A 230,686-nucleotide genomic window follows, 5' to 3' on the forward strand; every position below is an offset into this window, starting at 1 on the left:
GTAGGGAACTGCCAGGCATCAAACAATAAAGGGCGACATACGTGTCGCCCTTTAAAATTAAGTGTGCTGATATGGCTCAGTTGGTAGAGCGCACCCTTGGTAAGGGTGATGTGACTGAGAGACGGGAGGGTGACAACGCTGCATCAGTGAAAAAGATTCGTTTCATGCACAAAGAATTTGCCTGGCGGCTTTAGCGCGGTGGTCCCACCTGACCCCATGCCGAACTCAGAAGTGAAACGCCGTAGCGCCGATGGTAGTGTGGGGTCTCCCCATGCGAGAGTAGGGAACTGCCAGGCATCAAACAATAAAGGGCGACATACGTGTCGCCCTTTAAAATTAAGTGTGCTGATATGGCTCAGTTGGTAGAGCGCACCCTTGGTAAGGGTGAGGTCCCCAGTTCGACTCTGGGTATCAGCACCAGTAATAAAGCGTGAGTTCGGTAAATCAAGAATTTGCCTGGCGGCTTTAGCGCGGTGGTCCCACCTGACCCCATGCCGAACTCAGAAGTGAAACGCCGTAGCGCCGATGGTAGTGTGGGGTCTCCCCATGCGAGAGTAGGGAACTGCCAGGCATCAAATAAAGCAATAACCCCGACCGAAAGGCCGGGGTTTTTTGCGTTTACAGCCTCTTAAACCGGAGAGGGCACGGCTTCTCAATGGCCAGATATTGAATAAACGTATAAGCCCTATGCTTTCGATAGGGCTTTTTTTTGGCATAAAAAAGCCCCGCCGATAAGTTGGCAGGGCTTGATGACGTTATTTATATCGATAAATCAGTGTATTACCTGAGACAAGAAGGCACGGGTGCGTTCAGACTTAGGATTAGCGAAGAACTCCTGCGGAGGTGCTTCCTCCACTATCTCACCACGATCCATAAAGATCACCCGGTCTGCTACGGTACGGGCGAAGCCCATTTCGTGGGTCACACACAGCATCGTCATCCCGTCTTCTGCCAGACCAATCATTGTGTCCAGCACTTCCTTCACCATCTCCGGATCGAGCGCGGACGTGGGTTCATCGAACAGCATAATTTTCGGCTTCATACATAATGAACGTGCAATCGCAACGCGCTGCTGCTGACCACCGGAAAGCTGCCCAGGAAATTTATGCGCATGCTCGACAATACGTACACGCTCAAGATAATGCATCGCCAGTTCTTCGGCCTCTTTCTTCGGGGTTTTACGTACCCAGATAGGCGCGAGAGTACAGTTTTGTAAAACACTCAGATGCGGGAACAGATTGAAATGTTGAAACACCATCCCGACTTCGGTACGGACACGTTCAATATTGCGAAGATCGTCGTTAAGTAACGTACCATCGACGACGATACGCCCCTTTTGATGCTCTTCCAGATGATTAATACAGCGGATCGTTGTCGATTTCCCGGAGCCGGAAGGGCCGCAGAGAACGATGCGCTCACGGGGTTTAACCTTCAGGTTAATGTCTTTCAGTACGTGAAACTGCCCGTACCATTTGTTCACATTTTCGAGCGTAATCATCATCGCGTCGTCAGATTGGGTAATAATTTGAGTCATTTTAAACCTCAGTGCGGTGTACGCCCGGTGTGGAAGCGCTTTTCCAGATACTGGCTATAGCGCGACATGCTGAAACAAAAAATCCAGTAGACCAAAGCAGCAAAGACATAACCCTCGGTGGACATTCCCAGCCAGGCTGGGTCGACGGTGGCCTGCTGCACGCTGCTGAAGAGATCAAACAGACCGATGATGATCACCAGGCTGGTATCTTTAAACAGAGCAATGATGGTGTTAACGAGTCCAGGAATAACCAGCTTTAATGCCTGAGGCAGAATTACCAGCCCCTGGGTTTTCCAATAGCCTAAAGCCAGTGATTCGGCGGCTTCATATTGCCCTTTCGGCAACGCCTGCAGGCCACCACGAACCACTTCGGCCACATAAGCCGACTGGAACAGAATCACCCCGACCAGCGCACGAATGAGCTTATCGATAGAGCTGCCCTCAGCCATAAACAGCGGCAACATCACCGAAGACATAAATAGTACGGTGATCAGCGGCACACCGCGCCAGAACTCAATGAAAAGTACACATAGTGTGCGTACCACCGGCATGCTTGAACGGCGGCCGAGCGCCAGCAGTATGCCTAAAGGTAAAGCACCTGCGATCCCCACAGACGCGATAATCAGCGTCAGGGTCAGTCCGCCCCACTGACGGGTTTCGACACGCTCCAGCCCCAGATAGCCGCCATACAGCAAGAACCAGACAACAATGGGATAAATGACAGCCCAGGCAGCGATATAAGTGCCCCGGCGCGGCAGTTTTTTCAGGAACATCGGCACAATCGACAGCAGACCGATCACCAGTGCAAGGTTGATACGCCAGCGCAATTCGTGAGGATACAATCCATACATAAACTGGCCAAAACGCGCATGGATAAACACCCAACATGCACCTTCTTTCGTACAGTCAGCGCGCGTTTCACCCATCCAGTTAGCCTGGAACACCAGCCAGTTCAGCGCCGGAGGGATAACGGCCCAGATGACCCAGAGGCAGAACAGCGTCAGCAGTGAGTTACCCAGGTTTGAGAACAGATTTCTTCGTGCCCACAACACGGCACGTGACAATGTGCTGGTTGGTACGGTGGGCGTGTCATGAGTGGTAACAGTCGTCATAATCCCGTTCTCTTAGCGCTCAATGAGGGCAATTTTGCGGTTATAGATATTCATTAACAGCGAAATCGACAGGCTGATGATGAGATACACACCCATGGTGATAGCGATCGTCTCGATGGCCTGACCCGTCTGATTCAATACCGTACCGGCAAACAGCGACACCATATCGGGATAGCCAATCGCTGCTGCCAGCGAAGAGTTTTTCACAATATTGAGATACTGGCTGGTGAGCGGAGGAATAATCACGCGCATTGCCTGTGGGATAATGACCTGACGCAGCGTGACCGGATTGGGTAAGCCGAGAGAACGCGCAGCTTCATGCTGACCGTACGGAACAGACTGAATCCCTGAACGGATGACTTCAGCAATAAACGAAGAGGTATAAATCGACAGAGCCAGCGTTAGCGCCGCCAGTTCAGGGATCAGAACGAAACCACCACGATAGTTGAAGCCACTAAGTTCCGGGATATCCCAGTGCATTGGGCGGCCTGCTAGCAGCGAGGTGAGCAGTGGGAACATAATCAGCATCACGATAGCCGCAGGCCATGTACGGCGCAGTTGTCCTGTTTTCAACTGATGCTGTTTGTTATAACGAAACAGACCGAACGAGATGACCAGTGCCAGTAGCACGGCAATCAGGAAAGGGCCGGTTCCCGCTGCATATTCAGGCCACGGGATATACAACCCACGGTTGCTGACAAACGCGAGATCAAAGGCATTCAGTGCCTGACGAGGTCCTGGCAAATTGCGTAACACAGCAAAATACCAGAAGAATATCTGCAACAGTGGCGGGATATTACGGAACGTCTCAATATAAATATTAGATATTTTCCGCAGCAGCCAGTTGTCAGATAAGCGGGCCAAACCAATAAAGAAGCCGAGGAAAGAAGCAAAGACGATACACAGCGCAGAAACCAGTAGGGTATTGGTGAGACCCACCAGGAACACGCGAGCGTAGGTATCCCCTTCAGTATAATCAATCAGATGCTGGACGATACCAAAGCCAGCGCTACGTTCAAGGAAACCAAAACCGGAAGTAATGCCACGGCTTGCCAGGTTAATGATGGTGTTATGAATCAGATAACCCGCAACGGCCAGAACCGCGACGATCGCAATGATCTGGTAAAGCCAGGCGCGCACCGCAGGATTGCTGAATGAAAAATCCCTTTTTACGGTTGGGCGTTGAGACATGTTGAGACCTCAGTGACGAACATTCTGGCGTGGGCACCAGTAAGCCTGGTGCCCTGTAATCGTGGGAGTTAACGTACTGGTGGTGCGTACTGAATGCCGCCATTGTTCCACAGGGCATTCTGACCACGAGCAATTTTCAGCTGGCTGTCTTTACCGACGTTACGGTCAAAAACTTCCTGATAGTTGCCCACTTGCTTGATGATGTTGTAAGCCCATTTGTTATCGAGCTTCAGGTCTTTACCGAAGTCACCTTCCGCGCCCAGCAGGTGAGCCATATCTGGCGTCGATGGTTTCGCCGTCAACTGATCAACATTCTTAGAGGTAATTCCCATCTCTTCGGCATTCAGCATCGCGTACAGAGACCATTTAACGATGGTGTACCAGTCGTCATCACCGCGGCGTACAACCGGACCCAGAGGCTCTTTGGAGATCACTTCAGGAAGAACGATAAATTCATCGGGTTTACCCAGCTTGATACGCAATGCGTAAAGCTGAGACTGGTCAGAGGCGAGCGTGTCGCAACGGCCGGTATCGAGTGCTTTAGCGGATTCATCAGAACGGTCGAAGGTCACCGGGGTGTACTGCATTTTGTTCGCTTTGAAGTAGTCGGCCACATTCAGCTCGGTATCCGTACCGGCCTGGATACATACTGTGGCGCCGTCCAGCTCTTTAGCGCTTTTCAGACCGGCTTTTTGGTGGGTCAGGAAGCCGATACCGTCGTAATAGTTTACGCCTGCGAAGATGAAGCCCATACCGCCATCACGGGAGGAGGTCCAGGTGGTATTACGAGAAAGGATGTCGACTTCACCCGACTGCAACGCAGTGAAACGCTCTTTTGCAGTCAGCGGGGTATATTTTACTTTTCCAGCATCACCAAACACGGCTGCAGCGGCAGCACGGCAAACGTCCACATCAATACCCGTAAATTTACCGTTGGAATCCGCATAGGAGAAGCCTGGCAGGCCATCGCTGATACCACACTGTACAAAGCCTTTCTTCTTAATGGCGTCCAGTGTCGTGCCAGCATGGGCCTGATTTGCAACCGCAAACAGCGTAGCTGCAGCAACCATCGTCGTGAGCATCATCTTTTTCATAAAGCATCCTGTGTGGCGAATTCGTTTTGTTATGTTTAGCGCACGCTTTGGTGCACTTTGCCTGTCTGTGGCCGAAGCCATTCACTGCTTTGCAAAGGTAATGCCAGATTTGCATAGCCCTGAATTTGTTGAAAAGCGTTGCTAATAAGGGGGAGTTTCTTACAAGTAGTATTAATATCGCGCACCAGGAAGGGGCAAAAATAGCCATGATGGTCACAAATAGTGCAATTAGTTTCACTATATGGAAGCAGTGTGAGGGCGGCGTCAGTTTTTGTTACTTAAATGTAAATAGTCTTGCGCAAACCAGCGCCCTGGGGCGCTGGTGAGAGAGAAAGAGGATAAAGAGGATTAATAGAGAGAACTGGCACCGGCAGGACGGGTTTTAAAGCGGCGATGCAGCCACATATACTGATTCGGCGCACGCATAATCTCGCGTTCAATTACCCGGTTCATATACTCGGCTGCCAGCTGTTCATTCTCGATCGGGTAATTCTGGAGTTCAGGCTGGATGACCAGTTCATAGCCGCTGCCGTCTTCTTTGCGGATCAGTACCACCGTGATCAATGCAGGTTTCGCCATACGCGCCAGCATCCAGGTGCCACTGGTCGTCGCTGCCTCTGGCACGGCGAACAGGGGGGCAAACACGCTCCCCTTCGGACCGTAATCCTGGTCAGGGGCAAACCACACCGCTTCACCCTGTTTTAGCGCCTGTACCATGCCGCGCAGGTCACGGCGATTAATCATCGCCTTGTTAGAACGCATACGTCCTTTGGTCTGTATCCATTCCATCAGCTTGTTATTGTGCGGGCGATACATCGCCATCATTGGCTGACAGATACCCATCGCGCGTCCACCCAGCTCCAGCGACATAAAGTGCACGCCAATAATCAGTGCCCCGCGCTTGTCACGCTGCGCAGCCTGCAGGTTTTCCAGGCCGGTAACGCTGAACCAACGTTTCACTCGACGATCGGACCAGAACCAGGCCATGCCGGTTTCCAGTAATCCCATTCCCAGAGATTCAAAATTTCCGACGATACGGCGTTCAAGCTGCTCAGGGTCGATATCCGGGAAACAGAGCTCCAGGTTACGGCGGGCAATCGAGACGCGGCGTTTCATAAAGCGCATGGAGGTACGGCCCATCCAGAGGCCCAGTTTGTTCAATACAGGATAAGGGAGCTGTACCAGAAGAAATAATACACTGACACCAAACCAGGTCAGCCAATAGCGCGGGCGCAGAAAGCCCCTGTGGAATTTTTGTGACGGCTTCATATTTACTCATTTAAGCATTAAGGGCAGAGAACCTGTAACGCATAATGAAGGTAATCAGTAGCGGTACAATCATTCAGACACCCATTCAGTACGTAGGTTTAGACACGGCTCATTTTTGGCAGTAATTTACATTCAGGAGATGTTGCATACTGCGTTCAGAAGGTGAGGGCGGCTGGCCTGCGAAGGAATTTCAAGTACACGTGAGTTTACACAAGTTATCCGGCACACAGGAAGAGGGGGGATGGAATATTCTTGTGCGAAAAGGCTTGTCGATCTTCACCCATTCTCCGCAATCATCTTCATAGTATGCGTCAGGGATGATGCGACTATCAATAAAAAAGCGCTTAGCCCTAAAGAGGGATAAGCGCTTTCGAAACAACATGATAGCCAGGGCTATTAGTTCATGCCGTATTTTTTCAGTTTCTTACGTAGTGTACCGCGGTTGATGCCCATCATCAGGGCTGCACGGGTCTGGTTGCCACGGGTGTATTGCATCACCATGTCCAACAGAGGCTGTTCTACTTCAGCCAGTACCAGCTCATACAGATCATTTACATCCTGACCATTCAGTTGAGCAAAATAGTTCTTCAGTGCCTGTTTGACCGAATCACGAAGTGGCTTTTGGGTCACCTGATCCTGTGAATTCACGGTAGATACGGTCAGTACGTCAGAATTTACGCGTTGTTCGAACATAGTTCTGTCAGCTCTTTATTTCTAATTACGCAAGATTTTCGAAGTATGCCTCCAACGCCTCCAGCTGTTCGCTGGCATCCTCTATGGCGTTGAATGTGCGCCGAAACTGGTCGTTTGGGGCGTGCTCCTGCAGATACCAGGAGACGTGCTTCCGGGCAATACGGTATCCTTTGCGGTGACCATAAAAGTCGTGCAGTTCCCGTAAGTGCCCGATGAGCAAGCGCTTTACTTCAGCCAGTGGCATCGGTGCCAGCAGCTCCCCAGTGTCCAGATAGTGCTGGATTTCCCGGAAGATCCACGGTCTTCCCTGAGCCGCCCGTCCTATCATCAGGGCATCAGCCCCCGTATAGTCAAGTACGGCTCTGGCTTTATGCGGGTCAGTAATGTCTCCATTCGCGATAACCGGAATGGATACGTTCTGCTTAACTGTCCGAATGCTGTCGTACTCAGCTTCGCCGTTGAACAAACACGCGCGTGTGCGTCCGTGAATTGTCAGGGCCTGAATACCGCAGCGTTCAGCCAATTGGGCAATCTCTACACAGTTGCGGTTGTCGCTATCCCAGCCAGTGCGAATCTTTAAGGTAACCGGTACGTCAACTGCATTCACCACCGCTAAGAGGATAGACTTCACCAGCTCAGGGTGTTGTAGCAGCGCCGAACCTGCCATCTTGCGATTCACTTTTTTGGCCGGACACCCCATATTAATGTCGATCACCTGCGCACCTGATATTGCATTGATGCGCGCGGCTGCCGCCATTTCTTCCGGGTCACAACCGGCAATTTGCACGGTACGAATACCAGGTTCGTCACTGTGTACCATACGCAACCGCGACTTATCGCTACCCCAGACTTCAGGGTTTGACGACATCATCTCGGAGACAGTCATACCAGCGCCCATTGCATAGCAAAGGGTCCTGAATGGCCTGTCTGTTATCCCGGCCATCGGGGCTGCAATCAAACGATTACGAAGCTGGTGATTTCCTATGCGCATGAAAAAAAAGTGACCATAGTGTGTCCGCAAGGCGGCGTATATTACGCATTTTTTCAGGAAGATGAAAGGCCAAACTTTGAACAATCCGCTGTTGCGGATCAAGGAATCATCGTACCTGGCAACGGAATTAATATTATAGTGATATAAAACAATGAATTAAAAAAATATGACGAAATTGTGTACAAAGATTTTTCTTTTTTTATGACCAGGATAACAACATAAATCACGTCAGTTGACCCATTATTCGAGACATATGACGTGATGAACGGGCTGACACAGCTTATCCGGGCTGCACCAGCCGGTTATTTTATCGGCGAATACCCGTGATGCGACACCACTCTTCTTTCTCTGCCACGGGATCCAGGGTAAAGGTATCGGCGTAAGCTTCACATACGCTGTCAGCCTGACTGGCCAGCACGCCTGAAAGGCCAAGATGACCGCCCGTTTTAGGTAGGACGCTAATCAGTGGGGCCAGCTCGCGCAGTGGGCCTGCCAGGATATTCGCCACCACCACATCAGCAATGAGGTTGTCTGGTTGCTGGTGTGGCAGATACAGCGAGAGACGTTCTGATACGCCGTTACGTTGTGCATTGTCACGGCTGGCCTGAATTGCCTGTGGATCGATGTCAATACCGATAGCGGCAGCAGCGCCCAGTTTCAAAGCGGCAATCGCCAGAATGCCGGAACCACAGCCGAAATCGATCACGGTTTTACCTTCCAGGTCAAGGCCATCCAGCCAGGCGAGACAAAGTGCGGTGGTCGGGTGGGTGCCGGTTCCAAACGCCAGGCCCGGGTCGAGCATCACGTTTACCGCACTAGGGTCGGGCACATCGCGCCAGCTTGGGCAGATCCACAGGCGCTGTCCGAAGCGCATCGGGTGGAAGTTATCCATCCACTCACGTTCCCAGTCTTTATCCTCGATCTGCTCAATCTTATGGTGAAAACCAGCGCCCAGCAGCGGATGCTGCTCCAGCCCGGCAATCACATCGGGCATCTCGGTTTCAGCATCAAACAGGCCAATCACATCGGTATCGCCCCACAGACGCGTTTCGCCCGGTAAGGGTTCAAACACCGGATTGTCGTGGGTATCCTGGAAGGTCACCGACACGGCGCCATTTTCAATCAGTGCATCACCCAGCTCTTCAGCCTGAGCGCCGGTGGTATTAAGCTTCATTTGGATCCAAGGCATAATAATCTCTTCATTCAATCGGAGTGTGGGCAGTCGTCGGCAGGGTGTCAGAGTGACCAAAACGGTTGCCAATAATAAAGGCCAGCAGGCTGAGTAACAGCGCCGGAACAATCGGGTGGAACCCCCAGGGTTGCAGCGACAGGCTGGCCAGCAGGGTGTAACAGGCTGCACCCGAGACCATGCTGCTCAGTGCGCCAGCCGCGTTGGCTCTTTCCCAGTACAACCCCAGCACCAGCGGCCAGAGGAATACGGCTTCCAGCCCGCCAAAGGCCAGCAGATTCAGCCAGATAATCATATCGGGTGGATTCCAGGCCGCCACCAGCAACAGGAGCCCCAGTACCAGCGTCACCAGCGAGGATAAGCGCTTTAACAGAGGTTCATTATCCAGCTGATGCGGTCGCATCCGCAGATAGAGATCTTTGACGATCGTTGCCGACGATTGTAGCAGCTGTGCGTTAATGGTGGACATGATCGCCGCCATCGGCGCCGCAAGAAAGATCCCGGCAGCCAGTGGTGGCAGTACGCGGATCATTAACGTTGGGATCACCTGGTCCGGGATCTGTAAATCCGGGATCACAGCGCGTCCTAAAGCCCCTGCGAGATGCATACCAAACATCAGAACGGCAACGACCACGGTGCCAAGCAGGATTGCCAGATGTACGGCTTTACTGTCTTTATAGGAGATGCAACGTACCGCTGTGTGTGGCAGACCAATAACGCCAAAGCACACCAGCACAGAGAAAGAGGCAAGGAATGTCGGGGTCAGAATGTTATCAACACCTGTCGATGACACCAGCTTTGGATCAATATGCTGCAGGGTTTCTACGGCCTTATGCATCCCGCCAGCGGCATGGATCACGGCGAACAGCAGCAGGAAGGTGCCTGCCAGCATCACCAGGCCTTGCATCGCATCATTAAGGACGCTGGCACGGAAGCCACCAAACGCCGTATACAATGCGATGGAGATGCCAAAAATCAGCAGTCCGGTATCGTAAGGGATCCCCGCAGCGGTTTCCAACAGACGCGCACCGCCGATGAACTGCACGGTCATGGCACCAATAAATGCCACCAGCAGGCTGATACTTGCCAGCCAGACCAGCAGTGGGCTGCGGTAGCGTGCATACAGCATATCGTTAAGCGTCACGGCATTATAACGCCGTGCCAGAATGGCAAACTTCTTACCCAAAATCCCCAGCGACAGCCAGACGGCAGGCACCTGCACCATCGACAGCAACACCCAGCCCAGTCCGTATTTATAGGCGGCGCCTGGGCCACCAATAAACGAGCTGGCGCTGATATAGGTGGTGGTCAGTGTCATGGCCAGCACGAAGCCACCCATTGAACGGCTGCCGAGGAAGTATTCACTCAGGAAGCTGCCCTCACGGCGCTGACGCATGGCGTATACAGAGAGTCCGGCAACCAGTAACAGGTAGCCAATCAGAGGCAAAATAATGTCAAGCTTCACCGTCATCCTCCAGAGGAATATCGCGGAAGATGACGCGAACCATCAGCCAGCAGAGAAAGATAAACAAACCAGGCACCAGCAGGCAGGCGATTTCAAACCAGTGCGGCAGCCCGGTGACACCTTGCACATCGTCCGGTAGCCAGGCTGACAGCGCCCAACAGGCAAGATAAGCCACCGCCAGCCAGAATGACCAGCGCGCTTCACGGTGGGCCTGAATAAAACGTTTTTCCATGCGTTTCTTCCCCAAATAAGAAGGGGCCGAATAATCGGCCCCTCTGCATACAGCGAACTCTGCTGGCGGCTCGGGCATGCCCGCCCCCTACGATAGGGTATGCCCCTCCCGTAGAGGTCAGGCACGTCTGACCCGTGCCAATTACTTCTCTTGCAGGCCGAGTTTTTTCTCCAGATAGTGGATATTCGTTCCACCGTGCTGGAAGTTCTCATCCGACATGATTTTCATCTGCAGTTCGATGTTGGTCTTAATTCCGTCGATGATCAGCTCTGCAAGCGCATTTTTCATGCGTGAAATAGCCACATCGCGGTTTTCACCGAAGGTAATCAGCTTACCAATCATTGAGTCATAGTACGGCGGCACGCTATAACCGGCGTAGATATGAGATTCCCAACGCACACCAAATCCACCAGGTGCATGGAAGCGGGTGATTTTGCCTGGGCTTGGCAGGAAGGTGTTGGCATCTTCAGCGTTGATACGGCATTCCACCGCATGACCGCGAATGATCACTTCTTCCTGTTTGATCGACAGCGGCTGACCGGCAGCAATACGTAGCTGCTCTTTAATCAGGTCAACGCCTGTGATCATCTCCGTCACCGGGTGCTCTACCTGAATACGGGTGTTCATCTCAATGAAGTAGAACTCACCGTTTTCATACAGGAACTCGAAGGTGCCTGCGCCACGATAGCCGATATCAACACAGGCTTTCGAGCAGCGCTCGCCGATGTAACGGCGCATCTCTTCAGTGATACCTGGCGCTGGCGCTTCTTCCACGACTTTCTGGTGACGGCGCTGCATTGAGCAGTCACGTTCAGCCAGATAGATAGCGTTGCCCTGACCGTCAGCCAAAATCTGAATTTCGATATGGCGCGGGTTTTCCAGGTATTTTTCCATGTAAACCATGTCGTTGTTGAAAGCCGCTTTGGCTTCCGCTTTCGTCATGTTGATGGATTGTTCCAGATCTTTGTCGTTGCGCACAACGCGCATACCACGACCGCCGCCGCCGCCGGAGGCTTTGATAATGACCGGATAGCCGATGCGTTTCGCGAAGGCACGGTTTTTATCCATATCTTCGGTTAACGGGCCGTCAGAGCCCGGCACCGTCGGAACACCCGCTTTCTTCATCGCGGTGATCGCGGACACTTTATCGCCCATCAGGCGGATAGTCTCTGCTTTCGGCCCGATAAAGATAAAGCCAGAGCGTTCAACCTGCTCGGCAAAGTCAGCATTCTCAGACAAGAAACCATAGCCTGGGTGGATAGCGACAGACCCGGTGATCTCAGCGGCTGAAATCAGCGCCGGGATGTTCAGGTAGCTTTTCACAGACGGTGGCGGACCAATACAGACCGTTTCATCTGCCAGCAGTACATGCTTCAGATCGCGGTCCGCAGTGGAGTGCACTGCCACAGTCTTGATGCCAAGTTCTTTACAGGCGCGGAGAATTCGCAGCGCGATTTCACCACGGTTAGCAATTACAATTTTATCCAGCATGGCTCGCCTCGTTATTCGATGACTACCAGCGGCTCGTCAAACTCAACAGGCTGACCGCTTTCGACCAGAATCGCTTTCACAATGCCGGATTTATCGGCTTCGATCTGGTTCATCATTTTCATCGCTTCAACGATGCACAGGGTGTCACCGGCGTTAACTTTCTGACCGATTTCCACAAAGGCTTTCGCATCCGGGCTTGGGGTACGGTAGAAAGTACCGACCATAGGAGAACGCACGATATGGCCACTGATCTCAGCAGCTGCAGGCGCTTCCATTGCCGGAGCGGTAGCCGGAGCGACAGCGTTAGCCAGTGCAGGCTGCTGCATCATTGGGGCAGCATAGGCCTGCTGCATCATTGGGTAACCAACGTTAACCGGTGCACGGCTAATGCGAACAGACTCTTCGCCTTCAGAGATTTCCAGTTCAGCAATGCCTGATTCTTCAACCAGTTCGATCAGTTTTTTAATCTTACGAATATCCATGATGTGGTTCCGTACTCTGTTTAATTAGAGGGTGACAGGCGTTTGACTGCCGTCTGTAAAGCCCAGGAATAACCGTCGACGCCAAGTCCACAGATCACGCCGGCAGAAATATCAGAAAGATACGAATGATGACGAAAGGGCTCACGGGCATGCACGTTTGACAGATGAACCTCGATAAACGGGATGCTGACTGCCAGCAGTGCATCACGCAGTGCTACGCTGGTGTGAGTGAATGCCGCCGGGTTTATGACGATATAATCGACATTGCCTTTCGCCTCATGTATGCGATCGATCAGCGCATATTCCGCATTAGACTGGAGATGACTCAATGTGACGTTAAGCGCATCAGCCTGCGAGGTCAGCTCGCTGACAATCTCGGCCAGCGTGGTATGACCATACTTTTCAGGCTCACGGGTTCCCAACATATTCAGGTTAGGGCCGTTCAAAAGCAGTACGTGCAACTTATCCGTCATCTTGCTGCTATCTCCTGCGATAATAATGGCATCGCACAAAATACATCGCCAAAGCCAGTTTGTCACCTTTTCAGATGAAATTTGGCAAAGGCCACGAATGAAGTCGGGCATTATAACGATATCAACGCAATTAGCAGCTAAATACTGGTCGTATCAGCGAAGATGATCAACCACACCCGGGTAAAAAGGCAGGGTTGATCACTGAAGATGTGGGGTGGAACACAGTAATCAGGATTTACCTGGCAACCACTTACGCAGCTTTTTGTAACGCCATGCCAGCAAGATCGCGGCAATTAACGCATAAATCCACGGCTGAGGGGAAAGGATTTTTACCGACCAGAGATAATGAATCGGTGCCAGGACAGCCACTAAATAAACGGCATTGTGCAGCGTTTGCCAGCGCTTACCCAATGTGCGCTGTGCCCGCTGGAACGATGTGGCGGCCAGCAGTAGCAGCACGATCCAGCAAATAATACCCAGTGTCAGGTAAGGACGTGAGATCAACTCTGATCCCAGCAGGCCAAGATTACTGATCCCCAGTTCCAGTAATGAGTAGCTCACCAGATGCAGCGTTGCCCAGGCAAAACACCATAATCCCAGCAGGCGGCGTACGCGAATCAGCAGGGGTTGCTTACCGTAGCGTGCCAGCGGCGTTACCGCGAGAGAGGCCAGCAAAAATTTTAATGCCATTCTGCCGGTAAAATGCTGGATATCTTTGGCAGGATCAGCGCTGAACCAGCCCTGATCAATCGAGAGCAGCAGCCACAATAGCGGCAGAAAACCCGCCATATGCAGCAACACTTTCAGGCCTGTAATCTGTTTTAACGACAGGCGCACCATTTAGAAATTCTCCCGCAGATCCAGCCCGCGGTAGAGGGAAGCGACCTGTTCAGCATAGCCGTTAAACAGCAGCGTTGGCTGGCGCTTAACATCAAGAATACCACCGGAGCCGATAAAACGTTCGGTTGCCTGTGACCAGCGTGGGTGATCAACGTGGGGGTTCACATTGGCGAAGAAACCATATTCATTGCCCGCCAGCTGATTCCAGGTCGTTGGGGGCATATCTTTCACCAGGGTGATTTTCACTATCGATTTGATACCTTTAAAACCGTATTTCCACGGCACGGTCAGGCGAATGGGCGCACCGTTCTGTGGGGGCAGCGCTTTGCCATATACGCCGGTGGTTAATAGCGTGAGGGGGTGCATGGCTTCATCCAGACGCAGGCCTTCAACGTAAGGATAATCCAGCCCGCCGCCGATAAAGCGATCCTGCTGGCCGGGCATCTGATCGGGCGCATAGAGCGTCTGGAAAGCAACATAACGCGCATTGCTGGTGGGCTCGGCAGCTTTCAGCAGTTTACCCAGCTCGAAACCGATCCACGGCACCACCATGGACCAGGCTTCGACACAGCGCATACGGTAAATGCGCTGTTCCAGTGGAAAGCGCTTAAAGATGTCATCCATATCAAGCGTCAGCGGCTTACCAACTTCACCGCCGATCTGGATCTTCCAGTCGGTGGTTTTTAATGTACCGGCGTTGGCGGCAGGATCCGCTTTATCCAACCCAAACTCGTAAAAGTTATTGTAGCCAGTCACCTTGTCTTCTGGCGTCAGGACAAGGTCTGCCTGATAAGGTGCGGGTTTGCTAAATTCTAATGCTCTACCGGAGGCCGCCTTTGGGCGGTCATTACCTTTAAACCATGACAGTACATCAGCGCGAGCGGCGGTGGGCAGGGAAAGTGCAGCTGCACTCAACCCGAGGGTTTTGAGCAGCGTACGACGGCGCGTATTAAAGACGCTCTCCGGCGTGACATCATTTTCAGTCAGTTTTTTGATGGTTTTCATCTGTGACCCTTGCTCAGGTATGGGTAATAACCCTGAGCATGGCGCAGTGCCACGATTTAAGCGAATACTGGCGAAAAAATATGAAATTTCCTGGGAGAAAAGCATCCCTCACCGCAATGGTGAGGGGCTCAGTATTAGCGGATACGCACCAGGGTTCGGCCAGTGATCTCGTTATTCAGCAGCTTTTCAGCGGCGCTGGCAGCTTCTGACAGGGGAACTTCTGTGGTGGCCTGTTGATAAAACGATGCTGGCAGCACTTTCAGCAGACGTTTCCAGGCTTCACGACGACGTGGTGCTGGCGTCATTACGGAATCCACCCCCTGCAGACGGACATTACGCAGGATAAACGGCATAACGCTGGTGGGCAGGGCAAAGCCACCTGCCAGGCCGCACGCAGCGACCACACCGTTGTAGTTCATCTGCGCCAGCACACTGGCCAGCACCTGATCGCCTGCGGTATCGACCGCCCCTGCCCAGCGTTGTTTCTCCAGCGGCCGCGCCACAGCACTGAATGCACTGCGAGGCAGCACCTCGCGTGCCCCCAACTGATGAAGGTAGTCATGCGTTGATTCGCGTCCGCTGACGGCCACAACGTGATAACCGAGTGCACTGAGCAGTGCGATGGCGGTGCTTCCCACGCCACCGCTGGCACCCGTGACCAATATTTCACCGCTCTCAGGCGTCACGCCGCCTTCTTCCAGCGCCATAACACACAGCATGGCGGTAAACCCGGCTGTACCAATGATCATCGCCTGGCGACCGTCCATGCCTTCCGGCATCGGGACCAGCCAGTCTGCTTTAACACGTGCCTGTTCGGCCAGGCCGCCCCAGTGATTTTCACCTACGCCCCAGCCCGTTAGCAGCACCGGCTGACCGCTGTGGAAACGGGGATCGCTACTGGTATGCACTTTCCCGGCAAAATCGATACCGGGCACCATCGGAAACTGGCGGATAATTTTGCCCTTGCCGGTAATCGCCAGCGCATCTTTATAGTTAATACCCGACCAGTCCACATCGACCTTGACCTCGCCTTCCGGCAGGCTGTCAGCGCTAATGAACTTCACGGCAGCAACGGTTTTGCCTTCTGACTGTTCGAGAACCAGAGCCTGCATGAGAATCTCCTGAAAATAGTGGTTTCATTAATAAAAAACGCCCTGTCAGGACTATACTCCTGGAAATGGACAATTATCTGACCCCGGGCAAGCAATCGGTGTGTGAGGTGTGTTATTTTTCACCACGTCTGCTGTCAGGTATGCACATTCTCCTGGTCATTTACATTTTGGTTGCGGTTCAGTGTTAATGACGTCTTCTTCACCCGCAACACAAATGGGCACAAGGATGCGACTAACCACCAAACTTTCTGCGATTATCACCCTGCTTTGCTCACTGGCCATGTTACTGATGCTGGTGGGCTGCGTGCTGAGCTTCTTTTATCTTAGTAACCAGCGGGCAGAACATCGGATCCAGCGGATGGCGGACGATGTTGATAGCGCGTTATTCACACAATCACCCCAACAGATAGAAGCATGGCTACGTCAGGTCATGAATCCGTTACAAATCGAACGCGTTAAACTGAACAACGGTAATGCACAACTGTTTCAGGTCACCCTTCATCAGCCGTCCATCCTGGAAGACGAACCTAATCGCTATCGCCAGATACAGCTTCCGCTGAAGCAACATCCCGGCATGACTCTGCATATTCAATGGGTCGACTCCACCCGTACCTGGTTTGCGTCCTTAATGGGGGCTACCAGTTTGTCGCTAATTATCGGTGTGGTTGCGATCATGACTTTACTGCTATGGCAGGCCAGGCGCTGGCTACAGCAGCAATTACAAGGAATGGAACGGCTTGAGGAGCGCGCTGAAGCCGTGATCAAAGGAGAACGAGCTACTGTCAAATCAGGTTCAGTACATGAGTGGCCGCGTAAAGCCAGCAGCGCAATTGACCTGTTGCTGGCCGATCTGAAAGAGGCAGGAGAGCAGCATAACCGCATTGATACGCTGATACGCGCGTTTGCGGCACAGGATGCCCGCACCGGCCTGAACAACCGCTTGTTCTTTGATAATCAGCTCACCACGCTGTTGGAAGATCCGGAGTCCGTTGGAACGCACGGCATGGTGATGATGATCCGCTTACCAGATTTCGACAGCCTGCGTGAGCGGTGGGGCCATGTGCAGGTACAGGACTATCTGTTTGCGCTGGTCAATATGCTGTCGACCTTTGTGCTGCGCTATCCCGGTGCGCTACTGGCACGCTATTTTCGCAGTGACTTCGCCGTATTGCTCCCACATCGCAGTGTAAAGGATGCCGACGGCATTGCGTCGCAGTTGATCAAAGCGGTCGATACTCTGCCATCAACGCGGATGCTGGATCGTGATGACATGATTCATATCGGTATCAGCGGCTGGCACAGCGGGCAGAGCACTCAGCAGGTGATGGAGAATGCCGAGCGGGCGACGCGGAACGCGACGCTACAGGGCGGGAATAACTGGTCGGTGGGTGAAGGCGCCCAGCAGGATTTCGCGCGCGGAAGCGTGAAATGGCGCACATTGCTGGAAAACACACTGAACCGTGGTGGCCCACGGCTTTATCAAAAACCGGCCGTTAACGCTAAGGGTGAAGTGCATCATCGCGAAATGATGCCACGCATCTTTGACGGTGAAAAAGAGCTGTTATCCGCAGAATATCTGCCTGTGGTTCAGCAACTGGGGCTGGCAGAACGCTACGATCGTCAGATGGTGAAACGTATTGTGACGTTGATCGAACTGTGGCCAGAAGAAACCCTTGCCATTCCGCTCACCCTCGACTCATTATTGCAGCGCTCATTCCTGAACTGGCTGCGTGATAACCTGCTGCAATGCACTAAATCGCAAAGAAAACGTATTTTATTTGAACTTGCAGAAGCAGATGTGTGTCAACACATCAGCCGTTTAACGCCAGTGTTCAGATTGCTCTACGGTTTTGGCTGTAGTGTGGCGGTGAATCAGGCAGGTTTAACGGTAGTGAGCACTGCGTATATCAAGCAGTTCCAGGTCAGGCTAATCAAGCTTCATCCAGGCCTGGTGCGCAACATTGATCGGCGTACTGAAAATCAGCTGTTTGTTCAAAGCTTACTTGAAAGCAGCAAGCAAACTTCCACTCAAGTTTTTGCCGCCGGGGTGCGTTCCCGGGAAGAGTGGCAAACGCTGGTGGAGCTGGGAGTGACCGGTGGGCAGGGCGACTTTTTCGCTGCTTCAGAGCCCGTTAATAGTAGCGTGAAAAAATATTCGCAAAGATATCGAGTTTAGTCTCACGTCTGGCAGGTTTTCACGTAGAATACCTGGGAGATTGTGGTTCGAAGCGGCTTTCTCGCCGGCCGAGGCGAAACTGAAACTGTTAATTTTTATGTATGTTATGTCCGCTGACGGGTCTGAAAACCAAAGCGAAAGGCCGTTATATCGGCTTCCGTTACGCACGATGTCGTAAGGTTGTGACTCCAGCGAGAGATAGCATGATTTTTCACCGAAGCAGAACGTTTGTGCGCCTTGTCGCTGCTTCGTGTGGTTGGTAAAGTAAGCGGATTTTATTTTCCGCCCCCAGCTTGCAGGATTATCCTTTAGTATGTTTAAAAAATTCCGTGGCATGTTTTCCAACGACTTGTCCATCGACCTGGGTACAGCCAATACCCTGATTTACGTGAAAGGGCAGGGCATTGTTCTTAATGAGCCTTCCGTCGTTGCTATCCGTCAGGATCGTGCCGGTTCCCCAAAGAGCGTAGCGGCAGTCGGTCATGACGCAAAACAGATGCTGGGTCGTACACCCGGCAATATCGCAGCTATTCGCCCAATGAAAGATGGCGTTATCGCCGATTTCTTTGTTACCGAGAAAATGTTGCAGCACTTCATCAAACAGGTTCACAGCAACAGCTTTATGCGCCCAAGCCCGCGCGTACTGGTCTGTGTACCTGTTGGTGCCACCCAGGTTGAACGTCGTGCCATCCGTGAGTCTGCTCAGGGTGCGGGTGCGCGTGAAGTCTTCCTGATTGAAGAACCCATGGCTGCAGCTATCGGTGCAGGCCTGCCTGTTTCTGAAGCGACCGGTTCGATGGTGGTGGATATCGGTGGTGGTACCACAGAAGTCGCGGTGATCTCGCTGAATGGCGTGGTTTACTCCTCTTCTGTGCGTATTGGTGGTGACCGTTTCGATGAAGCCATCATTAATTATGTGCGCCGTAATTACGGCTCTCTGATTGGTGAAGCCACCGCAGAGCGTATTAAGCATGAAATCGGTTCAGCCTATCCGGGTGACGAAGTGCTCGAGATTGAAGTCCGCGGCCGTAATCTGGCTGAAGGGGTTCCGCGTGGTTTCACCCTGAACTCTAATGAGATCCTGGAAGCGCTGCAGGAGCCGTTAACCGGCATCGTTAGCGCGGTTATGGTTGCTCTGGAACAGTGTCCGCCAGAACTGGCATCTGACATCTCCGAACGTGGCATGGTACTGACTGGCGGTGGTGCGCTGTTGCGCAATCTGGATCGCCTGCTTATGGAAGAGACTGGAATTCCAGTGGTCGTTGCAGAAGATCCATTGACCTGCGTTGCACGCGGTGGTGGTAAAGCGTTGGAAATGATTGACATGCACGGCGGCGATTTGTTCAGCGAAGAATAATTTGCCTGAAGGAGTGGCGGGGCGCTGCCCGCACTCCTTTTTCATGTTGTCGAGGAAAACGCCGAGTTTATGAAGCCGATGTTCAGCAGGGGGCCTTCCCTGCAGTTACGCTTATTTTTAGCGGTTATTGTGGCAATAGGCGTGATTGTTGCCGACAGTCGTATGGGAGCTTTCTCCCAGATCCGCACCTATATGGACACTGCCGTCAGTCCATTCTATTTCCTGGCCAACGGGCCTCGTCAGATTTTGGACAATGTTTCAGAAACATTGGCCTCCCGCCAGCAACTCGAGCTGGAAAATAAAGCCTTACACCGCGAACTGATGCTGAAGAACAGCGAACTGCTGATGCTGGGTCAGTTTAAGCAGGAAAATGCCCGTTTACGCGAACTGCTGGGTTCACCGCTGCGTCAGGACGAGCATAAAATGGTCACACAGGTGATCTCCACCGGCACCGATCCCTATACCGATCAGGTGGTGATCGACAAAGGTAGCGTAAACGGTGTTTACGAAGGTCAGCCGGTGATCAGTGATAAAGGCGTGGTCGGCCAGGTGGTGGCAGTGGGTAAAATCACCAGCCGCGTGCTGCTGATTTGCGATGCCTCACACGCACTGCCGATTCAGGTTCTGCGCAATGACATCCGCGTGATTGCGGCCGGTAATGGCTGCACGGAAGATTTGCAACTTGAACATCTTCCGGGCAATACCGATATCCGCGTAGGTGATGTGCTGGTGACGTCCGGCCTCGGTGGACGCTTCCCTGAAGGTTACCCTGTTGGCGTGGTCTCTTCCGTGAAAGTGGATACCCAACGCGCTTATACGGTGATCCAGGCGCGTCCAACGGCGGGTCTCCAGCGTCTGCGTTATCTGCTGCTGCTGTGGGGCGCGGATCGTAATGGCACGATGCCAATGGCACCGGACGAAGTCCATCGTGTGGCGAATGAACGCCTGATGCAGATGATGCCGCAGGTACTGCCACAGGCCAGCGAAATGGTGGGGCCGCCTGCCCCGCCTGCCGCAGCTCCCACCAGCATCCCGGCAACGGATCCTGCTGCCGCACCGGTTCGCCGTTCGCCGCCCGAACATGGAGTCCAGCCTTGAGTAGTTACCGCAGCCACGGTCGCTGGGTTATCTGGCTCTCTTTTCTGGTGGCGCTGGTGCTACAAATCATGCCCTGGCCCGAGGAACTGTTTGTTTATCGCCCGTCATGGCTGTTGTTGATCCTGATTTACTGGGTGCTGGCGCTGCCGCACCGTGTCAACGTTGGCACCGGATTTGTGATGGGATCTATAATGGATCTTATCTCCGGTTCGACACTCGGTGTACGCGCACTGGCATTCAGTATCGTTGCCTACCTGGTGGCCTTCAAATTCCAGTTATTCCGCAACCTGGCGCTTTGGCAGCAGGCACTGATGGTGATGGTGTTGTCACTGGCGATGGATGTCATCGTATTCTGGTCTGAGTTCCTGGTGATTAACGTTTCCTTCCGCCCAGAAATTTTCTGGAGTAGCGTCGTCGACGGTATCCTCTGGCCCTGGCTGTTCTTACTGATGAGAAAAATTCGCCGCCAGTTTGCCGTTCAATAAAGGACAATTATGGTATCCCTGTATCTGGCTTCTGGCTCCCCGCGCCGCCGCGAACTGCTGACTCAGCTAGGCCTGTCATTTGAACGCCTTTCTAATGACGTGGAAGAACGGCGTCATCCGGGTGAAACCGCAGAGCAGTATGTGCGCCGTCTGGCGCGGGATAAAGCGTTGGCGGGGGTTGCGGTAGCTGACCTCGATCTCCCGGTGCTGGGGGCTGATACCCTTGTTGTGCTGAATAATCATGTGCTGGAGAAACCCGCGGATACTGACGCTGCCGCCGCCATGCTGGCGATGCTCTCCGGCAAGACTCATGAAGTCATGACAGCGGTAGCGTTGGCCGATCGCCAGCGGATCCTTGAATGTCTTGTTGTCACTGAGGTGACATTTCGCACGTTAACACCTGAAGATATTGCTGGTTATGTTGCCAGCGGCGAGCCAATGGATAAGGCGGGCGCTTATGGAATTCAGGGACTGGGTGGCAACTTTGTCAGAAAAATTAACGGAAGCTATCACGCGGTAGTGGGGCTGCCTCTGGTGGAAACCGCCGAGCTTTTCAGCCATTTTCAATCGCTGCGTGATGTGAGAGGTCGAGATGACAGCTGAACTGCTGGTCAATATTACGCCGTCGGAAACCCGTGTTGCCTATATCGACGGTGGCATTCTGCAGGAAATTCATATCGAGCGCGAAGCGCGCCGTGGCATCGTTGGCAACATCTACAAAGGGCGTGTCAGCCGGGTATTACCAGGAATGCAGGCGGCCTTTGTCGATATTGGGCTGGAAAAAGCGGCGTTTTTGCACGCTTCTGACATCATGCCGCACACCGAATGTGTTGCGCGTGACGAAAAGAAAAACTTCATCGTGCGTGATATCTCCGAACTGGTACGTCAGGGACAAGATCTGATGGTGCAGGTGGTGAAAGATCCGCTTGGGACCAAAGGTGCACGCCTGACGACCGATATCACCCTACCGTCACGCTACCTGGTATTTATGCCGGGAGCTTCGCACGTGGGAGTGTCGCAACGTATCGAGAGCGAAGCAGAGCGCGATCGCCTGAAATCCGTCGTCGCCAGCTATTGTGATGAGTTGGGCGGATACATCATCCGTACGGCAGCAGAAGGCGTGGGCGAAGATGAACTGGCATCTGATGCGGCGTTTCTTAAACGTTTGTGGACCAAGGTGATCGAACGTAAGAAACGCAATCAGACACGCTGCCGCCTTTATGGTGAAGTCGCGCTCTCGCAGCGTATCCTGCGTGACTTTGCCGGTGCAGCCCTTGACCGTATCCGCATCGATTCCCGTCTGACGTTTGAACATCTGGTGGAGTTCACCAGCGAATATATCCCGGAGATGACGGCAAAGCTGGAGCTGTATGTCGGCAAGCAGCCTATTTTCGATCTGTTCGATGTGGAAAACGAAATTCAGCGTTCTCTCGATCGTAAAGTCGAGCTCAAGTCGGGTGGCTATCTGATTATCGATCAGACGGAAGCCATGACCACAATTGATATTAATACCGGTGCCTTCGTTGGCCATCGTAATCTTGAAGAAACCATCTTCAATACCAATATTGAGGCGACTCAGGCGATTGCCCGTCAGCTCAGACTGCGTAACCTTGGTGGCATTATCATCATCGATTTTATCGATATGAATAATGACGATCACCGCAGACGAGTTCTGCATTCACTAGACCAGGCCCTGAGTAAAGACCGGGTGAAAACAGGCGTGAATGGTTTCTCACAGCTGGGGCTGGTGGAAATGACGCGTAAGCGCACGCGCGAAAGTATTGAACATGTACTGTGCCAGGACTGCCCGGTGTGTAAAGGGCGCGGAACGCTGAAAACGGTGGAAACGGTCTGTTATGAAATCATGCGCGAGATTGTGCGTGTGCATCATGCCTATGATTCAGACCGTTTCCTGGTTTATGCCTCGCCATCGGTGGGTGAAGCGCTGAAAAGTGATGAGTCTCATGCTTTAGCGGAAGTAGAAATCTTTGTGGGCAAGCAGGTTAAAGTTCAAATAGAACCGCTCTATACTCAGGAGCAGTTTGACGTGGTGATGATGTAATATCCGCTTGGGTCTCCCCGGTTTTGCGCTAAAATTCGCAACGATCGGGAGTAAACTGGACGTTACGGCTTGAACCGCCTTGTCGTATCTCCCTCGTGAGATACCAACAGATTTTAGTGACTGGCTATCCGTTTTCACGGAAGACAAGGAGAGGTGTGTGAGGCAATTGCCGAAGGTTTTGCTATTCACTGGCGCAACATTGGTGGTGGTTACTGCGCTATTAGTGAGTGGCTTACGTCTGCTGATGCCGCATATGAACAGTTGGCGTGCGCCAATCCTTAACGCTGTGTCTGCTGCCGCGGGCGTTGAGATCAAGGCCAGCGCAATTGAAGGCAGCTGGGAGAACTTTGGTCCCCGCCTGGAAATCAAAGATATCCACACCGGCTTCTCCGATGGCGGCGCACTGAAAATCCAGCGCGTCACGCTGGCGTTGGATGTCTGGCAATCATTGCTGCACCTGCGCTGGCAGTTTCGCGATCTGACCTTCTGGCAGCTCAACCTGCACACCAATACCCCGCTGAATGGTGGCAATAATCGTCAGTCAGATTTTCAGACTGAGCGGTTAAACGATCTCTTCCTGCGCCAGTTTGACCACTTCGATCTGCGCGATAGCCACATCAGTTTTGTTACCCCATCCGGACAGCGCGCAACGCTGGCCATGCCGCAGCTGACCTGGCTGAATGAAAAAAATCGCCATCGTGCCGAGGGACTGGTGAGTCTTTCCAGTTTTACAGGGCAGCATGGTGTGGTGCAGTTGCGGCTGGACCTCAGCGACAGCAATGGCTATCTCAGCACCGGGCGTGTGTGGATGCAGGCCGATGACGTTGATATGAAACCCTGGCTGGGACAGTGGATGCGTGACAACACCAGTCTGGAAAGCGCGCGTTTCAGCCTCGCCGCCTGGATGAGTGTGGAAAATGGTGAAGTCCATGATGGCGATGTCTGGTTGAAACAGGGGGGAGCCAACTGGCAGGGTGATAAACAGGCGCACCATCTCAGCGTAGACAATCTCACTGCACATATCAGTCGTTTTAACGGTGGCTGGAATGTGAATATCCCGCAAACGCGCTTTATTACGGATGGGCAGCCCTGGCCACACGGTCAGTTATCGCTGTTATGGCAGCCAGAAAATACGCAGCTACCCGGTCCTGATCATCATCAGGAACTGCGCGTGCGCGTCACCGATCTGGACCTTGAGCGTCTTGATCCACTCATTCCACTTTTTGCCAAACTGTCTCCGCAACTGCTGGAGAATTGGCGTGCGCTGCAACCGCGCGGCCAGCTCAACGCGCTGGCGCTGGATATACCGCTTCAGCAGCCGGAACGGACTCGTTTCCAGGCCAAATGGCAGAATCTGAGCTGGCAGCAGTGGGAACTGTTGCCCGGTATGGAGCATCTTAACGGGACGCTGGCAGGCGGCGTGGCTGACGGGCGGCTCACCTTTGATATTCAGCAGGCCACGCTGCCTTATGGTGATATGTTCCGCGCTCCGCTGGAGATTGCCCAGGCCAGTGGTGCACTCAACTGGGAATATGGAAAACAGGGTCTGACGCTGTCCGGCCAGCAGGTTGATGTTCAGGCGCGCTCACTGTGGGCACGCGGTGACTTCCGCTACCAGCAACAGAACGGCCAGCCACCTCGTCTTGATATCCTCGCGGGTATTAATCTCACCAATGCGGGTGATGCCTGGCGCTATTTCCCTGAACCACTGATGGGTAAATCGCTGGCAGACTATCTGAGCGGTGCGATTAAAGGCGGGCAGGTGAAGGATGCAACGCTGATCTTTGCCGGTGACCCGCACCATTTCCCGTTCAGAAAGAACGACGGCATGTTTGAAGTGGCGGTACCGTTGCGTCAGGCGACCTACGAATTTGAACCGGGCTGGCCGTTGCTGGAAAATCTGGATATTGACCTCGACTTCGCCAACAACGGTCTGTGGATGAAAGCGCCAGATATCAAACTGGGCGAGGTTAACGGCCATAACATCTCGGCGGTGATCCCCGATTATTTGCAGGAAAAGCTGATTATTGATGGTGAGATCAAGGGAGAAGGGCCGCAGATACGTGAGTACTTTAATCAGTCACCGCTTAAACCCTCGCTGGGAGCGGCGCTGGACGAACTGCAAATTGGCGGTGATGTTAGTGGGCGCTTACATCTTGATATCCCGCTGGATGGCAAAGAGGTGCGCGCCACGGGTGACGTGAATTTTGCAGGCAACTCGCTGCTGATCAAACCACTGGAGACGCGTTTCGACCAGCTGAGCGGTCATTTTACCTATGATAACGGCGACCTGAAAAGTGATGGGATGACCGCCCGCTGGTTTGGTCAGCCCATCGGCGTGAGCTTTAACACCCAGGACGGGAAAAAAGAGTATCAAATCGGTGTGGATCTGAACGGCGACTGGCAGCCAGGGGCGATAACTCAGCTGCCTGAGGCGGTGCGTAAACAGCTGGGTGGACATCTGCCGTGGCAGGGCAATGTGCTGGTGACCTTGCCGCACAAAGGCGGGGCCAGTTACCAGGTTAACCTTGACGGTGATCTTAAGAATGTGAGCAGTCGCTTACCTGCACCTCTTGATAAAACAGGCACCAGTGCGCTTCCAGTGAAAGTGCTGGCAAAAGGTAACCTCAATAGTCTTGATCTCAGTGGCTCAGTGGGTGACCGACATCGATTTAACAGTCGCTGGTTGCTGGGTAAGCAGCTTAAAGTCGACCGTGGGATCTGGGAAAACGACACAAAACACCTGCCTGCGCTGCCGGAGAGCAGTGGAATGGTATTAAATTTACCTGCGCTGGACGGTGAGGCCTGGCTTGGCTTGCTGGGGGCGGGTTCGGGCAGCGGTGGTAACGGCAAAACGGGAATTACGATGCTGCCAGGTGATATTCGCCTGCACACGCCGGCACTGACTCTGGCGGGTCAGCAGTGGCAGGATCTTACCGCCACTCTCAGCCAGAGTATGGCGGGCGAGATGACGATCAACGCTCAGGGTAAGGATATCATTGGTTCTCTGGTCACTAAGCAGAATGAACCCTGGGTGGCTAACCTCAAATACCTTTATTACAACCCGCAATGGGACAGCAAAGGCACCACGTCATCTCCCTTGCCTGACGATGCGACCAGGGTGAATTTCAGCGGCTGGCCTGCACTGCGCCTGAACTGTGATGAATGCTGGCTGCGTGGACAGAAATTCGGTCATATGAAGGCCGACCTGACGCCATCCGGCGATACGTTGAAGCTGGAGAATGGACTGATTGATAGCGGTAATACTCAGCTGACCGTTAATGGTGAGTGGGTGAACCAGCCAGGCCAGCAGCGTACGTCGTTGAAGGGCGTACTAAGTGGTAAAAAAATCAATGATGCCACTAACTGGTTTGGTGTCAGCTCACCGCTGCGTGATTCGCCGTTTAAGCTGGAATATGATCTGCACTGGCAGTCGGCACCGTGGCAACCATCGGAGCAGACGTTAAGCGGTGTGCTGAAGTCGCATCTGGGCGCGGGGCAGATCGCAGATGTTTCAACCGGCCGTGCCGGGCAGCTGCTGCGTCTGGTCAGCATCGACTCGCTGTTGCGTAAATTACGCCTCGATTTCAGCGACACCTTCAGTCAGGGCTTCTATTTCGACTCCATCAACGGCACGGCCTGGATTGAAAATGGTGTGATGCACACTGATAACCTGCTGGTGGATGGGCTGGAAGCCGACATCGCCATGAAAGGCAGGATGGATCTGGTGCGGCGTCAGATTGATATGGAAGCCGTTGTCGCTCCGGAAATTTCTACGACCGTGGGTGTCGCGACCGCCTTCGCGGTGAATCCGGTGATTGGTGCGGCGGTATTTGCCGCCAGTAAAGTGCTGGGGCCATTGTGGAGCAAGATTTCCGTGCTGCGCTACCACATCAGTGGACCAATAGATAAACCGCAAATTGATGAAGTGCTGCGCAAACCACGTGAGATCAGTGAGAAGTGAGTTTGACGTGGCCCTCATATTGCCTCACCCTTCATATATGATACGGGGTATCACCATCGTACCTCGTCACAATTGACAATTGAAAGCCAGCAGCCACTGGCTCATCCACACAGAGCGAGAATTCATGAGTCTGAATCTGGTAAGTGAGCAGTTACTAACTGCTAACAACATTCGTCAAAGCGACCTTTTTTCTATTCTCAGCCAGCTTTCAGAGCGCAAGCTGGATTATGCGGACCTCTATTTTCAGTCCAGCTACCATGAGTCCTGGGTGTTGGAAGATCGCATCATTAAAGACGGCTCCTACAATATCGATCAGGGCGTGGGTGTGCGCGCGGTCAGCGGAGAGAAAACCGGCTTCGCCTATGCCGACCAGATCACGTTAAATGCACTGCATCAAAGTGCCACTGCCGCACGCAGCATCGTGCGCGAGCAGGGTAACGGCCAGTCACGCACACTGGGTGCGGTGATGAACCGTGCGCTGTACCCGGCACTCGATCCGCTGCAAAGCCTGACCCGCGAAGAGAAAATCGCTCTGCTGCACCGCGTTGACAGTGCCGCACGCGCAGCTGACAAACGCGTACAGGAAGTGTCTGCCAGCCTGAGCGGTGTCTATGAACTGGTGCTGGTCGCGGCAACCGATGGCACACTGGCTGCCGATGTGCGTCCACTGGTGCGTCTCTCGGTGAGCGTTCAGGTGGAAGATAACGGTAAGCGCGAGCGCGGTGCCAGCGGCGGCGGCGGGCGCTTTGGCTATGAGTTTTTCCTGGCGAATGAAAACGGTGAAGTGCGTGCCGAAGCCTGGGCACGTGAAGCCGTGCGCATGGCGCTGGTAAATCTGAATGCGGTCGCGGCACCGGCAGGCACCATTCCGGTAGTGCTGGGTGCTGGCTGGCCGGGCGTGCTGCTGCATGAGGCGGTGGGCCACGGTCTGGAAGGCGATTTTAACCGTCGCGGAACGTCTGTGTTCAGTGGCCAAATGGGGCAGCTGGTGGCCTCTGAACTGTGTACCGTCGTGGATGATGGCACCATCGAAGGGTTACGCGGCTCGCTTGCCGTTGATGATGAAGGCGTACCGGGTCAGTACAATGTATTGATTGAAAACGGTATTTTGAAAGGCTATATGCAGGATAAACTCAATGCGCGCCTGATGGGCGTGGCGCCTACCGGGAACGGTCGTCGTGAGTCTTATGCGCATCTGCCGATGCCGCGTATGACAAATACCTATATGCTGGCAGGCAAGTCGACCCCGCAGGATATTATCGAAAGCGTGGAGTACGGTCTGTATGCGCCGAACTTCGGCGGCGGCCAGGTGGATATCACCTCGGGTAAATTTGTTTTCTCCACCTCGGAAGCTTATCTGATTGAAAACGGTAAGGTGACGAAACCGGTGAAAGGCGCAACGCTGATTGGTTCCGGTATTGAAGCGATGCAACAGATTTCAATGGTGGGTAATGATCTGGCACTGGACAAAGGTGTCGGCGTCTGCGGTAAAGAGGGCCAGAGCCTGCCTGTTGGCGTGGGTCAGCCTACGCTGAAGCTGGATAAACTGACCGTAGGTGGTACCGCCTGACGTTGAACCAGGGCGAGGCGTGCGTGCCCCGCCCCTACTGTTTCTGCTTTCTGCATAGCGTGCGTTATGTGCGAAACTCCTGATAAATCTCCGCCACCTTATCGAAATACGCGATCAGATAGTTAATGCACACCTGCACCTTTAGCGGCAATTTGTCTTTCTGGGTGTATACCGCATACACCGGGCGCGGCACCGACTGATAATGCGCGAACAGGATCTCTACTTTTCCGGCATTAATCTCATCAATAATCCACATCAGCGGTACATAGGCGATACCGGTGCCTGATTTCAGCCAGCGGATCAGTGTCTGTGAGTCATTGGTGGCAAAGCGGCCCTGAGGCGAAAGGCGAATCGACGTGCCTTCCGGTGAGGTCAGCTCAAAGTCGTTATCCATTCTTACACTGTATTCGAGCCACGAATAGTTGCTGATATCGGACGGTTTTTCCGGCGTTCCATTCTGCGCGAGATAGCTTTTTGCGGCACATACCACCATCGGCATGGAACCCAGCCGTGTTGAAAACAGACTGGAATCTTGCAATGCACCGACACGGATCACCAGGTCCAGCCCGTCCGCGATAAGATCCGGTGCCGGAATTCCCGTCACCAGGTTAACGGTCAGCCCCGGATACTCCTTCAGCATCTCTTCGGTCATCGGGGCCAGTAAATTCTGCGACATGGTCGAAGAACTGCCGATGCGCAGTGTGCCAACCGGCGTATTATTAAATGCCCACAGTTGTTCATGCACCTGCTGTGCCTCGGACATCATGCGACGGCAGCCCTGAAAGTAGATCTTACCGGCCTCGGTCAGCCCCAGGCTGCGCGTACTGCGATTGAGCAGCTTCACCTGGAGTTCATTTTCCAGCCTGGCGACAATCTGGCTAACGGCCGATACACTTAACTGCATCTGTTGTGCTGCTGCGGTAAATGAACCCAGTTCAACGACTTTGGCGAAAACGGTCATGCCCTTCAGTCTTTCCATTATTAACCCTGGCTTAAAAGTGATTTAGATCACATTTGGTAGATAACTTATAGTCAGGCGCGTTACTATAGTCATGTCAGGTTATCGACCTGTCGCCCCGCGTATGACAAATGCTGCCCCTGAATAGACTATTATTCAATTGGCTTTGGTGCTGATTAGCGTCTGACTGTCTCCCTGTCACCTGATCACCTTTTGCAAGCATATCCCCCAGAAACCCGGAGGGAAGCGGGTTGTGGCAGCGAGTGGCCTGGTACAGTATCAACAAGGATAAAAGATGAGTGTACTTCCGGTTGTTGTGGTGTTCGGGATGTCATTCCCACCCATTTTTTTTGAAATAATTGTGTCGCTGATCGTGTTCTGGCTGGTCCGCCGTCTGATCACGCCAACCGGAATCTATGATCTGGTCTGGCATCCGGCACTGTTTAATACTGCATTGTACTGCTGCCTGTTCTATCTGGTATCCCGATTGTTCGTCTGAGGTCATAGTGAAAGCTCTAACAAGAAAAATTGCCCGTTTCGCCATTACCCTGCTGCTGGTGATCATCGCGATTGTCCTGATTTTCCGCGTCTGGGTGTTTTATACCGAATCCCCGTGGACGCGTGACGCCAAATTCACCGCCGATGTTGTGGCGATTGCGCCCGATGTCAGCGGCCTGATCACCGACGTTCGCGTCCGTGATAACCAGCTGGTGCAGAAAGACCAGGTGTTGTTCACCATCGACCAGCCGCGTTACCAGAAAGCGCTGGAAGAGGCGGAAGCGGATGTCGCCTACTACCAGGCGGTGCTGAGTGAAAAGCGCCGTGAAGCCGCGCGTCGTAATCAGCTGGGCATCTCGGCCATGTCGCGTGAAGCGATTGACCAGGCCAACAGTGATTATCAAACCACGGAACACCAGCTGGCGAAAGCCGTCGCCACCCGCGACCTGTCGAAGCTGGACCTGGAACGTACTACGGTAAAAGCCCCCGCAGCGGGCTGGATCACCAACCTGAATGTTTACACGGGTGAGTTTATTACCCGCGGTTCAACATCGGTAGCGCTGGTGAAGCAGAACTCCTTCTATGTGCTGGCCTACCTCGAAGAGACCAAACTGGATGGCATCCGTCCGGGTTACCGTGTCGAAATTACACCGCTGGGCAGCAACCATGTCCTGCACGGCTCGGTCGACAGTGTGGCCGCTGGTGTGACCAACAGCAGCAGTACGGTTGATGGTAAAGGGATGGCGACGATTGACTCCAACCTTGAGTGGGTACGTCTGGCACAGCGTGTGCCGGTGCGAATTCACCTCGATCAACAGCCGGGTAACCTGTATCCGTCTGGTACCACGGCGACCGTAGTGGTCACAGGCGCGCAAGACCGTCAGGATAAAGATATGTCACCGCTGATGAAGCTGATGCATCGCCTGCGCGAGTTTGGTTGAGGCGGGGCGAATGATGCAGTGGTATCGTCTGCGCTTTCCTATCAAACTGACGTTTGCCATTTTACTGGCGCTGTTTGTCGGCTTTGAATTTAACCTGGAAACCCCGCGCTGGGCGGTGATGACGGCAGCTATCGTTGCCGGCGGCACCGCTTTTGCCGCCGGGGGGGACCCCTTCTCCGGTGCGTTGCGCCATCGCGGCATGTTGCGCATTATCGGCACCTTTATTGGCTGCATTGCTGCCGTGGTGATCATGGTGGCCACCATTCGTGCGCCCGTGGTGATGTTGCTGCTGTGCTGCATCTGGGCGGGTGTCTGCGTGTGGGTTTCTTCACTGATGAAGGTGGAAAACTCTTATGCACTGGGCCTGGCGGGCTACACCGCGCTGATTATCGTGGTCAGTGTGGATGCTAACGGCTCGCTGCTGCTGGCCCCGCAGTTTGCCGTTGAGCGCTGTAGTGAAATCATTATCGGTATTGTCTGCGCTATTCTGGCCGACATGTTGTTTTCACCGCGTTCGATTAAACAGGATATTGATCGGGAAATTGATGCTCTTCTGGTTGAGCAGTATCGGCTGATGCAGCTATGCGTAGCGCATGCGGACAAAGATGAGGTTGATAAATGCTGGGCGGGGCTGGTACGCCGCACCACCGCGCTGAACGGTATGCGCACCCATCTGATGATGGAGTCAGGGCGCTGGCAGAAAGTGGATCGCCGCCTGCGCGTATTGAATACCCTGTCGCTGACGTTGATTACCCAGGCCTGTGAAACCTTCCTTATCCAGAACACCCGGCAAGAATATGTTCCTTCCCAGTTTCATCTGTTCTTCGAAAAGCCGGTTAATAATATTGCGGATATCCATAAGCGGATGAAAGTGATGCGACGGGTGATTACCGCCAGCGGCAGTAAAAATACGCCGACGACCATTCGCACCTGGGTGGGGGCGGCCAGTCGCTATCTACTGCTGCTGAAAGGGATCCACACCAATAGCCGTATCAGCCGCATAGAAGAAGAGCTCCTGAATGCGGAACCCGTAGTCAAAATGCGTTCGGCTGAAAACCGTCATGCGTTGGTTAACGGCTTACGTACGTTTGTCGCGATTGCCGTTGGTTCACTCTTCTGGCTGTGGACCGGTTGGACCTCCGGCAGCGGTGCGATGGTGATGCTGGCAGTGATTACCTCACTGGCGATGCGCACGCCCAACCCGCTCATGGTCGCTAAAGACTTTCTCTACGGCATGATTGTCGCTATTCCTCTGGGGTCACTGTATTACATGGTGGTGATGCCAAATACCCAGCAAAGTATGCTGCTGTTATGCATCGCTCTGGGTATCATCGCGTTTATCTGCGGCATTCTGATCCAGCGGCGGCAGATCGGTACGCTGGGGGCGCTGGTGGGGACCATCAATATCCTGACACTGGATAATCCGATGAAGTTTGAAGTCAGCTTGTTTCTCGACAGTGCGCTCGGCCAGGCGATCGGCTGCTTTGTTGCCTTGCTGGTGATCCTGCTGATACGCGATACCTCGAAAGCACGCGTCGGACGGACGCTACTTAATCGCCTGATGTATGCCGCCGTCTCCGCGCTGACGACTAACCCGGCACGGCGTAAAGAGAACCACTTGCCTGCGCTCTATCAGCAACTCTTTATGCTGCTGAATATCTTCCCCGGTGACATCGACAAATACCGGCTGGCGCTGACGCTGATCATTGGTCATCAACGTATGCGTGATGCCGACGTGCCCGTGAATGCCGATCTCTCTGCGTTCCACAAGCAGATGCGCCATACCGCTGACCGGGTTATCTCCTCCAGCAGTGAAATCAAAAAACGCCATTACTTTGAACGCTTGCTGGCAGAGTTTGAGATCTATCAGCAAAAGCTGGAACAGTATGATGCCCCGATCGGTGTGACCGAGCCGGTTGCACGACTGGCTGCGATGCTGAAAAAATATCAGAATACCCTGATCGAGATTTGATCACCTCGCTGACAGCCTCCGCTGTCAGCGCTTTTCCTTGCCTGATTCCTTTCTCTGATGCCACTCCGTCATAAAACGACCGTCATTTGCCATCTATACTTATTGCCAGGCAAATGAAAACCGTATCAGGAGACAACGATGGCCCTCTCAACGCTTAAGGATAACGAACTGTTTCAGACTGGCTTTCTGGTCAATGGCCGCTGGCAGCAGGCGACGAGCACTTTTGACGTGCTCAACCCCGCGACCGGGGAGGTAATTGCTCAGGTGGCAAAAGCGGGAAAAACAGAAACTGAGCAGGCCATTGCGGCAGCGGCAGCGGCTTTCCCGGGCTGGCGTGCCCAGACCGCCAAACAACGCGCGGAAATTCTGCAACGCTGGTATCAGCTTATCCTTGAAAACAAAGCCTGGCTGGGGCGTCTGATGACCGCCGAACAGGGTAAACCATTAAAAGAGGCAGAGGGCGAGGTGGAGTATGCCGCCAGCTTCATTCAGTGGTTTGCTGAACAGGCGAAGCGCGCGAATGGTGAAATCATTCCTCCGGCAAAGCCGGGCAGCCGCATTCTTGCCACGCGTGAGCCTGTTGGGGTGGTTGCCGCCATTACACCGTGGAATTTCCCCATGGCCATGCTGACTCGCAAACTGGGTCCGGCGCTGGCTGCTGGCTGTACCGGCGTGATCAAACCCGCTAATAACACGCCGCTTTCTGCCTTCGCCTTGCTGGCGCTGGCGAAAAAAGCGGGCATGCCCGATGGCGTTCTGAATGCAGTCTCCGGCGATACGCAGGCGATCAGTGATGCCATTATGGCGAGCAGTCAGGTGCGGAAAATCTCCTTTACCGGTTCCACGCAAGTTGGCAAGTTGCTGATGCGCAATGCGGCCGAGACGCTGAAAAAGGTTTCAATGGAGCTGGGGGGCAACGCACCCTATATCGTCTTTGACGATGCGGATATTGATGCGGCGGTGAAAGGGGCGATTGCTAATAAATTCCGTAATGCCGGGCAGGTCTGCGTCAGCGTGAATCGCTTCTTTATCCATAACCGTGTTTACGATCGCTTCGTCAGTCAACTGGCGGAGGAAGTGAAAAAGCTGAAGGTGGGTAATGGGATGGAAGAGGGCGTGGTGGTCGGGCCGCTAATAGACGCCTCCGCGCTTAAAAAAGTCGAAGAACATGTCAACGATGCCGTGGCACTGGGCGGCAGGCTGGTGGCCGGTGGTGCGCGTCATGCGCTGGGGGGGAACTTCTGGCAACCCACCGTGATTGCGGAAGCGAATGAAACCATGAAACTGGCCCATGAAGAGACCTTCGGTCCGGTGGCCGCGTGCTTCCGTTTTGATACGGAAGAAGAGGTCGTCCGCCGGGCGAATGATACCGAGTTTGGTCTGGCCGCCTACTTCTATACACAAAATCTGCAGCGGGTATTCCGCGTCTCTGCCGCGCTGGAAAGTGGCATGGTGGGAGTGAATGAGTGTGCGGTCTCTACTGAGTTGGCGCCGTTCGGTGGCGTCAAAGCCTCCGGACTGGGGCGGGAAGGTTCGGTTCTGGGGCTTGAGGAGTTTATGGAAGTCAAAGCCCTGCATATTGGTGGGCTGTAGCCCCACGCCCGGTTGTGTGTCCTGCGGAGCAGCCAGCATGAGAAAAGAGAGTTTCGATTTTAATGTGATTGTCGACCAGGCGCATTTCTACCGCCAGTTCAGTGAACGGTTTGCATTAACGGCGAGTGTGATAAGCGATTTGGATAGCCTGTGGGATGCCCTCATTCAGCCGCAGGTGCCGCTACCGCTGGAGATTGAGTTTATCCATCTGGGAAGTGGTCAGAAACGACGATATGGCGCACTGATTTTGCTCTTTGATGAAGCGGAAGAGGAGCTGGAGGGCCAGCTCCGTTTTAATGTCAGGTAAACGGACAAAAAAAGGGCCCCGGCGAACGGGGCCAAAAAGATCGTCTTGCCTGCCCATCATGGGCAGTGCATTGACGAGGAATTACTTATAGAGCTCGGCGGTTGCGTGCCAGCTGTCCTGATTACGTGCTTCAATAATGCGATAAGCACTGGCACCTTCACGATCGGCTTTCTGTGACAGCTGCTGACGAATATCCGACGGTGTACCCGCCACGCCACTCAACGTAATTGTCCCCGCAGATTGCAGATTTTCAGCCTGTTGGCTGTTGACCAGCTGTGCAGCAGATGCGCCAAAGCTGACGACAGAAAACAGACCCAATGCAGCGATGGTTGTTTTAATTTTCATGATTAATCTCCTCATTGTGACCAACAACCTGCGGATTCAACATCATGACCGCAGTCATGTCACGGATGGGTGCAGCAGCACCCGATACGATGTTATTTATACAGTTCAGCGGTGGCGTGGTAGTTACCGTCGGTACGTGCTTCGATGACACGGTAAGAGGTCGCGCCCTGCTGATCAGCTTTCTCTGACAGCGCATGACGGATATCCATTGGCGTTCCGTTGATTCCGCTGACACTTACGGTGCCGGCAGATTGCAGATTCTGGCTGGCGACCTGCTCATTGGTCACCAGATTCGCGGCGCTGGCGCCGAATGACAGAACAGAAGCAAGACTCAATGCAGCGATGGTAAAAGTGGTTTTCATGATGATGACTCCAGAATTAGGGTTTCGCGGTAACCGAAAGGGCTTAAAAGCGTTTTTTATACTTGGGGTTACCGTATTTCATTAATTAATTAACTAATAAATAGACGTGTAGATGACTGACTTATTTGTACAACTCAGCTGTCGCGTGCCAGTTACCGTTCTCATAGTCTTCGATAACGCGGTAAGCGCTGGCGCCTTTCTCAGTTGCTTTATTATTCAGGGCCTGACGGATATCCATCGGCGATCCGGCGATACCGCTGACACTCACGACGCCGATAGATTGCAGATTCTTAGCCTGATCGGTGTTAACAGATTCAGCGGCAAAAGAACCAAATGACAGCGCAGATAACACGCTCAATGCGGCAATAGTAGTTTTAACGTTCATGATATTTTCCTCGTCAACTGTTTTTATCTTTTTACATACTGTGATTTGCATCACGAAAACAAGTATAGATCTAATAACGTAAAAAATTAATAGCACGCTAATAATATTTTGTTGGGATCCTTCTGGGGTTTTGGCATTTTTAATAACCAGTCGTTATAAAAAATGCTTATATTTTACCCGCACCCTGTTAAATGTGTGTAAAAACATCGCACTGCGTAACATTAGCGATTTGTGCGCTTATTAGGGGTTGATCACATTGCTGAAATAATTTTTGGCAGTGTTAGCCGCAAGGGGCAGGACGAGAAGGGAGTGGGATATGCTGCTGTTGGTTGTTTTATCAGGGAAATAAAAAAGGGCCGATCAGTATCAGCCCTAAGTAAAATGCATGGCCCGCGGGTGTTGCAACGAGGTTAACGCCAGTGGTTCCTTATAACTCTTGCTCGAAGAGTACCAGCACCGCATCGTAGAGTTGCTTCACCGAGAAGGCGCGTGCAGGCGTAATAAAGATGGTGTCATCCCCGGCGATGGTTCCAAGAATACCTTCTGCTTTACCCAGTGAATCCAGAAGGCGTGCAATCAACTGTGCGGCACCCGGGCTGGTGTGAATCACAACCAGTGCATCGTTAAAGTCGATATCCAGTACCAGGTTTTTTAGCGGACTGGTGGTGGTCGGTACGCCCAGTTCTGCGGGCAGGCAGTAAACCATCTCCATTTTTGCATTGCGCGTGCGCACTGCGCCGAACTTCGTCAGCATACGAGACACTTTCGACTGATTGATATTCTCGAAGCCTTCTTCCTGCAGTGCGTTGACAATCTCGCCCTGCGAGCTGAATTTTTCTTCCTTGAGTAAGGCTTTGAATGCCTTGATCAGGTCTTCTTGTTTTGATGGGTTACGCATAGGTTACCGATAAAAGGGAGTTATCAAGGGATACCCTCAGCGGGATATTACATTAATATGCAATAAAATGAATGTTTATGCAAATGGGAAATGAAGCGCGGGGCCATTTAAGGCCGTCTCGGCAACAGTTTACCAAATTTTATCAGCGAAAAAAAACGTGCTGACGCCGTGCTGAAATGCGCACTTTGTGAACACTTTGTTATAATGTTGAGGTTGTTCCACAACGCGCTAAAGGTGTAATGTAACGCCCAATCACGATGTATCTGTTTACTGATTTCCCGGCACATGTAATGTTCAAAAAATAATAAGGAGTTTAGGATGAAAGTTGCAGTCCTCGGTGCAGCAGGTGGTATTGGTCAGGCTTTGGCCCTCCTGCTTAAAACTCAGCTTCCGGCAGGCTCAGAACTCTCCCTCTATGATATCGCTCCGGTAACTCCCGGTGTAGCGGTTGATTTAAGCCATATCCCTACAGCAGTCAAAATTGAAGGTTTCAGCGGTGAAGATGCTACTCCGGCGCTTAAGGGCGCTGACGTGGTGCTGATTTCTGCTGGTGTTGCACGTAAACCAGGTATGGATCGTTCAGATCTTTTCAACGTAAATGCCGGTATTGTGCGTAATCTGATTGAGCAGGTCGCCTCCACCAGCCCAAAAGCACTGATTGGTATCATTACCAACCCGGTCAATACCACGGTGGCTATTGCTGCTGAAGTGCTGAAGAAAGCAGGTGTTTACGACAAAAATAAACTTTTTGGCATCACAACCCTGGATATCATTCGTGCCAACACGTTTGTTGCTGCTCTGAAAGGCAAGAAGCCTGAAGAACTCAATGTGCCAGTGATCGGTGGGCACTCTGGCGTGACCATCCTGCCATTGCTGTCGCAGATCCCTGGCGTGACATTTACCGAGCAGGAAGCCGCCGATCTGACTAAACGCATTCAGAATGCGGGTACTGAAGTGGTCGAGGCAAAAGCGGGTGGCGGTTCTGCAACCTTGTCGATGGGCCACGCGGCTGCGGTCTTTGGTTTGTCCCTGGTGCGTGCCCTGAAAGGCGAAAGCAACATTGTTGAGTGTGCTTATGTTGAAGGGGAAGGCGAGTATGCACGTTTCTTCTCACAGCCGCTGCTGCTGGGTAAAAACGGTATTGTCGAGCGTCGTCCGGTCGGTGCACTGAGCGCCTTTGAACAGCAGTCACTGGATGGCATGCTGGACACGCTGAAGAAGGATATTGCTCTCGGCGAAGCGTTCGTTAAGTAACTTATCCCTTCATTCCTGGCACCCTGGCGGTGCTTGTTCCCCCCGGCACTGCCCGGGGGGAATGTCTGGCAAACTACGGTGTCTGATTCTCTTCCGGGTATTCCTGAACCGTGACTGGCAGCGTCATTTTTTTACCGTCACGGCTGATTTCTACGTTAATCACCGTTCCCGGGCGTATTTCCGCCACCTGATCCATGGTTTCCAGCGGTGAAGCCGCCTGAACGTTGTTGACCCGAGTAATCGTGTCATTGACCTGAATACCCGCAGTATCGGCTGGTCCACCGGCTTTAACAACGGTGACGACGATACCCTGAAGCTGAGGGTGCTCTATTCCTGTATCCAGCCCACTGGAGCGTCGGAATTCCTGGCCCGTAATGCCGATATAGCCACGGATCACCCGACCATCGCGGATCAGCTTTTCCATCACTTTGGTCGCCAGCTTGGTGGGGATAGCAAAGCCCAGCCCTTCCGGTGTTTCACCGTTGCTGCTTTTATCAAACGACAGCGTATTAATCCCCATCAGCTCGCCCAGAGAATTAATCAGCGCTCCGCCAGAGTTACCACGGTTAATCGAGGCATCTGTTTGCAGGAAATCCTGATGACGGGAAGGGCTGAGGCCAACGCGCCCGGTGGCACCGATAATGCCCTGGGTGACGGTTTGTCCGATGTTATAGGGGTTACCAATCGCCATCACCAGGTCACCAACGTGTGCGACTCTTTGCGGGTTGATGGGGATAACCGGCAAACTGGAGGCATTGATTTTAAGCACGGCCAGATCGGTCAGCGTATCTGACCCGACCAGCATGGCTTCAAAAGAGCGGCCATCCTGCAGATTAACGATAATCTGGCTGGCATCATTAATCACATGTTTATTGGTCAGGATATAGCCACGAGGATCCATTATGACGCCTGAGCCCAGGACATCTGTTGAGCCGCTGGCGCTGTGGTTATAGACATAGACCACGGCAGGTGCCGCGCGGCGGACTCCGGCATTGTAACTGACAGGTTCTTCACTGGTGGTACTGGTGCTGGAGCGCGGCAGCAGGTCGCCCCCAAGCCTGAGGCTCGGTACGGCTACCAGAAGAATACCGGCCACAATCAGGCCAAAGATCACTGAACGAAAAATTTTAAGAAACATGGTCTTAAGCGGTGAATGAAAGAACGACTGGCAGAATAGCATGAGTTACGCAGACACAGTAGCCCGTGTCTGCGCAGGAGGGTTAAGGCAGGAGCAGGTAGATATTCTCTTCGCCGCGCATCACGCTCAGTGCCAGCAGCGATGGTTTCGCTTCCAGCAGTTTACGCAGTTCGGCCAGGTTCTGAACCGGCGTGCGGTTGACGCCGACAATCACATCATCTTTCTGCAGACCAAACTGGGCGGCGGGGGTCGATTTCTCAACCTCATCAACTTTCACTCCTTTGGTGCCGTCTTTGGCCGCACCGTCACTGAGTGTCGCGCCCTGTAATGCTGGTGTCGTCAGCTCTGCACCAGCGCTACTCTGGGTGCTGTTATCCAGCTTCACCGTCACGGTGAGTGGCTTCGAATCACGCAACAGGCCGATCTTCACATCCTGGCCCGGTGGAGTCGTGCCGATTTTCACCCGCAGTTCCGCAAAGTTGGCGATGGCTTTACCGTCGACGCTGGTAATGATGTCACCGGCTTTGATGCCTGCTTTAGCCGCGGCGGACTGGGGTAATACTTCGTTGACGAAAGCGCCACGCTGGACGTCGACATTAAAAGCTTTCGCCATCTCAGCGGTCATCTCGGTGCCTTTGATTCCAAGCTGGCCACGCTTAACTTCGCCAAACTGGATCAGCTGCTGTGCAAGGCCCATCGCCATATTACTGGGGATAGCAAAGCCAATACCGATATTGCCGCCGCTGGAGGCCAGAATAGCTGTGTTCAGACCGATCAGTTCACCATTGAGATTCACCAGCGCTCCGCCGGAATTACCCCGGTTGATGGCCGCATCGGTCTGGATAAAGTTCTCCAACCCTTCCAGGTTCAGGCCACTGCGCCCCAGAGCAGAAACAATCCCTGAGGTGGCGGTCTGACCCAGTCCAAACGGATTACCGATCGCAACGGCAAAATCCCCGACTTTAAGCTGGTCAGAGTCGGCAATTTTAACTTGCGTTAGCTTCGTGGCGCCATTGAGCTGGATGAGCGCAATATCGGTCTGCTCATCGTGACCAACCAGTTTGGCATCGAACTCGCGGCCGTCGCTCAGCTGCACGCTGATTTTGTCTGCGCCGTTAACTACATGGTTATTGGTCAGCACGTAACCTTTTGCCGCATCAATGATCACACCTGACGCCAGTCCTTCAAACTCTTGTGATTTTTCGTCACCTTGTGCACCCTCCTGACCGTTCTGTTCGAAGAAGCGCTTTAACTGCTCGGGGATCTGTTGCTGCTTGCTGTCGCTCTCGGTTCCCTCAACGTGAACGCTGACCACGGCAGGCAGAACTTTTTCCAACATCGGTGCCAGACTCGGCAACGGTTGTCCCTGAATCTGGGAAGGCAGCGATGCCTGGGTCGCAGGGACCACGGCCAGATTGACGCCAATACTTAATGCCAGTGCGCTTAACAGAAATGATTTCTTCTTCATCGGGGCTCAGCTCTCGCTACCAGGGGAATAAATAAAGGTGTACCCGGAATTGCAGGCTATATGTTGAGTGATACAGGTATGACCGTTCAGAAACGAGGGGGTGCCAGGCACCCCAATAAAAATTATTTGGCAGCGCGATCGCCACGCAGCAGGCCAGAAGCGCTGTCCGGGTAATCTCGCGGCATTTGCACTGGCACCTGATCGTTATCCGCTTCGGATTCGGTCAGCTGATAGGCAAACGGGTTTTTCTCACCCGGCAGATTCGGCAGCAAGTCGTTCGACCCTTTCGCCATATGCTGATACAGCTGGCGATAGTCGCGTGCCATATTGTCCAGCAGCTCTGCGCTGTGGGCAAAATGATTCGTCAGTTCTTCACGATAGTCAGCCAGCTCGGCTTTACTTTTTTCCAGTTCATACTGCAGGCTGCGTTGCTCACGCAGTTTCTTATTGCCGAAACGCATGGCGACCGCGCCAATAATAATCCCAACTACTAACCCAATAAGCGCATATTCCCAGGTCATAATAACTCCCATATTGTCTTCGTTGTTCCGTAGGGCCTTTCCAACTCATACCCGCCACTATAACCGCTAATCTCACGGAAGTGGAATCCTGCGGCAGCTTCGCTTAGTGTAGAACGACTTTTTTTTCGACAATCAACCACCCGGCAAGACCATTTTTCAGGGAATGTGACAACATTATGCAAACGATGTCTCCTCTGGCGCTGTATCAGCAGGCGTTGGAAAACGGCGAGTATCAGGCCGATGACGTACAACGTGCCGCGATGACCCGCTTAGACGGTATCTATCAGGCATTAACCCGTATCAGCCCGCCCGCATCCGCTGCCAGCGGTGGGTTATTCGGTAAGCTTAATAAGCTGCTGGGAAAAAGTAAAAATGATGTTCAGACACCGGCACGTGGCCTGTATATGTGGGGCGGCGTTGGGCGTGGCAAGACCTGGCTAATGGATATGTTTTTTCGGGCTATTCCTGGCGAGCGCAAGCAGCGACTGCACTTCCACCGCTTTATGCTGCGGGTACATCAGGAGTTGACCGAGTTGCAGGGCCAAAGTGATCCGTTACAAATCGTTGCCGATCGCTTTAAAGCCGAAACGGACCTGCTGTGTTTTGATGAGTTTTTTGTCTCAGATATCACCGATGCCATGCTGCTTGGCACACTGATGGAAGCGCTATTCAGTCGGGGTATTACGCTGGTTGCGACGTCAAACATTCCCCCGGACGATCTCTATCGTAACGGTTTGCAACGGGCACGTTTTATGCCCGCCATTGAGATGATTAAACAGCACTGTGAGATCATGAACGTTGATGCAGGTATTGATTATCGCCTGCGCACGCTGACGTCTGCACACCTGTGGATGACGCCGTTGGGTGAAGAAACGTCGAAAGAGATGGAACGAATGTTTGTCGCGCTGGCGGGTAAGCCGCGGGAACATCATGAGCCGCTGGAGATTAACCATCGTCAGCTGCCCACGCTGGGAATGGCAGAAGGCGTGCTGGCGATGAGTTTTCTTACACTGTGTGGGGAAGGACGTAGCCAGCATGACTATATTGAACTGTCGCGCCGTTTCCACAGCATATTGCTGTATGATGTACCGGTGATGATTTACAAGACTGAAGACCAGGCTCGACGTTTCCTGGCGTTGGTGGATGAATTCTACGAGCGTCATGTGAAGCTGGTGGTCTCGGCAGAAACATCACTTTATGAGATTTACCAGGGTACGAGGCTGAAGTTTGAGTACCAGCGCTGCGTCTCTCGTTTACAAGAAATGCAGAGCGAAGAGTACCTGCGGCTGCCGCATTTACCCTGAGCCTCTCATTACAGTGACGTGATGGTAATTTTATCGTAGAAAACGTTCGCTCTTTGCGAGCGAGTTCTCTATAATCTTGCGACCCCACGTTACAGCAAAGGTTTTTTTCCCAAAACTCTTTGTGTTCCAGTAACTCTATCCGAAGGGGTGGGCTTGCTGGTCAAGATGGTCGTGTGAGCTCCAACCGTTTATTCAAGCGTTTGGGATTTCACCAACGTGTAACTTAATTTGGGTAAGCTTTTAGATGAAAACTTTTACAGCTAAGCCAGAAACCGTCCAACGTGACTGGTATGTTGTTGACGCAACAGGCAAAACCTTAGGTCGTTTAGCGACTGAACTGGCTCGTCGTCTGCGCGGTAAGCACAAAGCGGAATACACTCCGCACGTCGATACTGGTGATTACATCATCGTTCTGAACGCTGAAAAAGTTGCCGTAACCGGTAACAAGCGTACTGACAAGATTTATTACCATCACACCGGCTTCGTCGGTGGTATCAAGCAAGCGACCTTCGAAGAGATGATTGCTCGCCGTCCTGAGCGTGTGATTGAAATCGCGGTTAAAGGCATGCTGCCAAAGGGCCCGCTGGGCCGTGCTATGTACCGTAAACTGAAAGTTTACGCGGGCAACGAGCACAACCATGCGGCACAGCAACCGCAAGTTCTTGACATTTAATCGGGATTACAGGCAATGGCTGAGAATCAAAACTACGGCACTGGTCGCCGCAAAAGCTCTTCCGCACGCGTCTTCATCAAGCCGGGTAGCGGTAACATCGTTATCAACCAGCGTTCTTTAGAACAGTACTTCGGTCGCGAAACTGCCCGCATGGTAGTTCGCCAGCCGCTGGAACTTCTGGACATGGTAGGTAAATTTGATCTGTACATCACTGTTAAAGGTGGTGGTATCTCTGGTCAGGCTGGTGCGATCCGTCACGGTATCACACGCGCTCTGATGGAGTACGACGAGTCACTGCGTGGCGAACTGCGTAAAGCAGGCTTCGTTACTCGTGATGCTCGTCAGGTTGAACGTAAGAAAGTCGGTCTGCGTAAAGCACGTCGTCGTCCTCAGTTCTCCAAACGTTAATTTTTTCTGCTCAGGCAGAATCAATTATCGGAAAACCCGGTGCCTGGCGCCGGGTTTTTTATTTTCTTCTAGTGCAAAAAGCGCGAAACACACACCGCTTTACCATTTTCCCCTGCAATTCCGTGTGCGACCCCCCACAAGCTGACTAAAATCTGGTAAACTATGTGTCACTTTGTGCCCATTGGCCGGGCAATGACGCGTGTATCCTGTGTACCAGGAATCGGTCAATCTTCGGGCTGGTGGCAATGATGAGTCGCCACGTGGATGGCTATTCGCAGTAATTTTCTCGATAAACTTGGAGGTTTACATGGCTGTCGCTGCCAACAAACGTTCGGTAATGACGCTGTTTTCTGGTCCGACTGACATTTTCAGCCACCAGGTACGCATTGTACTGGCTGAGAAGGGTGTTAGTGTCGAGATCGAGCAGGTTGAAACGGATAACCTGCCGCAGGATCTGATCGACCTCAACCCGTACCGTACCGTACCCACCCTCGTTGATCGCGAGCTGACGCTGTATGAATCGCGCATCATCATGGAATATCTGGACGAGCGTTTCCCGCATCCACCATTGATGCCGGTGTACCCGGTAGCGCGTGGTGAAAGCCGCCTGATGATGCACCGCGTCGAGCAGGACTGGTACAGTCTGATGCGTAAAGTTGAAAACGGTACCGCGCAGGAAGCTGAAGCGGCACGTAAGCAACTGCGTGAAGAGCTGCTGGCAATCGCTCCGCTGTTCGCACGTACGCCGTTCTTTATGAGCGAAGAGTTCAGCCTGGTTGATTGCTATCTGGCTCCGCTGCTGTGGCGTTTACCGCAGATGGGTATTGAGCTGATTGGTGCGGGTTCAAAAGAGCTGAAAGGCTATATGACGCGTGTCTTCGAGCGTGATTCCTTCCTGGCTTCCCTGACTGAAGCAGAACGTGAAATGCGCCTGCATACGCGGGGCTGATTACGATGGAAATGTCCCAACTTACCGCACGTCGTCCTTATTTGCTGCGCGCTTTTTATGAGTGGTTGCTCGACAACAATCTCACGCCGCATCTGGTCGTCGACATTAATTTGCCTGGCGTGATGGTGCCCCTGGAATACGCCCGCGATGGTCAGATCGTTCTGAACATTGCGCCGCGTGCTGTGGGCAATCTTGAGTTGGGCAATGATGAAGTTCGCTTCAGCGCCCGTTTTGGTGGTGTTCCTCGTCAGGTTTCCGTGCCATTAGCGGCGGTACTGGCGGTTTACGCCCGTGAAAACGGCGCGGGTACCATGTTCGAACCTGAACCGGCGTATGACGAAGCGGGTGAATTCGATGCATCTGGCGGGCAGGATGTTGCCCCGGAAACCGTGATGTCGGTGATCGATGGTGATCGTCCCGATGACAGCGTTTCTGACGATGAGGGCCCTGATGATGAGCCGCCTCCGCGCGGTGGTCGTCCGGCGCTTCGCGTTGTGAAATAAAAAACGGGCCTGATGGCCCGTTTTTTTATCCCTGTCTCTGGAGCGAACCGATGTTACGGTTCGCCTCACTTCTCTTAATAGACATCGCGCAGGTAGCGTTTTTCTTTCTTCAGCTGATCGACGTAATCTGCTGCACGTTCCGCAGACATCCCACCAAACTGAGTAATCACCTGATACAGCGCCTTATCGACGTCTTTAGCCATGCGTGAAGCATCGCCACAGACATAGAAGTAAGCCCCTTCTTCTAACCAGGCAAACAGCTCTGCACCCTGTTCCAGCATGCGGGTCTGCACGTAGATTTTCTCAGCCTGATCGCGTGAGAAGGCTAAGTCCAGGCGCGTCAGTAAACCACTTTCCTGCCAGGTATTCAGTTCATCCTGATAGATGTAGTCGTGTTCCTGATGCTGATCGCCGAAGAACAACCAGTTTTTGCCTTTCGCATTTAACGCTTCACGCTCTTCAAGGAAAGCACGGAACGGGGCAATACCGGTGCCTGGGCCAATCATGATCAGTGGAGCATCATTATTGGACGGCACGCGGAAGGCTTTATTCGGTGAAATGAAGATCGCAGGTTTTTCACCACGTTTAACGCGCTCAGCCAGGTAAGTTGAGCACACGCCGTTACGTGCACGGCCGGCGCTGTGATAACGAACGGAAGCGATGGTCAGATGCACCTGATTAGGGTGTGCTTTCTGGCTGGATGAGATTGAGTAAGCGCGGTGCTGCAACGGACGAAGCAGGGCAACAAACTCAGGAATACTCAGTGAACGAGTGACATCCAGCTGCAGCAGGTCGAGGGTATCTTTACCCCACAGCCACACACCCAGCGCATCTTTATCGTCATGCTGTAAGACATGGCGCAGCTCCTGGTTGGTGGTGTTCTGGCCCACCCATTCGATCAGCTTACGTGAAGGCTCAGAGATCTCAAACTGGTAGGTCAGCAGATCGCCCAGACTTCTTTCAAAGCCTGGAACGGGTGTGTCGTAGTCAGATTTCAGCTGCGTCAGCAGCAGAGTGACGAGTGCCGGTTCGTTGACCGGGATAACACCCAACGCATCACCCGCTTCGTACTTCAGACCACTGTCGGTCAGATCAAACTCGAAGTGACGAATATCTTTGCCTGAGTTCTCACCGGACAGGCGCTTGTTTGTCGCCAGTGCGGCAGCGTACGGGTTGTTTTTATTGCTGCCAGGGATGACTGGCGCTTCTGGTGCGCTCTCCAGAGCATTACCGCTGCTGCCTGCGCTGGCAGCAAACTGTGGCATAGAGCTGGCGATCCACTCGTTAGACGGCTCTTCATAGTCGATATCGCAGTCGATGCGGTCATAGACACGTTTTGCGCCCAACTGCTCAAGACGCATATCGATGAATTTACCTGCCTGGCAGAAACCGTCGTAGCCCGTATCGCCAATTGCCAGTACCGCAAAGTGCATCTGTTCCAGGCGTGGGGCCGTGCTGGCAGAGATAGCCTGCCAGAACAGCTGTGCGTTATCCGGCATTTCACCTTCACCGTAGGTAGAGGTGATCACCAGCACGTGACGCATGGTCGCGAACACGTCGATATCGACCTCGCCCAGGCCCTGAACGACCGGTACCAGCCCTTTTGCACGCGCTGCTTTCGCCGCGCTCTGTGCTAATGCTTCCGCATTACCCGTCTGGGAACCAAACAGGATATGGAGCTGGGTGGTTGCTGCGGAGGCAGCAGAGCCGGCTGCCTGCGGCTGATTTTCCAGCACCAGCAGGCGCGAATGTAAACCAGCAAGGAAACCTGCCAGCCAAAATTTCTGCTCACCATTAAACGGTGCATCTTCAGGAATATAAGGAATCTTCATCGCTTTTATCTACTCAATCCCGTTTGAATACTCGTTATAGAATATTAGTTTCTGTTCTTATCAATAATCAGGCTAATTTGCCGACTGCGGCAGCCAGTTCAGGCAGTGCAGCACGTGCGAACAGCTCTTCAAAGTCAGGCAGCCGTCCCAGTACTTCTCTGTTGCATGCATCCTGATACATGATCCAACCGTACGTCGCCAGACTGTCCATTGAACGGATGTTACGTTGCGTCAGCGCGGCTTTATAATCTGTCATGCGCTTCGCACCAATCAGGCAGGAAAGCTCCTCATCACTGTAGCTTTCAATGGCAGCGCGACCGTGGCGCTGCAACTTGCTGATCAGCGTGAAATCCTCGGTCATCAGCAGGTTACGCACTGCTTTCTCAACCGCCGGGTCTTCCACTGAAGTGCCTTTCGGCAGACGCGAAAGTGCCAGCTGCTGCGCAGAGCTGAGGACGGTGTAGTTGTTTAACAACACCAGCATCTCGGGGGTATCCGTTGCGCCGTAGCCCGGAACTGCACCATTGGCGATGGCTTTACCTTCACGCCATGCCGCTTTAAATTTCGCGACCTGATGACCGGCAAGCGCGGTAGAGAGTTCTTCGAGTAAATCCTTACGGGTTTTCGCTTTCAGGATCTCAGCGCCATCCTGATACAGCAACAGGGAACGCGGCATCACGTAAACGAAATGCTGGCTCTCTGTTTCCCAGTGATCAAGCAACCACTGAGCACGTGGAGAAGAGGTCGCTTCCAGATGCCAGTTCAGCATGGTCAGTACCGCTTCTTTATGAACGCGCGCCATCTCGTTGTCATCAGTGATGGACCCCAGCATCACGGAATCACCGGCTGCAGAACCCGCCAGCGTGCCGTACGGGTCGTACTGGTAGGCGAAACCGCCGCTCATGCCATTACCAAAACCCGTACCGTATGTACCCAGGTTAAGCACCGCACCGTTCGTCATATATTCGCAGCAGAAATCACCGACGCCTTCAACAACCGCAGTTGCACCGGAGTTACGTACGGCAAAACGGTCACCCGCCTGGCCTTGTGCGTACAGACGCCCGCCGGTGGCACCGAACAGGGCAAAGTTACCGATCAGCACGTTGCCTTCCGCGTCCTGTGAGCCGCCGCCAGGCGACATCACCACAATCTCACCGCCGCACTGCCCTTTACCCACACCGTCGTTACAGGTGCCGTAATGTTCCAGGCGCATGCCATCGTTACAGAACACACCGTAGGACTGGCCAGCAGAACCGGAGGTAGAGATAGTGATCGTCGCCGGTGCCAGATAGCGGCGACCGCGATCGTCCAGCAGCGCGGCCGGAATACGGCTCAGGTGCTCAGCGTTCAGTGTATGGTTCAGCAGGCGCTCAATGTCGATAGCCAGCTGACCACCCACGCTCTTGTTACGGTTATTCAGTGTGATCCCTGCGCCGAGTTTGATCTCAGTGGATCCCTGGCTGACCAGCTGATCGTTCAGCAGATCAATCCAGCCGTTATCCAGCTCAAAATCTTTTTCCAGATAGACTGGACGGGCGATTTTCAGCTCGGGCACTACGGTCAGCATGGCACGCAGGTCCAGTTTGCCGACTTCCAGTGGGTGATCCATCAGGTGCAGCAGATCCGAGCGGCCACGGGCTTCGCGCAGTGAGCGCAGGCCGAGACGTGCCAGCATTTCACGCACTTCATGTGCGACGTTGATAAAGTACTGCGCCAGCTGACGCGGATCGCCATCAAAGGCTTCGGCATTAGTGGTCAGGCCTGCCGGGCATTTCACGTTACAGTTTTTCGCCATCACACATTTCAGCATCATCAGTGCAGTGGTGCCGAACTCGAAACTGTCGCCGCCCAGCAGTGCGGATTTCACCACGTCGCTACCTGTCTGCTGTGCCCCAGAGCAGCGCAGCAGCACTTTTTCACGCAGGCCGTTGGCACACAGCGCCTGATGCACTTCGGCAATGCCGATTTCTGCCACGCGTCCGGTGTATTTCAGGCTGGTGACCGAGGCTGCCCCGGTCCCCCCGGTGTTACCGGCAACGTTGATGACATCGGCACCGGCTTTCGCCACGCCAACGGCAATGGTGCCGATACCTTCAGAGGAAACCAGTTTGACGATGACACGCACACGCGCCGCTTTACAGTCGTGGATCAGCTGCGCCAGATCTTCAATCGAATAGGTGTCATGGTGCGGAGGAGGTGAAACCAGCTCCACGCCCGGTGTACCACCCCGTGCCGCCGCGATTTCTACCGTGACTTTGGCTGCCGGTAACTGGCCGCCTTCACCCGGTTTTGCGCCCTGGCCAATCTTGATTTCCAGCTCTTCGAGCATCGGGTCAGCCAGATAGGCCGCCCAGACGCCGAAACGACCGGATGCCAGCTGCTTGATACGGGAAGCACGAATGGTGCCGTGGCGTGAGTAGTGTTCACCGCCTTCACCGCAGTTACTCATGCCGCCCACCATGTTGGTGCCGTGAGCAACGGCTTCGTGCGCCGGGGCGACCAGCGCACCGTGGCTCATGGCGCCAGAGGCAAAGGTACGGGTAATTTCGTGAGCGGGCTGCACTTCGCTCAATGGCAGTGCCGGAGAGATAGTGAAGATGCGTGACAGATAATCTGCCGCTTTTCCGGTTGCCGTCAGGTGCAGGGCATCCGCCGCCACTTCAGCATGCTGAATCGCGTCACCAAAGCGTTTTTTCAGGACGCCGGACAGCGTAGTCAGGCGGTCATGCTCGCTTTTCAGGCCGACGATGGCATCAGTCAGGCGCACGGTAAACTGTCCTTCACGGCCTTCGATCGGCTCGCAAACCAGCCCACGCACGGCAAAGCCGTTGTTGACCAGCGAGTAACGGCCCAGCTTGCGAGTGAACTCTGCTTCGCTATCGACGTGCGTTAAGTCTGCCGGCAGGGCGAGAATATCACGCAGAGCCGCCGGGCGACGTTTACGCTCTTCCAGCATCAGGCTGGAGAACTGGCGGTAATCAGCGGTGATGGTGAAGTTATCGATCACCTCATTCGGGATGCGTTCGAAGCTGCTGTCAGTAAAGGACTTCGCTTTGATATTGAAGGCATTATCCAGCTTGGCCAGCGTCATCAGGCGGATAAAATTATCCTCCTCACGGGCTTTGTCGCTAAAGCGGATAGGCTGCTCAGTCATATCGATAAAGGTACGTACGGCAATGGTTCCGTAAGAGTGGCCTGCACCTTCTGCACGCTCTTTAAACAGCCCCAGCAACGGTACGTCAGACTCGCCCTGAATGCGCAGCGCACTCTGGTGCCAGTCAACGGCCATCTGTGCGATGGTGGCAAAGCCAGCGCCGCCCACCGGGGTTTTGATATTCGGGAAATACTTCTTCAGCACGCGATCTTCGGTATCCAGGAAGTTCGGTTCAAAGAATTCGCCACAGCTGTAGCTTTCAACGGTACACAAGCCCACTTTACCCATGGTTTTCATCAGGGCTTTTTCAGCGGCTTTGGCATAGCGTTTAAAGGCTTTATTACCTTCTTCGCCTTCACCATACTTCTCTTCAGCACGCATCTGCACGCCGAGCGGATAAACCGCCGAAGCACCGAAACCGAGGGTCGCGGCAATGTGATGTGAAGAGATACTCTGACCGCTTTCCACCACCAGTGAAACATCAAGACGCAGGCCTTCCTGCACCAGGCGCTGGTTGATCGCCGACACCATCAGCAGCATCGGGATAGCCGCACGCGTCGAGGAAATATGGCGGTCAGTAATAACGGCGATGCCGCCCTGTTCACGCGCGAAATCAACCACATCCTGCGCCAGGGCATCAATGGCTTTTTCCAGCGCATCGGCGTTGGCCGCACGGCTCTCAGGATCGGTCCCGATAACTGGCTCGTAGAGCATTTCAAAACGGGCATACGGTGCCACGGTCTGCTCGCGCAGTTGCAGCATATCCAGATGCGTCAGAATCGGTGTTGGAACCACAATCTGGTGGCCTTTGCTGCGCCCGAGATGCGGTTTAGCACCTAATGCTACGCGCAGCGTCATGCCGTCTACTTCACGGATAGAATCCAGCGGTGGGTTAGTGACCTGGGCAAAGCGCTGGGAGAAGTAGTGCGCCATGCCACCTTCATGATCGGACAGGGCGTTAATCGCGTTGCCGTAACCCATCGCTGAAATTTTCTCAGCGCCGGTGGTCAGCATCGGGTCCATCATGAATTTGAAGCTTTCCTGGTTGTAGTAGTAAGCCACAAAACGCTGATAGGTTTTGAGGTCACCGCTGTAACGCAGAGGCGAGCCTTGTTGCTCTGCCGGAATAACCGGGAGTTCCTGTAATGTGACGCGCGACTCTGCCAGCAGAGCCGGGTAGTCAGCCACCGCAGCCAGTTTCTCCAGCGCTTCGATGGTGGTGTAGCTGCGTTTTTCACGGTGATCGTAATAGAGCATCCCGCCCGCTTCGATACGGCCACGGCGTAGTACGCTTTCCGGTGGGAAGGCGATCTGGCCCGCTTCCGACATCGCACCGATGTATTCAGCGGTTTCGACAGAACGCAGAGGACGCAGCCCCAGACGGTCAAGACGCGCACCAATCACTTCGCCGTTACCAAAGATCAGAGCGGCCGGGCCGTCATTCTTCTCTTCGTACAGTGAGAAATATTCCAGCATCGCACGCACTTCAGCAGACAATGATGGATCGTTTTCCCATGCTGGCGGCATCATCGATACCACGGCGGTGATCAGGTCCAGGTTATCTTCCATCAGGCGGCTGTGGATGCTCTGGTCAAGACGGGAGCTGTCTGACTGGCCTTTCGGACGCACGATCTTCTTACCGCGTGCCAGCGCAAGCGCGGATTCTGCAATGCGGTTTTTACGGTCAGTATTCAGTTCACCGTTGTGCGCCATCAGGCGGAACGGCTGCGCCATGGTGGTGTGTGGGTCGGTATTGGTTGAAAAACGGGTATGGAAGAACAGACCGCGTACCTGGTGGTCAGCATCGGTCAGATCCTGGAAATAAGGAATCACTTCATTGGAGTTCAGACGTGCTTTAAATACCTGCGTGCGCGAGGAAAGCGACAGCGGATAGAGACCGCCAAATTCACTTTCAGTAAAGGCGCGGGCTTCGATGTCCAGCAGGGCACGATAAATGCGCTTTTCAAAATCAATCTGGTTGGTCACATCGGCCGGGGCAGTAAACACCCATTGCGCGATAGGCAACTGGAACTGAATCGCCGCCGGGCGCAGCACGCTGTTATCCAGCGGCATATCGCGCTTAACGATGATCGTCAAATCGTAGGCGGCCAGCGTTTCTTCGACCAGGCGCTCGGCGTTGGCACGAAGCGCACTGTCTTTCGGGACAAAGAAGTTACCGACGCCATAACGGCCCGCTTCCAGCGGCAATCCGGTAATTTTGCGGAAAAAGTGCAAAGAGAGGTCAACGTTGACGCCAGCGCCATCACCCACGCCTTCGGCTGACATACCCCCGCGATGAGGAACGGTGCACAGGGCATTGTGTGCCATCTGCAGAACCTCATGAGTTTGCTCGCCGTCCTTACGAGTAATGAAACCTACGCCACAGCTATCACTGTCTTTTGATGGATCATACAAGCCATAGGGATAAGGTTTTGAGTTGGACATCGAGGGCCTCCTTAAACTGCTTTTGACATTACCACTGTTCTTCAGGCACAGAGCGCTACGGGCAGTCTTCTCTGGCTCTGTATCATTTTATGCCGCTAAAACGCAGACACCGTGACTCCGAACATTCCATTGACGGACATTTGTTTAAACGTCCTTGAATGAGTTGCTCACGAAATTCCGGGTCTCAAATTGGAGATAACTTGCATCACGAGGGAGTCTACTTGCTGCATAGATATGCCGAGACACTGGCCCGTTAGGAAAGCTTCCAGCGGATTTCCAACTTATCGGGAAAGCGTACTCAGGTCAAATAGCGATCTTACTTATACCTTTTAGTGTGTTTTGTTATTTATCACAATGATAAATAACAAGAAAATGCCATATTTTAACCCTATCGACCCATGCGTGAAGGCACAGGAAGTGTGAGCTGACTCACTATAGGGCAGCGGGCAAATCTCTGCACCATGCTGGTGCCGGGGTTATTGGCAGCAGAATGTGCTGTTAGGTTCCTGATAACCGCAGGAACGCACTGTTTTTAGTAGGGAGGGTTATTTGAATTAAACAGAGGGGTGTCATTAGTAAAATTAATCATGCCAGGTGTGATTAATATTTCATTAATTGTGAATGATTATTCGTTGGATGTGACGAGAGACTGCGAGTGGGGCCGACCATCGCTATGAAAAGTATCAACAAGAGAAAGGCGCGCTGAATCCAGAGCGGCCCTACAGATTATGCAGTTATAAAATTTAGTCAATATCTTAAAGGGTAACTTTTTGCTGAGAGGGAAAAAAAGTTTTTATTGTCGGCCACCCTGGCGAGAGCATTGCCAGGCCTGGTTTTGCCGCCAGTGCCAGTCTCAGGCAGCAGGGCGCGGAAAATCCCGTCATAACCCGCTGAGGGCTGTGGGTGCTGCTGCACTATTACTGTGCAGATTTCTGGCACTGGGGGGGTAGATAGCGCGTTGGTCTTTTGTTCAATTCCGGTATGATTGCCGCTATCCGGCTGGAAGGAATCCTTTATGAAACAAATTCGCTTATTAGCGCAGTACTACGTTGATTTGATGGTCAAACTGGGGCTGGTGCGCTTCTCGTTGCTGTTGGCATCAGCGCTGGTGGTACTGGCTATGATTGTGCAGATGGCGGTCACCATGGTGCTGCGTGGTCATGTTGAAAGTATCGATATGGTACGTTCGGTATTTTTCGGTCTGCTGATCACGCCCTGGGCGGTTTACTTCCTCTCTGTGGTGGTGGAACAACTGGAAGAATCGCGTCAGCGCCTTGCCCGGCTGGTTGATAAGCTGGAAGAGATGCGCAACCGTGATTTGGAACTTAATCAGCAGATGCAGGGTAATATCATCCAGTTGAATCAGGAGATTACTGACCGAATTAAGGCCGAGGACGCACGCTTGCAGGTGGTGGCAAAATTGAAAGAGGAGATGGCGCGGCGTGAAGAAGCGCAAATCGAACTCGAACAACAATCCTCTTTTCTGCGTTCATTCCTTGATGCTTCCCCTGATCTCGTGTTCTACCGCAATATTGACCAGCAGTTCTCAGGCTGTAACCGCGCGATGGAGTTGCTCACGGGCAAAAGCGAAAAACAGCTTATCGGCCTGACTCCAAAAGATGTCTACGACGACGATGCAGCGACCAAGGTGTTGGAAACCGATGAGAAAGTATTCCGTCATAATGTCTCCCTGACTTATGAGCAGTGGCTGCAATATCCCGATGGACGCAAAGCCTGTTTTGAAATCCGGAAGGTGCCTTATTACGACCGCGTAGGGAAACGTAGTGGGCTGATGGGTTTTGGACGCGATATAACCGAGCGTAAGCGCTACCAGGACGCGTTAGAGAATGCCAGTAGGGAGAAGACTACTTTTATCTCTACTATCAGCCACGAGCTTCGTACGCCGCTTAATGGCATTGTGGGTTTGAGCCGTATTCTGTTGGATACTCACCTCAACCAGGAACAGCTTAAGTATCTTAAAACCATCCATGTTTCCGCTATTACACTGGGTAACATTTTTAATGATGTGATTGAGATGGACAAAATCGAGCGCCGAAAAGTGCAGCTTGATAATCAGCCTATTGATTTCACAGGATTCCTTGCCGATCTGGAAAACCTCTCCGGCTTGCTGGCCGAGCCAAAAGGGCTGAAGTTTGTGCTGGCGCCATCGCTACCGCTTCCCCACAAAATCATTGCTGATGGCACGCGACTGCGTCAGATCCTGTGGAACCTGATTGGCAACGCGGTGAAATTTACCCAGCAAGGGGAAATCGTGGTGCGGGTTGGCTATCACCAGGATGACTGCCTGTACTTCGAAGTCGAAGATTCCGGCATGGGTATCCCGCAGGATGAGCAGGATAAAATTTTTGCCATGTATTACCAGGTGAAGGATCAGCGGGGCGGCAAACCTGCGACGGGTACGGGTATCGGGCTGGCGGTATCTCGCCGTCTGGCACAGAGTATGGGAGGCGACATCAGCGTGCATAGCGCGCCTGGGCAGGGCTCTTGCTTCACCCTGACGCTCAACGCACCGCGTGTGGTTGAAGACCTCAAAGATGAGCAGCAGGAAGAGGATCTGCCACTGCCTGCGCTGCACGTGCTGCTGGTGGAGGATATTGAGTTGAACGTGGTGGTTGCTCGTTCCGTGCTTGAGAAACTGGGCAACAGCGTAGAAGTGGCGATGACGGGACAAGCCGCACTGGATATGTTTGACCCGGACGAGTTCGATCTGGTGTTGCTGGATATCCAGCTACCCGACATGACCGGACTGGATGTGGCGCGCATCATTCACCAGCGTCATGCCGGAGAGCATCTGCCGCCGCTGGTGGCGCTGACGGCAAACGTCCTGAAGGATAAAAGTGAATATCTCGATGCGGGCATGGATGATGTACTGAGCAAGCCTCTGGCCGTTCCTGCACTCACAGCGATGATCAAAAGATACTGGGATTTTCAGGCAATTGATCTGCCTGATGCACCGGAGTTCAATATGGATGAGAAAGAACTGGCGTTACTGGATGTGCCTATGCTTGAACAGTATATCGAGCTGGTCGGGCCGAAACTGATCCATCAGAGTCTGGCAATGTTCGAACAGATGATGCCGGGTTACCTGGCGGTACTGGATTCCAACATGATGGCGCGAGATCAGAAAGGCATCGCTGAAGAAGGGCACAAAATTAAAGGCGCTGCGGGTTCCGTGGGGCTGACGCATTTGCAGCAGGTTGCAAAACAGATACAAAGCCCTGAGCTGCCTGCATGGTGGGATAACGTTCAGGAATGGATCGATGAGCTTAAGCACGAGTGGCGCAATGACGTGGAAGTGTTACGGCAATGGGTGACAGACGCTGAAAAAAAATGACCCCGACCGAAGCCGGGGTGCGCGAATACTGCGCCAACACCAGGGAAAAAGGTCCTCCTGAGCTATTTTGATAAGAATCGTCGAGAGCTCAGGTTTAGGTATTGGGTGAACATAACAATGCTCAGTCACTACTTTAGCAAATCTTGCGTCACATGTTACCGGATTCATTAAAATGTGTGATGTTGAGCAGCGTTCGTAAATAGAAGAACCGATTTTCACAATCCAGTCAAGCGACGAATTACATTTTGCGATAATCCGTATGTTTATTGAACGATTCTGGCTTTTCTCCTCATTGTGAGATTGACGTGAACTTTTTGCTCTGATGAGTTTTTACTTAGGTACGAGAGTCTCGCTGGTGTAATCGATTTTTTTAAGTGTAAATTCATGTTTTTATTGTTTTTTATTGGGTTTTTAATCTGGTTTCCCGAAACGTTTTGGTTTCTGCTAGCACAAATTACCGAATCGCCCTCCAGCGGTCGGTAAATGCTGACTCCGTTCAGCAAGATAAATAGCTCATTCCAGTAAGGTGAGGCTGTGGAAAATGGATTCAAAGGCCAAATGTACGCGTGATTTTCTTAATGTGAGGCTGAATAATCGAAAGCTTCCAGATGAAATTTATAAGCAGGGCGAACCAATCAATTTAGTCTGTTTTCGGCTTCCGACAGATCCATCGTGGAGTGAAGGTTAAGTGCGTGATTTAATGGAACCGATTCCGGTTATGTCGGATTAACTGACAATAAAGGAAAAATCCTGGTGTATTTTCATACTGATAAATTTTGGGCGGATCCTTGGGTATGAGTCGCAATAAATTGCGCGTGATGGCGCGGATCAAGTCGGGTTTATTTCGTCTGGCCCTGGGCATAACGGGTTTATGGGTTGGCGGTATTGTCCTCTTTGCTTTTTTGCCGGTTCCGTTCTCTGCCGTGATGGCCGAACGGCAGTTGGGCGCCTGGTTCAGTGGTGATTTTCGCTATGTGGCTCATTCTGACTGGGTGGCGATGGATAAGATTTCACCGTGGATGGCACTGGCGGTCATTGCCTCTGAGGATCAGAAGTTCCCGACGCACTGGGGATTTGATGTGGCCGCTATTCAGTCGGTGCTGGACAGTAGTAATGAGAGAGCGGGTATGCGTGGTGCATCGACACTTTCGCAGCAAACGGCCAAAAACGTATTTCTCTGGGATGGAAGGAGTTGGGTGCGTAAAGGCCTGGAGGCAGGACTGACGGTGGGAATTGAAACGGTATGGACCAAACGCCGGATCCTCACTGTTTATCTTAACGTGGCTGAGATGGGGAAAGGGGTGTTTGGCGTGGAGGAGGCCTCTCAGCGCTATTTCAACAAACCGGCCAGTCGCCTCTCTATGTCTGAAGCAGCGCTGCTGGCTGCGGTGCTACCCAATCCGATTCGCTTTAGGGCTGATGCACCGTCTGGCTATGTGCGTCAGCGTCAACAGTGGATCCTGCGGCAGATGCGCCAGCTCGGGGGTGAGAGTTTCCTGCGGGAACATAAGTTGCATTGATTCTGGCGGGAAATAGCGAACAGGCCGGCTGAAGCGCCGGTCTGTTCAGAGGTGAGGATTAGTCTTCGTCGAATCCGGCATTAAACAGATCGATCACAGCGGCCAGCGCTTCTTCTTCTTGCGCACCACTGGCTTCAACTTCGATATGGCCGCCTTTAGCGGAGTCCAGCATCAGTAGCGCGATCACACTGCTGGCTTCCGCTTCAGTACCGCTTTCATTGCGCAGCAGCACTTCGGCATCAAAACTCTGTACCAGTTCGAACAGCTTCATCGCCGGGCGCGCGTGCATACCCAGCTTATTTTTAATCTCAACGGTCTGTTTTACGGTCATGATTTGCGTTTTTCCAGCGTACGGTGACGAGACTGAACGTTTTTACCGCGCGAGCGGAAATAATCTGCCAGCTGCTCGGCAATATACACGGAACGATGTTTACCGCCGGTACAGCCGATCGCTACTGTCAGATAGCTACGGTTATTGGTTTCCAGCATCGGTAACCATAACTCCAGGTAGCTGCGCGTCTGATAAATAAAATTATGCACTTCAGTATGACGATCAAGGAAAGCGGCAACGGGGCGGTCAAGACCGGTCATCGGACGCAGTTTCGGATCCCAGTGTGGGTTCGGCAGAAAACGGACATCAAACACATAATCGGCGTCAATGGGAATACCGTGCTTGAAACCGAAAGATTCGAACACCATGGTCAGTTCACGTTCGCGTTTACCCAGCAGGCGGGTACGCAGCATCTCTGCCAGCTCGTGCACTGACATTTCTGAGGTGTCTATAATCAAATCTGCTCGGGAACGTAATGGTTCCAGCAGGTCGCTCTCTTCATCGATGGCACTTTCCAACGACAGATTTTTACTGGAGAGCGGATGCAGGCGACGGGTATCGCTATAACGACGGATTAACGTATTACGGTCAGCATCTAGGAACAGAAGCTGCGGCGAAAAACAGTCTGGTAAATTGGTGAGTGCGGTTTCAAACACCTCCGGAGATTCCGGCATGTTGCGTACATCGATACTCACTGCAGCAGATATGTTGCGCTCAGCCAGCGAATTAGCCAGATCAGGCAGCAAGACCACGGGCAGGTTATCCACGCAGTAAAAACCCATGTCTTCCAGAGCGCGTAACGCCACTGATTTCCCTGAGCCTGAGCGACCGCTGACGATCATCAGCACCATTTCACTTTTCCCCCAATTTAACCCGCTTTCCCTGAGACCTGAAGCTGCACCAGCGCTGCATTTCGCTGCGTTGCTACAACTTCATTGTGTCGGGGACTGTTGCAGAATGACTAACTCTCTTCGTGATCTTCCGTGATGATCTCGTAAAGATCTTCATCGTTTTGTGCGGCACGCAGGCGACGCAGAACGGTTTTATCTGCCAGGCGCTTGGCAACCAGAGAGAGAGTATGAAGATGTGTTTTACACTGATCTGCTGGCACCAGCAGGGCAAACAACAGGTCCACGGGCTGATTATCAATCGCATCAAACGCGATGGGCTGGTCAAGGCGAATAAAGACACCGACTGCACGTAGCGTATCTTCTTCCAGCTTGCCGTGCGGGATGGCAATGCCATTACCGATACCTGTGCTGCCCATTCTTTCACGCGTCAGAATCGCTTCAAAAATTGTCTGATGCGGGAGGTTAAGCTGTTTCGCTGCAAGCTCGCTGATAATTTCCAGCGCACGTTTTTTGCTCTGGCAATGTACGCCATTACGGGTACACGAGACGCTCAACACGGAGCCCAGTTCCAGTTTCAAATCATTGTTCATCATAGTTTCACTTAACTTTTCACTTCCGCAGGCAGGACACTCTTTACCTACGTTCAGATCAAGAGATTAACATGCCGTATTGATTAACGGCTCGTATTCCCGGAAGAATACGAGCCGATACCGCTTTCAGCCTATGCCAGAAGAAGCGGGTTGCTGAAACACCATCAATGCATTGTGAGATTTAGTGTTGTTTTAGCTTATCTTTGTGTTTATTCAACTGGCGAGTCAGCTTGTCGATCAGGCCGTCAATCGCCGCGTACATATCTTTATCTTCCGAGGTGGCATGCAGCTCGCCGCCATTCACATGCAATGTTGCATCGGCAATTTGCGTCACTTTCTCCACTTTTAAAACAATATAGACCTGGTTAATCCGGTCAAAGTATTGCTCCAGTTTGGCAAACTTCGCTGTCACAAACTCGCGCAGTGGCTCGGTGATTTCAACGTGCTGTCCAGTGATATTGAGCTGCATAGTGTCTTCCTTCTCTGTTCGTTCAGACCAGCTGTTTGCGCTGATTTGATGGCGGGATGGATAAAGACTCTCGGTATTTTGCCACAGTGCGCCGTGCCACCATAATTCCCTGTTCGGAAAGCATGGAGGTGAGCTTGCTGTCGCTGAGTGGTTTGACGGGATTCTCCGCCGAGATTAATTTTTTCACCAGTGCCCGAATCGCCGTGGAGGAGGCTTCGCCACCCCCTTCGGTATTGACGTGACTGGAGAAAAAATACTTGAGTTCAAAAATACCACGTGGACTGTGCAGATACTTTTGGGTAGTCACACGGGAAATGGTCGATTCATGCATTTCGACGGCACTGGCAATATCGGCCAGCACCATTGGGCGCATATACTCTTCGCCCTGTTCGAAAAAGGCCTGCTGCTGATCCACGATACAGCGTGTCACTTTCAGCAGCGTATCATTTCGGCTTTCCAGGCTTTTAATCAGCCATTTCGCTTCCTGCAAATTACTGCGGATAAACTGCGAATCACTGTCGCTGCGCGAGCTTGAGCCTAGTGAAGCATAATGCTGATTAATCTTCAGACGCGGTACGCTGTCTGCATTCAACTCGACCATCCAGCGATTGCTGACTTTACGCACCAGCACATCTGGAATGACATACTCGGGTTCCTGAGTATTGATCGATTGGCCTGGGCGCGGGTCAAGCGTTTGAATAACCTGCATTGCCCCCTTGAGCACGTCTTCTTTAAGGCGTGTGACGCGCATCAGGCTGCGGAAATCATGGTTGGCCAGCAGGTCGAGATGCTCACTGACAATCAGCCGGGCTTCTTTCAGCAGCGGCACATCTGCCGCAAACTGGGAGAGCTGTACCAGTAAACAGTCGCGCAGATCGCGGGCGCAGACGCCCACCGGATCGAAACGCTGTACGCGTTTCAGCACCGCTTCCACTTCGTCGATGGTTAGCTCATCGTTACCCATACTCTCAAGCACTTCTTCCAGCGACACGGTCAGGTAGCCCGTATCGTCGACAGCATCGACAATCGAGGTCGCAATCGCGCGATCGGTATCGGTAAAAGGCGTGAGCTCCACCTGCCACATCAGATAATCCTGTAGTGTCTGGGTCGTTTCACCCTGATACACAGGTAATTCATCGTCATGATAGTCGGTACCCGTGCCTGACGGCGTACCTGCGGTGTAGATTTCATCCCAGGTGGCATCCAGTGGAAGCTCCTCGGGCATGTCTTTCTGTTCCAGCGCTTCCCGGGTATCCAGCGCTTCTGTTTCCTGATATTCGCGGGTATCAACTTCTTCGTGAATGTCGGTCTGTTCAAGCAACGGGTTACTTTCCAGCGCCAGCTGAATTTCCTGCTGTAGTTCAAGCGTAGAGAGTTGCAGCAGGCGAATGGCCTGCTGCAGTTGTGGCGTCATGGCAAGCTGTTGACTCAGCCTGAGTTGTAAACCTTGCTTCATATTCAGAGTATTAATTCCCCAGAAAACTTACCGAATGTGAACACCTTATCAGAGTCTGAACTCTTCGCCCAAATAGACACGCTTAACTTGCTCATCGGCCAGGATCGCTTCCGGGGTGCCGTGGGCGATAAGATGCCCCTGGCTGACGATATAGGCACGCTCACACACTGCCAGCGTTTCACGTACGTTATGGTCAGTGATCAGTACGCCGAGGCCGCTGTCACGCAGGTGTTCAATAATCTTTTTAATATCAATAACGGAAATCGGGTCAACACCGGCAAACGGTTCATCCAGCAGGATGAACTTTGGATTGGCGGCCAGCGCCCGGGCAATTTCTACACGGCGGCGTTCACCGCCTGATAGCGCCTGACCGAGGCTGTCACGTAAATGTTCGATGTGAAACTCTTCCAGCAGTTCATTAGCGCGATCTTCACGCTGCTCACTGGTCAGATCATCACGAATTTGCAGCACCGCCATCAGGTTATCGTAAACACTCAGACGCCGGAAAATAGAGGCTTCCTGTGGCAGATAGCCAATACCCCGACGTGCACGCGCATGCAGCGGCAAAATGCTGATGTCTTCATCGTCGATCACGATGCGACCTGCATCACGCGGCACGATGCCAACCACCATGTAAAACGTGGTGGTTTTGCCTGCACCGTTCGGACCCAGCAGGCCCACGATTTCGCCAGACTTCACTTCCAGGCTGACATCTTCAACCACGCGGCGGCCTTTGTAGGCCTTCGCGAGGTTTTCCGCAATTAAGGTTGCCATGTTCGTTAGTTACTCTTTTTCTGACCGTTTGACGGTGTGCCTTTGTCCTGCAACTGCGAGGGTACCAGCACGGTAGTGACGCGTTTCCCGGTGCTGCCGAAGGCCTGCATTTTTTGCTCTTTCACCAGATAGGTAATGCGATCGCCTTTGACGTTGCTGTCGAGCTGCTCCAGATAAGCGTTGCCGGTTAACTCCACCAGGTCTTTCGCCAGTTCGTAATGCATTTTCTGGGCGTGACCCTGCACGGGTTTGCCGCTGTCCTGCATCTGGTAGAAGGTCGCTGGATTGCCGTAGGCATCAACAATGGTTTTATTGCTGTCGCCGCCAGGACGGGTCACGACGACTTTATCGGCCGTAATTTTAATCGTACCCTGCGTCACGATGACTTTGCCGGTGAACGTGGCGACGTTGCCCTGCATATCCAGCGCCTGATTTTCCGAGTCGACATTCACCGGTTTATCCGAATCGCCCGTTAATGCTAAAGCAGGAACGCTAACGGCGAAGAGCAGGGTTGCAGTCAGTAACTTAAGGCTTTTGTTCATTTTGAATTTCATAAGATGTTTTGACCTTTTCAATCAACTCGGCAGTTTTCTTCCGTAAATTCCCACGCATCTTCATACCTGTAGAGTTAAAGCTGCGGCCATAAAGTGTTACCTGATCGTCCGAGGTCACATCCTGAGTCGTCAGGTTAATTTGCGCATTATCTGTTTTGATGCGCTCAAGCTGTGCGTCTTTCGTCAGGCTGTTAACTTCAACATGTCCGTACAGGTACAGCATGCGATCGTTAGTGAGTTTGGCCTTGTCTCCACGCACTGACCAGGTCGGAACCTTGTTCTCATCGTAGGTAGTCATCACCGGGTTATCGAACCAGGTTATAGCATCCGTCGAAAAATAGGTCACCTTGTCAGAAACCAGCTTGTAGCTCAGTGCTCCAGTTGGGTTATAAACTACCGTATGTGAGTTATCACTCATATAGGTGGGTTCATTATTGTCCTGCGTTGCTGCACCGTCGTTATCATCGGTGGCAGTCAAATTCCAGCCAATCAGCACAATGGCGATCAGTGCCAGTATCAGCGTCATCCAGCGTCTTGTTTTACTCATACCGACTGCCCTTTGGCCTCATCAAACTTGCCCTGTGCAATCAGGATTAGATCGCAAATTTCCCGAACTGCACCACGCCCCCCCTCAATACGGGTCACATAGTGAGCGCGGGGAAGCAAAATGGGATGCGCATCAGCAACGGTCACACTCAGGCCCACTTCAGCCATGACCGGCCAGTCAATCAGATCATCACCAATATAGGCAACCTGATTCGCACTGAGTGACAGTGTATCCAGAAGTTCACGGAAGGCCAAAAGCTTATCCGTTTGTCCCTGGTAAAGATGCGTAATCCCCAGGGTAGCACAGCGATCTTCCAGCAGTTTGGCTTTACGGCCGGTAATAATAGCCACTTCAATCCCGGAGGTGAGCAGGCAGCGAATGCCGTAACCATCACGCACATTGAATGCTTTTAGTTCTTCACCATTGTTACCCTGGTAGATCACGCCGTCTGACATGACGCCGTCGACATCGCAGATCAACAGTTTTATGTTCTGCGCTTGTGTCATCACCTGTTGGTTGACCGGGCCGTAACAGGTCTCAACGGTGGCTGCTGAATGACTCATTTCTGTCCACTTCCTTTGTTAAACCACACCAGCACGTAGCATGTCATGCATATGCACCACGCCCAGTAGTGTGTCGCCGTCGGCGACCATCACGGAGGTAATATTCTTGTTTTGCATCAGATTCAGCGCATCCACTGCCAGGGTATTTGGCCGAACGCGGATCCCGCCCGGGGTCATCACGCTTTCGATACCGGCATGCTGGATATCAATGCCCATGTCGAAGACACGGCGTAAATCGCCATCGGTAAAAATGCCTTCGATTTTCATCAAATCGTTGCAGATTACCGTCATTCCCATATTTTTACGCGTTATTTCCAGCAGCGCATCGCGCAGTGAAGCATCACGGCTCACGTGCGGCATGTCGCTACCCGAGTGCATGATATCATCAACACGCAGCAGCAGCTTACGCCCCAGCGCACCGCCGGGATGGGAGAGCGCAAAATCTTCCGGTGTGAAGCCACGTGCTTTCAACAGGGCAACGGCCAGGGCATCTCCCATGACCAGTGTTGCCGTTGTGCTGGTGGTCGGTGCCAGGCCCAGCGGGCAAGCTTCCTGCGGCACTTTAACACACAGATGCACATCCGCTGCGCGGCCCATTGCACTTTCCGGGCGGCTGGTAAGGCAGATTAACGTGACGCGCAAGCGTTTCAGCACTGGGATCAGGGCCAGAACTTCGGAAGACTCACCGGAGTTGGAGATGGCTAATACAACGTCATTGGGGCTGACCATGCCCAGATCGCCGTGGCTGGCCTCAGCGGGGTGGACAAAAAACGATGGCGTACCGGTACTGGCAAAGGTAGCGGCTATCTTCTTACCGATATGCCCCGATTTCCCCATTCCCATCACCACAACTTTACCGCCACAGCGATAGATCAGGTTGCAGGCTTGGGTAAAATCGGCGTTGATGTACTGATCAAGCTGTTCTAACCCTTCACGTTCAATCCGCAATACTTCTTTCCCGGCCTGTTGAAAGTCAAAGTCGGGATCGGCAGTGATATGCGCCATAGTAGTCCAGTCCTTTTACCAGAAAGTCACAGAGGGGAAGCCATAGAGCATTCCCACCCAGACGATAAATCCGCACAGCAACAATGCGCCAGCCAGCCGACCAATGCGACGACTGCGTTGCAAACAGATTAATGTAAACAGCGCACTGACCCCCAGCATCACCCAGTAATCACGGGCGAAGATCGCGGTGTCGAGCGTGCCGGGATGAATCAGTGCCGGGATGCCCAGTACAATCGCGATATTATAGATGTTTGAACCAATCAGGTTTCCGACGGCGATATCATCTTCGCCTTTTAGTGCTCCGGCAATAACCGTGGCCAGTTCCGGCAGGCTGGTGCCCACTGAAATGATGGTCAGGCCAATCACCAGTTCACTCACGCCAAAATAATCAGCAATGACCGTCGCATTATCGATCACCATCCGCGTAGACATGGGTAACAGGATTAGTGCAACGGCCAGCCACAGAAAAGCAACGGTATTGCCCGCATCATCGCGTGGCAGTTCGGCTAGCTGTTCCCGGGTCAGTGAGTCATTACCGTCGCGTTCAGCCCGACGTGCGATTTTAATGATGAACAACAGATAGATGGCTGCGATAGCGATCAGCGCCAGACCATCATTTCGGCTCAGTTCGTTATCGAACAACGTCACACCGCACAGCAGGGTGACCAGCAGCATTAGTGGGAGCTCACGCCGGATCAGGTTTGAATGTACGGTGAGTGGGTGCAACAGCGCAGCGCCTCCCAATATCAGCAAAATATTGGTAATATTCGACCCCATCACTGTTCCTACGGCAATATCCATCTGTCCATGTGTGGCAGCAGAGAACGAGACAATCAGCTCGGGCAGTGAGGTGCCGATACCCACCACGGTCATTCCGATAATTAACGGGGGAATACCAAAGGATCTGCACAAGATAGCGGCGCTAAACACCAGACGATCGGCTCCATAAACCAGTAAGACTAAACCGATAATCAGTAGTGCTGTAGCGACGAGCATGAAGTGTCCTTGTGGTCAGGTATTATCGTCGAGGGCGGATGGCGACAACGAAGTAAGGCATGGAAAATTTAATGGCAGTGATTTTGACGGTCTCAAAGCAAAAAGTAAAACTTATGCCAACTTTAGCTACGTCACAGAGGTAAGATTCTGTAAAAATGCCCGGCCCGGAGGGTAATACGTTACTATCGGGGGTAAATTAATCGCCTAAAAATAAAGATAGAGGTAACTATGAGCCAGGCGGAGACGAATCTGGTGGATGTCCGGGGTGTGAGTTTCTCCCGTGGCAACCGTCCGATTTTCGATAACATCTCGCTTACGGTGCCCAAAGGGAAAGTCACCGCCATTATGGGGCCATCCGGCATTGGTAAAACCACGTTGTTACGGCTGATAGGTGGGCAGATCCCGCCTGACAGCGGTGAAATCTGGTTCAATGGTGAGAACATTCCCGCGCTGTCGCGTTCGCGTCTTTACGAAGCGCGTAAAAAGATGAGTATGCTGTTTCAGTCAGGTGCGCTGTTTACCGATCTCAGTGTCTTTGACAACGTTGCATGGCCGCTGCGTGAACATTCCCGGCTCCCAGAGCCCTTGCTGAACAGTACGGTGATGATGAAACTGGAAGCCGTGGGATTACGCGGTGCCGCCAATCTGAAACCCTCTGAACTGTCTGGCGGAATGGCGCGGCGTGCAGCTCTGGCCCGTGCGATTGCTCTCGAACCCGATTTGATTATGTTCGACGAACCGTTTGTCGGGCAGGATCCGATTACCATGGGCGTGCTGGTGAAGTTAATCGATGAGCTTAATCACGCTTTAGGTGTTACCTGTATTGTGGTTTCTCACGATGTCCCAGAAGTGCTGAGCATTGCCGATTATGCGTATATTATTGCCGATCAAAAAGTGATTGCGCAGGGGACAGCCCCGCAGTTACGTGAAAATGATGATGCTCGCGTGCGTCAGTTTATTGATGGCATTGCTGACGGGCCCGTGCCATTCCGTTTCCCGGCGGGGGATTATCTGCAAGATTTAGTCGGCTCAGGGAGGGTGAGAGACTGATGTTTCTAAGAGCACTGACGTCACTTGGGCGAACGGGCATTAATACCTGCGCCTCCTTTGGCCGTGCAGGGTTGATGTTATTCCATGCACTGTTTGGCATTCCTCGCTTTCGTAAACATGCGCCATTGCTGATAAAACAGTTGTATAGCGTTGGCGTGATGTCGTTATTAATTATCGTGGTCTCCGGGCTGTTTATCGGCATGGTGCTTGGCCTGCAGGGTTATCTGGTGCTGAAGACATACAGTGCCGAAACAGGCCTGGGCATGATGGTTGCACTGTCGCTGCTGCGCGAACTGGGGCCGGTTGTCACCGCGTTACTGTTCGCCGGGCGTGCCGGTTCAGCACTGACAGCAGAAATTGGCCTGATGAAAGCCACTGAGCAGCTTTCCAGCATGGAAATGATGGCGGTTGATCCTCTGCGGCGCATTATCTCTCCGCGCTTCTGGGCGGGTGTCATCAGTATGCCGTTGCTTACCCTGATTTTTGTCGCGGTGGGTATTCTTGGCGGTGGGCTGGTGGGGGTCAGCTGGAAAGGTATCGATCCTGGATTCTTCTGGTCAGCGATGCAGAATGCAGTCGACCTGCGCACGGATCTTATCAACTGCGTAATCAAGAGCGCCGTTTTTGCGGTGACGGTCACCTGGATTGCGCTGTTTAACGGCTATGACGCCATTCCGACTTCTGAAGGGATCAGTCGGGCAACGACGCGTACCGTAGTACATGCTTCACTGGCAGTGCTCGGTCTGGATTTTGTGCTTACAGCACTGATGTTTGGGAACTGATTCAATGCAAACGAAAAAAAGCGAGATTTGGGTAGGTGCCTTTTTACTGCTGGCGCTGTGCGCGATTATTTTTCTCTGTCTACGCGTTGCCGACCTGAAGTCACTGGGCAATGAACCGACCTGGAAGCTGTATGCTACTTTTGACAATATTGGTGGTCTGAAAGCAGGATCGCCGGTGAAAGTCGGTGGCGTCGTCATTGGCCGGGTTGAAGACATTACCCTTGACCCGAAAAACTACTCACCGAAGGTCACGATGGATATTGAAGATAAATATAACAATATCCCTGACACCAGTTCTCTGGCTGTGCGCACCTCCGGTCTGCTGGGTGAGCAATATCTGGCCCTGAATATCGGGTTTGATGACCCGGAAATGGGAACTGCTACGCTTAAAGATGGCAGCACCTTGCAGGACACCAAATCCGCTATGGTACTTGAAGATCTGATCGGACAGTTCCTGTACAAAAGCGGCGATGGTGACGACAAAAAACAAAATTCATCTGCGTCGGGTGACGAGCCGGCCTCAGTGCCCGCCCCGGCGGCGACAACTCCAGAAGAGGGCAAGTAATGTTTAAACGTTTACTGATGGTGGCGATGCTGGTAATCGCGCCAGTGGCAGCCAATGCCGCAGCGGATCAGACCGATCCTTATAAATTAATGAACGAAGCAGCTGCGAAAACCTTTACCCGGCTGAAGAGTGAACAACCGAAAATTAAGCAGGATCCTAACTATCTGCGTCAGATCGTTCGTGAAGAACTGCTGCCGTATGTGCAGATCAAATACGCCGGGGCGCTGGTACTTGGTCGTTACTACAAAGAGGCCACGCCGGCACAGCGTGATGCCTATTTCAAAGCCTTCGGTGACTATCTTGCACAGGCTTATGGCCAGGCACTGGCGATGTACAACGGACAAACATACCAGATTGCTCCGCCTCAGCCGCTGGGGGATGCCAATATTATTGCTATTCGTGTGACCATCATCGACCCCAATGGCCGCCCGCCGGTACGACTGGATTTCCAGTGGCGTAAAAACAGCGTCACTAATCACTGGCAGGCTTATGACATGATTGCGGAAGGTGTAAGTATGATCACGACCAAGCAGAACGAATGGAGTGACACCCTGCGTACGAAAGGCATCGACGGCCTGACGGCGCTGTTGAAGTCCTACTCGCAGCAGCCGATTTCATTGAATAAGCAGTCGTAATGAGCGAACAACTGCGTTGGGAGGTAGAGACGGATCATCTGCGTCTCTTCGGGGAGTTGGAACGTGAAACGCTGTTGCCACTTTGGCAGCAGCGGGAAGCGGTGATGCAGTGGGTCGAAACGATTGATGTTTCCGGGCTGGATCGCGTCGATTCCGGTGGGCTGGCATTGCTGGTCCATCTCCGGCAGATCGCGATACAGCGTGGAAGAGTTCCGCAGTTTATCGGCATCACCGATAAACTCAGTTCGCTGATCACGCTCTATAACCTGCAGAAAATTATTGTCGGCAGCGACTAAGCCGCCAGAATCGATGCGCCGCGGAGCGACAGCGGAACACCTTGAGTTTGCTCATTTTTACTTCAGGAACTGGTGCGCCGGTTCCTCTTTCATCCTGCCTCCGTATTGTTATCCATTCTCATTTAGTCTTTTACTACTGCTTCTGGCATTTTTTGCTTGTTTAAGAGTGGGGCGGATTCCACTAAGATGTGTGCCTGTTTATTATCAAGTGAATTTGAAAGCATCATGGAAAATAGTGAAATTCAGTCCGTGCTGATGGGCGCGTTACCGCTGCAGGAAGTCCACGTTACTGGTGATGGCAGCCATTTCCAGGTTATTGCCGTCGGTGAACTGTTCGGCGAACTGAGCCGTGTTAAGAAGCAGCAGACGGTCTATGCACCCCTGATGGCTTACATCGCGGATAACCGTATTCATGCGGTTTCCATCAAGACTTATACCCCTGAAGAGTGGGCGCGTGACCGTAAACTAAACGGTTTTTAAGCTGTGCAGCGTTCGCCACGTTTGGCGTGGTGAGAGTCTGAACAGCAGATTTTTTGACTGACAACAGAGAGCAGTTGCAATGGATAAATTTCGTGTACAGGGTCCGACCCGCCTGAGTGGTGAAGTCACAATTTCCGGGGCTAAAAACGCCGCATTACCGATCCTGTTCGCTGCTTTGCTGGCTGAAGAGCCAGTAGAGATTCAGAATGTCCCGAAACTGAAGGACATCGATACCACCATGAAACTGCTCAGTCAGTTGGGTGTGAAGGCTGAACGTAATGGTTCCGTGCATCTTGATGCCAGTGACGTCAATATTTTCTGTGCGCCTTACGACCTGGTGAAGACCATGCGTGCTTCTATCTGGGCCTTGGGGCCGCTGGTGGCACGTTTTGGCCAGGGGCAGGTATCACTGCCTGGCGGCTGCGCCATCGGTGCCCGTCCCGTTGACCTGCATATCACGGGGCTGGAACAACTTGGCGCAGAGATTAAGCTGGAAGAAGGTTATGTGAAAGCCTCGGTTAATGGTCGCCTGAAGGGTGCGCACATTGTGATGGATAAGGTCAGCGTAGGCGCTACCGTCACCATCATGAGCGCCGCAACGCTGGCAACCGGAACAACGGTTATTGAAAATGCTGCGCGTGAGCCAGAAATTGTTGATACCGCAAACTTCCTGAATACGCTGGGTGCGAAAATCACTGGCGCTGGCAGCGATCGTATTACTATCGAAGGCGTAGAACGCCTGGGTGGTGGTGTCTATCGCGTGTTGCCTGACCGTATCGAGACCGGGACATTCCTGGTGGCGGCGGCGATCTCTGGCGGTAAAGTGGTTTGTCGTGCAGCTCAACCGGATACACTGGATGCTGTGCTGGCTAAACTGCGTGAAGCCGGTGCGGATATTGAAGTGGGTAGCGACTGGATCAGCCTGGATATGCACGGTAAGCGGCCAAAAGCGGTGAACTTGCGCACGGCACCACACCCAGGTTTCCCGACTGATATGCAGGCGCAGTTTAGCCTGTTGAATCTGGTGGCAGAAGGTACGGGCGTGATTACTGAGACCATTTTCGAGAACCGATTCATGCATGTGCCGGAGCTGGTTCGTATGGGTGCGCACGGTGAAATTGAGAGCAATACGCTGATTTGCCATGGCGTAGAGAAGCTTTCGGGTGCTCAGGTGATGGCGACCGATCTGCGTGCTTCGGCCAGTCTGGTGCTGGCAGGCTGTATTGCTGAAGGTACGACTCTGGTTGATCGTATCTATCACATTGACCGTGGTTATGAGCACATTGAAGATAAGCTGATGGCACTTGGTGCAAATATTCAGCGCATCAGCGGCGAAGAGTGATTTTTCCGCAATAAAAAAGGGTCGGTATTGAATACCGGCCCTTTTTTTTAACTGCGGATCAGCTTCTTACGATCGATAAGTTGATGTGTTTTTGGATCGTAGTAGCGGCTGGGCCAGATTTCTGCCGGATGCACGTTCAGGGCATCGGCGATCAGCCACTCTCCTTTAGGCCAGGGTCGGCTCAACGTATTCGCTAACGTCGATGAGCTTAAGCCTGCCAGTCTGGATTGGGCGGCGAGAGTGGTTCCTTTTTTGCGCAGTCCGGCAATGATATCGGCAGGGTGCCAGTCTTGCTGAGGGTGTTTCATGTGCTTATCCTCCATGGGCACTTTTGGAAAACAGGGAGCAGATTGCTGTCATCAACTACACCCTGATGTAAGTTTTATTCTGATAAAGCAAATTGTTATATTTAGCAATAACAGGATGTTTATAGCAAATAACTTCCATTAAATTCCAATAAAATTCGGGCATAACTGTTTTTTTGCGTAACGCTACGCAAAATTAAGGATTAAGGACGAGGTTTTAAGGGGGAGTGCGTGAGAAATTTTATTGGAAGGGCAGACGAAAAAACAGAAAGCACGGGTGGGGCGTGCTTTCTGTTCAATTTATGGCATTAGAATTCGCGCTGAACTGACATGTGTGCGAGGGCTTCGAGCGCACTCCGCCATGGTGATTCAGGCAGGGCTTTCAGAGCCGTTATGGCTTTATCTGCTTCTTGTTCCGCGGCATTGCGCGTCCATTCCAGTGAGCCACACTGGTGCATTGCTTCCAGAACAGGTTCCAGTAAATGGCGTCCGTTACCTTCTTCAATCGCAGTACGAATCATGCTGGCTTGCTGCGGTGTTCCGTTACGCATGGCGTGCAATAACGGCAGTGTCGGTTTGCCTTCACTCAGGTCATCACCCACGTTTTTACCGAGCGTTTTGCCATCGGCACTGTAATCCAGCAGATCATCGATGAGCTGGAATGCGGTACCGATGAAGCGGCCGTAATCCTGCAAAGCCCGCTCTTGTTCCGCGTTGGCACCTGCCAAAATGGCCGAGGACTGTGCTGCTGCTTCGAACAGGCGTGCGGTTTTGCTGTAAATGACGCGCATGTAGCTTTCTTCGGTGATGTCCGGGTCATTACAGTTCATCAACTGCAAGACTTCGCCTTCCGCAATCACATTGACCGCTTCAGACATCAGAGCCAGAACTCTCAGTGAGCCGAGGCTGGTCATCATCTGGAAAGAGCGAGTGTAGATAAAATCACCGACCAGCACGCTGGCAGCATTGCCAAACGCGGCATTCGCAGTGGCTTTACCTCTGCGCATATCTGATTCATCCACGACGTCATCGTGTAGCAGCGTGGCGGTATGAATGAATTCGATCAACGCCGCGACGGTAATGTGTTGTTTACCTTCGTAATTATTGATGGCGCGTGCTGCAAGCACAGCGATCATCGGACGGATACGCTTACCTCCGCCACTGATAATGTAATAGCCCAGCTGATTGATGAGGGATACATCCGAGTTCAGCTGGTCGAGTATTGTCGCATTGACGTCCGCCATATCTTGCGCGGTGAGTTCATTTATCTGTTCTAAGTTCATCAGTCTGTTCAGCTATCGCTCAGTTCGCTGCTATGATAAGCGCCTTTACCGTGCCAGTGGCATGAAATGTATGACAGATTGTACTTGAAAAACGCGGCGGTGAAACGTCCCCATTCACGTTGCGTTTTTTTTCTGCAATAGAGCGAAACAGGCTCTTGTCTTTACCTGCGAAGTTGCGTAGAATTCGCGCCCTATTGTGAATATTTATAGCGCAGCCTGAAATCAAAGAAGGCAAGCGCGAAGCGGAGTTTATATGTACGCGGTTTTCCAAAGTGGTGGTAAACAACACCGAGTAAGCGAAGGTCAAACCATTCGCCTGGAAAAGCTGGACATCGCAACCGGCGAAGTCGTTGAATTCGACCAGGTTCTGATGATTGCTAACGGCGAAGACGTTAAAATCGGCGCACCTTTAGTTTCAGGTGGCGTGATCAAGGCTGAAATCGTAGCTCACGGTCGTGGCGACAAGATCAAGATTGTTAAGTTCCGTCGTCGTAAGCATTACCGTAAGCAGCAGGGTCACCGTCAGTGGTTCACTGATGTGAAGATCACTGGCATCAGCGCATAACAGGAGACCTGACAAATGGCACATAAGAAAGCTGGTGGTTCGACCCGTAACGGTCGTGACTCCAACGCAAAACGTCTAGGCGTAAAACGCTTCGGCGGCGAATCTGTACTGGCTGGTAGCATCATCGTTCGTCAGCGTGGCACCAAATTCCACGCGGGCACCAACGTAGGCTGCGGTCGTGACCACACCCTGTTTGCAACTGCAAACGGCAAGGTCCAATTCGAAGTTAAAGGCCCGAACAACCGTAAATACATCAGCATCGTTGCTGAGTAATTAGGTTTTCGTGCCGCGGAACGGCTGTTAAGCCGTTCACTGCTGCGAAAATAAAAGCCCCGCACTAGACTGCGGGGCTTTTTACATTCTGCCAGGGAACACTGATGTCAGTCATCAAACAACAGGCTGGAATGGGTATTGCGCTTGCGCTGGTTACCGCCATGAGCTGGGGTTCGTTACCCATTGCGATGAAAGTGGTGCTGCAGGTGATGGATCCGTTCACTGTGGTGTTCTATCGTTTTTTTCTCGCAGCGTTAGGCTTGGGCACGATTCTGGCCTTGAAACGTCAGTTGCCGCCGCGTGATTTCTTCCGACACCCGCGTTGGATGCTGTGGGTGATGATCGCTACCGCCGGACTGGTGGGCAATTTCATCTTGTTTGGCTCTTCATTGCAGTATCTCAGCCCGACTGCGTCCCAGGTGATTGCCCAGTTGGCCCCTCCTGGTATGATGCTTGCCAGCGTCTTTATCCTGAAAGAAAAGATGCGCGGCAGCCAGATTATCGGTGTCTGTATGCTGCTGTGCGGGTTGGTGATGTTTTTTAATACCAGCCTGGTGGAAATCTTTACCCGTCTGACCAATTACACCTGGGGTGTGATTCTGGGCGTCAGTGCAGCACTGGTGTGGGTGGTTTATGGCGTGACGCAAAAAATTTTGTTGCGTCGACTCGGCTCGCAGCAGATCCTGTTTTTGCTGTACACTTTATGTGCAGTGACGTTATTGCCTTTTGCGCACACCGATCTGGTGTGGCAACTGGACAGATGGCAGCTTGGATGCCTGATTTTTTGTGTGCTGAATACCCTTGTGGGTTACGGCGCACTGGCGGAAGCCTACGCACGCTGGCAGGCGGCTCAGGTCAGCGCAATTGTGACGCTAACGCCACTTTTTACCCTGCTGTTTTCAGAATTTTTATCGCTTGGCTGGCCCGACTTTTTTGCCATCCCACAACTCAATACCTTAGGGTTTGTCGGAGCAATCGTTGTGGTGTCAGGCGCCATGTTTTCCGCAATTGGTCATCGCTTATGGCCACGGCGGAGCAATCCCGTTCCGGTGCCACCTGCATCGGGCCACGGGCGTATGAGTGACGGAGAAGTAAAATGAAGTTTGTTGATGAAGCGACGATCCTGGTAGTGGCTGGCGATGGCGGTAACGGCTGCGTGAGCTTCCGTCGTGAGAAATATATCCCTCGTGGCGGTCCGGACGGTGGTGATGGTGGCGATGGCGGCGATGTGTATATGCAGGCCGACGAAAACCTGAATACTCTGATCGACTATCGTTTTGAAAAATCCTTCCGTGCTGAACGTGGGCAGAACGGCCAAAGCCGTGACTGTACCGGTAAACGCGGTGTGGACATCGTTGTTAAAGTACCCGTCGGAACGCGCATTATTGACCAGGGAACCGGTGAAACCCTCGGTGATATGACGCATCATCAGCAGAAGATGATGGTCGCTAAAGGCGGTTGGCACGGTCTGGGCAACACCCGTTTCAAGTCATCCGTTAACCGTACCCCACGCCAGAAAACCATGGGTACGCCGGGTGAAAAGCGTGATTTACAGCTGGAACTGATGCTGCTGGCTGACGTGGGTATGCTCGGCCTGCCTAACGCAGGTAAATCGACCTTTATTCGCGCTGTTTCTGCTGCGAAACCTAAAGTGGCGGATTATCCGTTTACCACTCTGGTGCCAAGCCTCGGTGTTGTTCGTATGGACAGCGAGCAGAGCTTTGTTATTGCCGATATCCCGGGTCTGATCGAAGGGGCTTCGGATGGTGCAGGTCTGGGTATTCGCTTCCTTAAACACCTTGAGCGTTGCCGTGTTCTGTTACACACCATCGATCTGGCACCGATCGACGAAAGCGATCCGATTGAAAACGCGCGCATCATCCTGGCTGAGCTGGAGAAATACAGCGATAAGCTGTTCCAGAAGCCACGCTGGCTGGTGTTCAACAAAGTGGACCTGCTGGATGAAGAAGAAGCCGCATCGCGTGCTAAAGCCATTGCAGACGCTCTGGGATGGACAGAGAAATACTATCTGATCTCTGCGGCAAACCGCTCAGGCGTTAACGCACTGTGCTGGGACCTGATGTCCTTCATCATTGCTAACCCGAAAGAAGCTGAACTGGAAGCGAAACAGCCAGAGAAAGTGGAATTCATGTGGGATGACTATCATCGTCAGCAGCTGGAAGAAACCCAGCCAGAAGTTGAAGAAGAAGATGATGACTGGGATGACGACTGGGACGAAGACGACGAAGAAGGTGTCGAAACCGTCTATCAGCGTTAATCTTTGCTAAAAAAATAGGGTGCCACTGGCGCCCTATTTTTTTGTGCTTAATCACGGTTATTCCCATGTGGCACCGCACATCTGTGCTTTAGCCGATAATGGCGGTTGTCAGTCGTGCAATACAGCACAGCTGATCCTGCGCATTCATAATCTCAATCTGCCAGACCTGATTCATACTGCCGCTGTGAAGCGCCCGGCAGACGCCGCGTACGGTTCCGCTATAGACCGCACGCAGATGGCTGGCGCTGACTTCAATGCCTACCACGTTCTGACCCGGCTGCGAGCAGAGCCAGCCTGCCATTGACCCCAGCGATTCTGCCAACGTCACTGAGGCACCACCGTGCAGCAGCCCAAACGGCTGCTGTGTGCGGGCATCCATGGGCATAGTGGCTTCCAGCCAGTCAGGCTCCAGCCGGGTAAAGACCATCCCTAACCCGGCAATCAGCGTACCTTCTGCCATCTGATTTAGTTCAGTCAGGCTACTTTGTCGTTTCCACATATCAGGCACCCAGAGTGGCTCCACCATCGACAACAATATCCTGCATCACAATATGACTGGCGCTGTCAGAGGCGAGGAACAATACCGTGTTGGCGATTTCCTGAGGCTGGGCAATTTTCTGCAACGGAATACCCAGTTTGTACTGATCGGGGTAGCCGGCGATCATCTGCTGCTCGTCTTCCGGTTTATGCCACAGGCTGCGTTGCATCGCGGTGTCTGTGGAGCCTGGAGACACTATATTGCAGCGGACACCAAAGGGAGCCATTTCCAGCCCGACAGTGAGGCACAGGCTGCGCAGGGCTGCTTTTGAAGCACCGTAAGCTGACATACCGATACGCGGCGCGTGTGCTGCATTGGAGGCCACCGTCACAATCGCGCCGGCACGTTGCTGACGGAACAGCGGCAGTGTTTGCTGGAACAGATTGAATGCCCCCCCGGCGTTGACGGCCATGCAGGCCTGCCAGTCCTCCACCGCGAGTTCCTCGGTGCTGCCAGTACGTAAAATACCGGCGGCATTCACCAGCACATCCAGGCGGGGTGTATCTGACAGCAGGCGCTGACAGACACGTTTCACCTGTTCGGCATCGGAAATATCGACAATGGCGCGCTGGAAGGGGTAATCGCTTTGCGAAAACTGCTTATCAAATCCCACCACAGAGGCACCCGCAGCAACAAATGCCAGCGCAGTATGATAACCAATCCCCTGGCCCGCGCCGGTGATCCACACCTGTTTATTGCTAAAGTCAAAACGGCATGACATTACGCAGGCTCCCTCGACAGCAGTGCCCACCAGCCATCAATACTGGGATTTTTTGCCAGGGCGATGAAGTCGATATCGCTATGCACCTGGCGCCAGCGGGCTGCCAGCGCCATCATGCGCACCGAATCCAGTCCATAATCCACCAGATTTTCGCTATCAAGGAGGTCATCGCTGTCTTCATCCAACAGTGGCAGGACCACGGCACGTAGCTGCTCTTTGCTTTGTGGCAGTGGGAGCAGTGTTTCCGTCATGACAACGCGGCCGCTGCGACCTGCGGTATAGGTTAGCGACATCATATGTTCTTCGCGGCTGAAGTCTGCCAGGGCGTCAGCCACCATAAATGGCTTGATGTTGCGCATAAATGCGTCGGTCGCGGTGGTCAGACAGCCAATGTGAGCATATACGCCACAGATAATCAGCTGGTCGCGGCCGGTTTCATTCAGGATTGACTCCAGCGGTGAGCGGTGAAATGCGCTGTAACGCCATTTCACCAGCACCTGGTCATGTTCATCCGGTGCCAGTGCAGCCACGACTTTCTGCTGATCAGGATGTTTGTTGAGGCCAGGCCCCCACATGTCGTTTAGCAGAGCGCGATCTTCAGCACTTTGCTCATTGGGCTGTGCGGTGTAGAACACCGGGATCCCCTGGGATTTGCAGTATTCGCGTAACCGGGCAATATTGGCGACGACTTGTTCAATCAGCGGGCTGTCTTCACCCCAAAAATTGAGAAAATACTCCTGCATATCGTGGATCAGTAACGCGGCACGCGCCGGTTCAAAGGCCCAGTTCACTTTGTTGGCAGGTAGTTCGGCTGCGGTTGGCAGCGCGTAAGAATTTAACGTTGGAATAGCCATGACTCTCTCCTGAAAATTATCCGTTCTGCTGAGTGGCCAGCTGCTGGCGCAGGCGTTTTTTGTCCACTTTTCCCACCGGGGTGAGCGGTAGCTCATCGACACATTCAATGCGATCCGGCAGTTTGAATTCGGCCACGCCCAGTTCACGCAGATGACGACGTAAGACCACCGGTTTTAGCGCACGACGCGCGACAATAAACGCACAGCTTTTCTCACCCATCAGGTTGTCTTCCATGGATACCAGCGCAGCATGGATCACGTCCTCATGGCGCAGCAGCAGGTTTTCGATCTCTTCCGCTGCGATCTTTTCGCCACCGCGGTTGATCTGATCCTTCTCGCGCCCCTGAACGGTGATGTAGCCGTCTGCTGCGATGGCGATCAGATCGCCGGAGCAGTAGAAACCCTGATCATCGAAGCTGGCAGCATTGTGCTCCGGGCTATTGTAGTAACCACGGAAGGTATAAGGGCCGCGCGTCATCAGGCGGCCGGTTTCTCCCGCAGGCAGTGGCTGACCATGCTCATCCGCGACCCAAACCTCGTCGTCGTCAGAGATCGGACGGCCCTGCGTAGTGAGAATATGCTGCTGGTCATCGTCCAGACGGGTGTAGTTCACCAGACCTTCGGCCATGCCAAACACCTGCTGGAGCTGGCAGCCAATTTCTTTCTGGATGCGTGAGGCCAGTGATTCACTGAGTTTGGCACCGCCAACCTGTAGCAGTGTTAGCGATGTCAGTGCACGGTTGCTGCCCCATTCCTGTATCGCCTGTAACCACAGGCTGACGGCCGGTGGCACCAGTGCAGCTACGTTAACCTGATGTTGTTCAATCAACGGGAAGCAGAGGTTGGCACTGGGATCGTTCGCCATCACGACACAGCCACCCGCGTAGAACACGCCGAGGGAACCTGGTGAGCTCATCGCATAGTTATGGGCGGCGGGCAGGGCATTCAGATAACGGGTCTGCGCGTTGAATTCACAGATCTCAACGCTGCCACGAATGCTGTAGTAATAATCATTGTGGGTACGCGGGATCAGTTTCGGTGTTCCGGTACTGCCGCCGGAGAGCTGGAAGAAGGCCACTTCATCGGCAGCAGAGGGGCTGGCAATAAAATCGCCAGCATCTGCGTCAATCAGGCCTGACAGTGAAAGTGCAACACTGTTCTCATTGTGTAATGCCACGACCTTCAGCGCCGGGAAATCCTGCCGGAGCTGATTGAGGTAATCATCGTTGCTAAACAGGCTGTGCTGGCGGTCGGCAATCAGCAGCACGGGTTGAATTTGCAGCGCATAGGCGCTCAGTTCGTTGCGCTGATGGCTGAAGAGTGCGTTAACAGGGGCGACGCCAATTTTCAGCAAGGCAAAAAAGGTGACGTAGAATTCCGCAATGTTACCCAGTTGTACCAGTGCCGTGTCACCTGACTTCAGACCACGGCGTTGCAGCGAGGCAGCCAGGCGATCGGACTGCTGTGCCAGCTCGTGGTAGCGATAATGGCGTGTGCCGTCAATCACGGCTACGGTGCTGCTGTCAGCGTGACGTTGCAGAATGTCCGTTAACGGCAGATCCAGCCAGTAACCTTTAGCGCGATACTGTGTGGCCAGATCGTCCGGCCAGCGAGAATAAGGGATGGTCATGACAGCACTCTTTAGTTCAGGCCAAAAGCCCGTAGCATGGTGTTCAATTTGACGCCGGTTTCCCGCCATTCGGATTCCGGGCTGGAAGCCGGAACGATACCGGCACCGGCAAACAGGCGAACGCGGTTACCGTTCACTTTGCCGCAGCGGATGGTGACGACCCATTCACCGTTGCCGTGCTCATCGCACCAGCCGACGATGCCGCCAAAGAGGCCCCGATTGAACGGTTCCAGTTCAGCAATCAGTTTCTGGGCAGTGGTATGCGGGAAGCCGCTCAGCGCCGGCGTTGGATGCAGCAGGCAGGCCAGTGACAGGGCTGTATCTGCTTTCTGGCTCACCTCACCTTCAATTGCGGTGCCCAGATGCCAGAGTGTTGAGGTGGTCAACAGCTCCGGGGTCGCTGGCAGGGCGAGGTAAACGCTGCGGGGTTGCAGCACATCGCGCATGGCATCGGTCACCAGCTTGTGTTCGTAGCGATCCTTGGTAGATGCCATCAGCTGTTGCCCGGCCTGACGATCTTTCTGCTCATCGCTTTCACGACGCGCCGAACCGGCCAGTGGATGGGTGTAATAGCGGCTGTCATGCTTGCGCATCAACAACTCCGGGCTGGCCCCCAGCAACGAACCGCCTTCCGGAAGTGCAACGTGGAAGTTATAGCTTCCAGGATTCTGCGTCATCAGGCGCGTCATCAGGTTGGCAATATCGATCTTCTCGGTAGTGACGATTTCCATCAGGCGTGACAGCACCACTTTGTCCAACTGCTTCGTTGTGGTCGCTTCAATGGCCTGGGCGACCATCTGCATAAAGGCGTCCTGCTCCGGCAGAGCAGTACGGCGCATGACGTCAGGAAGCTCACTCTTTGGCGCGCCCATTTGTTGCAGATACGCCTTGCCATCGAAGTACTGGCTGGATTCGGGGATAAACAGGGAAGAAGGCTGGCTGGCATCGAAGGGGATCGCCCCGACGAGGACGGGGTGAGCAATTCCCTGGCGTTTCGCATCAAGGAATCGTTGCCGGATTTCATGTTGAAATCCGCTTTGTAGCGCCTCGCCACCGAATGCAGGGGTGGTGACGGTGGTAAAGCAGCCCTGTGCTGCCAGACTGCGCCAGGGAGACATAAAGAAAAAACCACTGGCGGCTGCCTGTGAGGCAAACTGTAGCGTACTTTCTGACGTTAACGATTCCATTGGGCATCCTTATTTAAATGATAAACGTAGTAATAACTATTATCATTTGCTTTCAGGTGCAGTAAACTACGTCGATTATTGTGGAGTGTCAATAAAGGTAAATTAATTTAATTATCGTAAAGACATCCTTACACGGTGGATGCTGTACGCAAGCCGTGCTGCCATTACCTGTGAAAAGGCATGCCAGAGGAATCCACATAAAAGGTAAGCATTGCTGATTAGATGCCCGTGGGATAACAGAGGGTTTTAGGCGGGTAGCAGGAAACGTTTAGTCAAGCTGATGGGGTAACCAGCAGCTGGCCTTGAGGCCACTGCGATCGCTACGGTTCGTCAGACTGAGGTGCCCACGATGGATTTGCACAATGCGCTGGACGATATTCAGGCCAAGTCCGCTACCACCATAGCGACGATCCATCCGACGGAAGGCTTTGATGGCATCATTTACCATACTGGCATCAATGCCGGAGCCTTCATCGTGGACACTGACCCGGCTTCCGGCTTCATCATCTTCCACCAGCAACGTAATCGTGCTGCCCTCTGGACTGTAACGTGAGGCATTCTCCAGCAGGTTACGCAGCATCAGCCTCAGCAAGATGGCATCGCCTTGTACCGTGCGTATTGTCGTGCTGCTGACAATAAGATGCTGCTGACGCAGGGCCAGTAGTTCATCCATTTCCTGGCGCAGCGGGTCAATGACATCATGCCAGTTCAGTGTCTGATAATGGCCGCTGGCCAGGGCCTGACCGGCGCGTGACAACATCAGGAGCTGCTCAATAACATGCATCAGTTGATCGATTCGCTCAACCAGCATCGGCCCCTGTTTTACCCCTTCCTGCTCCAGCAGTTCAAGGTGTAACCGCAGACCTGCCAGCGGCGTACGTAGCTCGTGTGCCGCATCAGCGGTGAACAGCCGCTCCTGCTGTAGCGTATTATCAAGGCGGCCCAGTAGCTGGTTTAACGCCCCTGTGACCGCCACAATTTCATCCATTTCTGAATGCAGCGGCAGGGGAGAGAGATTGTCAGCAGAGCGGGTAACCAGGTTTTGTTGAAGCGATCGCAGCGGGCGGATAATCCAGCTGATTGCCCAGAATGAAAGCAGCAGGGTAAAGCAGACCATCACCAGCGAAGGCAGAAGCAGAGAGGCAATGGCCTCGCGGATTTCATTTTCTACCTGGTCATTACGGGCGTGTGCAGAGAGGGTCTCATTGACCAGAAAACTGATCTGTTCACGGCTTTCATGCCACAGCCAGAGCGCGCTCATCAGCTGGCAACTCAACAAAATGAGCGTCAGCATAATCAATAAACGCCGACGCATACTGTTCATGCGCGTTCTTCCAGACGATAGCCAACGCCACGCACAGTTTTAATCCGGTCTTTACCCAGCTTGCGCCGCAGATTATGAATATGGACTTCAAGGGTATTCGAGCCGGTATCATCTTGCCAGCTGTAGAGGTCCTGCAGGAGTGTTTCCCGGTGCACCGTTTGACCGATGCGCATCAGCAAACGCGTTAACAGAGAAAACTCTTTAGGTGTCACCTCGACGGGCTGATTATCGACGGCGACCTGTTGCGAAGAGAGATTAAGTGCGAGATCGCCATGCTGCAACAGGTTATCGCTTCTTCCCTGATAGCGTCGGATCAGTGCACGAACGCGGGCTTTCAGCTCAACCAGCGCAAAGGGTTTGATCAGATAGTCATCTGCTCCGGCATCCAGCCCGTCAACACGGTCAGATAATGCATCGCGTGCTGTCAGGATCAACACCGGCAAATTAACCTGCTCTTTGCGCCACTGCCGCAGCAGATCGGCACCATCACGATCCGGCAACCCAAGATCCAGAACAATCAGGCTGTACTGACCGCTGTTCAAATACGCAATGGCCTGCGCGGCGCTGGCCGCACAGTCCACAGCATAACCTTCACCCGTCAGGGCGAGGGTTAATCCCTGTTGCAGGAGCGTATCATCTTCAACGATCAGTATTTTCATTGGCTCAATTATTCTGATAAACGTCTTTATACAAACGGCTTTCGAAACGAACCAAAGGAATACGGCGCTGGCGCTGATCTTCCGGTGGCACAGCGTATCCTGACAGGAACTGCACAAAGGCAACACGTTGTCCGCTGGCGGTCGTCATAAAGCCAGCCAGGTTATACACACCCTGTAAAGACCCCGTTTTTGCTGATACCTTGCCATCAACACCCGCTTCGTGCAGACCGCCGCGATAGCGTAATGTGCCGTCATAACCCGCTAAGGGTAGCATCGAAATATAATTTAATTGCTCATCATTCTGCGCAATATATTGCAGTACCTGCATCATGGTTGCCGGAGAGATCAGATCGTGACGCGACAGCCCGGATCCATCGACCTGAATGCTGTTACCCAGATCGATATTCGCCTTCTGACGCAGGATCTGACGTACGGCATCCGATCCTGCCCGCCATGTACCCGGCACGCCAAAGCGTTCATGGCCAATGGTGCGGAAAACGGTGTCAGCGATCATATTGTCTGACTTCTTCAGCATGATTTTTAGCAGGTCATGCAGCGGTGCTGACTGGGTTTCGGCCAGAACAGTGCCAGGCTGTGTTACCTGAGTCTGCCTGACCAGGTGGCCGGTGTAGTCAATCCCGGCGTTTTGCAGCTCAGCTTTGAGGATCGCGCCTGCGTAACTGGCACCGTCCTGGATGGCAAAAGCCAGCGGTAATGGCTCAGAACGCTGCGTCAGACAGCCCGTAAGGGTAAAGCGGTTAAGCTCACCGGGCACCACATCCAGCTCGCAATACTGTGCATCAGGAGAACCTTTAGCCAGCGTGCGGACTTCGCTGAACATATTGACCGGATAGTAAGATGCGACGCGAATAAACGCCTTATCACCCGGGTTTGGTGCACTATAAAGCGATACTGAGAAGCAGTTGCGATCAACGATGGCAGCGCCGGGTGGGGCACTGAAGCATTGCGTCATGTCATTCCACGGCCAGCCAGGTGCTTTATCGTGGCTGGCAAAAACGGACGTATCAATGACCAGGTTGCCATCAATGTGTTCCACACCTTGTTTTCTCAGTGCGGTAACCATATTACGCACATCCTGACGTGTCAGGGTGGGATCGCCACCAAAACGAGCCACCAGATCGCCGCGAAGTGTATCGCCGCTCACACTGCCTTTACTTTCCAGTTGTGTATGAAAGCGATAATCCGGTCCGAGTTGTAACAACGCGGCGAGAGCGGTGATCACTTTCATGGTGCTGGCGGGCAGTGCCATCTGTTGGCTGTGATAGTCGATAGCTGGCGTTGTGGCACCAATTTTCTGCACAACCAGCGCCAGATTGGCGCCGTCGGGTAAATATTGGGTATAGTCTTCGACGGGCGCAGCCTGCGCTTGCAGCATAAATGCGCAGGTAAAGCCGGTGACAATTCGTGAAAATCGCATAATCTCGCGGTAACTGACAGGTGATGCTGTCATACTACGGTGCATTGTGGTGGAAAGTAAACGATGACCCCCAGGGAACTCTGGGGTAAAATACGTATCAAATTGCAAAATCGAACCTGCCCTGGAGCTTGCTCCGGGTCAGGCTTCTTTCGTTTCAAATCAGTAGTAAGCGCCGCAGGACGCCCTTCCTGCATGCCACCCGTCAGGATGACGACACTTTAAACAGGATAGATTTTAAGAGGTATTGAGATGAACCAGATTCCGATGACGTTGAGGGGCGCGGAAAAACTGCGCGAAGAGCTGGAAGAGCTGAAAACCGTTAAACGCCCTAGAATTATTGCCTCAATTGCAGATGCTCGCGAACACGGCGATTTAAAAGAAAATGCTGAATATCATGCTGCTCGTGAAGAGCAAGGGTTCTGCGAAGGCCGTATTCAGGAAATTGAAGCCAAGCTGTCGAATGCCCAGGTGATTGATGTCACCAAAATGGCGGGCAATGCTAACGGCCGCGTGATTTTCGGTGCCACAGTGACCGTGCTGAATGTGGACACTGATGAAGAGTCTACCTACCGTATCGTAGGGGATGACGAAGCGAACTTTAAGCAGAATCTGATTTCAGTGAACTCACCAATGGCGCGTGGCCTGGTGGGCAAGGTTGCTGATGACATTGCCATTATCAAAACCCCAGGTGGCGATGTGGAATATGAAATCTTAAAAGTAGAATATCTTTAATTTTTACAGTCCTCAAAATAACTGAGGTTTTGTAAAGATAAGAAAAAGGCCGCAACGCGGCCTTTTATCAGAATCAGGAGCATGGCACTTTCTCCAGTCCTGAGCTTAGTATGGACAAGTCGGCCCGAAAACCGACCTGCTCATCAACGCGGAATGGAAATCTTGCGCTCTTTCGTTGGACGGTACAGTACCAGCGTCTTGCCGATAACCTGCACATTGACTGCACGCGTTTCGCGCACGATGGCCTCAACTACCAGGGCTTTCGTCTCACGATCTTCTGTGGCGATTTTCACCTTGATAAGTTCATGGTGCTCCAGTGCTTGTTCGATCTCGGCCAGCACCCCTTCGGTCAAACCATTGTTGCCCAGCATAACAACTGGCTTCAGCGGATGGGCCAGACCTTTCAGGTGCTGTTTTTGTTTGGTACTCAGATTCATCGTATTTTTTACTTACATTGGGATTGAAAACGGGTCATTCTACCGCCATCTCGGGTGTATCACCAAATCGGCAGCGCTGATTTGAGCGGTTTATTTATCGCTTACGTTGAATCATAGTTGGAAATTGTATGACAGGTAAAAAGCGTTCGGCCAGTTCCAGCCGCTGGCTACAGGAACACTTTAGCGATAAATATGTGCTTGAGGCACAGAAAAAAGGGCTGCGCTCGCGCGCCTGGTTTAAACTGGATGAGATACAGCAAGGCGACAAACTGTTCAAACCTGGGATGACTGTGGTGGATCTCGGCGCGGCTCCCGGTGGTTGGTCGCAGTATGTGGTCACCCAGATTGGGGCAAAGGGTCACGTTATTGCTTGTGATCTTCTGCCGATGGATCCTATCGTCGGTGTCGATTTCCTTCAGGGTGACTTTCGTGATGAATTGGTGCTGAAAGCTCTGCTGGAACGCGTAGGTGAGACCAAGGTTCAGGTTGTGATGTCAGATATGGCACCCAACATGACGGGTACGCCTGCCGTCGATATTCCCCGGTCTATGTATTTATGTGAGCTTGCGTTGGAAATGTGCCGTGACGTTTTGGCACCTGGTGGAAGCTTTTTAGTGAAAGTGTTTCAGGGAGATGGCTTTGAAGAATACCTCCGGGAAATTCGCTCCCTGTTTACGAAAGTAAAAATTCGTAAGCCGGACGCTTCGCGCTCTCGTTCGCGTGAAGTGTACATTGTAGCGACAGGGCGCAAACTGTAACCAGAATAACTGGATTGGCTGTCAGCACCTCAGCGATTCCAAGTGTGAAGGATATAGAGTACCCTACGCTGTCTGTTAACACCGTTGTAATATGAGGTTAATCCCTTGAGTGACATGGCGAAAAACCTGATTCTCTGGTTAGTCATCGCAGTCGTGCTGATGTCTGTATTCCAGAGCTTTGGGCCCAGCGAGTCGAATGGCCGTCGGGTTGATTATTCAACCTTCCTGTCGGAAGTGAACCAGGATCAGGTCCGCGAGGCACGTATTAACGGGCGTGAGATTAACGTAACCAAAAAAGACAGTAATCGATATACGACCTACATTCCCGTCAACGATCCTAAGTTGCTCGACAACCTGTTGACTAAAAATGTGAAAGTAGTGGGTGAACCACCAGAAGAGCCGAGCCTGCTGGCGTCGATCTTCATCTCCTGGTTCCCAATGCTGCTACTTATCGGTGTCTGGATCTTCTTTATGCGTCAGATGCAGGGCGGCGGCGGAAAGGGCGCGATGTCCTTCGGCAAGAGCAAGGCCCGCATGCTGACAGAAGATCAAATCAAGACCACCTTTGCGGACGTTGCCGGTTGTGACGAAGCAAAAGAAGAAGTCAGCGAGCTGGTTGAATACCTGCGTGAGCCAAGTCGCTTCCAGAAACTCGGCGGTAAAATTCCGAAAGGCGTACTGATGGTCGGTCCTCCGGGTACCGGTAAAACCTTGCTGGCAAAAGCGATTGCCGGTGAAGCGAAAGTACCTTTCTTTACCATCTCCGGTTCTGACTTCGTTGAAATGTTTGTTGGTGTGGGTGCATCCCGCGTTCGTGACATGTTTGAACAGGCTAAAAAAGCTGCGCCGTGCATTATCTTCATCGATGAAATCGATGCTGTGGGCCGTCAGCGTGGTGCCGGTTTGGGCGGTGGTCACGATGAACGTGAGCAAACCCTGAACCAGATGCTGGTTGAAATGGATGGCTTCGAAGGTAATGAAGGCATCATCGTGATCGCGGCAACTAACCGTCCTGACGTGCTTGACCCGGCATTACTGCGTCCGGGCCGTTTCGACCGTCAGGTTGTGGTTGGCCTGCCAGATGTTCGTGGTCGTGAGCAGATCCTGAAAGTCCATATGCGACGTGTACCGCTGTCGACTGATATGGAACCGTCTGTGATTGCACGTGGTACCCCGGGCTTCTCCGGTGCTGACCTGGCTAACCTGGTCAACGAAGCGGCTCTGTTTGCGGCACGTGGTAATAAGCGTGTGGTATCGATGGTTGAGTTTGAAAAAGCCAAAGATAAAATCATGATGGGGGCAGAACGCCGCTCCATGGTGATGACCGAAGCGCAGAAAGAGTCGACGGCTTACCATGAAGCCGGGCACGCCATTGTCGGTACACTGGTACCCGGTTATGACCCGGTGCATAAAGTGACGATTATTCCGCGTGGACGTGCATTGGGTGTCGCATTCTTCTTGCCTGAGGGTGATGAGATCAGCGCCAACCGTCAGAAGCTGGAAAGCCGTATTTCCGTCGCTTACGGTGGCCGTCTGGCTGAAGAAATCATCTATGGTCCAGACTATGTCTCTACCGGTGCTTCTTCAGACATCAAAATGGCCACCAGCGTTGCGCGCAACATGGTGACTCAATGGGGCTTCTCAGAGAAACTGGGTCCGCTGCTGTATGCTGAAGAAGAAGGTGAAGTATTCCTTGGTCGTTCGGTAGCAAAAGCGAAACACATGTCTGATGAAACGGCGCGTATTATCGATCAGGAAGTGAAAAAACTGATTGATACTAACTACGCCCGTGCTCGCCGTATTCTGGATGAGAATATGGACATCCTTCACGCGATGAAAGACGCGCTGATGAAGTATGAAACCATTGATGCTCCGCAGGTCAGCGATCTGATGGCACGCCGTGAAGTGCGCCCACCAGCGGGTTGGGAAGAGAGCACCAGCTCTGACAACTCCGATAAAAACGGCGGCAGCCCACAGGCACCGCGCCCGGTGGATGATCCGCCGACGCCTACCAGCACCATGTAAAAACTGTGCGGCGGTTTCATTCGCTGTGCTGTAAATTGATATCATCAAAACCCCGGCGCTGACCGGGGTTTTTTTTATCCCTGTTACCGGAGAAAATTTGTTATGAAGCTGTACGCCAGAGATTCCGTGCTCGACCTTTCACATCCTCACGTAATGGGGATTTTGAATGTCACTCCTGACTCTTTTTCCGATGGCGGCAAGCATAATGAGTTAATCCAGGCGCTGACTCATGCCAATGAGATGATCAACGCAGGGGCAACCATCATTGATGTGGGCGGTGAATCCACGCGTCCCGGTGCGGTAGAGGTCAGTGTTCAACAGGAACTGGACCGGGTTATGCCGGTCGTGGAAGCCATTGCACAGCGTTTTGAGGTCTGGATTTCAGTCGATACCTCGAAACCTGACGTTATCCGCGAATCTGCACGGGCAGGCGCGCATATCATCAATGATATTCGTTCCCTGCAGGAACCTGGCGCGTTAGCAGCAGCAGCGGAAACCGGTCTTCCTGTCTGCCTGATGCATATGCAAGGTGAGCCGAAAACGATGCAGCAGGCACCGCAGTATCAGAACATTTTACAGGATGTGGATGCCTTTTTTGTCGAGCATATCGCCCGCTGTGAAGCCGCTGGGATCAAAAAATCGCAACTGTTGCTCGACCCCGGTTTCGGTTTCGGTAAGAATCTCTCCCACAATTATCAATTGCTGGCGCATCTGGCGGATTACCACCACTTTGGCCTGCCGCTGTTGGTAGGAATGTCACGCAAGAGTATGGTTGGTCAGCTATTGAATGTCGGGCCATCCCAGCGCCTGACCGGGAGTCTCGCTTGTGCAGTGATTGCCGCCATGCAGGGAGCCCATATTCTGCGCGTACACGATGTGAAAGAAACCGTAGAGGCGATGCGCGTCGTCGAAGCCACACAGTCTGCAAGGGAAGAAAAATAGTATGAGCGAGCGTAAATATTTTGGTACAGATGGCATCCGCGGCAAAGTGGGTGAGTCTCCGATTACTCCGGACTTCGTGCTGAAGCTGGGCTTTGCTGCAGGTAAAGTGCTGGCGCGTCATGGTTCCAAGAAGATCATTATTGGTAAAGACACGCGTATTTCTGGCTATATGCTGGAGTCTGCACTGGAGGCAGGCCTGGCTGCTGCGGGTCTGTCTGCGGCATTCACCGGTCCGATGCCAACCCCGGCTATCGCATATCTGACCCGCACCTTCCGTGCAGAAGCCGGCATTGTGATTTCTGCGTCACACAATCCCTTTGACGATAACGGCATTAAATTCTTTTCTACCGAAGGCACTAAGCTGCCGGATGAAGTGGAAGAAGCGATCGAAGCGGAAATGGAAAAACCGATTACTTGTGTCGAATCTGCCGAACTGGGGCGTGCCAGCCGTATCGTAGATGCTGCCGGGCGCTATATTGAGTTTTGCAAAGGGACATTCCCGAGCGAGCTGAGTCTGAATGGCTTGAAAATTGTGGTCGACTGCGCAAATGGTGCCACTTATCACATCGCGCCAAACGTATTACGTGAACTGGGTGCTACGGTCATCGCGATTGGTGTACAGCCGGACGGTATGAACATCAACAAAGATTGCGGTGCGACCGATCTCCGCCTGTTGCAGGAGCGTGTGCTGGCAGAAAAAGCCGATGTTGGTCTGGCTTACGATGGCGATGGCGACCGTATCATGATGGTTGACCACCTTGGCCACAAAGTGGATGGCGATCAGATCCTCTATCTTATTGCCCGGGAAGGGCTGCGCCAGGGGCAACTGCGCGGTGGCGTAGTTGGCACACTGATGAGCAACATGGGCCTGGAGCTGGCGCTGAAACAACTGGGTATTCCGTTCGCACGTGCCAAAGTGGGTGACCGCTACGTACTGGAAAAACTGAAAGAGAAGGGCTGGCGCCTGGGGGCTGAGAACTCAGGTCACGTTATTCTGCTGGATAAAACCACCACGGGCGACGGGATTGTTGCAGGCTTGCAGGTGCTGACTGCGATGGTGCGTAACCATATGACCCTGCACGACCTGTGCAGCGGAATGAAACTGTTGCCACAAATTCTGGTGAATGTGCGTTTCAGTGGTGCCACTGATCCGCTGGAAGACAGCCAGGTCAAGTCGGTGACTGCAGAGGTTGAAGCCGAATTAAAAGGGCGTGGACGCGTATTGTTACGTAAGTCAGGCACCGAGCCTCTCATCCGAGTGATGGTGGAAGGTGAGGATGAAGCGCAGGTGACTGCGCTGGCGCACCGTATTGCTGATGCAGTAAAAGCGGTTTAACACGATGCCCGGGACAGTCTTTTTTGAAGTCTTACCGGGCAGTTCGTTTGCAGAATACGTATGTTTATTTCGGCTAAAGCGCGTGTTTTTTCTCCAAAAAACGGCCTTTTGTCGTTTTTTTCCGCAATCAGTAATGGCGTATGAAATTGCCCTTGCACGTGCGGTCACCTTTGGTTAGTATTCACACCCGCTTCATAGGTAGGTCGTTAACTACTTATTAAGACTAACTGGCTTGAAGCTTTTGATGTGCGTTTAACGCACCAGGAACAAGGTTGATTATGTACGAAGCTCTTTTAGTAGTTTTCCTTATTGTGGCAATCGGCCTTGTCGGTCTGATCATGCTTCAGCAAGGTAAAGGCGCTGATATGGGAGCATCATTTGGTGCAGGCGCTTCTGGTACACTGTTCGGTTCTAACGGTTCTGGTAACTTCATGACCCGTATGACTGCAGTACTGGCGACCCTGTTCTTCATTATCAGTCTGGTTCTGGGTAACATCAACAGCAATAAAACCCAGAAAGGAAGCGAGTGGGAAAACCTGACTCAGCCGGCGCAGTCCCAACAGACTCAGCCAGCGAAACCGGTAACACCGGGCAGCGATATCCCGCAGTAAGCAGTAAAAGAAGTTGCAGTAACCGTTTCGACGCGACAGAAATAAAAAAGTCGCCTCTTTAGTGCCGTGGTGGTGGAATTGGTAGACACGCTACCTTGAGGTGGTAGTGCCCGCATGGGCTTACGGGTTCAAGTCCCGTCCTCGGTACCAAATCTCAGTTTTGCTTGCAATTTTTGCAAGTTTTGCGTAGTATTCGGACGCGGGGTGGAGCAGCCTGGTAGCTCGTCGGGCTCATAACCCGAAGGTCGTCGGTTCAAATCCGGCCCCCGCAACCACTTTCCCTTAGAGTTCTTTTTCAAATAAACTGTATACTCCACATTACGTATTTCAGTTGATTTTGAAAAAAATTCTTTTGGATTGTGCCGAGCCGCCAGTGGCGGTTTACAGGGTCCAGTCGCATTAAGCCCCGATATTTCGGGGTTTTTTGTTATCAGGAAGCAGCATCACTGGGCTATAGGCCCTTTTTTTACGTCTTGGGGGTGGGATTGTCCACGTTAGAGCAAAAATTAACAGAGCTGATCTCAGCACCGGTAGAAGCGCTAGGCTACGAACTGGTTGGTATTGAGTTTGTACGCGGTCGCACATCCACCTTGCGCATCTATATTGATAGTGAAGATGGCATCAATGTTGATGATTGCGCTGATGTGAGCCACCAGGTCAGTGCGGTATTTGACGTCGAAGACCCAATTACCGTTGCTTACAACCTCGAAGTCTCCTCGCCTGGTCTTGACCGACCAATGTTTACCGCAGAACATTATGTCCGTTTTACTGGCGAAGAAGTGAGCCTGGTTCTGCGTATGGCGGTCCAGAACCGTCGCAAATGGCAAGGTATCATTAAATCTGTCGAGGGTGAGATGATCACTGTTGCCGTTGAGGGTAACGACGAAGTGTTCGCGCTGAGTAATATCCAGAAGGCGAACCTGGTTCCCCACTTTTAAAAGTCCGGATTGAGGCATACCAGGATGAACAAAGAAATCTTAGCTGTTGTAGAAGCGGTCTCTAATGAGAAGTCCCTCCCACGCGAGAAGATTTTCGAAGCTCTGGAGAGCGCGCTGGCCACAGCCACCAAGAAAAAATACGAGCAGGAAATTGACGTTCGCGTCAGCATCGATCGCAAAAGTGGCGATTTCGATACTTTCCGCCGTTGGTTGATTGTGGACGAAGTGACGATGCCGACGCGTGAAATTACGCTGGAAGCCGCCGTCTACGAAGATGAATCACTGGGCCTGGGTGGCTTTGTTGAAGATCAGATCGAATCTGTGACCTTTGACCGTATCACTACCCAGACTGCCAAGCAGGTTATCGTACAGAAAGTTCGTGAAGCTGAACGCGCGATGGTTGTCGATCAGTTCCGCGAGCAGGAAGGCGAAATCATCACTGGCGTGGTGAAGAAAGTTAACCGTGACAATATCTCACTGGAAGTGCGTCCAAACGATGGTTCTAACACCAACGCAGAAGCCGTGATTATCCGTGAAGATATGTTGCCGCGTGAGAACTTCCGTCCGGGTGACCGTATCCGTGGCGTACTGTACGCTGTGCGCCCTGAAGCGCGTGGTGCTCAGCTGTTCGTCAGCCGTTCTAAACCGGAAATGCTGATCGAACTGTTCCGCATTGAAGTGCCAGAAATTGCTGAAGAAGTTCTTGAAATTAAAGCCGCTGCGCGCGATCCAGGCTCCCGAGCTAAAATCGCAGTGAAAACCAACGACAAGCGTATCGACCCGGTCGGTGCTTGTGTCGGTATGCGTGGTGCGCGTGTTCAGGCGGTATCCAGTGAGCTGGGTGGCGAGCGTATTGATATCGTGCTGTGGGATGATAATCCTGCGCAGTTCGTGATCAACGCAATGGCCCCGGCGGATGTCGCCTCTATCGTGGTGGATGAAGATAATCACACCATGGATATCGCTGTGGAAGCCGGTAATCTGGCCCAGGCGATCGGCCGTAATGGCCAAAACGTGCGTTTGGCTTCACAGTTAAGTGGCTGGGAGCTGAACGTGATGACGGTCGACGACCTGCAGGCCAAGCATCAGGCTGAAGCTCATGCTGCCATTGACGTCTTTACCAAACATCTCTATATCGACGAAGACTTCGCGACCATTCTGGTCGAAGAAGGCTTCTCTTCTCTGGAAGAGCTGGCTTATGTGCCGATTAACGAGCTGCTGGAAATCGACGGTCTTGATGAAGAGACAGTAGAAGCGTTGCGCGACCGAGCTAAAAACGCGTTAACCACCCTGGCACTGGCCAAGGAAGAGAGCCTCGGCGACACCCAACCGGCAGAAGATTTACTGAGCCTGGAAGGACTGGAACGCGAGATGGCCTTCAAGCTGGCAGCTAAAGGCGTATGTACGCTGGAAGATCTTGCCGAGCAGGGTGTTGACGATCTGTCAGATATTGAGGGCCTGAACGATGAAAGGGCTGGTGAGCTGATTATGGCTGCACGAAATATCTGTTGGTTCGGCGACGACGCGTAATAAACTGTAGCAGGAAGGAACAGCATGACGACAGATGTAACCGTAAAATCCCTGGCCGCAGAGATTCAGACGCCGGTAGAACGCCTGGTACAGCAATTTGCTGATGCAGGGATCCAAAAGTCTGAGACTGACTCTGTTACCCAGCATGAAAAAGAGACTTTGCTGACCCATCTGAACCGCGATCATGGCGGCGGATCTGGTAAGCTTACTCTGCAGCGCAAAACGCGCAGCACCTTGAATGTTCCAGGCACCGGGGGCAAAAGTAAGTCGGTGCAAATCGAAGTCCGCAAAAAACGCACTTATGTAAAAGGCGATCCGGTTGATGCTGAACAAGCAGAAGCGGAAGCCCAGGCAGAGCGTGAAGCGGAAGAACTGGCTCGTCGCGAGGCTGAAGAACAAGCCCAGCGCGCAGCTCAAGACAAAGCGAAGCGTGAAGCCGAGGAGCAGGCCAAACGTGAGGCAGCTGATAAAGCCAAACGTGATGCAGCGGAAAGAGATAAAGTGAGCAATCAACATACCGACGAAACAACCCGGGCTTCCCAGTCCGATAAAGCCCGCCGTGAAGCGGAATCGGCAGAACTGAAGCGTAAAGCTGAAGAAGAAGCGCGTCGCAAGATCGAAGAAGAAGCGAAGCGCGTAGCCGAAGAAGCACGCAAAATGGCGGAAGAGAAAGGCGAAGAGTGGACGCAGGTTAAAGAAGTGGAAGACACTTCTGATTACCACGTTACGACTTCAACTCACGCTCGTGCAGCAGAAGACGAAAATGACGCACAGGTCGAAGGTGACCGTCGTACTCGTACTGCAACACGTCCAGCTAAAGCCCCTGTTCGCAAGAAAGGCAACAAGCATTCTGAAGCGAAAACTGACCGCGAAGAAGCGCGTGCTCAGGTTCGTGGCGGCAAAGGCGGCAAACGCAAGCCAAGTACACTGCAGCAGGGCTTCAACAAGCCAGCTCAGGCTGTTAACCGTGACGTTATCATCGGTGAAACTGTCACCGTAGCGGAACTGGCTAACAAGATGGCGGTGAAAGGCTCCCAGGTCATCAAAGCGATGATGAAAATGGGCGCTATGGCCACCATCAACCAGGTCATCGACCAGGAAACGGCTCAGATGGTAGCGGAAGAAATGGGTCACAAAGTGACTCTGCGCCGCGAAAATGAGCTGGAAGAAGCGGTCATGAGTGACCGTGATACCGATGCGGTGCATGAGTCTCGTGCGCCGGTCGTCACTATCATGGGTCACGTTGACCACGGTAAAACATCTCTGCTGGACTACATTCGCTCCACCAAAGTCGCCTCTGGCGAAGCGGGCGGCATTACTCAGCATATCGGTGCTTACCACGTTGAAACTGACAACGGTATGGTCACCTTCCTGGATACCCCAGGCCACGCAGCGTTTACTTCAATGCGTGCCCGCGGTGCTCAGGCAACGGATATCGTTATCCTGGTGGTTGCAGCAGACGATGGCGTGATGCCACAGACTATCGAAGCGATCCAGCATGCGAAAGCGGCCAAAGTGCCGGTTGTCGTTGCGGTGAACAAATGCGATAAGCCTGAAGCTGATCCAGACCGTGTTAAAACCGAGCTCACTCAATACGGTATCATTCCGGAAGAGTGGGGCGGCGAAAACATGTTCGTTAGCGTTTCTGCTAAAGTCGGTACCGGTATCGATGACCTGCTGAATGCTATCCTGCTGCAGGCGGAAGTTCTCGAACTGAGCGCAGTGCGTCAGGGTATGGCAAGCGGTGTGGTTATCGAGTCCTTCCTGGATAAAGGTCGTGGCCCGGTTGCAACCGTACTGGTTCGTGAAGGTACGCTGAACAAAGGCGATATCGTCCTGTGTGGCTTCGAATACGGCCGTGTCCGTGCGATGCGCGACGAGTTGGGCCGCGAAGTACTGACTGCGGGCCCATCTATTCCGGTTGAGATCCTTGGCCTGTCCGGTGTGCCGGCAGCGGGTGATGAAGCGACCGTCGTACGTGACGAGAAGAAAGCACGTGAAGTGGCACTGTATCGTCAGGGCAAATTCCGTGAAGTTAAGCTGGCTCGTCAGCAGAAATCTAAGCTGGAAAACATGTTTGCGAACATGACCGAAGGCGAAGTGTCTGAACTGAACATCGTACTGAAAGCTGACGTACAGGGTTCTGTAGAAGCTATCTCCGAATCCCTGATGAAGCTGTCTACTGATGAAGTGAAAGTGAAAATCATCGGTTCTGGTGTGGGTGGTATTACTGAAACCGACGCCACGCTGGCAGCAGCATCTAACGCAATCCTGGTGGGCTTCAACGTTCGTGCCGATGCATCTGCGCGCCGCGTGATTGATTCCGAAAGCCTGGATCTGCGTTACTACTCCGTCATCTATAATCTGATTGACGAAGTGAAAGCAGCGATGAGCGGCATGTTGGCACCTGAGTACAAACAGCAGATCATCGGTCTGGCTGCCGTACGTGACGTGTTCAAATCACCGAAATTTGGTGCTATCGCGGGCTGTATGGTGACGGAAGGTAATATCAAACGTCACAACCCAATCCGCGTACTGCGTGACAACGTGGTTATCTATGAAGGCGAGCTGGAATCCCTGCGCCGCTTCAAAGATGACGTTAACGAAGTCCGTAACGGCATGGAATGTGGTATCGGCGTGAAGAACTACAACGATGTACGTGTTGGCGATATGATCGAAGTATTCGAAATTATCGAAATCCAGCGTACCATCGACTGAGTCGACGACCGCAATCAGCAACATTAATATTTGGGAGGCTTCTGGCCTCCCAATTCTTTATAGAGAGATAATATTATGGCGAAAGAATTTGGTCGCCCTCAGCGCGTTTCTCAAGAGCTGCAAAAAGAGATTGCTATCATTTTGCAGCGTGAGATTAAAGACCCACGTCTTGGCATGATGGTCACCGTTTCAGGTGTTGATGTGTCGCGTGACCTGGCCTATGCCAAAGTGTTCGTGACCTTCCTCAACGACAAAGATGAAGCCGCAATCAAAGGTGGCCTGCGCGCCCTGGGTGACGCTTCTGGCTATATCCGTACGCTGCTCGGCAAAGCGATGCGCCTGCGTATCGTGCCTGAACTGACCTTCTTCTACGATAACTCGCTGGTTGAAGGGATGCGCATGTCTAACCTCGTGACTAACGTGGTCAGAAATGACGAAGAGCGTCGCGGTCCGGCAGAAGAAAATCAGGAAGAAGGTAAAGCAGAGTAATGAGTCGTCCTCGCCGTCGCGGTCGCGATATCCACGGTGTGCTGTTGCTGGATAAGCCTACGGGCTTGTCCTCCAACGATGCGCTGCAGAAAGTGAAACGTTTGTATAACGCCAATCGTGCCGGTCATACCGGTGCGCTGGATCCACTGGCGACAGGCATGCTGCCGATTTGCCTGGGGGAAGCGACGAAATTCTCCCAGTATCTGCTGGAATCTGATAAACGTTACCGTGTGATAGCCCGCCTGGGGCAGCGCACTGATACGTCGGATGCGGATGGTGTGATTGTCAGTGAGCGTCCGGTGGCGTTTACGGCAGAAGCACTTGAACAGGCGCTGGAAAGTTTCCGCGGTGTTACGCAGCAGATCCCGTCGATGTATTCGGCACTGAAATATCAGGGGCGTAAGCTGTACGAATATGCCCGTGAAGGTATTGAAGTGCCGCGTGAATCGCGCAGCATTCAGGTGTACGAGCTGTTGTTTATTCGCCATGAAGGGAATGAACTTGAGCTGGAAATCCACGTTTCGAAAGGGACGTATATTCGCACTATCATCGACGATCTCGGTGAAAAGCTTGGCTGTGGCGCACATGTCACTTATTTGCGCCGTTTGCAGGTTGCCACCTATCCGATCGAGAAAATGGTCACGCTGGAACAGCTGAGTGCGTTGACGGAAGAAGCACACCGTAGTGAACAGTTGCCTGCCGACCTGCTGGACGCGCTGTTGATGCCCATGGACAGCCCAGCGGCCGAGTACCCGGTGGTGAACCTGCTGAGTTCGGTGGCTGCTTACTTCAAGCAAGGTATGCCGGTTCAGGCGGCGGGGGCCCCCGCCAGTGGGCTGGTGCGCGTGACGGAAGGCGACGATCAGAAATTTATCGGTATGGCGGAAATCGCTGACGATGGGCGCGTGGCGCCGCGCCGGCTGGTTGTAGAATATTTCGACTAGCATTACCCAAAATAGTTCGGGTTGCAGGAAGGCGGCACGTTTGTGAATACCCGGGAGCATAGAGTACTATGTGACCGGATGAGCAAGCGTAGCCAGCGCATCTGCTGCTCGAAATATGACGGGTAAATTTGCGCTTGTCTGGCGCTAAGAGTAGAATGGCGCGGCTTTACACTGGGTGGCTGAATTAGAGATCGGCGCCTGTACATTTATCTTAATTTTTGGAGTTGTCTCATGTCTCTAAGTGTTGAAACTAAAGCACAGATCGTTGCTGATTTCGGTCGTGGCGCAAATGACAGTGGTTCTACTGAAGTTCAGGTTGCATTGCTGAGCGCACAGATTAGTCACCTGCAGGGTCACTTCTCTGAGCACAAGAAAGACCACCACAGCCGTCGCGGTCTGCTGCGTATGGTTTCCCAGCGTCGTAAGCTGCTGGATTACCTGAAGCGTAAAGATGTTGCACGTTACACCAGCCTGATCGAACGTCTGGGTCTGCGTCGCTAATTCTTACAGGTTGTCCTGCCACGGTTTCAGTACATCTGAATACTAAAGTGGGTAATCGGACAACCTGGTGCGAGTTTCGCTGGAAAGGGGCCTTTATGGCCCCTTTTTTCAAGCAAGCGGCAGCAATTAAACGCAAACTATTGTATTGTTGGTGAGTGTGATCTTCAGTTGCAGAGGTTCGCGCGGCTAATGAGAGGCTTTATCCCATCTGGGATCAGGGTTGTCATTAGTCGCGAGGATGCAAGAATGAAGATTAGAAATCCACGGTCGGTATAAAAAACTACCGGCCCTGAAGTTAAGGAACTAATTTTGCTGAATCCGATCGTCAAAAAATTCCAGTATGGTCAGCACACCGTCACACTTGAGACCGGTATGATGGCCCGCCAGGCAACGGCCGCCGTAATGGTAAGCATGGACGACACCGCAGTGTTCGTTACCGTTGTAGGCCGCAAAACGCCTAAGCCAGGCCAGGACTTCTTCCCACTGACGGTTAACTACCAGGAGCGTACTTATGCTGCTGGTCGTATCCCGGGCAGCTTCTTCCGTCGTGAAGGTCGTCCAAGCGAAGGTGAAACACTGACCTCTCGCCTGATTGACCGTCCACTTCGCCCACTGTTCCCGGAAGGCTTTGTAAACGAAGTGCAGGTTATCGCTACCGTTGTTTCTGTTAACCCACAGGTTAACCCGGACATCGTTGCGCTTATCGGTGCTTCTGCTGCTCTGGCGCTGTCTGGCCTGCCATTCAACGGTCCAATCGGTGCGGCACGCGTCGGTTACCTGAATGACCAGTACGTACTGAACCCAACCACCGACGAACTCAAAGAGAGCAAGCTGGACCTGGTGGTTGCCGGTACGAAAGGCGCAGTGCTGATGGTTGAGTCTGAAGCTGAGCTGTTAAGCGAAGATCAGATGCTGGGTGCGGTGGTGTTTGGCCACGACCAGCAGCAGATCGTTATCGACACCATCAACGAACTGGTCGCTGAAGCAGGCAAACCGCGTTGGGACTGGACGCCAGAAGCTGTCAACGAAGCGTTACACGCGCGTATTGCTGCACTGGCTGAATCTCGTTTGAGCGATGCGTATCGCATCACTGAAAAACAGGAACGTTACAACCAGGTTGGCGTGATCAAATCTGAAACCACAGCAGCACTGCTGGCGGAAGAAGAGACCCTGGACGCTGGCGAAATCAGCGACATCCTGCACACGCTGGAGAAGAACGTTGTGCGTAGCCGCATTCTGCGCGGTGAGCCACGTATCGATGGCCGTGAAAAAGACATGATCCGTGGTCTGGATGTGCGTACCGGTGTTCTGCCACGTACTCATGGTTCAGCACTGTTCACCCGTGGTGAGACTCAGGCACTGGTTACCGCAACGCTGGGTACTGCCCGTGATGCGCAGAACCTTGACGAGCTGATGGGCGAGCGTACTGACAACTTCCTGTTCCACTATAACTTCCCTCCGTACTCTGTCGGTGAAACCGGCATGGTTGGTTCGCCTAAGCGTCGTGAAATTGGTCACGGTCGTCTGGCGAAACGCGGTGTGCTGGCAGTGATGCCAAAAGGCGATGCGTTCCCGTACACCGTACGTGTTGTGTCTGAAATCACCGAATCTAACGGCTCGTCTTCAATGGCGTCCGTGTGTGGTGCTTCTCTGGCACTGATGGATGCTGGTGTCCCCATCAAAGCGGCCGTAGCCGGTATCGCGATGGGTCTGGTAAAAGACAACGACAACTTTGTTGTTCTGTCTGACATTCTGGGCGACGAAGATCACCTCGGTGACATGGACTTCAAAGTAGCCGGTAGCCGTGAAGGTATCACCGCGCTGCAGATGGACATTAAAATTGAAGGTATCACCCGCGAAATCATGCAGGAAGCACTGAACCAGGCTAAGGGTGCGCGTCTGCATATCCTGAGCGTGATGGAACAGGCTATCAGCACCCCGCGTGGCGACATCTCTCAGTTTGCACCACGTATTCACACCATCAAGATCAGCGTTGATAAGATTAAAGACGTGATCGGTAAAGGTGGTTCTGTTATCCGTGCGCTGACTGAAGAAACCGGCACCACCATCGAAATCGAAGATGATGGTACCGTTAAAATCGCAGCGACCGACGGTGAGAAAGCGAAATTTGCTATCCGTCGTATCGAAGAAATCACCGCAGAAATCGAAGTGGGCCGTATCTACAACGGTAAAGTGACCCGCATCGTTGATTTCGGTGCCTTCGTCGCTATCGGTGGTGGTAAAGAAGGTCTGGTACACATTTCTCAGATCGCTGATAAGCGTGTAGAGAAAGTGACTGACTACCTGCAGATGGGCCAGGAAGTGCCAGTGAAAGTACTGGAAGTTGACCGTCAGGGTCGCGTACGCCTGAGCATCAAAGAAGCCAGCGAACAGACACAGCCTGAAGCTGAAGCTCCTGCAGCACCCGCTCCTGAAGCAGAATAAAAGCATTACCATTGAGTCCTCTGCATCTTCGGATGCGGAGGATTGTTATAACGCGAGGGCGGGATGGCCTTGTGAACGGCAGGCGGATGACAGGATGCTCGTCCTAATGTTTGTTTTCGGGAGTGGTAAATGAAGCCATTTTTGCGCTGGTGTATTGTTGCGACAGCTTTGACGCTGGCAGGATGCAGCAACACCGATTGGCGTAAGAACGAAGTATTGGCGGTACCATTGCAGCCTACGCTGCAACAGGAAGTCATTCTCGCTCGTATGGAACAAATACTTGCCAGTCGGTCATTGACCGATGATGAACGCGCACAGCTGTTATATGAGCGCGGAGTGTTGTATGATAGTCTCGGTCTGAGAGCACTGGCGCGAAATGATTTTTCACAAGCGCTGTCTATCAGACCTGATATGCCCGAAGTATTCAATTACTTAGGCATATATTTAACGCAGGCAGGCAATTTTGATGCTGCCTATGAAGCGTTCGATTCTGTACTTGAGCTTGATCCAACTTACAATTATGCGCGTTTAAATCGAGGTATCGCTCTCTATTACGGCGGAAGATTTAAACTGGCGCAAGATGATCTGCTGGCGTTTTATCAAGACGATCCTAACGATCCCTTCCGCAGCCTGTGGCTGTATCTTACTGAACGTGAGATCAACGCAGACCAGGCCAAAGTTTCGCTCAAGCAGCGTTACGAAAAAGCGGTGAAGGAACAATGGGGATGGAATATTGTCGAGTTCTACCTGGGCGATATCAGCGAAAAAACGCTGATTGAACGGCTCCAGGCGGACGCAACGGATAACACCTCGCTCGCTGAACATCTCAGTGAAACCAACTTCTATTTAGGTAAGTACTACCTAAGTCTGGGGGAGAAGGACAACGCCCAAGCGTTGTTCAAGCTGACGGTCGCCAACAACGTTCACAACTTTGTTGAGCATCGATATGCATTGTTGGAGCTGGCGCTACTCGGCCAGACACAAGACGATTTATCAGAATCTGACCAGCAATAGCTGACGAACTTTTATTGCCCGAATTTTCGAAAAGTCATCATCTTAGCGGATGAGGGCCTTTTTGTTCGTCGAAACCACTAATTTGAGCCGGTTCACACTTTTTGATGAAAATGACTTAAAATTTTCACGACGAGTTATGTAGACTGGCCCCCGCAATCTAAGAGGCACGTGTACTACATGACTGATATCCAAACTACTACTGATATCCAAACTACTTTTGCTGACCTTGGCCTGAACGCCGACCTCCTCGAATCACTGACCGGCATGGGCTACGTTAAGCCCTCTCCAATCCAGCTTGAGTGTATTCCTCATCTGCTGGCTGGCCGTGATGTTCTGGGTATGGCACAGACCGGCAGTGGCAAAACTGCAGCATTCTCGCTGCCTTTGTTACACAACATTGACCCTACCGTTAAAGCGCCACAGATTCTGGTGCTGGCACCGACCCGCGAACTGGCGGTTCAGGTTGCTGAAGCGATGACCGAATTCTCCAAACACATGCGCGGTCTGAACGTGGTTGCCCTTTACGGCGGCCAGCGTTATGACGTGCAGCTGCGTGCTCTGCGTCAGGGACCACAGGTTGTTGTGGGTACACCTGGCCGTTTGCTTGATCACCTGAAACGCGGCACGTTAGACCTGTCTAACCTGCGCGGTCTGGTGCTGGACGAAGCCGATGAAATGCTGCGTATGGGCTTCATCGAAGACGTTGAAACTATCATGGCTCAGATCCCAGACAATCATCAGACTGCTCTGTTCTCTGCCACCATGCCAGAAGCCATTCGTCGTATTACCAAACGCTTCATGAAAGATCCGCAGGAAGTGCGTATCCAGTCAAGCATGACGACCCGTCCTGACATCAGCCAGAGCTACTGGACTGCCTATGGCCGTAAAACTGATGCACTGACTCGCTTCCTGGAATCTGAAGACTTTGACGCTGCAATCATCTTCGTGCGTACCAAAAGCGCTACGCTGGAAGTGGCTGAAGCGCTGGAGCGTAGCGGTTACAACAGTGCTGCACTGAATGGTGACATGAACCAGGCACTGCGTGAGCAGACGCTGGAGCGCTTGAAAGATGGTCGTCTGGACATTCTGATTGCGACAGATGTTGCTGCCCGTGGTCTGGACGTTGAGCGTATCAGCCTGGTTGTTAACTATGATATCCCGATGGACGCAGAATCTTACGTTCACCGTATCGGCCGTACCGGTCGTGCGGGTCGTGCTGGCCGTGCTCTGCTGTTCGTTGAGAATCGTGAGCGTCGCCTGCTGCGTAACATCGAACGCACCATGAAGCTGACTATTCCTGAAGTAGAACTGCCGAATGCAGAACTGCTGGGTGAGCGTCGTCTGGCTAAATTTGCTGCTAAAGTTCAGCAGCAGCTGGAAAGCAGCGATCTGGAGCAGTACCGTGCTCTGCTGGCTAAAATGCAGCCGGAAGAAGAGCTGGATATCGAAACGCTGGCCGCAGCACTGCTGAAAATGGCTCAGGGCGAACGTCCACTGATCGTTCCAGCTGATGCACCACAGCGTCCACGCAGCCAGTTCCGTGACCGTGATGACAGCCGTGACAATCGCCGTGGTGACCGTCCGGACCGTGGTCCACGTGAACCACGCGAAGCACGCAGTGGTGAAGCACGTGGTGATGCGCCGCGTCGTGAACGTCGTGATGTTGGTGATATGGAAGTGTACCGCATTGAAGTGGGCCGTGATGATGGTGTTGAAGTTCGTCACATCGTTGGCGCTATCGCTAACGAAGGTGATATCAGCAGCCGTTACATTGGTAACATCAAGCTGTTCGGTACTCACTCTACGATCGAACTGCCAAAAGGCATGCCGGGCGAAGTTCTGTCACACTTCACTCGTACGCGTATTCTGAACAAACCAATGAATATGCAGCTGATTGGCGATGCACAGCCACGCAGCAATGACCGTGGCGGCGAACGTCGTCCAAGCGGCCCTGCACGTGGTGGCTTCGGCGCTGGCGCAGGTCGTGAAGGTGGCGCTCCACGCGGTGGTGCTGAAGGCGGTCGTCGTTTCAGCAATGACCGTGGCGGCGAACGTCGTCCAGGTGGCACCAGCCGTGGTCCACGCACTGAAGGCGGCGCAGCACCAACCCGTCGTCGTGATGCGTAATCACTGATGCCCAATAAAAAACCAGCCTTCGGGCTGGTTTTTTTATATCTGCGATTTGTGCCATCCATCTCTGATCATGTAGTGGCGAGGCAAGCCTCGCTCTCAGAATCTACAAGGCGTTACGTGCCTGCATTGCCAGCTCAAAGGAGTAGAGGCGTGCCTGAGGATCAAAGATCTGGCCGTTAACCATCACTTCATCTGCCTGCGTTTCGCGCATCAGCGCGGCCAGCCCCTGACGCACCTTCTCTTTATCGCCGACCACCGACATACTCAGCGCCTGCTGTACGCCGTACTGCTCAGACGGTGACCACAGATTATCCATATTTTCTACGGGGGCGGGCAGTGGGCCTGGCTTGCCACGGCGCAGGTTAATAAACTGCTGCTGCATGGAGGTAAACAGGAAGCGGGCATCACGTTCGCTGTCGGCGGCGACAACGTTAACGCACACCATCGCGTACGGCTTCTCCAGCCGCGCTGACGGCTTAAAGTTGTCGCGGTACATATCCAGCGCCTGTAACAGCATTTCCGGGGCAAAATGGGAGGCGAAGGCGAATGGCAAGCCCATCTGTGCCGCCAGTTGAGCACTGTAAAGGCTGGATCCGAGCAGCCAGACGGGAATCTTCAGCCCGGTTCCCGGAACGGGCTGGACAATCGGCATCTCGTCACCGGAATGATCAAACCAGCGGATCAATTCTGCTACATCGGCGGGGAAATTGTCGACGTGACCCGCCATATGGCGGCGCAGAGCCAGCATTGTACGCTGGTCAGAACCCGGCGCGCGTCCCAGTCCAAGATCGATACGGCCAGGATAAAGTGATTCGAGCGTACCAAACTGTTCTGCAATCACCAGCGGAGCATGATTTGGCAGCATGACGCCACCAGAACCTAAGCGCAGCGTCTGTGTATTGGCCGCCAGATAACCTATCAGCACCGAGGTCGCCGCACTGGCGATCCCGGTCATGTTATGGTGTTCTGCCAGCCAGTAACGATGAAAGCCGAGTTTTTCCGACTGCTGTGCCAGAGAGAGTGATGAATGAAAAGCATCGCGTGCGGTTGCCCCCTGTGGGATAGGGGCAAGATCCAGTACGGAAAGGGGAACATTTTTTTTATCAGGCATAGTTGCTCACTTTGTCTAACGGCCGACACTGCGCCATGTGCAAAAACGACAGGCTACGGGATCTGCTGTCCCTGTTATTGTCCGTTTGCAGCACTCAAGGAATAAAGTGCGCACAGAACAGACGAAACAATAGTGCCTGCGGATAGTTAGGCTGCTAGCCAATCAAAGTATTATCCATCATCTGCCAGAATGAAACAGCTATTTAGCTGACCAGCTCAAGCCCGGCGACGCGGCGCCAGTACCCATTACAATCATAGCTGCGTGCCATCATCAGTGGCTGATGGCCGGTTTCGTTTGCGCGGAACCGATCCACCATCGACAACGTTTCCGCATCCTGCGGTGAAAGACGCACAATATCGACCAGCCCCTGCATCGAGATCAGGTCATTGCCGAGGTTATAGCAATTGCCGCTCATGGTCTGGATCCCGTTCAGGACGAACACCTGCTGGTCTTCCTGAGTGCGAACACGTCGCCCCTGGGGATAATCAATGCAGCAGGTCTGGCATTCATCTTTGCTGCGATTTTCAGAGCGAGCGGTAAAGCAACGGGCAGAGTACGCCAGCGGCAAATAACCGTAACTCAACACCTCCACCTCAAACTGCTGGCGAATGCTCAGCTCATCACACTGCTTCAGTAACTGCACCAGCCAGTCGCGCGACAGTTCCACCGGCATACACCAGCGGGTCATACCCATTTTCAGCAGCAGTTGCAGCGTAACGGCGTTATATACATTTAGCGCCGGCCCGGCGACAAAAGGCACGCCCGCTTCATTCGCCAGCGTCACCGCACCCACATCATTGGCTTCAATGAGAAACTCGCCGTTATCGACATAGCGCTTCAGTTCCGTCAGTTCGGAAGGGGATTGCACCAGTGCCAGAGTGCTCAGAACGACCTGTTTACCGGCGGAGGCCAGCGACTTCGCCATACTCAACCAGTCAGCGGTTTTCGTTGCACGGCGTTTGCTGCACACGGATTCGCCGAGGTAAATGACGTCAGCCTGACTGCTGGCGGCAGCCTGATAAAAGGCATTCAGCGTTTCTTTTGGCCAGTACCACAGTACCGGGCCCAGTGAGTATTTCATGATATCTCCTACTGCCACTGACGGTGGTAAGCACCGAGCGTTGTCTGAGTGCCTTCACTCAACGCACTCAGCGCCGCCATCCACTGTGGCTGCGCGGTGAAATTTTGTGGGTCAGCTTTACAGCGATCGATGGCCTGACGCCAGATACGTGCCACCTGCTCAACATAGGCCGGGCTACGCTGACGTCCCTCAATTTTGACGGAGACAATATTGGCTGCCATCAGCTCGGGTAACAGTGCCAGCGTATTCAGGCTGGTGGGCTCTTCCAGCGCATGATAGCGCGCCTCATCTACCTTATAGCGACCCTTGCACAGCGTGGGGTAACCGGCATTTTCTCCGCTGTCATAACGGTCAATCAGCACCTCATTCAGACGGGATTCCAGGCCGGCCTGGGTTTGCTGCCAGCGAACGAAGCGCGCGGGGGAGCAGGCACCGACAGTATTGGGCGACTCGCCGGTCAGGTAAGACGAAAGATAACAACGTCCTTCCGCCATAATGCACAAGCTACCAAACGCGAATACCTCGAGGGGAACGGTGGTGTCACGTGCCAGTTGGCGTACCTGATGCATCGATAGCACTCGCGGCAATACCACGCGGGCAACATCAAAGTTACGCTGATAAAAGCGTACGGCAGCAGCATTAGTTGCAGACGCCTGTACCGAAACATGGCGTTCAATATGAGGATATTTGTCAGCGGCATACGCCAGCATGGCAATATCTGCCAGGATTAAGGCATCAGCACCTGCATCTGCGGCCATATCCACCGCACGCTGCCAGCGCACGTAGCCATCGGGGTGGGCAAAGGTATTAATGGCCACATGGAGTTTACGTTTACGCTGATGCACGTAGTGTGCGGCTTCCTGCAGGCGTTTATCGGTGAAGTTCAGCCCCGCAAAATGGCGGGCATTGGTCTCATCTTTCAGGCCGATATACACCGCGTCGGCACCATTTTCGATGGCGGCCTTCAGTGCCGGAAGATTTCCGGCCGGGCAGAGAAGTTCCATAAGAAGCGATCCAACTAATCAGAAGAGTTGAAGAGTTTAGTGAGGAAGGCTGAGACAAATTTTGATTTAAGGCAGCTAATGGCGTATTGATGGTGTTCGTGTTCCCTGATAAAACTCATAGAGTTCGCACACTTTGTTGATCCAACCGTCAGACGCTTTTTGCTGCTGTGGCAAAATAGCTGAAATTTATTCGTAAGGAGTGATAATGGTGTTGAACCCGCTACGCAGCCACTGCGTCCGTCACGGACCGCCACTACTGCGTTTTCCGCTGCGGTTTACCCCGTTTGCAGTGAAGAAGCCGCTATTACAGGCACTGTTACGCTGGCAGTTTCAGCAGGCGCTGGCGGAAGGCGAACTGGATTTCCTTGAAGGGCGCTGGCTGGGGATTGAGGTCAAGGACCTCGAACTACGCTGGTCAGTCACGCTGGAACAGGGGCAACTTCGGGTCGCTGACCGTGATGACGCTGACGTCTGGTTTCGCGGCAATGCCAATGATTTAGCGCTGATTGCTGCCCGCAGGCAGGATCCCGACACGCTGTTTTTCCAGCGCCGTTTACTGATTGAGGGTGATACGGAACTGGGCCTGGAAGTCAAAAATATGATGGATGCGATAGATCTGGACGCCATGCCAGCGCCGCTACGCATCGGGCTTATGCAACTGGCTGATTTTATTGAGGCTGGAATGAAAGAGGACGCGATTCCCCCGGCGGATCGCGCAGGTGCCACATGTTAATTCGTTCAGAAATTGGCATCGATGCGGCGAGCATCGACAGCCTGCTGCGCCGCAGCTTCCCGACCTCTGCGGAAGCGGAACTGGTGCAGCAACTGCGGGAAGACGGGTTATTAACCCTTGGAGTCGTTGCGACAGATGACGATGGCCAGGTGCTGGGCTATGCGGCCTTCAGCCCGGTCACGCTCAATAATGAAGATCGGCAGTGGGTGGGATTAGCGCCGCTGGCGGTTGATGAAAGCGTTCGCAGGCAGGGCCTGGGGAAACAGTTGATTTACGAGGGGCTGGACACGCTGAATGAGTTTGGCTATGCCGCCGTTGTTGTGTTGGGCGACCCCGCTTTCTACGGTCCTTATGGCTTTGAACCGGCCGCACGGCACCAGCTACACTGCCGCTGGGAAGGCACTGAAGCGGCGTTTCAGGTGTACAAACTGGCGGATGACGCCTTTGATGGCGTTGAGGGTCGCATCGAGTTCTCCGCACCCTTTAATCGCTTCTGAGCGCAGCAAGCCATTGAACAAGTGATACAGGCTGGTGTTCTACCAGCCTGATCTTCTGCGGTTTTTTCAGTTGCTTAACCTGATATTCCAGCTTCGACGCCAGCGAACGATCCCCTGCCTCACAGTGAAATACCAACACCAGCGGTCCTTTACCGCGCAATGCTTTTGCGCCTTTACCACTCTGGTGCTGGGCAAAACGCCTGGCCACGTCGTTGGTGATGCCGGTGTACAGCATTCCTTTAGCGGTTCTCAGAATATACAGTCGCCAGTCACCGGGTGCAGCCGCGCTCATAGGGTTTCTCAGATAAAAAACAGTATGGCTACTTTAGCGTATATGTTGGCAGAGAGGGAGAGGCAGGGGGGCAGCAAGGGCCAGCCGGCGCTGGCCCGAAGCATCATGCGGCGTTAAGAATACGCAGCGATTCGCGGTTAAAAGCGGGGAGATCGTCCGGCGTGCGGCTGGTGACCAGCCTGTCGTTATCGACCACGACCTCTTCATCGTAGAAATCAGCACCGGCGTTTTTAAAATCAATCACGACCGGTTTCACCGTGGTCATTTTGCGGCCGCGTACGGCATTGGCACTGATCAGCAGCTGTTGCCCATGACAGATAGCGAAGACGGGTTTGCCCAGTGCAACAAAGGCTTTGGTGAAGGCGACAAAACGGTCATCGCCGCGCAGCGTGTCCGGGGAGTGGCCGCCGGGCAGCAGTAGCGCATCAAACTCGGCCGGATGGACATCATCGATGTTTTTATCGACCTTCAGGCTGGCTTTACCCTGCTTACCGGTAATAGTTTTACCCGCTTCACTGTCAATGGTAATGACCTGGTGGCCGGCTTTTTTATACGCCTCTGCGGGAGAAGTAAATTCTGAGTCTTCAAATTCATCGGTAATCAGCACCGCAATTTTCTTGCTCATATTTCCTCCTGTGAACTTCAGTTATGAACTGAATAAGTGTGGTTCACTGACACTGAAAATCAACCCGGACAGGTGTTTAGCTTATAGGTTAATGATTTTTCAGGAAATAGAGTACGGCAGGGAAAGGTAAAGAAGACGCAGGCTGCTGGTGTTTGCCCGGACGGCACCTTATGATGACCCCCCGATATTTCCCCCTGATTCAGGACCGCATCATGGCTACTTTGCATCTGTTAATGGCTTTCGCTTCTTACTTTTTTACCAGCTGCGCGATGGTGCTGGTATTCCTGTTTGTTTATACCCGTATTACCCCGCACAACGAATGGCGTTTGATTAAAGAGAATAATCTGGCGGCGTCTCTGGGCTTTATTGGCGCACTATTAGGCTATATTATTCCGCTGGCCAGCGTGGCGATTAACTCCGTTAACCTGCTCGATTACGTCGTGTGGGGGGCGGTAGCGCTGGTGGTGCAATTGCTGGTCTTTGGTGTGGCGCGTATTTATATGCCGAAAATCAGCCAGCATATTGAAGATAATCATTTGGCTGTCGGACTGTTCCTCGGCGGGGTCTCCCTTGGCGGAGGGATCATTAATGCGGCCTGTATGACCTACTAAAACTTCTGCTGCAAGGACTGCTGTTACCGTGAAAAAGAAACGCCGCCGCGTCAGGGCATCAGGAAAACGCCCTGGCCAATTCACCTCTTATTCAAAGGGGGCGGCCTTAAATACCTCCCCACGCAAAGGGCCTTCGTGGCTGACGCTGGCGATTATGGGGGGCGCTGGCGTGGCGCTGCTGTACAGCTTTCATGACGAGAAGAGTGAAAAAGACACCCTGTTTGCCAACAGTAATGAGTGTGTTCAGGCAGGTTACTCCGTCAGAGCCTGTGAGGCGCAGGAACAGGCAGCACAGCAGCAGCTGGATGTCAGCTCACAGGCGTTTGATCACAGCTATGACTGCCAGAACTATTACGGTATCGGCAACTGTCATTACAACCTGGCACGCCATCAGTTTCTACCGCTGTTGGCCGGTTTCTCTATGGGGAAACGTCCGCAGGAAGAGAACCAGAGCAGTTCCTCTTCGGGGGGCGGGTCTTACGGCGGGGGGCGTGCATTTTATCGCGACCGCGATGACCGTAGCCTCCTGAGAACTCCCGACAGTGAAGCGCGCTGGACCTCTTCGGCGAATGATGCCCACAGCATCAAAGGCCGCACGGTTTCACGTGGTGGTTTTGGCAGTGGCTCACACCGTTCTGGCGGTGGATGATGATCCGTATTCCCTGCACGCCCCGGCGCGATTTACCCGTTATTGCTGCCCGCTACGGCTTTGACTTTCATATCATTGACGATGAAGTCTACTGGGATGAATCCCGCGCCTACCGTTTTACTCTGCGGCAGATTGAACAGGATATTGAAGCGCCCACCGAAGAGCTGCACCAGATGTGTCTCGATCTGGTGGATCGGGTGGTGGGCGACGAGACGCTGCTGACGGCACTGGCGATCCCGCCTCTTTACTGGGATGCCATCGCCCGCAGCTGGCAGCGTCGTGAACCGTCGCTGTATGGCCGGATGGATTTCAGCTGGGGCGGCCAGGGGCCGGTTAAGCTGCTGGAGTACAACGCCGATACGCCAACTTCGCTGTATGAAGCGGCCTTTTTTCAGTGGCAGTGGCTGACGGATATGGCGGGAAAAGGGCAAATCCCACGCGATGCCGATCAGTTTAACTCACTCCAGGAAAAGTTGATTTCCCGGCTGGCACTGTGGCGCAAGCACCCGTTATATTTTTGCTGTTGTCAGGGATCGACGGAAGATCGCGGTACGGTGCAGTATCTGGAGGATTGCGCACGGCAGGCGGGTCTGGAGACGCGTTTTCTCTATCTGGAAGAGATCGGCATGGGCGTAGGCGGGGTGTTAACTGACCTGCAGGAACGGGTGATCCAGCAGGCATTTAAACTCTATCCGCTGGAGTGGATGCTGCGTGATGAGTTCGGCCCGCTGCTGCGTAAGGGGCGCGAGCAGTGGATCGAGCCACTGTGGAAAACCATCCTCAGTAATAAAGGCATCTTGCCGCTGCTGTGGCGCTGGCATCGCGGGCACCCCAATCTCCTCCCTGCGTGGTTTGCCGGTGAGGTGGAAAAACCCGGCTGGCGTCTGGCGGAAGAGATGGGCAGCCAGTGGCGTGGCTTTGTCAGTAAGCCGCTATTTTCACGCGAAGGGGCCAATATCACCCTTTATGCTGACCGCGATGGTCAGCAGACGCTGGCCAGTGAAGCGGGCGAATATGGCGATGAACCGCGTATCTGGCAGGCCTGTGCACCGTTGCCGCGTTTCGGTGATGACCATACGCTGATCGGCAGCTGGATTGTTGGCGACAGTGCCGCAGGCATCGGTCTTCGCGAAGATAACGGCCCGATCACCAAAGACACATCACGCTTTATTCCCCATTTTATTGCTGACTAGCGTAGCTGATGAATCACCTGGTTGCTGCTGCCGCGCCACAGTAGCGCCGGGTCTTTGAGTGCCTGAATAAACTTCCCGTCGATCAGCACATTCACGCTGGCGACCACCTGCTGCTGCTTTGCGCTCAGCTCTTCCAGGCGGTAACCTGTCCACATCCAGATATCTTTGCCAGCACACTCACGGCGCACCCGGCGCAGCAGCCGTCCGACATCCGCCAAATTGGCCGGATGCAGCGGATCGCCACCTGACAGCGACAATCCCTGGCGCGGAATACGCGTATCGTTAAGATCGGCAATCAGCTGCTCTTCCATTTGAAGAGTGAACGGTAACCCGGAGTTCAGCCGCCAGGTGCTTTTGTTATAGCACCCGGGGCATTCATGCACGCAGCCCGCGAGAAACAGCGTGCAGCGCGTACCGGGGCCGTTAACGATATCCACCGGGTAGTACTGATGGATGTTCACCCCAGTTGACCGTTACCCAGGTGCTTCACCCGGCGTTTAACCTCCTCCTGCTTCCCGGCGTTAAACGGACGGGCATCAGGACTGCCGAGATAGCCGCACACCCGCCGCGTCACCGAGACGCGAGTGCTGTCATGGTTACCGCATTTCGGGCAGGTAAAACCTTTGCTGGTGCACTCAAACTCGCCGGTAAAACCGCACTCATAGCACTCGTCGATAGGCGTATTGGTGCCGTAATAAGGCACCCGGCTGTAGCTGTAATCCCAGACGTCTTCCAGCGCCTTAAGGTTGTGCTGAATGTTAGGGTATTCGCCGTAACAGATAAAACCGCCGTTCGCTAACGGTGGATAACCTGCTTCAAAGTCGATTTTATCGTACGGATTGACCTTCTTCTCCACGTCGAGGTGGAAGCTGTTGGTGTAATAGCCTTTATCGGTGACGCCCGGCACCACGCCGAACTCGGCGGCATCGAGGCGGCAGAAACGGTCACACAGGTTCTCACTGGGCGTACTGTACAAACTGAAGCCGTAGTCCGTTTCCTCTTTCCATGCCTCGACGGCGGCGCGCAGTCGGGCAACAATCTCCAGCCCTTTGGCGCGCAGTTGCGCATCATCATAAGGATGGACACTGCCGCCGCTCAGGGCATTCAGCGTTTCATGAATGCCAATATAGCCCAGAGAAATGGAGGCTCTGCCGTGACGGAAGATAGGTGCCACCGGATCATCGGCTTTCAGGCGCACCCCGCATGCGCCCTCCATATAGAGGATAGGTGCCACGCGGGCCTTCACATTTTCCAGCCGGGCAATGCGTGTCATCAGGGCTTTCTTTGCCAGCAACAAACGCTGGTCGAGCAGCGTCCAGAAGCGGCTCTCATCGCCTTGTGCCTCCAGCGCAATACGCGGCAGGTTAAGGCTGATCACGCCGATATTGTTACGGCCATCGTGGATCGGCTCGCCGTTCTCTTCATACACGCCCAGGAAGCTGCGGCAGCCCATGGGGGTTTTAAACGATCCTGTGACCTTGACCACCTGATCGTAGTTGAGAATATCCGGATACATGCGTTTGCTGGCGCACTCCAGCGCCAGCTGTTTGATATCGTAGTTGGGCTCGCCAGCGGCCTGATTTAGCCCGGCTTTGATAGCAAAGACCAGTTTCGGGAACACGGCCGTGTTATGATTTTTACCCAGCCCGGCAATGCGGTTCCGCAGAATCGACTGCTGGACCAGGCGCGCCGCCCAGCTGGTGCCAAGGCCAAACCCAAAGGTGACAAACGGCGTCTGGCCGTTGGCGGTATGCAGTGTATTCACTTCATATTCCAGAGACTGGAACGCGTCGTAACACTCTTTCTCGGTGCGTGTCTGGGCATAGGCTTCGACATCCGCCACCTGCCATTGCTGCGCAGTAGCACGATGTTTCACCAGGCTGGCTTCCACAAACGGGGCCAGTACTTCATCAATGCGATTGATGGTAGTGCCGCCGTAAATATGGCTGGCGACCTGAGCGATGATCTGTGCAGTAACGGCGGTCGCGGTGGAGATCGACTTTGGCGGTTCGATCTCGGCATTCCCCATCTTGAAGCCATGGGTCAGCATGCCGCGCAGGTCAATCAGCATACAGTTAAACATCGGGAAGAACGGCGAATAGTCGAGATCGTGATAGTGGATCTCACCGCGTTCATGCGCGCTGACCACATCGCGCGGCAGCATATGCTGACGGGCATAGTGCTTAGCGACGATGCCGGCCAGCAGATCGCGCTGGGTCGGGATCACTTTGCTGTCTTTGTTGGCATTTTCATTCAGCAGTGCCGGGTTGCTCTGTTCAATCAGACCGCGAATTTCATGGTTCAGCCGACCACGCAGTTCGCGGGCCACGTCGCGATCGTGGCGATATTCAATATAGCTGCGTGCCAGCTGCGGATAACGGCCTGCCATCAGCTGGTTCTCAACCGCGCGCTGAACCTCCGCGATATCCACGCTCGGGCGGGCGGTGAGTTGGGCGCTAATCTGACTGGCGGCGGTGGCGCAGTAGTCGTCATCGTCAATTTTCGCAGCCTGTGCAGCGGCACGGATTGCCGTCTCAATACGCGCTGGATCGAAGGCGACCTGACAGCCGTCCCGCTTGATTACCTGAGTTGCCACCGCTGCTCTCCTGAATGAAGAAAATCTATATGTGGGTTTGGATGGCTATAGTAAACGCTATATATAGTGTTGCGATCAGATTTAAACGCCGTTTTATTGACCTGAGGCAAAGATCTGACAGCAGCGCAGCAAAGATAAGCGATGGTCAACGTCGGTTAAGGTTTTGTGTGGTTATACGCTATTTTTTGCCATCAAGGTGTGCTGTGGCGGTTGCATTCAACCCAAAGGAATCACTACTATTGCCGGTTGCCATAGAGCGAAATCCATTTTGCTCTGGTCTCTCAGGGATACTGTCTGATGTCGTCTGTCGCTTATAACGAAAAACAGGTCATTCGCTGGCTCGGTGCACGTACCGTGGCCCGGGCGCGCGATCTGGTCGCCAGCGTACAGAATCTGCAGTGGCAAAATAATTTGCTGACCGGTGAGTTGCCGGGACGTAAAGCGGAACCTTTCAGCGTGATCGTGCATTTCAGTCGTCCCCAGGGCAGGTTGCTGGCCAGCGGGGAGTGCAGCTGTGCTGTAAAAAATAACTGTAAGCATGTCGCGGCGCTGATGCTGGCGAACCTGCAACCCCGCCAGCCGACAGCGGCAGTGGTCCTCAAAACCATTGAGGCAGTGCCTGTCCCGGTGCTGCAACTGCAATCACGTGCCAAATTTATCAGCGGCTATGGTCATTATGGTCATCGCCAGAAGCGCCTCGATTTTGCCTCCGTCAGCTTTGACTACGCAGGCGTGAACGTTGATGCAGGAAGCCGGGCGGAGAACTTTACCGATCGAAATGGCCTGCGTTACCACGTTCAGCGCCATACGGAAGAGGAGCAGTCCTGGCTGGCGCAGATCGACACGGTCGGGCTGAATGCCATCCCCGCCGGGCATATTTATACGCCTGCTCCGTTGCCCCCGGCGATCTTCGCCCCGGCATCGCCGCCGCAGTGGCGTGATTTCATTAAAAAAGGCCTGCCTGCGCTGCGCAAACGCGGCTGGCGCATCAGCATGGATGATGATTTCACCTGGAACGTCTCTGACGTTGATGCGATTGAAGGGCGCGCAGTACAGGGCGAGGACGGCTGGTTCGATCTTGAGCTGGCGATGAAAATTGGCCGCCGACGCGTGCGCCTGGAGCCGCTGCTGGCGAAGCTGTTTGAGCGTGACCGCCGCTGGATGTCCGGCAATCTGCGTCTGATCGATGATGACGAACAGATTGAGCTGCGTGACGATAAGAATCAGCGATTGCTGTTCCGTGCGGGTCAGTTAAAGCCGCTGGTGGGCAATCTGATTGACCTGTTTGGTGCACATCAACCGCTGCGGCTGGCGGCCTGGGACATCGGGCGTCTCAGCGAACCCGGCGATCGTAACCGCTGGATATTTGACGGTGACAACGCGGTCCATCAGCTGGCAGAGCGATTGAACGGGCACAGCGGTGTGCAGGCCATTGCCCCGCCTGTTGGCTTGCAGGCCACCCTGCGCGACTATCAACAGCAGGGCGTTAACTGGATGCAGTTCCTGCGTGAGCATCAGCTGGCGGGCATACTGGCCGATGATATGGGGCTGGGAAAAACAATTCAGACGCTGGCCCACCTGCTGCTGGAAAAAGAAGCAGGGCGCCTTGATCGGCCTGCACTGATCGTGGTGCCGACCACGCTGGTCCATAACTGGTGCTGTGAAGCACGGCGCTTTGCCCCCGACCTGCGTGTACTGGCGCTGACCGGGCCGCAGCGCAAAGACTTTTACGATCAGATGGAACAGTACGACGTGGTCATCACCACCTATTCACTGCTGTGGCGCGATCAGCCGCAGCTGGTGGCGCACTATTATCATCTGCTGATCCTCGATGAAGCGCAGTACGTGAAGAACAGCGCCTCACGTGCCGCCTCGGTAATCCGCACCCTGAAGACGCGGCATCGTCTTTGCCTGACCGGAACCCCGCTGGAAAATCACCTTGGGGAGCTGTGGTCGCAGTTTGATTTCCTGCTGCCGGGCTTCCTCGGCAGCGAACGCGACTTCACCCAGAACTGGCGTATTCCGGTAGAACGCAATGGCGATAAAGTCAGGCGTGAGCTGCTGGCGAAGCGCGTACGGCCGTTTATGCTGCGCCGCCGTAAGCAGGAGGTCGCCAAAGAGCTGCCGCCGAAAAATACCATTGTGCGCAGCGTGCCGCTGGACGGTGCGCAACGAGAACTGTATGACCAGGTGCGTGCCGCCATGCAGGACCGCGTACAGTTAGCGATGCAGCAGCAGGGGCCGGGACGCAGCCATCTGCTGGTGCTGGATGCCCTGCTAAAACTGCGCCAAATCTGCTGCGATCCGCGTCTGATGTCCGATCCGCGCGCCGAGCGGGTGAAACACTCTGCCAAGCTGGCGCTGCTGCGCGAGATGCTGCATGACCTGCTGGCAGAAGATCGGCGCATCCTGATCTTCTCGCAGTTCACCACCATGCTGGGCATCATCGCCGAAGAGTTACAGAAAGCGCGCATTCCTTATGTCATCCTGACGGGCAGCACCCGCGATCGCACTGAGCCGGTACGGCGTTTTCAGCAGGGCGAAGTCCCGGTGTTTCTGATCAGCCTGAAAGCGGGCGGAGTTGGGCTGAACTTGACGGCGGCCGACACGGTGATCCACTACGATCCCTGGTGGAACCCGGCGGCGGAAAATCAGGCCACCGATCGCGCTTATCGCCTCGGGCAGGATAAACCGGTCTTTGTGTATAAGCTGATCGCGGCCGATACCATCGAAGAGAAGATCGTCGCGATGCAGCAGCAAAAAGCCGAGCTGGCCGGAGAGATCCTCGACGACGAGCTGAGTGAACCTTCCAGTTTCAGTCAGGACGATCTGGCGGCACTGTTCTCCTGACATCACCGCCCGGATAGCATCAAAACGTTAACTACGCCTGCGACTTATGGAATTCGTTTCGTGAGATGTAACTTGATGTAACACGCGAATTATGTTTTATGAGGTCATCACAAAAAAAGGATGCCCTGATATGCCATGGTCACTGCGCCCGCTGCTGCTTGCCTGTTCTCTATTCCTGCCATTCACTGTGTTTGCCGACCCGGCAGGGAAACTCCCGCTGATGCCCTGGCCGCAGCAGGTAGAGCAGCCGCAGGGCGGGGGAAGTCTGGCCCTGACCATGCCGCTGGCAATTCAGGTTAAGGGCGATAACCTGCACGAGGCGATCCCACGCTGGCAGCAACGCCTGGCGCGCCAGACCGGCAACCCTGATCTGCCGATTTCCGCCAGTGCCACGTCATTACAGATCCGTATCGCCCGACAGGTTGCCGCCATTCCTCAACCGGACAGCGATGAGAGCTACCGGCTGGTGGTCAGCGCCGACGGCATCACACTGGAGGCGGCCACCCGTTTTGGCGCGATGCGCGGTATGGAAACGCTGCTGCAACTGGTGCATAACAGCACCGTGCCTCTGGTGACGATTAATGACCACCCACGCTTTCCGTGGCGCGGGATCCTGATTGATTCTGCCCGCCACTTTATGCCCATTGAGACGCTGAAGCGCCAGATTGATGGTATCGCCGCTGCGCGTATGAACGTCTTCCACTGGCATCTGACCGACGACCAGGGCTGGCGTTTTGGCTCCAGTCATTTCCCGCAGTTGCAGGAAAAAGCCAGCGACGGACTGTGGTACAGCCCGCAGCAGATGCGCGATATCGTCAGCTATGCCGCCCATCGTGGCGTGCGTGTGGTGCCGGAAATTGACTTTCCGGGGCATGCTTCGGCACTGGCGGTGGCGATGCCGGAACTGATCGCGGCACCGGGGCCTTATCAAATGGAACGTGGCTGGGGCGTCTTTAAACCGCTGCTCGATCCGTCCCGCGAACAGGTTTATCAGTTTATCGATACGCTGGTGGGCGAAGTGGCCGCCATCTTCCCCGATCCTTATCTGCATATTGGTGGCGATGAAGTGGATGCCAGCCAGTGGGATCACTCTGAGGCTATCGCTCAGTTTATGCAGCAGAAAGGGTTGAAAGACAGCCACGCACTGCAGGCATATTTCAATCAACGGGTGGAGAAGATTCTGGAAAAACACCAGCGGCAGATGATCGGCTGGGATGAAATCTATCATCCCGACCTGCCGCGCAGCATTCTAATCCAGTCCTGGCGTGGGCCGGATGCGCTGGGTGAAGTGGCAAAAAACAACTATCGCGGCATCCTTTCTACCGGCTTCTATCTCGATCAGGCCCAGCCTGCGGCGTTCCATTATCGCAATGAAGTCTGGCCGCAGGGGCTGAACGATGCCGATCGGATCAAAAAGGGCGAAACGGGGCAGAGCTGGCAATTTACGCTGCCCCGTCTCAAAGGCAAGCCGCTCACCGGTAGCTTTACGCTGATTGATGCCGCGGGTGGATGGCGCGGGTTTATTGACTTTGAAGGGCGCTCGCGGCGAATGGTGCGGGAGATCCGCTGGCTGTCGCCCACCCAGTTTACCTTCCGTGTCGACAGCTGGATGGGGGAGCTTCGTCCGGTGCTCACCCTGGCGGGCGACAACATGAGTGGCTACTGGCGCATCGGTAACGTGCGCTATCCTACGGTGGGCAGCAGGTTGCCGCAGCCTCCGCAGGGTATAAAACCGGTGCTGCCGGATGACGCCCAGTTGCGAAATAACCTGCTGGGCGGGGAAGCGGCACTGTGGAGCGAAATCGTCGATGAGAACGTGATTGACGTCCGTCTGTGGCCCCGGGCATTTGTAGTGGCAGAGCGGCTGTGGTCGGCCTCTGACGTGACGGATGAGAAAAATATGTATCAGCGGCTGGCGGCCGTTGATAGCTGGTCCGCTGTGTCGGTGGGCCTGCAACAGCACGCGGAGACGCAGTTGCAGATGATGCGCCTGGCGAACAGCAGCGATACGGTTGCGTTGCAAATCTTCGCTGAAGCGCTGGAGCCTGCGCAATTCTATACCCGACAGCATCTGAAATATCAGGCCGGACATTACACGCAGGCTGAACCGCTCAACCGGCTGGCCGATGTGCTGCCATCCGAAAGCAACAAAGTGCGTGAGCTGGATCAGCAGGTGGACGCGCTGATCGCCAATCGGGGTGACCGTCAGGCGGCGCAGGCGATTCGTCGTCAGCTTCTGCAGTGGCAACACAATATTCCGCTGGTAGAGCCAGTGCTGGCACAGAACCCGCAGCTACGGCCGCTGCTGCCGGTGGCAGGGCAGGTGGCGGAGATCAGTCAGATGGGGCTGTCACTGCTGGATGCCATGGAAAAGGAACAAACTTTTGGCGCTCGTGAAGTGGCAAAAATGCATCAGCGGCTGGATCAGGCGGCGCTCACCCAGGATGAAGTGGTGATTGCGCTGGTGTATCCGGTGGAGAAATTATTGCGCTACGGGAAATAACGGCGGGTCGATCGTTGATCGACCCGTACAACGATTCACGACGATCGCTTAACGACGTACAGCGATCGCTTCGATTTCGATGTTCACATCTTTTGGCAGACGCGCCACTTCCACACACGAGCGTGCCGGGAAGCTGGCCTGGTGCTCAGTGAAGAAGGCTTCGTAGGTGGCGTTCACCGTGGCGAAGTCATTCAGATCTTTCACGAACACGGTGGTTTTAACGATATCACCCACTTTCAAGCCCGCGGCCTCAACAATCGCTTTCACATTTTCCAGCGACTGGCGCGCCTGCGCGGCAATATCGTCTGCCACTGCACCGGTTTTAGGATCGACCGGAATCTGGCCTGACGTGAAGATCATGCTGCCGAGATCCACACCCTGAACATAAGGGCCGATAGCGGCGGGGGCGTTTTCCGTACTGATTTCGCGAGACATAGTTTCTCCTGAGTGTGTCCGATGGTGAGGATAGGGGTACAGCGTATCATTTTTGCCCGGGCCGGGCATGCCCGGCCCCTACAGGAACAGTGATATTCCGTAAGAGCGAGGTCAACAGCAACGGTGATACCCCGTGGGGCGCGAGGCATGCCTCGCCTCCCTGTTTGACCCGGCGCGTGTCACATCCTGCCCACGCAACGGAGCAAATGCAACGGCATTAACCGTTTGCCATCACCACATGGTGCGCGAACTCTTTCTCGCAGTATTTACATTTCAGGTGCAGCTCATCCTGACGCTGTTTCACCGCGAAGCTGGAATGCACCGGTTCAGAACGGCTGATGCAGTTGCTGTTCGGGCAGGTCAGCACGCGTTCAATCCGGTCTGGCAACGTCGGGGAGCTCTTCGCCACCACGTTGTAATCATCAATGCGGTTCACCGTTGCGTGCGGTGCATACACCGCCAGCTGGTTGATCTGATCGTCGGTCAGGAAGGTGTTCTCAATCTTGATCAGGTCTTTGCGGCCCAGCTCACCCGAGGGCAGATTCAGGCCAATGGTAATGCGCTGGTCGGTTTCCGTCAGGCGGAACAGGGAGAGCAGCTTAAAGCCAATCTGAGCCGGGATATGGTCGATCACCGTGCCGCGTTTAATCGCTTCAACCTGTAATTTATTATCGTGTGTCATGTGCTTATCCCCTTAAAGAACCGGTTCGCTGTTCAGTACCAGCGCCAGAAGTGCCTGGCGTGCGTAGATACCGTTACCTGCCTGCTGGAAATACCAGGCGTGCGGCGTGTGATCGACATCCGTGTCGATTTCGTCAATACGCGGCAGCGGGTGCAGAACTTTCATATTCTCGCGTGCGCCCACCAGATCGCTGGCGCGCAGAATAAACTGGGCTTTGACGTTAGCGTATTCCGACGGATCAAGGCGTTCTTTCTGTACGCGGGTCATATACAGAATGTCCACCTGCGGCACCACTTCTTCAATGCTGTCATGGCGTGTCCAGACAATGCCTTTTTCGTCGAGCATATCGGTGATGTAAGCCGGCATCGCCAGTGCATCAGGCGCAATAAAGTAAAAACGATTGCCTTCAAACTTCGCCAGCGCCTGGGTGAGTGAATGTACGGTGCGGCCATATTTCAAATCACCGACCATCGCCACGCTAAGATGATTCAGGCGGCCCTGCGTTTCCTGCAAGGTAAACAGATCGAGCAGCGTCTGAGTCGGATGCTGATTGGCGCCATCGCCCGCGTTCAGGATCGGCACGCCGCCGGAAAACTCGGTTGCCAGACGCGCGGCGCCTTCCTGCGGATGACGCATGACAATCGCATCCACATAGGTGCCAATCACGGAGATGGTATCGGCCAGGGTTTCCCCTTTCTTGCCCAGCGAAGTGTTGCTGCCATCGGCAAACCCGACCACGGACGCGCCAAGACGATGCATCGCCGTTTCAAACGAGAGGCGGGTGCGGGTGGACGCTTCAAAGAAGCAGCTGGCAATCACGTTGTGTTTCAGCAGCTCAGGCTGTGGGTTCGCCTTCAGGCTGGCCGCGGTACGCAATACCAGCTCCAGCTCTTCACGGTTGAGATCGTTAATTGAAATAATATGTTTGTGATATAGGGGGTTAGCCATTTCCACTCCTTTTGCCGTTATCATTCATGATGCAGCGGTGTTGGCTGCCTCATGAGTGCTATAGCGCAACGTTTTTGCATTAAAATGCGGGCAAAAAAAAGCCCCTCAATGAGGGGCTTTTCTTGATGATCGGTCATGCAACGGGAGGAAAAACGGTGCTGCCCGCCTGTAGAAAGGCGATTCAGTACGGCTTGATTAACGCAATTCAGTTTCATGCATCCTCCCGGCAAACGGGGTGCATTATACGCATTCAGCCGTTTGCAGCAAGCGAAAAACGCGTAACGTAATCGTTTGCCTGGGCTGAGTTACCCCAATTGTGCCAGCGTGGCCACCATCACCGCTTTGATGGTGTGCAGACGGTTTTCCGCCTGGTCAAACACCACGCTGTGCGATGATTCAAACACCTCATCCGTGACTTCCATGCCGCCGTGCAGATCGTACTGCTGCGCCATCTGCTGGCCCAGCGTGGTCTGGTCATCGTGGAACGCAGGCAGGCAGTGCAGGAACTTCACCTGCGGGTTCCCGGTCGCCTCAAGCATCGCCATGTTCACCTGATAAGGGCGTAGCAGGGCAATACGTTCGTGCCACACCTCTTTCGGCTCACCCATGGATACCCAGACGTCGGTGTAAATGAAGTCTGCGCCCAGCACGCCTTGCGCAATATCTTCTGTCAGGGTGATTTTACCGCCGGTTTTTTCTGCCACGCTGCGGCATTCAGCAACCAGCCCCGCATCCGGCCAGCAGCTTTTCGGTGCCACCAGACGCAGATCCAGGCCTGTGAGCGCCGCCGCCTCCAGCAAAGTATTGCCCATATTATTATGGGTATCGCCGACGTAGGTCAGCGTCATCTGGCTGAACGCTTTCTCCGGCAGGTGTTCCTGCATGGTGAGCAGGTCCGCCAGCAACTGGGTGGGATGAAACTCGTTGGTCAGCCCGTTCCACACCGGCACGCCAGCGTGTTCGGCCAGGGATTCCACCAGTACCTGGCCGTGGCCACGATATTGAATACCGTGGTACATCCGGCCCAGCACGCGGGCGGTGTCTTTCATCGACTCTTTATGGCCGATCTGGCTACCGCTCGGGCCAATCCAGGTGACGTTCGCGCCCTGATCGTATGCGGCAACTTCGAAAGAGCATCGGGTGCGGGTCGAGTCTTTTTCGAAGATGAGCGCGATATTCTTACCTTTCAGATGCTGAATTTCTTCGCCATTTTTTTTATCGGTCTTCAACGTGGACGCCAGCGCCAGTAAGCCGTTGATTTCAGCGGGGGTGAAATCGAGCAGCCTGAGGAAGTGACGTTGATATAACTGACTCATAAAGCACTCCGGGATGATCTTTAATGAATTAAAATTCAATTTAACCGTATTAATATTCACTTTCAACCCCGAAGAGCAGAAACTTGCTTTTAAAGGTAGTGGCGCAGAGGGCACTGTGGGAAAATACGCGAAATAACGCCTTAATGAGGAAGCGATCATGGCTAATGAAGCATTGTTGGAAGAGCAGCGTGAAGAAACGCGGCTGATAATTGAAGAACTGCTGGATGACGGCAGTGACCCGGATGCGCTGTACACCATTGAGCATCATTTCTCTTGCGACAGCTTCGATGCACTGGAGAAAGCGGCCGTGGAAGCCTTTAAGCTGGGTTACGAAGTGACCGAGCCGGAAGAGCTGGATCTGGAAGATGGCACCAAAGTGATGTGCTGCGATATTCTCAGCGAAGGCGCGCTGAACGCTGAACTGATCGACGCGCAGGTTGAGCAGCTGATCGATGTGGCGGGCAAGTTCAACGTTGACTACGACGGCTGGGGCACCTACTTCGAAGATCCGGACGCGCAGGATGACGACGAAGGCGATGAAGATGATGAAGCCATCGACGGCGAAGACAACGGCATCCGTCATTAATTTTGTATCATAACGGGTCAGGCTTGCCTGGCCCCTTCAGAGTTTGCTTTGATGAACACCGAACACCTTCTTGCCCCTGTCCGTGATTTCCTTCATTGCCGTACCCCGCAAGCCTGGATTGACGAAGCCTGTCAGCCGCAACATCTTCCTCTGTTACTGACCGATCACCTGGTGTGTGAGCTGAAAGCGGCCCAGACCGCCATGTTGCTGATCCGCAAATATGTTGCGGACAAAGCCAGTGGCGATGCCCTGCTGGCGTGGCTGAAACCCTGGGAACAGTTTGTTCACAATGAGCAAGCCGATCTGGCCTTCCTCGAGCAGCATAAAGGCTTGTCAAAAACCATTATCGGCCGCGAAGAAGTGCCCTGGGGCGATGAGCTGGTGGATAAGATGGTGCTGCTGATCAAAGAAGAACTGCACCACTTCTATCAGGTGCTGGAGATTATGCAGGCGCGCAGCATTCCCTATATGCGCATTACCGCCAGCCGCTATGCCAAAGGGTTATTGCGCGAGATCACCACGCATGAACCGCAAACGCTGGTGGATAAACTGATCTGCGGAGCCTATATCGAAGCGCGATCCTGCGAGCGTTTTGCCAGTCTGGCACCGTATCTTGATGATGAACTGGCGGGGTTTTATGTTTCGCTGCTGCGCTCAGAGGCGCGTCACTATCAGGATTACCTGGCGCTGGCTGCACTGATCTCACCGACGGATATCAGCGTGCGGGTGCGTAAAATCGGGGAAACGGAAGCACGTCTGATCATGGAACCGGACGACCAGCTGCGTTTTCACAGTGGCATTCCGAACTTCGCCTGAGGGGCGAGCGGATAAAAGGGCCGATTGGAACACATGATCGGCCCCTGCAGGGGCCGCCCGCCGCGGTTAAAGGGTTTTCAGCATCGTCACTTCGCAATCCACATGACCGGTGGCACCCATCGGGCCATCGATATGCTCAAAACCGAGATGTTCATACAGGCGAATGGCGCGCGTCAGTGACGCGGTAGTTTCCAGATAGCAGCGTTTAAAGCCCTGCTGGCGGGCATAGTCCATCGCCTGAATGGCCAGACGGCGTGCCAGCCCGAGGCCACGCACCGACGGCATAAAATACATTTTCTGCAGTTCACAGACATCCGCATCGCTGCTCGCCAGTGGCGCGATGCCACCGCCACCCACCACCTTTCCTTCCACTTCGACCACCCAGAAAGCACAGTTCTCTTCGCTATACACTTCATAGAGATGGTCAAGATTAGGGTCAGAAACGGTATAGCCTTTATCTGCCGTCAGGCCAAATTCTGCCGATACGGCGCGGATTACCGCAGCAATATGCGGATTGTCAGCGGGAACGATCGGGCGCACGCGCAGGGTTGTCTGAATTGCGGTTGTCATACATTTCGCTCATGGTCTGTCGGTTGCAGGTAGTGTAATAACACTGCATGCGTGAGGATGCAATGTCTGCCATTCACTGGTCATCCTGCGATGCTTATTCAGGGATAATCAGTCTTAGATTGGATTCCACTTCATCAATCAGAGTAGCCGGAACCTGATTCTCTTCTGCCAGCCTGCGCCACTGGGATACGGCCTCGGTGGTTTCCTCCAGAATATCCTGGATCTTTCGACGGCTAAAAAGCGGGCTCATGGTTTCCAGCGAATAAAAATCGCTGCGCGTAAAGCCGTCTCGTTTCCCGTTCAGGCTCATCCAGTGGCTGTTCACCCACGGACTGCCGGGTTTATAGCTGTAGGCCAGGTCGTAGGCAGGGGCCAGCGACCACCGATTATCTTTGAGTAAGAAGGCGAAATTTTTAGCATGGTCGTCATGATTGCGGGCCACAATGTTGAACACCATTCTACGGAAAATTTGTTCAGCCTCGATGGCGGACAAGCGCAAGTCTCTCGCCACAGCGAAAATTTCAGCGTAAGAAAACGATCCCGGCTGTTTGTAATCGACATGCGCCAGACCGTTTAAGGTCTGAACATGAATTTTTTCATTTCCTTTACGATCAAAGCGCTGGGTGACAAAGTGACGCCTTGCACCTTCGTTGATTAACTGGCACGGCATCATGTTCACACCGCAGCTTTTTGCCATCAGAAAGTAAACATATTCCATGGCACCAAAGCCTAATGGGTCCCCAAAGGTTTCCTGATTTTTATTATGTTCACTGACCCCATCAAACTTCATCAGAAAATGGGTAAACCCCTCAGGGATAGTCGCCTGACCTGAACGCACCTGTTGGAAATCGTCGCTAAACGCCAGTACGGCTTTGGGGCGAGCTCCCCCAGCGCTCATTCCGACTGACATCAGCGCCATCATCGCCTCTCTGTCTTCCTGCCCATGGCGATCGAGGTCGATGCTAAACTGGCCACGTGCATCCAGTATTTCCTGCGCGATGCTGACCAGGGATTCGACCGCCACTTGTTTGCTGGCGTTTAAGCTTTTCACCCTGGTTGCTGGCGCATATTACAGCGCACCCATCCCTCGTTTACCGGTATATTGCAGGCGTTGCAGCGGAGTAATGTCAGACGGCTGGCGGCCCTGGCTTGCCACCCAGGCATTCAGAACGGCATTACCGAAATCATCCGGCAGGGAATCAGCGATCAATCCGGGTAGCCCTTTAAACGTCGCGAAGTTAAGACCAGAAAAGCTGAAGATCTGCTTAGACAGCGGCATTCTCAGCGGTGACAGCTCGATACCACTTTTGATAAAGCTGGCTTCGTACTCGAATGCCCCCTGATGTGTCTCCGTATTGAAGCTGACGGCCCCTACAGCGCGCCCCTGATAACTGACTCTGACGGCTTCCATTACCATTCCGGTGTCTCCTTGTCGATGCTGGCTTTCTGACCGGTGGCTCTTTGCCGTTTCTTACCCTCCAGCTGAGCTAACTGGATGGGGGAAATGTCCTGTTTGGGGAGAAAGTGGTCCAGTTGCCCGGTCAAATTGAGCGCAGAGAGGAGACTGATAAATATCTCCAGTGGCACTTTCCCTTTCTCAGCATTGATCACCATCTTGCGTGTGACACCAGCGAGTTTTGCCATTTCTGCCTGGGTGCGATTTTGGTTAAGTCGCGCCTGTTTTAATCGTTCCCCTAACTTTTCAGCCATCGCGGCTGCCGTAGAATTTCCAAGTCCCATAGTGACCTTATAATGGATCATTAACAGTATAAATGATGGTTAATGTCCGTATTATGGCACAATGACTGGTTTTTTATGTGATTTTTTAATGTTCAATATTGGGGTCATTATATCGGTTTTTATTGCATAATGACCCATAAAAGGGACTTTACAGGTTACAGCGGTATCATTTGTTGCACGTCTTGTGATGAGGAGCGTGGAGGGGAGAGAAGAGGACGGGGAGAAGGGGAAATGATAATTATTTATTGTCGGGTTTCAAACGCCATGCTTAAATAGCGCGGCTATTTATTACGCTTTTATTTTCTGCTTCCCAGCAGTCTATTTCTATTTCAGGAAGAAAAACAAATGGAAAACAATACCTCGAACCAGCAGCGTCATGCGGTGCTGTTTCACGGTCGTTCTGGCGAATACTTCTCTATCTGGCTGGTCAATGCACTGCTGACCATGATCACATTGGGTATTTATTCCGCCTGGGCCACCGTCCGTCGTCGTCGCTATTTCTATGGCAATACCGAAATTGCGGGCGATCGCTTTGATTACCACGCTCGTCCCATTGATATCCTGAAAGGCCGTATTATTGTCTTCGTGGGCCTGGTGCTGTTCTTTATCCTCTCATCACTGATGCCGGGTATTGCACCGGTATTCGTGCTGGCGTTCTTCGCACTGATACCGTGGATTGTCATCCGCAGCTGGCGTTACAACGCGCTGATGAGCAGCTTCCGTGGCGTACGTTTTAACTACCTGTGCCGTGTGGGCCGTGCTTACTGGACCATGTTCCTGTGCCCGGTACTGCTGGTGCTGGCGCTCTATCTGGTGGTCGGTGCTGTCGGTTTCTTAGCCGCGAACAGCGGCAGCATCAGCGCTGGATTGACCGTTGGCATCCTGGCCTTTGTGCTGTTGCTGGCAGGCCTGGCGGCCGTGCAGGGTACCGTAGCTGCACTGAACCACGATCTGTATATCAACAACATGTCCTACGGTTCCCTGCCATTTAAAGCAGCGCTGAGCAAAAAAGCGTTTATCAAAATGGTGCTGATCAGCTTCCTGATTATGCTGCCATTCCTGATTATTGCCGGCATGCTGATTGGCTCGCTGTTTGTCTCGATCTTTTATGCCGTGGCAATGGGCATGACCGATCCAGAGATGATGAACAATCTGATGGCAGGAAACTTTTTGAATATCTTCCTGACCTTCTTAATATTACTTTTCGGTGGTTTAGTTTCTTCTGCTTATTTAGTCGTGGCACAGCGTAATTACGTGTTTGGCCAGACTCAATTAGGTGAAAAACTCCGCCTTAAGTCAACTATGTCTACAGGATCATTCTTAGGCCTGACGCTGACCAATACCCTGATTGTGATTTTCACCCTGGGTCTGGGTACGCCAATCGCTGAAGTTCGTCTGGCTCGCTATATCGCGAACAGTACCGCACTGGAAGGGGATATCTCTCTGCTGGACGTGCAGGCGCACCATGACACTGCCGGTACCGCCGTAGCAGAAGAAGTTGTTTCAGCATTCGATCTGAACGCTGGCATCTGACCTTGCAGCTAAACGGTTTTTATCAGTACCCTGGACGGGCAGCTCGCGAGGCTGCCCGTCTCACATTAGCGGAACAGCATGTGACGCTGGATCAGGGCACGCACCGGCAGCTCCTGATGTTGAACGATGTGACGGTCTCTGACGCGCTCGGTACCATCCCGCTGACGATCTCCTTCCCGGACGGCGGGCGCTTTGTCCCGGATGATGACGCAGCGTTCCGCGAGTGGTGGCAGCGTCGTCGTCGTCCAGGCCTTGTTCACCGGCTCGAGCAGCATCGCCGGGGTGTCGTTGTTACTCTGCTGGCCACGCTGGCCGCCATTGCGTTCTACATCTGGGTGATCCTGCCCGCGACCAGCCGCGTGCTGGCACAGCATATTCCCGCGTACGTTGAGCGCCAGGTCGGCCAGCAAACCTTCACTCTGCTACAGCATACCGGCTTCAGCGTTGGGCGCCTGACGGAAGAGCAACAGCAGCGTATAAACCGGCTGTTCCGTGACAGTATTCCGGCAGAGATGAAAGATGACCCGACGCCGCTGCGGCTGAAGATCATGCATTTCGCCGGGGGGCCGAACGCCTTTATGCTGGCAGACGGTACGCTGATCGTCAGCGATGACCTGGTGCGGATGGCGAAAAGTGACGATGCGATTGTCGCGGTGATGTTGCATGAGATGGGGCATCATCAGCATCGTCATGTGATGCGTATGCTGGTGCGCTCGTCGCTGGTGTCGCTGAGTTATCTCTGGCTGACCGGCGATGTCAGTGGAATTGGTGACACGCTGTTACAGTCGGCGGCGTTTATTGATCAGCTTCAGTTCTCACGCAGTATGGAGCGTGAGGCCGATGAGTATGCCATTGTGCAGATGAAGGCGCAGGGGCGTTCTCTGGCAGCGATGTCTGAGATCTACCGGCAGCTTGAACAGTCCGCAGAGAAGGAGAGCAGTGGGCTTAATCTGCCGGAATGGATGAGTACCCATCCGGATATGCCTGCGCGCATCAAAGCCATTCAGGCGGCGGAGTAAATCTGTCAGAAAGGGCGAGGCACGCAATAAAAAGGGCCAGGCATGCCTGGCCCCTACAGGGAAGGGTGTTGTAGGGGAGGGGCATGCCCCTCCCGTCAACTCGGCATGCAATAAAAAGGGCCAGGCATGCCTGGCCCCTACAGGGAACGGTGTTGTAGGGCAGGGTACGCCGCCCCACAGGGATTGATATTGTAGGGGAGGGGCATGCCCCTCCCTTCACCATTACAGCGCGGCGATTACCGCCTGCTGCTCAATCAGTTTGATCTTCGCCTGCTCAAAGTCCGCCAGACGTTCACGCTCTTTCGCCACGACGGCTTCCGGTGCGCGCGCCACAAACCCTTCATTGCCCAGCTTAGCGGTGATTTTTTCCATCTCCACCTCCAGCTTAGCCACTTCCTTCACCAGACGCTCCAGCTCCGCCGCTTTATCCACCAGGTCAGCCATCGGGATCAGCAGCTCAGCACCGTCAACCAGTTTGGTCACGGAAACCGGACCTTTCTCGCCCGCTGGCAGCAGCTCAAGCGTTTCAAGACGCGCCAGGGTTTTGAGGAAGTTATGGTTGTCGTTAACACGACGCACCACATCGGCACTGGCGCCACGCAGCAGCACATCCAGCGGTTTGGACGGGGAGATATTCATCTCGTTGCGAATGTTACGCACCGCGACGATCGCCTGCTTCATCCACTCGGTGTCGGTCATCGCTGCCACATCAACACGGCTTTCGCTGAATGCCGGCATCGGTTGCAGCATGATGGTGTCGTCGCTGATGTTTTTGAGCACTTTCACCTGCTGCCAGATGGTTTCAGTGATAAACGGAATAATCGGATGCGCCAGACGCAGCAGGGCTTCCAGTACCGTGACCAGCGTGTTGCGCGTACCGCGCAGCTGAGCCTCAGAACCGCCGTTCATCACGGGCTTAGCCAGCTCCAGATACCAGTCGCAGAACTGGTTCCAGGTGAACTCATACAGGATGTTAGCGGCGATATCGAAGCGATAGCTGTCCAGCGCTGCACGATAGGCTTTCACCGTTTCGTTGAATTCCGCGAGGATCCAGCGGTCCGCCAGCGACAGTTCCAGCTCGCCGCCGTTGAAGCCGCAGTCATGCTCTTCGGTATTCATCAGTACAAAGCGGCTGGCGTTCCACAGCTTGTTACAGAAGTTGCGGTAACCTTCCAGGCGCTTCATATCCCAGTTGATGTCGCGGCCGGTTGAGGCCAGCGCCGCCAGGGTGAAGCGCAGGGCATCGGTGCCGTGTGGCTCAATGCCGTTCGGGAACTGCTTCTCGGTGCGCTTACGGATTTTCTCCGCCAGCTGCGGCTGCATCATGTTGCCGGTGCGTTTCTCCAGCAGATCTTCCAGCGAAATACCGTCAACCATATCCAGTGGGTCGATCACGTTGCCTTTGGACTTGGACATTTTCTGCCCTTCGTCGTCACGGATCAGACCCGTCATGTACACGGTTTTGAACGGCACCTGCGGTTTGCCGTCTTCATCTTTGATGAAGTGCATGGTCAGCATGATCATGCGGGCAATCCAGAAGAAAATGATGTCGAAGCCGCTGACCAGCACGCTGGTCGGATGGAAGGTGCGCAGCGCTTCGGTGTTCTCCGGCCAGCCCAGAGTGGAGAAGGTCCACAGCCCGGAAGAGAACCAGGTATCCAGCACGTCTTCGTCCTGGGTCAGCACCACATCGGCACCCAGATTGTTCTCGGCGCGCACTTCTTCTTCGCTGCGCGCCACGTAGACGTTCCCTTCGGCATCATACCAGGCCGGGATACGGTGACCCCACCACAGCTGACGCGAGATGCACCAGTCCTGGATATCACGCATCCACGAGAAGTACATGTTTTCATACTGCTTCGGTACGAACTGGATCTCACCCTGTTCCACCGCTTCTACCGCCACTTTCGCCAGCGGGGCCGTGCGCACGTACCACTGATCGGTCAGCATGGGCTCGATCACCACACCGCCGCGATCGCCATAAGGCACGGTCAGGTCGTGGGGCTTGATCTCATCCAGCAGGCCGAGGGCATCAATCGCTGCCACGATCGCTTTACGCGCTGCAAAGCGCTCAAGCTTCTGGAATTCAGCCGGAATGGTCGGATCGCAGGCATCAGACTCTTCGCCGTTGGTGTCATACACCTGGGCTGTTTCACGGATGTCGCCATCGAAGGTCAGGATGTTGATCATCGGCAACTTGTGGCGACGTCCCACTTCGTAGTCGTTGAAGTCGTGCGCCGGGGTGATCTTCACGCAGCCGGTGCCTTTCTCCATATCCGCATGTTCGTCACCGACGATCGGAATACGGCGATTAACCAGCGGCAGTACCAGGAACTTGCCGATCAGATCTTTATAACGCGGATCTTCAGGATTGACCGCCACGCCGGTATCACCGAGTACGGTTTCCGGACGCGTGGTGGCGACCACCAGATAATCTTTACCGTCAGCGGTTTTCACCCCATCGGCCAGCGGATAGCGGATGTGCCACATGGAGCCTTTTGACTCGCGGTTTTCCACTTCCAGGTCAGAGATGGCGGTGCGCAGTTTAGGGTCCCAGTTCACCAGGCGCTTGCCACGGTAGATCAGGTTCTCTTTGTGCAGGCGAACGAACACCTCTTTCACGGCATTCGACAGGCCTTCGTCCATGGTGAAGCGCTCACGCTCCCAGTCCACGGAGTTGCCCAGACGACGCATCTGGCGGGTAATGGTGCCGCCGGATTCGGCTTTCCACTGCCAGATTTTTTCGATGAACGCATCGCGGCCGTAATCTTTACGAGTTTTGCCTTCTTCCGCGGCGATCTTACGCTCTACCACCATCTGCGTGGCGATGCCCGCGTGGTCGGTCCCTGCCTGCCACAGAGTGTTTTTACCCTGCATGCGCTGGTAGCGGATCATGGTGTCCATGATGGTCTGCTGGAAGGCGTGACCCATATGCAAGCTACCGGTTACATTCGGCGGCGGGATCATGATGCAGAAGCTTTCCTGGCTGGTGTCGCCATGCGGTTTAAAGTAGCCCTGTTGTTCCCAGTGCTCGTAAAGCGGCTGCTCGATATCTTGCGGGTTATATGTCTTTTCCATGTCTGCTATGTCTTAGGCAAAGGGGGCGTTGCCGTATTCAAGTGGAATCCAACGCTGCGATAAGCTTTATAGCGGTCGCGCGCCAGCTGTTTCAAAGATGGTTCATAGGGGACGAAGTCTACCACTTCATAGAAAGCGGTGGCAAAATCTGCAAACTGCGGCAGCAGGCTGATCAGCAGGTCGCGCGGTGAATTACCGCGACGTTGTGGCCAGGCCAGCTCGACCGGGGCACCATACTTTGGGCCTTCTCCGGCCAGATTATGCGGCACGAAAGCATTCGCCGGGCGTTGCCACAGGGCTTCATCCAGCCGGATGGCCTGCGCTTCGTCTTCACAGGCAATCAGCACGCGTTTCCCGTCACGCCAGCGGGCCTCAGCCAGATCGCAGACCAGCGCTTCATGAGCGCTCAGCCCGTCAACCGGGGTGTCGGTTTCCAGCAGATAGAAAGTTGCGTTTTTCATAATGATGCCAGTTGGGTTGGTCAGATCCGTAGGGGCCAGGCATGCCTGGCCCCTACAAATACGATGGCGGTGTCGCAGGGGTCAGGCATGCCTGACCCGAACGAGGCACCCTGCAGGCACCTGTTACCGTCGGTTTAATCGTCGCCGTTCAGACCTGCGCGGTTCAACAGGAACTGAGACAGCAGGGCAACCGGACGACCGGTCGCGCCTTTGGCCTTTCCTGAACGCCAGGCGGTTCCGGCCACATCAAGATGTGCCCAGTTGTACTTACGCGTGAAGCGCGCCAGGAAGCAGGCTGCGGTGATGGCACCACCCGGGCGGCCGCCAATGTTTGCCATATCGGCAAAATTGGAATCCAGCTGCTCCTGATATTCATCCGCCATCGGCAGACGCCATGCGCGATCGCCTGCCTGTTCTGAAGCACCAATCAGCTCATGCGCCAGCGGGTTGTGGTTCGACAGCAGGCCGCTGATATGGTGGCCCAGCGCAATCACGCAGGCTCCGGTCAGCGTGGCCACGTCGATAACCACATCCGGGTCAAAGCGCTCAACGTAGGTCAGGGCATCGCACAGAACCAGTCGACCTTCCGCATCCGTGTTCAGCACTTCTACGGTCTGGCCTGACATGGTGGTCAGCACGTCACCTGGACGGTAAGCGCGGCCACCCGGCATGTTTTCACAGCCCGCCAGCACGCCCACCACGTTCAGCGGCAGACCCAGCTCAGCAACCATACGCATGACGCCATACACTGAGGCCGCCCCGCACATATCGTACTTCATTTCGTCCATCGCTTCGCCCGGCTTGAGCGAGATACCGCCGGTATCAAAGGTCACGCCTTTCCCGACCAGCACGATGGGACGCGCTTCTTTATCCGGGTTGCCTTTGTACTCGATCACCGACATCAGGGATTCGTTCTGCGAACCGGCCCCGACGGCGAGATAGGCGTTCATCCCCAGCTCTTTCATCTGCTGTTCGCCGATGACGCGGGTGGTGATGTTGGCCCAGGTATCCGCCAACTGGCGCGCCTGTGACGCCAGGTAAGCGGCGTTACAGATGTTCGGTGGCATATTGCCGAGATCTTTCGCGGCCTTAACGCCCGCAGCCACCGCCAGACCGTGCTGAATAGCACGTTCACCGCTGGTCAGTTCGCGGCGCGTCGGCACGTTGAACACCAGCTTGCGCAGCGGACGACGCGGCTCAACCTTGTTGCTTTTCAACTGGTCGAAGCTGTACAGCGTCTCTTTTGACGTTTCTACCGCCTGGCGTACTTTCCAGTAGGTATTGCGCCCTTTGACGTGCAGCTCGGTCAGGAAGCAGACGGCTTCCATCGATCCGGTGTCGTTCAGCGTGTTAATGGTCTTTTGAATGACCTGCTTGTACTGACGCTCATCCAGCTCACGCTCCTTGCCACAACCAATCAGCAAGATACGTTCAGAGAGAATGTTCGGCACATGATGCAGCAGCAGAGTCTGGCCGACTTTTCCTTCCAGTTCACCACGGCGCAGCAGGGCGCTAATGTATCCATCGCTGATTTTATCCAGCTGTTCAGCAATCGGTGACAACCGGCGCGGTTCAAACACGCCCACCACAATACAGGCACTGCGCTGTTTTTCCGGGCTACCGCTTTTTACACTGAACTCCATGCACTCTCCTGAATCTTAAAGACAACGGCGCTTGCTGCGGCTAGAATAGACCGCTTTCGTAACGTATAGCGCTGTCGCATAACGCTGTTGTCAGATTGGGTTTTGGTGAGGATTATTTTTTTTTGCATCACCAGAACACGGTTGTTGTCATACTATTTTAGTAGTGACATGGGCCATTGATGAGAATAAATGGCGTATAAGCGATGAAACTAGCGATTTTCCTGCAAAAAGACAAGTTTTCACAGGCGTACTCAGCGTGATCATTATTAGATATCTGGTTCGGGAAATGCTTAAAAGCCAGCTGGCTATCCTGTTCATCCTGCTGCTGATCTTCTTTTGTCAGAAGTTAGTCAGGATACTGGGAGCCGCGGTGGATGGCGAGATTCCTACAAATTTAGTGCTGACCTTATTGGGCCTTGGCGTGCCCGAGATGGCACAGCTGATCCTGCCGTTAAGCCTCTTTTTAGCCATTTTGATGACGCTTGGCCGGTTATACACCGAGAGTGAGATCACCGTGATGCACGCCTGTGGTTTAGGCAAGAGCGTGCTGGTGAAGGCGGCGATGATCCTGATGTTGTTCACGGCATTGGTTGCCGCGGTCAACGTCGGCTGGATGGGGCCGTGGTCTTCTCGTTATCAAAGTGAAGTGATGCAGAACGCGAAAGCGAACCCGGGCGCCGCGGCGCTGGCCGCCGGCCAGTTCCAGCAGTCTGGCGATGGTCAATCTGTGCTGTTTATCGAAAACGTCAAAGGCAACAATTTTGGCAATGTTTTCCTCGCGCAGTTGCGGCCGAAAGGTAATGCCCGGCCGTCCGTGGTGGTCGCTGACCGTGGCCATATGGAACAGCGTAAAGACGGTTCACAGGTGGTGACGCTCGACAGCGGCACCCGTTTCGAAGGCACTGCGCTGCTGCGTGACTTCCGCATTACTGACTTCAAAAATTATCAGGCGATTGTCGGCCATCAGACCGCCACCCTTGATCCGAATGACTCTGAGCAGATGAGCTTCGGCGAGCTGTGGCACTCTGATAAACCTGATTTCCGCAGTGAGCTGCACTGGCGACTGACGCTGGTGTTCTCGGTGCTGATCATGGCCCTGATGGTGGTGCCGCTCAGCGTGGTCAACCCGCGTCAGGGACGCGTGCTGTCGATGCTGCCAGCGATGCTGCTCTATCTGGTGTTCTTCCTGCTGCAAAGTTCGCTGCGCTCCAGCGGCAATAAGGGGCGCCTCGATCCGGCTCTGTGGATGTGGGCGGTTAACCTCGGGTATCTGGCGCTGGCCGTACTGCTGAATACGTGGGATACGGTGCCAATGCGCCGACTGCGTGCGCGTTTCACTCGCGGAGGATCGGTCTGATGTTTGGCGTACTTGACAGATATATCGGTAAAACGATTTTCAATACCATTATGGCGACGCTGTTTATGCTGGTGTCGCTCTCCGGCATCATCAAGTTTGTCGATCAGCTGCGTAAAACCGGGCAGGGCGAATACACCGTACTCGGTGCCGGGCTGTATACCCTGCTGAGTGTGCCGAAAGATATTGAGATCTTCTTCCCGATGGCCGCGCTGCTCGGGGCACTGTTGGGCTTAGGTACGCTGGCCCAGCGCAGCGAGCTGGTGGTGATGCAGGCTTCCGGTTTTACCCGTATGCAGATTGCCGCCTCGGTGATGAAAACCGCGATCCCGCTGGTGCTGCTGACCATGGCCATCGGTGAGTTTGTGGCCCCGCAGGGTGAGCAGATGGCGCGTAACTACCGTGCGCAGCAGCTGGTGGGCGGTTCGCTGCTCTCCACGCAGAGCGGGCTGTGGGCGAAAGACGGCGATAACTTTATCTTTATCGAACGTATTCGCGGCGACAACCAGCTGGCGGGCATCAGTATTTACAGCTTTAACAAAGAGCGCCGTTTGCAAACCGTGCGCTATGCCGCCTCTGCGCAGTACAACGCGGAGAAAAAACTGTGGGAGCTGGCGCAGGTGGATCAGTCCGACCTGACGGACCCGCAGCAGGTGAAAGGCACCCAGACGCTGAGTGGCGAATGGAAAACCACCCTGACCCCGGACAAGCTGGGTGTGGTGGCGCTGGACCCAACGGCGCTGTCGATCACCGGGCTGTATAACTATACGAAGTATCTGAAGCAGAGTGGGCAGGTGTCTGGCCGCTATGAGCTGAACATGTGGAGCAAGATCTTCCAGCCGCTGTCGGTGGCGGTGATGATGCTGATGGCCCTGTCGTTTATCTTTGGCCCGCTGCGCAGCGTGTCGATGGGGATGCGCGTGGTCACCGGGATCAGTTTTGGCTTCCTGTTCTACGTGCTGGACCAGATCTTTGGGCCGTTGAGCCTGGTGTATAACATTCCGCCATTGCTGGGCGCGCTGCTGCCGAGTGCCGCGTTCTTTGCGATCAGTGTGTTTATGCTGCTGAAGCGGCGGTAATCAGGGCGCTCGGGCCTATCCCGCAGGCGGACCTTTTGTTTCGGTCAGCCTGTGGGGTTAAAGCCAGGTCAACGTCAAGGGCGTTTCGCTTTCCCGCTGTCGCGGGATGAGCGACCCAGGGCGGCCAATCGCCGCCGCCCTGGGGACCCGGGCTTGCGGCAGGCGCCGCGCCCGCTTTCAGCGGGTTCCCTCAGAAAATCGACTTTCCTGCCGGACCGGGTGTGACGGGACGTCCCTGTCCCGGCACACCCTCTCGCCAACGTCCTGTTGGCGCGTCCTGGAAATCCGATTTCCCTCGGCGCAGCTGAGATGCCGCCTCAACGTCAAAACCCAAACCCAAACCCAAACCAGAACCAGAACCAGAACCACTTATTTTGTTTTGGTTGTTTTGGTTGTTTTGGTTGTTTTGGTTGTTTTGGTTTTGACCTGGGATGTTGACTTTCAGGCGGCAATTAAGAATCGCTGAGGAAGCGAAGAGAACCAGGATGAGCCGACAGGACGTCGGCGAAAGTTCGGGCCGGTACAGGACGTACCGTCACGAACGGTCCGTCGGTGAACCGAGCAGACGAAGGCACCCGCGAAGCGGGCGGTTCGCCTGCCGCAAGCCCGGGGTCAAGGGGCGGCGGCGACTGGCCGCCCCTTGTCGCTCAGCCCACGCAGTGGGAAAGCGAAATGCCCTTGACCTGGCCCTGGCCGTTAAGCCTCTACAGCAGCTGCGGCACCAGCGACAGCAGATACAAAATCAACCCAATCACCCCACCGACTAACGTGCCGTTAATGCGGATGCGCTGCAAATCCTTGCCGATATTCAGCTCCACCTGATGCGACATATCCGCAGCGTCCCAGCTCTTCACCGTATCGCTGATATGACGGCTGAGAAACGCCGAGAACTCCGGTGCCACGTTGCTGGCGGCCTCTTCCATATGCTGATTGAGCGAGTTGCGCAGCGGCTCATCCTGCATCAGGGTTTCGCCGAACCACTGCCCGGCAGCACTCACTTTGGCGTGCAGCGTGGAGTCGGGGCGCTCCAGATCGTCTTTCAGCCAGCCACGCAAATCATTCCACAGCTGGCCGATATAGCGGTTCAGCGTCTCATCCTGCTTCAGATACGCTTTAATCTCTTCCGCTTTCTCTGCCATCTCCGGGTCGTTACGCAGGCGGGTAATCAGCCGCTGCACGGCGCGGTTAAAGCCCTGGCGCAGCTGGTGGGCATCATCGTGTTCAATCTCGGTGAGGATCGACTGCACCGCATTGGCCGCCAGCTCGGCGCTTTTCTCTCCCAGCCACTCGCTCGGCAGCATCTTCTCCTTCAGCGGATGCTCGCGCTTCAGCCAGCTCACCACCTGATGGGCGATAAACTCATGCGTGCCGGGCTTATTCACCAGTTGCAGGATCTGCGCCAGCGCATCGTCCAGCAGCTGCTGATGGCGGTTATTCTTCGTCAGACTTTCGAGGATCATGGCCGCCGACTGGCTGAGATCCACTTTATCGATCGCTTTGTGGATCGCCCGGCGCATAAACCCCTGAATACGCTGATCGTCGGCCAGATCGAGAAAGCCGCGCACGGTTTTCAGCACCATCCCGCTCAGGCGGGCGGCGTTGTCCGGGTGGCTCAGCCAGTTAGCAATAATCTGCGCCGGATTATGGCGGCGGATCAGCGCCAGTAGCGAATCGGTATTGAGGAATTTGTCCTGCACGAACAGGGCGAGATTGTCGGCGATACGATCCTTATTACGCGGGATAATCGCCGTATGACGGCCCGCCAGAGGGATCGGCACCCGGCGGAACAGCGCGCTGACCGCGAACCAGTCCGCCAGTGCCCCGACCATCGACGCCTCTGCCACCGCTTTCAGCCCGGCGACCCAGGGATTGGGCGGCCAGTACAGCGGCCAGAGAATGGTGGCGATAAACAACAGCGCCGCACCGACCAGCAACAGCAGCGGCAGGCGCTTCGCCCGGATTAACTCACGTTCCTTATCCATAAAGCCCTTATCGTTTCCTTCCGCCCATAATGCTGCCTAACACACCACGGATGATTTGATTGGTGATCTGTCGCGCTGCGCTTTTGGCCACGCTCTGCACCACGCCATCATGCTTGCCGCCGCGCGGCCCGGTGGTGCCGAACAGAATGTCCTTCAGCCCGCCGAGAATACCGTTATCCACCGCCACATTCTCGCCTTTGGCGGCGGGAGCGCTGGCGCTGTTCGTGGCGTTCTGTATCCCTTTTTGCAGCATCTCGTAAGCGGATTCGCGATCGACAGCTTCTTCATATTTGCCGGAGAGGGACGAGTGGTTAATCAGCCCGTTGCGCTCGTCGTCGGTCACCGGGCCCATGCGGGAACCGGGGGCAATGACCATCGCACGCTGCACCACAGAGGGGCTGCCTTTCTCATCGAGGAAGGAGATCAGCGCTTCACCGGTGCCGAGCTCCTGAATGGCCGTCACGGTATCAAACGCCGGGTTGGCGCGCATGGTCTGCGCCGCCACCTTGACCGCCTTCTGGTCTTTCGGGGTAAAGGCACGCAGGGCATGCTGCACGCGGTTACCCAGCTGTCCGAGCACCGCATCCGGCACGTCCGACGGATTCTGCGATACAAACCACACGCCCACGCCTTTCGAGCGGATCAGACGGATCACCTGCTCGATCTTATCCAGCAGCACTGCGGGCGCATCGTCAAACAGCAGATGCGCCTCATCAAAGAAGAACACCAGTTTCGGCTTCTCCAGATCGCCCGCCTCCGGCAGTTGCTCATACAGCTCCGACAGCAGCCACAGCAGGCTGGTGGCGTACAGTTTTGGCATCTGGTACAGCTTCTCCGACGCGAGGATGTTGATTATCCCTTTGCCGTTCTCATCGGTGCGCATCCAGTCTTTGATATCCAGCATCGGTTCACCAAAGAAGTATTCCGCTCCCTGCTGCTCCAGCGACAGCAGCCCGCGCTGGATAGCCCCCACCGAGGCGCTGTTGATATTGCCGTACTGGGTCTGGAACGCTTTGGCGTTCTCGCCGATATACTGCGTGGCGGCGCGCAGATCCTTAAAATCGAGCAGCAGCAGGCCCTGGTCGTCGGCCACACGGAAGATAATCTGCAATACGCCGCTCTGTACGTCGTTCAGATTCAGCAGGCGTGCCAGCAGCAGTGGCCCGAGGTCCGACACCGTGGCGCGCACCGGGTGGCCGCGTTCGCCAAAGATATCCCACAGTGCCACCGGATTCCCCTGCGGTGACCAGTCCGTGACGCCAATCTTCGCCAGACGGGCGAGCAGTTTCTCTGACTCGGTCCCGGCTTTGGCAACCCCGGTTAAATCACCTTTCACATCGGCCATAAACACCGGCACGCCGATATTTGAGAAGCTCTCCGCCAGCTTTTGCAGCGTGACGGTTTTACCGGTGCCGGTCGCACCCGTGATCAGCCCGTGGCGGTTCGCCATCGCGGGCAGCAAATGCAGTTGTTGTTCCGTGGTCTGGGCAATCAGCAGCGGCTCGGTCATCGTCAACGATCCCTTTGGTGGTAAGACGGAGAATATTTTGTAAGCATAGCAGGCGTCTCCGTCAATTACGGCTTGCCAGTTAATGTCCACTCTCAGTAAGTTAGACGATATTACATGATGGAGGTGGAAGATGGATGCAGCAGTACTTTCTGTGATTTCAATCGGCGGTGCGCTGGCGTGATGCGGTCCACGTAACACCTGGCTACGCTTTAAAGCCCCGCTCGACCGTTTAGGGGGGCGGCGTGATGGCGCTGCTGGGCATTCGGCTGATGGTAAAATAGTAGCCGGGCCAGGCCTTCTCGCCGACCCGGGACGGCCTGAGCTTAATGACGGGTATCCTGACCACCAAAGATATTGGCACGGCTGGATGACGATGATCCGTCGTTATAATGCGTGTCCTGCCCCTTAAAGATATTCTCCCGGCTGGTCGATGAGCGACCGTCGCTGTAGGCTGTATCCTGCCCTTTGAAGATATTTTCACGACTGGTGGAGGTGGTGCCATCGCTGTACGTCGCATCCTGCCCGCCGAAGATATTGGCCCTGCTGGATGAGGTGCGCCCGTCGCTGTACGTGACATCCTGCCCTTTGAAGATATTGGCACGGCTGGTGGAGGTGGTGCCGTTATCATAGGTGCAGTCATAACCCTCAAAGATATTCTTGCGGCAGCTGTCTGCCTGGGCCGTGGCACAGACACCGGCCAGCAGGAGGGCGGGTAACAGTGTGAGCAACCGGATTTTCATCGTATTTTCCTTTATGCAGACCGGAATGGCAGAACCTCAACATAAGCAAACACTGTGCAGAAAAGATGGAGAATGGCGGGGCGAATAATAAAAAAGGCCACACAACGGTGGCCGGGGGGAAGAAGGCGGCAAGGGGACAGCCCTGCCGCCTTAAGAGAGAGATTACGAGATAAACTGTTTGCCCTGCTTCAGCACCAGATCACAGGCTTTGGTTTTCACCTTCTTGCCGATGGCGGTATCACCCAGCGATTTCAGGTTCACCTGCTGATTGTTGCCGGTGTTCAGCAGACCCATCAGGCCCTGCTTATAGTCGGTGGTTTCCTGCTGCTTCTGCGTATCCGCCAGCCCCAGCTTACCGAGCAGTTTGTCTTTCACCGATGACACATTGTTATCGACAATATTGTTCTTCACACAGTACTCCAGCACACCCGCCGCATTGGTCATGGTGCCCGCACTGAGCGACTGGCTGCCACCGTTCAGTAACCCGGTCAATGCACCCAGCGAGTTGCCCGCAGGCGCTGCGTTAGCACCGGAGGTATTGGAGGTGGTGCTGCTGTTGTTCTGGCCCAGCGCGCTGGCGGCTGAGTTAAGCTGATCCTGCCAGCTGGCGGCACCCGCCGTGGCGCTGAACAGTGCGGTGGTCACTGAACCTGCCAGAACCCATTTCATTGCTGCTTTCATTGTTAGCCCTATTCGATGTGATGTGACGCACGCTGCCCTCCTGGCCACGCGCTGATATCTGATTGTTCCGACTGCCGGAGAGCGGGTGAGTTCCACCGCGCAGCGCCGTACAGCCATTATGGTCCAGGGTTTAAGAATTATCTGCACTGAAACATCACAGGGGCGGGGCACGCGACGCCCGGACGGGATATCAATACGCTGGCCCGGCGCACGTTTTTTCAGCACTCAGACGCAGACCCTGCGGAATAGGGTTGCGTATGCAGGCGGTAACGGTATAATCCACAACGTTTTCCGCATACCCTTCAGTGCCGAAGTGGCGAAATCGGTAGACGCAGTTGATTCAAAATCAACCATCGAGAGATGTGCCGGTTCGATTCCGGCCTTCGGCACCATAAAGCGTATGAACATTGAAGCCACCGAAAGGTGGTTTTTTTGTGTCTGCAATTTACCTAACCACTTCTTGATCCCCCGTCGTGTATGTGCCAGCCTCTAAGCTCTGTTATTAGGGCTATAGTTTTTGAATTTGGGTTGATATCACTTTTTGATATCATTAAGGGTCTTGTGGCGGGCAAAAAAAGAGGCTAAAGCGCACCAGGTTCGTGATGCGAAGGTATTTTTAATAGCGGTAGGAGTAACACCATGATGAATACCATGACATATAAAGGTTATTCGGCAAGGATTGAATATTGTGAAGAAGATCATTGCCTTGTGGCCCACGTAGCGGGTATCAGGGATATCATTGGGTTCCACGCTGACAATGTAGTCGAACTGCGAAAAGCATTTGAAGAGAGCGTGGATGACTATATTTCCTATTGCGCCGCACAGGGGCGTGAACCGCTCCGTCCGGCGAGTGGTAAAATTAGTCTGCGCATTGCTCCTGAGATCCATTCCGCTATTAATGTTGCAGCGGAAGTCGCTGGCAAAAGCGTTAATCAATGGATCAACGACGCGCTTATCAAAGCTGCGCATGGTTGATCGCTGGATGTGATCCTTAAGATTAATGCAGCGGATCGACTGCAAAGAACGGATGGAGATCCGCAATGACCGCAAAGCGTAAATTTAAAACCCCTGCCTTTGAAGCTATTCACTGCGCAGCTTCTGGAGTATTCAGCATTGGTGCCATCCCGCATAACGATGCGTGATTTTAATCAGGCCTGCATTGATTGCGAGGACGAGTTACAGCTTGCTCAGATCACAGCATACAGCAGAAGGCCTTTGTCGAAATAGTATGCGAAAGTGCTAATATTATTGCCATATTTTGGTTTAAGAGAAAGAATATTAGCACGTTGGTGACGGTGGTTTAGTTGAACAATGGAGCAGCTCAGCCAGGGTTTCGTATGACATTGGTCAACGAAAATAAAAATCATATGTAGCTATCAGCAGTAAGACCTGGTTAAGGATGACTGTGATGGCAAACCAGATTTTAAACGGCTGTTTTTGCGTTTTATGGCGAAAGAGTTGCTGACTGACTATCGCCCCAGGCCATCCCCCCAGGAAGCCAGACACTAGCAAAGTAGACTCAGGCACTCTGCGCCAGCCTTTGCGGGCAGCCAGTTTATCCCATCCATAGATAAGACATGTCAGTGTGCTTGCAAGCAGGAACCATATTACAAATGGGGGAGGCAGAAATGTGCTGCCCAGTGCTGTTAAGGCCAGAAGCAGTTAATAGAATAGATTCAGTTTTATTTAATTGGCACCGCGCTCCTCACTCATAAAGAAGGGAAACTTTATTTAGTTTCACTGGCTGCATTAAATCTGGCTTTTCTCAAGCACAAAGCGTGCATTCAATTTTCGTAAAAACTGGAAGGTTGTTAAGCAGGGAACCTGCAGTTTTTGGCAGATATTGGGAACTTTAACTTTTCGTGTATTTGCCGGAAACAGTGTCTCATGGGTGATCACTGTCGCTCCCATGGACTTACCTTTTGCAATAATCCATGGGTCTGCTTTAGCCAAAAAGTTATCACGGTCCCGTGGGTTGTAGTCACCAGCCATCACATCGATCAGTATCTGCTGGAAAATGGACTGGGTCGCTGGGTCATCGTTATGAATAAAGTGCTCAGGTCTTGACCTTGCCCAATCCGCCAGTTCATCGTTACCCTCCCGTAACTCTCTGCCGATCATATCGACACTGGCAACAATGCCTTGCTCAAATTGCCAGTCAAGCCATTGCCAGTAAGCAGGGCATATATCCATACCGTAATAAAAATTCTTGGCTTCAATGTAGGTATTCGCATCCAGCAGATATTTCAAAGCCCCAACTCCTTTGCAAAACGCGCGATACTGGCGGGTTTCATTCCATCAAGAAGATCGCCTGCATCACGAAGTAATAGTTGCCCACTCAGCGCCTGGCTCACCACTGCGCGAGAAAAAGAGGTACTGATTTGTGCGTTTTTAGTCCGGTAATAACCCGGTGACCCGGTACCTTTATCACGTTGCGCAAAGGCTTTTTGTTGCATATGAACAAACAGTTCATATTCCTGTTGGTCGATCAGCCTGAGTGTTAAAGCACGGCGAGCAAGTGCCCAGCGACTTACGTGAAAATGCTGTTCCAGATGAGGCAGATTATCCTGCCAGCTTTCATAGCCAGCTTGCCAGTGTGTGAGAAACTCCTCTGCCGGCACTAAGAACTCAGCGGCGACGGCATTACATAAAATTTCTTCTTTAAGATGTGTGGCTGTTCCGCCATCAGAGACACCAGACTGACCTATCCAGATGTGGCATAGCTCATGGATAAGCGTAAACAGCCTTGCACCGGGCGCGTCAGCGTGATTAACAAAAATAATGGGGGCGTAGTCATCAGTAATGGCAAAACCCCGAAACTCTTCCACATTGAAGGGACGGGAATGGTGGCCGAGGCTTGAGGATCGCATCACCAACACGCCAGCAGATTCAATACGCTGTACCAGCTCGCGATAATAATCTTCCCAGCTACCGCGCGTTGGATGGGCATTGACGCCCAGCTTAAGCCGCATATCCAGAACAATAGTCATGGCAGAATCCTGGCTGGAGAAGCGGCCTGATAATTTAGCGGGACCCATAAACTGCTGCTGCAGATATTCCCTGTACCACTCCTGACGCTGGAGCATTATTTTCAGTAAGTCCAGCAACTCTGCACTGGGGCGCTGCACGCCCTTACCCTGAAGGGTACGAAGGTCGGGGATCGGCAGCGTTTCAACCGGTGGAGTCGCCAGGTACAGATAGCCAAAGGGAACATGGGCTTTATCAGCGAAAGTCATCGCCTGATTAAAGGTGATATCGTGCGCCCCGTCTTCCCACTGCTGGAGGCGCTCTTCGCTGGTTCCACATTTACGGGCAAACAAATCCATCGCGATGCCAGAGCGCTCGCGCGCCCAGCTTAGCATTGCCGGATTGATGTTTGCCTTAGTCACTATGGAGCCCCTGTTGCCGAATTTTAAACACGATGATTGTAGTATGTGGGCAGCCCGGGCGGGGCGCAATAGTAGAACAATTAACCTCAAGAAATGCTCAGGATTAAACGATTTATCCTGTCACGGTTCATTAAGATTTTCGATAGAGAAATTCGGCCTGTTGTGACCTCATCGCTGAAAAAATCACCCTAAACATCAGCCCCAATCGTAAGCAAAACAGGTACAATCAGATAAATTTTTAATTCCTCAGGTCGCATAATGTCTACTCATAACTTTTCCAGCACCGCTGCCTTTATCTGGTCGGTGGCCGATCTTCTTCGTGGTGATTTTAAGCAGTCACAGTACGGGCGCGTGATCCTGCCGTTTACGCTGTTGCGGCGTCTGGAGTGCGTACTGGCCAGTAGCAAAGACGCGGTGGTGGCTAAGGCCGCCGAAGTCAAAGCGATGAAAAGCCTGCCGGAAGAAGGTCAGGAAAAATTTATCTTACGCGCCACCAACAACCTGTCGTTCTATAACACCTCGCCGATGGATTTGGGCAAAATGGGGCAGAACGATATCAAAGACAACCTCGAGAATTACGTCCAGTGTTTCTCGAAGGACGCCCGTGAAATCTTCGATCATTTTAAATTTAACGAGTTTGTCAGCCAGTTGGATGAGGCCAACCTGCTGTTCAAGGTGGTGAAAAAATTTGCCACCACCGACCTTAGTCCGCAGGCCATCTCTAACCACGATATGGGGCTGGTATTTGAAGAGCTGATCCGCCGTTTTGCGGAAAGTTCGAATGAAACGGCAGGGGAACACTTTACCCCACGCGATATCGTGCGCCTGACCACCTCTCTGGTGTTTATGGAAGATGATGATGCGCTGAGTAAGCCCGGCATTATCCGCACCATCTACGACCCGACGGCGGGCACTGGTGGCTTCCTCTCCTCGGGCATGGAGTATGTACATGGGCTGAACCCGCAGGCGGTGATGCGTGCCTTTGGTCAGGAGCTGAACCCGGAGTCTTACGCTATCTGTAAAGCGGATATGCTGATCAAGGGCCAGGACGTCAGCCGTATTAAACTGGGTAACACGCTGTCGAATGACCAGCTGCCTGCCGATCAGTTTGACTATATGCTGTCCAATCCACCGTTTGGCGTGGACTGGAAAAAGATTGAAGGCGAAATCAACGACGAGCACAGCCAGAAAGGTTTTAACGGGCGTTTTGGCCCCGGCCTGCCACGCGTCTCGGATGGTTCGTTGCTGTTCCTGCTGCACCTGATCAGCAAAATGCGCGATACCAAAAATGTTGATGGCACCGCCAGTGACGGTGGCCGTATTGGCATTATCCTTAATGGTTCCCCTCTGTTTACCGGCGGGGCCGGCAGCGGCGAGAGTGAAATCCGCCGCTATATTCTGGAAGCCGACCTGCTGGAAGGGATTGTCGCGCTGCCGACCGATATGTTCTACAACACCGGCATTGCGACCTATGTATGGATCCTGTCGAACAAGAAGGCACAGGAGCGCAAAGGCAAGGTTCAGCTGATTGATGGCACGAAACTGTGCGGCAAGATGCGTAAGTCACTCGGCTCGAAGCGTAACCTGATGGGCGAAGAGGATATCCGGCTTATCACCCGCACCTTCGGTAGCTTCGAGGTGGTGGATGCGACTTCTCTTGAAGCATTAGGTCTTGAGAAAGCGCCGGAACAGAAATCTAACCGTGGTCGCCAGTCCGCCACCGCCAAAACTGAAGCGGCGAAAACCTTTGCCAGCAAAATCTTTAACAGCACCGACTTTGGCTACCGCCGTCTGACCATTGAGCGCCCGTTGCGCTTATCTGCGCAGGTGACAGATGAGGCCATTAGCACCCTGCGCTTTGCACCGAAGCCGTTTAATGCGCCGATGGAGCGGCTGCATGAAGCGTTTAGCGACCAGTGGCAGGACGGGGAGTACGGCGATTTCTCCGACATTCAGGTGGAAGCGCGCGCGATTATCAAAGCCGAGTTTAGCGAGCTGAAAGAGAAGCAGGTTAAAGACCTGCTGGACAGCAAGCTGTGGCTGGCACAGCGCGATCTGATGGCCAAAGCGCAGCAGATCCAGAGTGCGCTGGGGGCTCAGGCTGGTGGCAGGGAGCAGGTCAGCAATGACTTTAATCTGTTCCAGCTGGCCCTGAAAGGCGCGATCAAAGCCGCCGGCGTCAAGCTGGATGCCAAAGAGAACAAGCAGTTTATTGACGCCATCACCGCGAAAAACCCGGACGCTGAACCGGTAGTAAAAAAGGTGCTGAAGGAAGAGGCCCAGCCGCTGTACGGTGCTTTTGAATACAAAGGCAAGGTGGTGGAATTCGAGCAGGATGGCGATCTGCGTGATAACGAGAACGTGCCGTTAAATCCTGCAATCGCCACCAGTGAGCTGATTGAAGGTTACTTCATAAAAGAGGTGCACCCGCACGTTAAGGATGTCTGGATTAACGCCGACAAACGCGATGCCCAGGACGGTGATATCGGTATTGTTGGCTATGAGATCCCGTTTAACCGCCATTTCTATGTATATCAGCCGCCGCGCCCGCTGGAAGAGATCGATGCCGATCTGGATGCCGTCAGCAAAGAGATTATGAAGCTGCTGCAGGAGGTACATTCCTGATGGCTAAAAACGGTAAATATCAGGCGTACTCTGAATATAAAGATTCTGGAGTTGATGGGGTGGGTTTTGTTCCTGAGTTTTGGAGTGTAACTCGCCTGAAATTTATAGCATCTATAAATATGGGGCAATCACCCAGCTCTGAAGATTGTAATATTGATGGCAATGGTCTTGCTTTTTTACAGGGCAATGGTGAATTTGGGAAAGTTAACCCCAGAGAGAAACAATATTGCCCTGTGCCTAAAAAAATAGCTCAGCCAGGAGAGCTTTTATTCTCAGTGCGTGCGCCTGTAGGTGCGATAAATATTGCAGATAAACAATATGGGATTGGACGTGGTTTATGCAGTATTCAAGGAGCTATCAATGTCCAGCAGTCTTACTTATGGTGGATATTCCCTTCTTACAAAAATCAGTTAGATGCTATTGCGACTGGCAGTACATTTGAAGCAGTTTCCACTGAGCAAGTGCAAAATTTATATGTCACATTACCGAGTTACATCGAACAAGAAAGAATAGCTGCATTCCTCGATCATGAAACTGCAAAAATCGATTCTCTAATCGAAAAACAGCAACAGCTAATCGAACTTCTCAAATAAAAACGCCAGGCGGTGATTAGCCATGCTGTCACCAAAGGGCTAAACCCTGATGTACCGATGAAGGATTCTGGTGTTGAGTGGTTGGGAGAGGTGCCTGAGCATTGGATTGTCAAACCACTAAGATATCTGGGTGATTTCCAGAATGGAATTAATATTGGGGCCGAGGCGTTCGGTTCTGGTTATCCATTTGTGAGTTATGGTGATGCGTATAAAAATAGAGTGTTGCCGGAGTTCGGTAGCGGATTAGTACAGTCAACGAGTGAGGATAGGAAGAAATATTCGCTTTTGACAGGCGATGTGCTTTTTACCCGAACATCAGAAACAATTGAGGAAATTGGCTTTGCATCGGCTTGTTTAAAAACTATAGAAAATGCCTGTTTTGCTGGTTTTTTGATTCGGTTTCGTCCAAATTCATTGAATTTAAATGTAGCGTATTCAAAGTATTACTTTTCCAATCAGTTACTTCGTGTTTTTTTTACGAAGGAAATGAATTTGATAACTAGGGCATCTCTTAGTCAAGACTTACTAAAGACGATGCCAGGAGTTATCCCACCAAGGCATGAACAAAGAGAAATCGCTAAGTTATTAGATGAGAAGTCAAAGAGATTTGATCAGCTTCAATTACTTGGAGAAGAGCAAATAATGTTCCTTAAAGAACGCCGCACCGCCCTAATCTCCGCTGCCGTCACCGGCAAAATCGACGTACGCAACTGGGTCGCCCCTGCCGCCAGCGAGGCAGCCGCTGATACCGTATCACAGGAGGTGAACGCATGAGTACCGATACCACCCAAGAGCTGATTTTCCAGAATGAGATGATCGCCCAGATGGTGAGCAACGGCTGGATCGTCGGTAAAAGTGACGGCTACGATCGCGAACGTGCGCTTTATACCCAGGATGCGCTGCACTTTGTGCAAACCACCCAACCGCAAGAGTGGGAAAAATTTGCCAAAGTCTATCCGAACGATACTGAGCGTCACTTTCTTGATAACCTGGTTGCACAGCTAAAAAAAGCCGATATCAATGCCACCGATATCCAGTCACGTGCATATGGCACCCTCGGCGTTTTGCGCCACGGCTTAAAAATTCGCAATGCGCGATTTTCCCTGTGCCAGTTTAAACCGGAACATAATCTCAACCCGGGAACCCTGGCGCGCTATCAGCAGAATATCTGCCGCATTGTGCCGGAGCTGGTCTACAGCCCTCATGCCAGCAGTAGCGTATTTGCTGAAACCGGCCTGAAAGCTAAAAAATGGCGTATCGATCTGGTGCTGTTCGTCAACGGTCTGCCGGTCGCCACTCTGGAGCTGAAGTCGGAGTTCAAACAGGCGGTGCAAAATGCGATTAAACAGTATCAGCAAACCCGCTTGCCGAAAGACCCAGTAACCAATAAACCCGAGCCGTTGCTGACCTTTAAACGCGGCGCGCTGGTGCACTTTGCCGTCAGCCAGTACGAAGTGTTTATGGCCACGAAGCTGGCCGGGGCGGATACCTTCTTCCTGCCGTTTAACAAAGGCACCAAACGGGGCGGTGCGGGTAACGATATTCCGGAGGATCACGATCGCTACGCCACGGACTACCTGTGGAATGAAGTGTTGGTACCGGAAAATCTGCTGACCATCCTCAGTAGCTACGTTCATCTGCAGATCGAAGAGAAAGAGGACTGGAGCGGGCTGAAGGTGAAAAAAGAGAGCCTGATCTTCCCGCGTTATCATCAGTGGGATGTGGTGCGTCAGCTGATTGGCGCGGCCCAGGCCGAAGGCACCGGGCATAAATACCTGATCCAGCACAGCGCCGGGTCCGGTAAATCCAACTCGATTGCCTGGACCGCGCATCAGCTCTCCACGCTCTATGATGCGCAGGGAGAAAAGCAGTTCCATTCGGTGATCGTCGTCACCGATCGCACGGTGCTGGACGACCAGCTGCAGGATACGATCTATCAGTTTGAGCATCAGGATGGCGTGGTCGGGCGCATCAATAATAAGGAAGGCGATGGATCGAAGTCAGAGAAACTGGCTGCTGCGCTGGAAAGTTCCCAACCGATTATTATTGTCACCATTCAGACTTTCCCGTTTGTATTAAAGGCGATTGAAAACAGCGTCAGCCTGAAAACGCGCAAATATGCGGTGATTGCCGATGAAGCACACTCATCACAAAGCGGCTCCACGGCGCGTCAGCTGAAAGAAGTGTTGATGGTGGAAGAGACGGATGAGGATGTCGTACTGTCTTCAGAAGATATTCTGGATGCCACCGTGGCAGCGCGTAAGGGCAGCAGCAACCTGAATTACTACGCCTTTACCGCCACGCCGAAATCGAAAACGCTGGAGCTGTTTGGCCGCCGTCCGAAACCGGACGAACCGGCGTCCAAAACCAATAAACCGGCGGCCTTCCATGTTTACTCCATGCGGCAGGCCATCGAAGAAGGCTTTATTCTCGATGTGCTGAAGAACTACACCAACTACAAGGTGGCTTATCAGCTGCTGCAGAAGCTGGAAGAGGGCGATAAAGAAGTCGACAGCAAAAAAGCCAAAATTAAACTGAACCAGTGGGTCACGCTGCACGATCATAACGTTTCGCAGAAGGTGAAAGTGATCGTGGAGCATTACCGTAAAAACGTGATGCACTTGCTGGGCGGGCAGGCAAAGGCCATGGTCGTCACCAGTTCGCGCAAGGCGGCGGTGCGCTATAAGCTGGCGTTTGATAAGTATATTGCCGAGAATAACTACCAGAAAATCAGTGCAATGGTGGCATTCTCCGGCGAGGTCGAATTTAATGAAGGCGACCATAACAGTCTGGCGCTGTTAAACAAAAAGTTCACCGAAGCCAATATGAATCCGGGCCTGAAAGGCCGTGATATGCGCAAAGCCTTTGATAGCGATGATTATCAGGTGATGCTGGTGGCTAACAAGTTCCAGACTGGTTTTGACCAGCCTAAGCTGTGCGCCATGTACGTTGATAAACCGCTGGGTGGCGTGGAGTGCGTGCAGACGCTGTCCCGTCTTAACCGCACCTATCCGGGTAAAGCCGAGTCCGGCACCTTCGTGCTGGATTTCTATAATGACCCGGAAGAGATTCTGGCCGCGTTCCAGCCCTATTACCAGACCGCTGAACTGATGGACGTCACCGATCCTGGTCTGGTGTTTGACCTGTTCGAGAAACTGCGCGCCAGCGGTGTTTTCCTGTGGAATGAAGTCGAGCAGTTCTGCGATGCCTTCTTTATGAAAAATAAGTCCAACGCGGCGATCAGTAATATCTGTAAGCCTGCGGTTGAGCGCTGGAAGAAACGCTATTCCTCTTCGATTGATGCCTATCTTCTGGCGAAAGAGATGTTTGAACGCACAAAAAAAACCGGTGATATCGTGTTGATCACCAACGCAGAAAACAGCTTTAAAGCCTGCAAGCAGGAGAAAGATCGACTGGAGATCTTTAAAAAGGATCTCGGCAGTTTCGTACGTTTTTATGAATTTATGTCTCAGATCGTGGATTACGACGATAAAGAGCTGGAGAAACTCAGCCTCTACGCCCGCCATCTGCGCCCGCTATTGCATGAACAGAGACTGGACGAGGATGAGGTGGATGTCAGCAATATCCAGATGAGCCATTATCGTCTCTCGAAAATCCATGCTCAGCATCTTAAGCTGCAGGAAGATTCACCGGAATATAAACTGCATCCCAGTAATGATGTGGGAACCGCCAAGCCGAAGGACAAGAAAGAAGAGTTCATGTCGCATATTCTGGCGCGGTTAAATGAGCTGTTTATTACGGATAATCTGACCGACAAAGATATGGTCAATTATGCGTTTGCCGTTCGTGACAAGCTCTCGGAAAATAAGTCCGTTATGACGCAGATTGCTAATAATACGCGTGAGCAGGCGATGCTGGGTGATTTCCCTAAAGCCATTGATGATGCCGTGATGGACAGCAGTGAAGCGCAGCAGGAAATGATGATGCAGTATCTGTCGAGTCCTGAGCTGGCCAGGGGATTTGCCCGGGTGGTGTTTGATATGCTGAAGGGGGCCTGAACAGCAGGTTCATCATTTTTGTCATACACATAAGGAAGTGCTATGTCTGTACCGACTTACGATAAATTTATTGAACCCGTGTTGCGCTTTCTGGCTACCAGGCCTGAAGGAGCGACTGCCCGCGAAGCGCAAGAGGCGGCGGCAGATATGCTCAATCTGGATGAAAATCAGCGCGCAGAGGTGATTGCAAGCGGTCAGCTGACTTATAAAAACCGGGCAGGCTGGGCACACGACCGACTAAAGCGTGCGGGATTGTCGCAAAGTCTGTCTCGTGGGAAATGGTGCCTGACACCCGAAGGGCAGCGCTGGGTTATCGCCCATCCTCTGCCAATGACAGCAGAGGATATCACTCATCTGGCCTTTGATTTTAATAGCGTGAAGTTGAAACAGCAGCCCGATTCTGTCGATCTCGATCCACAGCCTGAGCCACTCACTATAGAAGAACTGGCACTGAGTAGCCCTGACGATCGTCTTGAGCAGGCGCTGAATGAGATACGCAGTGCCGTGGCGGATGAATTGCTGGAAAACCTTAAACAGGTCTCTCCTGCGCGCTTTGAGGTGATTGTTCTTGATGTGCTGCACCGCCTTGGCTACGGCGGGCACCGGGACGATCTTCAGCGTGTGGGGGGCTCAGGCGATGGCGGCATTGATGGCATTATCTCGCTGGATAAGCTGGGCCTGGAAAAGGTTTATGTGCAGGCGAAACGCTGGCAGAACACGGTGGGCCGCCCTGAGCTGCAGGCTTTTTATGGCGCACTGGCCGGACAAAAAGCCAGACGCGGCGTGTTTATCACCACATCTGGCTTTACTTCTCAGGCGCGGGACTTTGCCAGGGCAGTGGAAGGTATGGTGCTGGTGGATGGGCAGCGGCTGGTGAATCTGATGATTGAGAATGAAGTTGGAGTGACTTCTCGTATATTACGCGTGCCAAAACTGGATATGGACTATTTTGAGTAATGAGTGAATCCAGCGCTGATCCTGTAAATAACGCTAAGCATCTTCCATTGTCTGGCTGGTGTGATGCTAATTCACCGCAAGCCTAAATGCGTCAGCCATATATTCTTGTTCCCGCACCGAAAGCCCTAAACCATTTGCAATGGTCCTCCACTGGCTGACTATTTCAATAAAGTCCTGGATGATTTCGTCGGCCTCTGCAAGATTCAGACGAAAGTATTCAGCGACCTCTCGTGCCAGTTCAAGATCCAGCGCGTTATCCGCCTCGGTGATATTCAGTTTGAGGCCGTCAGACCAAGGAACGGGGTTGATATCGTAAGCCTCCGAAAGCCGCCACCCTTTGCCGGGAACCAGAATAAATCCGTGATTGCGCAGGTGATCATCGGTGTTTGAAACGATAATATTAAAAACGATTCTGGACCAGAGTTCTTTCAAATCCTGGTTAGTCTGTGATCCCTGCCTTATCAAAACATCAGCGAGCTCCAGATAACTCACCCCGTTTGACGCGTCATCTCCATCCTGATGGCGGGTCATTGTCATGGCCGATGCAAAATGCAGGCGCTGGCCTGAATCTGTCCGGTCAAAACGACGCACCATAAAACAGTGATGATCGCTGGCAAATTTACGGGCTTCTGCGGTGGCGACGTTAAGCCCACAGCCTGTGGCAAGCGCATTGGCGACCATTTCCCAACCGCCCACATTGTAATCATCCCGGGTGCTGGGAAATTTTGCGATGTAGAGATTGCCATACTCGTCTGCAATGCTGGCTTTTGGCCTGGCGCCACCTAAAGAACCACCCGGCGCAATGAGCATACGCAACCACTCCTGACCCTGGGGAGAGGTATTGTCAGGATCATCCTCCAGTGCGCGGCTTGCTCTTTCTAAGGCCTTAATTTCTGTAAAAGGCGGCGCTGCGATATCAGCCCGGTTATCAAGAAATTCTCCTGCATCTTCAAGCCTGAAACGCAGGGCACCCACGCGATAAAGGTCATGTACGCCCAGCAGGTAATCGGATTCATATAACCGGGATCCTTCAACCTGAACGCCAGCACGGATATCTCGTTCCAGGCGACGCTTCATCAGCATTCGTCCCCAGCGGTCGGGGCTGGCATCGCCAAATATGCCAAACTTATCCCGTGGATAAGTCGGATATTGGGCACCTTCGAATAGCAAAATTTCAGGGTCAAGTTGCACAAGGCTTAGAGCGGGATCGGCCAGTGCTGCGGGATCATACTCAAATTCAAACAGCTCGCGCGTCCGACTTTGTCGGCTATGCAGGAAACCCATCCTTTTTGGTCCGGATAATCCAGCCCAGTCGGCGTATACCGCGATCATTGCCATTGTTAGCCACCTTTTGTCGGTTTATTCCGTGGTTTGAGCAGGGAAGCCAGTTCAGCGGACGTAGTCCCCCTTTCTTTCTGGGCTTTTGCGTTTGGGAGGTGGCTTGTTTTCACGCTGGCTCCGGCCTGAGTATCGGCTTTTTCATGTCTGCCGACGATCCCGGTACGTGAATCTTTAACCACGGACGGTTGGCGTGACGGAATGACTTTTGAGGGAGAAAAGTTATCGTTTTTTACCAGGCTAAAATCCTGTAGCTGACGCCCCAGCTCATCTTCAGCCGCTAATTTGTTCAAATCCCCTTCCAGCCCTAAAACTTGCATCACGGACAGGTACGCCCCTATCGTGACACCTGAGCCCCCCGCTTCCAGGGAACGTAGCGTCACTGGCGTCATCCCTGCACGTTCCGCAACCTGTTTGGCTGTGAGTTTACGTCGCAGGCGGGCGAGTTTCAGTCTCTCACCAAAATCAGTAAGCAGTCGGTTTGTGTCAGGGAGTAAAGGTGCTGTTTTTTTCGCCATAATGTCAATATTTTATCTTTATGTAGTGCTTATGGCCATAATATTATCATTTTAATGGTGGAGAGGTCTCAGTAAAAGTCATATGAAAAGTGATAATATTATTGCTCTTTTAACTAAAAAGAGAAAAAATATTAACACTTTGGTGGGGCAGCTTGGCTGGCTATTGGATCAGCGCAGGCAGGGGCTTTCTGGCATTGCTCAACGACTGACAATCCCGCCTTCACTGGCGGGATAACGTCTCAAGCCTTACCCTCTCACCCGTTTCCCCGCAATCACCCCGATAAACTCCTCCACCTGGCGCTGCTTACGTACCGACAGCGTGCAAACCTTCCTCAGTGACGTCATCAACGCGGATTCCTGCGGTTCGGGATCGCGGGCAGTGATTACCAGGCAGCCGTTCATGACGCGGATATCAACTTTGGTGCCGGTGGCAAAACCTGCGGCTTCCAGCCATTTCCCTTTGATGCTCAGCGCCGGGATCTGCTGGTAATCTGGATAGGTGCTCGCATAAGTCACGGTTAAATGGCGCAACGTAGGCGCGGTGACTTCTGATTTAACAACGTCTGTATTACAATCCTGCTCAGCCATAATAACTACCTTGTATAGTTGTTGCGGTTAGCGGTATGACGGTGTTCCTAGCACCTTCATGCCGCGATTAATGACCCTGTTATTATAACCAGCAGTAAAAACTAATCACTCTGGAAAAATAGCCAAAGTTAAAAAATGCAACGCGGCGCAGAAAAATAATGAAAGAGATGTAACATCCTCATTGAATGGCTTATTTTCATTGTTCATTCCTTCCTGTATTTTTAATTGTTTATTAGATGATTAATTTATTTCTCATTCTGGTGCACAGAATGTTTATCTTCAGCGAAAAATAATTGGACGTTTATATCATTGTTTCTACAGTGAATCATGATAGGTTTAGTTATCTTTTTGATAATTCATGTTTTTTAAACAAGGACGTTCGAGATGGCGACACTCGCAGGGAAGGGAATGACAAATGAGCGCGGAATGATGATGAAATGGATACATCGCCTGCTCACAATCGTGTTACTGGTGCTGGTTATTGGCAATGTCGCTTACCGTTATTACGTAGGGCCACCTTATGATGATGCGCTGTATCAATCCCGGCAGCTTAATGACGATACCTGGTTATACGTGACGAAATATCAGGGCGGCGGGGCAACAGTATCTGAGGTTTACCGCTACTATCTGGCGGGTGAAATACAAAAGGACGTATTAAAGGTATTGGGAAATACGGCACCTTTTCTCACTTCGGACAGTGATGGGGCTAGCGTCACAAAAGTGGGCAACCGGGTGACGGTCAGGATTACAGGAAGAATTTATAATTTCACTAATTCCGTATTTTATACCTCTGATGGGCTGGATGTGATACCGACCATCGAGTTATATGCCATTAACTCAAGGTGATATCGGGTCCAGCCATGCCAGGCTTCACCCGTGGTGATGGTTTGCACGATGGTCCAGGTCCAGGTCAAGGCCAAGGCCAAGGTCAACGTCAAGGGCGTTTCGCTTTCCCGCTGCGCGGGCTGAGCGACCAAAGGGCGGCAGTCGCCCCGCCCTTTGGAATCCGGGCTTGCGGCTGGCGCATCGCCCGCTTTCAGCAGGTGCCTTCGCAAGCGTCGTTCACCGACGGAGCGGTCGTGACGGCACTACCCTGTGCCGGCTCTCCCTCTCACCGCCGTCCTGGCGGTTCGTCCTGGTTCACTGTGCTTCCTCAGCGCTGCTGAATGCCGCCTCAACGTCAAAACCCAGGTCAAAACCCAAGCCCAAAATCCTGATTCTCATTAATGAGCAGAGATCGTCACGTTCTGATGCTTTTAAACCCCACAGCGAGCGCTATCTTGCGGGGAGGGGGCCAGTTTGAGGTAAGCCGGACGTCCCGCCACAGGACGTCGCGTGCCGAGGCCCGCAGGGATGCGTCTTTTGCCGATCCGGCGTGCTCAAACTGGCCCCAGACCGGTCGCTGAACAGGCAGCCAGTACCAGACCGGTTGCTGAACAGGTAGCCAGTACCAGACCGGTCGCTGAACAGGCTGCCAGTAAAAGCATTTCCGGGGCCCTTACGCCCCGTACCCCATCACCTGCAACAGATGCTGTGCCTGCTGCACGGCTTCCTGACGGTGCGCCACGCCCAGCTTCTGATACAGATTACGGATATGGGTTTTGATGGTAGTGGAGGCCACGTCCAGCTCCCCGGCGATCTGGTCGTTGCTGTAGCCGGAGTAAATCAACCCCAGCACCTGCCATTCACGCTGGGTGAGCGGGCTGGTGCGGATCAGCTCTGGCACCTGCGGATGCGTCAGCAATTTATTGACAAAACCTTCGTCGAAATGCGCAAACTTATGGCGATGATGCTGGTTAATCTCGCGTAAAATCAGCTGCGCCCGGCGCTGCTCCAGGTCGGGCAGCAGGTTAAGCTGGATCAGCTGACGCAGTTGCTGCGCCATCATCTCCCCTTCAATCACAAAGTGGCTGATAAACCCGGTGCGGTTCGCCAGCCCCAGCGCTTCAATCAGGGCATGCTGCGCTTCCCCTTTGCGGCCGGTGTGCCAGTAAAGCAGGTTGCTCAGCAGCAGATTGCGGTTCAGGTCGCTGGTCAGGCGCAGCTGGCGCGCATTCTGATTCAGCTCATCCAGCACCACTTCGGCTTCATCAAACTTCTCCAGCAGGATCTGCACGCGGGCGATATTACGCCACTGGCCCTGCTGGAAATGGTTATCGGCCATATCGGGTTTACGCGCCTGTTGCAGCCACTGGCGTGCGGCGGCTTTATCGCCCACCATCTGCCAGTAGGTGACGCGCGGCTTATCGGTGTTGGTCAGCCAGTCGATATGATACTGGCCGGTTTTCAGCAGCGCCTCGCAGCGTTGTAAATGATGATGGGCATTATCCAGCTGACCGCGCGCCAGCGAACACTTCGCCAGCATGGCCAGGCACTGCAACTGCTGCTGGGGATGAAAGTTGGTCAGTATCTCCAGCCCCTGACGTGCGGCGTCTTCGGCATCGTCCAGGCGGGACCACGACCATAACAGCTGCGATCGCAGACGCAGTAAAAACTCGTGCATCGGCAGCTGTTCAAGATGCTGTTCGCGCACCAGTTCGAACGCGCGATCCTGCATCTCAAACGCGGCCTGCAAAAAGCCTTGAGCGATAAGGATCTCGCTCTGCTGTATCAGCGCCCACAGCGCGTAGTGATAGGCTTCGTGACGGCGGGCAATCTGTTCCGTTTGCTGCATCAGCGGCAGGGCGCGGGCCAGGTCGCCTTTGCAGTGCTGGATCTCCCCGGTGACGGAGGTGGCAACAATCCGGCTGTAAAAGCTTTCATACGGCAGAAAACGCAGCGCCTCGGCCGCCAGCTGTTCCGCCTCATCCTGGCGTCCGTCATTGATGGCGACCTGCGCACGCAGCGCATTGAACTCCGCGTTCAGGTCCTGATCCATCACGATATCGCGCTTCTGCATCTCGCTTTCCGCCTGCGCCAGCAGGGTATCGACCTCCGCGTAGCGGTGCTGGCTCTGTGCCAGCCAGGCCTGCAACAGCACCAGCCTGGGGCTCTGGATCAGACGGTCATAAGGCAGGGCGGCCAGGCACTCTTCCAGCAGCGCCAGCTCGCTCTGATTAAACAGCGACCAGGCGTGTTGCAGCATAATATCGCGCAGCATATCGATGTCATCGGCACCCAGCGCGTGGTGGATCGCTTCTGCCGGGAACCCCTGCGCCAGCCAGCCTTCGGCGGCCGCACGGTGAATGGCGGGCAGCTCACTCGCCAGTTCCCACTGGCAGCGCTGACGCAGGAAGGTGGCGAACAGGGGATGGAAGCTGAACCACTCGCCGCTGTCATCCATGCGGTGAATAAACAGGCCCTGACGCTCTAACTCTTCCAGACGCTGCTGGCCATTATCCCCCCCGGTCAGGCGCACAATCAGGGCATCGTTCATCGAGCGCAGCAACGAGCAGCGCAGCAGGAAATCACGGGTCGGGGCATCGACGCGGTCCAGCACCTCATCCACCAGATAGTCGGAAAGGTGGCTGGCGTTCAGCCCTGCCAGCTTACGCGCAGACTGCTGAGTCGATTGCCGCGAAGGCGTGCTGGACTGGCGCGCCGAGAGGGCAATCAGCTGTAAGGCGGTGGCCCAGCCCGCGACGTCATCACACAGACGGCTGCTGTCGGCCTGATCGATGGGATCGTTAAGGCGGTTATCGAAAAATTGCTGCGTCTCGGGGTGCGTAAAGGCCAGATGGGTGGCATTCAGTTCAAGCAGCTGTTCACGCACGCGCAGGTTGGCGATCCCCAGCGGCGGCAGGGTGCGCGACAGCACCACCAGGGAGAGGTTCTCCGGCTGATGACGTAAAAAGAAACGCATCCCTTCATGGATCGCATCATTGGTGATCAGATGATAATCATCGATCACCAGCAACAGCGGGCGATGCCAGTCGGAGAGCTCGACGAACAGCTGGGCGAACAGCGCCGGCAGACTGGCGTACTGATGCTTCAGGCTCAGCGCCTCACTTTTGCCGCAATGGCCGCCGCAGGCCTGCTGGATGGCGGCAATCAGATAACTGGCAAAACGCTCCGGCAGGTTGTCGCTTTCATCAAGAGAATACCAGCCCAGATCGCTCTTACCCGCCGCCCAGTGTGCGACCAGCGTGGTTTTGCCATACCCCGCCGGGCTGCCGACCAGGGTCAGACGATAATGCGGCGCTGCCGACAGCCGGTTCAGCAGTCGGTCGCGCACCACGGTATTTTGCTGCCGCACCGGGCGGCTCAATTTTGATGGGATCAGCATTTTTTTTCGATTCTTTTGACGGTAGTCAGAGGGCGTAATAATTATTTCGCAGCGTGTAATTAATCACTTTTTCTAAAGTCCTCCTTTGAAACATCGAATGCAACAATGTTACGTATTTACATGCTGTTAACTTGCTCTGCATCACACTTCTAAAGACAAATTTTGCACCACTCCCCCTGACCCTGCATCCCCTCCGGCTACGCCCCGGTGCTCCTCCCCGTCTAATCGCCGGCGGGAGGATGTTGCACGTCGTAGAAGGCTTCAGCATAGGGATATAAGAGCTTATCCCATTAGGCTATTTTACTTGCCATTTTGGCCCTGGGCAGTGCTCAAAATCCTCACGTACTGCGTGTACGCTCCGGTTTTTCCGCGCTGTCCGTGTCCAAACTGGCCGCGACAATGACGCCTACTGGGATAGGCTCTAACACTCTACTTTCCTACAGATTCCCGAATAAAGAGGCATGTGATGCAGGTGACGTTAAATAAAATACAGTTTATCGCTGCGCTAAAACGCCAGTGGCAGGGGTTCGGTTTGCAGCAGGCGCAGGATATGACGCCCCACCAGTGGTGGCAGGCGACCAGTGCGGCGTTATCAGAACAACTGAACGCACAGCCTGCACCCGCAGCGACCCGGCAGCCGCAGCGCCATGTGAACTACATTTCGATGGAATTTCTGATTGGCCGTCTGACCGCCAACAACCTGATCAACCTGGGCTGGTATGACACGGTCAGCCAGGCGCTGAAAGAGCAGGGCGTTGAGCTGGCCGATGTGCTGGAGCAGGAAACCGATCCGGCGCTGGGCAACGGCGGGCTGGGGCGTCTGGCGGCCTGTTTCCTTGATTCGATGGCCACCGTCGGGCAGCCCGCTACGGGCTATGGCCTGAATTATCAGTACGGTCTGTTCCGCCAGTCCTTTAAAGAGGGCCAGCAGCAGGAAGCACCGGACAACTGGCATCGCGAAAGCTATCCGTGGTTCAGCCACAACAGCGCGCTGTCAGTCGATGTCGCCTTCGGCGGCAAACTGGTGAAGAACGCGCAGGGCGCAGAGCAGTGGCAGCCCGCGTTTACGCTGCGCGGTGAAGCCTGGGATCTGCCGGTGGTGGGGTATCAAAATGGCGTCACCCAGCCGCTGCGTCTGTGGCAGGCCACCGACGTGCATCCGTTCGATCTGACGCTGTTTAATAACGGCGCGTTCCTGAAGGCGGAGCAGAAAGGTATCGATGCCGCGAAGCTGACGAAAGTGCTGTATCCGAATGACAACCACGATGCCGGAAAACGGCTGCGCCTGATGCAGCAGTATTTCCAGTGTGCCTGTTCGGTCGCCGACATTCTGCGCCGTCATCACTTCCTCGGGCGCGCCATTCAGGATCTGCCCGACTATGAGGTGATCCAGCTGAATGACACCCACCCGACTATCGCCATCCCGGAGCTGCTGCGTATTCTGCTCGACGAGCACCAGCTGGAGTGGGACGCGGCCTGGGCGATCGTCCAGAAGACCTTCGCCTACACCAACCATACCCTGATGCCGGAAGCGCTGGAGTGCTGGGATGAGAAGCTGGTACGCAGCCTGCTGCCGCGCCACTTCTCGCTGATCAAAGCCATTAACGCCCGCTTTAAGAAAGTAGTGGAAAAACAGTGGCCGGGTGACAAAGCGGTGTGGGAAAAACTCTCGGTGCACCATAACCGTCAGGTGCGCATGGCCAACCTGTGCGTGGTCAGCGGCTTTGCGGTGAACGGCGTGGCGGCGCTGCACTCTGAGCTGGTGGTGAAAGATCTGTTCCCGGAATACCACCAGCTGTGGCCAAACAAATTCCACAACGTCACCAACGGCATCACCCCGCGCCGCTGGTTAAAGCAGTGCAACCCGGCGCTCTCTGCGCTGATCGATGACACGCTGAAAACCGAATGGGTGAATAACCTCGATGCGCTGCAAGGGCTGGAGCCTTTCGCCGATGATGCGGCGTTCTGCCAGCGCTATCAGCAGATTAAGCGTGATAACAAAATCACACTGGCCGCGTACGTGAAGCAGGTCACCGGAATTGTGCTTAACCCGGAAGCGATTTTCGACGTGCAGATCAAACGTCTGCACGAGTACAAACGTCAGCATCTCAACCTGCTGCACATTTTGTCGCTCTACCGCCAGCTGCGCGATAACCCGCAAAGGGATATGGCACCGCGCGTGTTCCTGTTTGGTGCCAAAGCCGCGCCGGGCTATTACCTGGCGAAAAACATTATTTACGCCATCAATCAGGTGGCAGAGAAGATCAATCACGATCCGCTGGTGGGCGATCGTCTGAAAGTGGTGTTTATCCCGGATTACCGTGTCTCGGTGGCGGAGCTGATGATCCCGGCGGCGGACGTCTCCGAACAGATCTCAACCGCAGGTAAAGAGGCCTCCGGAACCGGCAACATGAAGCTGGCACTGAATGGCGCGCTGACCGTCGGCACGCTCGACGGGGCCAACGTCGAGATCGCCGAACAGGTGGGCGAAGACAATATCTTTATCTTCGGCAACACCGTCGATCAGGTGAAAGCGTTGCAGGCCAGTGGCTACGATCCGCTGAGCATCCGCAAGAAAGACAAGCACCTGGACAGCATCCTGAAAGAGCTGGAAAACGGCTTCTTCAGCAACGGCGATAAGCAGGCGTTCAGCCTGATGCTCGACAGCCTGCTGGGAGGCGGGGATCCGTATCTGGTGCTGGCTGATTTCGCGGATTACTGTGCCGCGCAGCAGAAGGTGGATGCCCTGTATCGCAACAGCGATGAGTGGACGCGTAAAACCATCCTCAATACCGCCCGCGTCGGGATGTTCAGTTCAGACCGCTCGATCCGCGATTATCAGCAGCGTATCTGGCAGGCGAAACGCTAAGGAGCCCCCATGGAGCACAACACACTGGAGCAGGCGGCCAGGGAGGCGGGGATCTCCTCCGGCTTTATTAATGCGCACGGGCAGCAGCAGGCGATTGCCGCGGAAACCAAACGCGAGCTGTTAACCGCGATGGGCTGGACGGGGGAGCGCCGCCAGGCCTCCACGCCCGTGCCGGGAGTAAAAGTTTTCGTCGCGGGCCAGCGTCTGGCGCTGCCCGTCGAGGGTGACGGTGAATACCTCTGGACGTTGCAACTGGAGAGTGGGGCCACCCAGCGCGGCCGGATTAGCGGCAAAATGACGCTGGCGCTGGCGGGGAAAATCCCGCCGGGTTACCACCAGCTGACCCTGACGCAGGACGCGCAGACGTGGGATTGTCGGGTGATTGTTGCCCCGAAGCGCTGCTATGAACCGGACGCCTTGCTGGCCGGAAAAAAGCTGTGGGGCGCCTGCGTGCAGCTTTATACGCTGCGTTCGGACAGTAACTGGGGCATCGGTGATTTTGGCGACCTCAATCTGCTGCTGAAAAAGATTGCCGAACGCGGCGGGGCTTTTGTCGGGCTGAACCCGATTCATGCGCTCTATCCGGCCAACCCGGCGGCGGCCAGCCCTTACAGCCCGTCGTCGCGCCGCTGGCTGAACGTTGTCTATATCGACGTCAGCGCGGTGGACGATTTCAGGCAAAGTGAGGCGGCACAGCGCTGGTGGCGGTTGCCCGACACGCAGCAACGCTTAACGGCGGCACGTGCCAGCCACGAGGTGGATTACGCCGGCGTGATGCCGCTGAAGCTGGAAGGCCTGCGCCTGGCGTACGCGCATTTCCTCGGGCGTAAGCCGCAGGATGCGCAGGTTAAAGCGCTGGCAAACTTTACCCGCCAGGGGGGCGAAAGCCTGTGGTTACAGGCCGCTTTTGATGCGCTGTACGCACATCTGGTGCAGGAAAACGGCATCGCTACGGGCTGGAACCACTGGCCGGAACAGTATCATGACGCCCGCGGCCCGGCGGTGCGGGCGTTCTGCGAGCAGCACGCGCAGGAGGTGGAGTTTTATCTGTGGCTTCAGTGGCTGGCGGAAACCCAGTTCGCGCAGTGCTATCACACCAGCCAGCAGCAGCAGATGTCGATGGGGCTGTACCGCGATCTGGCGGTGGGCGTGGTGGGGGGAGGCGCTGAAACCTGGAGCGACGGCGAACTGTACTGCCTGAAAGCGTCGGTGGGTGCGCCACCGGATATCCTTGGCCCGCTGGGCCAGAACTGGGATCTGCGTCCGATGGACCCGCATGTGATGGTCAACCGGGGCTATCAGCCGTTTATCGATCTGCTGCGGGCCAATATGACCCACTGCGGGGCGCTGCGCATTGATCATGTGATGGCGCTGCTGCGTCTGTGGTGGATCCCGGCGGGGGAGACGGCGGATAAAGGCGCGTATGTGCACTATCCGGTGGACGATCTGCTGGCGATCCTCGCGCTGGAGAGTCAGCGGCATCGCTGTATGGTGATCGGCGAAGATCTGGGCACGGTGCCGGTGGAGATCGTCAGCAAGCTGCGCGAGGGCGGGGTTTACTCCTACAAGGTGCTCTATTTTGAGCGCGATGAAGAGAACAACTTCCGTGCGCCGCAGTCGTATCCGGTGCAGGCGATGGCCACCATCACCACGCACGATCTGCCAACGCTGCGCGGCTACTGGCAGGCTGACGATCTGACGCTGGGGAAAACGCTCGGGCTGTATCGCGACCAGAGCGTGTTGCAGGAGCTGTACCTTGACCGGGCACGGGCGCGTCAGGGGCTGCTCGACGGGCTGCATCATTACGACTGCATTCCGAAGAAAACCGGCAGCCATGCGGAGCTGATGGCGATGACTCCGGTGATTAACCGTGGCCTGCAACGCTATGTGGCCGACAGCGCCAGCGCGCTGCTGGGCTTGCAGCCAGAGGACTGGCTGGATATGTCCACCCCGGTGAACGTGCCGGGCACCAGCGATGAGTATCCGAACTGGCGGCGTAAGCTCTCCCATACGCTGGAGGAGATGTTCGCGGATGACCAGGTGAATAAGCTGATTAAAGACCTGGATAAACGGCGGCGTAAGGTGTCGGTAAGCTGAGGTTAATGCAGTAAAAAGAGGGTTCCTTCTGGTGGGGGAACCCTTTTTTGTTGGGTAAAAACCATCATAATCAGGGGGCTGCCACTGAGGTATTCCTATAAAACTACACGGGCATTATCCGTGGCCGGTCTTCTGTTCCGATCGACCAGTGACGCAGGTCTGCACGATGGTCCAGGTCAACGTCAAGGGCGTTTCGCTTTCCCGCTGCGCGGGCTGAGCGACCCAGGGCGGCCAGTCGCCGCCGCCCTGGGACCCGGGCTTGCGGCAGGCGCATCGCCCGCTTTCAGCGGGTGCCTTCGCAAGCGTCGTTCACCGACGCACCGGTCGTGACGGCACATCCCTGTGCCGGCTCTCCCTCTCACCGCCGTCCTGGCGGTTCGTCCTGGTTCACTGTGCTTCCTCAGCGCTGCTGAATGCCGCCTGAACGTCAAAACCCAGGTCAACATCCAAACCAATTCGCAGAGAGCGTCATGTTATTGCTGTTTTAAAACTTACAGCGAACAATCGTTCTGCGGGGATGGGGCCAGTCTGAGGTAAGCCGCACGTCACGCACCAGGGATGGTGCGTGCCGAGGCCCGCAGGGAGGCGGTTGTTGCCGATCCGGCGTGCTCAGACTGGCCTCAGACCTGAAGCCAGTCTGTCAGCCATTAATATTGGTGGGGAGCCCCCAGTGGGCGGCCTTTGAGAGAGGCCCTTGTAGCGTGGCTGTTCAGAACTCACAGCAGCAACCCCTCGCTGACCTGACATAAAAAAGGGCGGCTTATTCAGCCGCCCAGGACACAGGGAAAAGTACTACACCCGTTACCGGGATAACGCGCAAAAACATCGCTATAAACTAACCCTTCACCCCGCCGGCCGTCAGGCCACCCACCAGCCAGCGCTGGGCAATCAGGAACACCGCCGTAATCGGGATGGCTGAGAGAATAGCGGCAGCGGCGAAGTCGCCCCACAGATAGTTCTGCGGGTTAAGGTACTGCTGCATTCCCACCGCCAGCGTGTAGCTGTTCACATCGCGCAACAGCAGCGAGGCCACCGGCACTTCGGTAATGGCGGCAATAAACGACAGAATAAACACCACCGCCAGAATCGGCACCGACAGCGGCAGCAGTACCAGGCGAAACGCCTGCCACGGCGAGGCACCGTCCAGCGCGGCCGCTTCCTCCAGCGAACTGTCGATGGTTTCGAAATAGCCTTTGATCGTCCATACGTGCAGGGCGATGCCGCCCATATAGGCGAAGATCACCCCGCCATGCGTGTTCAGCCCGAGGAAAGGGATGTAAATGCCCAGGCGGTCAAACAGGGCGTAGAGCGCCACCAGTGACAGCACCGCCGGGAACATCTGGAAGATCAGCATGCCTTTCAGCAGCGAACTTTTGCCACGAAACTTCATGCGGGCAAAAGCATAGGCGCAGGTGGTGGAAAGCGCCACTATTCCCACGGCGGTGATCCCGGCGATCTTGATCGAGTTCCATAACCACAGCAGCACCGGGAACGGCGGCGGCGTCAGACTGCCGTCACTGTTCGTCACGGTGATCCCCAGCGCCAGCTTCCAGTGATCCCAGGAGACCTGATCCGGGATCAGACTGCCCGTGGCGAAGTTGCCCGGGCGCAGCGAGATGGTAAACACCATCAGCAGCGGGAACAGGATCAGCGCCAGAAAGCTCAGCAGTAACAGATGCGTCACCAGCAGCCTGACTTTTTGCGACCTCGGTTTTACCATTGGCATTGTTATCGCTCCTTAGTCGAATTTCATGCGTGATGCTTTCAGGTTGACGACAGCCAGCACGCCCACCAGCAGGAAGATCAGCGTGGCAATCGCCGCCGCCAGCCCGAAGTCCTGCCCGCCGCCGCCCTCAAAGGCGATGCGATAGGTGTAGCTCACCAGCAGGTCGGTGTGCCCGGCCGGGGTGGTAGTGCCGAGCATATCCGGCCCGCCGTTGGTCAGCAGCTGGATCAGCACGAAGTTATTAAAGTTAAACGCAAAGCTGGCGATCATCAGCGGCGTCAGGGGTTTGATCAGCAGCGGCAGCGTGATGCGGAAGAAGTTCTGCATCGGCGTTGCGCCGTCCATCGCCGAGGCCTCGTAGAGATCGTCCGGGATCGCCTTCAGCAGGCCCATACACAGGATCATCATGTAGGGATACCCCAGCCAGGTGTTGACGATGATGATCATGCTTTTCGCCGTCCAGGGATCGCTGAACCACGCCGGTTTAATGCCAAACAGCGCATTCAGCATCAGGTTGATTTCCCCGAAGCTCTGATTGAACAGCCCTTTGAAAATCAGAATGGAGATAAACGCCGGGACGGCATAGGGCAGGATCAGCAGGATGCGGTACACCGCTTTGCCTTTCAGCTCCTCCCACTGCACCACACAGGCCAGCACCATGCCGACGGCAACGGTCAGCACCACGGTGAGCAGCGCAAAAATAACCGTCCAGACGAAGATAGAAAGGAACGGCTTCTGGATGCCGTCATCGTGCAGCACGCGCAGGAAGTTGCCCCAGCCGATGCCAACGGTAAAACCGGGGCTGAGTTTCTCTGCCTGCCATTCTCCCTGGGCATTCACCGCCTGATAAAAGCCGCTCTCCATATTGGGCCGGTAGACCACGCCGGACTGGGCATCGGTCAGTTGCTGGTTCTCTTTGTTCAACTGATACAGCGGCTGCGTGCCGGAGAACTGGCGTAGTGAACTCATGCGCAGCGTGGCACCCTCGGGCAATCTGGCGCTTAACTGGCCGAGCGCCTGACGGTTCTGGGTCACCACGCGCAGCCCGGCTTTCTCCCCGGTGGGGGCAGCCTGCGCCGTCATGGTCAGCGTTTGGGGGGCCGACGCGTTAAAGGTGAAAGGCGGGGAAACCAGGACCTCACCGTTGTCAGGGGAAGTGAGGGCCAGCTGCCACTGTTCGCCTGCCGGATAAAGCGCAAAGTTCAGGGCTTTACCGCCCTGGAATTCACGGCCCATCAGCACCGACTGCGCACGTTCAAACGTCAGCTGGTTGGTGCTGCTGTAGTTAGTAAACGCAATCGCAATAGTACAGACCAGCGGGAACAGCACAAATAACGCCATCCCGGCCAGGCCAGGATAGACATAGCGCCACGAATACGCGCGGCGGTTACCGTAAATGTACAGGCCGGCACTGGAGAGGATCAGCGCCAGAACGGCAAAGAGATATTCACCCTGCGCATACATCAGCACGATCAGATAACCGGTTAAGCAGGTGAGCAGGCCAATGGCCAGCCATTTTATCACCTGACGCAACGGGCATTTTTTGTCAGCGGTCAGACCGGTTTGGGCTACTGGCATAGGGGCTATCCTTGTAGTAACGGCAGGGAGCGGGCTGGCTCCGTGCCGTTTATTTCATGACCTCAACGGCATCAGTCAGTTAACGTTAATTACTTGGTAATGCGTGTTTCAACGTCCTTCAGCGCCTGCTCAACGGTCTGACGGCCATTCACCGCATTAATGATGGCGCTGCGCTCGGCATACCAGAACGCGCTCATCTGCGGGATATTTGGCATGATTTCGCCATTTTTCGAGTTCGCCATGGTGGCGGCGATGCGCGGATCTTTCTCCAACTGCTCCTGATAGGATTTCAGCGCGACCGCGCCCAGCGGTTTGTCTTTATTGACGGCGCTCAGGCCTTCGTTGGTGATCAGGTAGTTTTCCAGGAACTCTTTCGCCAGTTCTTTATTCGGGCTGGCGGCATTGATACCGGCGGTCAGCACGCCAACGAACGGCTTAGACGGTTTGCCATGGAAGGTGGGCAGCAGGGCCACGCCATAGTTGATTTTACTCTTGTCGAGATTCGACCACGCCCACGGACCGTCGATGGTCATGGCGGTCTGGCCTTTATTAAAGGCGGCTTCGGCGATGGAGTAGTCGGTGTCGGCGTTGATGTGTTTGTTTTTCACTAAGTCGATAATGAACTGTAAGCCGGCTTTGGCACCGTCATTGTTCACGCCCGTGTCTTTGATGTTGTATTTGCCGTTCTCATATTTATAGGCATACCCGCCGTCAGCCGCGATGACAGGCCAGGTGAAGTAGGGTTCCTGCAGGTTCCACATGATGGCGCTTTTGCCTTTCGCCCGCAGCGAGGTGTCCAGTGCCGGGATCTCTTCCCAGGTTTTCGGTGCCTCTTTGATCAGGTCTTTGTTATAAATCAGCGACAACGCCTCCACCGCGACCGGGTAGCCGATCAGCTTGCCGTTGAAGGTGACGGCATCCCAGGTGAAGGGGAAAATCTTATCTTTAAAGGCCGCGTCCGGGCTGATCTCAGCCAGCAGGCCGGACTGCGCGTAACCGCCGAAGCGATCGTGCGCCCAGAAAATGATGTCGGGACCGCCACCCGTTGCGGCCACCTGCGGGTATTTCTCTTCCAGCTTATCCGGGTGCTCGACGGTGACTTTAATGCCGGTGTCTTTTTCAAATTTCTTACCGACTTCCGCCAGGCCGTTATAGCCCTTGTCACCGTTGATCCAGATGACCAGCCTGCCTTCTTCGATTTTGGCAAACGCAGAGGAAGAGAGCACCAGCGTCGCGAGCGCGGTGAGGGCCAGGGTATGTTTAACGACTTTTTTAACGAAAGGAACCTTGATGCTGAGAGTCATAATCCAATCCTTTTTTATCCTGTTAGGAGTCGGTATTGCTCGTGTCACAGACGGAATGACAGGGTACGGCGCCAGTGTGGATTCAACCTGCGCTGCCTTCATCATCCCCCCCTCTACGCCCCCGGCCCTCAGAGTGTGATCCCGCCGACACTCTCAGACGTTATGTGGTGGAAGGCTCAGTTTGTGGCTTCATTTTTTGCTACCCCGATCACGAATTTGAGCGGGGCAGTGAACTTTCAGCCGTTGCCATGAAGTGATCGTCCTCCCTGCGCCTCCCCCATGAAAAACTTTGTTACGGGTGATTACGTTTACCCACTACTCCTTCACTCTTCGTTGCATCGAGTTTTCTCGCAGGCGTCAAGTACAGGAGTTCAGGATGGCGAGCGTTTCCCTTAACAGCGTGTACAAAGCGTTTGGCAAGACGGTGATTTCCAGTGATATCAACCTGGAGATCAAAGAAGGCGAGTTTGTGGTGTTTGTCGGGCCTTCCGGCTGCGGCAAGTCAACGCTTCTGCGCATGATTGCCGGCCTTGAGGACATCACCTCCGGTGAGCTGAAGATCGGCGATAAACGCATGAACGACGTGCCGCCCTCAGAGCGTGGCATCGGCATGGTCTTTCAGTCTTATGCGCTCTACCCGCATCTGTCGGTGGCCGAGAACATGTCTTTCGGCCTGAAGCTGGCCGGGGCAAAAAAAGCCGAAATCAATCAACGGGTCAACCAGGTTTCTGAGGTGCTCCAGCTGGCCCATTTGCTGGATCGCCGGCCAAAAGCCCTGTCGGGTGGGCAGCGGCAGCGCGTGGCGATCGGTCGTACGCTGGTGGCGGAACCGACGGTGTTCCTGCTGGATGAACCGCTGTCTAATCTGGATGCCGCGCTGCGCGTTCAGATGCGTATCGAGATTTCCCGTCTGCATAAGCGCCTCAGGCGCACCATGATTTACGTGACGCACGATCAGGTGGAAGCGATGACGCTGGCCGACAAGATCGTGGTGCTCGACGCCGGACATATCGCCCAGGTCGGTAAGCCCCTTGAGCTGTATCACTACCCTGCTAACCGCTTTGTCGCCGGATTTATCGGCTCACCCAAAATGAATTTCCTGCCGGTCAAAGTCACCGGAGCGGAACCCACGCGTGTGCAGGTTGAGCTGCCTAATCGTCAGCAGGTCTGGCTGCCGGTAGAGGGCACTGAGGTGATCATCGGCAGCAATCTGTCGCTGGGCATTCGTCCTGAACATCTGCTGCCCAGTGACGTGGCTGAGGTCACGCTGTCCGGTGAGGTACAGGTGGTTGAGCAGCTGGGTAACGAAACACAGATTCATATCCAAATTCCGGCCATTCGTCAGAACCTGGTGTACCGCCAGAATGACGTGGTGCTGGTAGAAGAAGGTGCAACATTCGCCATTGGTTTGCCGCCACACCGCTGTCATCTGTTCCGCGAAGACGGAACGGCATGTCGCCGGTTACACCCGGAACCCGGCGTTTGAAAGCACGCGATCCCCTACAGGAGAAAATGATGAGAACAATGCGTATTGCTTCCCTGTCGCTGGCAGTGGCTGCCGGTATCCTTTCTACACAAGCAATGGCGGTTGATTTTACCGGTTATGCGCGTTCGGGCATTGGCTGGTCCGGCAGCGGCGGCGAGCAGCAGTGCTTCAAAGCAACCGGGGCAGACAGCAAATACCGTCTGGGTAACGAGTGCGAAACCTATGCAGAATTAAAACTGGGCCAGGAAGTGTGGAAAGAAGGGGACAAGAGCTTCTACTTCGATACCAACGTGGCCTATTCCGTTTCACAGCAGAATGACTGGGAGTCAACCGATCCGGCTTTCCGCGAAGCGAATGTGAAAGGGAAAAACCTGATCGAATGGCTGCCAGGTTCTACCATGTGGGCCGGTAAGCGCTTTTATCAGCGTCATGACGTCCACATGATCGACTTCTACTACTGGGATATTTCCGGCCCGGGTGCCGGTCTGGAAGATATCGATCTGGGCTTTGGTAAGTTGTCTCTGGCGGCAACGCGTAACACCGAAAGCGGCGGGTCGTTCGGCTATATCGCCGACCAGCGTAATGAAGTGGCCACCTCGAATGACGTGTTCGACGTGCGTCTTGCCGGGCTGAATACTAACCCTGGCGGCGTGCTGGAGTTGGGCGTGGATTACGGACGTGCTAATGCGCGTGATGGCTACTCCCTCGCGAACGATGCTACCAAAGACGGCTGGTTGCTGACGGCGGAACACACGCAGAGTATCTATAACGGCTTCAACAAGTTTGTGTTGCAGTATGCGGCAGACTCGATGACCGATCCGGGCCAGGGCGCGGCTAACGGCCACTCTAACGGCTCGGCGATCAACAACAACGGCAGCATGGTGCGCGTGCTCGACCACGGTGCGATTGATTTCAACGACACCTGGAGCCTGATGTATGTGGGCATGTATCAGGACGTTGACCGTGATAACAACAACGGCACCACCTGGTACACCGTGGGCATGCGTCCAATGTACAAATGGACGCCGATCATGAGCACCCTGCTGGAAGTCGGTTACGACAACGTCAAGTCCCAGCGCACCGGCGATCGTAACGGTCAGTATAAAGTGACCCTGGCCCAGCAATGGCAGGCGGGTAACAGCATCTGGTCACGCCCGGCCATCCGCGTGTTCGCCACCTATGCGAACTGGGATGAGAAGTGGGGTTATGACACGGATACCGGCACCAGCAATGGGTTAGCGATGAATGACACCAGTGCGCGTACTTTCAGCCGCGGCAATGACGATGAGGTGACCTTCGGCGCGCAAATGGAAATCTGGTGGTAACTTTTTCCTTCCTGTTTCGCGCTGCTGATGCGTTGGCTGCGCGGCCTCCCCCGGTCACGTAGTGATCTACGCTCCCGGGGACTTGGCCGCTTGCCGCCTTCCAGCAATACGAAACAGTTTGGAAAAAGCCGCGTTCAACATGAGCTAAGAAGTGCTGGCTGGCGGTATATCAGTGGATAGCCGCCAGCCTTCAGGTGATCAAAAGGAAACAACCATGAGAAAAAATCTGCTGTCACTGTGTTTGTCGCTGAGCCTGCTGGCGGCGGTGCCTGCCGGGGTTTACGCCGCGCAGCAGGATGCAAGTACCGCACCGGCGATCGCGAGCCAGACCTTACACACGCTTTCATGGACGCCGCTGGTGCCGCCAGTGACGCAGGATGTGACGCTCGGCACTGCCAGCGCCACGATTAATCAGGGGGATATTCAGGGGGCCGTTGCGGCCTTTGCCCTGCCTGCCGACCGGGGATCGCTTGAAATCACCCTGAGCAGTATTGCGACGGGGAAAACGGTGTATGCACCGAATGTATTAGTGCTGGATGAACAGATGCGTCCGGCGGCTTTCTACCCCTCCAGCTACTTCCCGTATCAGCAGCCGGGCATTGTTTCCAGCGATCGTCTGGAAGGCACACTGAAACTGACGCCGGCGCTGGGTCAAAAACAAATTTACCTGCTGGTGTATACCACGCGTCAAGATCTGGCAGAGACAACGCAGATGGTGAACCCGGCGAAAGCCTATGCGGCGGGCGTGGGTAACGCTGTGCCGGATATCCCGGACCCGATTGCCCGCCATACGACAACGGGGTTGTTGAGCCTCAAAGTGTCTGCCGAGCAGAAGAGTGGCAACGTGATGATTGGTCAGGTCTTCCCGTCATCTGCCCCGGCAGCGGCACCTGTCGTGGTCGGCAGGACAGCTCCGGCAGCGGTGCCAGCCGTGACGAAGCCGGACGCCCCGATGCTCGACGATTCTGAACGCTACTTTAATGACGCGATTTCGAAAGCAGTCAAAGCGGGTGATGTTGATAAGGCATTGAAACTGCTGGATGAAGCGGAGCGTCTGGGCTCGAAAACGGCACGCAAAACCTTTATCGACAGTGTTAAGCGCTGATTTCTCAATCCTGACTGATGCCGAGCCTCCCCGCGCAGGGGAGGTTATTTATCCAGACTGCGCACCATCTCATACTGCTGTAATGCCACCTGCCGATACCCCGCCTGAATAAACAACGGGGCAAACTTTTCCGGCACAGACACCGGCGTGCGGATCCCCGGATAGTGCGCATTAATCTTACCCAGTATCGAACGGGCCCGCCCCTGATGACGGAAATCGGGCTCGACAAACAGATAGCGCAGCTGCGGGGCACCCGTCAGCCAGTCAATCACGGCCCATGCCTGCTCGCCATCGCGAACCACCTGGCAGGGCAACGCGGGAAAGGAGAGAGGGTCCAGCAGCCACGGGATCTCATTCTGCGGGGCGCGCCAGATGGCACGTAACAACGCGTCGGTAGTGGCGATGGGCAGCGGGCTTGTCGGGCCGTTGGGTGACTCCTGACCCGTAAAGCCCAGCAGTGTCTGCCGGGTTTCAAAGCCCAGCGCCTGGTAAAGCGCCACCGCCGCACGGTTTTCAGCAATCACTTCCAGCGCAACCTGAACATAGTTTTTTTCAGCCAGCCGGGATAACAGCGCCAGCATCATTGGCTTCGCCAGCCCGTTGCCGCGAGCGTCCGGGTGCAGCGCAAAGGCGGCGATGCGTGCCCGTAGGCCTCGGGTCGTGACCAGCGCAATGGCGATCGGCTGCTCTCCCTGCATCCACACCACTGACTCAGTGAAATTCAGCCCTTCGGAACAGAAGCGCGCGGCGAAATAGTCCGGGGTGACCGACAGCGGCACGACATACTGCTGAAAGCAGGTGGTCATAATGTCACTGAGCTGCACAATACTGAAGTGACTTGCAGGAACGACGACCGGTGACATAGTAAAACTCCGTGTTGTGGCGGGTTTCTCAACCATAGGCGATAACCGCGTTTTATGCGCGCCGGGAGACTATTCCGCCTCCAGTTTCCCTACCCCAATCATCATCGGCGTGTGGTGATGGCCCGTCTCGGCAAACAGCAGTGAACCGTTAACGCGCACGCGCTGGCCGATCAGGTGGCGATGGGTTTTATACATGCCTGCCTGCACCAGCAGTTGCATCTGTGCCTGGTCACCCCAGTTAGCAGCATCATCCGCACACACTGGCTTATCCGCCTGCAATACCCAGTAAACCTCGGCTTCATCGCCTTGCTCAACGCTCTCGTAGTTCGGCGGGCCGGGGAAGGTGATACGTAGCAGCTTACCGGTCAGCGTCACTTCAGTGCCTTCTTCCGGGCAGGCGGTGGGGGGCGGAGTGGTCAGCGCCACATATTTTTGCTGTGAACGGCTGTACCACTCGCTCAGGCAGGCGGCGGTCTTGCACTGCTCGCGCAGCGCCCAGTTCTCTTTGGTCATCTGCCGGAATTCACTGCTGTTGCCGCTGGCGGTTTTGGCCTCGCGGTAAACCTTTGCCAGCTGGTCGTCAGCCTGGGACAGGGCAGGCGTGGTGCAGATCAGTTTCTCGCTGACGCTGCTGGCTTTGGTGCAGTCAAAACTCGCCGCATGGGCGCCCAGGGAAAGGGTGAAGCACAGTAACGCTATCCGTCTCATGGTGTATCCATTGGAATATTTTTTACCGGATGTTAATAGCCTGAACCGCCGCGCAGATCCAGTAAAAACGCACGGCCTCAGCCTGGACGCCATCGGCCTGGCTGAGCACGCCACCGCGCTAACCGCAAATATAACGTGATGGCGGTGGCTTTTTCCCTGCCTGGCAACCAAAATACCCCCCATAAACCGGTAAACGCCGGGTGAAAACCGATATGCGTAGCGAGGTAACAGCATGCAACAAGGACCATTGACGGAAGAAGAGCTGGAATGGCTGGACGATGTCTTAATGAAATATGGCAGCGATGCGTCAGTGGTGGATGCCTCTGAACTGGATGGCCTGTTCACCGCTATTCTCTCCGGTCCGGTGCTGATTGAGCCGCAGGTCTGGCTGCCGCTGATTTGGGGTGGTGAAGAGAATGACCCGGAATGGGAGTCGGATGAAGAGTTTGAGCAGTTTATGGATCTCATCGCCCAGCATATGAACGATATCGCGGACCGTCTGAATGAATATCCTGACCAGTTTGAGCCGTTGTTTGGCCTGAACACGGTGGACGATCAGGAGTTTGTCGTGGTGGAAGACTGGTGCTGCGGTTATCTGAAAGGCGTGGCGCTGGGCGACTGGTCATCACTGCCGGCCACCTTGCAGCCTGCGCTGGCGGCGATTGCCCTGCACGGCGAGGAAGAAAACCTCTCCCAGCTGGAAACGCTGACGCCGGAAGCCTACGAGCAAAGCATTGAGGCGATCCGTCCTGCGGCAATCGCTCTCCATGCCAAGTGGTTATTGCACTGAGTGATACGTCAACCATGCGGCTCACCGCGTGGTTGACGCTTTCCGCTTACCAGCCCGCTACCGCACCACCGTTGAAGATCTTATCCGCTGCGGCCGCCACTTCAGGTGACTGGTAGGATTTAATAAAGTCACGCACGTTTGGCGCGTCTTTGTTGTCTTCGCGGGTCACAATGATATTGACGTACGGCGACTGTTTATCCTCGATAAATACGCTGTCGCGTACCGGGTTCAGGCCGGTTTGTTGCAGGTAGGTGGTGCTGATAATTGCCACGGTCACCTGAGCATCATCCAGCACGCGCGGCAGCTGCGCGCCTTCCATTTCCATAATGTTCAGATGCAGCGGGTTGGCCGTGATATCCACCGCCGTTGGCAATAGTCCGGTATCCGCTTTCAGCGTGACCAGCTTCTCTTTCTGCAGCAGCAGCAGCGCACGCCCGAGGTTGGTCGGATCGTTCGGAATGGCGATGGTGTCACCGTCTTTCAGCTCGCTAATCTGTTTGATTTTTTTCGAATAGCCCGCCATCGGGAAAACAAACGTATTCCCTACCGCGACCAGGGTCGTGCCTTTGGCCTTGTTATCCTGTTCCAGGAACGGACGATGCTGGAACACGTTGGCATCGAGATCGCCGTGTGCCGTTGGGTCATTCGGCAGCAGTGAACCGCTGAATCCCACCAGTTCTACCTCCAGCCCATACTTCTCTTTCGCCACGGTTTTGGCCACTTCGGCCACATCCTGTTCAGCGCCGTTGATCACACCGACTTTAATCGTGTGCGCATCGTTATTTTTCTGGTCACAGCCTGCGAGCAGAATGACCAGCATCAGCGCGGCGGTTTTGGCAGTACGGCTCAGGGTAAGATTCACGTTATTTTCCTTAATTTCAATAAGCTGAAGGCGTAACAAACAACCGCAAATGCGGCGCGGAGTCAATGTCGTGGCTTATGATAAAAAGGAGGGAGTTATAACCAGAAATTGTAAGGCAGGGCGGGCACGGGATTAAGGTTTTTTGGTCTCAGCATGCCACAAACGGACTATCTCGGCCAGCTCATCTTCAACCGTGTAAAAATAGCAGGAAGGAACACTAAGAACCTCAGCCAGGCGGCACACCAGTTCAAAGTCAGGCACGTGAATACCACGCTCATATTGGTTCATCCGTGCGCTGGCGGTGGCTTCATCAATCCCTGCTAAAACGCCAAGCTTCTGTTGTGATATCCCTTTCCTTACCCGGGCTTCTTTCAAGCGATGTGGCAGCATGTCGATCCTGATTTGTGAATAATTAACAGGATTCTCTTAGCTGCTCGTGTAAAATGTACTAAGTATTACTTAGCATTGAATTTGAAAGATAACAGGAGTTGGCTTACAAGCAGAGGAAGGCATGAAGAAAAAAACTGATATGCACCCCGCCGATATCGTCGCGGCGATCAAAAAACGGCAAACATCGCTGGCGGAGTTATCCCGTAAGGTAGGATTATGCTCGGGAACACTGTCCAATGCCCTGAAAAGACCCTGGCCAAAAGGAGAGTTTATTATTGCCGCTGCACTGGGAATCCATCCGTCGGAGATCTGGCCCAGTCGGTATTACGATAAACGTGGGCGACTGCTGGCGCGTGAACACTTGCTGAGAAACTCCAGACGGCATCATGTGACACCGTTGCCAGTCGAGGAGCACAATCAGCCTCAACCAGTACCAGAGGGTAAGCTCAGACAGGATTAAACGTCTCGCAATCAGCAGATGGCCTGCGACAGGCGCTGGTATGACAGCGTCTGTCGCGGGGAAGGGATCAGTTAGCCATAATGCTGGCGGCCAACTGGGCGCTGCCAGAGGTATTGCCGATCAATTCGGTCAGCAGGTTGTTCACGCCGTCACTCATCGGTGTAAAACGGGTCTCTGATGAGCGGGCAACTACGATAAACACCCCGACACTGTACTGCGGCACCATCGCCATATAGGTGATGAAACCACCGCCGCCGCCGGTTTTTTCAATAATACCCGGACGTCCGTCACGCGGTGCCATATACACCCACCCCATTCCCAGTGCATCAGCGCGGCCCGGTACATCCATCCCGTCGACTTTGGTTAACTGACTGCGCTGATAAATCATGGTTTGCAGACGGTCTGCCTGCGGGCTGCGGCTGTGAACATCAGAGGCGAGGAACTGTTGCATCCAGCGGCCCATATCATCCGGTGTGGAGTAAACGCCGCCGCTGCCGATGGCCGCCAGTGAGTTATTGCATGGGCTCGGGCTTTTGGCCGGGATCATCAGACGGCCGCACTGCTCAGGAGAAGGGGTAAACGTGGTGTCTTTCATGCCCAGGGGGCGGGTGACTTTTTCCTGCAACAGCGCAGGATACGGTTTCCCGCCGGCGCGGGCCAGTGCATCACCCAGCAGGTCGAAGCCGAGGTTAGAGTAACCCGCCCGTTCACCTGGTGCCCACTTGAGCTGTGCGGTGCGCAGCCAGTTCCAGCGCTGACTGTTGGTCGGCCAGGTAAACACGGCACGATTCGCTTTGCCGCCGGGTTGCTCACGCGGTAAGGCGCTGGTGTGGGTCGCCAGGTTGATCAGGCGAATAGGCTGGCCGTTAAAGCTGGGCACGTGGCTGCCGGGCGGGGCGTATTTACTCAGAGGATCGTTAAGCTGCAGCCGACCCTCTTCGGCCAGTTTAACCATCACTTCGCTGGTCATCAGCTTACTGAGTGAGGCAATGCGCACCAGTGAATCTTTTTGCGGTCGTTGTGCACTGCCGGGACGTGTGACTCCGCGACTGACAAACATTCGCTGGTTGGCATCAATCGCCACCATCGCCATACCGCTGGCTTTGGTGTTGTAGAAAATATTGTCGGCGTAGCGTTCGACCGTCTGCGACGCCAATAGCGGATCGGGCTTGGATTGTGCCTGGCTTTGCAGTGGCAGCGCCAGTGCAGGGAGCAGCAGAAAAACATAAAGCGATGATTTCAAAGGGCGTGCATCCCTGTCAGTAAATGGATAACGCTTTATAGTAGATTTTCTGATTTTATCTGCAAGTCTTTCCTGTGGGGAAAACGTGCCCTGTCAGGGCTGCGGGGCAACCCGCAGGCTGACAAGGCCAATGCCCAGTTTTCGGGCGGCAAAGCCATCAATGAGACCCACGCTGGACTCCTCCGGCAAGGGAGGTGTGATCACAATGTCGCGTACCTTCCCGGGATTGCTGACCTGAAGCGTCAGCGTGCTGTCCTGCTCGCCAAAAGTGACCTGTTGTTGCCACTCGCCTACCTGGACGGTGATCGGGCGCAGGGCATTCTCGCCAAAGGCTCGCGCGGTCAGCGTCAGCGTAAATTGGGCAGGTAACGGCTCCAGATACTGCACGGTAATCTGTGGCAGCAGATTGGCATCGGACCAGCGGCCCCAGGGCTCAACGTAGGAGAGGCCCGACACTTTCTGTACCTGCTGCGGCAGACCTGGCAGGTTAAACAGGATGCTGTCAGAACGATACTTGAGGTCGACATCAGCAATCTGTAATTGTGTGACGCTGCGCTGATACTGTTCATCGCTCGGTAGGGTTTTCGCCGGGAAGGTGATCTTGCCCTGCGTAACGCTCGCCTTAACCTCTGAGATCGTCGGCGCCGTATTCAGCGTACCGTTCGCCACACACAGGCCACTGTGCATCGCCAGCTGTTCATCCCATACGCTGCCGATCTTGTAGCAGCGATCAATCCAGACAAACTTTTCATCAGGCGCGAATTTTGCCAGTTGCTGCTTCAGTGGCGTGGCAAGCCAGGTATCGAACTTCGGCTCAATTTTGCCGGGCATCACGGAGAGCAGCAGCGGCAGCTTGAAATGTGAGCCGGAGAAACTAAAGGTATTTTTCTCCGTATCGACGTGGTAATCAGAGATCGTTTTCGGGAAGTTCCACAGCTGGATCACGTCCGGTTTCCACTGGTTGATCTTCTCTTTGATATTGAGATAAGTAGTGGAAAGTGAGGTTGACGACAGGCTGCTGCGGCCCAGACCGATAAAGTTATCGCCGCCCATGGCATCCAGCACCGTGGCACCGTTATCCAGCGTACTGCGCTTAACGTTGATGACCCGGCTGCTGACATCATCACCGCGCAGCATAAAGAACAGGTCGCGGCGGTCGTGCTGATTCAGGTATTTAAATGCCGTGTTGTTCATTGCCAGATGATCGGAGCTGACGACAATGATGGTGTTTTTAAAGTACGGTGTGGCACGGATTTTCGCGATAAGTTTTGCGATATGCTCCTGACCGCAGGCCACGGCGGCGAAGGATTTGTTCTCTTTGCCTTCAAACGGATACGACTTGCGCTGGCAGCTGCGTGAGATAAATCCATCGGGATGATGGGTATCCACGGTCAGGGCAAACAGCGAGAACGGCTGGTTTTTTTGCGCCAGTTCGAGGTACTTCTCAAACACGATGTCGAGCACGGTATCGTCGTACCAGCCCCAGTCATTACGGTATTTCGGGTCTTTGACCACGCCTGAAAGCTCTTTAAAGCCATACATATGGTCGAAGCCGTGGGACGACAGAAACAGATCTTTTCCGGCAAAACTCAGGCTGGCACCCTGGTAAAAATAGTTCTGATAGCCGGAGGACTTCAGAATGTCACCCAGGCAGATGTTTTGCGGGTAGAAGCTGGACAGTGAACTGGAGGCATTGCCGTCAAAAGGTGCAAACAGCGGGATACCGCACTGTGACGCCACCATACCCGCAATGGTGTATTCGGTGCCGGGAAGCTGTTCGGTGTTGCTGAAGTCCACCGCGCTGTTTTTGATCTCTGACAGCTCCGGGGCGAGTTTCGGGAAGGCATTCTCATCAAAGTAGGTGCGCTCCAGGCTCTCAGCATAGATATAGACCAGGTTCGGACGCTCGCCGCTCAGGTTTTTTCCCGGCACTTTGTAGTGGTTGTCAAAGTCCGACTCCCCTTTGCTGACCTGTGACTTTATTAAGGCCGTCACTTGTTGATACGCAGGTGTGGTTTTTATTGATGCCAGCGCCAGCAACAGTGCCAGTGCACTATAAAGTTGACTGTAATTGTGGCTTTTTCGCAGTCGTAACACCCAGGATAATAATAAAAACACCAGGAATAAACTTATTAATAGCCCGGCTGCCGGTAGAATATACTTCTGTAATCCGGCACCGTTCAGGCTGCTGGTAATCGTATAAATCACCGCGTCATTAATGCCTTCACCGGTAAAATAGTTACTGGCTAACAGGGAAGCATTAAGAATGATATAGATGCCGAGCAGAGCCAGCACCGCAGAAAACCACAGCTTATGACGTCCCGCCTTCCATGCGTAGAGAGAAGCTGATGCAATAAAAAAGAGTAGCGATAACCATTCTGAAACCATGAGATCGTTTTTTACCCTGTCTGTGACGCAATCCTTGTCAGGTGCCTGCGAAGTGATGAATCAAAAATGTAACGAATTAATTTAACGCAACAAATTATCCCTGGCAACATTCAAGGTTGACAGGAAAATGTGATGTTACAGGGGGTTGGATCACTGTGGTTTAGCTTTTGTTTAAGTTAATGTGCCGAAATCCGAATAATTGATAAGCAGGGGGTGATGACGGATCGGCTGATGTGTGAGGGCGACATACGCGGCGAGACAAGGTGGCTGCGGGCCAGGCGGATTCTGCGCTGCCCGTTACGGTGAAATGAGGGGGCGCGAAAATCAATAGTGTTAACCTTTTCCCCGCCGGGAAAATAATTAAAAAATTCAGATTTGGCTCACACATTCTGGCCACTGGCGGGAAGCTGCTTCGATCTTCTGTCCGGATTCCCGCTCAGAAAACCGGTGCTGGCGCAGTGTAAACCCCCCCAGTAAAGAGAAAGAATGACGATAAAAGATGTTTTCTGTTTCTCACTGCATCAATCAGATATATCTGGCGATTTTAAAAAAATAACAAAAATAAAGCACAATATGATTAATTATATGAATGGCGTTACTTTTAGACATGTTTGCTTAATTTATTTTCGGCGTAAACAGCACAAAACAGTACAGCCGATGAGTCTTTTTTAATTCGGTTCAGGCTACTATTTTTGTGCTTTTTATTTGACTACATTACGCAGGAATAAAAAATGTTAACAAAGATGCGCGTTTTAACTCAGGCCATTGGTCTGGGGCTGATTGTCGGCAGTGCCTCATTTGCTGCCCAGGCTGAGATTACCGTACTGAAGCAGGACCCTCAGGCAGGTGACCCACTAAGCCGTCTGAATTTTACCGTGGGCGGTAGCATTCGTCCTCAGTTCAATAATATGACCGGTGATGGTGATAAAGGTTCCTATAAAAGAAATGGGTTTGATGGCGGCACCCGTTTCCGCTTCGCCGCTGATTATTACCTGTTTGATGATATTAGCTGGATCAGTTATTACGAACTGGGTGTCAATATCCCGGCGCTGGTTGGTTGGGATAATCATCATGCCGAGGGGGCAAATAATACCTCGCGCCGTATGTTATATACCGGCCTGAAAAGTAATACCTGGGGCCAGTTGACCTTTGGCCAGCAGAACAGTGTTTATTACGATGTGGTGGGTGCCAAAACCGATATCTGGGATTACGACATGGTAGGCCAGGCACCGGGTAACGGCATTAACGGCGATTACGACGGTTCTTACCGCTCACGCAAAATGCTGAAATATAAAAACACCTTCGGTGATGCCGATGTCTATGCCTCTTACCTGTTCTCCGACAGCGACTATCTGCCCGGCAACGGCCTGCGTTACAAGCGTGAAGGCGGTGGCTCACTGGGTGTGGATTACCACATCACCAAAGACCTGACGTGGGGCACCGCGTGGAACTACACCCGCGCCGAAATGCGCAATCCGGGCAACAGTGATGAGAAGACGTACGATCAGAACATCGTGGGTACGGCGCTGAGCTGGCAGCCGGATAACTGGACCTTCACCGTCGGTGGCGGCTGGTACGATAACTTCCTCACCACCAAAAAAGCCGATGTGAATAACTACTTCTCGGGTAACGCGTGGGGGGTGGAATACCTCGCCGGTTATACCGTGCCGGTCGGCGCTTATGGCCTGAAGTCTGTGATGCCGTACGTGATGGGCGACCGTCTGCAGTATGTGACTGGTCGTGATTACCAGCGCATTGATAACGGCGTGGGGGTGACCTTTAAACTGGATTACGGTTTCCGTGTTGATTATGAACACGTGTTTACCTCCAGCACTGACGATCTGGGTGACATGAACCTGGTCCGTCTGCGTTACGACTTCTAAGTCGCGACTTCTCCCCGGTGTGATGCCGGGGAGTGTTTTTCATCGTCTATTTGCTGCTTACAGCGCACCCGTCAGATATTGTGCCTCGCCGTTCCCGAAGCTCCAGTCACCTTTGTCGTTGGTAATAAAGGTGATCATCACGTCCGATGGCAGAATGCCGCAGCTCTCTTTCAACTCCCGGCACAGCTCAGCCATAAAGAACTGTTTTTGCTCGCTGCTGCGTGGGCTGGTAACAACCCGCACCATCACCAGATTATCGGTACGCTGAAGCCCGAGGCCGGTATCCTCAAAGACCATCTGATAACCTTTGTTTTCGTGAACAATCTGGTAGCGATCGCGCTCGGGGACGTTAAAGGCCGCCAGGACTGCACGGTGCGCAGCATCCAGCAGTGTTTTCAGCTCTGATTCTGAACGACCCTGAATGACATCAAATTGCAGTAACGGCATGGAAACCTCGACATTGTTAGTGAATTCATTGCTGAAAATGGGCTGACGACGGTGATTCCGCGTCTGTCTCTGGAAACCAATTTACCCGTAATCTCCGTTGGGAAAAACCGCTATACTTGAATTGATTATTTACTATAGTGAACAATAGCCATGAAAGAGCTCAAGACGGATGCGTTATGGAATCACCTGCACTGGCTGACGGTACTGGCGGAGCAGGGCAGTTTTACCGCGGCGGCTGAACGGCTGGAAGTGAGCAAGGCGGCGATGTCGCAGAAGATCAAAGAGCTGGAGCAGCTGGCCGGGGTGCCGCTGGTGACGCGTACCACACGCAGCGTGCGGCTGACCAGCGCCGGGGAGAAACTGGTGGACGATCTGCGTGCGCCGTTTGCCCAGATTGAACAGAGCTTTTTCAGCGTGCGCGATTCTGCCGGCCCCCTGCGCGGGCTGGTGCGGGTGACGGCGCCCGTGGCGTTTGCGCGCCAGCAGCTGGTGCCGCATATCACCGCGTTTCTGCGCGAGCATCCCCAGGTGCGTGTGCAGCTGGAGGTGTCCGACCGCCTGGTATCGCTGGCGAGTGAGGGGTTTGACCTCGCCATCCGCCACAGTAACAGCCTGCCGGAAACCCATGTGGCGCTGCCGCTGTGCCACACTCACGCCGTCGTGGTGGCATCACCGGCGTACCTTGCCCGTTATGGCCATCCTGCCAGTCCGCAGGCGCTGAGTGACCATCTGTGCCTCTACTATCCACGCGGGGTGGAACCGCCGCGCTGGAATTTCCAGCCGCTGACCGGCGGTGAGCGTATCGCCGTGAATGTCAGCGGGCCGTTCGCCACCAATAACAGTGAATCGATCCGCGATGCCGCCCTTGAAGGCCTGGGGATTGCGCTGCTGCCGGACTTCAGTGCTCAAGCGGCGCTAAAGGATGGCTCTTTGGTGCAATTACTGCCCCAGTGGCAGGCCGTGGGGGCTTTTGCCGATATGCTGTATGTGGTACGCCCATGGTCAGCACAGGTCCCGCGCGCAGTTAGCGGATTTATCCACTGGCTGCGTGAAGCGTTTGCCGGTCCATGAAATGAGGCGACAGTTGTGTGCTGTCGCACAAATCAGATGAAAATGGTTAAAGCTTTAGTTACATCCTGCCGACAACCCCTCCTTAAATACCTGCAAAATTCATACAACCATAACAAGGTCGTTATAATGCACACCCACCAGCCCGTGACTCAGCAGGAATACCTGCTCGACGACGATACCACCCTGATGACCACCACCGATGCCGGTAGCTATATCACTTACGCCAACAGCGCGTTTATTGAGGTGAGTGGCTATGACCGCAGTGAAATCGACGGTCAGCCCCATAACCTCGTTCGTCATCCTGATATGCCACAAGCCGCGTTTGCTGATATGTGGGCCACCCTGAAACAGGGACTGCCCTGGACCGGACTGGTGAAGAACCGACGTAAAAACGGTGACCATTACTGGGTGCGTGCCAATGTGGTGCCGGTGATCCGCAACGGTGAAATTCAGGGGCATATGTCTGTGCGCATTAAGCCTTCAGCGGAAGAGGTGCGCGCGGCTGAGGCGCTGTATCAGAAAATGAATCAGGGACGGATGAAGGGCTGGCGTTTGCATCGCGGGCTGTTGGTGCGTACGGGCTGGCTGAGCGGGCTGACGCTATTGAAAACGATGTCACTGCGCTGGCGCATCCGCAGTGCGGTGCTGGCTTTGTGGCTGCCGCTGGTGGCGGCGGCGTTTGTGTCGGGATTAAGCGGGGCCGCGCTGGGCGGATTTACCCTGTTCTCAGCGTTAATGGCGCTGCTGGTCGATACCTGGCTGCAACGTCAGATTGCCCGGCCACTGGCCGCGGTATGTCGTCAGGCGCTGAATGTGGCGACCGGCGACAACCCGCATGTTGACCACCTCGATCGGGTGGATGAGATTGGTACCACGCTGCGCGCGGTCGGCCAGCTGGGGCTGATGTTCCGCTGGTTATTAAACGACGTCAGCGATCAGGTGCTGGATGTTCACCGGGCCAGCGATGAACTGGCACGCGGTAATGACAAAATCAGCAGCCACACCGAGCAGACGGCGGCCAGCGTCCAGCAGACGGCCAGCACCATGAATCAGATGACCAGCACGGTGCAGCGCAACGGCGAGAGCACCGAGCAGGCGAACCAGTTCTCGCGTACCGCCAGCAGTGCCGCTGTCAAAGGCGGTGAAGTGATGCAAAACGTGGTGGTGACGATGGACGAGATCGCCGAGAGTTCACGGCAGATCGCCACCATTACCAGTCTGATCGACAGCATCGCTTTCCAGACCAATATTCTGGCGCTGAATGCGGCAGTGGAAGCGGCGCGTGCCGGTGAGCAGGGCAAAGGCTTTGCCGTGGTTGCAGGCGAAGTGCGAAGTCTTGCTCAGCGTAGCGCGGGGGCTGCCAGCGAGATCCGCCAGCTGATTGCCGCCAGTAACCTGAAGGTACAATCCGGTGCCGGACAGGTGCATGAAGCCGGAAAGGCCATTGGGGATATCGTCGAAAAAGTGCAGAACGTCACTGAGCTGTTGCAGCAGATCAGCGTGGCCACCGCCGAGCAAGGGACCGGGCTGGGTGAAGTGGGCCAGGCGGTAGAAGCACTCGACCGCCTGACGCATGATAACAGCGCGCTGGTCAGTGAAGGTGCGCTCGCCGCGCAGCGCATGAAACATCAGGCCGATCGCCTGGTTGAAGCCGTCAGCGTCTTTCGCTGATCCGGACAACGGGTCGCCTGCGGCCCGTTGTCACCCCCGTTGCATCCCAATTGTTGATCTTCCTCTCAAATAAAATTTTTATTTCCTTTTTTGATTTAATGAAAACTTAATGTCATTTACCCTGCAAGGCAGATTTATTACCCTTGCCGGAGAGACCCATGTCAGCGATTCCCAGCCTTGAAACCCTGCTAGAGCAGGAAGCGACCGTACGCGTCAATCAGTTTGATTTCGATACCGCATGGAAAATTGGCAGCCTGCTGCGTGAACGTGCCGTAGCGGAAAAGATGCCGGTTGCGATTGAAGTGTACGCCTTTGGTCAGGTGCTGTTCAGTACCGCGCTCAGTGGTTCAAGCTCAGAGAACCTGGAGTGGATTGCCCGTAAGCGCCACACCGTACTGCGCAATGCACACTCTTCACTGTATGCTCAGGAGCTGAATAAAGCCCAGGGGACGCCGATGTCTGAGATGAAATTCCTTGATCAACAGCGTTATACCGACAGCGGTGGCAGCTTCCCACTGTTGCTGGGGAACGGGGGAGTGATTGGCGCGGTGACCGTCAGCGGGCTGCCTTCTCATGAAGATCATGCGCTGGCCATCTGGGCGATTCAGCAGGTGATGTAAATGCTCTGACCTGTAAAATGCCGCACAGGCTCAGCCTGCGTATTCGGCAGCATCTGCCGCCGGGCGACCCGAAAAAAGCAGCACAATTTAGCCACCTGGGCGAAGATGTCATTCTGATGGTTATCTTATTAATCCAAGGAGAGTCATGAAAAGCTATCAAGTGGCCGTGATCCCCGGTGACGGTATTGGCGTGGATGTAACGAAAGCTGCCTGGCAGGTGCTGGAACACAGCGCAGGCCGATTTGATTTTGCCCTGAGCGGCGAGTGGTTTCCGTGGTCCTGTGAGTACTACCTTGAGCACGGTGAGATGATGCCGAAGAATGGCATTGAGACGCTGAGCCAGTTTGATGCCGTCTTGCTGGGTGCCGTGGGCTGGCCAGAAAAAGTGGCAGACAATGTATCACTGCATGGCCTGCTGCTGCCCATTCGCAAACAGTTTGATCTCTATGCTAACGTCCGCCCGCACCGCCTGCTGGCGGGGGTGGAAGGCCCGCTGCGAAAGAGTGAGTTTGATATTCTCTGCATCCGTGAAAACACGGAAGGTGAGTACAGCGGGGCTGGCGGGCGTATCCATCAGGGGACACCTGCCGAAGTGGCGGTGGAAACCTCTATCTTCACCCGACGGGGCGTAGAGCGAATTCTGCGTTTCGGTTTTGAGATGGCGCAAAAACGCAGCAAGCGCCTTGCATCCGTGACCAAATCGAACGCACAGAAATACACCATGGTGATGTGGGATGAAGTCACCGAAGAGATTGCCCGTGATTACCCGGATGTGACGGTGAATCGTTATCATATTGATGCGATTGCGGCGCGTATGGTGATGAACCCGGAAACGCTTGATGTGATTGTGGCCTCTAATCTGTTTGGCGATATTTTGACTGACCTGGGTGCAGCCATTCAGGGCGGGCTGGGGTATGCGGCCTCCGCGAACCTGAATCCCGATCCCACCGTGCCGTCGATGTTTGAACCGGTGCACGGTTCCGCGCCCGATATTGCCGGGCAGGGGATTGCGAATCCGATCGCGGCGATCTGGTCGGCGGCGATGATGCTGGAACATCTGGGGGAGACGGTTGCTGCCGATGCTATTCTCCGTGCGGTTGAGCAGGTTACCGCGCAGCAGCATGTTAATGGCGTGATGAAAACCGAAGCGATCACTGCGGCTGTCATCGCGGCGATTTAAGGTCTGTGCGGGCTTCCGCGTTTGCGGGGGCCTGTTGTATAAGGAGGAATCTCACCATGGAAGCACACGGCATTAGCGATATTATTCAGCCCGGCCTGAGGGTGTTGTTTTGTGGCATCAATCCGGGTAAATCATCTGCGCATACGGGCTATCATTTTGCCCATCCGGGTAACCGCTTCTGGAAAACCCTTTTTCAGGCCCGATTCACCTGGACCCAGCTTCGCCCTGAGCAGGAACAGCAACTGCTGGAAACGCGCTGTGGCATCACCATGCTGGTTGAACGGCCTACCGTGCTGGCCAGTGAGCTGGCAGGCAGTGAGTTACGGAGTGGCGGACAGGCGCTGGTGGACAAGGTTGAACGCTATCAGCCCGCGGCGCTGGCGGTACTGGGCAAGCAGGCTTATCAGCAGGCGTTTCGTCGCAGTAAGGTTGAATGGGGCCGCCAGCCGCTGACGCTGGGTGAAACGGAGGTCTGGGTGTTACCCAACCCCAGTGGGCTGAATCGCGCCTCACAGGAGGAGATGACCGCGGCTTATGCGGAGCTGGACAGGGCATTGAAGTTACGCGGATTGTAGATCGGTCTGGATAACAGGTAAAAAAATGGCCCCTCAGAGAGGAGCCATCTTTGATCACCGCGTCGATTAATCGTCGAGGAAGCTGCGCAGTACTTCAGAGCGGCTTGGATGACGCAGCTTACGCAGCGCCTTCGCTTCAATCTGACGGATACGTTCACGTGTCACGTCAAACTGTTTGCCCACTTCTTCCAGCGTGTGGTCGGTATTCATATCGATACCAAAACGCATACGCAGTACTTTCGCTTCACGCGCGGTCAGACCGGCCAGCACGTCATGGGTGGCAGAACGCAGGCTCTCTGAGGTGGCCGAATCCAGCGGCAGCTCCAGCGTGGTGTCTTCGATAAAATCACCCAGATGGGAATCTTCATCATCACCAATCGGCGTCTCCATGGAGATCGGCTCTTTGGCAATTTTCAGCACCTTACGGATTTTATCTTCTGGCATCAGCATACGCTCGGCCAGTTCTTCCGGCGTAGGTTCACGGCCCATCTCTTGCAGCATCTGGCGCGAAATACGGTTGAGTTTGTTAATGGTCTCAATCATATGCACCGGAATACGGATGGTACGTGCCTGGTCCGCGATAGAACGGGTGATCGCCTGACGGATCCACCAGGTGGCATAAGTCGAGAACTTATAACCACGACGGTATTCAAACTTATCTACCGCTTTCATCAGACCGATGTTGCCTTCCTGAATCAGATCCAGGAACTGCAGACCACGGTTGGTGTACTTCTTGGCGATAGAGATAACCAGACGCAAGTTCGCTTCAACCATCTCTTTCTTCGCACGGCGCGCTTTCGCTTCACCGATGGACATACGACGGTTGATGTCTTTAACCTGTTCAATCGTCAGGCCCGTTTCTGCTTCAATCTGCTGCAGTTTCGTCAGGCTGCGATGCACATCATCGGATACATCATTCAGTTTCTCTGACCACGGTTTGTTCATCGCCAGTGCGGCTTTGAACCAGGTTTCGCTGGTTTCATTGCCGGTGAACAGAGTGATGAAGTTCTTCTTCGGCATTTTACAGATTTCAACACACAGCTTCAGGATAAGGCGTTCCTGGGTACGAACGCGGTCCATCATGATACGCATGCTGTTCACCAGGAAGTCGAATTGCTTCGGCACCAGGCGGAACTGTTTAAATACGTCAGACAGATTCTGAATTTCAGCGATAGCATCCGCGTGGCTGCGACTTTTGGCCTTAATTACGGTACGGGTGGTTTCGTACTGTACGCGCAGATCGTTGAATTTCTCACGCGCCAGTTCCGGGTCGATGCTGTTGTCATCGTCGGCGCTGTCATCGTCAGACTCTTCATCTTCTTCTGCTTCCTCACGCTCTTCAGCAGAGAGTTCAGAACCCACGTGGGTAGCGGTTGGCGCGATTTCTGCTTCGGCATTCGGGTCGACAAAGCCGGTGATCAGATCGGACAAACGTGCTTCGCCCGCTTCAACGCGGTCATACTGTTCAAGCAAATAAGTGATGGCTTCAGGGTATTCAGCAACGGAACACTGAACTTGGTTGATACCGTCTTCGATGCGTTTTGCTATGTCGATCTCGCCTTCACGCGTCAGCAGTTCAACCGTACCCATTTCACGCATGTACATGCGCACCGGGTCAGTGGTTCGTCCGATTTCAGATTCAACGCTGGAGAGCACTTGAGCAGCGGCTTCAGCAGCATCTTCGTCCGTATCGTTGTTGTTCTCATTCAGCATCAGATCATCGGCATCAGGCGCTTCTTCCACAACCTGGATGCCCATGTCGTTGATCATCTGGATGATGTCTTCGATCTGATCGGAGTCGACGATATCTTCCGGCAGATGGTCATTGACCTCGGCATAGGTCAGATAGCCTTGCTCCTTACCACGGGTGACAAGTAGCTTAAGCTGTGACTGCGGGTTTTGCTCCATAAGACGGTATCCACACTTCTGTTAAATTAGATTGGTGTCGGGTCGGCTAACGTGCCAACAATAACAGTGAGGGCGTTGAGATTATTGCCGCTGCCCGTCATGGCGGCTGTCAGGATCTACCTGACGGATATTCGGCACTTAAGCCGCTTTGATCTTTGTCGGGGCTATCTCACTTGCCATTTTGAACCCCGGCTGTGCTCGCAGTCCTCACGTACTTCAGTACGCTCCGGGTGCTGCGTGCAGGCGGTGTCCAAACTGACTGCGCGATAACGCCTCTAAATTTTGTGTAATAAGGCCAAAACCTTATTCATTTACTGTTTCTTCAGTGCCTGGCTCAGTGTCCAGAACTCGCGGCGCTCTTCTGCGTTGAGTACGTGCGTGCGGTCGCGGGCGATAAGTTCTTCCAGCCTGCGTTCCAGCGCATCGTCGTACATACTCGCCAGTGCGTCCTTAAACATGGTGTCCACTTCATCATCTACGATCATGTGGTTCCAAGTTGCCAGAGTTTCAAGGCTCTGGCTAAATTTTGTTCCGCGATATAACTCTAGTAGCTGTCCGGTCGTCAGGCCAGGTTGCGCTACGCAAGTGCTCACTAACTCCACGAATAGCGGGAAACCTGGTATTTCTGACTGCTCAAGACCATCCAGTGAAGGCACCATGATGGCCAGTTGTGGATTCTGTATCAACAGCCCAATAAGTATACGCATGGTTGTGCGTTTTAGCTGGGGCTGGGGGACAGGCTTCGCATTTTCCGCCTGCTTTGGCAGCAGCTTCTCCAACTGGCTGTCGTCAAGAATACCCAGTTTATTACCCAGTTCCTGACGCAGGTAGATACGCAATGTTTCACCGGGCACCTGGCTAATCAGCGGCAGCGCCAGCGTACTCAGCTGAGCGCGCCCATCAGGGGAACGCAAATCCACCTGCGGCATCAACGTATCAAACAGAAACGACGAGAGTGGCATAGCCTGCTCCATCCGCGTTTCAAATGCTTCTTTGCCCTCTTTACGCACCAGCGTATCCGGGTCTTCGCCGTCAGGCAGGAACATAAAGCGTAGCTGACGACCGTCATTCATGTAAGGTAAAGCCGTTTCCAGCGCACGCCATGCTGCTTCACGGCCTGCTCTGTCGCCGTCATAGCAGCAAATTACCGTGTCGGTTGACCGGAATAGTAGCTGAATATGCTCTGCGGTGGTCGAGGTGCCGAGTGAGGCCACGGCATAATCAACGCCAAACTGTGCCAGCGCCACTACATCCATATAGCCTTCAACGACCAGTAATTTGGACGGCTCCGGGTGGTTTTTTAGCGCCTCGAACAGGCCGTAAAGTTGGCGACCTTTGTGGAAAATATCGGTTTCCGGTGAGTTGAGGTATTTCGGCATGCCGTCGCCTAATACGCGACCGCCGAAACCAATGACTCGCCCACGTTTATCGTGGATTGGAAACATCACCCGCTCACGGAAGCGATCGTAGCTGCGGCCCTGGTCATTGGTGACCAGCATGCCCGCATCGATCAACGACTGTTTGTCGTCAGGATTACGGCCAAAACGTTTTAACGCGTTATCCCAGCCTGCCGGGGCGAAACCGATGGAAAAGTGCTTAATGACATCATCGCTCAGGCCGCGCTGTGCCAGATAGTCACGTGCGCCTGCCGATGCATTTTGTGTCAGCGACTGTCGATAGAAGTCGCTCAGACCGGTCATTAACTGATAAAGACTTTGACGCTGATGACGCTCAAGCTGGGTGGGACCACTGCCGCTTTCATACGGCACTTCCAGTCCATATAGGGTCGCCAGTTCTTCAATGCTTTCAACGAATTACAGACGATCGTAATTCATCAGGAAGTCGACAGCGTTGCCATGCGCACCACAGCCGAAACAGTGATAAAACTGCTTTTCGCCGTTAACGGTGAAAGAGGGCGTTTTCTCATTATGAAAAGGACAGCATGCGTGGTAATTCTTGCCCTGCTTTTTCAGCTTCACCCGGGCATCGATAAGATCCACGATATCCGTGCGAGCAAGCAAGTCATTGATAAATACACGCGGTATGCGTCCAGCCATAAATCCCCTTCATCTTTCCGCTTCTGGCGGTGTTGGCTGCCATCGTTCACCCCAGTCACTTACTGATGTAAGCTCCCGGAGATTCACTCCGTTGCCGCCTTGCCAGAAACAGAAAGCTATTGGGGATGCCCCTTCATCTTTCCGCTTCTGGCGGTGTTGGCCAAACGACTCAATCCATCCCTGAATCTTGCCCATTTGGCCGTTTGCCAGAAACAGTCAATAGCAGAAATAAATACTTCCGCGTCTTTAAGTGTCTGGCTGTATTGGCGTTTAGGAATCAAAACAGAGCGTTACCGGGGTAACTCTGAAGCTTTCTATTTATGGTTCATAAACGACAACAAGCCGCGCATTCCTTCCGGAAGCACGGCCTGATAACTACTAACTAGTCTGTGAAGCATGAGGGCGAACCCTCAGGATATTAGTACAGACGAGTGCGGCGTGCGTTTTCGCGAGCCAGTTTCTTCGCGTGGCGTTTTACTGCAGACGCTTTAGCGCGCTTACGTTCGGTAGTAGGTTTTTCATAAAACTCACGACGACGAACTTCAGCCAGAACGCCTGCTTTCTCACAAGAACGCTTGAAGCGACGCAGTGCAACGTCGAATGGCTCGTTTTCACGTACTTTAATTACCGGCATGTAACTCTCACCTCGATAAATTCGGTTTTGCTGCTGACATCGGTGCCAGCTCATTTCAAAATGGTGCGGAATTTTACTCCAACACAGGCTTAGTTGTAAAGCACCATAGCATTAAGTAACCAACAGATAGGCCTGTGCGGCTGCCGGTTTTTTTCAGGGGACTGATTATACACGAAACCCACCTCCCTGGTGGGAAAAAAAACACCTTATTGTACAAGGTGTAACCGACTAACCGGGAAATTTGCCGCCCGCAAAAGCGCCTTCATGCTACACTGCGCGCCGCAAGAATGAGGTGAAAAATCCATGCGTGTTCTCGGAATTGAAACATCCTGCGATGAAACCGGCATTGCCATTTATGACGATGCGGCCGGTTTGCTCGCCAATCAACTTTACAGCCAGGTCAAACTCCACGCCGACTACGGTGGCGTGGTACCGGAACTGGCTTCGCGCGATCACGTGCGTAAAACCGTGCCGCTGATACAGGCGGCGTTGAAGGAAGCCGGGCTTCAGGCGCAGGATATCGATGCGGTGGCGTATACCGCAGGTCCTGGGCTGGTAGGGGCACTGCTGGTCGGCGCGACCATTGGCCGCTCGCTGGCGTTTGCATGGGATGTCCCGGCGATTGCCGTGCACCACATGGAAGGGCATCTGCTTGCACCGATGCTGGAAGATAATCCACCGGACTTCCCGTTTGTGGCGCTGCTGGTCTCTGGCGGCCATACGCAGTTGATTAGCGTCACCGGCATTGGTGAATATACCCTGCTGGGTGAATCAGTGGATGATGCCGCCGGTGAAGCCTTCGATAAAACCGCTAAACTGCTGGGGCTGGACTATCCTGGCGGGCCGATGCTGTCAAAAATGGCGCAACAGGGTGTGGAAAAGCGTTTTGTCTTCCCGCGCCCAATGACCGATCGCCCAGGGCTGGATTTCAGTTTTTCCGGACTGAAAACCTTCGCGGCTAATACCATTCGCGACAATGACGACAGTGAGCAGACCCGCGCTGACATAGCACGTGCATTTGAAGATGCCGTGGTCGATACGCTGGCGATAAAATGCCGCCGGGCGCTCGATCAAAGTGGATTCAAGCGGCTGGTGATTGCCGGGGGGGTCAGCGCGAACCGCACGCTACGCAGTAAGCTGGCGGAGATGATGGCGAAGCGGGGCGGTGAGGTGTTCTACGCTCGTCCGGAATTCTGTACCGACAACGGCGCGATGATCGCTTATGCCGGGATGGTGCGGATGAAAGGTGACAAACACGCCGATCTCAGTGTCACCGTGCGTCCGCGCTGGCCGCTGGCGGAACTGCCTGCATTATGATTTGGGTCAGGCGTGCCTGACCCCAGGATAAATGTTCTCATCAGGTTCAGGCATGCCTGAACCTGACATCAATGCACGATGCCCTACGGTTTCTTCTTTTTCTTCTTCCAAATCTTATTTTCCTGCCCGCGCCACAGGCGCTGAATATTGTCGTGATGACGTAACAGGATCAGGCAGGAAAGCATGGCGACGGGAAAGGTAAACTGTGGTTTAAACCACCAGACGTAGAAGGGGGCAATCAGTGCGCTGATAATTGCGCCCAGCGAAGAATAGCCGCTTAACAGCACGGTCAGCAGCCAGGTTCCCGTCATTAAACCCGTGAGATCCCAGCCGATGGGGGCGATAGCACCAAATGCGGTGGCCACGCCTTTGCCGCCTTTGAAATGAAAGAAGACCGGGTAAATATGGCCGAGGCAGGCCGCAATCGCGGTCAGACCAAGATAAAGCGGCGTGACGCCCAGGTGATAAGCCAGCCATACCGGCAGCATCCCTTTGCATACATCAAACACCAGCACCGTCGCGGCGGCACCTTTACCACCGAGGCGCAGCACGTTGGTGGCACCTGGGTTGCCCGAGCCGTTATGGCGCGGGTCCGGCAATCTGAACAGTCGACAGACTAAAATCGCGCTGGAGATGGAACCACACAGATACGCGAAAATGATCATGCCAAGCGCGAATACACTCATAACACCGTTCCGTCTTGTGGGGGTCGTTTTAAAGTCAGCATCCGTGGATAATACGCATAAACCGCCCGGGATGGTATCCGGCAACCACAAAAACAGAGAGCCGTATCATGGATATCGTATTTATTGATCAACTGTCCGTTATCACCACCATTGGCGTTTACGACTGGGAACAAACGATTCAGCAGAAGCTGGTGTTCGATGTCGAAATGGCATGGGACAACCGTAAAGCGGCCGCCAGTGATGATGTTAACGATTGCCTGAGCTATGCCGATGTATCTGAAGCGATTATTCACCACGTCAGTCAGGGGAAATTTGCGCTGGTTGAGCGTGTAGCAGAAGAGATTGCTTCACTGTTGCTGGCTCGATTCTCCTCGCCGTGGGTCAAAATTAAAGTCAGTAAACCGGGTGCCGTCGCTCAGGCGCGCCAGGTCGGCGTGGTCATCGAACGCGGGACTAATCCTAAATAAATCCGTTTTCATTGCCATCACGATGAAACCAAACCACATTATGCTCTGTCTTAAGGTTGCCCTAATGCAGTTGGGGCACATTGGGCGGAAGCGTAAGCGACCGCCATTTTTCATGGTTTAACCAGGGTTAGGGGTAGATTTGATGGCAGATATTCATCAGCTATGGGTGGCAGCAATACTTGGGATTGTAGAGGGGCTGACGGAGTTTCTCCCCGTATCTTCTACCGGGCATATGATCATTGTCGGTCATTTACTGGGGTTTGAAGGCGAAAAAGCGGAGACCTTTGAAGTTGTGATTCAGCTCGGCTCAATTCTGGCCGTCGTAGTGATGTTCTGGCGTCGTTTGTTCGGCCTGATTGGCATTCACTTTGGTGAAGTCAAACATGAGGGCACAGGCCAGGGTAAGCTGACTCTGATTCATATCCTGCTGGGTATGGTGCCCGCCGTGGTGATTGGGCTGTTACTGCATGATAAAATCAAAACGCTGTTTAACCCGGTCAACGTGATGTATGCGTTGGTGGTGGGGGGCGTGCTGTTGATTGCGGCTGAATTGCTGAAGCCAAAACAGCCGAAAGCGGTGGGTGTCGATGACATTACTTATCGTCAGGCGTTTATTATTGGCTGCTTCCAGTGCCTCGCGCTGTGGCCGGGCTTCTCACGTTCCGGTGCCACCATTTCGGGCGGGATGCTGATGGGCGTGAGCCGTTATGCTGCGTCTGAGTTCTCGTTTCTCCTCGCGGTGCCGATGATGATTGGTGCGACCGGTCTGGATCTCTACAAGAGCATGGGCTTCCTGACGATGGCTGATTTCCCGATGTTTGCCGTCGGTTTTGTCACCGCCTTTATCGTGGCGCTGATCGCGATTAAGAGCTTCCTGCACATCATCAAACGTATTTCGTTTATCCCGTTCGCTATCTATCGCTTTATCGTGGCAGCCGCGGTTTACGCAGTATTTGTCCTGTAACGTGCATCGGGTCAGGCTTGCCTGACCCCTACGTTGGGCAATATTAAGCGGTTTTCCAGTTCTCCAGTGCCGCTATCCGGCGGCGCGTGAGTTCTTCCCGCACCTCCACACCTTTAAATCCGGCCGCAACAACGTCTTTCGTCGACACGCTCAACGCGACCTTCCAGGCCTCACGCAGATAATCACCCTGAGGATACGGATTATTTTCGAATCCGGTGCGTCCACGGGCATCGGCTTCGCTGGTCAGTGCGATCTGCTCCACGCGATGGGGTTTGCGCCAGGCATCCAGTCGGTCAAACAACGCCACCAGCGTAGTCGCTGACTGGTTCTGGACGGTATGCACCAGGTCGTGAAATTCGGTCACCAGCAGTGCCAGATCGCGCAGGGCATTCGGAATACGTAATCGCCCCCCCCGGCCCCCCCCCCGCGCCACGCCCGCCGGACCATGCCCGTGATGGCTTGGCCACTTTTCTGGCGGCGTCAGGGCTTTGCCCACATCGTGGAATAACGTGGCGAAACGGATATCAACCTCCGGGCTGAGCTGGGCTGCCATCGCCAGCGTCATCAGCGTATGCACGCCGGTGTCGATCTCCGGGTGCCATTTTGCCGGGGCGGGAATGCCGTACAGGTTGTCCAGCTCCGGGAACAGCACCGCCAGCGCCCCGCAGTCACGCAGTACCTGGAAAAAGACCTGCGGGTTACGTGTTTGTAAGGCCGCTTCAGTCTCTTTCCAGACGCGCTCTGGCGTGAGGTGAGAGAGTTCGCCGCTCTCTGCCATCGATTGCATCAGGGCGAGGGTTTCGCTGGCAATGTGGAAGTTAAGATGGGCATACCGGGCGGCAAAACGCGCCACGCGCAGCACGCGCAGTGGATCTTCATTGAAGGCTTCAGAGACGTGGCGAAGCAGACGGTTTTCAAGATCGTCACGCCCGCCGTAGGGATCATAGTAGTGGCCGTCAGCGTCCTGCGCGATAGCATTGATGGTCAGATCGCGCCGTGCCAGATCCTGCTCAAGTGTGACATCCGGCGCGGAGTAGCAGACAAATCCGGTATAACCGCTGCCGGATTTACGTTCGGTGCGGGCCAGCGCATACTCTTCATGGCTTGAAGGGTGCAAAAACACCGGGAAGTCGCGGCCTACTTGCTCAAAGCCCAGCTCCAGCATCTGCTGAGGAGAGGCACCTACCACCACCCAGTCTTTGTCTTTCACCGGCAAATTCAACAGTCCATCGCGCACGGCGCCGCCGACAAGGTATGTTTTCACTGCGGGTCTCCACAAGGCTGATAATCAGAATTAACTGAGTATTAATCGTCAGACTATAACATCCATGTTGCATAAATGATAAATCGCAGACATGGCAAAAAGGGCATCCGCAGATACCCTTTAACGTAAACAAGCGAAGGATCAGTTCATCCAGCGGTCGCTTTTTTTCCGGCGTGGGATCATATGAGGAAGTAGCAGGCCCAGCACCAGGCCAACGCCCGCGACACCGCCACCATACATAAACCACTGCATAATGATGGTGCGCTGCTTGTCATCCAGTTGCACGTTAGCCGCATCGACTTTTTTCTTCGCGACCACCAACTGATTTTTTAACTGCTGATTCTCTTCTTTCAGGCTGTTGATCGCATCATCGCTGCCAGCGACCTTTTTTTGCATATCAGCGGTGCGGTTATTCCAGCTACTGTCGATATTCGCCAGTTTAGCGGTGAGCACTTTCACCTGTTCTTCCAGCTGCGGGACGCGGGTACGCAGGCTGGGTTGTTGGCTAAGCTGGGCCAGTGGGATCCAGGTGGTACGGCCCTGGCTATCGCGGATTTGGCCATAGTTGCTGCTATCATTCGACTGCAGCAGGGCGACTTCTTCGCCTGCGTTTAACGTGCCGATCAGACGGTAATCGTTGCCGGGGCCACTGCGAACCCAGGTGGACAGCTCGTCGGAGATGTAGCGTTTTTCTTCGGCATGAACGGTTGCCGCAGCACTCAACGTGAGCAATGTCAGGCCGATGAGGTGAGTTATTTTCATTCGAACTCTTTCTAAATAAGGGCTGTAAAAAGGTAATCGCACAGTCTGGAGCGGCCTCACAGAAAGCTGAATGAGAACTATCCTGGTCTCATACAGCCTGAGAGGTTGTGCGCGAAAACGTAATAAACCAGAGACAGTGCTGTCTCTTGTGCATTACTCTTCATAGGCAAAAGGAACGATCGCCCGCCTACCAATGCGAGCATAATCAGACACCTTAACCGTTTACTCTGCCGTTAACGACGTAAATAAGACATTATGACCATCGAAATCGAATTAAAGTTCATTGCCGCACCAGAAGCGGCTGCAAAAATCGCCAGCAAACTCACTGCCTGGCCTCATCAGTACACTGCCGGTCAGACGTTGACGAATATCTACTTCGAAACCCCTGACAACCAGTTGCGCCGTTGGGATATGGGGCTGCGTATTCGCGGCTTCGGTGACCGTTATGAAATGACGCTGAAAACCGCCGGTCAGACGATTGGTGGGCTGCACCAGCGCCCGGAATATAATGTGGCACTGGCTAAGCCCGAGCTTGATATTCAGCAGTTGCCTGCCGATGTCTGGCCTGCAGGAACCGATATCGCAGCCTTACAACCGCAGCTCAAGGCGCTGTTTAGCACGCATTTTGTGCGTGAAAAGTGGGTAGTTACTTACCTGCAAAGCGAGATAGAAGTGGCCTATGACTGCGGTGAGATCACGGCAGATGACCGCAGTGAACCCTTGATGGAAGTTGAGCTGGAGCTGAAAAGCGGTCAGCGCGATGACCTGCTGGCCTTTGCCGCTGAACTGGCAACGATTGACGGTCTGCGTCTGGGGAGCCTGAGTAAAGCGGCGCGTGGTTATGCGCTGGCTCAGGGCGACCTGCCGCGTGCGCTGCGTCCGGTTCCGCTGCTAAAAGTGAAGCCAAAAGCGACAGTGGAAGAGGGAATGCGCGCATCATTCCTGCTGGCATTAAGCCAGTGGCAATATCACGAGGAGCTGTGGCTGCGCGGCAGTTCGGGTGCATTGCATGAAGTGAAAGATGCGCTTGAAGTGCTGCGTCAGACGTTTTCTCTCTACGGTGCGCTGGTGCCACGCAAAGCCAGCAGCGAACTTCGCCAGAAGCTGACGTTGCTGGAAGAGGCGTTGCAGGATGATCAGCCTGATGCGCAAAAATGTTGCTTCAGTCCCCTCTGGCTGGAAACTCAGTTAGCGCTTACTCACTGGATTGCCACTGAGCGCTGGCGCCAGTTCGTCGATCAAAAGTCGGATGCCAAACTACAAGGTTCGTTCAAACGTTTCAGCGACATCATGCTGGGCCGCATTGCAGCCGATCTGAAAGAGACATTCGACCACCTGAATCATTCGGGTGAATATCAGGACAAACTGACGCGTTTGCATCGCCAGATTCTGGCGGTTCATCTGCTGGCGGGCGCCTATGATGCCACCCTCGTCAATGCCTGGTTACAAAGCTGGAAGCAGCTGCGTGAAGCCATTGTGGGGCAGCAGGATGTCTGGCTGGATGCCCATCGTCAGCAGGCGCTGAAACAGTCGGCGTTCTGGAAAAACGGCAGCCTGTAACCCGTTTCGGGGTCTTTCAATGCTATCCCCTTCATAATGCGAGCTGTAGCTCGAAGTATGAAGGGGGTATAGGGAGTGTTTATTGTATGGGGCCATCACCAGCTCAACCTCTGCCGCTGCTCATGCAGGAACAGCGTGCGTTGCTTAACCCGCTGTTTAGCGAGGCTTCTGTGCAGCAGCAGGCAGTATTGGTATTTAGCGATTTTATCAGCGATAACCTGGCAAAATACCCTGAATGGTGGCAGCAGCTTCAGCACTCCCCGCCGCACCCGGATGAATGGCATCATTATGCTGACTGGCTGCAAGCAAAGCTGGACACGGTGCAGGATGAAAATGCGCTGATGCGTGAACTCCGTCTGTTCCGTCGTCATATGCTGACGCGCATTGCCTGGATGCAGACGCTGGCCACCAGTGATACACAACACTCTTTACGTCAACTGAGCGAACTGGCGGAAGCCCTGATTGTGGCTGCCCGCGACTGGTTATGGCACGCCTGCTGCCGTGATTTTGGCACCCCAATGAACGCCGCCGGAGAACCCCAGCCGCTGTTGATCCTCGGCATGGGAAAATTGGGCGGCGGCGAACTGAATTTCTCCTCTGATATCGATCTGATTTTCACCTGGCCGGAAAACGGCACCACGCAGGGGGGCCGCCGTGAACTGGACAATGCTCAGTTCTTTACCCGTCTGGGTCAGCGGTTGATCAAGGTGCTGGATCAGCCCACGGCCGATGGTTTTGTTTATCGCGTTGATATGCGCCTGCGCCCGTTTGGCGACAGCGGGCCATTAGTGCTGAGTTTTGCGGCGCTGGAAGATTATTACCAGGAGCAGGGACGCGACTGGGAACGCTATGCAATGGTCAAAGCGCGCCTGATGGGCGGTGGGAATGACCGCTGGAGTGAGGAACTGCGCCAAATGCTGCGACCGTTTGTGTTTCGTCGCTACATTGATTTCAGCGTGATCCAGTCACTGCGTAATATGAAAAGCATGATCGCTCGCGAAGTCCGGCGACGCGGGCTGACGGATAACATTAAGCTCGGTGCGGGCGGTATTCGCGAAACGGAATTTATTGTTCAGGTATTCCAGCTGATCCGTGGCGGGCGTGAGCGTTCACTTCAGCTACGTTCCCTGTTGCCAACGCTGGACGCGATTGGTCAGTTGAATCTCTTACCGGTAGAGCAGGTGGAGCAGTTACAGGAGGCCTATCTGTTCCTGCGTCGGCTGGAAAACCTGCTGCAAAGTATTAACGATGAACAGACGCAGACGCTGCCGGGTGGCGAGCTGGATCGCGCGCGTCTCGCCTGGGCGATGGGTTTTGCCGACTGGGCTGCATTACATCTTGAGCTGGATCGCCATATGCTGGCGGTACGGACCATTTTTAACGATCTGATTGGTGACGATGCGCCTGAAAACGGTGAGAACCGTGAAGCGGGTGAATATGGCGTATTGTGGCAGGATCAGCTGGAAGAGGCAGAGCTGGAACCACTGGTCCCCCATCTCGACAGCGGTGCACGCCAGCTATTGCTGCGCACGATTACCGATTTCCGTCAGGACGTCGATAAACGGACGATTGGCCCGCGTGGCCGTCAGGCGCTGGATCAACTGATGCCGCGACTGTTGAGTGAGGTTGTGCCGCGTGATGATGCCCCGGTCACGCTGAGCCGTCTGACGCCGTTGCTGCTGGGCGTGGTGACGCGTAGCACCTATCTGGAGCTGCTCACTGAATTCCATGGTGCGCTGAAGCACTTAATTCGTCTGTGTGCCGCTTCCCCGATGGTCGCCAGCCAGCTGGCGCGGCATCCGCTGCTGCTGGATGAACTGCTCGACCCTGCCACGTTGTATCAGCCCACCGCAACGGATGCCTATCGCGATGAACTGCGACAATATCTGCTGCGTATCCCGGAAGAGGATGAAGAGCAGCAGCTGGAAGCGCTGCGTCAGTTTAAACAAGCACAGCATCTGCGTATTGCTGCCGCGGATATTGCCAAAACCTTGCCGGTGATGAAAGTGAGCGATCACCTGACCTGGCTGGCGGAAGCGATGATTGAGACCGTGGTTCAGCAGGCGTGGAACATGATGGTACAGCGTTACGGGCGGCCTTCCCATCTGACCACCGACAGCGAGCGCGGTTTCGCGGTTGTGGGCTACGGCAAACTGGGGGGCTGGGAGTTGGGCTACAGTTCTGACCTCGATCTGGTGTTCCTGCATGACTGTCCGTCAGAAGCGGTGACACTGGGTGAGCGCAGTATTGACGGAAGGCAGTTTTATCTGCGCCTGGCACAACGTGTGATGCATCTGTTTAGCACCCGCACCTCCTCCGGCATTCTCTACGAAGTGGATGCCCGCCTGCGCCCGTCAGGGGCGGCGGGGATGCTTGTCAGCACCTTTGATGCCTTTGATGACTATCAGCGCAATGAAGCCTGGACCTGGGAGCATCAGGCGTTGGTGCGTGCGCGTATCGTGTTTGGTGACGCGGCCCTGAGCCAGCGTTTCGACCAGATTCGCCGTGGCATTCTCTCCATACCCCGAGAGGCCGATGCGTTGAAAACAGAAGTGCGCGAAATGCGTGAGAAAATGCGCGCCCATCTGGGTCACAAGCACAAAGGGCGTTGGGATATCAAAGCCGATGTAGGCGGGATTACCGATATTGAATTTATTACGCAATACCTGGTGCTGCGTTATGCCGCTCAGGAGCCCATGCTGACCCGCTGGTCCGATAACGTGCGCATTCTGGCGTTGCTGGCGACCAGCGGCAAAATGGAGCAGGAAGAGGCGGAAGCGCTAACGCATGCTTATGTCACGCTGCGTGATGCCTTGCACCATCTGGCGTTGCAGGAGCTCCCAGGCCTGGTAGAGGATACGGCCTGGTCAGGTGAAAGATCGGCGGTCAATGCCAGTTGGCAGGCATGGCTGGGTGTCTGATGTCCCGTGCAGATGCGATGATTTGCCATTAAGACAATTGTGATATCATCGCGCGCACTCATTTTTACTGCAGTCTGGAGTCTCTGGAATGAAAATTACACTACCCGATTTTACGCGTGCGGGTGTGCTGGTGGTTGGCGATGTGATGCTGGATCGCTACTGGCACGGCCCAACCAGCCGCATTTCACCTGAGGCTCCGGTGCCAGTGGTGAAAGTGGATCATGTGGAGGAGCGCCCTGGTGGTGCGGCCAACGTGGCGATGAATATTGCCGCGCTGGGTGCTGCTTCACGACTGGTTGGATTGACCGGTGTTGATGATGCTGCGCGTGCCCTCAGCGCGTCCCTGGCTGGCGTCAATGTTCAGTGTGATTTTGTCTCTGTGCCTACCCATCCGACCATCACTAAACTGCGTGTATTGTCACGCAATCAGCAGCTCATCCGTCTGGATTTCGAAGAGGGATTTGAAGGTATTGATCCTGAGCCGATGCATCAGCGTATCGAGCAGGCGCTGCCAACGATTGGTGCGTTAGTGCTGTCTGATTATGCGAAAGGTGCACTGGCCAGCGTGGAAACGATGATTGCCCTGGCGCGTAAAGCGGGAGTCCCGGTGCTGGTGGATCCGAAAGGCACCGATTTCAGCCGTTATCACGGTGCTACGCTGCTGACGCCAAACCTCTCTGAATTTGAAGCAGTGGTGGGCAAGTGTAAATCGGAAGAAGAAATTGTGGATCGCGGTACCGCTCTGATGCAGCAGCACGCGCTGTCTGCGTTGCTGGTGACCCGTTCAGAACACGGTATGACCCTGCTTCAACCGGGTAAAGCACCATTCCATATGCCAACCCTAGCGCAGGAAGTGTTCGATGTCACCGGTGCGGGGGATACGGTGATTGGCGTGCTGGCGGCAGCGCTGGCGGCGGGTAACTCGTTGGAAGAGAGCTGCTTCCTGGCCAATGCGGCCGCGGGCGTGGTGGTGGGTAAACTCGGTACCTCGACGGTTTCTCCTGTAGAGCTGGAAAATGCGATTCGCGCGCGTCCGGAATCGGGTTTCGGCGTGATGGATGAAGCGCAGCTGATTGCCGAAGTGGCGAAAGCCCGTCAGCGTGGTGAAAAAGTGGTGATGACCAACGGCGTATTCGACATTCTGCACGCCGGGCATGTTTCTTACCTGGCCAATGCCCGTAAGCTGGGTGACCGCCTGATTGTAGCGGTTAACAGCGATGCATCGACCCGACGTCTGAAAGGGGAAACCCGCCCGGTGAACACGCTGATTAACCGTATGATCGTGCTGGGTGCGCTGGAAGCCGTGGATTGGGTGATTGGATTTGAAGAAGATACGCCGCAGCGTGTGATCGCTGAGATCCTTCCCGATCTGCTGGTGAAAGGTGGCGACTATAAACCAGAAGATATTGCCGGCAGTAAAGAGGTGTGGGCGAACGGCGGTGATGTGCGAGTGCTCAACTTCGAAGACGGTATTTCCACCAGTAATATCATTAAAACGATTATTTCTGGTACCGGAAGAAGCTAGCCTTCGACGGCTGCCCGTGGAGGGCAGCCGTATCACTAAAGCGTGGCCTATTCTGCCGCTTTTGGCTCGCTAACGACCGGGGCTGGGGCAGGGGAAACGCGGCTTTCCAGTTCTGCCAGGCGCTGTTCCAGCGCAGCCAGCTTCTCGCGGGTGCGCAGCAGTACCTGAGTCTGTACATCAAACTCTTCGCGATTAACCACATCCAGACGGGTCAGCTGTGCCTGTAATGTCTGACGGATTTTCTTCTCCACATCATCACCAAACTCACGGATGCCTTTCGGCATCGACTCATGGACCTGACGGGCCAGTTGTTCAATTTTTTTTGGGTCAAGCATAGCGGTTTCCTGATAACAGCGAATTTTACCCTAGTGTAATCCCAGATGCGTTCGGTATAAACCTGAAAACACCATAGCGAAAAAATGGATATCAATTTGCCCATTTTGTTCGTTGATCTGTCACTTTTTCAGCGCTATGATGATTTTGCTTATTCTCAGGGCGGGGCGAAATTCCCCACCGGCGGTAAATCAGCTTTTGCTGAAAGCCCGCGAGCGCTTCAGGGTCATTCCTGAAGGACAGCAGATCCGGTGTAATTCCGGGGCCGACGGTTAGAGTCCGGATGGGAGAGAGTAACGATTCTTGACGGGCTTTTGCTCGCCTCGCGTTATTTTTTTTGTCACCGCATGACACTCCTAAGCACGCCCTGATTCTGGTAACCCATACATTTATTTAAGGTTTATTTACCATGAATCAGTCGCTACTTTCTGAATTTGGCACGCCTGAACAGCGTGTAACCCGTGCCATCGAAGCGCTGCGCGAAGGCCGCGGTGTGATGGTATTAGACGATGAAGATCGTGAAAATGAAGGTGATATGATCTTCGCCGCTGAAACCATGACCGTTGAGCAGATGGCGCTGACCATTCGCCACGGCAGCGGCATTGTCTGCCTGTGTCTGACGGAAGAACGTCTGGAACAGCTGGACCTGCCAATGATGGTGCAGAACAACACCAGCTCTTACGGCACCGGTTTTACCGTGACGATTGAAGCGGCACAGGGGGTCACCACCGGTGTTTCCGCCTCTGACCGCCTGACAACCATCCGCACCGCCATTGCTGACAATGCAAAGCCAGAAGACCTTAATCGTCCAGGGCACGTGTTCCCGCTGCGCGGCCGTTCCGGTGGTGTTCTGACCCGTGGTGGCCATACTGAAGCCACTATCGACCTGGTCACGCTGGCAGGTTTCAAGCCAGCCGGTGTTCTGTGTGAACTGACCAACGACGATGGCTCTATGGCGCACGCGCCGGAAGCGGTGGTGTTTGCTAAGCAACACAATATGCCGGTTGTGACGATCGAAGATCTGGTGGCGTATCGTCGTAGTCATGAGACGCGTCAGGCCAGCTAAATTCCCCGTCATACTTCAAGCGATGGGTGCGTTGGCTCTCCTCGCGCGCCCCGGTCACATACTGATGTATGCTCCCGGGGACTTGCTGCGTTGCCGCCTGCCCATAGCTTGAATTATTTAGGGGAATTCCTCGTCATACTTCAAGTGGTGGGCGCATTGGTTCTCCTGTAGCTTGAATTATGCAAAGGAATTCCCCCGCCATACTTCAATCTGCATTCTTTCCTTCCGCTATTTCCCCTTCAAATTTTCTGAATATCTTCGTCAGGGTTATCCAGGTTCATCCGTGGAAAAAAGAGCGTAGTGTGACTTCCATTAAATACCACTTTCTGGGAATCACACCATGAGCCACACACGTATGCCTGCACTTTTCCTCGGTCACGGCAGTCCGATGAACGTACTGGAAGAAAATATCTGGACTGAGACCTGGCGTCAGCTGGGGAAAAACCTGCCACGTCCAAAAGCGATCATTGCCGTTTCTGCGCACTGGTACACACGCGGCACGGCGGTGACGGCGATGGAAAAACCACGCACAATTCATGATTTTGGCGGCTTCCCCCAGGCGCTGTTTGATACACGGTATCCGGCTCCTGGATCGCCGGAGCTGGCCCGCCAGATAGCAGAAAAACTGGCACCGGTGGCGGTCGATCTGGATCAGGAGTGGGGGTTCGATCACGGTTCCTGGGGCGTATTAATCAAAATGTACCCGGATGCGGATATTCCGGTGGTACAACTCAGCGTGGATGGCACCAAACCGGCCGCATACCATTTTGAATTAGGCCGTAAACTGGCAGCGCTGCGCGATCAGGGCATCATGATTGTTGCCAGTGGGAACGTGGTACACAACCTGCGTATGGTACGGTGGCAGGGCGAAGCAGAAGCCTATCCGTGGGCAGAATCCTTTAACCAGTACGTACGCGATAATCTGAGCTGGGAAGGCGAAGATGAGCAGCATCCGCTGGTGAACTTTATGCAGCATGAGGGGGCGGCACTGTCGAACCCGACGCCAGAACATTACCTGCCGTTGTTGTATGTGCTGGGCGCACGTGCTGAAGGCGAAACGGTATCTGTGCCGGTGGATGGGATTGTGATGGGGTCATTAAGTATGTTGTCGGTGCAGGTGGGACAACCGCGGCCGGCCCCCCCCCCCCACTACGGTGACCATTTTGCACAATCCTATGCAGGGGCGAGGCATGCCAGACCACGGCATGCAATTTTGCACCATCATGTGTAGGGGCGAGGCATGCCTCGCCCGACGATCACACATTATTAGATAAACGCGTGCGGATAGAAGCGCGAGAGATCCTGAGTGATCAGATCGCGATCTTCACGCAAACCAATACCCGCTGGCTGATCGTTGATCAACCATGATCCGATCAGCGTATAGCTGTCGCCAAACTTTGGCAGCGGATGGAACTGCTGCACGATCATGCCTTCCTCACCGTACGGCCCGTCAACACGTGCAATCTCTTTACCGTTTTCGACGATGCGGATATTGGCACCCTCGCGGGAAAACAACGGTTTAACCACATATTTATCCATATGCGGTACGTTATCTTCTGCAAAGTAAGCGGGTAGCAGGTTCGGATGGTTAGGGAACATTTTCCACAGCAGCGGCAGCAGCGCTTTATTGGAAATAATGCTTTTCCAACCAGGCTCCAGCCAGCGCACACCGGCGTCAGCCAGTTTGGTGGAGAACATCTCACGCAGCATAAATTCCCATGGATAGAGCTTAAACAGATTGCCGATCACCTGATCGTGAACATCGGTAAACTGCCCTTTCTCACCCAGGCCGATTTCATCCATATACAGGAATTCACTTGGTAGCCCGGCTTCCGTGGCGCAATCCTGCAGATACTGAACGGTGCCACGATCTTCATCGGTATCACGGCAGCAGGCAAAGTGTAGCCAGCTAAAACCGTGCTGCTGATGCAGTTCGCCAAAGCGCTCGATCAGTTTTTCCTGCAGGCTGTTGAACTGATCGCTACCCGCAGGGAGCACGCCAGCATTCAGCTGGTCTTCCAGCCACAGCCACTGGAAGAAGGCCGCTTCATACAGCGAAGTCGGGGTATCGGCGTTATTTTCCAGCAGCTTGGCCGGCGTTACACCGTCCCAGGCGAGATCCATTCTTGAGTAAAGTGACGGCTGGCCGCTTTTCCAGGATTCACGCACAAAATCCCAGGTGTGCTTCGGAATACGGAACTTGGTCAGCAGTTCTTCACTGTTGACCACCAGTTCCACCGCCTGCAAACACATCTGATGCAGTTCACTGGTCACATCTTCCAGTGATTCAATCTGCTGCAACGTAAACTGGTAATAGGCATCTTCACACCAGTACGGTTCCCCGTGCATGGTGTGAAAACGAAAACCATATTCCGTCGCCTTTTCCCGCCAGTCAGGGCGTTCAGCAATGGCAATACGCTTCATTGGCGATTAGCCCCCCATGCTGCGGTTGGTGCTGGTAGCACTGCTGCGCTGCATGGTGGATTGCTTGGCAACGGACTCACCGAAACCACCGCGGGTGACGGTGCTGGTGGTGGCCGGTTTCGGCGCCAGCGCTGTTTTAGGCACTGTCATGGTACGGCCCGAGGTTGCTGCGCCGAAGCTCTTGCCGCTGGCATCAACGAACTTGCCGTTGGCCGGGCTGGCTGGATTCTTCGAGGAGAACAGCGGCTGCTGCTGCCCCATACCGCCACCCATCATACGGCCCATCATGTAACCGGCCATCAGTGGCATCCAGAAGCTGCCACTGGACTGAGATTCCGCATTGGTGGTACCCACGCCCGCCTGAGCAGGAGCCTGCTGGCACTGACCTTCACCGAATTCCGCCACGCAGTCTTCACGGGTCGCATATTTCGGTGCGGTTTTGACCGCTTCTTCTTTGGCGCTGTTAAACGCCGTGGTGCACTGTGCGCTCTTGCCTGGGTTAGCGGCTGAGCAGTCATCAGCGTTCTGATACATCGATACAGTTTCGTCGGCCTGTTCACATGCGGCCAGCATAAATACTGCACTCACCGCCAGTGCGACCGGCGTTAAATGGCGTGCACTCCAGCTTTTGCGAAAGGAGGCATGATTAATCTGTTTAGTCCGTTTCATCACTTTTCGTCCTGTGCCCAAAGGTAGTGCATAGGATAGGGGAACAGCGGTGAAAAATGAAGCGATGAAGCCTGACCTGGAGGGGATCTTTACGTAGCTATACGTTTGATTGTGAAGGGGCAGCGTTTGCTGCCCCTTGGGGAATTACTGACTGAATGGATTACTGTTGGCGCGGGTGGCCGATTTGTTGCTCACCGGCGTCGCTTTGCTGGCTGAACGGGGTTCAGCACTATCCGCGTTGGCAGCCTGCTGTGCATTTTCCGGGGCGACGATGTCTGGCGAGGTGCCGATATCTTTGCCCAGATGATTGTTCAGCGTTTGCAGATCCTGCTCGTTCAGCGTACCCAGCGCAGATTTGATATTGAGCTGGTTAATCATGTAGCTATAACGGGCATTCGCCAGCTGCTGCTTAGCGTTATACAGCGTGGTGGTGGCATCCAGCACGTCAACGATAGTACGGGTACCTACGGAGTAACCGGCTTCCATCGCATCCAATGAACTCTGTGCAGAGACAACCGCCTGCTTGTAAGCGTTAATACTGCTGATCGAGGCGTTCACGTTGTTAAACGAGGAACGCACGGTCTGAATGGCAGAACGGTGTGCGCTTTCCAGCTGCTCACTGGCGGCAACAAACGCATATTGCGCCTGTTTCACCTGGGAACTGACGGCACCGCCGCTGTACAGTGGCAGATTGAAGCTCAGACCCACCTGGTTACTGCCTGTGATGTTGTCAGTGTTATTGGGGCTGGAACGGTCGCCGCCATAACGGTTGTTGGATAAACCGGTTGAGGCAGTCAGGTCTAACGTAGGCATATGGCCTGTTTCTGATGAACGAATCTGCTCACGCGCCAGGTCCTGAGACAGGCGTGCAGAGAGCAGCGACAGGTTACGGCTTTCCGCTTCCTTCAGCAGCGCATTCACTGGCTGAGGTTTTTCCGTTTTAAACGCATCGACGTTCAGCGATGCCAGGCTTGGATAGTAATTGCCGGTCACCTGACGCAGCGTTTCTACCGCGTTATCGAGGTCGTTACGTGCGGAAACTTCGCTGGCCAGTACGCTGTCGTACTGTGAGCGCGCGTTCTGCACGTCGGTGATGGCGACCAGGCCCACGTTAAAACGCTGAGTGGTCTGATCCAGTTCACGGTAAATAGATTGCTTCTGGGCTTCGGTATACGACAGGGTGTCAATCGCATTCAACACATTGAAATAGGCGGTTGCGGTGTTCAGAATCAGGGTTTGTTGTGCCGTCTGATAAGTGACATCCTGGATGCCTGCCGTTTTTTCCTGCAGCGTCAGTGCACGCCATTTTGACATGTCAAAAATGGTTTGAGTCAGCTGTAACGACGCGCTTTTGGTGGTGCTATTGGTATCTCTGGCATCACGGTAGCCGCTGTTATAGGTATAGTCAGCGCCCAGGCCTAACTGTGGTAGCAGTGGGCTGCGGGATTCGTTAATTTTCTCAAAGGCAGCATCACGATCGGCCGCAGAGCTACGAAGGTCAGGATTTGATAAACGTGCCTGCTGATATACCTGCAGCAGGTTTTCAGCCTGGCTGGCAACACTGAAGCCGCCCAGGCTCAGACCGATGAGTAAAGGGAGCAGTTTGTTCATTTGCATTCCTTGTAGTGCAGCAAAATTGCTATGGTAGCGCTGACGTAGGCCAAAAATTATCGCCGATAATAGCAGAGAGTTCCGATAAGGTAAGTTGGCTGAAAGTGCCATCCTGCCTTAATTTACGCAAATAATTCGTTAAGAACCAGACAACTGTCGGAATACTATTGCACTTTACGTTTTTGCCATCACTTAGCAGGAGACGTGGTTATGGATACGGGCAGTAAATACCCAGTGACTTTCACAAAAAACGATGTAGAAATTATTGCACGAGAGACGCTGTATCGCGGTTTTTTTTCGATCGAGCGCTATCGCTTTCGTCATCGCTTGTTTAATGGCGGTATGAGTGGTGAAGTGACGCGGGAAATTTTTGAGCGCGGTCACGCTGCGGTGCTGCTACCCTATGACCCGAAGCGCGATGAAGTGGTACTGATTGAGCAGATCCGTATTGCCGCTTTCGATACCAGCCTAACGCCCTGGGTGCTTGAACTGGTGGCCGGGATGATTGAACCGGGAGAAACTCCGGAAGGCGTGGCGCGCAGAGAAGCCCTGGAAGAAGCCGGGCTTACACCTGGGCGCATCAAGCCGATTAGCAATTACCTCTCCAGCGCGGGAGGTACCACCGAACGCCTGGCGGTGTTTGTCGGTGAAGTGGATGCCAGCGTGGCGCAGGGAAACCACGGCCTGGAGGAAGAGAATGAGGATATTCTTGTGCATGTGGTCAGCCGAAGTCAGGCTTATCAATGGGTGGAACAGGGGAAAATCGATAACGCTGCTGCTGTCATTGCTTTGCAATGGCTGGAGTTGCACCATAAACAGCTACGCCAAGAGTGGAATCCTGAATAATGAAACGCTATGTCCCCGACTTTCCTGAAATGATGCGTGTCTGCGAAACGAACTTTGCGCAGCTGCGGCGTTTATTGCCAAAGGAGGATCGGGTGGGTGAGTCGATGGCGTATCAGGTGAACCGTGCCAGCTATCTCATCACCATTCAGGAGTCGACCCGTTACACCACATTGGTGGAAATCAGGCAAACGGCCCCTGCGGTCAGTTACTGGAGCCTGCCTTCGATGTCGGTGCGGCTGTACCATGATGCGATGGTGGCGGAAGTGTGTTCCACTCAGCAGATCTATCGCTTTAAAGCACGCTATGATTATCCTAATAAAAAGCTGCATCAGCGTGATGAAAAGCACCAAATTAACCAATTTTTAGCGGACTGGTTGCGCTACTGTTTGTCCCACGGTGCGATAGCCGTTCCGGTATGTTGAAAACGCTGCAACAATTTTCAGATGTGTACCCAAATGAATGTATCAAGCAGGAAGCCGATGCGCCTGCGGCCTGAAAACAGATGGGTATTACCTTAAGGACTTTGATTGGATAGCCTGTTAAAACTTCCTGTGGCGAGTGGGTCCAGAGTCAGGATTTTACAGATAACGGACACTCACCTTTTTGCAGGTAAACATGAAACGCTGCTAGGGGTAAATACCTGGGCCAGTTTTGATGCCGTGCTGGATGTTATCGCAGCGGATCAGCGTCACTACGATTTGATTGTCGCCACTGGCGATCTGGCACAGGACCACTCCGCTCTTGCCTATCAGCATTTCGCTGAGGGTATTGCACGCCTGCCTGCTCCCTGCGTCTGGTTACCCGGCAACCATGATTTCCAGCCTACTATGTTCACCACGCTGGCGGCCTCGACGATTGCCGACCAAAAACAGGTGCTGGTCGGGGATCACTGGCAAATTGTGTTGTTGGACAGTCAGGTCTTCGGTGTCCCGCACGGTGAACTGAGCGAGTACCAGCTTTCATGGCTTGAAAATGCACTTGCGGCAGAGCCGCAGCGGCACACGCTGGTATTATTGCATCACCATCCGGTACCGTCCGGCTGTTCGTGGCTTGATCAACACAGCCTGCGTAATCCGCATATGCTGGATACGGTTCTGCAACGCTATCCGCAGGCGAGAAATTTGTTATGCGGGCACATCCATCAGGAACTCGACCTTGAGTGGCAGGGGCGGCGCGTGCTGGCTTCACCCTCCACCTGCGTGCAGTTCAAACCGCACTGTACCAATTTCACGATTGACGCTGAGTCTCCAGGCTGGCGCTGGCTGGACCTGTATGACGATGGTCGGCTTGATACTCAGGTGCAGCGTCTGACTACGCGCATATTTAACCCGGATCTCGACTCAGAAGGATACTGACCGATGGCCACGCTGCTTTATCTGCATGGTTTTAACAGTTCGCCGCAGTCTGCGAAGGCAACGCAGTTTAAACAGTGGCTGGCAGAGCAACGCCCTGACATCACTCTGCATGTGCCTCAGCTTCCGGCCTTCCCCTCCGAAGCCGCCGCACTGCTGGAGACGTTTGTTATGCAGTCAGCGGGCGAGCCGCTGGGCATTATCGGCTCCTCGTTGGGCGGTTATTATGCCACCTGGCTGTCCCAATGTTTCACGCTGCCTGCCGTGGTGGTGAACCCGGCAGTACGCCCGTTTGAGCTGCTGGCTGATTACCTCGGCCACAACGAGAACCCATACACCGGTCAGCAATATGTGTTAGAGTCTCGCCATATTTACGATCTAAAAGTGATGCAAATTGACCCGTTAGAGTCGCCAGACTTGCTCTGGTTACTGCAACAAACGGGTGATGAAGTGCTCGACTACCGCCAGGCCCTGGACTACTACAGCGCCTGCCGCCAGACGGTAGAAGAGGGCGGAAATCATGCTTTTATCGGATTCGAACGCCATTTCTCCGCGATGCTCGACTTCCTGGGTTTCCAGGAATGAGATAGCCGGAGTCTGGTCACTCATTTTTAGCCACCACCAATCAGATTGTTACGATGACTCAATCCAGCTACAACGCTGACTCCATTGAGGTTCTCAGCGGCCTTGAACCCGTGCGTCGCCGCCCGGGCATGTACACCGATACCGTGCGTCCTAACCACTTAGGCCAGGAAGTGATCGATAACAGCGTGGATGAAGCGCTGGCCGGTCATGCTAAACGCGTGGAAGTGATTCTGCACGCTGACCAGTCGTTGGAAGTGATCGACGACGGGCGCGGCATGCCGGTGGATATTCACCCCGAAGAGGGCGTGCCGGCCGTTGAGCTGATTTTCTGCCGCCTGCATGCAGGGGGCAAATTCTCCAATAAAAACTATCAGTTCTCAGGTGGCCTGCATGGCGTGGGGATCTCGGTGGTCAATGCGCTGTCAACGCGTGTGGAAGTCACCGTTCGTCGTAACGGTGAAGTGTATGAGATGGCGTTTGAAAACGGCGATAAAGTGCAGGACCTGACGGTCACTGGCACCGTCGGCAAACGTAATACTGGCACGCGCGTACAGTTCTGGCCGGATGTCTCCTTCTTCGACAGCCCGCGTTTCTCGGTTTCACGTCTGAGCCATCTGCTGAAAGCGAAAGCGGTACTGTGCCCGGGTGTGGAAATTGTCTTTAAAGACAAGGTGAACAATACCGAGCAAACCTGGTGCTACGCCGATGGTCTGACGGACTACCTGATGGAAGCCGTAAATGGCCTGCCAACCCTGCCGGAAAAAGCGTTTGTCGGTGCCTTCGCCGGGGATGTGGAAGCGGTGGACTGGGCGCTGTTGTGGTTGCCAGAAGGTGGTGAGCTGCTGACGGAAAGCTACGTTAACCTGATCCCAACCATGCAGGGCGGCACGCACGTTAACGGCCTGCGTCAGGGCCTGCTCGACGCCATGCGCGAGTTTTGCGAATACCGCAATATCCTGCCGCGCGGCGTGAAGCTGTCGGCGGAAGACATCTGGGACCGCTGTGCCTACGTGTTGTCGGTCAAAATGCAGGACCCGCAGTTTGCCGGGCAGACTAAAGAGCGTTTGTCATCCCGTCAGTGCGCGGCCTTCGTTTCAGGCGTGGTCAAAGATGCCTTCAGCCTGTGGCTGAACCAGAATATCCAGACAGCAGAAATGCTGGCAGAAATGGCCATTTCCAGCGCGCAGCGTCGCCTGCGTGCGGCGAAAAAAGTGGTGCGCAAAAAGCTGACCAGCGGACCGGCGCTGCCGGGCAAACTGGCTGACTGTTCTGCCCAGGATCTTAACCGTACCGAGCTGTTTCTGGTGGAAGGGGACTCGGCGGGCGGTTCTGCTAAGCAGGCACGTGACCGTGAGTATCAGGCGATCATGCCGCTGAAAGGGAAGATCCTCAATACCTGGGAAGTCTCCTCTGATGAGGTGCTGGCATCGCAGGAAGTGCATGATATTTCGGTGGCGATCGGTATCGATCCTGACAGTGACGATCTGAGCCAGCTGCGCTACGGCAAGATCTGCATCCTTGCGGATGCAGACTCCGATGGCCTGCACATTGCCACGCTGCTGTGCGCGCTGTTTGTGCGCCACTTCAGCACGCTGGTGAAAAATGGTCACGTCTACGTTGCGATGCCACCGCTGTACCGTATCGACCTCGGTAAAGAGGTCTATTACGCGCTGGATGAAGAGGAGAAGGCAGGGATTCTTGAGCAGTTGAAGCGCAAGAAAGGCAAACCGAATGTGCAGCGCTTCAAAGGTCTGGGTGAGATGAACCCGTTACAACTGCGTGAAACCACGCTGGATCCTAATACCCGCCGTCTGGTGCAGCTCACCATCAGCGAGGAGGATATCCAGCATACCATGGCTATTATGGACATGCTGTTGGCGAAGAAACGTTCTGAAGACCGCCGTAACTGGTTGCAGGAAAAAGGCGATATGGCTGAAATCGAAGTCTGATGTCAGTTGACCCTGGAGCTGAAGTTAAGCTGTTGAAAAAGACAATTAATTTCCCAGTTTATTGAAAGGTGATCGCCGGGGGCAGTTTTTTTAAACTGCCTTTTAAGCAAGGATGCTTTTGCCTCACGCTGAATGATCAGTTCCCAGGATGAAAGACAACCTGAATATGTTGACTATTATTTGTAGACGACTGGTCTAATTGCTGTTAGCTTAACGACATGACTTCAGCAGATGAAGCCTTGTTACAACTACCATCTAGACGACTGGTCTAATTCAAGCATTTCAAACTGACAGGCAGGAGATTAATGATGAAGATTCTTATGGTGTTAACCTCACACGACCAGCTGGGTAATACCGGACGTAAAACCGGTTTCTGGCTTGAAGAGCTGGCAGCGCCCTACTACGCATTTAAAGATGCGGGCGCAGAAATTACGCTGGCCTCGCCAAAGGGCGGCAATCCGCCGTTAGATGCAAAAAGTAATGAGCCGGATTTTCAGACTGAACAGACCCACCGCTTTGAGGCCGATGCCGAAGCAACGGCCCAGCTTGCCGCCACGGTGCGTCTGGACAGCATTTCACAAGACGGGTACGACGCGGTCTTTTATCCGGGCGGCCATGGCCCGCTGTGGGATCTGGCCGAAGATAAACACTCTATCGCACTGATTGAAGCCTTCCTCGCGGCAAACAAGCCTGTGGCACTGGTCTGCCATGCACCGGGCGTCCTTCGCCACGTTAAAACACCTGAAGGGAAACCGCTGGTGGCAGGCCGCAAAGTCACCGGCTTTACCAATAGCGAAGAGGAAGCGGTGGGCCTGACTGACGTGGTGCCTTTCCTGGTGGAAGATGAATTGATTGCCAAAGGGGGAATTTATTCCAAAGGGGCGGACTGGAGTTCGTATGTCGTCAGCGATGGTCTGCTGATCACCGGACAAAATCCAACCTCATCAGCGGCTACCGCGGAACAACTGATCCGACAGCTGGCTGAATAAACGTTGCTCACCTGGGGCGGCGATATTTAGCCGCCCTATATAGACGACTGGTCTAGTTTTTTGGTAACGTTAACCTATGACGACTTCAACTCAACATCATAGCAATGACATCCGCGATCATATCCTTGCCACAGGCCAACGAATCATGGCAGGTAAGGGCTTTTCGGCTGTCGGATTAAATGAAATACTCACTGACGCCGGTGTGCCAAAAGGCTCTTTCTATCACTACTTCAGCTCGAAAGAAGCGTTTGGTGTGGCGATGCTGGCGCGTTATTTTGATGATTATCTGGCAGACATCGATAGCACCCTGAGCCAGCCTGGTCTCAATATGGCGCAGCGGCTGATGAACTACTGGCGGCAATGGCGTGAATCACAATCGTTTTCGCATTGTCAGGGTAAGTGCCTTGCTGTGAAACTCGGGGCTGAAGTGGCCGATCTTTCTGACACTATGCGCGTCACATTACAGTCAGGGACTTCAGGCATCATATCGCGTCTGGCGGAAGCGTTAGAGGCCGGCGTCGCCGAGGGTTCTCTGACTATCGATGATCATCCCACTAACGTGGCGGAAAGCCTTTATCAGCTCTGGTTGGGTGCCAGCGTGATGGTCAAAATTGTGCGCAATACCGGCCCGTTTGATTCAGCCATGAGCCTGACGCAGAAAATTATTCGCATCGCTCCTTAATGAGGATTAACGGATGCGGGCTTGTGACAGAGGGTTATGTTGAGCATTCACAGCCCGTTGGCGCACCATCGTGATAGCGAAAACTGCTTTTAATTAAGAAAGACTAAGGAAAATGCTGTCTGAGGGTGTACTATACGCGTCCAAACAACACAGGAAATATTTATGGCTTATAATCAAAAACAACCTAAATCCAACGGCTTCCTCATCTCCATCGCATGTCCTAAATGCAGTAAAAATTCCGACCACAGTGCTCCCAGAGTTCATAAGAACAAAAATCTTCTTTGCCCATTCTGCAGTGTCCTCTTTACCCCTTCTGAAAGTAAAATCTAATCTTCTGCTTTGCTGACGCCTGATCGGATTTTTTCCGTATTCACGCCCGGTGATGCCGTAAATGCATTAAAATGTCAACCTGCGCCAGGACTCGTGATGATTCTGTTAGTATTGTGAGTGTCATCTTTCCAGCAGGTTGAACTATTGAAAATTACCCTTGAAGAGCTTCGTGCGTGGGTTGTTGTGGTCGATACCGGTTCGATCACTGCCGCCGCAGAGCAGCTTAACCAGACCACGTCCGGTATCAGCCGCGCCCTCAGTCGGCTGGAAAGCAAACTGCAAACCACGTTGCTGCACCGCACCACTCGCCGTATTGCGCTGACGGAAGAAGGACAGATCTTTCTTGAGCACGCGCGGCAGATCATCCGTTCAGTCGAAACCGCTGAAGAGCAGATCGCTCAGCGGCGCGAGATCCCGTCTGGCCGCCTGCGCGTCAACGCCGCCACGCCGTTTATGCTGCATGTGATTGTGCCGCTGATGCCGGAGTTTTCACGCCGTTATCCGCTGATCCAGCTGGAACTGAATACCGATGAAGTGGTGATCGATCTGCTGGAACAGCAGACGGATATCGCGATCCGTATTGGCGAGCTGCGCGATTCCACCATGCATGCGCGCGCGCTGGGGTGCAGCAAGCTGCGGCTGATGGCCAGCCCGGGCTATCTGGAGGAGCATGGTGTACCGCAAAGTGTGGCCGATATGGTTGAGAACCATCAGTTGCTGGGATTCTGCAATCTGGACCAGCACAATATCTGGCCGGTATGGCGTGTGGAGGGAGAGCTTTTACAGATTAAACCGACGGTGATGGCCTCAAGCGGTGAGACGCTCCGGCAGCTGGCGGTGAACGGCATGGGCATTACCCGCGTGTCGGATTTTCTCAGCCGTGAGGATCTGGCTTCTGGTCGGCTGGTGCCGGTACTGGAGGCTGAAACGCGTGAGATGCATCACCCAATCCATGCAGTGTATTACCGTAACAGCACGCTGTCGGCGCGGATCAGCTGCTTCCTGGATTTCCTCAGTGAGCAGTTTGCCAGTAAGACGTTGTTATAAGGGAAAAGGGCGGGGCTGACCTTCTGTTCCGGCCAGCCCGTGTGCCTTTACAGTGCCGGTTCCAGCACAAAGATCTTCACATCCACCACATCGTTTTTAATCGCGGTACGGTGTGCTTCCATATGGGCCGCCTGCTGATGCTGCTCAAGATGGCGCAGTGAGTCCCAGTGCTCCACCATAAAGATCGAGTCCGGTGAGTACTGCTTCCACGGTACCTGGGCTTTATGGTCAATCAGCGCCTGATAACTGCCGCAGCCTTCCTCATCCAGAACGACAGGCGTCAGCTTTTCTATCGCTTGTAAAACGGCAGTACGTCGGCCTGGCTTGATACAAATTTCAGCGATCACGGTCAGCATACTGTTTCCTTTTACTCGAGGTGTGTACCTTTAGTTAAGCAAAGATCGCGCTCAGATGAGTCCGATAGCGTGCAATATCGCCGTCAATATCCGGTTGTTTGATCACATCGTTACAGATAAAGGTCGGTAAACCGTCCATACCCAGGAACTGGTTCGCTTTGTGGAAGTGCAGATACACGCCATCAACACCCACGCCTTCAAAGAACTGTTCCGGATCGGTGAACGCCTGCAACGGGGCATTCCAGGTCAGCGACAGCATATAGGTTTTACCCTGTAACAGTCCGCCGGAACCGTATTTTTTCGCAGCATCAGAGCGGGTACGACCGTCGCTGGCGTACAGTTTGCCGTGGCCTTCGGTAAATACTTCATCGATATATTTTTTTAGCGTCCACGGCTCGCCCATCCACCAGCCTGGCATCTGGTAAATAATGGTATCGGCAGCGAGGTATTTTTCGATTTCGTCAGCGACTACGTAACCGTCGTCGAGTACGGTAACATCGACCTGATGACCCGCGTCACGCAGGAAGCTGGCGGCCACGTTAGTCAGCGTGTGGTTGAGTTCGCCTTTTGAATGAGCGAAGGCTTTTCCGGCATCAATAATCAGAATCTGGCTCATAAATTTTTCTCAGCTGTGTGCAATTTCGGAGAGTGTATCTGACGACAGGGCTGAGAAAAATGGGGTATGGATCACAATACTATTGCGTTTTAAGCAACAATACGCGGCACTGATAATAACAATGAGAGAACTATGATGATGAAAACCGGGGCTGTGGCCCTTTTGTTGGTGGCGGGAAGCGCCAGCGCGCAATCGCATCTTGACCGTGCCATGCAGAGTAAAACGCTGGTGGTGTGTACCACGGGAGACTACAAGCCTTATACCTATTTGCGCGCAGATGGCGGCTATGAAGGCATTGATATTTCGCTGGTACAGTCGCTGGCAAAAAGCCTGGGCGCCGAGGTGAAATGGGTTCCCACCACCTGGAAAACCCTGACGTCTGACTTTATCGGCAAGCAATGTGATATTGCGCTGGGCGGTGTTTCAGTGACGCTGAAGCGTCAGCAGACGGCGTGGTTTGCGGAACCGCTGGATACCGACGGGAAAATCCCGCTGGTGCGCTGTGCGGATAAGAAGAAATACCACACCGTTGAACAGATGAATAAACCGTCGGTGCGTCTGATTGAACCGGCGGGCGGCACCAATGAAGCCTTTGTGCATGCTTATCTGCCCGAGGCCAACCTGACGTTGTTTCACGATAACGTGACGATTTTCCAGCAGCTGGTGGATAAGAAAGCGGACGTGATGATCACCGATGCGTCGGAAGCCCAGTATCAGCAGAAGCGCTATCCGTCGCTGTGTGCGATTAACCCGGACAAGCCGTTACAGTACGGTGAGAAGGCGTGGATGCTGCCACGCGATGATATCAGCTGGAAGATGTACGTTGACCAGTGGTTGCACTTGAGTAAAGCCACCGGGGAATACCAGCAGGTTGTGAAGCAGTGGTTAGCGGGGAAATAACGCATCAGGGTCGGGCATGCCCGACCCCTACACCGTCCGTAGGGGCCAGGCATGCCTGGCCCTTAAAACAGCGGCCCAGACCAAAGACCCACCCTAACGATATAAACCCGCTTTCCCCGTCGATCCAAACAGCGACATCTTATAAGCAATCACCTCTTTTGCCGCCTTGATCGGCTCAGGGTAGATCACATTCGGATCCCACCAGGTTTCGCGGCTCAGAACCTCACGGGCTTTGGCAAAGTAGGCATACTTCATATCACTGGAGATATTGATCTTACCGACACCCAGCGTCACCGACTCCGCGATCTCCGCATCCGGGTTGGCCGATCCGCCGTGCAGCACCAGCGGAATCGATACGCGCTGTGAGATCTCGCGCAGGATATGCATTTGCAGCTCCGGCTTCATATCTTTTGGATAAATGCCGTGCGCAGTGCCGATGGCGACCGCCAGCGTATCCACGCCGGTGCGGGCAACAAAATCCTCTGCCTGATCAGGATCGGTATAAATCACCTTACTGACCCCGCCCTCCACTGATGTGCCGGTATCCCCAATGGTGCCCAGCTCACCTTCCACAGAGATCCCCACCGCATGGGCCAGCTTCACCACTTCCTGCGTCAGCGCCACATTCTCTTCATACGGCAGCAGCGATCCATCAATCATCACTGAGGTAAAGCCGCACTGAATGGCGCGCTGGACGTGCTCAACCGATGCGCCGTGATCAAGGTGGATAACAAAAGGAATGCGGCTGCGCAGGGTGCGTTCACGCACATAACCGAAGAACTCATCGGTCACGAACTCCAGTTCGCTGGGGTGGATGGAGATAATCGCCGGGCTGTTGCTGGCCTCTGCCTGCTCGACGACGGCGCGGATAAAGCAGCTGTCGGCAACGTTAAAGGCACCAATGGCGAAGCGATTTTCACGGGTTGGTTTTAACAGTTCGTGCATTGACATCAACATGGTTGTACTCCCTCAGAGTCAGATTTTAGGCAAAACTTTCCTGCATCAGTGACGGGTCACTGACGGAACGCAGGGTGAACGGAATCGGATCGGGCGTTACGCTTTACCCACGGCGCCAGACCAGTTGAGATACTCAGTAACCACTTCACGACAGGCGGATTCCATCACCGCCATCAGATCGGGCAGCTCCGCCTTAGGGTGCTGTTTTAAGGCCTGTTGCAGTGCGCTTTTCCCGGCTTCAAACACCGCCGCACCAACGTTAATCTTTGCCACACCGTGCTGACTGACGCAGCGAATATCTTCTGCTTTGGTGCCGCTGCCGCCATGCAGGGCCAGCGGTAGCGGTGAAGCGCGATGCAGCTCCTCCAGCCGGGTGAAGTCAATCGCGGGCGTCACGCCCGGCGGATAAATGCCGTGTGCCGTACCGACGGATACCGCCAGCAGGTCAATATCGGTCTGTGCGATAAACGGCATCACATCGGCCACCTGGGTCATCTTCACGCTGGCATCCTGCAGGTCATAGACCGGCGCGTCAGCTATATGGCCCAGCTCGCCCTCCACGCAAACCCCGGCGGTGTGCGCCATCTGCACTACCTGCTGCGTCTGGCGAATGTTCTCCTCCAGCGGAAAAGCGGAGGCGTCAATCATCAGCCCGGTAAACCCGGCGCGGAAGCACTGACCAATGAGCGTAAAGTCGCGGCCGTGGTCAAGACTGAGGGCCACCGGCACGCTGGCCTGCTCTGCCAGCGCCCTGACCAGCGGCAGCGCGACTGCTGGTGGGAAGTGTTCGCAGTGCCCCTGATAGATATTCAGGACAATCGGGGCGCGCTGTGCGCTGGCGGCGCTGATGGCGGCACGGGCGCTTTCCAGGTTGAAGCAGTTAATGGCTAAGACCGCGTACTGTCGCTGAAAGGCATCGGTAATCACGGCTTTCATTGAGGCGTACATAACAACTCCTTATTCCAGGGTGAATTTAATGTCTTCGTCGCGCATGCTGCCATCGTCGACATCGTTGAACTCTTCATCCGCTTCCGTCACGCGTTTCTTAATGACTGACAGCATCACGCCGCAGATCACCGTGCCGATCCCCAGGGCCAGGCAGAACATCACCGGTTTGGTAAACAGCGGCACGACAAACATCCCGCCGTGCGGCACAGGCGCCTCTACGCCCCAGACCATAATCAGCCCGCCTGCGATGGCGGAGGCCACCACACAGCTGCCAACCACACGGAACAGGTCACGGGCGGCAATCGGGATCACCCCTTCGGTGATCATGCAGATGCCCATCGGGAAGGCGGCTTTCAGGGCTTCTTTCTCTGCGCGGGTGTATTTATTGCGTGTCAGCAGGAAGGAGAGGGTGATACCAAACGGCGGGATCATTGAGCCGACAAACTTCACCGCCTCCGGGCCATAGATGCCATCAACCAGCATACCGTCGGCAAACAGGGACATGGTTTTATTCACCGGTCCGCCGAAGTCAAAGGTGGCCATGGCACCGAGGATCGCCCCCATCAGGAACTTCGATCCGCCCTGCATCGACTCCAGCAGATGGATCAGCGCTTTCTGCAACCAGATGATCGGCTGGCCGATAAACGTCATCATCAGCAGCCCGGCGATCACCGTACTGAGCACCGGCAGGATCATCACCGGCATCAGCCCTTGCATAGACGTGGGCAGCCTGATGCTGCGTTTTAGCAGCAGCACGGTATAGCCCACCAGGAAGCCGCCGAGAATGCCGCCGATAAACCCGGTGCCGATCTGGCCGCAGATAAACCCCACGATCAGGCCGGGCGCAAAGCCGGGGCGGTCGGCAATTGACCACGCGATCGCTGCAGAGATCAGCGGCACGATCAGCCCCATTCCCCAGCCGCCGATCTGATTCAGCATCCATGCCACGCTGCCGGTGTGTTTAGCGACGTCCGGGCCGCCGATCACCTGGCCCAGCGCAATGCAGATCCCGGCGGCGACGATCAACGGGATCATCCATGAGATACCGGTCAGCAGATGCCCCTTAATCTCTTGCCCCAGTTTGTTTGATTGAGTGTTCATCGTGATTTCCCCGTGAGAGTGCTCAGGCACGTGCTAACGAATCGGCCACTTTTTCCAGGAACTTCACCGGGGATTTGATCACGACATCGGTTTTCACCCGCACCACCGGTTTACCTTTAAAACGCTCCTCGCCGTTGATTTTGATATCGACGGCCAGGATCACCACATCAGCCGCGGCAATGTCAGCCGCATTCAGGGCATTCTCAGTGCCGATGGTGCCCTGGGTTTCCACCAGGATGTCGAAGTTGAGCGCTTTCGCGCCCTTAATCAGTTTTTCGCGCGCGATGTAGGTATGCGCGATGCCTGCCGTGCAGGCGGCCACACAAACAATTTTCATGGTAAGCCTCGTCTTCAGTGTTAACAGAGGTCTGTTTCCGCGTACTGGCTGAACAGTTGGATAATGCTGTCGGCATCCTGCTCTTGTAACAGTTGGGCAATCACATCATCATCCGCCAGGGCACAGGCCACCTGAGACAACAGGCGAATATGTGTGGTGTTCTGATCTTCCATACGGACCGCAAATAAAATAATGCAGCGCACTTCACTGCCATCGAGCGTTTCCCACGGAATATCGGCGCGGGTCCGGCCAATCGCCAGCGTGGTCTGTTTTACCGCCAGCGACTTGCCGTGCGGAATAGCAATATGATTCTCAAACCCGGTTGAGCCTTCGGCTTCACGTAACCAGACGTCGTGAATAAAGTCCTCTTTCGAGGTCAGGGCACCGTCCTCATACAGCAAATCGGTCAGTTCGCGTATCGCTTCATCTTTCGTGCTGGCGTTCATGTTTAATTTGACGCGCCGGGCGCTGAGAATTTTATTGATATCCATTTGCAGACCTCTTAAGAGCAAGTTGAAAAGGCGTGTTCGGGTGCCTTGATACGATCGGATGCCTGCATCAATTTGCTGGCGATGACCTTCTCGGTGACGCGTTTAATATCGTCGTCGTTAAAAAAGGCCGACACGTACACCACCGGAAGCGGCTGGTCGGCCAGATGAATCGTGGAGATCACCAGTTCAATATCCTGTTGCTGGCAACACTGGTTCATGGTGCTGGCCGAGACGACGCCAGCGATGACCCAGTCAGGGAAGGCACGCAGAATGCGGCTCTTCAGCAGGTGTGACGTGCCCACACCGCTTGAACAGACAATCAGGATGCGTTTGTGAGCAATCTGGCGCTCCAGTGCCGCCTGAAAATGCACGGTCAGATAACCCACTTCATCATCGGCAATCTCCGGTAATTTAAAGCGCTGGCACAGTTGCGACACCGCATGTCCGGTCAACTGATAAATATCGGCCAGCTCTTTTTTTATATCCTCCAGTAACGGATTGCGGATGCGTATTTGATATTTCAGTCGGTTAAGTAACGGCTTAATATGCACCAGCAACCCTTCATGCAGCAGACGGTCGCTGCTCAGGTCAATATTAATCACGGCAGAAAAGGTGGCGATTAAATCCAGCGTTAAATGGCGCGACTCACTATTGGACAACTGACAATACAACGGAGGATTATCCTCATTTTCCTCGACCACAATGCCAGAGGAGATGATATATTGATAAACAAACCAGACTTCATCACAAGGTAGTTGATTATTAATTCTGCTTTCAACCTGGTTAATCATTTCCTGTGCGATAGCGAAAATAATTTCGTCCGGTTTCTGGCTGATGTTTTCTTCGCTCAGAATAAGCGGGTTACCCAGCGCCATGCGGTGCATCATAATTAAAATATGGGTAAAAAGATTAATATAATAAGGTTCACCCAGGGGATAGGTTAACTGGCGTTCCATCTGCTCCAGGATTTGCTGAACAAACAGCACATCCTCTTCACCAAAATAGTGCGTCAGGGCTTTATAACTGCCGGGATCCAGACGTGAATGATTGACCGTCCCCGGGTCCTGGAAATTCATCACATCATTAATCAGTGAGGCCATCGCCTGGCGAATATGATTTTCGCTGCCTTCAATATGCGTACCGCTCTGACTGCGGACCAGTGCCAGGCCGAGTGGGGCAATCCAGCTTTCAATGATCTTCAGGTCATTGACGATAGAGGCGCTACTGATGAAGTAGCGCTCAGACAGCTTGCTGATGGAGGTTTCCCGCGGGGTATCGCTCAGCAGTTGAGACGCAATTTTTACCCGGCGTGAATTATTGGCCAGCGCCTCAGCACCGCCTTCTTCTGGTGTTATCAGTTGCTCCAGCAGCATTAAACGCTGGCTGTCATCGGCAATCAGCATAATACCAATGCCAATCTTTTTATCGGTAGTGATATTCCACTCGGTTAACAGTGTTTCGATAAACTGGATATCGCGATGTACCGTTTTTTCTGACACGGCCAGCAGGCTGGCCATATTTTTAACCGGAACATACTCCTGATGTTGCAGAAGATACTTCAGTAATTTGTGTTGTCGGGAGGTTAGTAGTTGCATCAGATCACCCTTGAATCCCCTTGATATTTGACATGCCAGCGGTGTTTGCTGTCGTACTGTTACGTCAATTATTTGGGGTGTTATGTTTTAATTATTCACCGTTTCGGGTTGGATTTATCTTGTGCTGACTGAGTGAGATTAAATCTAGTTGCTGCCGGGGAAGCGGGCAATACTAAAGCGTGTCCCTGTGCGGGACAAAATTAAAACAGCAGGATGGAGGCTTATTATTTGGGAGAGGGATCACATTAATGGGTGTTGGAATAAGTGTGATCTTGTTCTCATATTATTTGTTTTATTCCTCCGGGCTGGGGAATATTCATTTCTCCCTCTGTGCAGAACAATTTGCTGCTGTCGCCCAGGCTGAACCATTGATCCCTGTGACAGACCCTTATCAGATAAGGTACTATCCTCGCCAAACTTACCGCTGTGTGGTGCGGAGTTGGCAGGCCCTTAACGCGCCGCGATGTGAGGAAAAGAGAATAATGACTGATCTGACGCAGGATGGTGCAGAGCGCCTTGCCCTGCATACCTTTACTGAGAATGCGTACCTTAACTACTCCATGTACGTCATCATGGATCGTGCGCTTCCTTATATTGGCGATGGCCTCAAGCCCGTTCAGCGCCGCATTGTGTATGCGATGTCAGAACTGGGGTTGAGCAACAACGCTAAGTTCAAAAAATCCGCCCGTACCGTCGGTGATGTGCTGGGTAAATACCATCCGCACGGCGACAGCGCCTGCTATGAAGCGATGGTGTTGATGGCGCAGCCGTTCTCCTACCGTTACCCGCTGGTCGATGGCCAGGGGAACTGGGGGGCACCGGACGATCCCAAATCTTTCGCCGCGATGCGTTACACCGAGTCACGTTTGTCGAAGTATGCCGAAGTGCTGCTGGGCGAACTCGGGCAGGGCACCGTTGACTACGTGCCCAACTTCGACGGCACTATGCAGGAACCGTCGATGCTGCCGGCGCGGCTGCCGAACATTCTGCTCAATGGCACCACCGGGATTGCCGTGGGCATGGCAACCGACATTCCACCGCACAACCTGCGTGAAGTTGCCAAAGCTGCCATTACGCTGATCGACAGCCCGAAAACCACGCTGGATGACCTGCTCGACATCGTTCAGGGGCCGGATTATCCGACGGAAGCGGAGATCATTACCCCGCGCAACGAAATCCGTAAAATCTACCAGAGCGGTCGTGGCTCGGTGCGTATGCGTGCGGTATGGAAGAAAGAAGACGGTGACGTGGTGATCACGGCGCTGCCGCATCAGGTGTCCGGCGCGCGCGTGCTGGAGCAGATTGCTGCGCAAATGCGTAACAAAAAGCTGCCGATGGTCGAAGACCTGCGTGATGAATCCAACCATGAAAATCCGACGCGTCTGGTGATCGTGCCGCGTTCCAACCGTGTGGATATGGAACAGGTGATGAACCACCTGTTTGCGACCACCGATCTTGAACGCAGCTACCGCATTAACCTGAACATGATCGGCCTGGATAATCGTCCTGCGGTGAAAAACCTGCTGGAAATTCTCAATGAATGGCTGGTGTTCCGTCGCGATACGGTGCGTCGCCGTCTGAGCTTCCGTCTGGAAAAAGTGCAGAAACGTCTGCATATCCTTGCTGGTTTGCTGGTGGCGTTCCTCAATATCGACGACGTCATCCATATCATTCGTACGGAAGATGAACCGAAGCCGGTATTAATGTCGCGTTTCGACATCACTGAAATCCAGGCTGAATCCATCCTCGAGCTGAAACTCCGCCATCTCGCCAAACTGGAAGAGATGAAAATTCGCGGTGAGCAGGATGAGCTGGAAAAAGAGCAGGCCTATCTGCAAGGGCTGCTGGCCTCTGAACGCAAAATGAATACCCTGCTGAAGAAAGAGTTGCAGGCTGACAGCGATGCGTACGGCGATGATCGTCGTTCACCGCTGCGCGAGCGTGAAGAAGCGAAAGCCATCAGCGAAAGCGAACTGGTGCCGTCCGAGCCGGTGACGATCGTCCTGTCACAAAGCGGCTGGGTGCGCAGCGCCAAAGGCCATGATATTGACCCAACGGGCCTCAGCTACAAAGCGGGTGACAGCTTCCGTGCTGCCGCACGTGGCAAGAGTAACCAGCCGGTGGCCTTTATCGACTCCACCGGGCGCAGCTATGCGCTCGATCCGATCACGCTGCCATCGGCGCGTGGCCAGGGTGAGCCGCTGACGGGTAAACTGACACCGCCACCGGGTGCTGTCATTGAACAGGTGCTGATGGAGGAGGACGACCAGAAATTGCTGATGGCGTCCGATGCGGGCTATGGCTTCGTCTGTACCTTTAGCGACCTGGTGTCACGTAACCGTGCCGGTAAAGCGCTGCTGACCCTGCCGTCGAATGCCAAAGTGATGACGCCAATGGCGATCCACAGCAATGACGATCTGCTGCTGGCCATTACTGCTGCCGGACGTATGTTGATGTTCCCGGTGGGTGACCTGCCGCAGCTGTCGAAAGGGAAGGGGAATAAGATTGTCTCCATTCCGTCGGCCCAGGCAGCCTCCGGTGAGGATAAATTGGCCTGGTTGCTGTTGCTGACGCCACAAAGTGATATTACGCTGCATGTGGGTAAACGTAAGCTGACGCTGAAAGCGGCCGATCTGCAAAAGTTCCGTGCCGAACGTGGCCGTCGTGGCACGCTGTTGCCGCGTGGCTTGCAGCGCATTGATCGGGTCGACGTTGACGGCCCGGTGCGCGCAGCCCCAACGGATGACAGCGAGGAGTAATTCGCCCGTCTGGCCCGATCGTCGTTGACGGGCCAGATTGGCGATTATTTCCCAAAAAATATAATAAGCATGAGTGCGCATGGACCTGTCCGGTGTGTGACCTGTAAGTAAAAACGAGGTAGTGATGCTTTCTCTTCTGCGTATCATCATCGTGGTGATGTATTCGATCCTGTTGTGTGTGTTTGGCTGTATCTACTGTTGTCTGTTCAGGCCGCGCGATCCGCGCCATGTTGCTACCTTTGGTCATCTGTTTGGTCGTCTCGCACCGATATTCGGTCTGAAGGTGGAGCTGCGCAAACCAGAGGGTGCTGAAAACTACCCGAATGCGATTTATATCTGTAACCATCAGAACAATTACGACATGATCACGGCGGCAAGCATGGTGCAGCCAACAACGGTCACTGTCGGTAAGCGCAGCCTGCTGTGGGTGCCTTTCTTCGGTCTGCTTTACTGGCTGACAGGTAACCTGCTGATTGACCGTGATAACCGTGCCAAAGCACACGGTACTATTGGTGAACTGGTGGATCAGTTTAAACGTAAAAGGATCTCGTTCTTGATGTTCCCGGAAGGGACACGTAGCCGCGGTCGTGGCCTGCTGCCATTCAAGACGGGTGCCTTCCATGCGGCGGTTGCGGCCGGTGTGCCCATTATTCCGATCGTGGTGTCGAATATTCACGGCAAAATCGAACTGAACCGGTTGAAGAACGGGCTGGCGATTGTTGAAATGCTGCCGCCGGTTGATACCCAGGCCTTTGCCGAGCAGTCCGTGCGCAAGCTGGCGACACACTGTCGTGAACTGATGTCGGCGAAGCTGGATGAGTTAAATGCCGAAGTCGCTGCACGCGAAGCGTCAGGTAAGCTATAAGTTAACGGAGTGGCCGGTGAGCCGGCCACGCTGTCCTCTCTTTACGACAGCACATCACGCGGATACACAGCCCGCGCATAATGATAAAAAATGGAATAGCGTCGCTGCGGCGGCCGTTTTGACTTACGGAGTGGGTATGTCCTTCAGTCGTCGTCAGTTTATTCAAGCCTCAGGCATTGCCCTCTGTGCTTCCACTCTTCCCTTACGTGCCCGTGCTGCGGGTGCCGGGCAGGGCAATCCGTTGCCGGTCCCGCCACTGATCGAGTCACGTCGCGGGCAGCCGCTGTTCCTGACGTTGCAACGCAGCCATTGGGCCTTTAACGGCAGCAATAAAGTGCCGGTATGGGGAATGAATGGTCTTTATCTTGGCCCAACGGTACGCGTCTGGAACGGGGATGACGTCAAGCTGATCTACAGCAACCGTCTGAATGAACCGGTGTCGATGACGGTGAGCGGCCTGCAGGTGCCGGGGGTGCTGATGGGCGGCGCGGCGCGTATGATGTCGCCGGGTGTTGACTGGGCGCCGGTGGTGCCGATCCGTCAGGCGGCCTCCACCTGCTGGTATCATGCCAACACGCCTAATCGCATGGCTCCGCACGTCTACAACGGCCTGGCCGGGATGTGGCTGGTCGAGGATGAAGTGAGTAAGTCCTTACCTATCCCCAACCACTACGGTGTGGACGATTTTCCACTGATTATTCAGGACAAGCGCCTGGATAATTTTGGTGCACCGGAGTATGACCCACCGGGTAATGGCGGGTTTATTGGCGATACGCTGTTGGTGAATGGCGTACAGAATCCGTTTCTCGAGGTCTCCCGAGGCTGGGTGCGTTTGCGTCTGCTGAATGCTTCTAACGCACGTCGCTATCAGCTGCGCATGAGTGACAGCCGCCCGTTCAACGTGATTGCCAGCGATCAGGGTTTCCTGCCCGCACCCGTAGCGGTTGACCAGCTGTCGCTGGCACCTGGCGAACGACGTGAAATCCTCGTGGATATGTCCCAGGGCGATGAAGTCTCGATTACCGCCGGGGAAGCCGCCGGGATTGTCGATCGTCTGCGCGGTTTCTTTGAACCCTCTTCGATTCTGACCTCAACGCTGATCCTGACCCTGCGCCCGACCGGGCTGCTGCCGTTAGTGACGGATAACTTACCGATGCGTCTGCTGGCCGATCAGATGATCGAGGGTGCCGTCAGCCGCACGCGCGAGTTCCGTTTGGGGGATTCAATGCCGGGCATTAACGGTGCGCTGTGGGATATGACGCGTATTGATGTGCAGGCACAGCAGGGTAGTTTTGAGCGCTGGATTATTCATGCGGATATGCCGCAGGCGTTCCATATTCAGGGCGTGATGTTCCTGATCAAGAGCGTGAATGGCGCACAGCCGATGGCGGAAGATCGCGGCTGGAAAGATACACTGTGGGTAGATGGCGACGTCGAGCT

At 54.0% G+C, this 230,686-nt stretch carries 204 protein-coding genes, 4 tRNA genes, 2 rRNA genes, 4 pseudogenes and 1 riboswitch (1 of these 215 cut by a window edge); of the genes and pseudogenes, 108 read left to right on the forward strand and 106 right to left on the reverse strand.

Features of this window, described 5'->3' with window-relative positions; genetic code table 11:
• The first annotated feature begins 180 nt into the window (after window positions 1-180).
• The 3 genes from rrf (WH279_RS06530) to rrf (WH279_RS06540) all read left to right on the forward strand — a co-directional run bounded on the left by rrf (WH279_RS06530) (window position 181) and on the right by rrf (WH279_RS06540) (window position 571).
• Window positions 181-296 (forward strand): 5S ribosomal RNA (gene rrf / locus WH279_RS06530).
• A gap of 48 nt (window positions 297-344) precedes the next feature.
• Window positions 345-420, forward strand: a tRNA-Thr gene (locus WH279_RS06535).
• A 35-nt stretch (window positions 421-455) separates the two neighbouring features.
• A 5S ribosomal RNA gene (gene rrf / locus WH279_RS06540) occupies window positions 456-571 on the forward strand.
• Between the two features lie 201 nt (window positions 572-772).
• Here rrf (WH279_RS06540) and WH279_RS06545 read toward each other — a convergent pair.
• The 16 genes from WH279_RS06545 to acuI all read right to left on the reverse strand — a co-directional run bounded on the left by WH279_RS06545 (window position 773) and on the right by acuI (window position 16,173).
• A complete protein-coding gene (locus WH279_RS06545) occupies window positions 773-1,534 on the reverse strand; it encodes an amino acid ABC transporter ATP-binding protein (protein ID WP_339455369.1) in 762 nt (253 codons plus the stop codon).
• A gap of 8 nt (window positions 1,535-1,542) precedes the next feature.
• Entirely contained in the window at window positions 1,543-2,646 is a 1,104-nt protein-coding gene (locus WH279_RS06550; RefSeq protein ID WP_339455370.1) for an amino acid ABC transporter permease, read from the reverse strand.
• 12 nt (window positions 2,647-2,658) lie between these two features.
• Window positions 2,659-3,837 carry an amino acid ABC transporter permease gene (locus WH279_RS06555; protein WP_339455371.1) on the reverse strand — a complete coding sequence of 393 codons (1,179 nt, stop codon included), beginning with the start codon at window positions 3,835-3,837 and terminating at the stop codon, window positions 2,659-2,661.
• A gap of 68 nt (window positions 3,838-3,905) precedes the next feature.
• Window positions 3,906-4,931 (reverse strand): amino acid ABC transporter substrate-binding protein, encoded by a 1,026-nt coding sequence (locus WH279_RS06560; protein ID WP_200642689.1) that lies wholly within the window; start codon window positions 4,929-4,931, stop codon window positions 3,906-3,908.
• A gap of 348 nt (window positions 4,932-5,279) precedes the next feature.
• Window positions 5,280-6,200, reverse strand: coding sequence for a kdo(2)-lipid IV(A) palmitoleoyltransferase (gene lpxP / locus WH279_RS06565; RefSeq protein WP_339455372.1), 921 nt, complete (start codon window positions 6,198-6,200; stop codon window positions 5,280-5,282).
• Between the two features lie 396 nt (window positions 6,201-6,596).
• On the reverse strand, window positions 6,597-6,893 hold the full coding sequence (fis, locus tag WH279_RS06570) for a DNA-binding transcriptional regulator Fis (RefSeq protein WP_000462905.1): 297 nt from the start codon (window positions 6,891-6,893) through the stop codon (window positions 6,597-6,599).
• Window positions 6,894-6,918: 25 nt separating this feature from the next.
• Window positions 6,919-7,884 carry a tRNA dihydrouridine synthase DusB gene (dusB, locus tag WH279_RS06575; protein WP_200642828.1) on the reverse strand — a complete coding sequence of 322 codons (966 nt, stop codon included), beginning with the start codon at window positions 7,882-7,884 and terminating at the stop codon, window positions 6,919-6,921.
• 307 nt (window positions 7,885-8,191) lie between these two features.
• The gene (prmA, locus tag WH279_RS06580; RefSeq protein WP_339455373.1) at window positions 8,192-9,073 is read right to left on the reverse strand and encodes a 50S ribosomal protein L11 methyltransferase; all 882 of its coding nucleotides are present in this window, start codon (window positions 9,071-9,073) and stop codon (window positions 8,192-8,194) included.
• A gap of 10 nt (window positions 9,074-9,083) precedes the next feature.
• Entirely contained in the window at window positions 9,084-10,538 is a 1,455-nt protein-coding gene (gene panF, locus WH279_RS06585; protein WP_339455374.1) for a sodium/pantothenate symporter, read from the reverse strand.
• Complete coding sequence (locus WH279_RS06590; RefSeq protein ID WP_133844181.1) at window positions 10,528-10,770, reverse strand: YhdT family protein; 243 nt, start codon at window positions 10,768-10,770, stop codon at window positions 10,528-10,530. The genes panF and WH279_RS06590 overlap by 11 nt, the downstream gene beginning before the upstream one ends.
• A 141-nt stretch (window positions 10,771-10,911) precedes the next feature.
• Entirely contained in the window at window positions 10,912-12,261 is a 1,350-nt protein-coding gene (gene accC, locus WH279_RS06595) for an acetyl-CoA carboxylase biotin carboxylase subunit (RefSeq protein WP_200642694.1), read from the reverse strand.
• A gap of 11 nt (window positions 12,262-12,272) precedes the next feature.
• Window positions 12,273-12,743 (reverse strand): acetyl-CoA carboxylase biotin carboxyl carrier protein, encoded by a 471-nt coding sequence (gene accB / locus WH279_RS06600; RefSeq protein WP_200642695.1) that lies wholly within the window; start codon window positions 12,741-12,743, stop codon window positions 12,273-12,275.
• 20 nt (window positions 12,744-12,763) lie between these two features.
• Window positions 12,764-13,216 (reverse strand): type II 3-dehydroquinate dehydratase, encoded by a 453-nt coding sequence (gene aroQ / locus WH279_RS06605; RefSeq protein WP_339455375.1) that lies wholly within the window; start codon window positions 13,214-13,216, stop codon window positions 12,764-12,766.
• Window positions 13,217-13,444: 228 nt separating this feature from the next.
• Window positions 13,445-14,053, reverse strand: coding sequence for a protein-methionine-sulfoxide reductase heme-binding subunit MsrQ (msrQ, locus tag WH279_RS06610; protein ID WP_339456227.1), 609 nt, complete (start codon window positions 14,051-14,053; stop codon window positions 13,445-13,447).
• Between the two features lie 3 nt (window positions 14,054-14,056).
• A complete protein-coding gene (gene msrP / locus WH279_RS06615; protein ID WP_339455376.1) occupies window positions 14,057-15,061 on the reverse strand; it encodes a protein-methionine-sulfoxide reductase catalytic subunit MsrP in 1,005 nt (334 codons plus the stop codon).
• Window positions 15,062-15,195: 134 nt separating this feature from the next.
• Window positions 15,196-16,173 carry an acrylyl-CoA reductase (NADPH) gene (acuI, locus tag WH279_RS06620; RefSeq protein ID WP_339455377.1) on the reverse strand — a complete coding sequence of 326 codons (978 nt, stop codon included), beginning with the start codon at window positions 16,171-16,173 and terminating at the stop codon, window positions 15,196-15,198.
• A gap of 226 nt (window positions 16,174-16,399) precedes the next feature.
• On the opposite strand from acuI, the gene csrD reads away from it, so the two are divergent.
• The 8 genes from csrD (at window position 16,400) to tldD (ending at window position 28,885) form a co-directional block, all read left to right on the forward strand.
• Complete coding sequence (gene csrD, locus WH279_RS06625; RefSeq protein WP_339455378.1) at window positions 16,400-18,349, forward strand: RNase E specificity factor CsrD; 1,950 nt, start codon at window positions 16,400-16,402, stop codon at window positions 18,347-18,349.
• 313 nt (window positions 18,350-18,662) lie between these two features.
• A complete protein-coding gene (mreB, locus tag WH279_RS06630; RefSeq protein ID WP_126485560.1) occupies window positions 18,663-19,706 on the forward strand; it encodes a rod shape-determining protein MreB in 1,044 nt (347 codons plus the stop codon).
• 69 nt (window positions 19,707-19,775) lie between these two features.
• Window positions 19,776-20,804 (forward strand): rod shape-determining protein MreC, encoded by a 1,029-nt coding sequence (gene mreC, locus WH279_RS06635; protein ID WP_339455379.1) that lies wholly within the window; start codon window positions 19,776-19,778, stop codon window positions 20,802-20,804.
• Window positions 20,801-21,289, forward strand: coding sequence for a rod shape-determining protein MreD (gene mreD / locus WH279_RS06640; protein WP_133844163.1), 489 nt, complete (start codon window positions 20,801-20,803; stop codon window positions 21,287-21,289). The genes mreC and mreD overlap by 4 nt, the downstream gene beginning before the upstream one ends.
• 9 nt (window positions 21,290-21,298) lie before the next feature.
• Window positions 21,299-21,892, forward strand: coding sequence for a Maf family protein (locus tag WH279_RS06645; RefSeq protein ID WP_339455380.1), 594 nt, complete (start codon window positions 21,299-21,301; stop codon window positions 21,890-21,892).
• Window positions 21,882-23,351, forward strand: coding sequence for a ribonuclease G (gene rng, locus WH279_RS06650; protein WP_339455381.1), 1,470 nt, complete (start codon window positions 21,882-21,884; stop codon window positions 23,349-23,351). Before WH279_RS06645 ends, rng begins: the two co-directional genes overlap by 11 nt.
• 157 nt (window positions 23,352-23,508) lie before the next feature.
• Complete coding sequence (gene yhdP, locus WH279_RS06655; RefSeq protein ID WP_339455382.1) at window positions 23,509-27,315, forward strand: AsmA2 domain-containing protein YhdP; 3,807 nt, start codon at window positions 23,509-23,511, stop codon at window positions 27,313-27,315.
• Window positions 27,316-27,439: 124 nt separating this feature from the next.
• Window positions 27,440-28,885 carry a metalloprotease TldD gene (tldD, locus tag WH279_RS06660; protein WP_200642704.1) on the forward strand — a complete coding sequence of 482 codons (1,446 nt, stop codon included), beginning with the start codon at window positions 27,440-27,442 and terminating at the stop codon, window positions 28,883-28,885.
• A gap of 64 nt (window positions 28,886-28,949) precedes the next feature.
• Here tldD and aaeR read toward each other — a convergent pair whose 3' ends face one another.
• Window positions 28,950-29,864, reverse strand: a complete 915-nt coding sequence (gene aaeR, locus WH279_RS06665; RefSeq protein WP_200642705.1) for an HTH-type transcriptional activator AaeR — start codon at window positions 29,862-29,864, stop codon at window positions 28,950-28,952.
• A gap of 274 nt (window positions 29,865-30,138) precedes the next feature.
• On the opposite strand from aaeR, the gene aaeX reads away from it, so the two are divergent.
• The 5 genes from aaeX (at window position 30,139) to WH279_RS06690 (ending at window position 35,154) form a co-directional block, all read left to right on the forward strand.
• A complete protein-coding gene (gene aaeX / locus WH279_RS06670) occupies window positions 30,139-30,342 on the forward strand; it encodes a p-hydroxybenzoic acid efflux pump operon protein AaeX (protein ID WP_133844248.1) in 204 nt (67 codons plus the stop codon).
• 7 nt (window positions 30,343-30,349) lie between these two features.
• On the forward strand, window positions 30,350-31,282 hold the full coding sequence (gene aaeA, locus WH279_RS06675; protein WP_133844151.1) for a p-hydroxybenzoic acid efflux pump subunit AaeA: 933 nt from the start codon (window positions 30,350-30,352) through the stop codon (window positions 31,280-31,282).
• Between the two features lie 13 nt (window positions 31,283-31,295).
• Window positions 31,296-33,254 (forward strand): p-hydroxybenzoic acid efflux pump subunit AaeB, encoded by a 1,959-nt coding sequence (aaeB, locus tag WH279_RS06680; protein ID WP_445235239.1) that lies wholly within the window; start codon window positions 31,296-31,298, stop codon window positions 33,252-33,254.
• A gap of 138 nt (window positions 33,255-33,392) precedes the next feature.
• The gene (locus WH279_RS06685; RefSeq protein WP_339455384.1) at window positions 33,393-34,847 is read left to right on the forward strand and encodes an NAD-dependent succinate-semialdehyde dehydrogenase; all 1,455 of its coding nucleotides are present in this window, start codon (window positions 33,393-33,395) and stop codon (window positions 34,845-34,847) included.
• A 37-nt stretch (window positions 34,848-34,884) separates the two neighbouring features.
• Window positions 34,885-35,154, forward strand: coding sequence for a barstar family protein (locus WH279_RS06690; protein ID WP_200642708.1), 270 nt, complete (start codon window positions 34,885-34,887; stop codon window positions 35,152-35,154).
• A gap of 81 nt (window positions 35,155-35,235) precedes the next feature.
• Here the strand turns inward: WH279_RS06690 and yhcN (WH279_RS06695) are convergent, their stop codons facing one another.
• From yhcN (WH279_RS06695) to argR, 4 genes are all read right to left on the reverse strand, one after another.
• Window positions 35,236-35,499: a peroxide/acid stress response protein YhcN gene (gene yhcN / locus WH279_RS06695; RefSeq protein ID WP_133844143.1), complete on the reverse strand. Its 264-nt coding sequence runs from the start codon at window positions 35,497-35,499 to the stop codon at window positions 35,236-35,238.
• 92 nt (window positions 35,500-35,591) lie between these two features.
• The gene (yhcN, locus tag WH279_RS06700; RefSeq protein WP_200642709.1) at window positions 35,592-35,861 is read right to left on the reverse strand and encodes a peroxide/acid stress response protein YhcN; all 270 of its coding nucleotides are present in this window, start codon (window positions 35,859-35,861) and stop codon (window positions 35,592-35,594) included.
• 121 nt (window positions 35,862-35,982) lie between these two features.
• Window positions 35,983-36,246 carry a peroxide/acid stress response protein YhcN gene (gene yhcN, locus WH279_RS06705; protein WP_339455385.1) on the reverse strand — a complete coding sequence of 88 codons (264 nt, stop codon included), beginning with the start codon at window positions 36,244-36,246 and terminating at the stop codon, window positions 35,983-35,985.
• Between the two features lie 427 nt (window positions 36,247-36,673).
• The gene (gene argR / locus WH279_RS06710) at window positions 36,674-37,144 is read right to left on the reverse strand and encodes a transcriptional regulator ArgR (protein ID WP_200642711.1); all 471 of its coding nucleotides are present in this window, start codon (window positions 37,142-37,144) and stop codon (window positions 36,674-36,676) included.
• A 318-nt stretch (window positions 37,145-37,462) separates the two neighbouring features.
• Here argR and mdh point away from each other — a divergent pair, with 318 nt between their 5' ends.
• A complete protein-coding gene (gene mdh, locus WH279_RS06715) occupies window positions 37,463-38,398 on the forward strand; it encodes a malate dehydrogenase (protein ID WP_339455386.1) in 936 nt (311 codons plus the stop codon).
• A 73-nt stretch (window positions 38,399-38,471) separates the two neighbouring features.
• On the opposite strand, the gene degS is transcribed toward mdh, so the two are convergent.
• From degS to zapG, 3 genes are all read right to left on the reverse strand, one after another.
• A complete protein-coding gene (gene degS / locus WH279_RS06720) occupies window positions 38,472-39,536 on the reverse strand; it encodes an outer membrane-stress sensor serine endopeptidase DegS (RefSeq protein WP_339455387.1) in 1,065 nt (354 codons plus the stop codon).
• An 82-nt stretch (window positions 39,537-39,618) separates the two neighbouring features.
• Window positions 39,619-41,004, reverse strand: coding sequence for a serine endoprotease DegQ (gene degQ / locus WH279_RS06725; protein WP_339455388.1), 1,386 nt, complete (start codon window positions 41,002-41,004; stop codon window positions 39,619-39,621).
• Window positions 41,005-41,126: 122 nt separating this feature from the next.
• Complete coding sequence (gene zapG, locus WH279_RS06730) at window positions 41,127-41,525, reverse strand: Z-ring associated protein ZapG (protein WP_133844129.1); 399 nt, start codon at window positions 41,523-41,525, stop codon at window positions 41,127-41,129.
• Window positions 41,526-41,701: 176 nt separating this feature from the next.
• Here zapG and zapE point away from each other — a divergent pair, with 176 nt between their 5' ends.
• The 5 genes from zapE (at window position 41,702) to sspB (ending at window position 45,362) form a co-directional block, all read left to right on the forward strand.
• Complete coding sequence (gene zapE / locus WH279_RS06735) at window positions 41,702-42,829, forward strand: cell division protein ZapE (RefSeq protein ID WP_339455389.1); 1,128 nt, start codon at window positions 41,702-41,704, stop codon at window positions 42,827-42,829.
• A 244-nt stretch (window positions 42,830-43,073) separates the two neighbouring features.
• The gene (rplM, locus tag WH279_RS06740; protein WP_056231094.1) at window positions 43,074-43,502 is read left to right on the forward strand and encodes a 50S ribosomal protein L13; all 429 of its coding nucleotides are present in this window, start codon (window positions 43,074-43,076) and stop codon (window positions 43,500-43,502) included.
• A gap of 15 nt (window positions 43,503-43,517) precedes the next feature.
• Complete coding sequence (gene rpsI / locus WH279_RS06745; protein WP_004168023.1) at window positions 43,518-43,910, forward strand: 30S ribosomal protein S9; 393 nt, start codon at window positions 43,518-43,520, stop codon at window positions 43,908-43,910.
• A 307-nt stretch (window positions 43,911-44,217) separates the two neighbouring features.
• The gene (gene sspA, locus WH279_RS06750; RefSeq protein ID WP_133844125.1) at window positions 44,218-44,859 is read left to right on the forward strand and encodes a stringent starvation protein SspA; all 642 of its coding nucleotides are present in this window, start codon (window positions 44,218-44,220) and stop codon (window positions 44,857-44,859) included.
• A gap of 5 nt (window positions 44,860-44,864) precedes the next feature.
• Window positions 44,865-45,362: a ClpXP protease specificity-enhancing factor gene (gene sspB, locus WH279_RS06755; RefSeq protein WP_200642716.1), complete on the forward strand. Its 498-nt coding sequence runs from the start codon at window positions 44,865-44,867 to the stop codon at window positions 45,360-45,362.
• 74 nt (window positions 45,363-45,436) lie between these two features.
• Here the strand turns inward: sspB and WH279_RS06760 are convergent, their stop codons facing one another.
• Both WH279_RS06760 and WH279_RS06765 read right to left on the reverse strand, forming a co-directional pair.
• Window positions 45,437-47,194 carry a sulfite reductase subunit alpha gene (locus WH279_RS06760; protein ID WP_133844121.1) on the reverse strand — a complete coding sequence of 586 codons (1,758 nt, stop codon included), beginning with the start codon at window positions 47,192-47,194 and terminating at the stop codon, window positions 45,437-45,439.
• 67 nt (window positions 47,195-47,261) lie between these two features.
• A complete protein-coding gene (locus WH279_RS06765; protein WP_339455390.1) occupies window positions 47,262-52,793 on the reverse strand; it encodes a glutamate synthase-related protein in 5,532 nt (1,843 codons plus the stop codon).
• Between the two features lie 1,015 nt (window positions 52,794-53,808).
• Here WH279_RS06765 and arcB point away from each other — a divergent pair.
• Window positions 53,809-56,148, forward strand: coding sequence for an aerobic respiration two-component sensor histidine kinase ArcB (arcB, locus tag WH279_RS06770; RefSeq protein WP_339455391.1), 2,340 nt, complete (start codon window positions 53,809-53,811; stop codon window positions 56,146-56,148).
• A gap of 818 nt (window positions 56,149-56,966) precedes the next feature.
• Window positions 56,967-57,668 (forward strand): monofunctional biosynthetic peptidoglycan transglycosylase, encoded by a 702-nt coding sequence (mtgA, locus tag WH279_RS06775; RefSeq protein ID WP_418903918.1) that lies wholly within the window; start codon window positions 56,967-56,969, stop codon window positions 57,666-57,668.
• Between the two features lie 58 nt (window positions 57,669-57,726).
• Here mtgA and npr read toward each other — a convergent pair whose 3' ends face one another.
• The 11 genes from npr to WH279_RS06830 all read right to left on the reverse strand — a co-directional run bounded on the left by npr (window position 57,727) and on the right by WH279_RS06830 (window position 65,804).
• Window positions 57,727-57,999 carry a PTS phosphocarrier protein NPr gene (gene npr, locus WH279_RS06780; protein WP_133844113.1) on the reverse strand — a complete coding sequence of 91 codons (273 nt, stop codon included), beginning with the start codon at window positions 57,997-57,999 and terminating at the stop codon, window positions 57,727-57,729.
• On the reverse strand, window positions 57,996-58,850 hold the full coding sequence (gene rapZ / locus WH279_RS06785; protein WP_154753153.1) for an RNase adapter RapZ: 855 nt from the start codon (window positions 58,848-58,850) through the stop codon (window positions 57,996-57,998). Before rapZ ends, npr begins: the two co-directional genes overlap by 4 nt.
• A gap of 110 nt (window positions 58,851-58,960) precedes the next feature.
• Window positions 58,961-59,443 carry a PTS IIA-like nitrogen regulatory protein PtsN gene (gene ptsN / locus WH279_RS06790; protein WP_200642720.1) on the reverse strand — a complete coding sequence of 161 codons (483 nt, stop codon included), beginning with the start codon at window positions 59,441-59,443 and terminating at the stop codon, window positions 58,961-58,963.
• Window positions 59,444-59,621: 178 nt separating this feature from the next.
• Complete coding sequence (gene hpf, locus WH279_RS06795) at window positions 59,622-59,909, reverse strand: ribosome hibernation promoting factor (RefSeq protein WP_133844107.1); 288 nt, start codon at window positions 59,907-59,909, stop codon at window positions 59,622-59,624.
• 22 nt (window positions 59,910-59,931) lie between these two features.
• On the reverse strand, window positions 59,932-61,365 hold the full coding sequence (gene rpoN / locus WH279_RS06800) for an RNA polymerase factor sigma-54 (protein WP_200642721.1): 1,434 nt from the start codon (window positions 61,363-61,365) through the stop codon (window positions 59,932-59,934).
• Window positions 61,366-61,413: 48 nt separating this feature from the next.
• Window positions 61,414-62,139: an LPS export ABC transporter ATP-binding protein gene (lptB, locus tag WH279_RS06805; protein ID WP_200642722.1), complete on the reverse strand. Its 726-nt coding sequence runs from the start codon at window positions 62,137-62,139 to the stop codon at window positions 61,414-61,416.
• Between the two features lie 5 nt (window positions 62,140-62,144).
• Window positions 62,145-62,693, reverse strand: coding sequence for a lipopolysaccharide ABC transporter substrate-binding protein LptA (lptA, locus tag WH279_RS06810; protein ID WP_200642723.1), 549 nt, complete (start codon window positions 62,691-62,693; stop codon window positions 62,145-62,147).
• Window positions 62,665-63,240: an LPS export ABC transporter periplasmic protein LptC gene (gene lptC, locus WH279_RS06815; RefSeq protein WP_200642724.1), complete on the reverse strand. Its 576-nt coding sequence runs from the start codon at window positions 63,238-63,240 to the stop codon at window positions 62,665-62,667. The genes lptA and lptC overlap by 29 nt, the downstream gene beginning before the upstream one ends.
• Complete coding sequence (kdsC, locus tag WH279_RS06820; protein ID WP_339455392.1) at window positions 63,237-63,803, reverse strand: 3-deoxy-manno-octulosonate-8-phosphatase KdsC; 567 nt, start codon at window positions 63,801-63,803, stop codon at window positions 63,237-63,239. The genes lptC and kdsC overlap by 4 nt, the downstream gene beginning before the upstream one ends.
• Before the next feature lie 18 nt (window positions 63,804-63,821).
• Entirely contained in the window at window positions 63,822-64,808 is a 987-nt protein-coding gene (kdsD, locus tag WH279_RS06825) for an arabinose-5-phosphate isomerase KdsD (RefSeq protein ID WP_339455393.1), read from the reverse strand.
• 15 nt (window positions 64,809-64,823) lie between these two features.
• Window positions 64,824-65,804 carry a calcium/sodium antiporter gene (locus tag WH279_RS06830; RefSeq protein WP_339455394.1) on the reverse strand — a complete coding sequence of 327 codons (981 nt, stop codon included), beginning with the start codon at window positions 65,802-65,804 and terminating at the stop codon, window positions 64,824-64,826.
• A gap of 228 nt (window positions 65,805-66,032) precedes the next feature.
• Between WH279_RS06830 and mlaF the strand changes: the two genes are divergently transcribed.
• The 7 genes from mlaF to murA all read left to right on the forward strand — a co-directional run bounded on the left by mlaF (window position 66,033) and on the right by murA (window position 70,954).
• The gene (gene mlaF / locus WH279_RS06835; RefSeq protein WP_200642728.1) at window positions 66,033-66,854 is read left to right on the forward strand and encodes a phospholipid ABC transporter ATP-binding protein MlaF; all 822 of its coding nucleotides are present in this window, start codon (window positions 66,033-66,035) and stop codon (window positions 66,852-66,854) included.
• Entirely contained in the window at window positions 66,854-67,636 is a 783-nt protein-coding gene (mlaE, locus tag WH279_RS06840) for a lipid asymmetry maintenance ABC transporter permease subunit MlaE (RefSeq protein ID WP_200642729.1), read from the forward strand. Before mlaF ends, mlaE begins: the two co-directional genes overlap by 1 nt.
• A gap of 4 nt (window positions 67,637-67,640) precedes the next feature.
• Entirely contained in the window at window positions 67,641-68,201 is a 561-nt protein-coding gene (gene mlaD / locus WH279_RS06845) for an outer membrane lipid asymmetry maintenance protein MlaD (RefSeq protein WP_200642730.1), read from the forward strand.
• A complete protein-coding gene (gene mlaC, locus WH279_RS06850; RefSeq protein WP_133844083.1) occupies window positions 68,201-68,836 on the forward strand; it encodes a phospholipid-binding protein MlaC in 636 nt (211 codons plus the stop codon). The genes mlaD and mlaC overlap by 1 nt, the downstream gene beginning before the upstream one ends.
• Entirely contained in the window at window positions 68,836-69,132 is a 297-nt protein-coding gene (mlaB, locus tag WH279_RS06855; protein ID WP_133844081.1) for a lipid asymmetry maintenance protein MlaB, read from the forward strand. Before mlaC ends, mlaB begins: the two co-directional genes overlap by 1 nt.
• Window positions 69,133-69,357: 225 nt before the next feature.
• Entirely contained in the window at window positions 69,358-69,612 is a 255-nt protein-coding gene (gene ibaG / locus WH279_RS06860; RefSeq protein ID WP_062744541.1) for a BolA family iron metabolism protein IbaG, read from the forward strand.
• Between the two features lie 79 nt (window positions 69,613-69,691).
• The gene (murA, locus tag WH279_RS06865; protein WP_133844077.1) at window positions 69,692-70,954 is read left to right on the forward strand and encodes a UDP-N-acetylglucosamine 1-carboxyvinyltransferase; all 1,263 of its coding nucleotides are present in this window, start codon (window positions 69,692-69,694) and stop codon (window positions 70,952-70,954) included.
• Window positions 70,955-71,001: 47 nt separating this feature from the next.
• Here the strand turns inward: murA and WH279_RS06870 are convergent, their stop codons facing one another.
• Together WH279_RS06870 and ispB are read right to left on the reverse strand one after the other, a co-directional pair.
• Window positions 71,002-71,262 carry a helix-turn-helix domain-containing protein gene (locus WH279_RS06870; RefSeq protein ID WP_200642731.1) on the reverse strand — a complete coding sequence of 87 codons (261 nt, stop codon included), beginning with the start codon at window positions 71,260-71,262 and terminating at the stop codon, window positions 71,002-71,004.
• Between the two features lie 305 nt (window positions 71,263-71,567).
• Window positions 71,568-72,542, reverse strand: coding sequence for an octaprenyl diphosphate synthase (gene ispB / locus WH279_RS06875; RefSeq protein WP_339455395.1), 975 nt, complete (start codon window positions 72,540-72,542; stop codon window positions 71,568-71,570).
• Window positions 72,543-72,795: 253 nt separating this feature from the next.
• Here ispB and rplU point away from each other — a divergent pair, with 253 nt between their 5' ends.
• From rplU to cgtA, 4 genes are all read left to right on the forward strand, one after another.
• The gene (gene rplU / locus WH279_RS06880; RefSeq protein WP_133844071.1) at window positions 72,796-73,107 is read left to right on the forward strand and encodes a 50S ribosomal protein L21; all 312 of its coding nucleotides are present in this window, start codon (window positions 72,796-72,798) and stop codon (window positions 73,105-73,107) included.
• A gap of 15 nt (window positions 73,108-73,122) precedes the next feature.
• Window positions 73,123-73,380 (forward strand): 50S ribosomal protein L27, encoded by a 258-nt coding sequence (gene rpmA / locus WH279_RS06885; protein ID WP_013204035.1) that lies wholly within the window; start codon window positions 73,123-73,125, stop codon window positions 73,378-73,380.
• Between the two features lie 113 nt (window positions 73,381-73,493).
• The gene (locus tag WH279_RS06890) at window positions 73,494-74,480 is read left to right on the forward strand and encodes a DMT family transporter (RefSeq protein WP_339456229.1); all 987 of its coding nucleotides are present in this window, start codon (window positions 73,494-73,496) and stop codon (window positions 74,478-74,480) included.
• On the forward strand, window positions 74,477-75,658 hold the full coding sequence (gene cgtA, locus WH279_RS06895; RefSeq protein WP_133844069.1) for an Obg family GTPase CgtA: 1,182 nt from the start codon (window positions 74,477-74,479) through the stop codon (window positions 75,656-75,658). The genes WH279_RS06890 and cgtA overlap by 4 nt, the downstream gene beginning before the upstream one ends.
• A gap of 88 nt (window positions 75,659-75,746) precedes the next feature.
• Here the strand turns inward: cgtA and WH279_RS06900 are convergent, their stop codons facing one another.
• From WH279_RS06900 to dacB, 8 genes are all read right to left on the reverse strand, one after another.
• Window positions 75,747-76,157, reverse strand: coding sequence for a hotdog fold thioesterase (locus tag WH279_RS06900; protein ID WP_339455396.1), 411 nt, complete (start codon window positions 76,155-76,157; stop codon window positions 75,747-75,749).
• Between the two features lies 1 nt (window position 76,158).
• Window positions 76,159-76,917 (reverse strand): 2,3-dihydro-2,3-dihydroxybenzoate dehydrogenase, encoded by a 759-nt coding sequence (gene dhbA, locus WH279_RS06905; RefSeq protein ID WP_339455397.1) that lies wholly within the window; start codon window positions 76,915-76,917, stop codon window positions 76,159-76,161.
• Window positions 76,917-77,771 carry an isochorismatase family protein gene (locus tag WH279_RS06910; protein WP_339455398.1) on the reverse strand — a complete coding sequence of 285 codons (855 nt, stop codon included), beginning with the start codon at window positions 77,769-77,771 and terminating at the stop codon, window positions 76,917-76,919. The genes dhbA and WH279_RS06910 overlap by 1 nt, the downstream gene beginning before the upstream one ends.
• A 16-nt stretch (window positions 77,772-77,787) precedes the next feature.
• A complete protein-coding gene (locus WH279_RS06915; RefSeq protein WP_339455399.1) occupies window positions 77,788-79,401 on the reverse strand; it encodes a (2,3-dihydroxybenzoyl)adenylate synthase in 1,614 nt (537 codons plus the stop codon).
• Between the two features lie 11 nt (window positions 79,402-79,412).
• Complete coding sequence (locus tag WH279_RS06920) at window positions 79,413-80,588, reverse strand: isochorismate synthase (RefSeq protein ID WP_339455400.1); 1,176 nt, start codon at window positions 80,586-80,588, stop codon at window positions 79,413-79,415.
• Between the two features lie 268 nt (window positions 80,589-80,856).
• Complete coding sequence (gene pmrB, locus WH279_RS06925) at window positions 80,857-81,912, reverse strand: two-component system sensor histidine kinase PmrB (protein WP_339455401.1); 1,056 nt, start codon at window positions 81,910-81,912, stop codon at window positions 80,857-80,859.
• The gene (gene pmrA, locus WH279_RS06930) at window positions 81,909-82,571 is read right to left on the reverse strand and encodes a two-component system response regulator PmrA (protein WP_200642738.1); all 663 of its coding nucleotides are present in this window, start codon (window positions 82,569-82,571) and stop codon (window positions 81,909-81,911) included. Before pmrA ends, pmrB begins: the two co-directional genes overlap by 4 nt.
• Window positions 82,572-82,575: 4 nt before the next feature.
• Window positions 82,576-84,009, reverse strand: a complete 1,434-nt coding sequence (dacB, locus tag WH279_RS06935) for a serine-type D-Ala-D-Ala carboxypeptidase (RefSeq protein ID WP_339456231.1) — start codon at window positions 84,007-84,009, stop codon at window positions 82,576-82,578.
• A 249-nt stretch (window positions 84,010-84,258) separates the two neighbouring features.
• Here dacB and greA point away from each other — a divergent pair, with 249 nt between their 5' ends.
• Window positions 84,259-84,741 carry a transcription elongation factor GreA gene (gene greA, locus WH279_RS06940; protein ID WP_133844053.1) on the forward strand — a complete coding sequence of 161 codons (483 nt, stop codon included), beginning with the start codon at window positions 84,259-84,261 and terminating at the stop codon, window positions 84,739-84,741.
• A gap of 143 nt (window positions 84,742-84,884) precedes the next feature.
• Here greA and yhbY read toward each other — a convergent pair whose 3' ends face one another.
• Complete coding sequence (gene yhbY, locus WH279_RS06945) at window positions 84,885-85,178, reverse strand: ribosome assembly RNA-binding protein YhbY (RefSeq protein WP_048914482.1); 294 nt, start codon at window positions 85,176-85,178, stop codon at window positions 84,885-84,887.
• A gap of 128 nt (window positions 85,179-85,306) precedes the next feature.
• Between yhbY and rlmE the strand changes: the two genes are divergently transcribed.
• From rlmE to WH279_RS07025, 16 genes are all read left to right on the forward strand, one after another.
• Complete coding sequence (rlmE, locus tag WH279_RS06950; protein WP_133844051.1) at window positions 85,307-85,936, forward strand: 23S rRNA (uridine(2552)-2'-O)-methyltransferase RlmE; 630 nt, start codon at window positions 85,307-85,309, stop codon at window positions 85,934-85,936.
• A gap of 114 nt (window positions 85,937-86,050) precedes the next feature.
• The gene (ftsH, locus tag WH279_RS06955; protein ID WP_133844050.1) at window positions 86,051-87,961 is read left to right on the forward strand and encodes an ATP-dependent zinc metalloprotease FtsH; all 1,911 of its coding nucleotides are present in this window, start codon (window positions 86,051-86,053) and stop codon (window positions 87,959-87,961) included.
• Window positions 87,962-88,063: 102 nt separating this feature from the next.
• Window positions 88,064-88,903 carry a dihydropteroate synthase gene (gene folP / locus WH279_RS06960; protein WP_159337319.1) on the forward strand — a complete coding sequence of 280 codons (840 nt, stop codon included), beginning with the start codon at window positions 88,064-88,066 and terminating at the stop codon, window positions 88,901-88,903.
• 1 nt (window position 88,904) lies between these two features.
• Complete coding sequence (glmM, locus tag WH279_RS06965) at window positions 88,905-90,239, forward strand: phosphoglucosamine mutase (RefSeq protein ID WP_227535618.1); 1,335 nt, start codon at window positions 88,905-88,907, stop codon at window positions 90,237-90,239.
• A gap of 278 nt (window positions 90,240-90,517) precedes the next feature.
• Window positions 90,518-90,850, forward strand: a complete 333-nt coding sequence (gene secG, locus WH279_RS06970) for a preprotein translocase subunit SecG (protein ID WP_133844044.1) — start codon at window positions 90,518-90,520, stop codon at window positions 90,848-90,850.
• A gap of 63 nt (window positions 90,851-90,913) precedes the next feature.
• Window positions 90,914-91,000: transfer RNA gene (locus WH279_RS06975), tRNA-Leu, on the forward strand.
• A gap of 48 nt (window positions 91,001-91,048) precedes the next feature.
• A tRNA-Met gene (locus WH279_RS06980) sits at window positions 91,049-91,125 on the forward strand.
• A gap of 210 nt (window positions 91,126-91,335) precedes the next feature.
• The gene (gene rimP, locus WH279_RS06985; protein ID WP_048914488.1) at window positions 91,336-91,788 is read left to right on the forward strand and encodes a ribosome maturation factor RimP; all 453 of its coding nucleotides are present in this window, start codon (window positions 91,336-91,338) and stop codon (window positions 91,786-91,788) included.
• Between the two features lie 24 nt (window positions 91,789-91,812).
• Window positions 91,813-93,318, forward strand: coding sequence for a transcription termination factor NusA (nusA, locus tag WH279_RS06990; protein WP_339455402.1), 1,506 nt, complete (start codon window positions 91,813-91,815; stop codon window positions 93,316-93,318).
• A 24-nt stretch (window positions 93,319-93,342) separates the two neighbouring features.
• Window positions 93,343-96,036: a translation initiation factor IF-2 gene (infB, locus tag WH279_RS06995; RefSeq protein WP_200642741.1), complete on the forward strand. Its 2,694-nt coding sequence runs from the start codon at window positions 93,343-93,345 to the stop codon at window positions 96,034-96,036.
• Between the two features lie 75 nt (window positions 96,037-96,111).
• Window positions 96,112-96,525 (forward strand): 30S ribosome-binding factor RbfA, encoded by a 414-nt coding sequence (gene rbfA, locus WH279_RS07000; protein ID WP_133844038.1) that lies wholly within the window; start codon window positions 96,112-96,114, stop codon window positions 96,523-96,525.
• A complete protein-coding gene (truB, locus tag WH279_RS07005; protein ID WP_133844036.1) occupies window positions 96,525-97,469 on the forward strand; it encodes a tRNA pseudouridine(55) synthase TruB in 945 nt (314 codons plus the stop codon). Before rbfA ends, truB begins: the two co-directional genes overlap by 1 nt.
• A 231-nt stretch (window positions 97,470-97,700) precedes the next feature.
• A complete protein-coding gene (gene rpsO, locus WH279_RS07010; protein WP_133844034.1) occupies window positions 97,701-97,970 on the forward strand; it encodes a 30S ribosomal protein S15 in 270 nt (89 codons plus the stop codon).
• Window positions 97,971-98,279: 309 nt separating this feature from the next.
• A complete protein-coding gene (gene pnp / locus WH279_RS07015; protein WP_339455403.1) occupies window positions 98,280-100,415 on the forward strand; it encodes a polyribonucleotide nucleotidyltransferase in 2,136 nt (711 codons plus the stop codon).
• Window positions 100,416-100,544: 129 nt separating this feature from the next.
• Window positions 100,545-101,429, forward strand: coding sequence for a lipoprotein NlpI (gene nlpI, locus WH279_RS07020; RefSeq protein WP_200642743.1), 885 nt, complete (start codon window positions 100,545-100,547; stop codon window positions 101,427-101,429).
• Window positions 101,430-101,606: 177 nt separating this feature from the next.
• Entirely contained in the window at window positions 101,607-103,556 is a 1,950-nt protein-coding gene (locus WH279_RS07025; RefSeq protein ID WP_339455404.1) for a DEAD/DEAH family ATP-dependent RNA helicase, read from the forward strand.
• A gap of 109 nt (window positions 103,557-103,665) precedes the next feature.
• On the opposite strand, the gene WH279_RS07030 is transcribed toward WH279_RS07025, so the two are convergent.
• The 3 genes from WH279_RS07030 to ubiU all read right to left on the reverse strand — a co-directional run bounded on the left by WH279_RS07030 (window position 103,666) and on the right by ubiU (window position 106,758).
• Window positions 103,666-104,673 carry a luciferase-like monooxygenase gene (locus WH279_RS07030; protein ID WP_339455405.1) on the reverse strand — a complete coding sequence of 336 codons (1,008 nt, stop codon included), beginning with the start codon at window positions 104,671-104,673 and terminating at the stop codon, window positions 103,666-103,668.
• 202 nt (window positions 104,674-104,875) lie between these two features.
• Window positions 104,876-105,754 carry a U32 family peptidase gene (locus WH279_RS07035; protein ID WP_339455406.1) on the reverse strand — a complete coding sequence of 293 codons (879 nt, stop codon included), beginning with the start codon at window positions 105,752-105,754 and terminating at the stop codon, window positions 104,876-104,878.
• A gap of 8 nt (window positions 105,755-105,762) precedes the next feature.
• Entirely contained in the window at window positions 105,763-106,758 is a 996-nt protein-coding gene (gene ubiU / locus WH279_RS07040; RefSeq protein WP_200642747.1) for a ubiquinone anaerobic biosynthesis protein UbiU, read from the reverse strand.
• Between the two features lie 208 nt (window positions 106,759-106,966).
• Between ubiU and ubiT the strand changes: the two genes are divergently transcribed.
• Together ubiT and WH279_RS07050 are read left to right on the forward strand one after the other, a co-directional pair.
• Window positions 106,967-107,491, forward strand: a complete 525-nt coding sequence (gene ubiT / locus WH279_RS07045; RefSeq protein ID WP_418903920.1) for a ubiquinone anaerobic biosynthesis accessory factor UbiT — start codon at window positions 106,967-106,969, stop codon at window positions 107,489-107,491.
• A complete protein-coding gene (locus WH279_RS07050) occupies window positions 107,485-107,988 on the forward strand; it encodes a GNAT family N-acetyltransferase (protein WP_200642749.1) in 504 nt (167 codons plus the stop codon). Before ubiT ends, WH279_RS07050 begins: the two co-directional genes overlap by 7 nt.
• On the opposite strand, the gene WH279_RS07055 is transcribed toward WH279_RS07050, so the two are convergent.
• Together WH279_RS07055 and WH279_RS07060 are read right to left on the reverse strand one after the other, a co-directional pair.
• A complete protein-coding gene (locus WH279_RS07055) occupies window positions 107,975-108,280 on the reverse strand; it encodes a GIY-YIG nuclease family protein (protein WP_133844018.1) in 306 nt (101 codons plus the stop codon). The genes WH279_RS07050 and WH279_RS07055 overlap by 14 nt on opposite strands.
• Before the next feature lie 103 nt (window positions 108,281-108,383).
• A complete protein-coding gene (locus WH279_RS07060) occupies window positions 108,384-108,905 on the reverse strand; it encodes a type 1 glutamine amidotransferase domain-containing protein (protein WP_339455409.1) in 522 nt (173 codons plus the stop codon).
• A 212-nt stretch (window positions 108,906-109,117) separates the two neighbouring features.
• On the opposite strand from WH279_RS07060, the gene WH279_RS07065 reads away from it, so the two are divergent.
• Genes WH279_RS07065 through WH279_RS07075 form a run of 3 tightly spaced genes read left to right on the forward strand, consistent with a single transcriptional unit; the run spans window position 109,118 to window position 111,358 of the window.
• Window positions 109,118-109,516, forward strand: a complete 399-nt coding sequence (locus WH279_RS07065) for a DUF350 domain-containing protein (RefSeq protein WP_339455411.1) — start codon at window positions 109,118-109,120, stop codon at window positions 109,514-109,516.
• 28 nt (window positions 109,517-109,544) lie between these two features.
• Window positions 109,545-110,165: a DUF1190 domain-containing protein gene (locus WH279_RS07070; protein WP_339455413.1), complete on the forward strand. Its 621-nt coding sequence runs from the start codon at window positions 109,545-109,547 to the stop codon at window positions 110,163-110,165.
• Window positions 110,165-111,358 carry a glutathionylspermidine synthase family protein gene (locus WH279_RS07075; RefSeq protein ID WP_339456233.1) on the forward strand — a complete coding sequence of 398 codons (1,194 nt, stop codon included), beginning with the start codon at window positions 110,165-110,167 and terminating at the stop codon, window positions 111,356-111,358. Before WH279_RS07070 ends, WH279_RS07075 begins: the two co-directional genes overlap by 1 nt.
• On the opposite strand, the gene nrdG is transcribed toward WH279_RS07075, so the two are convergent.
• On the reverse strand, window positions 111,355-111,819 hold the full coding sequence (gene nrdG / locus WH279_RS07080) for an anaerobic ribonucleoside-triphosphate reductase-activating protein (RefSeq protein ID WP_339455415.1): 465 nt from the start codon (window positions 111,817-111,819) through the stop codon (window positions 111,355-111,357). The two genes, WH279_RS07075 and nrdG, sit on opposite strands and share 4 nt — an antisense overlap.
• Window positions 111,816-113,954 carry an anaerobic ribonucleoside-triphosphate reductase gene (nrdD, locus tag WH279_RS07085; RefSeq protein WP_339455417.1) on the reverse strand — a complete coding sequence of 713 codons (2,139 nt, stop codon included), beginning with the start codon at window positions 113,952-113,954 and terminating at the stop codon, window positions 111,816-111,818. Before nrdD ends, nrdG begins: the two co-directional genes overlap by 4 nt.
• A gap of 297 nt (window positions 113,955-114,251) precedes the next feature.
• Here nrdD and WH279_RS07090 point away from each other — a divergent pair, with 297 nt between their 5' ends.
• On the forward strand, window positions 114,252-116,804 hold the full coding sequence (locus tag WH279_RS07090; protein WP_339455419.1) for a DEAD/DEAH box helicase: 2,553 nt from the start codon (window positions 114,252-114,254) through the stop codon (window positions 116,802-116,804).
• 130 nt (window positions 116,805-116,934) lie between these two features.
• Window positions 116,935-119,307 carry a beta-N-acetylhexosaminidase gene (locus WH279_RS07095; RefSeq protein WP_339455421.1) on the forward strand — a complete coding sequence of 791 codons (2,373 nt, stop codon included), beginning with the start codon at window positions 116,935-116,937 and terminating at the stop codon, window positions 119,305-119,307.
• Window positions 119,308-119,355: 48 nt separating this feature from the next.
• On the opposite strand, the gene ridA is transcribed toward WH279_RS07095, so the two are convergent.
• The 5 genes from ridA to argF form a co-directional block, all read right to left on the reverse strand.
• On the reverse strand, window positions 119,356-119,742 hold the full coding sequence (gene ridA / locus WH279_RS07100; protein ID WP_133844004.1) for a 2-iminobutanoate/2-iminopropanoate deaminase: 387 nt from the start codon (window positions 119,740-119,742) through the stop codon (window positions 119,356-119,358).
• 217 nt (window positions 119,743-119,959) lie between these two features.
• Window positions 119,960-120,424 carry an aspartate carbamoyltransferase regulatory subunit gene (gene pyrI / locus WH279_RS07105; protein WP_133844002.1) on the reverse strand — a complete coding sequence of 155 codons (465 nt, stop codon included), beginning with the start codon at window positions 120,422-120,424 and terminating at the stop codon, window positions 119,960-119,962.
• A 12-nt stretch (window positions 120,425-120,436) separates the two neighbouring features.
• Window positions 120,437-121,372 (reverse strand): aspartate carbamoyltransferase, encoded by a 936-nt coding sequence (gene pyrB / locus WH279_RS07110; protein WP_200642754.1) that lies wholly within the window; start codon window positions 121,370-121,372, stop codon window positions 120,437-120,439.
• A 20-nt stretch (window positions 121,373-121,392) separates the two neighbouring features.
• On the reverse strand, window positions 121,393-121,587 hold the full coding sequence (locus tag WH279_RS07115; RefSeq protein WP_133843997.1) for a hypothetical protein: 195 nt from the start codon (window positions 121,585-121,587) through the stop codon (window positions 121,393-121,395).
• Window positions 121,588-121,677: 90 nt separating this feature from the next.
• Window positions 121,678-122,688, reverse strand: coding sequence for an ornithine carbamoyltransferase (gene argF, locus WH279_RS07120; RefSeq protein ID WP_133843995.1), 1,011 nt, complete (start codon window positions 122,686-122,688; stop codon window positions 121,678-121,680).
• A gap of 157 nt (window positions 122,689-122,845) precedes the next feature.
• Between argF and rraB the strand changes: the two genes are divergently transcribed.
• Both rraB and miaE read left to right on the forward strand, forming a co-directional pair.
• Window positions 122,846-123,274, forward strand: a complete 429-nt coding sequence (rraB, locus tag WH279_RS07125) for a ribonuclease E inhibitor RraB (protein ID WP_133843993.1) — start codon at window positions 122,846-122,848, stop codon at window positions 123,272-123,274.
• Between the two features lie 51 nt (window positions 123,275-123,325).
• On the forward strand, window positions 123,326-124,090 hold the full coding sequence (miaE, locus tag WH279_RS07130) for a tRNA isopentenyl-2-thiomethyl-A-37 hydroxylase MiaE (RefSeq protein ID WP_339455434.1): 765 nt from the start codon (window positions 123,326-123,328) through the stop codon (window positions 124,088-124,090).
• 66 nt (window positions 124,091-124,156) lie between these two features.
• On the opposite strand, the gene WH279_RS07135 is transcribed toward miaE, so the two are convergent.
• The 4 genes from WH279_RS07135 to WH279_RS07150 form a co-directional block, all read right to left on the reverse strand.
• Window positions 124,157-124,660, reverse strand: a complete 504-nt coding sequence (locus tag WH279_RS07135; RefSeq protein WP_200642756.1) for a GNAT family N-acetyltransferase — start codon at window positions 124,658-124,660, stop codon at window positions 124,157-124,159.
• A 94-nt stretch (window positions 124,661-124,754) separates the two neighbouring features.
• A complete protein-coding gene (locus WH279_RS07140; RefSeq protein ID WP_339455436.1) occupies window positions 124,755-125,582 on the reverse strand; it encodes a type II toxin-antitoxin system HipA family toxin in 828 nt (275 codons plus the stop codon).
• A 147-nt stretch (window positions 125,583-125,729) separates the two neighbouring features.
• Window positions 125,730-126,077, reverse strand: coding sequence for a HipA N-terminal domain-containing protein (locus WH279_RS07145; RefSeq protein ID WP_339455438.1), 348 nt, complete (start codon window positions 126,075-126,077; stop codon window positions 125,730-125,732).
• A complete protein-coding gene (locus WH279_RS07150) occupies window positions 126,071-126,370 on the reverse strand; it encodes a helix-turn-helix transcriptional regulator (RefSeq protein ID WP_339455440.1) in 300 nt (99 codons plus the stop codon). Before WH279_RS07150 ends, WH279_RS07145 begins: the two co-directional genes overlap by 7 nt.
• Window positions 126,371-126,745: 375 nt before the next feature.
• Between WH279_RS07150 and WH279_RS07155 the strand changes: the two genes are divergently transcribed.
• Both WH279_RS07155 and WH279_RS07160 read left to right on the forward strand, forming a co-directional pair.
• A complete protein-coding gene (locus tag WH279_RS07155; RefSeq protein ID WP_339455442.1) occupies window positions 126,746-127,933 on the forward strand; it encodes a YjgN family protein in 1,188 nt (395 codons plus the stop codon).
• Window positions 127,934-127,935: 2 nt separating this feature from the next.
• Window positions 127,936-128,952 (forward strand): M48 family metallopeptidase, encoded by a 1,017-nt coding sequence (locus WH279_RS07160; protein ID WP_200642760.1) that lies wholly within the window; start codon window positions 127,936-127,938, stop codon window positions 128,950-128,952.
• A gap of 222 nt (window positions 128,953-129,174) precedes the next feature.
• On the opposite strand, the gene WH279_RS07165 is transcribed toward WH279_RS07160, so the two are convergent.
• The 3 genes from WH279_RS07165 to pepA all read right to left on the reverse strand — a co-directional run bounded on the left by WH279_RS07165 (window position 129,175) and on the right by pepA (window position 134,134).
• Complete coding sequence (locus tag WH279_RS07165; protein ID WP_339455444.1) at window positions 129,175-132,030, reverse strand: valine--tRNA ligase; 2,856 nt, start codon at window positions 132,028-132,030, stop codon at window positions 129,175-129,177.
• A 5-nt stretch (window positions 132,031-132,035) separates the two neighbouring features.
• The gene (locus tag WH279_RS07170; protein WP_133843981.1) at window positions 132,036-132,491 is read right to left on the reverse strand and encodes a DNA polymerase III subunit chi; all 456 of its coding nucleotides are present in this window, start codon (window positions 132,489-132,491) and stop codon (window positions 132,036-132,038) included.
• Window positions 132,492-132,625: 134 nt separating this feature from the next.
• Window positions 132,626-134,134: a leucyl aminopeptidase gene (pepA, locus tag WH279_RS07175; protein WP_133843979.1), complete on the reverse strand. Its 1,509-nt coding sequence runs from the start codon at window positions 134,132-134,134 to the stop codon at window positions 132,626-132,628.
• Between the two features lie 256 nt (window positions 134,135-134,390).
• Here pepA and lptF point away from each other — a divergent pair, with 256 nt between their 5' ends.
• The gene (lptF, locus tag WH279_RS07180; RefSeq protein ID WP_339455448.1) at window positions 134,391-135,491 is read left to right on the forward strand and encodes an LPS export ABC transporter permease LptF; all 1,101 of its coding nucleotides are present in this window, start codon (window positions 134,391-134,393) and stop codon (window positions 135,489-135,491) included.
• Window positions 135,491-136,567: an LPS export ABC transporter permease LptG gene (gene lptG / locus WH279_RS07185; protein WP_339455450.1), complete on the forward strand. Its 1,077-nt coding sequence runs from the start codon at window positions 135,491-135,493 to the stop codon at window positions 136,565-136,567. Before lptF ends, lptG begins: the two co-directional genes overlap by 1 nt.
• A 704-nt stretch (window positions 136,568-137,271) precedes the next feature.
• Here lptG and WH279_RS07190 read toward each other — a convergent pair.
• The 4 genes from WH279_RS07190 to WH279_RS07205 form a co-directional block, all read right to left on the reverse strand.
• The gene (locus tag WH279_RS07190; protein ID WP_339455452.1) at window positions 137,272-138,549 is read right to left on the reverse strand and encodes a DUF445 domain-containing protein; all 1,278 of its coding nucleotides are present in this window, start codon (window positions 138,547-138,549) and stop codon (window positions 137,272-137,274) included.
• Window positions 138,550-138,556: 7 nt separating this feature from the next.
• A complete protein-coding gene (locus tag WH279_RS07195; RefSeq protein WP_133843971.1) occupies window positions 138,557-140,059 on the reverse strand; it encodes a helicase HerA-like C-terminal domain-containing protein in 1,503 nt (500 codons plus the stop codon).
• A gap of 323 nt (window positions 140,060-140,382) precedes the next feature.
• Window positions 140,383-140,799: a hypothetical protein gene (locus WH279_RS07200; RefSeq protein ID WP_339455455.1), complete on the reverse strand. Its 417-nt coding sequence runs from the start codon at window positions 140,797-140,799 to the stop codon at window positions 140,383-140,385.
• Between the two features lie 162 nt (window positions 140,800-140,961).
• A complete protein-coding gene (locus tag WH279_RS07205) occupies window positions 140,962-141,480 on the reverse strand; it encodes a DUF2501 domain-containing protein (protein WP_212813653.1) in 519 nt (172 codons plus the stop codon).
• A 307-nt stretch (window positions 141,481-141,787) separates the two neighbouring features.
• On the opposite strand from WH279_RS07205, the gene WH279_RS07210 reads away from it, so the two are divergent.
• Together WH279_RS07210 and WH279_RS07215 are read left to right on the forward strand one after the other, a co-directional pair.
• Window positions 141,788-141,872 (forward strand) — tRNA-Leu (locus WH279_RS07210).
• A gap of 247 nt (window positions 141,873-142,119) precedes the next feature.
• Window positions 142,120-142,455, forward strand: coding sequence for a type II toxin-antitoxin system HicB family antitoxin (locus WH279_RS07215; protein WP_339455462.1), 336 nt, complete (start codon window positions 142,120-142,122; stop codon window positions 142,453-142,455).
• Window positions 142,456-142,827: 372 nt separating this feature from the next.
• Here WH279_RS07215 and WH279_RS07225 read toward each other — a convergent pair whose 3' ends face one another.
• From WH279_RS07225 to WH279_RS07235, 3 genes are all read right to left on the reverse strand, one after another.
• A complete protein-coding gene (locus WH279_RS07225; RefSeq protein ID WP_339456235.1) occupies window positions 142,828-143,142 on the reverse strand; it encodes a DUF1294 domain-containing protein in 315 nt (104 codons plus the stop codon).
• 87 nt (window positions 143,143-143,229) lie between these two features.
• Window positions 143,230-143,730 (reverse strand): DUF4411 family protein, encoded by a 501-nt coding sequence (locus WH279_RS07230; protein ID WP_339455464.1) that lies wholly within the window; start codon window positions 143,728-143,730, stop codon window positions 143,230-143,232.
• Window positions 143,727-144,869, reverse strand: coding sequence for an ImmA/IrrE family metallo-endopeptidase (locus WH279_RS07235; protein WP_339455466.1), 1,143 nt, complete (start codon window positions 144,867-144,869; stop codon window positions 143,727-143,729). Before WH279_RS07235 ends, WH279_RS07230 begins: the two co-directional genes overlap by 4 nt.
• Window positions 144,870-145,127: 258 nt before the next feature.
• Here WH279_RS07235 and WH279_RS07240 point away from each other — a divergent pair, with 258 nt between their 5' ends.
• The 5 genes and pseudogenes from WH279_RS07240 to WH279_RS07260 all read left to right on the forward strand — a co-directional run bounded on the left by WH279_RS07240 (window position 145,128) and on the right by WH279_RS07260 (window position 153,063).
• Window positions 145,128-147,494, forward strand: coding sequence for a type I restriction-modification system subunit M (locus WH279_RS07240; RefSeq protein WP_339455468.1), 2,367 nt, complete (start codon window positions 145,128-145,130; stop codon window positions 147,492-147,494).
• A pseudogene (locus WH279_RS07245) lies at window positions 147,494-148,211 on the forward strand (restriction endonuclease subunit S); the annotation flags it as partial. The gene WH279_RS07240 and the pseudogene WH279_RS07245, both read left to right, overlap by 1 nt.
• Window positions 148,193-148,861, forward strand: coding sequence for a restriction endonuclease subunit S (locus tag WH279_RS07250; RefSeq protein WP_445235268.1), 669 nt, complete (start codon window positions 148,193-148,195; stop codon window positions 148,859-148,861). The pseudogene WH279_RS07245 and the gene WH279_RS07250, both read left to right, overlap by 19 nt.
• Window positions 148,858-152,106, forward strand: a complete 3,249-nt coding sequence (locus WH279_RS07255) for a type I restriction endonuclease subunit R (protein ID WP_339455474.1) — start codon at window positions 148,858-148,860, stop codon at window positions 152,104-152,106. Before WH279_RS07250 ends, WH279_RS07255 begins: the two co-directional genes overlap by 4 nt.
• Before the next feature lie 42 nt (window positions 152,107-152,148).
• Entirely contained in the window at window positions 152,149-153,063 is a 915-nt protein-coding gene (locus tag WH279_RS07260) for a restriction endonuclease (protein WP_339455476.1), read from the forward strand.
• Window positions 153,064-153,129: 66 nt separating this feature from the next.
• Here the strand turns inward: WH279_RS07260 and WH279_RS07265 are convergent, their stop codons facing one another.
• Together WH279_RS07265 and WH279_RS22715 are read right to left on the reverse strand one after the other, a co-directional pair.
• Window positions 153,130-154,401 carry a type II toxin-antitoxin system HipA family toxin gene (locus tag WH279_RS07265; protein ID WP_339455478.1) on the reverse strand — a complete coding sequence of 424 codons (1,272 nt, stop codon included), beginning with the start codon at window positions 154,399-154,401 and terminating at the stop codon, window positions 153,130-153,132.
• Window positions 154,402-154,636: 235 nt separating this feature from the next.
• Window positions 154,637-154,919 (reverse strand): annotated as a pseudogene (locus tag WH279_RS22715) (helix-turn-helix domain-containing protein); the annotation flags it as partial.
• A gap of 82 nt (window positions 154,920-155,001) precedes the next feature.
• On the opposite strand from WH279_RS22715, the gene WH279_RS07275 reads away from it, so the two are divergent.
• Window positions 155,002-155,154, forward strand: a complete 153-nt coding sequence (locus WH279_RS07275) for a hypothetical protein (RefSeq protein ID WP_339455482.1) — start codon at window positions 155,002-155,004, stop codon at window positions 155,152-155,154.
• Between the two features lie 11 nt (window positions 155,155-155,165).
• Here WH279_RS07275 and symE read toward each other — a convergent pair whose 3' ends face one another.
• Window positions 155,166-155,507 carry an endoribonuclease SymE gene (symE, locus tag WH279_RS07280; RefSeq protein WP_159337333.1) on the reverse strand — a complete coding sequence of 114 codons (342 nt, stop codon included), beginning with the start codon at window positions 155,505-155,507 and terminating at the stop codon, window positions 155,166-155,168.
• 384 nt (window positions 155,508-155,891) lie between these two features.
• Here symE and WH279_RS07285 point away from each other — a divergent pair, with 384 nt between their 5' ends.
• Entirely contained in the window at window positions 155,892-156,353 is a 462-nt protein-coding gene (locus WH279_RS07285; RefSeq protein WP_339455485.1) for a hypothetical protein, read from the forward strand.
• Window positions 156,354-157,005: 652 nt separating this feature from the next.
• Here the strand turns inward: WH279_RS07285 and malT are convergent.
• The gene (gene malT, locus WH279_RS07290; RefSeq protein ID WP_133843937.1) at window positions 157,006-159,732 is read right to left on the reverse strand and encodes an HTH-type transcriptional regulator MalT; all 2,727 of its coding nucleotides are present in this window, start codon (window positions 159,730-159,732) and stop codon (window positions 157,006-157,008) included.
• Window positions 159,733-160,198: 466 nt separating this feature from the next.
• Here malT and malP point away from each other — a divergent pair, with 466 nt between their 5' ends.
• Complete coding sequence (gene malP / locus WH279_RS07295) at window positions 160,199-162,601, forward strand: maltodextrin phosphorylase (RefSeq protein WP_339455486.1); 2,403 nt, start codon at window positions 160,199-160,201, stop codon at window positions 162,599-162,601.
• A 9-nt stretch (window positions 162,602-162,610) separates the two neighbouring features.
• Window positions 162,611-164,698, forward strand: coding sequence for a 4-alpha-glucanotransferase (gene malQ, locus WH279_RS07300; protein WP_339455487.1), 2,088 nt, complete (start codon window positions 162,611-162,613; stop codon window positions 164,696-164,698).
• Window positions 164,699-165,533: 835 nt separating this feature from the next.
• On the opposite strand, the gene malG is transcribed toward malQ, so the two are convergent.
• The 3 genes from malG to malE form a co-directional block, all read right to left on the reverse strand.
• Window positions 165,534-166,424, reverse strand: a complete 891-nt coding sequence (gene malG / locus WH279_RS07305; RefSeq protein ID WP_159337340.1) for a maltose ABC transporter permease MalG — start codon at window positions 166,422-166,424, stop codon at window positions 165,534-165,536.
• 12 nt (window positions 166,425-166,436) lie between these two features.
• On the reverse strand, window positions 166,437-168,002 hold the full coding sequence (gene malF, locus WH279_RS07310) for a maltose ABC transporter permease MalF (protein ID WP_339455488.1): 1,566 nt from the start codon (window positions 168,000-168,002) through the stop codon (window positions 166,437-166,439).
• An 89-nt stretch (window positions 168,003-168,091) separates the two neighbouring features.
• Complete coding sequence (gene malE, locus WH279_RS07315; protein WP_200642780.1) at window positions 168,092-169,306, reverse strand: maltose/maltodextrin ABC transporter substrate-binding protein MalE; 1,215 nt, start codon at window positions 169,304-169,306, stop codon at window positions 168,092-168,094.
• Between the two features lie 376 nt (window positions 169,307-169,682).
• Between malE and malK the strand changes: the two genes are divergently transcribed.
• The 3 genes from malK to malM all read left to right on the forward strand — a co-directional run bounded on the left by malK (window position 169,683) and on the right by malM (window position 173,222).
• Window positions 169,683-170,792 carry a maltose/maltodextrin ABC transporter ATP-binding protein MalK gene (gene malK / locus WH279_RS07320; protein WP_339455491.1) on the forward strand — a complete coding sequence of 370 codons (1,110 nt, stop codon included), beginning with the start codon at window positions 169,683-169,685 and terminating at the stop codon, window positions 170,790-170,792.
• A gap of 26 nt (window positions 170,793-170,818) precedes the next feature.
• Window positions 170,819-172,117: a maltoporin gene (locus tag WH279_RS07325; RefSeq protein ID WP_166653729.1), complete on the forward strand. Its 1,299-nt coding sequence runs from the start codon at window positions 170,819-170,821 to the stop codon at window positions 172,115-172,117.
• Between the two features lie 214 nt (window positions 172,118-172,331).
• The gene (malM, locus tag WH279_RS07330; RefSeq protein WP_339455493.1) at window positions 172,332-173,222 is read left to right on the forward strand and encodes a maltose operon protein MalM; all 891 of its coding nucleotides are present in this window, start codon (window positions 172,332-172,334) and stop codon (window positions 173,220-173,222) included.
• A gap of 44 nt (window positions 173,223-173,266) precedes the next feature.
• Here malM and WH279_RS07335 read toward each other — a convergent pair whose 3' ends face one another.
• Window positions 173,267-174,085, reverse strand: a complete 819-nt coding sequence (locus WH279_RS07335; protein WP_339455495.1) for a GNAT family N-acetyltransferase — start codon at window positions 174,083-174,085, stop codon at window positions 173,267-173,269.
• 69 nt (window positions 174,086-174,154) lie between these two features.
• Window positions 174,155-174,793 carry a DUF4431 domain-containing protein gene (locus WH279_RS07340; protein ID WP_171148886.1) on the reverse strand — a complete coding sequence of 213 codons (639 nt, stop codon included), beginning with the start codon at window positions 174,791-174,793 and terminating at the stop codon, window positions 174,155-174,157.
• Window positions 174,794-175,025: 232 nt separating this feature from the next.
• Here WH279_RS07340 and WH279_RS07345 point away from each other — a divergent pair, with 232 nt between their 5' ends.
• Complete coding sequence (locus tag WH279_RS07345; protein ID WP_200642785.1) at window positions 175,026-175,583, forward strand: YecA/YgfB family protein; 558 nt, start codon at window positions 175,026-175,028, stop codon at window positions 175,581-175,583.
• Between the two features lie 46 nt (window positions 175,584-175,629).
• Here WH279_RS07345 and nlpA read toward each other — a convergent pair whose 3' ends face one another.
• The gene (nlpA, locus tag WH279_RS07350) at window positions 175,630-176,433 is read right to left on the reverse strand and encodes a lipoprotein NlpA (RefSeq protein ID WP_267912190.1); all 804 of its coding nucleotides are present in this window, start codon (window positions 176,431-176,433) and stop codon (window positions 175,630-175,632) included.
• A 144-nt stretch (window positions 176,434-176,577) separates the two neighbouring features.
• A complete protein-coding gene (locus WH279_RS07355) occupies window positions 176,578-176,835 on the reverse strand; it encodes a helix-turn-helix domain-containing protein (protein ID WP_200642786.1) in 258 nt (85 codons plus the stop codon).
• A gap of 121 nt (window positions 176,836-176,956) precedes the next feature.
• Here WH279_RS07355 and WH279_RS07360 point away from each other — a divergent pair, with 121 nt between their 5' ends.
• Window positions 176,957-177,295, forward strand: a complete 339-nt coding sequence (locus WH279_RS07360; protein WP_339455499.1) for a helix-turn-helix domain-containing protein — start codon at window positions 176,957-176,959, stop codon at window positions 177,293-177,295.
• A gap of 67 nt (window positions 177,296-177,362) precedes the next feature.
• On the opposite strand, the gene ampH is transcribed toward WH279_RS07360, so the two are convergent.
• Together ampH and opgB are read right to left on the reverse strand one after the other, a co-directional pair.
• A complete protein-coding gene (gene ampH, locus WH279_RS07365; protein WP_200642788.1) occupies window positions 177,363-178,538 on the reverse strand; it encodes a D-alanyl-D-alanine-carboxypeptidase/endopeptidase AmpH in 1,176 nt (391 codons plus the stop codon).
• A gap of 93 nt (window positions 178,539-178,631) precedes the next feature.
• Window positions 178,632-180,926, reverse strand: a complete 2,295-nt coding sequence (gene opgB, locus WH279_RS07370; protein ID WP_339455501.1) for a phosphatidylglycerol--membrane-oligosaccharide glycerophosphotransferase — start codon at window positions 180,924-180,926, stop codon at window positions 178,632-178,634.
• A 731-nt stretch (window positions 180,927-181,657) separates the two neighbouring features.
• Between opgB and WH279_RS07375 the strand changes: the two genes are divergently transcribed.
• On the forward strand, window positions 181,658-182,809 hold the full coding sequence (locus WH279_RS07375) for a porin (protein WP_339455503.1): 1,152 nt from the start codon (window positions 181,658-181,660) through the stop codon (window positions 182,807-182,809).
• Between the two features lie 57 nt (window positions 182,810-182,866).
• Here WH279_RS07375 and WH279_RS07380 read toward each other — a convergent pair whose 3' ends face one another.
• Complete coding sequence (locus tag WH279_RS07380) at window positions 182,867-183,256, reverse strand: tautomerase family protein (RefSeq protein WP_200642791.1); 390 nt, start codon at window positions 183,254-183,256, stop codon at window positions 182,867-182,869.
• Window positions 183,257-183,406: 150 nt separating this feature from the next.
• Between WH279_RS07380 and WH279_RS07385 the strand changes: the two genes are divergently transcribed.
• From WH279_RS07385 to mug, 5 genes are all read left to right on the forward strand, one after another.
• A complete protein-coding gene (locus tag WH279_RS07385; protein ID WP_339455505.1) occupies window positions 183,407-184,327 on the forward strand; it encodes a LysR family transcriptional regulator in 921 nt (306 codons plus the stop codon).
• A gap of 126 nt (window positions 184,328-184,453) precedes the next feature.
• The gene (locus tag WH279_RS07390; RefSeq protein ID WP_339455507.1) at window positions 184,454-185,998 is read left to right on the forward strand and encodes a methyl-accepting chemotaxis protein; all 1,545 of its coding nucleotides are present in this window, start codon (window positions 184,454-184,456) and stop codon (window positions 185,996-185,998) included.
• 158 nt (window positions 185,999-186,156) lie between these two features.
• Complete coding sequence (locus tag WH279_RS07395; RefSeq protein ID WP_200642794.1) at window positions 186,157-186,618, forward strand: heme-degrading domain-containing protein; 462 nt, start codon at window positions 186,157-186,159, stop codon at window positions 186,616-186,618.
• Window positions 186,619-186,763: 145 nt separating this feature from the next.
• Entirely contained in the window at window positions 186,764-187,798 is a 1,035-nt protein-coding gene (locus tag WH279_RS07400) for a tartrate dehydrogenase (RefSeq protein WP_339455510.1), read from the forward strand.
• 56 nt (window positions 187,799-187,854) lie between these two features.
• Window positions 187,855-188,373, forward strand: coding sequence for a G/U mismatch-specific DNA glycosylase (gene mug, locus WH279_RS07405; protein ID WP_200642795.1), 519 nt, complete (start codon window positions 187,855-187,857; stop codon window positions 188,371-188,373).
• A gap of 66 nt (window positions 188,374-188,439) precedes the next feature.
• On the opposite strand, the gene rpoD is transcribed toward mug, so the two are convergent.
• The 3 genes and pseudogenes from rpoD to rpsU all read right to left on the reverse strand — a co-directional run bounded on the left by rpoD (window position 188,440) and on the right by rpsU (window position 192,972).
• Complete coding sequence (gene rpoD, locus WH279_RS07410; RefSeq protein ID WP_200642796.1) at window positions 188,440-190,281, reverse strand: RNA polymerase sigma factor RpoD; 1,842 nt, start codon at window positions 190,279-190,281, stop codon at window positions 188,440-188,442.
• 311 nt (window positions 190,282-190,592) lie between these two features.
• Window positions 190,593-192,338: pseudogene (gene dnaG / locus WH279_RS07415) on the reverse strand (DNA primase).
• A gap of 418 nt (window positions 192,339-192,756) precedes the next feature.
• Window positions 192,757-192,972, reverse strand: a complete 216-nt coding sequence (rpsU, locus tag WH279_RS07420; RefSeq protein ID WP_001144069.1) for a 30S ribosomal protein S21 — start codon at window positions 192,970-192,972, stop codon at window positions 192,757-192,759.
• A 303-nt stretch (window positions 192,973-193,275) separates the two neighbouring features.
• Here rpsU and tsaD point away from each other — a divergent pair, with 303 nt between their 5' ends.
• Window positions 193,276-194,289: a tRNA (adenosine(37)-N6)-threonylcarbamoyltransferase complex transferase subunit TsaD gene (gene tsaD / locus WH279_RS07425; RefSeq protein ID WP_200642797.1), complete on the forward strand. Its 1,014-nt coding sequence runs from the start codon at window positions 193,276-193,278 to the stop codon at window positions 194,287-194,289.
• An 83-nt stretch (window positions 194,290-194,372) separates the two neighbouring features.
• Here tsaD and plsY read toward each other — a convergent pair whose 3' ends face one another.
• Window positions 194,373-194,975 (reverse strand): glycerol-3-phosphate 1-O-acyltransferase PlsY, encoded by a 603-nt coding sequence (plsY, locus tag WH279_RS07430; RefSeq protein WP_159337350.1) that lies wholly within the window; start codon window positions 194,973-194,975, stop codon window positions 194,373-194,375.
• A 107-nt stretch (window positions 194,976-195,082) separates the two neighbouring features.
• Between plsY and folB the strand changes: the two genes are divergently transcribed.
• Both folB and bacA read left to right on the forward strand, forming a co-directional pair.
• On the forward strand, window positions 195,083-195,442 hold the full coding sequence (gene folB, locus WH279_RS07435; RefSeq protein WP_339455528.1) for a bifunctional dihydroneopterin aldolase/7,8-dihydroneopterin epimerase: 360 nt from the start codon (window positions 195,083-195,085) through the stop codon (window positions 195,440-195,442).
• Window positions 195,443-195,584: 142 nt separating this feature from the next.
• Entirely contained in the window at window positions 195,585-196,406 is an 822-nt protein-coding gene (gene bacA, locus WH279_RS07440; protein WP_133843872.1) for an undecaprenyl-diphosphate phosphatase, read from the forward strand.
• A 43-nt stretch (window positions 196,407-196,449) separates the two neighbouring features.
• Here the strand turns inward: bacA and WH279_RS07445 are convergent, their stop codons facing one another.
• The gene (locus WH279_RS07445) at window positions 196,450-197,670 is read right to left on the reverse strand and encodes a multifunctional CCA addition/repair protein (protein ID WP_339455530.1); all 1,221 of its coding nucleotides are present in this window, start codon (window positions 197,668-197,670) and stop codon (window positions 196,450-196,452) included.
• A gap of 141 nt (window positions 197,671-197,811) precedes the next feature.
• Entirely contained in the window at window positions 197,812-198,432 is a 621-nt protein-coding gene (locus tag WH279_RS07450; RefSeq protein WP_200642800.1) for a TIGR04211 family SH3 domain-containing protein, read from the reverse strand.
• A 255-nt stretch (window positions 198,433-198,687) separates the two neighbouring features.
• On the opposite strand from WH279_RS07450, the gene WH279_RS07455 reads away from it, so the two are divergent.
• The 3 genes from WH279_RS07455 (at window position 198,688) to hldE (ending at window position 204,438) form a co-directional block, all read left to right on the forward strand.
• Window positions 198,688-199,992, forward strand: a complete 1,305-nt coding sequence (locus tag WH279_RS07455; protein ID WP_200642801.1) for a CYTH domain-containing protein — start codon at window positions 198,688-198,690, stop codon at window positions 199,990-199,992.
• A gap of 86 nt (window positions 199,993-200,078) precedes the next feature.
• Window positions 200,079-202,913 (forward strand): bifunctional [glutamate--ammonia ligase]-adenylyl-L-tyrosine phosphorylase/[glutamate--ammonia-ligase] adenylyltransferase, encoded by a 2,835-nt coding sequence (gene glnE / locus WH279_RS07460; protein ID WP_339455535.1) that lies wholly within the window; start codon window positions 200,079-200,081, stop codon window positions 202,911-202,913.
• 88 nt (window positions 202,914-203,001) lie between these two features.
• Window positions 203,002-204,438: a bifunctional D-glycero-beta-D-manno-heptose-7-phosphate kinase/D-glycero-beta-D-manno-heptose 1-phosphate adenylyltransferase HldE gene (gene hldE / locus WH279_RS07465; RefSeq protein WP_339455537.1), complete on the forward strand. Its 1,437-nt coding sequence runs from the start codon at window positions 203,002-203,004 to the stop codon at window positions 204,436-204,438.
• A 47-nt stretch (window positions 204,439-204,485) separates the two neighbouring features.
• Here hldE and ubiK read toward each other — a convergent pair whose 3' ends face one another.
• Window positions 204,486-204,773: a ubiquinone biosynthesis accessory factor UbiK gene (gene ubiK, locus WH279_RS07470; protein WP_200642804.1), complete on the reverse strand. Its 288-nt coding sequence runs from the start codon at window positions 204,771-204,773 to the stop codon at window positions 204,486-204,488.
• Window positions 204,774-204,920: 147 nt separating this feature from the next.
• Window positions 204,921-205,070, forward strand: a riboswitch (FMN riboswitch).
• Window positions 205,071-205,180: 110 nt separating this feature from the next.
• On the opposite strand from ubiK, the gene ribB reads away from it, so the two are divergent.
• A complete protein-coding gene (gene ribB, locus WH279_RS07475; protein WP_133843857.1) occupies window positions 205,181-205,837 on the forward strand; it encodes a 3,4-dihydroxy-2-butanone-4-phosphate synthase in 657 nt (218 codons plus the stop codon).
• 340 nt (window positions 205,838-206,177) lie between these two features.
• Window positions 206,178-206,960 (forward strand): annotated as a pseudogene (ygiD, locus tag WH279_RS07480) (4,5-DOPA dioxygenase extradiol); the annotation flags it as partial.
• 143 nt (window positions 206,961-207,103) lie between these two features.
• On the opposite strand, the gene WH279_RS07485 reads toward ygiD, so the two are convergent.
• The 3 genes from WH279_RS07485 to tolC all read right to left on the reverse strand — a co-directional run bounded on the left by WH279_RS07485 (window position 207,104) and on the right by tolC (window position 210,541).
• Window positions 207,104-208,261 (reverse strand): glutathionylspermidine synthase family protein, encoded by a 1,158-nt coding sequence (locus WH279_RS07485; protein WP_339455540.1) that lies wholly within the window; start codon window positions 208,259-208,261, stop codon window positions 207,104-207,106.
• A 6-nt stretch (window positions 208,262-208,267) separates the two neighbouring features.
• Window positions 208,268-208,930, reverse strand: coding sequence for a DUF1190 family protein (locus WH279_RS07490; RefSeq protein WP_339455542.1), 663 nt, complete (start codon window positions 208,928-208,930; stop codon window positions 208,268-208,270).
• Between the two features lie 144 nt (window positions 208,931-209,074).
• The gene (tolC, locus tag WH279_RS07495; RefSeq protein WP_200642807.1) at window positions 209,075-210,541 is read right to left on the reverse strand and encodes an outer membrane channel protein TolC; all 1,467 of its coding nucleotides are present in this window, start codon (window positions 210,539-210,541) and stop codon (window positions 209,075-209,077) included.
• A gap of 210 nt (window positions 210,542-210,751) precedes the next feature.
• Here tolC and nudF point away from each other — a divergent pair, with 210 nt between their 5' ends.
• From nudF to WH279_RS07535, 9 genes are all read left to right on the forward strand, one after another.
• The gene (gene nudF / locus WH279_RS07500) at window positions 210,752-211,387 is read left to right on the forward strand and encodes an ADP-ribose diphosphatase (RefSeq protein ID WP_339455544.1); all 636 of its coding nucleotides are present in this window, start codon (window positions 210,752-210,754) and stop codon (window positions 211,385-211,387) included.
• Window positions 211,384-211,809, forward strand: coding sequence for a DUF1249 family protein (locus WH279_RS07505; RefSeq protein ID WP_339456242.1), 426 nt, complete (start codon window positions 211,384-211,386; stop codon window positions 211,807-211,809). Before nudF ends, WH279_RS07505 begins: the two co-directional genes overlap by 4 nt.
• Before the next feature lie 105 nt (window positions 211,810-211,914).
• A complete protein-coding gene (gene cpdA / locus WH279_RS07510) occupies window positions 211,915-212,742 on the forward strand; it encodes a 3',5'-cyclic-AMP phosphodiesterase (RefSeq protein WP_200642809.1) in 828 nt (275 codons plus the stop codon).
• 3 nt (window positions 212,743-212,745) lie between these two features.
• Window positions 212,746-213,324 (forward strand): esterase YqiA, encoded by a 579-nt coding sequence (gene yqiA, locus WH279_RS07515; protein ID WP_133843842.1) that lies wholly within the window; start codon window positions 212,746-212,748, stop codon window positions 213,322-213,324.
• 53 nt (window positions 213,325-213,377) lie between these two features.
• Window positions 213,378-215,273: a DNA topoisomerase IV subunit B gene (parE, locus tag WH279_RS07520; RefSeq protein WP_200642810.1), complete on the forward strand. Its 1,896-nt coding sequence runs from the start codon at window positions 213,378-213,380 to the stop codon at window positions 215,271-215,273.
• A 308-nt stretch (window positions 215,274-215,581) separates the two neighbouring features.
• Window positions 215,582-216,262 (forward strand): type 1 glutamine amidotransferase domain-containing protein, encoded by a 681-nt coding sequence (locus tag WH279_RS07525; RefSeq protein WP_339456244.1) that lies wholly within the window; start codon window positions 215,582-215,584, stop codon window positions 216,260-216,262.
• 76 nt (window positions 216,263-216,338) lie between these two features.
• Window positions 216,339-216,944 (forward strand): TetR/AcrR family transcriptional regulator, encoded by a 606-nt coding sequence (locus WH279_RS07530; RefSeq protein WP_339455548.1) that lies wholly within the window; start codon window positions 216,339-216,341, stop codon window positions 216,942-216,944.
• A 162-nt stretch (window positions 216,945-217,106) separates the two neighbouring features.
• On the forward strand, window positions 217,107-217,274 hold the full coding sequence (locus WH279_RS22720; protein ID WP_213202222.1) for a YnfU family zinc-binding protein: 168 nt from the start codon (window positions 217,107-217,109) through the stop codon (window positions 217,272-217,274).
• Between the two features lie 144 nt (window positions 217,275-217,418).
• A complete protein-coding gene (locus WH279_RS07535) occupies window positions 217,419-218,321 on the forward strand; it encodes a LysR substrate-binding domain-containing protein (RefSeq protein WP_339455550.1) in 903 nt (300 codons plus the stop codon).
• A 47-nt stretch (window positions 218,322-218,368) separates the two neighbouring features.
• Here WH279_RS07535 and WH279_RS07540 read toward each other — a convergent pair whose 3' ends face one another.
• A complete protein-coding gene (locus WH279_RS07540; protein ID WP_200642814.1) occupies window positions 218,369-218,677 on the reverse strand; it encodes a putative quinol monooxygenase in 309 nt (102 codons plus the stop codon).
• Window positions 218,678-218,711: 34 nt separating this feature from the next.
• A complete protein-coding gene (locus WH279_RS07545) occupies window positions 218,712-219,293 on the reverse strand; it encodes an NAD(P)H-dependent oxidoreductase (protein WP_200642815.1) in 582 nt (193 codons plus the stop codon).
• A 132-nt stretch (window positions 219,294-219,425) separates the two neighbouring features.
• Here WH279_RS07545 and WH279_RS07550 point away from each other — a divergent pair, with 132 nt between their 5' ends.
• Window positions 219,426-220,193, forward strand: coding sequence for a transporter substrate-binding domain-containing protein (locus WH279_RS07550; protein WP_339455554.1), 768 nt, complete (start codon window positions 219,426-219,428; stop codon window positions 220,191-220,193).
• Between the two features lie 93 nt (window positions 220,194-220,286).
• Here WH279_RS07550 and WH279_RS07555 read toward each other — a convergent pair whose 3' ends face one another.
• From WH279_RS07555 to WH279_RS07580, 6 genes are all read right to left on the reverse strand, one after another.
• Window positions 220,287-221,150 (reverse strand): ketose-bisphosphate aldolase, encoded by an 864-nt coding sequence (locus WH279_RS07555; RefSeq protein ID WP_200642816.1) that lies wholly within the window; start codon window positions 221,148-221,150, stop codon window positions 220,287-220,289.
• Between the two features lie 96 nt (window positions 221,151-221,246).
• On the reverse strand, window positions 221,247-222,098 hold the full coding sequence (locus tag WH279_RS07560; RefSeq protein WP_339455557.1) for a class II fructose-bisphosphate aldolase: 852 nt from the start codon (window positions 222,096-222,098) through the stop codon (window positions 221,247-221,249).
• Between the two features lie 9 nt (window positions 222,099-222,107).
• On the reverse strand, window positions 222,108-223,199 hold the full coding sequence (locus WH279_RS07565; protein ID WP_339455558.1) for a PTS fructose transporter subunit IIC: 1,092 nt from the start codon (window positions 223,197-223,199) through the stop codon (window positions 222,108-222,110).
• Between the two features lie 22 nt (window positions 223,200-223,221).
• Window positions 223,222-223,536, reverse strand: a complete 315-nt coding sequence (locus WH279_RS07570) for a PTS fructose transporter subunit IIB (RefSeq protein WP_133843821.1) — start codon at window positions 223,534-223,536, stop codon at window positions 223,222-223,224.
• 20 nt (window positions 223,537-223,556) lie between these two features.
• Window positions 223,557-224,027, reverse strand: a complete 471-nt coding sequence (locus WH279_RS07575) for a PTS sugar transporter subunit IIA (protein ID WP_133843819.1) — start codon at window positions 224,025-224,027, stop codon at window positions 223,557-223,559.
• Window positions 224,028-224,038: 11 nt separating this feature from the next.
• Entirely contained in the window at window positions 224,039-225,622 is a 1,584-nt protein-coding gene (locus tag WH279_RS07580; protein WP_339455560.1) for a BglG family transcription antiterminator, read from the reverse strand.
• A 482-nt stretch (window positions 225,623-226,104) separates the two neighbouring features.
• Here WH279_RS07580 and parC point away from each other — a divergent pair, with 482 nt between their 5' ends.
• The 3 genes from parC to ftsP form a co-directional block, all read left to right on the forward strand.
• Entirely contained in the window at window positions 226,105-228,381 is a 2,277-nt protein-coding gene (gene parC / locus WH279_RS07585; RefSeq protein ID WP_339455562.1) for a DNA topoisomerase IV subunit A, read from the forward strand.
• Between the two features lie 124 nt (window positions 228,382-228,505).
• Window positions 228,506-229,246, forward strand: coding sequence for a 1-acylglycerol-3-phosphate O-acyltransferase (locus WH279_RS07590; RefSeq protein WP_133843813.1), 741 nt, complete (start codon window positions 228,506-228,508; stop codon window positions 229,244-229,246).
• Between the two features lie 136 nt (window positions 229,247-229,382).
• Window positions 229,383-230,686 carry the 5' portion of a cell division protein FtsP gene (ftsP, locus tag WH279_RS07595; RefSeq protein WP_200642819.1) on the forward strand. It continues 139 nt past the right edge of the window, so the window shows 1,304 of its 1,443 coding nt (coding positions 1-1,304); it begins with the start codon at window positions 229,383-229,385; its stop codon lies beyond the right edge, outside the window.

It is taken from the genome of Erwinia sp. MYb375 (genome assembly GCF_037479175.1).
Lineage (GTDB): Bacteria > Pseudomonadota > Gammaproteobacteria > Enterobacterales > Enterobacteriaceae > Erwinia > Erwinia rhapontici.

What these genes read in the sequence shown, in the direction of transcription:
- WH279_RS07255 (WP_339455474.1), top strand. Translation starts at nt 148,858, where the DNA reads ATGAGTACCGATACCACCCAAGAGCTGATTTTCCAGAATGAGATGATC.
- WH279_RS07200 (WP_339455455.1), bottom strand. Translation starts at nt 140,799, where the DNA reads ATGAAAATCCGGTTGCTCACACTGTTACCCGCCCTCCTGCTGGCCGGT.
- WH279_RS07565 (WP_339455558.1), bottom strand. Translation starts at nt 223,199, where the DNA reads ATGAACACTCAATCAAACAAACTGGGGCAAGAGATTAAGGGGCATCTG.
- WH279_RS07205 (WP_212813653.1), bottom strand. Translation starts at nt 141,480, where the DNA reads ATGAAAGCAGCAATGAAATGGGTTCTGGCAGGTTCAGTGACCACCGCA.
- mreC (WP_339455379.1), top strand. Translation starts at nt 19,776, where the DNA reads ATGAAGCCGATGTTCAGCAGGGGGCCTTCCCTGCAGTTACGCTTATTT.
- mlaE (WP_200642729.1), top strand. Translation starts at nt 66,854, where the DNA reads ATGTTTCTAAGAGCACTGACGTCACTTGGGCGAACGGGCATTAATACC.
- malM (WP_339455493.1), top strand. Translation starts at nt 172,332, where the DNA reads ATGAGAAAAAATCTGCTGTCACTGTGTTTGTCGCTGAGCCTGCTGGCG.
- arcB (WP_339455391.1), top strand. Translation starts at nt 53,809, where the DNA reads ATGAAACAAATTCGCTTATTAGCGCAGTACTACGTTGATTTGATGGTC.
- dacB (WP_339456231.1), bottom strand. Translation starts at nt 84,009, where the DNA reads ATGCGATTTTCACGAATTGTCACCGGCTTTACCTGCGCATTTATGCTG.
- sspA (WP_133844125.1), top strand. Translation starts at nt 44,218, where the DNA reads ATGGCTGTCGCTGCCAACAAACGTTCGGTAATGACGCTGTTTTCTGGT.
- tolC (WP_200642807.1), bottom strand. Translation starts at nt 210,541, where the DNA reads ATGAACAAACTGCTCCCTTTACTCATCGGTCTGAGCCTGGGCGGCTTC.
- rpmA (WP_013204035.1), top strand. Translation starts at nt 73,123, where the DNA reads ATGGCACATAAGAAAGCTGGTGGTTCGACCCGTAACGGTCGTGACTCC.
- mlaC (WP_133844083.1), top strand. Translation starts at nt 68,201, where the DNA reads ATGTTTAAACGTTTACTGATGGTGGCGATGCTGGTAATCGCGCCAGTG.
- WH279_RS06645 (WP_339455380.1), top strand. Translation starts at nt 21,299, where the DNA reads ATGGTATCCCTGTATCTGGCTTCTGGCTCCCCGCGCCGCCGCGAACTG.
- glmM (WP_227535618.1), top strand. Translation starts at nt 88,905, where the DNA reads ATGAGCGAGCGTAAATATTTTGGTACAGATGGCATCCGCGGCAAAGTG.
- WH279_RS06760 (WP_133844121.1), bottom strand. Translation starts at nt 47,194, where the DNA reads ATGAAGATTCCTTATATTCCTGAAGATGCACCGTTTAATGGTGAGCAG.
- WH279_RS07580 (WP_339455560.1), bottom strand. Translation starts at nt 225,622, where the DNA reads ATGCAACTACTAACCTCCCGACAACACAAATTACTGAAGTATCTTCTG.
- WH279_RS07345 (WP_200642785.1), top strand. Translation starts at nt 175,026, where the DNA reads ATGCAACAAGGACCATTGACGGAAGAAGAGCTGGAATGGCTGGACGAT.
- WH279_RS06765 (WP_339455390.1), bottom strand. Translation starts at nt 52,793, where the DNA reads ATGTCCAACTCAAAACCTTATCCCTATGGCTTGTATGATCCATCAAAA.
- rpsO (WP_133844034.1), top strand. Translation starts at nt 97,701, where the DNA reads ATGTCTCTAAGTGTTGAAACTAAAGCACAGATCGTTGCTGATTTCGGT.
- WH279_RS07530 (WP_339455548.1), top strand. Translation starts at nt 216,339, where the DNA reads ATGACGACTTCAACTCAACATCATAGCAATGACATCCGCGATCATATC.
- fis (WP_000462905.1), bottom strand. Translation starts at nt 6,893, where the DNA reads ATGTTCGAACAACGCGTAAATTCTGACGTACTGACCGTATCTACCGTG.
- mtgA (WP_418903918.1), top strand. Translation starts at nt 56,967, where the DNA reads ATGGCGCGGATCAAGTCGGGTTTATTTCGTCTGGCCCTGGGCATAACG.
- malQ (WP_339455487.1), top strand. Translation starts at nt 162,611, where the DNA reads ATGGAGCACAACACACTGGAGCAGGCGGCCAGGGAGGCGGGGATCTCC.
- WH279_RS07065 (WP_339455411.1), top strand. Translation starts at nt 109,118, where the DNA reads ATGGCTACTTTGCATCTGTTAATGGCTTTCGCTTCTTACTTTTTTACC.
- yhcN (WP_133844143.1), bottom strand. Translation starts at nt 35,499, where the DNA reads ATGAAAATTAAAACAACCATCGCTGCATTGGGTCTGTTTTCTGTCGTC.
- ibaG (WP_062744541.1), top strand. Translation starts at nt 69,358, where the DNA reads ATGGAAAATAGTGAAATTCAGTCCGTGCTGATGGGCGCGTTACCGCTG.
- zapG (WP_133844129.1), bottom strand. Translation starts at nt 41,525, where the DNA reads ATGACCTGGGAATATGCGCTTATTGGGTTAGTAGTTGGGATTATTATT.
- csrD (WP_339455378.1), top strand. Translation starts at nt 16,400, where the DNA reads ATGCGACTAACCACCAAACTTTCTGCGATTATCACCCTGCTTTGCTCA.
- plsY (WP_159337350.1), bottom strand. Translation starts at nt 194,975, where the DNA reads ATGAGTGTATTCGCGCTTGGCATGATCATTTTCGCGTATCTGTGTGGT.
- mdh (WP_339455386.1), top strand. Translation starts at nt 37,463, where the DNA reads ATGAAAGTTGCAGTCCTCGGTGCAGCAGGTGGTATTGGTCAGGCTTTG.
- degS (WP_339455387.1), bottom strand. Translation starts at nt 39,536, where the DNA reads ATGTTTCTTAAAATTTTTCGTTCAGTGATCTTTGGCCTGATTGTGGCC.
- WH279_RS07215 (WP_339455462.1), top strand. Translation starts at nt 142,120, where the DNA reads ATGATGAATACCATGACATATAAAGGTTATTCGGCAAGGATTGAATAT.
- WH279_RS07055 (WP_133844018.1), bottom strand. Translation starts at nt 108,280, where the DNA reads ATGAGCGCGGCTGCACCCGGTGACTGGCGACTGTATATTCTGAGAACC.
- hldE (WP_339455537.1), top strand. Translation starts at nt 203,002, where the DNA reads ATGAAAATTACACTACCCGATTTTACGCGTGCGGGTGTGCTGGTGGTT.
- mreB (WP_126485560.1), top strand. Translation starts at nt 18,663, where the DNA reads ATGTTTAAAAAATTCCGTGGCATGTTTTCCAACGACTTGTCCATCGAC.
- WH279_RS07590 (WP_133843813.1), top strand. Translation starts at nt 228,506, where the DNA reads ATGCTTTCTCTTCTGCGTATCATCATCGTGGTGATGTATTCGATCCTG.
- WH279_RS07560 (WP_339455557.1), bottom strand. Translation starts at nt 222,098, where the DNA reads ATGTACGCCTCAATGAAAGCCGTGATTACCGATGCCTTTCAGCGACAG.
- yhcN (WP_339455385.1), bottom strand. Translation starts at nt 36,246, where the DNA reads ATGAACGTTAAAACTACTATTGCCGCATTGAGCGTGTTATCTGCGCTG.
- WH279_RS07380 (WP_200642791.1), bottom strand. Translation starts at nt 183,256, where the DNA reads ATGCCGTTACTGCAATTTGATGTCATTCAGGGTCGTTCAGAATCAGAG.
- rplU (WP_133844071.1), top strand. Translation starts at nt 72,796, where the DNA reads ATGTACGCGGTTTTCCAAAGTGGTGGTAAACAACACCGAGTAAGCGAA.
- WH279_RS06830 (WP_339455394.1), bottom strand. Translation starts at nt 65,804, where the DNA reads ATGCTCGTCGCTACAGCACTACTGATTATCGGTTTAGTCTTACTGGTT.
- rraB (WP_133843993.1), top strand. Translation starts at nt 122,846, where the DNA reads ATGGCTAATGAAGCATTGTTGGAAGAGCAGCGTGAAGAAACGCGGCTG.
- malP (WP_339455486.1), top strand. Translation starts at nt 160,199, where the DNA reads ATGCAGGTGACGTTAAATAAAATACAGTTTATCGCTGCGCTAAAACGC.
- opgB (WP_339455501.1), bottom strand. Translation starts at nt 180,926, where the DNA reads ATGGTTTCAGAATGGTTATCGCTACTCTTTTTTATTGCATCAGCTTCT.
- WH279_RS07540 (WP_200642814.1), bottom strand. Translation starts at nt 218,677, where the DNA reads ATGCTGACCGTGATCGCTGAAATTTGTATCAAGCCAGGCCGACGTACT.
- folP (WP_159337319.1), top strand. Translation starts at nt 88,064, where the DNA reads ATGAAGCTGTACGCCAGAGATTCCGTGCTCGACCTTTCACATCCTCAC.
- cgtA (WP_133844069.1), top strand. Translation starts at nt 74,477, where the DNA reads ATGAAGTTTGTTGATGAAGCGACGATCCTGGTAGTGGCTGGCGATGGC.
- WH279_RS07490 (WP_339455542.1), bottom strand. Translation starts at nt 208,930, where the DNA reads ATGAAACGGACTAAACAGATTAATCATGCCTCCTTTCGCAAAAGCTGG.
- WH279_RS07150 (WP_339455440.1), bottom strand. Translation starts at nt 126,370, where the DNA reads ATGGCTGAAAAGTTAGGGGAACGATTAAAACAGGCGCGACTTAACCAA.
- ispB (WP_339455395.1), bottom strand. Translation starts at nt 72,542, where the DNA reads ATGAACTTAGAACAGATAAATGAACTCACCGCGCAAGATATGGCGGAC.
- yhcN (WP_200642709.1), bottom strand. Translation starts at nt 35,861, where the DNA reads ATGAAAACCACTTTTACCATCGCTGCATTGAGTCTTGCTTCTGTTCTG.
- pmrA (WP_200642738.1), bottom strand. Translation starts at nt 82,571, where the DNA reads ATGAAAATACTGATCGTTGAAGATGATACGCTCCTGCAACAGGGATTA.
- yqiA (WP_133843842.1), top strand. Translation starts at nt 212,746, where the DNA reads ATGGCCACGCTGCTTTATCTGCATGGTTTTAACAGTTCGCCGCAGTCT.
- truB (WP_133844036.1), top strand. Translation starts at nt 96,525, where the DNA reads ATGAGTCGTCCTCGCCGTCGCGGTCGCGATATCCACGGTGTGCTGTTG.
- ridA (WP_133844004.1), bottom strand. Translation starts at nt 119,742, where the DNA reads ATGTCTCGCGAAATCAGTACGGAAAACGCCCCCGCCGCTATCGGCCCT.
- WH279_RS07240 (WP_339455468.1), top strand. Translation starts at nt 145,128, where the DNA reads ATGTCTACTCATAACTTTTCCAGCACCGCTGCCTTTATCTGGTCGGTG.
- WH279_RS07335 (WP_339455495.1), bottom strand. Translation starts at nt 174,085, where the DNA reads ATGTCACCGGTCGTCGTTCCTGCAAGTCACTTCAGTATTGTGCAGCTC.
- dhbA (WP_339455397.1), bottom strand. Translation starts at nt 76,917, where the DNA reads ATGTCATGCCGTTTTGACTTTAGCAATAAACAGGTGTGGATCACCGGC.
- WH279_RS07325 (WP_166653729.1), top strand. Translation starts at nt 170,819, where the DNA reads ATGATGAGAACAATGCGTATTGCTTCCCTGTCGCTGGCAGTGGCTGCC.
- ubiK (WP_200642804.1), bottom strand. Translation starts at nt 204,773, where the DNA reads ATGCTTGACCCAAAAAAAATTGAACAACTGGCCCGTCAGGTCCATGAG.
- WH279_RS07140 (WP_339455436.1), bottom strand. Translation starts at nt 125,582, where the DNA reads ATGATGGCGCTGATGTCAGTCGGAATGAGCGCTGGGGGAGCTCGCCCC.
- WH279_RS06690 (WP_200642708.1), top strand. Translation starts at nt 34,885, where the DNA reads ATGAGAAAAGAGAGTTTCGATTTTAATGTGATTGTCGACCAGGCGCAT.
- WH279_RS06900 (WP_339455396.1), bottom strand. Translation starts at nt 76,157, where the DNA reads ATGTGGAAACGACAAAGTAGCCTGACTGAACTAAATCAGATGGCAGAA.
- folB (WP_339455528.1), top strand. Translation starts at nt 195,083, where the DNA reads ATGGATATCGTATTTATTGATCAACTGTCCGTTATCACCACCATTGGC.
- pyrI (WP_133844002.1), bottom strand. Translation starts at nt 120,424, where the DNA reads ATGACACACGATAATAAATTACAGGTTGAAGCGATTAAACGCGGCACG.
- argF (WP_133843995.1), bottom strand. Translation starts at nt 122,688, where the DNA reads ATGAGTCAGTTATATCAACGTCACTTCCTCAGGCTGCTCGATTTCACC.
- infB (WP_200642741.1), top strand. Translation starts at nt 93,343, where the DNA reads ATGACGACAGATGTAACCGTAAAATCCCTGGCCGCAGAGATTCAGACG.
- accB (WP_200642695.1), bottom strand. Translation starts at nt 12,743, where the DNA reads ATGGATATTCGTAAGATTAAAAAACTGATCGAACTGGTTGAAGAATCA.
- WH279_RS07035 (WP_339455406.1), bottom strand. Translation starts at nt 105,754, where the DNA reads ATGAAATACTCACTGGGCCCGGTACTGTGGTACTGGCCAAAAGAAACG.
- WH279_RS07545 (WP_200642815.1), bottom strand. Translation starts at nt 219,293, where the DNA reads ATGAGCCAGATTCTGATTATTGATGCCGGAAAAGCCTTCGCTCATTCA.
- symE (WP_159337333.1), bottom strand. Translation starts at nt 155,507, where the DNA reads ATGGCTGAGCAGGATTGTAATACAGACGTTGTTAAATCAGAAGTCACC.
- WH279_RS06545 (WP_339455369.1), bottom strand. Translation starts at nt 1,534, where the DNA reads ATGACTCAAATTATTACCCAATCTGACGACGCGATGATGATTACGCTC.
- WH279_RS07485 (WP_339455540.1), bottom strand. Translation starts at nt 208,261, where the DNA reads ATGAAGCGTATTGCCATTGCTGAACGCCCTGACTGGCGGGAAAAGGCG.
- WH279_RS06590 (WP_133844181.1), bottom strand. Translation starts at nt 10,770, where the DNA reads ATGGAAAAACGTTTTATTCAGGCCCACCGTGAAGCGCGCTGGTCATTC.
- malT (WP_133843937.1), bottom strand. Translation starts at nt 159,732, where the DNA reads ATGCTGATCCCATCAAAATTGAGCCGCCCGGTGCGGCAGCAAAATACC.
- nudF (WP_339455544.1), top strand. Translation starts at nt 210,752, where the DNA reads ATGGATACGGGCAGTAAATACCCAGTGACTTTCACAAAAAACGATGTA.
- WH279_RS07525 (WP_339456244.1), top strand. Translation starts at nt 215,582, where the DNA reads ATGAAGATTCTTATGGTGTTAACCTCACACGACCAGCTGGGTAATACC.
- npr (WP_133844113.1), bottom strand. Translation starts at nt 57,999, where the DNA reads ATGACCGTAAAACAGACCGTTGAGATTAAAAATAAGCTGGGTATGCAC.
- WH279_RS07090 (WP_339455419.1), top strand. Translation starts at nt 114,252, where the DNA reads ATGTCGTCTGTCGCTTATAACGAAAAACAGGTCATTCGCTGGCTCGGT.
- WH279_RS07285 (WP_339455485.1), top strand. Translation starts at nt 155,892, where the DNA reads ATGGCGACACTCGCAGGGAAGGGAATGACAAATGAGCGCGGAATGATG.
- WH279_RS07265 (WP_339455478.1), bottom strand. Translation starts at nt 154,401, where the DNA reads ATGGCAATGATCGCGGTATACGCCGACTGGGCTGGATTATCCGGACCA.
- WH279_RS07165 (WP_339455444.1), bottom strand. Translation starts at nt 132,030, where the DNA reads ATGGAAAAGACATATAACCCGCAAGATATCGAGCAGCCGCTTTACGAG.
- WH279_RS06685 (WP_339455384.1), top strand. Translation starts at nt 33,393, where the DNA reads ATGGCCCTCTCAACGCTTAAGGATAACGAACTGTTTCAGACTGGCTTT.
- glnE (WP_339455535.1), top strand. Translation starts at nt 200,079, where the DNA reads ATGGGGCCATCACCAGCTCAACCTCTGCCGCTGCTCATGCAGGAACAG.
- argR (WP_200642711.1), bottom strand. Translation starts at nt 37,144, where the DNA reads ATGCGTAACCCATCAAAACAAGAAGACCTGATCAAGGCATTCAAAGCC.
- lptC (WP_200642724.1), bottom strand. Translation starts at nt 63,240, where the DNA reads ATGAGTAAAACAAGACGCTGGATGACGCTGATACTGGCACTGATCGCC.
- lptG (WP_339455450.1), top strand. Translation starts at nt 135,491, where the DNA reads ATGTTTGGCGTACTTGACAGATATATCGGTAAAACGATTTTCAATACC.
- kdsC (WP_339455392.1), bottom strand. Translation starts at nt 63,803, where the DNA reads ATGAGTCATTCAGCAGCCACCGTTGAGACCTGTTACGGCCCGGTCAAC.
- WH279_RS07340 (WP_171148886.1), bottom strand. Translation starts at nt 174,793, where the DNA reads ATGAGACGGATAGCGTTACTGTGCTTCACCCTTTCCCTGGGCGCCCAT.
- aroQ (WP_339455375.1), bottom strand. Translation starts at nt 13,216, where the DNA reads ATGACGGATAAGTTGCACGTACTGCTTTTGAACGGCCCTAACCTGAAT.
- WH279_RS07575 (WP_133843819.1), bottom strand. Translation starts at nt 224,027, where the DNA reads ATGGATATCAATAAAATTCTCAGCGCCCGGCGCGTCAAATTAAACATG.
- ftsH (WP_133844050.1), top strand. Translation starts at nt 86,051, where the DNA reads ATGGCGAAAAACCTGATTCTCTGGTTAGTCATCGCAGTCGTGCTGATG.
- rpoD (WP_200642796.1), bottom strand. Translation starts at nt 190,281, where the DNA reads ATGGAGCAAAACCCGCAGTCACAGCTTAAGCTACTTGTCACCCGTGGT.
- mlaB (WP_133844081.1), top strand. Translation starts at nt 68,836, where the DNA reads ATGAGCGAACAACTGCGTTGGGAGGTAGAGACGGATCATCTGCGTCTC.
- rpoN (WP_200642721.1), bottom strand. Translation starts at nt 61,365, where the DNA reads ATGAAGCAAGGTTTACAACTCAGGCTGAGTCAACAGCTTGCCATGACG.
- lptB (WP_200642722.1), bottom strand. Translation starts at nt 62,139, where the DNA reads ATGGCAACCTTAATTGCGGAAAACCTCGCGAAGGCCTACAAAGGCCGC.
- WH279_RS07135 (WP_200642756.1), bottom strand. Translation starts at nt 124,660, where the DNA reads ATGACAACCGCAATTCAGACAACCCTGCGCGTGCGCCCGATCGTTCCC.
- miaE (WP_339455434.1), top strand. Translation starts at nt 123,326, where the DNA reads ATGAACACCGAACACCTTCTTGCCCCTGTCCGTGATTTCCTTCATTGC.
- WH279_RS07075 (WP_339456233.1), top strand. Translation starts at nt 110,165, where the DNA reads ATGATCCGTATTCCCTGCACGCCCCGGCGCGATTTACCCGTTATTGCT.
- WH279_RS07455 (WP_200642801.1), top strand. Translation starts at nt 198,688, where the DNA reads ATGACCATCGAAATCGAATTAAAGTTCATTGCCGCACCAGAAGCGGCT.
- WH279_RS22720 (WP_213202222.1), top strand. Translation starts at nt 217,107, where the DNA reads ATGGCTTATAATCAAAAACAACCTAAATCCAACGGCTTCCTCATCTCC.
- rpsU (WP_001144069.1), bottom strand. Translation starts at nt 192,972, where the DNA reads ATGCCGGTAATTAAAGTACGTGAAAACGAGCCATTCGACGTTGCACTG.
- WH279_RS07390 (WP_339455507.1), top strand. Translation starts at nt 184,454, where the DNA reads ATGCACACCCACCAGCCCGTGACTCAGCAGGAATACCTGCTCGACGAC.
- WH279_RS07450 (WP_200642800.1), bottom strand. Translation starts at nt 198,432, where the DNA reads ATGAAAATAACTCACCTCATCGGCCTGACATTGCTCACGTTGAGTGCT.
- nusA (WP_339455402.1), top strand. Translation starts at nt 91,813, where the DNA reads ATGAACAAAGAAATCTTAGCTGTTGTAGAAGCGGTCTCTAATGAGAAG.
- malK (WP_339455491.1), top strand. Translation starts at nt 169,683, where the DNA reads ATGGCGAGCGTTTCCCTTAACAGCGTGTACAAAGCGTTTGGCAAGACG.
- mug (WP_200642795.1), top strand. Translation starts at nt 187,855, where the DNA reads ATGGAAGCACACGGCATTAGCGATATTATTCAGCCCGGCCTGAGGGTG.
- WH279_RS07095 (WP_339455421.1), top strand. Translation starts at nt 116,935, where the DNA reads ATGCCATGGTCACTGCGCCCGCTGCTGCTTGCCTGTTCTCTATTCCTG.
- yhbY (WP_048914482.1), bottom strand. Translation starts at nt 85,178, where the DNA reads ATGAATCTGAGTACCAAACAAAAACAGCACCTGAAAGGTCTGGCCCAT.
- WH279_RS06560 (WP_200642689.1), bottom strand. Translation starts at nt 4,931, where the DNA reads ATGAAAAAGATGATGCTCACGACGATGGTTGCTGCAGCTACGCTGTTT.
- WH279_RS07570 (WP_133843821.1), bottom strand. Translation starts at nt 223,536, where the DNA reads ATGAAAATTGTTTGTGTGGCCGCCTGCACGGCAGGCATCGCGCATACC.
- WH279_RS07360 (WP_339455499.1), top strand. Translation starts at nt 176,957, where the DNA reads ATGAAGAAAAAAACTGATATGCACCCCGCCGATATCGTCGCGGCGATC.
- acuI (WP_339455377.1), bottom strand. Translation starts at nt 16,173, where the DNA reads ATGCAGGCTCTGGTTCTCGAACAGTCAGAAGGCAAAACCGTTGCTGCC.
- WH279_RS07025 (WP_339455404.1), top strand. Translation starts at nt 101,607, where the DNA reads ATGACTGATATCCAAACTACTACTGATATCCAAACTACTTTTGCTGAC.
- WH279_RS06870 (WP_200642731.1), bottom strand. Translation starts at nt 71,262, where the DNA reads ATGAAACACCCTCAGCAAGACTGGCACCCTGCCGATATCATTGCCGGA.
- WH279_RS06555 (WP_339455371.1), bottom strand. Translation starts at nt 3,837, where the DNA reads ATGTCTCAACGCCCAACCGTAAAAAGGGATTTTTCATTCAGCAATCCT.
- aaeX (WP_133844248.1), top strand. Translation starts at nt 30,139, where the DNA reads ATGAGTGTACTTCCGGTTGTTGTGGTGTTCGGGATGTCATTCCCACCC.
- tldD (WP_200642704.1), top strand. Translation starts at nt 27,440, where the DNA reads ATGAGTCTGAATCTGGTAAGTGAGCAGTTACTAACTGCTAACAACATT.
- lpxP (WP_339455372.1), bottom strand. Translation starts at nt 6,200, where the DNA reads ATGAAGCCGTCACAAAAATTCCACAGGGGCTTTCTGCGCCCGCGCTAT.
- bacA (WP_133843872.1), top strand. Translation starts at nt 195,585, where the DNA reads ATGGCAGATATTCATCAGCTATGGGTGGCAGCAATACTTGGGATTGTA.
- WH279_RS07170 (WP_133843981.1), bottom strand. Translation starts at nt 132,491, where the DNA reads ATGAAAAACGCAACTTTCTATCTGCTGGAAACCGACACCCCGGTTGAC.
- nlpI (WP_200642743.1), top strand. Translation starts at nt 100,545, where the DNA reads ATGAAGCCATTTTTGCGCTGGTGTATTGTTGCGACAGCTTTGACGCTG.
- rng (WP_339455381.1), top strand. Translation starts at nt 21,882, where the DNA reads ATGACAGCTGAACTGCTGGTCAATATTACGCCGTCGGAAACCCGTGTT.
- lptA (WP_200642723.1), bottom strand. Translation starts at nt 62,693, where the DNA reads ATGAAATTCAAAATGAACAAAAGCCTTAAGTTACTGACTGCAACCCTG.
- accC (WP_200642694.1), bottom strand. Translation starts at nt 12,261, where the DNA reads ATGCTGGATAAAATTGTAATTGCTAACCGTGGTGAAATCGCGCTGCGA.
- WH279_RS07060 (WP_339455409.1), bottom strand. Translation starts at nt 108,905, where the DNA reads ATGAGCAAGAAAATTGCGGTGCTGATTACCGATGAATTTGAAGACTCA.
- murA (WP_133844077.1), top strand. Translation starts at nt 69,692, where the DNA reads ATGGATAAATTTCGTGTACAGGGTCCGACCCGCCTGAGTGGTGAAGTC.
- ptsN (WP_200642720.1), bottom strand. Translation starts at nt 59,443, where the DNA reads ATGATGAACAATGATTTGAAACTGGAACTGGGCTCCGTGTTGAGCGTC.
- sspB (WP_200642716.1), top strand. Translation starts at nt 44,865, where the DNA reads ATGGAAATGTCCCAACTTACCGCACGTCGTCCTTATTTGCTGCGCGCT.
- hpf (WP_133844107.1), bottom strand. Translation starts at nt 59,909, where the DNA reads ATGCAGCTCAATATCACTGGACAGCACGTTGAAATCACCGAGCCACTG.
- secG (WP_133844044.1), top strand. Translation starts at nt 90,518, where the DNA reads ATGTACGAAGCTCTTTTAGTAGTTTTCCTTATTGTGGCAATCGGCCTT.
- ubiU (WP_200642747.1), bottom strand. Translation starts at nt 106,758, where the DNA reads ATGGAACTTCTCTGCCCGGCCGGAAATCTTCCGGCACTGAAGGCCGCC.
- WH279_RS07030 (WP_339455405.1), bottom strand. Translation starts at nt 104,673, where the DNA reads ATGCCTGATAAAAAAAATGTTCCCCTTTCCGTACTGGATCTTGCCCCT.
- degQ (WP_339455388.1), bottom strand. Translation starts at nt 41,004, where the DNA reads ATGAAGAAGAAATCATTTCTGTTAAGCGCACTGGCATTAAGTATTGGC.
- prmA (WP_339455373.1), bottom strand. Translation starts at nt 9,073, where the DNA reads ATGCCTTGGATCCAAATGAAGCTTAATACCACCGGCGCTCAGGCTGAA.
- rplM (WP_056231094.1), top strand. Translation starts at nt 43,074, where the DNA reads ATGAAAACTTTTACAGCTAAGCCAGAAACCGTCCAACGTGACTGGTAT.
- WH279_RS07190 (WP_339455452.1), bottom strand. Translation starts at nt 138,549, where the DNA reads ATGGATAAGGAACGTGAGTTAATCCGGGCGAAGCGCCTGCCGCTGCTG.
- WH279_RS07275 (WP_339455482.1), top strand. Translation starts at nt 155,002, where the DNA reads ATGAAAAGTGATAATATTATTGCTCTTTTAACTAAAAAGAGAAAAAAT.
- rlmE (WP_133844051.1), top strand. Translation starts at nt 85,307, where the DNA reads ATGACAGGTAAAAAGCGTTCGGCCAGTTCCAGCCGCTGGCTACAGGAA.
- WH279_RS07555 (WP_200642816.1), bottom strand. Translation starts at nt 221,150, where the DNA reads ATGTTGATGTCAATGCACGAACTGTTAAAACCAACCCGTGAAAATCGC.
- WH279_RS07145 (WP_339455438.1), bottom strand. Translation starts at nt 126,077, where the DNA reads ATGGTAATGGAAGCCGTCAGAGTCAGTTATCAGGGGCGCGCTGTAGGG.
- greA (WP_133844053.1), top strand. Translation starts at nt 84,259, where the DNA reads ATGAACCAGATTCCGATGACGTTGAGGGGCGCGGAAAAACTGCGCGAA.
- WH279_RS06550 (WP_339455370.1), bottom strand. Translation starts at nt 2,646, where the DNA reads ATGACGACTGTTACCACTCATGACACGCCCACCGTACCAACCAGCACA.
- WH279_RS07195 (WP_133843971.1), bottom strand. Translation starts at nt 140,059, where the DNA reads ATGACCGAGCCGCTGCTGATTGCCCAGACCACGGAACAACAACTGCAT.
- dusB (WP_200642828.1), bottom strand. Translation starts at nt 7,884, where the DNA reads ATGCGCATAGGAAATCACCAGCTTCGTAATCGTTTGATTGCAGCCCCG.
- WH279_RS07155 (WP_339455442.1), top strand. Translation starts at nt 126,746, where the DNA reads ATGGAAAACAATACCTCGAACCAGCAGCGTCATGCGGTGCTGTTTCAC.
- WH279_RS07355 (WP_200642786.1), bottom strand. Translation starts at nt 176,835, where the DNA reads ATGCTGCCACATCGCTTGAAAGAAGCCCGGGTAAGGAAAGGGATATCA.
- WH279_RS06920 (WP_339455400.1), bottom strand. Translation starts at nt 80,588, where the DNA reads ATGGAATCGTTAACGTCAGAAAGTACGCTACAGTTTGCCTCACAGGCA.
- parC (WP_339455562.1), top strand. Translation starts at nt 226,105, where the DNA reads ATGACTGATCTGACGCAGGATGGTGCAGAGCGCCTTGCCCTGCATACC.
- WH279_RS07550 (WP_339455554.1), top strand. Translation starts at nt 219,426, where the DNA reads ATGATGATGAAAACCGGGGCTGTGGCCCTTTTGTTGGTGGCGGGAAGC.
- WH279_RS07050 (WP_200642749.1), top strand. Translation starts at nt 107,485, where the DNA reads ATGTTAATTCGTTCAGAAATTGGCATCGATGCGGCGAGCATCGACAGC.
- WH279_RS07375 (WP_339455503.1), top strand. Translation starts at nt 181,658, where the DNA reads ATGTTAACAAAGATGCGCGTTTTAACTCAGGCCATTGGTCTGGGGCTG.
- WH279_RS07400 (WP_339455510.1), top strand. Translation starts at nt 186,764, where the DNA reads ATGAAAAGCTATCAAGTGGCCGTGATCCCCGGTGACGGTATTGGCGTG.
- ribB (WP_133843857.1), top strand. Translation starts at nt 205,181, where the DNA reads ATGAATCAGTCGCTACTTTCTGAATTTGGCACGCCTGAACAGCGTGTA.
- msrP (WP_339455376.1), bottom strand. Translation starts at nt 15,061, where the DNA reads ATGAAAACCATCAAAAAACTGACTGAAAATGATGTCACGCCGGAGAGC.
- aaeB (WP_445235239.1), top strand. Translation starts at nt 31,296, where the DNA reads ATGCAGTGGTATCGTCTGCGCTTTCCTATCAAACTGACGTTTGCCATT.
- parE (WP_200642810.1), top strand. Translation starts at nt 213,378, where the DNA reads ATGACTCAATCCAGCTACAACGCTGACTCCATTGAGGTTCTCAGCGGC.
- pmrB (WP_339455401.1), bottom strand. Translation starts at nt 81,912, where the DNA reads ATGAACAGTATGCGTCGGCGTTTATTGATTATGCTGACGCTCATTTTG.
- WH279_RS07260 (WP_339455476.1), top strand. Translation starts at nt 152,149, where the DNA reads ATGTCTGTACCGACTTACGATAAATTTATTGAACCCGTGTTGCGCTTT.
- WH279_RS07115 (WP_133843997.1), bottom strand. Translation starts at nt 121,587, where the DNA reads ATGAAACTGAATTGCGTTAATCAAGCCGTACTGAATCGCCTTTCTACA.
- rapZ (WP_154753153.1), bottom strand. Translation starts at nt 58,850, where the DNA reads ATGGTGCTGATGATCGTCAGCGGTCGCTCAGGCTCAGGGAAATCAGTG.
- WH279_RS07385 (WP_339455505.1), top strand. Translation starts at nt 183,407, where the DNA reads ATGAAAGAGCTCAAGACGGATGCGTTATGGAATCACCTGCACTGGCTG.
- zapE (WP_339455389.1), top strand. Translation starts at nt 41,702, where the DNA reads ATGCAAACGATGTCTCCTCTGGCGCTGTATCAGCAGGCGTTGGAAAAC.
- tsaD (WP_200642797.1), top strand. Translation starts at nt 193,276, where the DNA reads ATGCGTGTTCTCGGAATTGAAACATCCTGCGATGAAACCGGCATTGCC.
- WH279_RS07395 (WP_200642794.1), top strand. Translation starts at nt 186,157, where the DNA reads ATGTCAGCGATTCCCAGCCTTGAAACCCTGCTAGAGCAGGAAGCGACC.
- pyrB (WP_200642754.1), bottom strand. Translation starts at nt 121,372, where the DNA reads ATGGCTAACCCCCTATATCACAAACATATTATTTCAATTAACGATCTC.
- kdsD (WP_339455393.1), bottom strand. Translation starts at nt 64,808, where the DNA reads ATGGCGCATATCACTGCCGATCCCGACTTTGACTTTCAACAGGCCGGG.
- WH279_RS06910 (WP_339455398.1), bottom strand. Translation starts at nt 77,771, where the DNA reads ATGGCTATTCCAACGTTAAATTCTTACGCGCTGCCAACCGCAGCCGAA.
- malG (WP_159337340.1), bottom strand. Translation starts at nt 166,424, where the DNA reads ATGCCAATGGTAAAACCGAGGTCGCAAAAAGTCAGGCTGCTGGTGACG.
- mlaD (WP_200642730.1), top strand. Translation starts at nt 67,641, where the DNA reads ATGCAAACGAAAAAAAGCGAGATTTGGGTAGGTGCCTTTTTACTGCTG.
- rbfA (WP_133844038.1), top strand. Translation starts at nt 96,112, where the DNA reads ATGGCGAAAGAATTTGGTCGCCCTCAGCGCGTTTCTCAAGAGCTGCAA.
- WH279_RS06915 (WP_339455399.1), bottom strand. Translation starts at nt 79,401, where the DNA reads ATGACCATCCCTTATTCTCGCTGGCCGGACGATCTGGCCACACAGTAT.
- malF (WP_339455488.1), bottom strand. Translation starts at nt 168,002, where the DNA reads ATGCCAGTAGCCCAAACCGGTCTGACCGCTGACAAAAAATGCCCGTTG.
- aaeR (WP_200642705.1), bottom strand. Translation starts at nt 29,864, where the DNA reads ATGGAAAGACTGAAGGGCATGACCGTTTTCGCCAAAGTCGTTGAACTG.
- mlaF (WP_200642728.1), top strand. Translation starts at nt 66,033, where the DNA reads ATGAGCCAGGCGGAGACGAATCTGGTGGATGTCCGGGGTGTGAGTTTC.
- pepA (WP_133843979.1), bottom strand. Translation starts at nt 134,134, where the DNA reads ATGGAGTTCAGTGTAAAAAGCGGTAGCCCGGAAAAACAGCGCAGTGCC.
- rpsI (WP_004168023.1), top strand. Translation starts at nt 43,518, where the DNA reads ATGGCTGAGAATCAAAACTACGGCACTGGTCGCCGCAAAAGCTCTTCC.
- malE (WP_200642780.1), bottom strand. Translation starts at nt 169,306, where the DNA reads ATGACTCTCAGCATCAAGGTTCCTTTCGTTAAAAAAGTCGTTAAACAT.